The organism is Sungkyunkwania multivorans, from assembly GCF_042675645.1.
Classification (GTDB): Bacteria; Bacteroidota; Bacteroidia; order Flavobacteriales; family Flavobacteriaceae; genus Sungkyunkwania; species Sungkyunkwania multivorans.
The window spans coordinates 743,495-917,827 of the sequence record NZ_JBHTJH010000017.1 but is presented as its reverse complement, the minus strand read 5'-3'; the positions used below and the strand labels follow the sequence as shown (position 1 = coordinate 917,827).

At 41.8% G+C, this 174,333-nt stretch carries 146 protein-coding genes, 1 tRNA gene and 1 pseudogene (1 of these 148 running past the window's edge); 66 read left to right on the top strand and 82 right to left on the bottom strand.

Annotated elements, in window-relative coordinates; all coding sequences use genetic code 11:
- A pseudogene (locus ACFQ1M_RS15445) lies at nucleotides 1-659 on the bottom strand (hypothetical protein); the annotation flags it as partial.
- 871 nt (nucleotides 660-1,530) lie between these two features.
- On the opposite strand from ACFQ1M_RS15445, the gene ACFQ1M_RS15440 reads away from it, so the two are divergent.
- Genes ACFQ1M_RS15440 through ACFQ1M_RS15430 form a run of 3 tightly spaced genes read left to right on the top strand, consistent with a single transcriptional unit; the run spans nucleotide 1,531 to nucleotide 4,304 of the window.
- Nucleotides 1,531-1,701, top strand: coding sequence for a DUF5522 domain-containing protein (locus ACFQ1M_RS15440; protein WP_386409802.1), 171 nt, complete (start codon nucleotides 1,531-1,533; stop codon nucleotides 1,699-1,701).
- A 7-nt stretch (nucleotides 1,702-1,708) separates the two neighbouring features.
- Nucleotides 1,709-3,721 carry a urocanate hydratase gene (locus tag ACFQ1M_RS15435; RefSeq protein WP_386409800.1) on the top strand — a complete coding sequence of 671 codons (2,013 nt, stop codon included), beginning with the start codon at nucleotides 1,709-1,711 and terminating at the stop codon, nucleotides 3,719-3,721.
- A 19-nt stretch (nucleotides 3,722-3,740) separates the two neighbouring features.
- On the top strand, nucleotides 3,741-4,304 hold the full coding sequence (locus tag ACFQ1M_RS15430) for a DUF4136 domain-containing protein (RefSeq protein WP_386409798.1): 564 nt from the start codon (nucleotides 3,741-3,743) through the stop codon (nucleotides 4,302-4,304).
- A 40-nt stretch (nucleotides 4,305-4,344) separates the two neighbouring features.
- Here ACFQ1M_RS15430 and ACFQ1M_RS15425 read toward each other — a convergent pair whose 3' ends face one another.
- Nucleotides 4,345-4,671 (bottom strand): thermonuclease family protein, encoded by a 327-nt coding sequence (locus tag ACFQ1M_RS15425; protein WP_386409796.1) that lies wholly within the window; start codon nucleotides 4,669-4,671, stop codon nucleotides 4,345-4,347.
- A 178-nt stretch (nucleotides 4,672-4,849) separates the two neighbouring features.
- Here ACFQ1M_RS15425 and ACFQ1M_RS15420 point away from each other — a divergent pair, with 178 nt between their 5' ends.
- A complete protein-coding gene (locus tag ACFQ1M_RS15420; protein ID WP_386409794.1) occupies nucleotides 4,850-6,607 on the top strand; it encodes an aromatic amino acid hydroxylase in 1,758 nt (585 codons plus the stop codon).
- Nucleotides 6,608-6,668: 61 nt separating this feature from the next.
- Nucleotides 6,669-6,980 (top strand): rhodanese-like domain-containing protein, encoded by a 312-nt coding sequence (locus ACFQ1M_RS15415; RefSeq protein WP_386409792.1) that lies wholly within the window; start codon nucleotides 6,669-6,671, stop codon nucleotides 6,978-6,980.
- On the opposite strand, the gene ACFQ1M_RS15410 is transcribed toward ACFQ1M_RS15415, so the two are convergent.
- From ACFQ1M_RS15410 to alaS, 4 genes are all read right to left on the bottom strand, one after another.
- Nucleotides 6,970-7,671, bottom strand: a complete 702-nt coding sequence (locus ACFQ1M_RS15410) for a phosphodiester glycosidase family protein (protein WP_386409790.1) — start codon at nucleotides 7,669-7,671, stop codon at nucleotides 6,970-6,972. The genes ACFQ1M_RS15415 and ACFQ1M_RS15410 overlap by 11 nt on opposite strands.
- Nucleotides 7,672-7,710: 39 nt before the next feature.
- The gene (locus ACFQ1M_RS15405) at nucleotides 7,711-8,331 is read right to left on the bottom strand and encodes a DUF4230 domain-containing protein (RefSeq protein WP_386409788.1); all 621 of its coding nucleotides are present in this window, start codon (nucleotides 8,329-8,331) and stop codon (nucleotides 7,711-7,713) included.
- A 116-nt stretch (nucleotides 8,332-8,447) separates the two neighbouring features.
- Nucleotides 8,448-9,362 (bottom strand): GSCFA domain-containing protein, encoded by a 915-nt coding sequence (locus ACFQ1M_RS15400; RefSeq protein ID WP_386410903.1) that lies wholly within the window; start codon nucleotides 9,360-9,362, stop codon nucleotides 8,448-8,450.
- Nucleotides 9,363-9,403: 41 nt separating this feature from the next.
- Nucleotides 9,404-12,025, bottom strand: coding sequence for an alanine--tRNA ligase (gene alaS / locus ACFQ1M_RS15395; RefSeq protein WP_386409786.1), 2,622 nt, complete (start codon nucleotides 12,023-12,025; stop codon nucleotides 9,404-9,406).
- 134 nt (nucleotides 12,026-12,159) lie between these two features.
- Here alaS and ACFQ1M_RS15390 point away from each other — a divergent pair, with 134 nt between their 5' ends.
- From ACFQ1M_RS15390 to ACFQ1M_RS15365, 6 genes are all read left to right on the top strand, one after another.
- Complete coding sequence (locus ACFQ1M_RS15390) at nucleotides 12,160-13,137, top strand: M23 family metallopeptidase (RefSeq protein WP_386409784.1); 978 nt, start codon at nucleotides 12,160-12,162, stop codon at nucleotides 13,135-13,137.
- Nucleotides 13,137-14,291, top strand: coding sequence for a CapA family protein (locus tag ACFQ1M_RS15385; RefSeq protein WP_386409782.1), 1,155 nt, complete (start codon nucleotides 13,137-13,139; stop codon nucleotides 14,289-14,291). The genes ACFQ1M_RS15390 and ACFQ1M_RS15385 overlap by 1 nt, the downstream gene beginning before the upstream one ends.
- A gap of 146 nt (nucleotides 14,292-14,437) precedes the next feature.
- Nucleotides 14,438-14,767: a MerR family transcriptional regulator gene (locus ACFQ1M_RS15380; RefSeq protein WP_386409780.1), complete on the top strand. Its 330-nt coding sequence runs from the start codon at nucleotides 14,438-14,440 to the stop codon at nucleotides 14,765-14,767.
- Between the two features lie 10 nt (nucleotides 14,768-14,777).
- Complete coding sequence (locus ACFQ1M_RS15375) at nucleotides 14,778-15,386, top strand: LemA family protein (RefSeq protein ID WP_386409778.1); 609 nt, start codon at nucleotides 14,778-14,780, stop codon at nucleotides 15,384-15,386.
- 2 nt (nucleotides 15,387-15,388) lie between these two features.
- Nucleotides 15,389-15,832, top strand: a complete 444-nt coding sequence (locus ACFQ1M_RS15370) for a TPM domain-containing protein (protein WP_386409776.1) — start codon at nucleotides 15,389-15,391, stop codon at nucleotides 15,830-15,832.
- Nucleotides 15,829-16,617: a TPM domain-containing protein gene (locus tag ACFQ1M_RS15365; RefSeq protein ID WP_386409774.1), complete on the top strand. Its 789-nt coding sequence runs from the start codon at nucleotides 15,829-15,831 to the stop codon at nucleotides 16,615-16,617. Before ACFQ1M_RS15370 ends, ACFQ1M_RS15365 begins: the two co-directional genes overlap by 4 nt.
- A 114-nt stretch (nucleotides 16,618-16,731) precedes the next feature.
- Here ACFQ1M_RS15365 and der read toward each other — a convergent pair whose 3' ends face one another.
- Complete coding sequence (gene der / locus ACFQ1M_RS15360) at nucleotides 16,732-18,036, bottom strand: ribosome biogenesis GTPase Der (RefSeq protein ID WP_386409772.1); 1,305 nt, start codon at nucleotides 18,034-18,036, stop codon at nucleotides 16,732-16,734.
- A gap of 78 nt (nucleotides 18,037-18,114) precedes the next feature.
- Between der and ACFQ1M_RS15355 the strand changes: the two genes are divergently transcribed.
- The gene (locus ACFQ1M_RS15355; RefSeq protein ID WP_386409770.1) at nucleotides 18,115-18,624 is read left to right on the top strand and encodes a GTP-binding protein; all 510 of its coding nucleotides are present in this window, start codon (nucleotides 18,115-18,117) and stop codon (nucleotides 18,622-18,624) included.
- A gap of 151 nt (nucleotides 18,625-18,775) precedes the next feature.
- Here the strand turns inward: ACFQ1M_RS15355 and era are convergent, their stop codons facing one another.
- Both era and ACFQ1M_RS15345 read right to left on the bottom strand, forming a co-directional pair.
- The gene (era, locus tag ACFQ1M_RS15350) at nucleotides 18,776-19,663 is read right to left on the bottom strand and encodes a GTPase Era (RefSeq protein ID WP_386409768.1); all 888 of its coding nucleotides are present in this window, start codon (nucleotides 19,661-19,663) and stop codon (nucleotides 18,776-18,778) included.
- Entirely contained in the window at nucleotides 19,663-21,015 is a 1,353-nt protein-coding gene (locus ACFQ1M_RS15345) for an alanine/glycine:cation symporter family protein (RefSeq protein ID WP_386409766.1), read from the bottom strand. Before ACFQ1M_RS15345 ends, era begins: the two co-directional genes overlap by 1 nt.
- Nucleotides 21,016-21,081: 66 nt before the next feature.
- Between ACFQ1M_RS15345 and ACFQ1M_RS15340 the strand changes: the two genes are divergently transcribed.
- The gene (locus ACFQ1M_RS15340) at nucleotides 21,082-21,438 is read left to right on the top strand and encodes a hypothetical protein (RefSeq protein WP_386409764.1); all 357 of its coding nucleotides are present in this window, start codon (nucleotides 21,082-21,084) and stop codon (nucleotides 21,436-21,438) included.
- Between the two features lie 238 nt (nucleotides 21,439-21,676).
- Here the strand turns inward: ACFQ1M_RS15340 and ACFQ1M_RS15335 are convergent.
- Nucleotides 21,677-21,749 (bottom strand) — tRNA-Met (locus ACFQ1M_RS15335).
- A 114-nt stretch (nucleotides 21,750-21,863) separates the two neighbouring features.
- Nucleotides 21,864-22,070 carry a hypothetical protein gene (locus ACFQ1M_RS15330; protein WP_386409762.1) on the bottom strand — a complete coding sequence of 69 codons (207 nt, stop codon included), beginning with the start codon at nucleotides 22,068-22,070 and terminating at the stop codon, nucleotides 21,864-21,866.
- 251 nt (nucleotides 22,071-22,321) lie between these two features.
- Between ACFQ1M_RS15330 and ACFQ1M_RS15325 the strand changes: the two genes are divergently transcribed.
- The 7 genes from ACFQ1M_RS15325 (at nucleotide 22,322) to ACFQ1M_RS15295 (ending at nucleotide 34,828) form a co-directional block, all read left to right on the top strand.
- Complete coding sequence (locus ACFQ1M_RS15325) at nucleotides 22,322-23,152, top strand: T9SS type A sorting domain-containing protein (RefSeq protein ID WP_386409760.1); 831 nt, start codon at nucleotides 22,322-22,324, stop codon at nucleotides 23,150-23,152.
- Between the two features lie 671 nt (nucleotides 23,153-23,823).
- Nucleotides 23,824-24,189, top strand: a complete 366-nt coding sequence (locus ACFQ1M_RS15320; RefSeq protein ID WP_386409758.1) for a hypothetical protein — start codon at nucleotides 23,824-23,826, stop codon at nucleotides 24,187-24,189.
- 79 nt (nucleotides 24,190-24,268) lie between these two features.
- A complete protein-coding gene (locus ACFQ1M_RS15315; RefSeq protein WP_386409756.1) occupies nucleotides 24,269-28,612 on the top strand; it encodes a CusA/CzcA family heavy metal efflux RND transporter in 4,344 nt (1,447 codons plus the stop codon).
- A 10-nt stretch (nucleotides 28,613-28,622) separates the two neighbouring features.
- Complete coding sequence (locus tag ACFQ1M_RS15310; protein WP_386409754.1) at nucleotides 28,623-29,768, top strand: efflux RND transporter periplasmic adaptor subunit; 1,146 nt, start codon at nucleotides 28,623-28,625, stop codon at nucleotides 29,766-29,768.
- 132 nt (nucleotides 29,769-29,900) lie between these two features.
- Nucleotides 29,901-30,362, top strand: coding sequence for a (2Fe-2S)-binding protein (locus ACFQ1M_RS15305; protein ID WP_386409752.1), 462 nt, complete (start codon nucleotides 29,901-29,903; stop codon nucleotides 30,360-30,362).
- A 22-nt stretch (nucleotides 30,363-30,384) separates the two neighbouring features.
- Entirely contained in the window at nucleotides 30,385-32,544 is a 2,160-nt protein-coding gene (locus ACFQ1M_RS15300; protein WP_386409750.1) for a xanthine dehydrogenase family protein molybdopterin-binding subunit, read from the top strand.
- Nucleotides 32,545-32,566: 22 nt separating this feature from the next.
- Nucleotides 32,567-34,828, top strand: coding sequence for a S41 family peptidase (locus tag ACFQ1M_RS15295; protein WP_386409748.1), 2,262 nt, complete (start codon nucleotides 32,567-32,569; stop codon nucleotides 34,826-34,828).
- 14 nt (nucleotides 34,829-34,842) lie between these two features.
- On the opposite strand, the gene ACFQ1M_RS15290 is transcribed toward ACFQ1M_RS15295, so the two are convergent.
- The 3 genes from ACFQ1M_RS15290 to ACFQ1M_RS15280 form a co-directional block, all read right to left on the bottom strand.
- Nucleotides 34,843-35,451 carry a nucleotidyltransferase family protein gene (locus ACFQ1M_RS15290; RefSeq protein WP_386409746.1) on the bottom strand — a complete coding sequence of 203 codons (609 nt, stop codon included), beginning with the start codon at nucleotides 35,449-35,451 and terminating at the stop codon, nucleotides 34,843-34,845.
- Nucleotides 35,448-36,461, bottom strand: coding sequence for an XdhC family protein (locus ACFQ1M_RS15285; protein WP_386409744.1), 1,014 nt, complete (start codon nucleotides 36,459-36,461; stop codon nucleotides 35,448-35,450). The genes ACFQ1M_RS15290 and ACFQ1M_RS15285 overlap by 4 nt, the downstream gene beginning before the upstream one ends.
- Before the next feature lie 140 nt (nucleotides 36,462-36,601).
- Nucleotides 36,602-37,381 carry an HAD-IIA family hydrolase gene (locus ACFQ1M_RS15280; RefSeq protein ID WP_386409742.1) on the bottom strand — a complete coding sequence of 260 codons (780 nt, stop codon included), beginning with the start codon at nucleotides 37,379-37,381 and terminating at the stop codon, nucleotides 36,602-36,604.
- Between the two features lie 225 nt (nucleotides 37,382-37,606).
- On the opposite strand from ACFQ1M_RS15280, the gene ACFQ1M_RS15275 reads away from it, so the two are divergent.
- The 7 genes from ACFQ1M_RS15275 (at nucleotide 37,607) to arsM (ending at nucleotide 42,821) form a co-directional block, all read left to right on the top strand.
- Nucleotides 37,607-37,942, top strand: coding sequence for an arsenosugar biosynthesis-associated peroxidase-like protein (locus ACFQ1M_RS15275; protein WP_386409740.1), 336 nt, complete (start codon nucleotides 37,607-37,609; stop codon nucleotides 37,940-37,942).
- A gap of 73 nt (nucleotides 37,943-38,015) precedes the next feature.
- Entirely contained in the window at nucleotides 38,016-39,071 is a 1,056-nt protein-coding gene (gene arsS, locus ACFQ1M_RS15270; RefSeq protein WP_386409738.1) for an arsenosugar biosynthesis radical SAM (seleno)protein ArsS, read from the top strand.
- 42 nt (nucleotides 39,072-39,113) lie between these two features.
- The gene (locus ACFQ1M_RS15265) at nucleotides 39,114-39,605 is read left to right on the top strand and encodes a rhodanese-like domain-containing protein (protein ID WP_386409736.1); all 492 of its coding nucleotides are present in this window, start codon (nucleotides 39,114-39,116) and stop codon (nucleotides 39,603-39,605) included.
- A gap of 70 nt (nucleotides 39,606-39,675) precedes the next feature.
- Nucleotides 39,676-40,284 carry a TIGR04282 family arsenosugar biosynthesis glycosyltransferase gene (locus ACFQ1M_RS15260; protein WP_386409734.1) on the top strand — a complete coding sequence of 203 codons (609 nt, stop codon included), beginning with the start codon at nucleotides 39,676-39,678 and terminating at the stop codon, nucleotides 40,282-40,284.
- A gap of 25 nt (nucleotides 40,285-40,309) precedes the next feature.
- Nucleotides 40,310-41,023: a DM13 domain-containing protein gene (locus ACFQ1M_RS15255; protein WP_386409733.1), complete on the top strand. Its 714-nt coding sequence runs from the start codon at nucleotides 40,310-40,312 to the stop codon at nucleotides 41,021-41,023.
- A gap of 6 nt (nucleotides 41,024-41,029) precedes the next feature.
- Complete coding sequence (locus tag ACFQ1M_RS15250) at nucleotides 41,030-41,842, top strand: purine-nucleoside phosphorylase (protein ID WP_386409731.1); 813 nt, start codon at nucleotides 41,030-41,032, stop codon at nucleotides 41,840-41,842.
- A 10-nt stretch (nucleotides 41,843-41,852) separates the two neighbouring features.
- On the top strand, nucleotides 41,853-42,821 hold the full coding sequence (arsM, locus tag ACFQ1M_RS15245) for an arsenosugar biosynthesis arsenite methyltransferase ArsM (RefSeq protein ID WP_386409729.1): 969 nt from the start codon (nucleotides 41,853-41,855) through the stop codon (nucleotides 42,819-42,821).
- Nucleotides 42,822-42,929: 108 nt separating this feature from the next.
- Here arsM and ACFQ1M_RS15240 read toward each other — a convergent pair whose 3' ends face one another.
- The 5 genes from ACFQ1M_RS15240 to ACFQ1M_RS15220 form a co-directional block, all read right to left on the bottom strand.
- Nucleotides 42,930-44,165 (bottom strand): NADH:flavin oxidoreductase/NADH oxidase family protein, encoded by a 1,236-nt coding sequence (locus ACFQ1M_RS15240; RefSeq protein WP_386409727.1) that lies wholly within the window; start codon nucleotides 44,163-44,165, stop codon nucleotides 42,930-42,932.
- A 107-nt stretch (nucleotides 44,166-44,272) separates the two neighbouring features.
- Entirely contained in the window at nucleotides 44,273-45,898 is a 1,626-nt protein-coding gene (locus ACFQ1M_RS15235) for a GMC family oxidoreductase (RefSeq protein ID WP_386409725.1), read from the bottom strand.
- A complete protein-coding gene (locus ACFQ1M_RS15230) occupies nucleotides 45,895-46,776 on the bottom strand; it encodes an alpha/beta fold hydrolase (RefSeq protein ID WP_386409723.1) in 882 nt (293 codons plus the stop codon). Before ACFQ1M_RS15230 ends, ACFQ1M_RS15235 begins: the two co-directional genes overlap by 4 nt.
- Before the next feature lies 1 nt (nucleotide 46,777).
- On the bottom strand, nucleotides 46,778-47,263 hold the full coding sequence (locus tag ACFQ1M_RS15225; RefSeq protein ID WP_386409721.1) for an Mpo1 family 2-hydroxy fatty acid dioxygenase: 486 nt from the start codon (nucleotides 47,261-47,263) through the stop codon (nucleotides 46,778-46,780).
- A 7-nt stretch (nucleotides 47,264-47,270) separates the two neighbouring features.
- Nucleotides 47,271-47,897, bottom strand: coding sequence for a TetR/AcrR family transcriptional regulator (locus ACFQ1M_RS15220; RefSeq protein WP_386409719.1), 627 nt, complete (start codon nucleotides 47,895-47,897; stop codon nucleotides 47,271-47,273).
- A gap of 176 nt (nucleotides 47,898-48,073) precedes the next feature.
- Between ACFQ1M_RS15220 and ACFQ1M_RS15215 the strand changes: the two genes are divergently transcribed.
- The 4 genes from ACFQ1M_RS15215 to ACFQ1M_RS15200 all read left to right on the top strand — a co-directional run bounded on the left by ACFQ1M_RS15215 (nucleotide 48,074) and on the right by ACFQ1M_RS15200 (nucleotide 51,893).
- Complete coding sequence (locus tag ACFQ1M_RS15215; RefSeq protein WP_386409717.1) at nucleotides 48,074-49,099, top strand: DUF547 domain-containing protein; 1,026 nt, start codon at nucleotides 48,074-48,076, stop codon at nucleotides 49,097-49,099.
- Nucleotides 49,100-49,150: 51 nt separating this feature from the next.
- Nucleotides 49,151-49,987: a TIGR04283 family arsenosugar biosynthesis glycosyltransferase gene (locus ACFQ1M_RS15210; protein WP_386409715.1), complete on the top strand. Its 837-nt coding sequence runs from the start codon at nucleotides 49,151-49,153 to the stop codon at nucleotides 49,985-49,987.
- A 78-nt stretch (nucleotides 49,988-50,065) separates the two neighbouring features.
- Complete coding sequence (locus tag ACFQ1M_RS15205) at nucleotides 50,066-50,932, top strand: helix-turn-helix domain-containing protein (protein WP_386409713.1); 867 nt, start codon at nucleotides 50,066-50,068, stop codon at nucleotides 50,930-50,932.
- Nucleotides 50,841-51,893 (top strand): NAD(P)-dependent oxidoreductase, encoded by a 1,053-nt coding sequence (locus ACFQ1M_RS15200; RefSeq protein ID WP_386410899.1) that lies wholly within the window; start codon nucleotides 50,841-50,843, stop codon nucleotides 51,891-51,893. The genes ACFQ1M_RS15205 and ACFQ1M_RS15200 overlap by 92 nt, the downstream gene beginning before the upstream one ends.
- Here ACFQ1M_RS15200 and ACFQ1M_RS15195 read toward each other — a convergent pair.
- Genes ACFQ1M_RS15195 through ACFQ1M_RS15175 form a run of 5 tightly spaced genes read right to left on the bottom strand, consistent with a single transcriptional unit; the run spans nucleotide 51,890 to nucleotide 56,369 of the window.
- Nucleotides 51,890-52,408 (bottom strand): GNAT family N-acetyltransferase, encoded by a 519-nt coding sequence (locus ACFQ1M_RS15195; protein ID WP_386409711.1) that lies wholly within the window; start codon nucleotides 52,406-52,408, stop codon nucleotides 51,890-51,892. The genes ACFQ1M_RS15200 and ACFQ1M_RS15195 overlap by 4 nt on opposite strands.
- Nucleotides 52,409-52,462: 54 nt before the next feature.
- Nucleotides 52,463-53,659, bottom strand: coding sequence for a POTRA domain-containing protein (locus ACFQ1M_RS15190; protein WP_386410896.1), 1,197 nt, complete (start codon nucleotides 53,657-53,659; stop codon nucleotides 52,463-52,465).
- Between the two features lie 58 nt (nucleotides 53,660-53,717).
- On the bottom strand, nucleotides 53,718-54,719 hold the full coding sequence (locus ACFQ1M_RS15185; protein WP_386409709.1) for a glycoside hydrolase family 113: 1,002 nt from the start codon (nucleotides 54,717-54,719) through the stop codon (nucleotides 53,718-53,720).
- Nucleotides 54,720-54,753: 34 nt separating this feature from the next.
- Nucleotides 54,754-55,632: a hypothetical protein gene (locus tag ACFQ1M_RS15180; protein ID WP_386409707.1), complete on the bottom strand. Its 879-nt coding sequence runs from the start codon at nucleotides 55,630-55,632 to the stop codon at nucleotides 54,754-54,756.
- Nucleotides 55,633-55,652: 20 nt separating this feature from the next.
- On the bottom strand, nucleotides 55,653-56,369 hold the full coding sequence (locus ACFQ1M_RS15175; protein WP_386409705.1) for a DUF547 domain-containing protein: 717 nt from the start codon (nucleotides 56,367-56,369) through the stop codon (nucleotides 55,653-55,655).
- Between the two features lie 239 nt (nucleotides 56,370-56,608).
- Between ACFQ1M_RS15175 and ACFQ1M_RS15170 the strand changes: the two genes are divergently transcribed.
- From ACFQ1M_RS15170 to ACFQ1M_RS15145, 6 genes are all read left to right on the top strand, one after another.
- A complete protein-coding gene (locus tag ACFQ1M_RS15170) occupies nucleotides 56,609-57,901 on the top strand; it encodes an NAD(P)/FAD-dependent oxidoreductase (RefSeq protein ID WP_386409704.1) in 1,293 nt (430 codons plus the stop codon).
- A gap of 39 nt (nucleotides 57,902-57,940) precedes the next feature.
- Entirely contained in the window at nucleotides 57,941-59,536 is a 1,596-nt protein-coding gene (locus ACFQ1M_RS15165; protein ID WP_386409702.1) for a 4Fe-4S binding protein, read from the top strand.
- Between the two features lie 67 nt (nucleotides 59,537-59,603).
- Nucleotides 59,604-60,020 carry a toxin-antitoxin system YwqK family antitoxin gene (locus ACFQ1M_RS15160; protein WP_386409700.1) on the top strand — a complete coding sequence of 139 codons (417 nt, stop codon included), beginning with the start codon at nucleotides 59,604-59,606 and terminating at the stop codon, nucleotides 60,018-60,020.
- The gene (locus ACFQ1M_RS15155) at nucleotides 60,017-60,706 is read left to right on the top strand and encodes a glycosyltransferase family 2 protein (protein ID WP_386409698.1); all 690 of its coding nucleotides are present in this window, start codon (nucleotides 60,017-60,019) and stop codon (nucleotides 60,704-60,706) included. The genes ACFQ1M_RS15160 and ACFQ1M_RS15155 overlap by 4 nt, the downstream gene beginning before the upstream one ends.
- Nucleotides 60,706-62,232, top strand: a complete 1,527-nt coding sequence (locus tag ACFQ1M_RS15150) for a cellulose synthase family protein (protein WP_386409696.1) — start codon at nucleotides 60,706-60,708, stop codon at nucleotides 62,230-62,232. Before ACFQ1M_RS15155 ends, ACFQ1M_RS15150 begins: the two co-directional genes overlap by 1 nt.
- A 67-nt stretch (nucleotides 62,233-62,299) precedes the next feature.
- On the top strand, nucleotides 62,300-63,733 hold the full coding sequence (locus tag ACFQ1M_RS15145; protein WP_386409694.1) for a mannosyltransferase: 1,434 nt from the start codon (nucleotides 62,300-62,302) through the stop codon (nucleotides 63,731-63,733).
- Here the strand turns inward: ACFQ1M_RS15145 and rimK are convergent.
- The 6 genes from rimK to ACFQ1M_RS15115 all read right to left on the bottom strand — a co-directional run bounded on the left by rimK (nucleotide 63,690) and on the right by ACFQ1M_RS15115 (nucleotide 70,285).
- Nucleotides 63,690-65,066 carry a 30S ribosomal protein S6--L-glutamate ligase gene (gene rimK, locus ACFQ1M_RS15140; RefSeq protein ID WP_386409692.1) on the bottom strand — a complete coding sequence of 459 codons (1,377 nt, stop codon included), beginning with the start codon at nucleotides 65,064-65,066 and terminating at the stop codon, nucleotides 63,690-63,692. The two genes, ACFQ1M_RS15145 and rimK, sit on opposite strands and share 44 nt — an antisense overlap.
- A 170-nt stretch (nucleotides 65,067-65,236) precedes the next feature.
- Nucleotides 65,237-66,073, bottom strand: coding sequence for a pseudouridine synthase (locus ACFQ1M_RS15135; RefSeq protein WP_386409690.1), 837 nt, complete (start codon nucleotides 66,071-66,073; stop codon nucleotides 65,237-65,239).
- A 67-nt stretch (nucleotides 66,074-66,140) separates the two neighbouring features.
- Nucleotides 66,141-67,085: a carbon-nitrogen hydrolase family protein gene (locus tag ACFQ1M_RS15130; protein WP_386409689.1), complete on the bottom strand. Its 945-nt coding sequence runs from the start codon at nucleotides 67,083-67,085 to the stop codon at nucleotides 66,141-66,143.
- Nucleotides 67,086-67,253: 168 nt separating this feature from the next.
- Nucleotides 67,254-68,159 (bottom strand): geranylgeranylglycerol-phosphate geranylgeranyltransferase, encoded by a 906-nt coding sequence (locus ACFQ1M_RS15125; protein WP_386410894.1) that lies wholly within the window; start codon nucleotides 68,157-68,159, stop codon nucleotides 67,254-67,256.
- Between the two features lie 19 nt (nucleotides 68,160-68,178).
- Entirely contained in the window at nucleotides 68,179-69,117 is a 939-nt protein-coding gene (locus ACFQ1M_RS15120) for a mevalonate kinase family protein (protein ID WP_386409687.1), read from the bottom strand.
- 85 nt (nucleotides 69,118-69,202) lie between these two features.
- The gene (locus ACFQ1M_RS15115) at nucleotides 69,203-70,285 is read right to left on the bottom strand and encodes a diphosphomevalonate/mevalonate 3,5-bisphosphate decarboxylase family protein (protein ID WP_386409685.1); all 1,083 of its coding nucleotides are present in this window, start codon (nucleotides 70,283-70,285) and stop codon (nucleotides 69,203-69,205) included.
- A gap of 93 nt (nucleotides 70,286-70,378) precedes the next feature.
- Between ACFQ1M_RS15115 and ACFQ1M_RS15110 the strand changes: the two genes are divergently transcribed.
- Nucleotides 70,379-70,852, top strand: coding sequence for a TspO/MBR family protein (locus tag ACFQ1M_RS15110; RefSeq protein WP_386409683.1), 474 nt, complete (start codon nucleotides 70,379-70,381; stop codon nucleotides 70,850-70,852).
- A gap of 77 nt (nucleotides 70,853-70,929) precedes the next feature.
- On the opposite strand, the gene ACFQ1M_RS15105 is transcribed toward ACFQ1M_RS15110, so the two are convergent.
- The 11 genes from ACFQ1M_RS15105 to ACFQ1M_RS15055 form a co-directional block, all read right to left on the bottom strand.
- Nucleotides 70,930-71,712: a hypothetical protein gene (locus ACFQ1M_RS15105; RefSeq protein ID WP_386409681.1), complete on the bottom strand. Its 783-nt coding sequence runs from the start codon at nucleotides 71,710-71,712 to the stop codon at nucleotides 70,930-70,932.
- Nucleotides 71,713-71,841: 129 nt separating this feature from the next.
- The gene (locus ACFQ1M_RS15100) at nucleotides 71,842-72,375 is read right to left on the bottom strand and encodes a DUF1697 domain-containing protein (RefSeq protein ID WP_386409679.1); all 534 of its coding nucleotides are present in this window, start codon (nucleotides 72,373-72,375) and stop codon (nucleotides 71,842-71,844) included.
- A complete protein-coding gene (locus ACFQ1M_RS15095) occupies nucleotides 72,350-73,651 on the bottom strand; it encodes a BaiN/RdsA family NAD(P)/FAD-dependent oxidoreductase (RefSeq protein WP_386409677.1) in 1,302 nt (433 codons plus the stop codon). Before ACFQ1M_RS15095 ends, ACFQ1M_RS15100 begins: the two co-directional genes overlap by 26 nt.
- An 80-nt stretch (nucleotides 73,652-73,731) precedes the next feature.
- On the bottom strand, nucleotides 73,732-74,427 hold the full coding sequence (locus ACFQ1M_RS15090; RefSeq protein WP_386409675.1) for a glycerophosphodiester phosphodiesterase: 696 nt from the start codon (nucleotides 74,425-74,427) through the stop codon (nucleotides 73,732-73,734).
- 181 nt (nucleotides 74,428-74,608) lie between these two features.
- Nucleotides 74,609-76,492, bottom strand: coding sequence for an alpha-amylase family glycosyl hydrolase (locus ACFQ1M_RS15085; RefSeq protein WP_386409673.1), 1,884 nt, complete (start codon nucleotides 76,490-76,492; stop codon nucleotides 74,609-74,611).
- Complete coding sequence (locus tag ACFQ1M_RS15080) at nucleotides 76,492-78,858, bottom strand: TIM-barrel domain-containing protein (protein WP_386409671.1); 2,367 nt, start codon at nucleotides 78,856-78,858, stop codon at nucleotides 76,492-76,494. The genes ACFQ1M_RS15085 and ACFQ1M_RS15080 overlap by 1 nt, the downstream gene beginning before the upstream one ends.
- Entirely contained in the window at nucleotides 78,859-80,787 is a 1,929-nt protein-coding gene (locus ACFQ1M_RS15075; RefSeq protein WP_386409669.1) for a glycoside hydrolase family 13 protein, read from the bottom strand.
- A 97-nt stretch (nucleotides 80,788-80,884) separates the two neighbouring features.
- Entirely contained in the window at nucleotides 80,885-83,197 is a 2,313-nt protein-coding gene (locus ACFQ1M_RS15070) for a glycoside hydrolase family 65 protein (RefSeq protein WP_386409667.1), read from the bottom strand.
- A 46-nt stretch (nucleotides 83,198-83,243) separates the two neighbouring features.
- On the bottom strand, nucleotides 83,244-83,912 hold the full coding sequence (pgmB, locus tag ACFQ1M_RS15065) for a beta-phosphoglucomutase (protein ID WP_386409665.1): 669 nt from the start codon (nucleotides 83,910-83,912) through the stop codon (nucleotides 83,244-83,246).
- Between the two features lie 3 nt (nucleotides 83,913-83,915).
- On the bottom strand, nucleotides 83,916-85,286 hold the full coding sequence (locus ACFQ1M_RS15060) for an MFS transporter (RefSeq protein ID WP_386409663.1): 1,371 nt from the start codon (nucleotides 85,284-85,286) through the stop codon (nucleotides 83,916-83,918).
- A gap of 233 nt (nucleotides 85,287-85,519) precedes the next feature.
- Complete coding sequence (locus ACFQ1M_RS15055; protein ID WP_386409661.1) at nucleotides 85,520-86,560, bottom strand: LacI family DNA-binding transcriptional regulator; 1,041 nt, start codon at nucleotides 86,558-86,560, stop codon at nucleotides 85,520-85,522.
- Between the two features lie 227 nt (nucleotides 86,561-86,787).
- Here ACFQ1M_RS15055 and ACFQ1M_RS15050 point away from each other — a divergent pair, with 227 nt between their 5' ends.
- The 12 genes from ACFQ1M_RS15050 to ACFQ1M_RS14995 all read left to right on the top strand — a co-directional run bounded on the left by ACFQ1M_RS15050 (nucleotide 86,788) and on the right by ACFQ1M_RS14995 (nucleotide 112,372).
- A complete protein-coding gene (locus tag ACFQ1M_RS15050) occupies nucleotides 86,788-89,748 on the top strand; it encodes a SusC/RagA family TonB-linked outer membrane protein (RefSeq protein ID WP_386409660.1) in 2,961 nt (986 codons plus the stop codon).
- Nucleotides 89,749-89,760: 12 nt separating this feature from the next.
- On the top strand, nucleotides 89,761-91,332 hold the full coding sequence (locus ACFQ1M_RS15045; RefSeq protein WP_386409658.1) for a RagB/SusD family nutrient uptake outer membrane protein: 1,572 nt from the start codon (nucleotides 89,761-89,763) through the stop codon (nucleotides 91,330-91,332).
- 17 nt (nucleotides 91,333-91,349) lie between these two features.
- Nucleotides 91,350-92,456 (top strand): SusE domain-containing protein, encoded by a 1,107-nt coding sequence (locus tag ACFQ1M_RS15040; protein WP_386409656.1) that lies wholly within the window; start codon nucleotides 91,350-91,352, stop codon nucleotides 92,454-92,456.
- 29 nt (nucleotides 92,457-92,485) lie between these two features.
- Complete coding sequence (locus ACFQ1M_RS15035; RefSeq protein WP_386409654.1) at nucleotides 92,486-94,303, top strand: SusE domain-containing protein; 1,818 nt, start codon at nucleotides 92,486-92,488, stop codon at nucleotides 94,301-94,303.
- 77 nt (nucleotides 94,304-94,380) lie between these two features.
- Complete coding sequence (locus tag ACFQ1M_RS15030) at nucleotides 94,381-97,290, top strand: alpha-amylase family glycosyl hydrolase (RefSeq protein ID WP_386409652.1); 2,910 nt, start codon at nucleotides 94,381-94,383, stop codon at nucleotides 97,288-97,290.
- A 290-nt stretch (nucleotides 97,291-97,580) separates the two neighbouring features.
- Nucleotides 97,581-100,637, top strand: coding sequence for a SusC/RagA family TonB-linked outer membrane protein (locus tag ACFQ1M_RS15025; RefSeq protein WP_386409650.1), 3,057 nt, complete (start codon nucleotides 97,581-97,583; stop codon nucleotides 100,635-100,637).
- 19 nt (nucleotides 100,638-100,656) lie between these two features.
- Nucleotides 100,657-102,252, top strand: coding sequence for a RagB/SusD family nutrient uptake outer membrane protein (locus ACFQ1M_RS15020; protein ID WP_386409648.1), 1,596 nt, complete (start codon nucleotides 100,657-100,659; stop codon nucleotides 102,250-102,252).
- A gap of 419 nt (nucleotides 102,253-102,671) precedes the next feature.
- Nucleotides 102,672-106,031, top strand: coding sequence for a VCBS repeat-containing protein (locus ACFQ1M_RS15015; RefSeq protein ID WP_386409646.1), 3,360 nt, complete (start codon nucleotides 102,672-102,674; stop codon nucleotides 106,029-106,031).
- Nucleotides 106,024-109,260, top strand: coding sequence for a CRTAC1 family protein (locus tag ACFQ1M_RS15010; RefSeq protein WP_386409644.1), 3,237 nt, complete (start codon nucleotides 106,024-106,026; stop codon nucleotides 109,258-109,260). The genes ACFQ1M_RS15015 and ACFQ1M_RS15010 overlap by 8 nt, the downstream gene beginning before the upstream one ends.
- Before the next feature lie 13 nt (nucleotides 109,261-109,273).
- On the top strand, nucleotides 109,274-110,596 hold the full coding sequence (locus ACFQ1M_RS15005; RefSeq protein WP_386409642.1) for a vanadium-dependent haloperoxidase: 1,323 nt from the start codon (nucleotides 109,274-109,276) through the stop codon (nucleotides 110,594-110,596).
- A gap of 16 nt (nucleotides 110,597-110,612) precedes the next feature.
- Nucleotides 110,613-111,500 carry a GyrI-like domain-containing protein gene (locus tag ACFQ1M_RS15000; RefSeq protein ID WP_386409640.1) on the top strand — a complete coding sequence of 296 codons (888 nt, stop codon included), beginning with the start codon at nucleotides 110,613-110,615 and terminating at the stop codon, nucleotides 111,498-111,500.
- Between the two features lie 11 nt (nucleotides 111,501-111,511).
- Nucleotides 111,512-112,372, top strand: coding sequence for a hypothetical protein (locus tag ACFQ1M_RS14995; protein WP_386409638.1), 861 nt, complete (start codon nucleotides 111,512-111,514; stop codon nucleotides 112,370-112,372).
- On the opposite strand, the gene ACFQ1M_RS14990 is transcribed toward ACFQ1M_RS14995, so the two are convergent.
- Nucleotides 112,362-116,051, bottom strand: coding sequence for a metallophosphoesterase (locus ACFQ1M_RS14990; RefSeq protein WP_386409636.1), 3,690 nt, complete (start codon nucleotides 116,049-116,051; stop codon nucleotides 112,362-112,364). The two genes, ACFQ1M_RS14995 and ACFQ1M_RS14990, sit on opposite strands and share 11 nt — an antisense overlap.
- A gap of 51 nt (nucleotides 116,052-116,102) precedes the next feature.
- Here ACFQ1M_RS14990 and ACFQ1M_RS14985 point away from each other — a divergent pair, with 51 nt between their 5' ends.
- Complete coding sequence (locus ACFQ1M_RS14985) at nucleotides 116,103-117,299, top strand: Pycsar system effector family protein (RefSeq protein WP_386409634.1); 1,197 nt, start codon at nucleotides 116,103-116,105, stop codon at nucleotides 117,297-117,299.
- On the opposite strand, the gene ACFQ1M_RS14980 is transcribed toward ACFQ1M_RS14985, so the two are convergent.
- Nucleotides 117,296-119,677 carry a GAF domain-containing protein gene (locus ACFQ1M_RS14980; protein ID WP_386409632.1) on the bottom strand — a complete coding sequence of 794 codons (2,382 nt, stop codon included), beginning with the start codon at nucleotides 119,675-119,677 and terminating at the stop codon, nucleotides 117,296-117,298. The genes ACFQ1M_RS14985 and ACFQ1M_RS14980 overlap by 4 nt on opposite strands.
- Before the next feature lie 124 nt (nucleotides 119,678-119,801).
- Here ACFQ1M_RS14980 and ACFQ1M_RS14975 point away from each other — a divergent pair, with 124 nt between their 5' ends.
- Nucleotides 119,802-120,692 carry a serine/threonine protein phosphatase gene (locus tag ACFQ1M_RS14975; RefSeq protein ID WP_386409631.1) on the top strand — a complete coding sequence of 297 codons (891 nt, stop codon included), beginning with the start codon at nucleotides 119,802-119,804 and terminating at the stop codon, nucleotides 120,690-120,692.
- 54 nt (nucleotides 120,693-120,746) lie between these two features.
- Here the strand turns inward: ACFQ1M_RS14975 and greA are convergent, their stop codons facing one another.
- Entirely contained in the window at nucleotides 120,747-121,223 is a 477-nt protein-coding gene (greA, locus tag ACFQ1M_RS14970) for a transcription elongation factor GreA (protein ID WP_386409629.1), read from the bottom strand.
- A 112-nt stretch (nucleotides 121,224-121,335) separates the two neighbouring features.
- Here greA and ACFQ1M_RS14965 point away from each other — a divergent pair, with 112 nt between their 5' ends.
- Nucleotides 121,336-121,782: a hypothetical protein gene (locus ACFQ1M_RS14965; protein ID WP_386409627.1), complete on the top strand. Its 447-nt coding sequence runs from the start codon at nucleotides 121,336-121,338 to the stop codon at nucleotides 121,780-121,782.
- A gap of 52 nt (nucleotides 121,783-121,834) precedes the next feature.
- Here ACFQ1M_RS14965 and ACFQ1M_RS14960 read toward each other — a convergent pair whose 3' ends face one another.
- Nucleotides 121,835-124,258, bottom strand: a complete 2,424-nt coding sequence (locus ACFQ1M_RS14960; RefSeq protein ID WP_386409625.1) for a TonB-dependent receptor — start codon at nucleotides 124,256-124,258, stop codon at nucleotides 121,835-121,837.
- Between the two features lie 294 nt (nucleotides 124,259-124,552).
- On the opposite strand from ACFQ1M_RS14960, the gene ACFQ1M_RS14955 reads away from it, so the two are divergent.
- Nucleotides 124,553-127,015, top strand: coding sequence for an ATP-binding protein (locus ACFQ1M_RS14955; RefSeq protein WP_386409623.1), 2,463 nt, complete (start codon nucleotides 124,553-124,555; stop codon nucleotides 127,013-127,015).
- Here the strand turns inward: ACFQ1M_RS14955 and ACFQ1M_RS14950 are convergent.
- From ACFQ1M_RS14950 to ACFQ1M_RS14910, 9 genes are all read right to left on the bottom strand, one after another.
- Nucleotides 127,005-128,336, bottom strand: a complete 1,332-nt coding sequence (locus tag ACFQ1M_RS14950; RefSeq protein WP_386409621.1) for a sigma-54-dependent transcriptional regulator — start codon at nucleotides 128,334-128,336, stop codon at nucleotides 127,005-127,007. The genes ACFQ1M_RS14955 and ACFQ1M_RS14950 overlap by 11 nt on opposite strands.
- Before the next feature lie 136 nt (nucleotides 128,337-128,472).
- Nucleotides 128,473-128,790, bottom strand: coding sequence for a hypothetical protein (locus tag ACFQ1M_RS14945; protein WP_386409619.1), 318 nt, complete (start codon nucleotides 128,788-128,790; stop codon nucleotides 128,473-128,475).
- 201 nt (nucleotides 128,791-128,991) lie between these two features.
- On the bottom strand, nucleotides 128,992-130,548 hold the full coding sequence (locus tag ACFQ1M_RS14940; RefSeq protein WP_386409618.1) for a DUF4301 family protein: 1,557 nt from the start codon (nucleotides 130,546-130,548) through the stop codon (nucleotides 128,992-128,994).
- A complete protein-coding gene (locus ACFQ1M_RS14935; protein ID WP_386409616.1) occupies nucleotides 130,538-131,113 on the bottom strand; it encodes an AAA family ATPase in 576 nt (191 codons plus the stop codon). Before ACFQ1M_RS14935 ends, ACFQ1M_RS14940 begins: the two co-directional genes overlap by 11 nt.
- A complete protein-coding gene (gene pnuC, locus ACFQ1M_RS14930) occupies nucleotides 131,074-131,706 on the bottom strand; it encodes a nicotinamide riboside transporter PnuC (protein WP_386409614.1) in 633 nt (210 codons plus the stop codon). The genes ACFQ1M_RS14935 and pnuC overlap by 40 nt, the downstream gene beginning before the upstream one ends.
- Nucleotides 131,690-131,950: a hypothetical protein gene (locus tag ACFQ1M_RS14925; protein ID WP_386409612.1), complete on the bottom strand. Its 261-nt coding sequence runs from the start codon at nucleotides 131,948-131,950 to the stop codon at nucleotides 131,690-131,692. Before ACFQ1M_RS14925 ends, pnuC begins: the two co-directional genes overlap by 17 nt.
- Nucleotides 131,951-132,027: 77 nt before the next feature.
- Nucleotides 132,028-132,408, bottom strand: coding sequence for a GxxExxY protein (locus tag ACFQ1M_RS14920; protein WP_386409610.1), 381 nt, complete (start codon nucleotides 132,406-132,408; stop codon nucleotides 132,028-132,030).
- Nucleotides 132,409-132,415: 7 nt separating this feature from the next.
- Complete coding sequence (locus ACFQ1M_RS14915; protein ID WP_386409608.1) at nucleotides 132,416-133,162, bottom strand: geranylgeranylglyceryl/heptaprenylglyceryl phosphate synthase; 747 nt, start codon at nucleotides 133,160-133,162, stop codon at nucleotides 132,416-132,418.
- A gap of 291 nt (nucleotides 133,163-133,453) precedes the next feature.
- A complete protein-coding gene (locus tag ACFQ1M_RS14910) occupies nucleotides 133,454-134,113 on the bottom strand; it encodes a 4'-phosphopantetheinyl transferase superfamily protein (protein WP_386409606.1) in 660 nt (219 codons plus the stop codon).
- Nucleotides 134,114-134,211: 98 nt separating this feature from the next.
- Here ACFQ1M_RS14910 and ahcY point away from each other — a divergent pair, with 98 nt between their 5' ends.
- The gene (ahcY, locus tag ACFQ1M_RS14905; protein ID WP_386409604.1) at nucleotides 134,212-135,528 is read left to right on the top strand and encodes an adenosylhomocysteinase; all 1,317 of its coding nucleotides are present in this window, start codon (nucleotides 134,212-134,214) and stop codon (nucleotides 135,526-135,528) included.
- Nucleotides 135,529-135,633: 105 nt separating this feature from the next.
- Here the strand turns inward: ahcY and ACFQ1M_RS14900 are convergent, their stop codons facing one another.
- A complete protein-coding gene (locus tag ACFQ1M_RS14900; protein ID WP_386409602.1) occupies nucleotides 135,634-136,401 on the bottom strand; it encodes a hypothetical protein in 768 nt (255 codons plus the stop codon).
- Between the two features lie 80 nt (nucleotides 136,402-136,481).
- Between ACFQ1M_RS14900 and ACFQ1M_RS14895 the strand changes: the two genes are divergently transcribed.
- Entirely contained in the window at nucleotides 136,482-136,832 is a 351-nt protein-coding gene (locus ACFQ1M_RS14895) for a hypothetical protein (RefSeq protein WP_386409600.1), read from the top strand.
- Nucleotides 136,833-136,887: 55 nt separating this feature from the next.
- Here the strand turns inward: ACFQ1M_RS14895 and ACFQ1M_RS14890 are convergent, their stop codons facing one another.
- Entirely contained in the window at nucleotides 136,888-137,397 is a 510-nt protein-coding gene (locus ACFQ1M_RS14890; protein WP_386409599.1) for an alpha-ketoglutarate decarboxylase, read from the bottom strand.
- Nucleotides 137,398-137,522: 125 nt separating this feature from the next.
- On the opposite strand from ACFQ1M_RS14890, the gene ACFQ1M_RS14885 reads away from it, so the two are divergent.
- Both ACFQ1M_RS14885 and odhB read left to right on the top strand, forming a co-directional pair.
- Nucleotides 137,523-140,294 (top strand): 2-oxoglutarate dehydrogenase E1 component, encoded by a 2,772-nt coding sequence (locus ACFQ1M_RS14885; protein WP_386409597.1) that lies wholly within the window; start codon nucleotides 137,523-137,525, stop codon nucleotides 140,292-140,294.
- 117 nt (nucleotides 140,295-140,411) lie between these two features.
- A complete protein-coding gene (gene odhB / locus ACFQ1M_RS14880; RefSeq protein WP_386409595.1) occupies nucleotides 140,412-141,653 on the top strand; it encodes a 2-oxoglutarate dehydrogenase complex dihydrolipoyllysine-residue succinyltransferase in 1,242 nt (413 codons plus the stop codon).
- A 288-nt stretch (nucleotides 141,654-141,941) separates the two neighbouring features.
- Here odhB and ACFQ1M_RS14875 read toward each other — a convergent pair whose 3' ends face one another.
- From ACFQ1M_RS14875 to ACFQ1M_RS14860, 4 genes are all read right to left on the bottom strand, one after another.
- Complete coding sequence (locus ACFQ1M_RS14875) at nucleotides 141,942-143,294, bottom strand: Calx-beta domain-containing protein (RefSeq protein WP_386409593.1); 1,353 nt, start codon at nucleotides 143,292-143,294, stop codon at nucleotides 141,942-141,944.
- Nucleotides 143,295-143,480: 186 nt separating this feature from the next.
- Nucleotides 143,481-143,741 carry a 50S ribosomal protein L27 gene (rpmA, locus tag ACFQ1M_RS14870; RefSeq protein WP_386409591.1) on the bottom strand — a complete coding sequence of 87 codons (261 nt, stop codon included), beginning with the start codon at nucleotides 143,739-143,741 and terminating at the stop codon, nucleotides 143,481-143,483.
- A 35-nt stretch (nucleotides 143,742-143,776) separates the two neighbouring features.
- Nucleotides 143,777-144,508 carry a 50S ribosomal protein L21 gene (gene rplU / locus ACFQ1M_RS14865; protein ID WP_386409589.1) on the bottom strand — a complete coding sequence of 244 codons (732 nt, stop codon included), beginning with the start codon at nucleotides 144,506-144,508 and terminating at the stop codon, nucleotides 143,777-143,779.
- 100 nt (nucleotides 144,509-144,608) lie between these two features.
- Complete coding sequence (locus ACFQ1M_RS14860) at nucleotides 144,609-145,073, bottom strand: DUF4199 domain-containing protein (protein WP_386409588.1); 465 nt, start codon at nucleotides 145,071-145,073, stop codon at nucleotides 144,609-144,611.
- Nucleotides 145,074-145,356: 283 nt separating this feature from the next.
- Between ACFQ1M_RS14860 and ACFQ1M_RS14855 the strand changes: the two genes are divergently transcribed.
- Together ACFQ1M_RS14855 and ACFQ1M_RS14850 are read left to right on the top strand one after the other, a co-directional pair.
- Nucleotides 145,357-146,679, top strand: a complete 1,323-nt coding sequence (locus ACFQ1M_RS14855) for a M16 family metallopeptidase (RefSeq protein WP_386409586.1) — start codon at nucleotides 145,357-145,359, stop codon at nucleotides 146,677-146,679.
- Nucleotides 146,680-146,685: 6 nt separating this feature from the next.
- The gene (locus tag ACFQ1M_RS14850) at nucleotides 146,686-148,755 is read left to right on the top strand and encodes a M16 family metallopeptidase (protein ID WP_386409584.1); all 2,070 of its coding nucleotides are present in this window, start codon (nucleotides 146,686-146,688) and stop codon (nucleotides 148,753-148,755) included.
- Nucleotides 148,756-148,940: 185 nt separating this feature from the next.
- On the opposite strand, the gene ACFQ1M_RS14845 is transcribed toward ACFQ1M_RS14850, so the two are convergent.
- Nucleotides 148,941-149,819: a DMT family transporter gene (locus ACFQ1M_RS14845; protein ID WP_386409582.1), complete on the bottom strand. Its 879-nt coding sequence runs from the start codon at nucleotides 149,817-149,819 to the stop codon at nucleotides 148,941-148,943.
- Nucleotides 149,820-149,913: 94 nt separating this feature from the next.
- Here ACFQ1M_RS14845 and ACFQ1M_RS14840 point away from each other — a divergent pair, with 94 nt between their 5' ends.
- Nucleotides 149,914-150,420 (top strand): heavy-metal-associated domain-containing protein, encoded by a 507-nt coding sequence (locus tag ACFQ1M_RS14840; protein ID WP_386409580.1) that lies wholly within the window; start codon nucleotides 149,914-149,916, stop codon nucleotides 150,418-150,420.
- Between the two features lie 239 nt (nucleotides 150,421-150,659).
- Here ACFQ1M_RS14840 and gldD read toward each other — a convergent pair whose 3' ends face one another.
- Genes gldD through mutY form a run of 4 tightly spaced genes read right to left on the bottom strand, consistent with a single transcriptional unit; the run spans nucleotide 150,660 to nucleotide 154,046 of the window.
- Nucleotides 150,660-151,220, bottom strand: a complete 561-nt coding sequence (gldD, locus tag ACFQ1M_RS14835) for a gliding motility lipoprotein GldD (RefSeq protein ID WP_386409578.1) — start codon at nucleotides 151,218-151,220, stop codon at nucleotides 150,660-150,662.
- Nucleotides 151,217-152,527, bottom strand: a complete 1,311-nt coding sequence (locus tag ACFQ1M_RS14830) for a gliding motility-associated protein GldE (RefSeq protein ID WP_386409576.1) — start codon at nucleotides 152,525-152,527, stop codon at nucleotides 151,217-151,219. The genes gldD and ACFQ1M_RS14830 overlap by 4 nt, the downstream gene beginning before the upstream one ends.
- Before the next feature lie 24 nt (nucleotides 152,528-152,551).
- Nucleotides 152,552-153,010, bottom strand: a complete 459-nt coding sequence (locus ACFQ1M_RS14825; protein ID WP_386410892.1) for a single-stranded DNA-binding protein — start codon at nucleotides 153,008-153,010, stop codon at nucleotides 152,552-152,554.
- A 31-nt stretch (nucleotides 153,011-153,041) separates the two neighbouring features.
- Nucleotides 153,042-154,046 (bottom strand): A/G-specific adenine glycosylase, encoded by a 1,005-nt coding sequence (gene mutY, locus ACFQ1M_RS14820; protein ID WP_386409574.1) that lies wholly within the window; start codon nucleotides 154,044-154,046, stop codon nucleotides 153,042-153,044.
- Between the two features lie 176 nt (nucleotides 154,047-154,222).
- Between mutY and ACFQ1M_RS14815 the strand changes: the two genes are divergently transcribed.
- A complete protein-coding gene (locus tag ACFQ1M_RS14815) occupies nucleotides 154,223-154,513 on the top strand; it encodes an HU family DNA-binding protein (RefSeq protein WP_386409572.1) in 291 nt (96 codons plus the stop codon).
- Between the two features lie 254 nt (nucleotides 154,514-154,767).
- Complete coding sequence (locus ACFQ1M_RS14810) at nucleotides 154,768-156,321, top strand: Rne/Rng family ribonuclease (RefSeq protein WP_386409570.1); 1,554 nt, start codon at nucleotides 154,768-154,770, stop codon at nucleotides 156,319-156,321.
- A gap of 57 nt (nucleotides 156,322-156,378) precedes the next feature.
- Here the strand turns inward: ACFQ1M_RS14810 and ACFQ1M_RS14805 are convergent, their stop codons facing one another.
- Nucleotides 156,379-159,822, bottom strand: a complete 3,444-nt coding sequence (locus ACFQ1M_RS14805; protein WP_386409568.1) for a lamin tail domain-containing protein — start codon at nucleotides 159,820-159,822, stop codon at nucleotides 156,379-156,381.
- A gap of 100 nt (nucleotides 159,823-159,922) precedes the next feature.
- Between ACFQ1M_RS14805 and ACFQ1M_RS14800 the strand changes: the two genes are divergently transcribed.
- Nucleotides 159,923-160,399: a regulatory protein RecX gene (locus tag ACFQ1M_RS14800; RefSeq protein ID WP_386409567.1), complete on the top strand. Its 477-nt coding sequence runs from the start codon at nucleotides 159,923-159,925 to the stop codon at nucleotides 160,397-160,399.
- On the opposite strand, the gene ACFQ1M_RS14795 is transcribed toward ACFQ1M_RS14800, so the two are convergent.
- From ACFQ1M_RS14795 to ACFQ1M_RS14735, 13 genes are all read right to left on the bottom strand, one after another.
- Nucleotides 160,389-161,261: a cupin-like domain-containing protein gene (locus ACFQ1M_RS14795; RefSeq protein WP_386409565.1), complete on the bottom strand. Its 873-nt coding sequence runs from the start codon at nucleotides 161,259-161,261 to the stop codon at nucleotides 160,389-160,391. The genes ACFQ1M_RS14800 and ACFQ1M_RS14795 overlap by 11 nt on opposite strands.
- Nucleotides 161,262-161,327: 66 nt before the next feature.
- Nucleotides 161,328-162,419: a biotin synthase BioB gene (gene bioB / locus ACFQ1M_RS14790; protein WP_386409563.1), complete on the bottom strand. Its 1,092-nt coding sequence runs from the start codon at nucleotides 162,417-162,419 to the stop codon at nucleotides 161,328-161,330.
- A 313-nt stretch (nucleotides 162,420-162,732) separates the two neighbouring features.
- The gene (locus ACFQ1M_RS14785; RefSeq protein ID WP_386409561.1) at nucleotides 162,733-163,131 is read right to left on the bottom strand and encodes a thiol-disulfide oxidoreductase DCC family protein; all 399 of its coding nucleotides are present in this window, start codon (nucleotides 163,129-163,131) and stop codon (nucleotides 162,733-162,735) included.
- A gap of 5 nt (nucleotides 163,132-163,136) precedes the next feature.
- On the bottom strand, nucleotides 163,137-164,063 hold the full coding sequence (locus tag ACFQ1M_RS14780) for a hypothetical protein (protein WP_386409559.1): 927 nt from the start codon (nucleotides 164,061-164,063) through the stop codon (nucleotides 163,137-163,139).
- Nucleotides 164,038-164,679 (bottom strand): hypothetical protein, encoded by a 642-nt coding sequence (locus ACFQ1M_RS14775; protein WP_386409557.1) that lies wholly within the window; start codon nucleotides 164,677-164,679, stop codon nucleotides 164,038-164,040. Before ACFQ1M_RS14775 ends, ACFQ1M_RS14780 begins: the two co-directional genes overlap by 26 nt.
- A 60-nt stretch (nucleotides 164,680-164,739) precedes the next feature.
- Nucleotides 164,740-165,051 carry a hypothetical protein gene (locus tag ACFQ1M_RS14770; protein WP_386409555.1) on the bottom strand — a complete coding sequence of 104 codons (312 nt, stop codon included), beginning with the start codon at nucleotides 165,049-165,051 and terminating at the stop codon, nucleotides 164,740-164,742.
- A gap of 59 nt (nucleotides 165,052-165,110) precedes the next feature.
- Nucleotides 165,111-165,371 carry a hypothetical protein gene (locus tag ACFQ1M_RS14765; RefSeq protein WP_386409553.1) on the bottom strand — a complete coding sequence of 87 codons (261 nt, stop codon included), beginning with the start codon at nucleotides 165,369-165,371 and terminating at the stop codon, nucleotides 165,111-165,113.
- A 76-nt stretch (nucleotides 165,372-165,447) separates the two neighbouring features.
- The gene (locus ACFQ1M_RS14760) at nucleotides 165,448-165,723 is read right to left on the bottom strand and encodes a hypothetical protein (protein ID WP_386409551.1); all 276 of its coding nucleotides are present in this window, start codon (nucleotides 165,721-165,723) and stop codon (nucleotides 165,448-165,450) included.
- Between the two features lie 12 nt (nucleotides 165,724-165,735).
- Nucleotides 165,736-166,038, bottom strand: coding sequence for a hypothetical protein (locus tag ACFQ1M_RS14755; protein WP_386409549.1), 303 nt, complete (start codon nucleotides 166,036-166,038; stop codon nucleotides 165,736-165,738).
- 91 nt (nucleotides 166,039-166,129) lie between these two features.
- Nucleotides 166,130-166,411: a hypothetical protein gene (locus ACFQ1M_RS14750; protein ID WP_386409547.1), complete on the bottom strand. Its 282-nt coding sequence runs from the start codon at nucleotides 166,409-166,411 to the stop codon at nucleotides 166,130-166,132.
- A gap of 19 nt (nucleotides 166,412-166,430) precedes the next feature.
- Nucleotides 166,431-166,727 (bottom strand): hypothetical protein, encoded by a 297-nt coding sequence (locus ACFQ1M_RS14745; RefSeq protein WP_386409545.1) that lies wholly within the window; start codon nucleotides 166,725-166,727, stop codon nucleotides 166,431-166,433.
- A gap of 92 nt (nucleotides 166,728-166,819) precedes the next feature.
- Nucleotides 166,820-167,110 (bottom strand): hypothetical protein, encoded by a 291-nt coding sequence (locus tag ACFQ1M_RS14740; protein ID WP_386409543.1) that lies wholly within the window; start codon nucleotides 167,108-167,110, stop codon nucleotides 166,820-166,822.
- 10 nt (nucleotides 167,111-167,120) lie between these two features.
- Nucleotides 167,121-167,435 carry a hypothetical protein gene (locus ACFQ1M_RS14735; protein WP_386409541.1) on the bottom strand — a complete coding sequence of 105 codons (315 nt, stop codon included), beginning with the start codon at nucleotides 167,433-167,435 and terminating at the stop codon, nucleotides 167,121-167,123.
- Nucleotides 167,436-168,037: 602 nt separating this feature from the next.
- On the opposite strand from ACFQ1M_RS14735, the gene ACFQ1M_RS14730 reads away from it, so the two are divergent.
- Entirely contained in the window at nucleotides 168,038-169,729 is a 1,692-nt protein-coding gene (locus ACFQ1M_RS14730; RefSeq protein ID WP_386409539.1) for a helix-turn-helix domain-containing protein, read from the top strand.
- Between the two features lie 111 nt (nucleotides 169,730-169,840).
- Nucleotides 169,841-169,996, top strand: coding sequence for a hypothetical protein (locus tag ACFQ1M_RS14725; protein ID WP_386409537.1), 156 nt, complete (start codon nucleotides 169,841-169,843; stop codon nucleotides 169,994-169,996).
- Nucleotides 169,997-170,283: 287 nt separating this feature from the next.
- Here the strand turns inward: ACFQ1M_RS14725 and ACFQ1M_RS14720 are convergent, their stop codons facing one another.
- From ACFQ1M_RS14720 to uvrC, 3 genes are all read right to left on the bottom strand, one after another.
- Nucleotides 170,284-171,438: a beta-ketoacyl synthase N-terminal-like domain-containing protein gene (locus tag ACFQ1M_RS14720; RefSeq protein ID WP_386409535.1), complete on the bottom strand. Its 1,155-nt coding sequence runs from the start codon at nucleotides 171,436-171,438 to the stop codon at nucleotides 170,284-170,286.
- Nucleotides 171,439-171,514: 76 nt separating this feature from the next.
- Nucleotides 171,515-173,812 carry a patatin-like phospholipase family protein gene (locus ACFQ1M_RS14715; RefSeq protein ID WP_386409533.1) on the bottom strand — a complete coding sequence of 766 codons (2,298 nt, stop codon included), beginning with the start codon at nucleotides 173,810-173,812 and terminating at the stop codon, nucleotides 171,515-171,517.
- Nucleotides 173,793-174,333, bottom strand: the end of a protein-coding gene (gene uvrC / locus ACFQ1M_RS14710; RefSeq protein WP_386409531.1) for an excinuclease ABC subunit UvrC. It continues 1,250 nt past the right edge of the window; 541 of the gene's 1,791 nt are visible here — the last part of the coding sequence; its start codon lies beyond the right edge, outside the window; the stop codon is at nucleotides 173,793-173,795. Before uvrC ends, ACFQ1M_RS14715 begins: the two co-directional genes overlap by 20 nt.

Genomic DNA, 174,333 nt, shown 5'->3' with positions numbered 1-174,333 from the left:
GCGGAGTCACCGTCGATCCCGTCAGCACCGTCCACTCCATTCGTTCCATCGATACCATCAGCACCGTCAATTCCATTGGCTCCCGCTGGTCCCTGTGGACCTTGAGGGCCTTCCGGTCCTACCGGACCTTGTGCACCGGTTGGGCCTTGTGCTCCTGCCGGACCTTGAATACCCTGTGGTCCAGTTGCACCAGTTGGGCCTGCTGGTCCTTGAACTCCCTGAAGTCCCTGAGGGCCCTGGATACCTTGAGGTCCTTGTGGGCCTGCGGTACCTGATGCCGCATACATTGCAAATGGCACCGCTTGCAGCTTAGATGCCCCTAAAAGAGAATATGAGGTTCCACCAGTAATGTCCGCTGAAATTTCTAGCCAATAATTGGCAGTACTCCAATCTATGGAATTGAAGTTACCCGAAACTATTGTTCCGGCTCCAATTTCTATGGAAATAATTCCATAGTCATTCGAGGGGGTAAGATGCGTCTCTTGATAAACAGAAGTACCAGTAGCGCTCCCTTGATTAATTGAGATTTGCAGACCGATGGCCTGATTTGTAACTAAGTCATTTGAACCATCTCTTATTGCTGCTTGATAGTTGAAAGTTTGGGCACTTAACATCAAACTAAAGAGAAAGAATGATAGCAAAAGTAAAAGCTTTTTCATGCTAATAAATAGGTTAATTATAGATTTGGGTCTTAATTCTATTCAAAATAAAATCATATGCCACGGTGCCGAAAGGCAAAATCTTGGCATGTTATTGAGTCCTTAAAATCATTAAGGACTGGATCAAAAAATACTGGGCTATTTGGTATTTTTCAATCTCAACTATAAAAAGTTCTTGTAAAATTATCGGATTGTCAGACCTATAAATGTATTTGCATAGGTAATTCCGAAAAAGAATGAATAAGTAGCTTTTTTACATAGGTCTCTTTTAAGTTAGTAAAATTTGGGTACCGCAAATATGCTACTTTTTTTTTAGATATGCAACCTCAAAACAAGCTGCATCTCAAGAAGTTTGAGGAGTTATTGAGTCGTGAAAGAGTCTAGCTAAAAAGGATACTAAAATACAATGCGCTACTTATAAATATAAGAGGAAGTTCCAACGAGACCGATGCTTTAGATAATCAAAATCGGTCTCGTTCTTATATGCCTCTCTTTCAAAACTTATGTTTTTATATGCTTTATATGCATTTTGATATTTGATGAGCCCAAAGGTCCATTCAAAGAAATACCAGAGGTAGAAAGGGATTATAAGCAGCTCTAATTGCTGTTTAAGATGTATTCTTTCATGATTAAGCAGGACCAGATCATTTTTCAGAGAACCGTTCTTTAATATAATAAGGGGCCAAAGAGTCAAACCCACGAATCCTTTGGGAAACATATATTTTGAAATCAACACCATATGTTACATGTTACAAATTTGAGGCCAAATTAGCGTACCTTTGTTTAAAGGTCGAAAACACAATACATTATATACGTAAAATAGACGAAATGCGATGTTTTTCGACGAAAATCAGTAGTACGAAGCTAAAATATGATAAAAAAACAAATCCCAGTAGAAGAAGGAGACTACTATCTAACGCCTGAGGGCTACCGCTGTTTTACCGAGCAATATCATCTAAAAAGAGGGTATTGCTGTAAAAGTGGTTGCCGACATTGTCCCTATGGTTATGATAAAAAAAGTGACTCTTTCAAAACTAAATAAGATAACGATGACATTTAGAGAAGAGATATTACAAGGTATTCCTTCAGAACTACCCCAACCGAAACCTTATGATCTCGATATTAATCATGCTCCTAAACGAAAAGAAATCTTATCAGCGGAAGAAAAGAAACTCGCAATAAAAAATGCCTTGAGATATTTTGAACCGCACCATCACAGGGCATTGATCGCAGAATTTGCCCATGAACTCGAAACCTATGGCCGCATTTATATGTATCGCCTCCGTCCTATCCATAAAATATTTGCTAGACCAATCGAAATGTATCCGGCAGTGTCCAAGCATGCGGCGGCCATCATGTTGATGATACAGAACAATCTAGATGACGCGGTAGCGCAACATCCCCATGAGCTTATAACTTATGGTGGCAACGGTGCGGTATTTCAAAATTGGGCACAATATCGTCTAGTGATGCAATATCTTGCGACAATGAGTGACGAGCAGACATTGGTAATGTACTCTGGACATCCTTTAGGATTATTTCCTTCTCATAAGGAAGCGCCGAGAGTTGTAGTCACCAATGGTATGATGATTCCCAACTATTCCAAGCCTGATGATTGGGAAAGATTCAATGCCTTAGGGGTTACTCAATATGGGCAGATGACCGCTGGAAGCTATATGTACATTGGCCCTCAGGGCATTGTTCATGGCACTACCATAACGGTACTGAATGCTGGCAGGAAGATCGCCAAAAATGACGAGGGGCTTGAGGGCAAGTTATTTGTAACATCTGGTTTGGGCGGTATGAGCGGTGCACAACCAAAAGCAGGAAATATAGCAGGTTGCATAACGGTTTGTGCTGAGATTAATCCGAAAGCGACACATACCCGTCATTCACAGGGATGGGTAGATGAGGTAATAGACAACTTGGACGAACTTGCAGAACGAGTAAAAAGGGCAAAAAAAGAAAAAGAGGTGGTCTCCATCGCCTATCAAGGCAATATTGTGGAAGTGTGGGAGTCATTTTATGAGAAAGGGATCTATATTGACATTGGTTCCGACCAAACGTCTCTCCACAATCCATGGGCTGGCGGTTATTATCCTGTTGGTATTTCTTTTGATGAAGCAAATAAAATGATGGCTGATGACCCAGAGAACTTCATGAAAGAGGTACAAGCATCTTTGAGAAGACAGGCCAAGGCAATAAATAGACACACAGCGAAGGGAACCTATTTCTTCGATTATGGAAATGCGTTTCTTCTTGAGGCATCTAGAGCTGGAGCTGATGTGATGGCCGAGGACAAAAAAACCTTTAGATATCCCAGTTATGTTCAAGATATTATGGGACCCATGTGCTTTGATTATGGATTTGGTCCTTTTCGTTGGGTCTGCGCCTCTGGAAAACCCGAGGACCTTGCAAAAACCGATGAGATAGCCTGTGCAATATTAAAAGACATAAAGGAAAACGCTCCCCATGAGATAAAACAACAGATGGCCGATAATATCCGTTGGATACAAGGCGCAAAAGATAACAAATTGGTAGTCGGCTCCCAAGCGAGAATTTTATATGCCGATGCTGAAGGGAGGATCCAAATTGCGCAGGCATTCAACGAAGCGATACACCGAGGAGAAATAGGACCGGTTATACTTGGAAGAGATCATCACGACGTATCTGGAACTGACTCCCCCTACAGAGAAACTTCCAATATCTATGACGGCTCTCAATTTACCGCCGATATGGCCATCCACAATGTTATTGGCGATAGTTTTAGAGGTGCGACATGGGTAAGCATTCACAACGGTGGTGGTGTTGGTTGGGGCGAGGTAATCAACGGTGGTTTCGGCATGATTCTTGATGGTACTAAGGAAGCCTATAAACGCTTAAAATCCATGTTATTTTGGGATGTGAACAACGGAATAGCGAGGCGCAGTTGGGCTAGAAATGATGAGGCGACCTTCGCGATAAAACGTGCGATGAGCGTTGAACCCAACTTAAAAGTAACGTTGCCAAATAAAGTAGATGAAAATCTTCTTAAAGGTTTGGCCGTCAAAAGCGAACATTAACTCAAAAAAAAGCAATACGATGAAAACATTTCGATTATTGATCCCCGTTGCCTTACTCGTACTAGTTAGCTCTTGTGTTTCGGTGCGTGTAGCTACGGACTACGACAGGCAGGCCGACTTTAACGAATACAAATCCTTCGCTTTCTACAAGCCAGGTGTTGATAAGGCCGAAATTTCAGATTTAGACAAAAAGCGAATTCTTAGGGCTATCGAAGCAGAATTGGTAGCGAAAGGGTTTGTAAAATCTAGTGACCCAGATATTCTCGTAAGCATTTTCACCAAGGAAAAGGAGCGTGTCAATGTATACAACAACGCCGGCTGGGGCTGGGGTTGGGGCTGGGGCTGGGGCGGCCCATGGGGACCTTGGGGATGGGGAGGAGGATTTAACTCTGTATCCACTACCACTGAAGGCTCTCTATATATCGACCTTATCGATGCTGATAAAAAAGAATTGATATGGCAAGGCAAAGGTACAGGCAACCTTTCCAGATCTTCGGATATGAATAAAAAAGAAGCCAGGATCAAGGAATTTGTTACCGAAATAATGAAGACCTATCCTCCACAAGTTTTAGCTGCTAATTAAGCAGATTGAAGAAAGGCCTCGAAAACAAAGAGGCCTTTTTCTATACTAGGTAGATCTCTGCATGTCCCTGGGCTACAAGCCAATCATTAATGTTTAGACCCTCGATAACTACCGTAGCTAGATAGCGCCCATATTTGCCTTGCTTATCTTTGTATGTAAACAATTCTACTTCCTTATCCAAAATCATCTCGCGAAGGATATCTCTAACTTTGAGCCCTTCTTCCCTTTGTTCACCTCTTAATTCTGGGGTATCAATTCCATAAAGCCTAAGTTTCATTTCTTGATAATGTAAGAAGCCCAAATCGACAACTGCCGTTATGGTGTCGCCATCATATACATCGATGACCTTTGCCTTGTAGTGATACATCGTAAAAGTTTTTTTTCAATTTAAGTAATTACAGGGGCCTCAGTAGGGTAAATACCCCCTAATTTTGATATCTCCAGCGATAGTAGAATTCTTAATATTCAACATGCTTTTATAATTTTTTTACAAAATTCATTAGGTTCTATTTTGTAATTTTACGAATCACACAATTTATGATAGCATGAAACCCGCATACGAGAGCAATCCGATCATAGACAAGTTGCCGGCTCACCTGAGGCAATTCATCAAACCACAGAACTATGACGACTATTCTGCGATAGATCAGGCTGTATGGCGCTATGTAATGCGAAAGAATGTGGATTACCTAAGCAAGGTGGCGCACGAATCATATGTCAAAGGACTACAGCTCACAGGAATCTCTATCGACCATATTCCAAACATGTATGGCATGAACCGAATTCTTAAGGAAATCGGATGGGCAGCAGTTGCCGTTGACGGATTCATTCCTCCGAGCGCCTTTATGGAATTTCAAGCATTCAACGTACTTGTTATAGCTTCGGACATTCGTCAGCTAGAACACATAGAATATACTCCTGCACCAGACATCATTCATGAAGGAGCTGGACATGCACCCATCATCGCCAATCCCGAATATGCAGAATATCTAAGACGATTTGGCGAGATTGGCTGTAAAGCGATCTCATCTGCAAAAGATTATGAACTATACGAGGCCGTAAGGCATTTATCTATCATCAAAGAAGCCCCTGGCACTCCCGAAGAGGACATTGAAAAAGCAGAAAAGCACATTGAGACACTCCAACAGAACATGGGCGTCCCAAGCGAGATGGCACTCATAAGAAATTTGCACTGGTGGACCGTGGAATATGGTCTTATCGGCACAGTTGAAGATCCTAAGATATATGGTGCTGGCCTACTCTCCTCTATTGGCGAAAGTGCTTGGTGCATGACCGATAAGGTTGCTAAACAACCCTACAATATTGATGCGGCGCATCAGTCATTCGATATTACCAAACCTCAGCCGCAATTGTTTGTGACACCAGACTTTGCCCATCTCAGTTTGGTGCTCGAAGAGTTTGCCAATACGATGGCTTTACGAAGGGGAGGTCTTACCGGTATTCAGAAACTAATAGATTCCAAGGCACTGGGTACGATAGAGCTAAGTACCGGCCTGCAGATATCAGGTGTCTTCAACAAAGTAATATCTAAAGATGGAAACCCGATTTATTTTCAAACTACTGGAAAAACGGCATTGTCCAACAGAGAAAAAGAACTTGTTGGCCACGGCATAGAAAATCATCCCGAAGGCTTCGGTTCCCCGATCGGGAAATTAAAAGGAATCAATCTTGCGATCGAAGATATGAGCCCGAGGGATCTTAGCGCTTATGATATTCATGAAAACGAACACGTTACCTTAGAATTTGAAGGAGGCATTAAAGTTTCAGGTGAAATTATTACTGGGACTCGAAACCTCCAGGGTAAAATTTTATTGATCAGTTTTAAGGATTGTACCGTAACTCATGGTGATGACATCCTTTTCCGTCCAGAATGGGGCATCTTCGATATGGCTGTGGGCAAGGAAATCATTTCGGCATTTAGTGGCCCTGCAGATGTGACAAGTTTTGACCTTGTTACACATGTTCCATCCGAAACAACTATCAAAGTTGACAAATCGCCAGAGCGACTACGCCTAGAAACCTTATATCAGCAAATTAGAGACTATCGAGAGGGTGCCAATCGCACCATCTCCCGCCACAAGGTCTTAGAGGAGGTCATTGAAAACTATCCGAACGACTGGCTGCTTTCTGTCGAGCTTTATGAATTGGCAAAAAATAATGGAGATGATGATTTTGCTAAAGATATTTTTGCACATTTAGAAAGCGTTAAACTTCATCGTCCGGAAATAGGTCATTTGATCGACGGTGGTCTCAAATTGGTCAATAAGAATCAGATTGTATGACTTTTTGATTAAATTAGTCTTACATTCACCATACGATTCTAACCAACCAAACCAATCCATCATGGGATTATTCAGTAAAAAGAACACTTCGTCAGAACAGCGATCGGGTGCTAGCGACAAACTTATCATTGATGTTAGAACACCCTCAGAGTATATTGAAGGACATGTGACCGGCTCGATAAACATTCCGGTACATGAGCTTAGAACGAAAGTTAAGGAACTAGATATCGAAGGAAAATCGATCATCCTCTACAGTGGGAACGGGAAACGAAGTGAACATGCATCATTCATTCTAAAGAGTCTTGGGGTAGATTCTAAAAATGCCGGTGGCTTGAATGACCTTACCAGCAAATTGCGGTCTTCTAATTTCTAGTTTCAGCTATAATAACCCCAAAAGTACCGTCTAATTGCTCCCATCCTTTTGAGGGCAGATATGTTCTGGAAACAAACCCGTCCAAATAAAGGGCATTTAAACAACCATTCAGCTTAAAAAAAGTAGCAAGATCATAGAAGTTGATCTCTTCTTTAGACATTGCGAAAAGCACATGTCCGTTAGGAAGGACCCCAACACCATTTCGTATATGAATATTGCTTGACCCTTGATTGAACTTTGGATGTATCGTTCCATCGATCAATAACATTGGTCCCGATTGTGTAGCATACTCGACATTGTTGTCATTGATAAAAGCATCCGTTCTACATATGACCGGCCTCTGCGCCTTTGTTAGATAGAACACACCATTAGGTTGCATGTAAAAATTGCCACTTGCCTTATTCGTGGTGTCTATTTTAGCCAGTATTCTTCCATTTTCTATATACAATCCTTGCGGCGATCGATCGCTCTTGTACATGCCTCCATTCATAGCAAAAACCAGTTGCTTGTTTTTCTTAGCAACCTCCTGCCGCAAGCTCTGAAAATTTGAATAGTTGATACCATCATTATTCTTCCAGAAAAATCTCAACTCTTGTTTTGCCGGATCAACAGTGTATACCAGCAATCGATCGTCATCATGGATAAGTTGACCAAAACAAGAAAGACCATAGACCAAGAAATAAATGGTCATCGATAGTTGTCTGAAGTAATTTTGCATCACGTATAAAAATCAATCCTTTAATTCAAAATCTTCAAAAAACCTTACTTCCTTAACCGGCCTTTCTTTATATTCTAAGGTCCATCCCATAGAATTGGTAAGTATATAGAATTTTGCAAGTTCGCTCATCAATCGATTCTTCGCATTCTTTTTGAGCACGGAGCTCTCTATTTTTACTTTTAATTCCTCGCGAACCTTCTGTTGTATCTTATTGTAATCCTCCCCCGTAAAAGGATTGAACACGCTCTGATTGATATCGTAAAACTTTATCGTCGGATTGATGTCGACCTCCGCTTCGGGGATAGCAAGGATACGCAATACTTTGTTTTCAGCATCCAGTTCATATTTAAGCTCGCTTAGATCGTAGGCAATTGAAGCGTGAGCATTGATGACCACAAGGGCTTTCTTTTCAAAGGAGACATAATCGCTTAGATACGTCTTTTCGTCAGAGTAGTTATAAACCTCTGAAAAATGTCCCTCGGTAACCACCAATTTTCCCACATTCTCTATCTGCTGCTGTATAAGCTGTGTATTTTCAAAAGAGGTGTTTTCTTCCTCCTTTTGATGTTGCCAATACTGAAAGAATAGCAATAGCAACAAGGTGATGATGATACCAAAAAGGACTTTCCGCATGAATTAAACTTTTGAGAAAGTTACATATTTCTTTTTGGAATTGACAGCTGTACTGGCTCACATCGACATCCTTATTTCCAAAACGTGGAACTGAAAACGCAATTTTTGCCAACCGTTTAGAATACCATATGCGGGAACTGCTCGCGAAGTGCGGTCTTCTTCTTCTCTAGATCGTAAAGAAACTGTTGGTGCTGTTCACTATCAGCATCAAAAGGTCGATGTTGCATTCCCCGCTGAATTTCTTCTACCGCTTTCATCGTATCATTAGCGCCGTGTGCAATCCAAACTTCTTGAAATCGCTCCCAAATATAGTCAATAGCCGTTTGATTGGGATGCAACATATCCGCCTCATAGAAACGATAATCTCGAAGTTCATCCATCATGATCTCGTACGAAGGGAAATATCCTTCGACCATACTCAGGGAGACATCACTATGTATCACTTCATGGATTGCGGTCAGAAGATGCGCCTTACTCCGTTGATTTTCGACAAATCCATCCTTGAGGTGGCGCACTGGTGAAACCGTAAAAATGATCTGGGCGTCAGGACTCACACTTTTGATGAGCGCTGCAATTGCCTCTATACTTTCTTCAATATGCGTTACCGAAAGCAATTCTTTTAAGAATCGTTTTTGAGGTACTTTATGGCAATTGGCTACAAAGTGGTCACTCTCAATATGCCGGTATGCCCAAGAAGTTCCTAGCGTTAGAACAATATGACTGGCCTGATGAAGCATCTGATGCGTCGATGAAATCGCTGTATTCAACTTCTGAAGCAGTTGTTCTTTCGAAACATCGCTCAAAATAGAATGGGCATCAAAGCAATGCCATCTGCCGTTAAGAAAGAAGGTGTCTTTTTCTACAAATTGTTCCTGATTGATCGACCTTGAGATCAATTTTTCAATAGCCAGCGGATGAAAGAGAATTCCGAAGGGGTTTTGAAGCGTTCGAAATTTGAAATAGTTCAATTTCGCCCCAATATTCTCTACGAAACACGAACCCAATAAAAGAACCTTTGAATCATAATCGATTTGATTCTTGGCGGGTCGAAGCGGTATGGTGGTTTGTAGTTTCAGTTCGTCTCTTTCAAATAATCTATGGCCCTTTCCAAAGCTTCCTCGATACCCGCCGGATTCTTGCCGCCTGCGGTTGCAAAGAAAGGTTGTCCACCTCCACCACCGTGGATGTATTTCCCAAGCTCGCGAACGATAGTGCCGGCATGCAATTTTTCTGAAGTAATTTCTTTTGAGATGTAACAGGTTAGAATTGCCTTTTCGCCATCTTGAGTGGCAAAAAGCAAGAAGAGATTTTTCATCTCTCCGCCGAGCTCAAAAGCAAGGTTCTTGATCTGTGCAGCATCCAAATGTACTTTTTTGGCAAGGAAATGAACACCATTCACCTCTTGCAGCTCCTTCTTTAGATCGCCCTTGAGATTCTTGGCCTTCTCCTTCATCAATTCTTCGATCTGCTTTTTTAGCGCGGCGTTCTCATCTTGAAGGATTCCGATGGTGCGAACCGGGTTCTTGGCGTGTTTCAAAGCAGCTTTTACCTCATTAAAGGCCTCTACCTTCTCCACAAAATATTCCTTTGCCGCATCACCGGTGATCGCTTCGATACGACGAATCCCAGCCGCAACTGCGCCCTCAGACTTGATGATAAAATGCCATATATCAGCCGTATTCTCTACATGCGTTCCTCCACACAGTTCCATCGACTCACCAAATCGAATCGCGCGAACCGAGTCTCCATATTTTTCTCCAAAAAGGGCGATCGCCCCTTCGTTGATCGCTTGTTTATATGAGATGCCTCGACGCTCATCCAATGGTAATTGTTCTCGTATCCTGGCATTTACAAACGCTTCGACCTCTTTTAACTGCTCATCGGCAACTTTGCTGAAATGCGAAAAATCGAAACGTAAATAATTGCTGTGAACCATACTACCTTTCTGCTCTACATGCGTACCTAGGACGGTGCGCAAAGCTTGATGCAATAGATGTGTAGCGGTATGGTTCTTGGCCGTTCTGGCACGCTGCTTCTCATCAACAACTGCTTTAAAGGTCCCTTCAACATCTCTTGGTAGACCTTTTGCAAAATGAACGATCAAATTGTTCTCTTTCTTGGTATCGATGATATAAACAACTCCGCCATTCGAAGCTTCTAGATATCCCTTATCGCCAACCTGCCCACCACCTTCAGGATAGAAAGGCGTTTGATCGAATACCAATTGATAGAGTTCTCCTTCCTTCTTACTTTCAACCTTCCTGTAACGTGTGATCTTTACGTCGGCCTTCAAAGTATCATATCCCACAAAGACTTCTTCATCAGTATCATGACAGTGAATCCAATCGCCTGTCGCAACTTTGGTTGCCGCTCGGGAACGGTCTTTTTGCTTTTGTAGCTCAGTTTCAAAGCCTTCTTCATCCAATTCCAAGCCTCGCTCACTAAGGATCAAAGCTGTTAAGTCGATAGGAAAACCATACGTATCATACAATTCGAATGCTTTCTCACCAGACACGACCTTTCCTTTTACATTCTTGATAATATTTTCCAATAGCACCAATCCTTGCTCTAAGGTCCTTAAAAAGGAGACTTCCTCTTCCTTAATTACATTCTCTATGAGTTGTTTCTGTGACTTCAGCTCTGGGAACGCCTCTCCCATTTGCTTGCTCAATGTATGGACAAGCTTGTATATAAAAGGTTCTTTTGTATTCAAAAAAGTGAATCCGTAGCGCACCGCACGACGAAGTATTCTGCGAATCACATAGCCAGCACCTGTATTACTAGGTAGCTGTCCATCGGCGATCGCAAAGGCTACAGCTCTTACGTGATCGGCAACTACACGAATAGCGATATTTATGGTTTCGTCCGTATTATATTTTGAATGTGTGATAGTTTCGATCTCACGGATCAAGGGTGAAAATACATCGGTGTCATAATTAGATCGTACGCCTTGAAGTACCATACAAAGACGCTCAAATCCCATGCCCGTATCGATATGTTTTGCAGGCAACTCCTCTAGACCACCATTGGCCTTGCGATTATATTGCATAAAGACCAAGTTCCATATCTCTACGACTTGTGGGTGATCCATATTCACAAGGTCCTTACCAGGTGTCTTCGCCTTTTCTTCGGCAGTGCGGATATCTACATGGATCTCGGAGCATGGGCCACACGGTCCCTGATCTCCCATCTCCCAGAAATTATCTTTCTTGTTACCCATCAAGATCCTGTCTTCTGCGATGATGGCCTTCCAAAAATCATATGCTTCCTGGTCCATCGCAAGCTTATCGGCGTCATCACTTCCTTCAAACACCGTTACATACAGATCATTTTTATCGATACCATAAACTTCTGTCAACAATTCCCACGCCCAAGCAATGGCATCCTTCTTAAAATAGTCCCCAAAGCTCCAATTGCCAAGCATCTCAAACATGGTGTGATGATAGGTATCCTTCCCTACTTCCTCAAGGTCATTGTGCTTACCACTTACACGAAGGCATTTTTGAGTATCGGCGATCCTGCTATACTTCACCTTCTTATTACCTAAGAAAAACTCCTTAAAAGGAACCATTCCTGCATTGGTAAACATTAAGGTTGGGTCATCTTTTAAGACCATTGGGGCAGAAGCCACGATTTGGTGCTGCTTCCCTTCAAAAAAACTTAAAAATTTGCTTCGTACTTCTTTGGATTGCATAGCGGTGAAGTTGCCTAAGTTTACGTTAAAGTTGACATCGTTACAAAACAATTTCTATCTTTGTTCGTTACCCAAACTGTCAACTCTATTTTTTCAATTTATTTAGAAAGGCAAAAATAGCACATTTTTAACGTATGTCTAAGGTAAAATATTATTACGATTCCGACACTTTGTCTTATCGAAAGATAGAGACCAAGAAGCAGCAAAAAGCGCGTAATATCTTTTTGCTTTTGCTTGCTACTGGGCTCTTGATCTTTGGAGGTTGGTTCGCAATCTCCAACAGCGGTATTTTTCCTAGCCCGGTCGAACTAAGACAGGCACGTGAGATCGAAAATCTGAAGCTTCAGTATGAGTTTTTGAATAAGAAGATGGATCAGATAGATGCGGTTGCCGAAAATCTCCAAGAACGAGACAACAATCTATATCGTATTTATTTTGAGGCAAATCCGATCCCTGATGAACAGCGAAAAGCTGGATTTGGTGGTATCAATCGTTATAAAGATCTCGAAGGAGCAGACAATTCGCCATTGATCATCAACACGACAAAGCGGCTGGAAGAACTTCAAAAACAATTGGTGGTACAATCCAAATCCCTTGATGAGATCAAAAAGCTTGCGGACGATAAAGAGGCACTATTAGCTTCGATTCCTGCGATACAGCCGATAAGAAATTCTGACCTAACGCGCATGGCCTCTGGTTATGGTTGGCGTAGCGACCCGTTCACGAAGGCGAGAAAATTCCATTATGGCATGGATTTTACCGCACCAAGGGGAACACCGGTCTTTGCTTCGGGCGATGGGGTGATCAAAAGGGCTGACAATCGTTCTTCTGGCTACGGAAAGCACATCCGACTAGATCATGGTTATGGCTACATGAGCTTATATGCGCACCTTAGCAAATACAACGTGAAAGTTGGACAAAAGGTGGAACGTGGTGACATCATTGGTTATGTAGGTAGTACTGGTCGATCTCAAGCACCACACTTACATTATGAGGTGTTCAAGGATGGTAAAAAGATCAACCCGATCAACTTCTATTACGGTAATCTTACGGCCGAGGAGTTTGCTGCCATGTTGAAAATCGCAAATCAAGAAAATCAGTCTCTGGATTAATGTTGAAGTATTTCTTATTTATTGCTGCACTTTTCATGGCGTCAATGGTCGGTGCACAAAACGCCCCTACCCCAAAAGAAACAAAAGAACTGCGCACCATAACGGATACGCTGCGCATATTTACCAGTAAAAAGCTGAGGGTGACACCCATCACCTATCAAAAAGAAGTGACGCTAAAGATCGATACCCTAAGCTTTATGGCCGTCGGAGACATCATGATGGGCACTGATTTCCCCGATGCAAGCTATTTGCCCGAAAAGGGAGCATACCCTTTTCAGAAAGTAGATTCTGTATTTAGGAAAACGGATATACTCTTTGGAAATCTAGAAGGCACGCTCACCGACGAAGGGGAAAATGCGAAACACTGTAAAGACCCGAAGAAGTGTTATTCCTTTAGATCTCCAGAATATTTAGGGAGTCATTTGCAAAGAGCGGGCTTTGACGTAATGAGCATCGCAAACAATCATATTGGTGATTTTGGAGATGTTGGCATTAGCAATACCATCAGCACATTGGATTCTTTGGGCATCGCCAATGCTGGAGTCTATGATAAAACATTCACAACCTTCACCAAAGATAGTATCAAATATGGATTTTGTGCTTTTGCCCCTAATACCGATACACCGAAGATTCAAAACTATAAAAAGGCCATAGCACGCGTAAAAATGCTTAAAGACAGTTGCGACATCGTCATTGTTTCCTTTCATGGAGGCGCTGAAGGTACGGATCATCTAAATGTAACGCGGAAGACCGAAAAATTCTATGGTGAGGATCGTGGCAATGTCTACGAGTTTGCCCATAAGATGATCGATGCCGGAGCGGACATCATCTTTGGACACGGTCCGCATATAACCCGAGCCGTTGAAGTCTACAAAAATCGTTTTATCGCCTATAGTCTTGGAAATTTCTGCACTTACAAGAGATTTAACCTCAATGGCGTTAAAGGATATGCTCCTATCGTAGAAGTACGCACGACGAAAGACGGTATATTCTTGGAGGGTAAGGTGCATTCGGCCAAACAATTGGATGGTGTGTATCCTTTTATGGACAAAAAGGAAGGCGCCTTGTCGGAGATCAAACGTCTGACAGCGATGGATTTTCCCGAGACTGGACTCATCTTTACCGAGGATGGATACTTCAGGTTACCCAATTGATCTACCTAACCTATCCTTTCCTGCGGTCAAATAAATATTCTTTCAAATGCATTGCTCAATAACTGAATGCTCTTTAGTCTGAATTTCTGAGCACTTCACGCAGAAATAAGAGGCTGTTTTTAAATAATTCTCATTAATTTTAGATTATGATAATAGATCTTCCCGAGAAACATTACTACAGCATAGGTGAAGTGGCCGAAGCGTTCCAAGTGAATACTTCTCTCATACGTTTTTGGGAACAGGAGTTTGACGAGATCAAGCCAAAAAAAAATGCGAAGGGAAATCGCAAGTTCACAACGAAGGACATCGAAAATCTCAAGCTTATCTATCATTTGGTGAAAGAGCGCGGATTTACCCTAGAAGGTGCGAAAATACACCTGAAGGAAAACAAGAAAAAGACGCTTTCAAATTTTGAGATCATCCAAAAGTTAGAAAAGGTGAAGGCTGAATTATTGAAGATCAAAGAACAACTTTAAATATATAAACATGAAGAAATATGGATGTTTGGCGGCTGTTGTCGGCGGAATTGTACTCTTAGCGATCATTGGTTTTTTCATAGCCACTGGGTTTTATAATAAAGCGGTCAGCTATCAGGAAGATGCAAAAACGGCTTGGTCCAATGTGGAGAGTTCCTATCAGCGACGAAACGACCTCATCGGTAATTTGGTAAAGACCGTTCAAGGAGCCGCAGATTTTGAACGTACCACGTTGAAAGAAGTGATCGATGCGCGTTCGAAAGCTACCGCTGTGAGTATCGACCCTACAAACATCACCCCAGAGCAATTGCAACAATTTCAGCAGGCCCAAAGTGGGTTGACCTCAGCGCTATCGCGATTGTTGGTCACCGTTGAGCGATATCCCGACTTGAAGGCAAATGAAAACTTTTTACAGCTGCAAGCACAATTGGAGGGTACTGAGAATCGTATCAATGTAGAACGAAACCGATACAATGAGGCTGTTGGGCAGTACAACAAACACATCAAAACATTCTTTGGACGTTTCTTTGCAGGCTACTATGATTTTGATGAGATGACCCGTTATGAAGCAGATCCCGGGTCCGAAGAGGCTCCCGACGTAGAATTCGACTTCAATTGATCATGTCTGCTGTAGAAAACTTTCTTACGGCCGAAGAAGAGCAAGAGATCATCGCAGCTATCCGCCGTGCCGAAAATGAGACTTCTGGAGAGATCCGTGTGCATTTAGAACCGTCTACCAAGGGTATGGATGCCTTGGAGCATGCCAAAGAAATATTTCACTGGTTGAAGATGGACAATACCAAAGATGAGAACGGCGTCCTTATCTATGTGGCGGTGACAGACCATACCTTTGCCATCTATGGTGACAAAGGAATCGACAAGCGTGTTCCCAAAGGCTTTTGGGATACCACCAGAGATCATATTGCTGCTGAATTCAAAAGAGGGAATTTCAAGCAAGGACTCGTGAATGGTATCATTGAAGCAGGCGAGCAGCTACAAGCACATTTTCCGTGGCATCATGGCGATAAGAACGAACTGCCTAACGACATATCTAAGGGAGAATGAAAAATCTTAAAGTTATATGCTTGCTTCCCATTCTCTTTTTGAATGTGATCTGTGTTTTCGGGCAATTTGAGATTCCAGCAAAACCGAGAGAACAGACGGCAGTTTACGATTACATCAAACTGCTTTCAGCCTTTTCAAAAGAACGGCTCGAACAAAAATTGATACGTTATTCAGACACGACCTCCACACAGGTGGTAGTGGCGATCATCTCTTCGACCAAAGGTGAGGATATCAATTATCTGGCCGCCCAATGGGGTCAAAAATGGGGAATTGGACAAGGCGAGGAAGACAATGGAGTTTTGGTCCTTCTAGCCAAAGACGATCGACGCGTAAGCATACAGACAGGCTATGGTATTGAAGAATATATACCAGATGCTACGGCAAAACTGATCATTGAGCGGGAAATGATTCCCCAATTCAAGAGAAATGATTATGAGGAAGGTCTGGAGCGAGGTACTGACGCGATCATCGATGCTTTGGAAGGTAAATTTAAAGGGACTAGAGATGACGGTAGTGATTTCCCTTTTGGTAAATTCATAGTGCTCATCTTTATCTTCATTACGATACTCATCATATTAAGCAGCAATCGACGAAACCGACATGGAGGACGTGGTGGTGGCAAACGCTCTGGGATGGAAGACATTTTTGATGTCATTATTCTAAGTAATATGGGTAGAGGCGGCTTCGGAGGGTCCTCGGGTGGTGGAAGCTTCGGTGGTGGCGGCTTTGGTGGAGGATTCGGCGGCGGCGGCTTTGGAGGCGGCGGTGCCAGCGGAGGATGGTAGTTCAGTTGGCAGTTGGCGGTTAAAAAGATAACCCCCTAACACCTAACACCTAACACCTAACACCTAACACCTAACACCTAACACCTAACACCTAACACCTAACACCTAACAAACCTATTTCTTTCTGAAGTAAATGGTAATTGGCACCCCATTGAAGTTAAAGTGCTCTCGTAGTTTATTCTCCAAAAAACGTTTGTAAGGATCCCGTAAATACTGTGGAAGATTACAGAAAAATGCGAACTGTGGATATTTTGTGGGCAATTGCGTACAGAACTTGATCTTTACATATTTACCCTTGTATGCAGGCGGTGGTTGATTTTCAATGATCGGGAGCATCACATCGTTCAACTTGCTCGTGGAGATGCGATTGCTTCTATTCTTATAGACCTCAACGGCGGTCTCGATCGCCTTGAAAATTCGCTGTTTCGTCATGGCAGAGATAAAGACGATAGGCACATCGGTAAAAGGCTCAATTTCTTTGCGGATCATCTGCTCGAACTCTTTGACGGTGCGATTGTCTTTTTCAACAAGATCCCATTTGTTCACCAGGATCACGATTCCTTTGTGATTTCGTTCCGCCAACCAAAAGATATTTTGAACCTGACCGTCAAAGCCGCGTGTAGCATCGAATACCAACAAGCATACGTCGCAATGCTCAATGGCCCTTACGGAACGCATTACCGAATAGAATTCCAAGTCTTCTTTTACCTTGGACTTGCGTCGAATCCCGGCGGTGTCTACCAAGTTGAATTCAAATCCGAAACGATCGTATTTGGTGTCGATACTATCTCTAGTGGTTCCTGCAATATCTGTTACAATATATCGCTCCTCCCCAATCAGCGCATTGATAAAGGAAGATTTTCCAGCATTTGGGCGTCCGACCACCGCAAACCTTGGCAAGTCGTTTTCCTCTTCCTCAGGTTTATCGGGTAGCGCCTCGATCAAGGCATCCAGCAATTCGCCCGTTCCACTACCATTCATACCAGAGATCGTATAATACTCTCCCAATCCTAAGGAATAGAACTCTACAGCCTGGGCCTCACGCATCGAGTTGTCTACTTTGTTGACCACCAAAAGCACTGGTTTATTCACTTTTCGAAGCAATTTTGCCACATCTTCGTCCATGCCGGTAACACCAGCTTCTACATCCACCATAAAGAGAATGGCATCGGCCTCGTCGATAGCGAGCTCTACCTGTTTATCGATTTCTTGCTCAAAAATATCATCACTTCCAACAACATAACCGCCAGTGTCGATAAGGGAAAACTCTTTCCCATTCCAATCAGATTTACCATAGTGGCGGTCTCTGGTTACGCCACTTGTGGCATCGACAATAGCCTCCCTTCGCTGTATCATTCTATTGAACAACGTTGATTTTCCTACATTGGGTCTTCCTACTATGGCTACGATATTGCTCATCTTCTAAATTTCTGGGGGCAAAGGTATGCTAAAAATTAAGAAAAAACAGTAACTTATTGTTCTGTTAAACAACCGATCATGACCCTTTTAAGCAATGAAGTCGTCCTAAGGCCAAGGTTTACCATCGAATTGGAATTTTCCAATGAAGAGGCACTGAGATTGTTCGAGGAATCGAAGACAACTGATTTTGTAATATCGCGCATCGATGATCACGTCTTTATCAGAATACCCAGAGGCAAGCAACACTTCTGGTCTCCACAGTTGCATTTAGAGATCGAACCCATGGAAGATGGCAAAAGCCTTCTGCGCGGTCTTTTTGGTCCTAAACCAAGTATTTGGACCATGTTCATGTTCGCGCATTTGATCGTGGCGACCATCTTTATCATCTTTGGGATCTGGGCCTATAGTAACTGGTCTATCAATAATGATTTTATTCCTCAGTTGGTTGTGATGTTCTTTATGCTTATTATCTGGTTTGGACTCTATTTTGCTGGTAGAATGGGTAAAGATGCTGGGAAGGGAGAAATGAGGTCGTTGTACGATTATATGTTGTCCACCCTTAGCGCCAAGCAATCACCTATCGCATAATCACAGTATCACTGTTAGATACAAATTCTTAAGTTCTATTCTTGCGATAGTTATATCCCACCCATAGAGCGAAAAGAAAAAATATGCCTGTCAAATACAACAAAGTCGGTCAGTGTTAGAGGAATACTGCTAAAATAATAAAAAAGATAGATTATTTTTTGTTATACCCGAAGCGCTTCAACTGATTGGCATTGCTGCGCCAATTCTTGTTCACCTTCACATATAGTTCGAGGTGTATCTGTTTTCCAAAGAATTTTTCAAGGTCTTTCCGCGCTTGGATTCCTACTTTCTTCAAAGCGGCACCTTTATGTCCGATGATGATCCCTTTTTGAGTATCGCGCTCTACCATAATGATCGACCTAATGCGAATGATGTTCTCTTCCTCGAAAAATTCTTCGGTATCGACCTCAACGGCATAAGGAATCTCCTTCTTGTAATTCAGCAAGATCTTTTCTCGGATCGCCTCATTGACAAAGAAACGTTCAGGCTTATCGGTCAATTGATCCTTTGGATAGAAGGGTGGCGACTCTGGAAGCAATTCAAGGATCCTATTGAAAATGGTTCCTACATTGAAGTTCTCTAGTGCCGAAATAGGATAGACCTCGGCATTGGGCACTTTCTCCTTCCAAAACTGCATCTGCTGTTCCAACATCTCTTGGTTAGACCTATCGATCTTATTTAGCAGCAACAAAACAGGGATCTTTGTATTGGTGATCTTGTTGAAGAAAGCTTCATCCTTTAGGTCTTTCTCTCCGATCTCTACCATATAAAGAAGCACATCGGCATCTTCAAAGGCAGATTTTACAAAGTCCATCATCGACTCTTGTAGCTCATAGGCAGGTTTTATAATTCCCGGCGTATCTGAGAATACCACTTGAAAGTCATCGCCGTTGACGATACCAAAAATTCGATGCCGCGTGGTCTGCGCCTTGCTCGTAATAATGGATAGCTTCTCACCTATAAAGGCATTCATCAAGGTGGATTTCCCCACGTTTGGGTTTCCGATGATATTTACGAATCCTGCTTTATGCTTCTCCATCAAATCGTTTTAAAGTAATTATTCATTGCCTCCTTGATCCTTGGTGACAAGTAAATGATCGCGATCATGTTGGGGATGCTCATCAACGCAAAGGAAAGATCGATCAAGCCTATCACCACATCCACACTCGCCAACGCTGCAAAGGTAATGCTAAGAATGTAAATGACATTATACCATTTCCCTATTTTAAAGTCGGTCAAAAAAGACAAACATTTTGTTCCATAATATGAATAGGTAAATAAGGTTGAAAGCGCGAATGCCGCTACCAATACCATCAACAAAATATCACCGACGCCAAACAGCGAATGTTTAAAAGCGATCAAGGTCATGGTGATGCCATTGGTCTCGGCCAAGAGATAGGACTTGCTTACGATAATGATAAGTGCCGTAAGTGTGCAAACGATGATGGTATCGATAAAGGGTCCTAACATAGCTACCAAGCCCTCTCGAATCGGTTCTTTGGTCTTCGATTGCCCATGATACATCGGTGCCAACCCTACTCCAGACTCGTTAGAGAACACCGCTCGCCGTATCCCTATGATGATCAATCCCCAGAGACCGCCCTGAATGGCCGTTTTCAGATTAAAAGCTTCTGAGAAGATCAACCGAAAAGACGGGATGATCTCTGTATAATTTGCGGACATGATATACAATGCTGCAATAAAATATATTCCTACCATAAACGGCACTATGGCTGTTGCCACTTGAACGATCTTCTTCAATCCGCCAAAGATGACCAGAGAGGTAATTATGGATAGGGTAATTCCAATGATCAACCGCCAATTGAATTCACCTAGATTTAACAAGGTCTCATCAGGTCTCACAACTTCCATCAAGGTTTGCGTGAATTGATTGGTGGTAAAAGCGGGTAACACGCCCACCAAACCGGCCAAACAGAAAAAGGCAGCCAGACCCTTCCCCACTTTTGGAAGTCCTTCAGAAATGTAGTACATAGGTCCTCCTTGCAATATTCCGTTTCCAAGATCCTTTCTGAAGAGAATGGCCAAACTGGCCGAATAGAATTTGATGCACATCCCTATGATGGCCGTCAGCCACATCCAGAATACCACTCCAGGACCACCATAATAAATGGCGATGGCCACCCCAGAAATATTTCCCAAACCAACAGTTGCTGCAACGGCAGAAGATAAGGCTTCCAAATGACTTACTTCGCCAGGGTCGTCGGCTTTAGAATACTTCCCCGACACTAGATCGATCGCATGTTTGAAGTATTTATAAGGCTTGAAGCCCGAATAGATCATCAGAAATATTCCTCCGCCAATGATCAAAAGGAGCATCACCCACTCTGTGGAGGAAACGAGATATGATAAATACTCTTGAAATGATTTCACTGTTTGAAGATACTACTTTTCTCACTTTGGCATCGTCCTTGGTCATTACATAACAAATAGTTCTTTATGAAATATTTTTTACATCTGGCACTGCTTATTGGAATCCTCAATCTAGGTTCTAATATGTTTACGATGCCCAGCAACAATTCTGATAAAGATCTGAGGAAATTAGACTCCTGTTATTTTGAAGGAAGGCCCTTGTATGGAAAGATCAAATTAGTCGAAAATAAATCTCAGGCAGATGTTACTGTGAAGATTGTAAGTAGTTTTCCAGATTTGAAAGTAAAATTCGTGGAACATTTCGCCGATGATTGTGGCGAATGGCAGATCGTTGAGCATGGAGAGGATCTGCGCGTTTACATCACTGAGAACTTTGAAGATATTAAGGTAAAGCCAGTTTCGAGTTTTCCTGGGTTGAACTAGTTCGTTTAATATTTCACGGGCGCAATATGAGTACAAGAAAAGCCAAACACTTTCGTATTTGGCTTGTTGTAGCGAGAACAGGATTAATTCGCCGAGGCTCGTTGGTCCTAAATTGGAGACTTGCACAAAGAAGCTTTTATTGCTTTGTAATAATTGGTTTTTATTTTTCCATCATAATGATGCAAGCATCAAATGACTCCAAAATAAAAGCCCCTTGAATAATCAAGAGGCTTCTTTGTAGCGGGAACAGGACTCGAACCTGTGACCTTCGGGTTATGAGCCCGACGAGCTACCTACTGCTCTATCCCGCGATATGGACTGCAAATATACTACCCTTTTTCTTTTTGGCAAGCATAAAGATGCACTTTTTTACTATTTCTAAAAAAACATCGCCTAGGGAAAAAGAGCTACTCACTATACCTACTTTATCCTTTACTCACCTTTGTACCGAAATAACGTCTTATATCAATATCAGCCATCGGTTGTAAAGCGCCATAGACGATCTCTTTATATATCTTATTGGTGATGGAGTCGACCTTTAGAAAACTCGACCTCATCAAATGTCGGGCCTCATTGACGATCTCCTCAGCAAAGTGGGTCGAACAATATTTGGCCAGGACCAAATCATTCATTTTCATTCTGTGAAAACAGCCGTTGTCGCGCTTAGAGAATTCGAAAATATTCGATCATTTTATGAAATAGGAAATTATCGACTGTATCTATTAGAGCAAAAATGTTGGCATTGCTAGACCACTCAATAAGATGAGCATAATTTTGTCTACATTTATAGCATAGAAATCAATTACTTCATTATAAAAAATTGTGTGAGGTATTTCAAGATTCAATAGTACCTAAAGAAACAACTAACCTAAATATGACAACTATGAAAAAATCTTTACCTTTTTTATTTGCTACTACCCTTTTTCTTAGCGCCAATTCTCTTTTAGCTCAATCGACCGAGGATTTTGAAGACGAGACGTTGGGTTCTTCTACCTTTACCGATAATGGCCAAATGTTTTCAGTGTCGAGTACCGCTGGTGAGACCTATGACATCTTTAACTGCGCTAATTGTGGATGGAACGGTACTGCACCAGACTTGCAGTTTTATGATAACAGCGGTGGCAGTAATGGCACAAATAATGGGAGTAGCTTCACAGTGGTTACAAGTGATGGAACGGACATAATTGTTTCGAGTCTTTATCTGTTTTGTGCCACGACTTCGCTCGCTAATCATACCGGAACACTTACCTTAACCGGACGAAAGGAAGGCGCTGTAGTATTTAGCATAACTAAAAGCACAGGTTTTGCGAATCCTGTGACCTTGACTCCAAATAACGGCTTTACTTTTATTGATTTTGCCACAGAGGGCATGGCCGACTATTCCGCTTCACCAATAGACGAGCTTATATTTTCTAGCACGGGCAATCTCGACTATATGGCACTCGATGCATTCACTTGGAATTTTGCATCAGCTCTTTCTACTGAAAGTTTTACCCAAAATAGCATTGAGATCGTTCCAAATCCTGCTTCGGATTTTATCACATTCCAAAACGCTAAAAGTGAACTTGAATACAAAATATTTGATGCCCTAGGTCGCAAAATTGAAAATGGTATCATCAATAGCTCTGAAAGAATTGATGTTTCAAGTTTGGACTATGGGATGTATTTTGTGCAATTGGAAAATAGCAAGGCAATCAAGTTTATCAAAAATTAGAAAGCGATACCTTACAGCGACATAACTATCAGAATACCTTAGAGATCACTATTTACCTCGCAATAACTCCACGATAAAAGTGCTATTGCGAGGTAATTGGAGCTTCCTCGTCCTAGTTTTCCTCTTTCAGGCCCATACCGCAACAAGATGAAAGAATGAATCCTGTTTGAATATTAAATAGAAGTTATGAAATTCCTCAGCGTTCTCGATACAATCCCGAGGACTCGGGATCACTCGAACTGACAAATTGGTACTTTCGAAGATTTGAAAGATTATTTGCAAAGTTTTCCCCTTTCAGGCCCATTCCGCAACAAGGTGGAGGAATGAATCCTGTTCGAACAGTAAATTGAAGCTATGAAATTCCTCAGCGTTCTCGATACAATCCCGAGGACTCGGGATCACTCGAACTGACAAATTGGTACTTTCGAAGATTTGAAAGATTATTTGCAAAGTTTTCTTCTATTCAGGTTCATTTCAAAATAACTCAAAGGAGCCGATTTTCTTTACCCTTCACAGAATAAATCGTTCTGCATCGATGCCTGGTAAGCTGTTGATTACCATTTTAAAACACTTCTAAATAAGAAAGAATTCTAGCGAAATACATGCAATCGATTTCATTAATCATTATTTTTACGTGTATGCATCGCCTAGTTTCCATAATGCTTTCCCTTATGGCACTATTCCAGAGCTTTGGAATAGGAATCGACGATGCCATTCAAATGGATGAGCTGATCGAACATGCACGATTTCATCAAGAAAAGTATGGTGACAATATGCTTGTCTTTATTTCAAAGCACTATGGAGCGTTAAAGGACACTCATGAACAAGAGCACCAAGAAGAAAAAGGAGAACACGAGCAGCTCCCTTTTCAAAATAGCTCGCACACTACTCCTCCGGTTGTTTTGGTCCAGAATATTTCAAAAACCGAATGCGGCACGCCTGAGCTTTTAGAGTTGACCATTCCAAATTTTTACTACCAAGCGCCTTCATCCTCGCTTCATTCCGAAGGACTCTTGCATCCCCCACAGCTTTCATAATCGATCAACGGTCATTTTTACATCAAGTTCAACTTAGGGCATGGTTTTGTTCACATTGATTATTTATTGAAGAAATGTTATGTTATCTCATATCATCCGTTTTAGTATAAAGAACAAGTTCATTGTTCTTATGTTCACCACATTCATAGCAGGATTTGGAATGTATTCTTTGTCTCAAATCTCCATAGGGGCCGTTCCTGATGTAACCAACAATCAAGTACAGGTAATTACAACCTCCCGTAATCTGTCTACTCAGGATATGGAGCAATTCATTACCTATCCGGTAGAGTTAGAAATGGCCAATCTACCGGGTGTCATAGAGATTCGGTCAATTTCAAAGTTTGGCCTTTCGGTGGTGACGATCGTCTTTGAAGACGACATGGGGACCTATCTGCCTAGACAGCTCATCGCAGAAAAGATCAAGTCGGCTTCTGAAAAGATCCCTGTGGGCTATGGCACTCCCGAAATGGGGCCTATCACCACTGGACTGGGAGAGATCTATCAATACATTCTTGATGTGAAACCTGAGTTTAAAGATGATTACACAGCCGAAGACCTGAGAACCATCCAAGATTGGGTCGTAAAGCGACAACTTTCCGGTGTTCCTGGCGTAGTAGAGGTAAACACCTGGGGTGGTTTTTTAAAGCAATACGAAGTTGCTATCGATACTCAAAAACTAAACGCGATGAATATCACTGCGCGTGATGTTTTCGATGCTTTGAAGACGAACAACAATGTGTCGGGTGGCGGCTATATCGAAAAGGTAAACCAAGCTTATTTTATTCGAGGGGAAGGCCTTGTCTCTTCGTTGAAGGATATTGAGAATATCGTCGTAAAAAATGATACTGGCATTCCCGTCTATGTCAAAGATGTTGCGAAAGTGGGCTTTGGAAGAGCTACACGTTTCGGCGCCATTACGGGGAATGGTGAGGGGGAAAAAGTTTTGGGACAGGTGATGATGCTAAAGGATGCCAACTCTAAAAAGGTGATCGAAGCTGTTAAAGAAAGAGTGACATCCATCTCAAAATCGTTACCAGAAGGCGTTTATATCAATGCCTTTCTCGATCGAAGTGAACTGATAGCAAAGACAACCTTTACGGTCACAGAAAATCTAGTGCTTGGTTGTCTTATCGTAATCTTTGTAGTGGTGTTGCTCTTAGGCAACCTCAGATCAGGACTTGTCGTAGCCTCCATAATTCCGTTGTGCCTGCTCTTCGCCTTGTCCTTAATGTTCATCTTTGGTGTCGATGCCAATTTGATGAGTCTCGGCGCGATCGATTTTGGAATCATCATCGACGGAGCCGTGATCGTTGTAGAGTTTATCGCTTTTCAGATCACCAAAAGACAAAACGAGATCAACGCTCTTGAAAGATCAGAAAGACAAGCACTAAAAGACAAGATCACATTTAAGGGTGCCTCTAAAATGATGAACTCGGCCATTTTTGGACAGTTGATCATATTGATCGTCTTTATCCCTATTCTTTCACTTAGCGGCGTAGAAGGAAAAATGTTCAAGCCTATGGCATTGACCTTTAGCTTTGCTCTCATCGGGGCCATGATCCTCTGTTTCACCTATGTACCAGTGGCTGCATCGCTATTCATAAAACCAACAAAAACCTCCACCAAAAATGTCTCGATTCGTTTGATGCAGTTGCTCAACAAAATATATGAACCCACCATTCATTGGGCATTGCGTAGTAAGAAGTGGGTGCTTGGAATAGCGCTGAGTCTTTTGACCGCTTCATTGTTTTTATTCGCCTCAATGGGAGGAGAATTTGTGCCCACCTTAGATGAAGGTGACTTTGTTATTCAACCTATTTTAAAAACAGGCACCTCCTTGAGCAATACAGTCAAGATCACCACCGAAATTGAAAATATTCTCTTGGAGCAATTTCCTGAAGTAAAACAAGTAGTAACGCGCATTGGTGCTGCTGAAGTGCCAACAGACCCCATGTCGATGGAAGAAAGTGATGTCATCATTGTATTGAAACCCAAGCGCGAATGGACCTCGGCATCATCAAAAGATGAGCTGGCAGATAAATTCAAAGAAGCCTTAAAAGTAATTCCAGGGATGGAGGTCGAGTTTACCCAACCAATAGAGATGCGATTCAATGAACTGATTACAGGCGTGCGTGCCGATATCGCCATCAAGATCTTTGGAGAGGACTTGAACATTCTTGCCAAAAAAGGTAATGAGATCGGCAAATTGATCGAAAACGTTCCTGGAGCCGCAGATATTTCTGTAGAAAAAATAGCGGGATTACCAGAGATGAATGTACAATACGATAGGACTAAAATTGCACGATACGGACTCAATATTCAGGAACTGAATGACATGGTATCTATGGGATTTGGGGGAAAGGCCGCAGGTAGTATTTTTGAAGGAGAAAAACGTTTCGATCTTGTTGTTAGGCTAGACAAAGAAAAACGCCGAGATATTGACGATCTTAAAAATCTCTACGTAGATCTACCCGCCGGCGGTAAGATTCCATTGAGCGAATTAGCGGTCATCTGTTATAAAAAGGGGGCTGCAAAAATCGCTCGAGATGACACCCGAAGAAGAATTGTCGTGGGCATCAATGTGCGTAATCGTGATCTACAATCGGTGGTAGACGATGTGCAGCAATTAATCGATGATAATATAAAACTGCCCACTGGCTACTCCATTACTTACGGCGGCCAGTTTGAAAATCTGCGAAGTGCCAAATCGAGACTAAAGGTCGCTGTGCCAATTGCACTAGCCTTAATATTCATTCTTCTATATTTCGCATTCAACTCTATCAAGGATGCTTTGATGGTCTACTCTGCCATTCCGCTGGCAGCGGTCGGTGGCGTACTATTGTTGTGGATTCGTGACCTGCCCTTTAGCATTTCAGCAGGAGTTGGTTTTATTGCACTGTTTGGAATTGCAGTACTCAACGGAATTGTATTGATAGAACATTTTAAAGAATTAAAACACAAAGGATTTGAAACCATGGAAGCTTTGATCAAACAAGGAACAAGAGATCGCTTACGAGCGGTGTTGCTCACGGCTGCTGCTGCGGCTCTCGGTTTTCTGCCAATGGCAATTTCTACCAACGTTGGTGCAGAAGTCCAACGTCCGCTAGCGACGGTGGTCATTGGCGGTTTGATCACTTCCACCTTACTTACAATGGTGGTTTTACCGGTACTCTATGCATTGTTCAATCGTTCATCCAATTCCAAAAGAAAGCATAAGAATCCCCGTCTAGGGAAAGGATTCATCCTTGTTTTGGTTTTACTGCCGTTCGTTAGCTTTGGCCAACAAACAACTGGACTTCAATTGCCCGAGCTCATTGCCCTTGCACTAGAGAACAATGCCGGTCTAAAAGCCAGCAACTTGCAAGTAGAACAGTCGCATGCCTTGGTGAATGGTGCTTTTGATTTTGATAAGACACAAATATATTATCAATTCGATGAGAACAACCTGGCACTGAATGACAAGCCGATACGAGTTTTTGGCATTCAACAAGACTTTCGATTTCCAACTGTATATTTTTCTAAAAGGAGAGCAAACAAAGCCCGTAATCTTATAGCCGCTAGCTCCTATGAAATTCAGAAAAAAGGACTTAAAAGGAAAGTAACTGCGCGTTTTTATACCTATCAAATTGCACGCGAAAAGGAAAATGTCTACAAGAAATTAGATAGCCTCTATGCTGATTTTGCTAGAATCGCTTCACGGCGATTCGAATTGGGCGAAACCAACTATCTCGAAAAGATAACAGCCGCCTCAAAGCAAAGGCAAATACACCTTAACTTCAAAAAGGCACATAACATGGCTATTTTGGCCTATGCTCAATTGCTTAGCGTGGTTCAACCTAAGGATAGCATTGAGATTGCGACTACCCAGATCATTAAGTTGCCCCTGGATGCGTTGTCTTTTAATTTGACTGACAGTCCCGAAATAAGGTTGTATGAAAATCGAGTTTCCTTACTTCGATCAGAGCGGCGTTTAGAAATGCAGCAACTACTGCCCGATATCAGCCTGGAATACTTTCAAGGCACTAACTCAGAACTCAACCAAAACCTTTACGGATATCAACTGGGCTTGAAAATACCTATTCTTTTTGGTGGGCAATCATCTCGAATCAAGGCGGCTAGTATCGCAGAAGACATTGTTGAAGCCGAATCTTATGAGTATGAAATTCAGCTAAACGCTAAGTTGAAGATACTCAAACTACAGCTGGCTCAACTTCAAAATGCACTGAGCTATTATGAAACTGAAGGGACGGCACTTTCTGACGAAATCTTAAAGACTGCAAACGGCAGCTTTAAGAATGGGGAGATCGACTTCTTTCAATACATTCAGAGCATGGAGAGTGCTTATGAAATAAAATTGGATTACCTGGACAAACTTCATGAATACAATCAAACAATTATTGCCATCAATCACTTAACCCTCTAAACACAACCTTATGAAACGAACGCTATATATAATCGTCACATTAAGTATAGTCCTTGCTTTCTGGAGTTGTGGCGAGAAGAATAATCCATCAACCACCTCAGAATCCAAAAGCGAACAAAGAATGAATCATCGAATCCAAGTGACAAAAGCGCAATTTGAACAAAGCCAAATGACCTTGGATGAGCTGAAAGAAAAGCCCTTTCCTACAGTGATCAATGTAAACGGCGTTATAGATGTTCCACCAGAGAATAGAGCTGTGGTAAATGCTACTATGGGTGGATATATCAAAACGGCGCCTTTACTCATCGGCGATAAGGTGCGTGAGGGACAAGTGCTGGTCACCTTAGAAAATCCGGAGTTTGTAAAAATGCAGCAAGAGTATATGGAGGTCCACCAGCAACTTTCTTACTTAAAGGCTGAATACGAGAGACAGAAAACGATGCTAGCAGAAAACATCTCTTCTGAAAAGAGTTACTTAAAAGCCGAGAGCCATTATAAGATGGCCGTCGCAAAGCACTTAGGGCTTCAAAAGCAATTAAGAATGTTGAACATCTCCCCTTCGAGCGTGGAAAACGGTGAAATACGCTCTATCGCAACCATTTATGCTCCCATTTCTGGAAGTATCACCAAGGTGAATGTTACAAAAGGTTCGTACGTCTCTCCTGCAACCGAGATTTTAGAGATCATCGACAACGATCACATTCACTTAGAGTTATCTGTTTTTGAAAAAGACATCATGAAAGTGAAAAAAGGTCAGAAAATTGATTTTAAAATTCCTGAAGCTTCATCGGAAGCTTTTAAAGCCGAGGTATATTTGGTAGGGACAGCCATCAGGGATGACAGAACCATCAAAGTGCATGCACACCTAGAGAACGAGTCCGACAATAATTTTTTAACTGGAATGTTCGTAGAAGCTGCTATCGTTACGGATGCTACCTTTGCAAAAGCATTACCAAGCGAAGCCATTATAATCGTTGATGAGGTATCGTATGTTTTGGCCCTTGAGGAAAAGCAAGGAGACCTGTTTTTCTTTGGTCAGAAAGAAGTCATAACAAAAAAAGAATACGCTGGGTATATGGCTATTGAGAACGCCGATATCTTTGATCCAAATACCCAATTTTTGACCAAAGGAGTTTTCGGTTTACTGGGAGAGTAAGCGATATAGATGGCCGTATGGAAAGGAGCTATGTTAGAAAACTCTTAAAAAGGAGCACGAGAACTGTTAAAGCTTCCCAATACCATCTTTTTTTTCCATAACTTGAAGTATTAATTAACCAATCACTACGTTATGCCAAGCTACACTTTCTCCGTCAATAAAAACGAAGTTACGGTCAATGCCGATGCAGACACTCCACTTCTATGGGTATTAAGAGACGAACTCGGTCTTGTCGGCACTAAATTCGGTTGCGGCGTCGGGCAATGCGGTGCCTGCATCATCCATCTCGATGGCAATGCCAACCTCAGCTGCCTGCTTCCTGTTTCGCAATTGCAAGGCAAATCAATTACAACTATCGAAGGCCTTTCCGAAAATGGTGACCATCCACTGCAACAAGCCTGGAAAGAACTGGATGTTCCGCAATGCGGGTATTGCCAAGCCGGACAGATCATGGCCGCCGCATCATTTTTGAAGAATAATCCCAATCCATCTCGAGAACAGATAAGAGACGGTATGAACGGTAATATTTGCCGTTGTGCATCCTACAACCGTATAGAGAAAGCCGTAGCGCTCGCCGCCAAAAAAATGTCGTAGATCCACCTAAAAACCAGCTATCATGAAATCCAATAACACCCTTACTTTTAGTAGAAGGAACTTTATAAGAACATCAGCTCTGGCGAGTGGTGGCATGCTTATCGGCTTTAACTTCTTTACCGCCTGTAAAGACAAAGTAGCTCCTCCTGTTGATATCTCTCAATTGAACTTTAACAATTTCAATGCCTTTATAAAAATTGCCGACAATGGGATCGTCACTATTTTTTCACCCAATCCAGAGATTGGCCAAGGCGTAAAGACCTCTATGCCGATGATCATCGCCGAAGAACTGGATGTGGCATGGAAAGATGTGCATGTGGCCCAAGGCATTTTAGATACCAAAAATTACCAGCGCCAAGTGGCTGGAGGAAGTCAATCCATCCGCTTTGGTTGGGATGCCTTGAGGCAAACCGGAGCCACGGCAAAACAGATGCTTGTTAACGCAGCAGCAGCCAAGTGGGGAGTCGATGCGTCCAGTTGCAGTGCTTCCGAAGGTGTCATCACTAATGCAAACGGTGATAAGCTAGGCTATGGCGATGTGGTAAAGGAAGCGGCAGCGATGGAAGTTCCGGAAAATGTAAAACTCAAGGACCCAAAAGACTATAAAATTATCGGACAAGATATTCGCAATGTCGACATCGATAAGATCATCACCGGCAAACCATTGTTTGGACTGGACTATACCGCGGAAGGTATGCAATATGCATCCGTTTTGCGACCTCCTGCTTTCGGACAAAAGCTGGTGGACTTTGATGATACCGCGGCTAAGGCAGTTACAGGTGTTTCTGAGGTCGTCAGATTTGGTGATAAGATCGCGGTCATTGCCAGCAATACATGGGCGGCCATGAAAGGTAAGAAAGCATTGAAAGTCAATTGGCAAGTGGATTCTAAACTTGAAAATACGGCCGATCACGATAAGATCCTTATGGATCTTTTGGATGGCAACAGTTTTGACACGAGGCGGGAAGATGGAAATGTAAAAAAGGCCTTTGCAGAAGCCGATCAGGTGATTGAGCGCACCTATGAGTCGCCTTTTCTACCGCACAATTGTATGGAGCCGATGAATTTCTATGCCGATGTTACTGCAGATAAGGTCCATTTGGTAGGTCCTATACAAACCCCAGCGGGAACGGCCCGTAGAGTAGCAGAAATGTTAGAAAGGAATGTCGATGACATTCACCTAGAAATGACACGTATGGGCGGTGGCTTCGGAAGACGCCTTTATGGCGATTTTGTAATGGAGGCTGCCGAAGTTTCCAACCTGATCAAGAAGCCAGTGAAAGTGGTCTTCTCTCGTGAAGATGATATGGCCGCAGGTATCTATCGCCCTGCGATAAAATATAGGATCAAGGCCTCGATTAAAGACGGAAAAGTCACGGGATATCATTTAAAAGAAGCGGCTATCAACTCCAATATGTATGGATTGATTCCGAACTTTTTCCCCGCTGGTGCTATAGCGAATTATAAGGTGGACACAGCCAACTATAATAGCAATATTACCACAGGAGCTTGGCGTGCGCCTTATACCAATTTCTTGGCGTTTGCAGAGCAGAGTTTTTTTGACGAGTTGGCAGAAGCGCTCGAAATGGACCCAGTTCAGCTACGATTGGATCTACTACAAAATGTAAAAGGCACCACAGACGAACGTATTCAGTATTCTGGAGAGCGCATGGAAAATACCATCAAACTTGCCGCCAAAAAAGCAAACTGGGGTAAAAAACAAGATGGCGTTTATCAAGGATTTTCTGCATACTACAGTCATAATACCCATGTAGCGGAAGTAGCGGAAGTGGTCATTAAAGATGGCTTCCCCGTTGTTAAAAAAGTCGTCGTGGCGGTGGATTGTGGTATTGTAGTGAACCCACTTGGAGCGAAGAATCAGATCGAAGGTGGCGTCATCGATGGTATTGGCCATGCCATGTATAGCGACTTCGGATTTAACGAGGGAGCACCCGAGCATACCAACTTTAACAGTTATCAGCTCATACGAATGAACCAGACGCCAATCGTTGAAACATATTTTGTAGAAAATGAGTTGTCGCCAACAGGTCTTGGTGAACCTGCCCTACCACCAGCGGGCGGCGCTGTTGCCAATGCGATCAAAGCAGCCACTGGGCAGCGCTTATACAAACAACCGTTTATAAAATATATCGGTATGGAAGAGCAGGAGCTTATTGGTTAATAACGATTTTGCGTAATAAGTATTGAAAAAGTTCGCAGCAATAACATCTCTACTCTTTTTAGTATGTTGTCTTGATAGGGAAGAAAATAATCTCTTCAATCATAAAATAGATAGTCTAACAGCATTTGCCAAAGTATATGGATACGTAAAGTACTTTCACCCGTCTGATGAAGCTTCTAACCTTGATTGGGATAAGTTTTCGATTTATGGTGCTGAGAAAATTATCAAATTAGATTCGAACAAAGAATATGCTACTGTTCTAAAAGAGCTATTTGACCCAATCGCTCCTTCGATTGTTATTCTTAACTCTAAGAATTCTACAAAATTTAATTTAAAGAGCATAACGCCAGAAAATATAAAAGGTTACGAAACAACCTACTGGCAGCACAAAGGGTTGGGCTGTTTTAATGACCCCAAGTATCGTAATATTTATAAAAGCGTAAGAGTCAATGGGATTAAAAAAACAGCCATCTCAGACCCATTTGGAAAAATCATTGCGTCCATTGATGCCGCAAAGTACAGAGGTAGCAAAGTTAAATTTGTCGCTTGGGTTAAATTGGGTGAAGAGTCTACCGGGACTGGACATCTCAGACTTCGAGTCATAGACGAGGATAATACTACTGGTTTTTTTAATAACATGCGAAGGGATCCTATTCTAGAAAACGAATGGAAACAATATGAAATCATCGGAACAATTGACCCTCTCGCAAAGACCCTTATTTTTGGTGCCTCTTTAAAAGGCAAAGGAAAACTCTATATAGACAATGTTCAAATATCATATGAGCATGACAACAAGTGGTTTGATATTCCAATAAAAAATAGTGGGTTTGAGATAGATTCATTAGCTAATAATAACAATCAAAATCGATGGATTCATGAAGGTGCAGGCTATACTTTTGAAATCACTGAAGACGAGCAACAAGAAGGGAAAAGGTCTGTTGTAATTAAATCTGTTGAAGAAACTAAAATTGAAAAAGAAAAACAGATTTTTGATAAACAACCTAATTTTGGAACCATCATTGAGAAACAAATCAGTGAAAATTTATTATGTCAAATACCTCTTGTATTGTACACAAATGCAGATGGCACATTTCCAACCCTCGAACAAGATGACACTCCAATCCTTATTGAAAATACCTTGAGAAATATCAATACCGACCCCTCTTCTCTGCCTGTAAGACTAGGAAATATCATCAACACCTATAATGTTTTCAAACATTTTTACCCCTATATGGATGTTGTCGATGTTGATTGGGATAAGGAGTTAGAGAAAGCTCTCGGAAGGTGTTTCACAGACAAAACCGAGGAGGACCATCTTATTACACTTCAAAAATTTACAGCTCCATTGAAAGATGGGCATCTTGTAGTGTCAAAGAAAAATACGAAACGGTTTGCCCCTCCAATTTCTTGGGAATGGATAGAGGATAAACTTGTTATTACCCAAGTCCATGATGAACAAGTTCCTATTGTTGTTGGTGACGTCGTAACCCATATCAATGGTGAAACTGCAGAAGATCACTTTTCCGAAATTAAGTCGAGAATTTCGGCGGGAACTGAAGGCTGGTTGAACTACAGAGCGCAAACTCTAAGCCTACTAGGAGAAAAAGATTCTAAATTTATTATCAATGTCGATGGTAAAGAAATTGAACTCCTGCGAAGCGAGCAAAAAGTACCTGATGAATGGGAAGTCGATCATAAGGCAATAAACAATAATGTATATTATCTCAATTTGGACAGAGCAGACATGCCAACAATCAATAAACTCATGCCAAAACTAGAGCAAGCTACGTCCATAATATGTGACCTACGTGGCTATCCAAATCGTAATCACGATTTTATATCTCATCTACTTAAGTCAAATGATACGACGACCTCATGGATGAGAGTGCCGAAAATCATTTTCCCTAATCAACAAAATGTGAGATTTGATAATTTTTCTTGGTCTGTCAAAGCAAAAAAACCCTACTTAGGTGATAAACAGATCATTTTTATAATTGACGGGCAAGCGATAAGCTATGCCGAAAGTTATATGGGATATATTGATGGTTATAACCTGGCCATGATCGTTGGGCAACCGACTGCTGGGGCTAATGGTAATGTCAATGGGTTTGATCTTCCAGGAGGATATTATATACGATTCACAGGAATGAAGGTTCTAAAACATGATGGTTCGCAACTTCATGGAGTAGGCATACTACCAGATATCTATATCAACAAAACCATCGAAGGTGTAAAAAGTGGAAAAGATGAATTTCTTGAAAAAGCGATTGAATTAACAAAATAGAATCCTAATCCCCACTAAAAATGTCCTTCTTTTTCTTGGCGCAATAACTCATTATACGCCTCTTCCGTATCCACGTCCACAAACGGCTTTTTGGATAGTACAACCTCCACATCATCTCGGTGTCTCCGAATGATGGGTTTTGCCCCAGCATCGTTTTTCAACTCGATAAGTTTTGAGAAGTACTCCGAATCAAAGACCGCCGGCACTCCTATCATCTTCCCGTATTGTGTTGCTATGATTCTTCTATCGCTAGCCTCATGTTTTTTAAGCATCGTGCTGAAATGGTCGGTATCGACGAGAGGAAGGTCGCCTAGCGTTAGCAACAACCGATCGAAATCCCCTTTTTTAAGAAGTTCTTGAAGGCCATAACTCAAGGAGTCGCCCATGCCCTTTTCCCAATTTTGGTGATAGATCACGGCTGCATTCAGATCTTCGATTTCAGCATAGACCTGGTCGTAATAGGCTCCCAAGACCACAAAAACATCACAGTCGGGCGTCTTTAATGCTTCCATGACACAGTGTTTTAAGAGAACGGTCTCTTTATAGGGTAGCAATTGTTTTGGGCGTCCCAATCGTCTTGAGGCACCTGCAGCAAGCATCAATATGGCCGTTTTATCACTCATTGGTGAATGCCTCCAGCTTTATCCTTCAAGGAAATCGGTTCTTTCTCTCTCACTATCGACAAGATCTCAGCCAATATGGAAATTGCAATTTCTTGTGGAGTTTCGGCACCGATGTCAATTCCGCAGGGACCATGAATTCTTTCTAGAAAAGCATAAGATATATCTGGATGATATTCCAATAACTGTGAGATCATTTTCTCGCGACGATGTTTGGGACCCAAAAGGCCGAGATATGCGAACTTCTTATCGATCATTTCCGATAGATATTTCAAATCCTTCACAAAGCTGTGTGTCATAAGCAAAACGGCCGTTTGCTCATCTAGTCGCTCTTTGCCAAAAGCATGTTCGTCAATACCCAAATAAGCGCTAGCTCCAGGAAAGTTGTCAATGGTCTTAGGATCATCGGGCGGGGCGACGATGACCACTTCCCAACCTGTAAGCGACGCATATTGGCAAAGTTGAACCGCATCGTGTTCTGCTCCTACGATATAGAGTTTAAAACCTGGTTTGATCGTCTGCTGAAAATGTTCCAACGCTTTGTCGATCGCTGAATTTTTAGAGATCTCATAGGTAGTTTCATCTGAAAATGTAACATAAGACCCACCGCTAGGCACATTGGATGCCTCTTTAAAGAAATATGAACTTATCTCAAACGGCTTTCTAATTTTCCATTGTGCTTCAAAGGCATCAAAGAAATCGGGTTTGGGCTCAAAAGGTTCGATAAGGATATAGAGAATGCCTTCGCATCCCAATCGGTATCGACCATCGTAGACCATAAGTTTGGGAACACCATCTTTAAAGACACTTTGTGCCTGCCGCGCCACCTCCTTCTCAACGCAACCGCCACTAACAGCGCCAACCATGCGGCCATCTTCGTGAACCGCCATCCGCACTCCTGGCCGTCGATAGGAACTCCCTTCAACGGCAACCACGGTCACCAAGGTCGTTTTAATATTTCGTTCCCTAGCAATTTTAGCGCTGAGGATGATGTCTCTAAATTCGTGAAGCATTTTTTGACCTTATTCAAAAGAAAACCTGAAAAATTTTGATCAGGCATTTATTCTTCAATAAAGATATGCAAGCGAGATTTGAATCGTTAGTAAAGTGCCATTTTTTAGCATTCCTATAACATTCCCAAGGTAGAAACTGATCATTTCATTTTCAAGGCCTTTTCAATATCTAAGGTAGCAACAGAATCGACGACCATATCCGGTTTGAAGGCGTAATCGTCCAATACATTTTTTTTAGAGACCCCAGAAAGCGTAAGTATTGTGGTATATCCTAGTTGTACCCCGCCAAGAATATCGGTATCCATCGTATCACCGATGATGATCGTCTCTCTAGCCTCCAACCCTAAATATTTCCTTGCCGAACGCATCATTACGGGACTTGGTTTGCCAACAGAAAAGGCTTTCTTCCCCGTTGCCTCCTCGATCATGGCAACCACCGCTTTGATACCCAAATTAACCCATCCCTTCTTTTTTGGGGACGGATCGAGGTTCGTAGCGATCAATTTGGCGCCCCCGAGGATCATGTCCACCGCATTGTTCACCATTTCGAGGGTAAAGTTTCTCCCTTCGCCTACCACCACAAAATCCGGGTCATGATTCACCATCTCGTAGCCCTCCTTTAACAAACTATTGATGAGGCCGCCTTCTCCCAAAACATAGGCAGTGCCACGTGGTTTCATGAAAGAGAGAAAGGATGCCGTTGCCATGGCGCTGGTGTAGACATTCTCTTCTTTGATCCTAATACCCATGCCTCCGACCTTATTTACGGTATCTAATGGAGTACGCTGACTATTATTTGTCATAAATAAAAAGGGGATCTTTTCTTTTTGAAGCTTTTGAATAAAAGCGTCTGCACCTTCGATGAGATGATTGTTTGCATAGATGACACCATCCATATCGATGAGAAATCCTTTTTTCATAGTGGGTCGGTTTTCTTCAAAAATAGTCAAAACACAATGTTTTAATGAATTATGAGCAGATTAAATGATCGTTACTCAAACGTTTTCGTAATGTCTGAAACTTTTGGGGTGAATTTTGTAAAGTCCACGCGTTTTACACGTCAAAATTTAAATATCATTAATTAACTCCTACAATGTACTTGAGGAAGAAACTGTATCTTTAAGGCCATTTTGAAAATTTAAAATATGTCAAAAACTTATTACGACCCCGCAGACCTGAGAAAATTTGGGAAGATCACCGAATGGAGCGAAGAGCTAGGAACAAAGTTCTTCGATTATTACGGCGCCGTTTTTCAGGAAGGCGCACTAACTGCTCGTGAAAAATCGCTGATAGCGCTTGCCGTCTCACATGTGGTAAAATGTCCTTATTGCATCGACGCCTATACCAAAGATGGATTGCAACGCGGTATCACTAAAGAAGAAATGATGGAAGCCGTTCATGCAGGTGCTGCGATCGAGGCCGGCGCATCCTTGGTACATGGGGTACAAATGATGAACAAATACGATAAGTTAAGCATGTAATTACGAACGACGAAACTAGAGCTACCAACACTAAAATTTCGTACCTCAAACTTCGTACTTCCAACCTCAATTTATGGCTACAAAGTCACTACATAAAAGAAATGACGAATTGGCAAACGCTAGCAGGCAATTGGAGATATTATCCAATGGTATCTTTGCCGATGGCGAATTACCCACTTTTGCAAATAAAATAAGGGAAACAGATCAGTTTCCGTTACGTCCCAAAAAACTAGAGATTCTTCAAATAAACGTTGGATACATGTGCAACCAAGTATGCGAACACTGCCATGTGGATGCAGGGCCTGATCGAAAAGAGATCATGACTCGCGAAACCATGGAGCAATGTTTGGACGTCATCAAAAATACAGGTGCCCATACCTTGGATCTTACAGGCGGTGCACCCGAGATGAATCCCAACTTTCGCTGGTTTGTGGAAGAAGCTAGTAAAGCGGGTATCAAAGATTTTATCGTTCGCTCTAATCTAACGATCATCAGGGCCAACAAAAAATATCATGACCTGCCTGAATTCTTCAAAAAACACAATGTGCATGTCGTAAGTTCGATGCCTCATTGGACACGCGGCAAGACCGATAAACAACGAGGCGATGGTGTCTTTGACAAATCGATTCAGGCGCTAAAAGACCTGAATGCTGTTGGATATGGGATGCCGGATAGTGAACTACGATTGGATCTGGTATACAATCCGTCTGGAGCATTCTTACCTGGTGATCAGGCTGCTTTGGAAAACGATTTTAAGAAAGCGTTGCTAGAGGATTTTGGAATTCAATTCCATCATCTTTTTGCAATAACCAATCTACCTATCAGTCGTTTTTTAGATTATTTGATCGCATCAGAAAACTACGAGGATTATATGTATGCCCTTGTGGAAGCCTATAATCCAACTGCAGTACAAAACGTGATGTGTACCAACACCATTTCTGTAAGCTGGGATGGTTGGTTGTACGATTGTGATTTCAATCAGATGTTAGACCTTAAAGTAGCAAGTAAGGTGAAGCACATCTCCGAATATAATGAGGACCTCTTGAACGACCGAAAAATAATTATCTCGCAACATTGCTATGGGTGTACTGCCGGTGCAGGAAGCAGCTGTCAAGGAACGGTCACATAAACACCCCATACGTGTAAAGTCTATAAAAGGAGTTGTTCTGCCATGAGAATCATATTCTACATATCTGTTTTCTGTCTGTTTTCTGTAAGCTTTGCACAGGAAAGTATTGAGGCGGTGTTGCAAAAATTCAACACAGACAGTATTCCTTATATAAAGGTTGATGAACTAAAGGCGCTACCAGAAAAGCCAATACTTCTAGATGCCCGAGAAGCTGACGAGTATGAAGTAAGTCATTTAAAAGACGCATTATATGTGGGATACCAAAATTTTCAACTTGAAAATGTCTCCTGTTGCATCAAGGATAAAGAACGAACCATCGTGGTCTACTGCTCGGTGGGTGTTCGCTCTGAAGACATTGCCTTCAAACTAAAAAAAGCTGGGTACAAGAATGTTTTTAACTTATGGGGAGGCATTTTTGAGTGGAAAAATCACGGACAGGACGTTTTCAATTTGAACCTCCAAAAAACAGATTCAGTACATGTATTCTCAAAAGCGTGGGAACCCTATTTGAAAAACGGCATTAAAGTCTATTGAAAAAATGACCCATTCAGGCGCTGCAAAAGAATACTGGCACCTTCAAAACTCATCGATAAAGCAATAACTTTTGAAATCAAGCAAAAATCTTCTCATCATCTTTACGCGTAATCCCGAGTTGGGAAAAGTTAAAACCCGATTAGCCAAAGGTATTGGAGATAAGAATGCTTTGGCAGTCTATAAAATGCTGTTAGCGCACACAAAAAATGTGGCTTCGAAATTATTTTGTGATAGATCTGTATGGTATTCAATAAAAATACGACACAATGACCTATGGGATGAAAATGTGTTCAAAAAACACGTTCAATCGGGTGATGACCTAGGACAACGTATGCAGCACGCATTTAAAAGCGCCTTTGATCTGGGATATGAAAAAGCAGTCATCATTGGAAGTGACCTGTACGACTTAAAACCCGAACATATAACGAACGCATTTGAGGCCTTGGAAAGCAATGACGTAGTTTTTGGTCCTGCAAAAGATGGGGGATATTACTTGATGGGGATGAAAGCGATGCACAAGGCATTGTTTGAAAATAAGGCCTGGGGTGCGGAGACGGTTCTGAAGGACAGCCTTAGTGATTTAAAGGATAAAAGTGTTTCGCTTTTAGAAGTGCTCAATGATATCGATCATAAGGAAGATCTAGCGCCATATCCGATTTTTAAACCGTACATAACGTAACTAATAATCACCAATAACCACCAAAATGAAAAAGACATTACTTTTACTCGTTCTAGCAGTTTTTACCGTGCCTGTTACCAGCGCCCAACAATGTAGAGTAGGAACCTTCGTAGCAGGGGATTTTCCAGGAACTTATCCATGCTCCGGTGATGCCGACCTCATCTTTAATGACAACGGCAAAGAGGTCAACTTCACTAACTTTAGTACGATTCAGGGAATAACCCTAGAGGTATTCTTATCGACAGACGACCGTGTTGACAATGCTGGAGGTAGCCATATTAAAATAAGTACCCAACAATTGCAAGATGACAATGGTGGCACCGATATGGGAGATGCGATCACCAACGATCAAGCATTTATCGTACCTGCTGGTGTGGACATCAACGATTACCAATATGTGATCATTCAATGTACTTCTGCGAATGTGCTTTGGGGAAGAGTACAACTCGGAACCGTTTCATCTACATGCGACCCAGGAATACTCAGTGTGGTAGAAAATGATCTGCCAGAAGTGTCTATCTTCAATGACCTTGATACGGACAAAGCGATCATCAAGAACGATCTGAACCTTCCGCTTGCTATAAGCATGTACAATATCTCCGGACAAGAATTAGGCAATAAACAGCAATCAAACGAAAATTCTATTACCTTAGATCTTTCGTCGCTAAGCGCCGGTCTATACTTTATGAATGTTGAAAGTCAGGGACGAAGGCAGATCAAAAAATTATTAAAGAAATAGCATTTCATGATAAAACAAATTCAGAAAACCGTTTCCTTTTTGAAGGAACGTAATTTTGAAGCGCCCGAGATCGGTATCATTCTAGGTACTGGTCTCGGGCAACTAACAGAACATCTTTCTGTAGAAGAGGAAATCAGCTACAATCATATCCCAAACTTCCCAACGGCTACTGTAGAATTTCATAAGGGAAAACTCCTTTATGGTGAACTCGAGGGGAAGAAAGTTGTAGTGATGCAAGGACGCTTTCATTTATATGAAGGATACGATCTTCGCGATGTCACCTATCCTGTCCGTGTGATGGGCATGTTGGGAATAAAAAAATTACTCGTCAGCAATGCTGCGGGCGCCATCAATCTCGAATTCAAGAAAGGAGACCTGATGTTGATCGAGGATCATATCAATCTTCAGGGAGGTTCTCCGCTTGGATTTCATGGGGTAGAACAATTTGGAGAGCGTTTTGTTGATATGAGCGAGCCATACGACCTAGAAATGCGCACTAAACTCTTAGAAATCGCAGCAGCAAACGGAATACAGTTGAACCAAGGAGTCTATGCTTCTGTCTTTGGACCCCAATTGGAGACCAAAGCAGAGTACAGAATGTTAAAGATCATCGGTGCTGATGCTGTTGGAATGAGTACCGTTCCCGAAGTGATCGTCGCCAATCAACTGAAGATACCTGTGGTCGCTGTGTCAGTTTTGACCGATGAATGCGACCCAGACAATCTAGCCCCTATAGATGTTTCGGAGATCATTGCTGTTGCTGGGAAAGCCGAACCAAAAATGATCACTATATTTAAAGCATTGATTAAAGCACTTTGATAATTTACTTATGAGTTACTTAAACGCCACAGAAGCATTATATAAAGAAGCTGCATTGACCCCAGATGTGGGCCTTTGCTGCACCACCAACCCGATTTGGGAACTCCCGGGATTGAAGATCCCCAAGATCATGCAAGAGATGAACTATGGCTGCGGAAGCACCGTACACGCTCGGGACCTTACCAACAATCCCAAAATTCTTTATGTAGGTGTAGGAGGTGGTATGGAGCTATTGCAATTCTCTTATTTTTCACGTCAAAAAGGAGGGGTGATCGGTGTAGATGTTGTTGACGAAATGTTAGAGGCGTCTCGCAAGAACTTCAAGGAGGCTGAGGCGCAGAACGATTGGTTCAAAAGCGAATTTGTCGATCTGAAAAAAGGTGATGCACTTAATCTTCCAGTGGAAGATAACAGCATTGATGTGGCTGCTCAGAATTGTCTTTTCAACATATTTAAAGCAGAAGATTTAAAAAAGGCCATTGCAGAGATGTATCGTGTATTGAAACCTCACGGCCGTTTGGTGATGAGCGACCCTACCTGCGAACAACCGATGAACGACACCCTTCGTAATGACGACCGCCTTAGGGCTCTATGCCTTAGTGGAAGCATTCCTATCAAAGACTATATAAAGATGCTTACAGATGCTGGATTTGGAACTATAGAGATCCGCGCCCGCAAACCCTATCGGATTTTGGACACAAAGCATTATGACACCGATGAAAATATCTATATAGAGTCGATCGAAGTAGCCGCTATCAAAGACCCGATGCCCGCTGATGGCCCATGTGTCTTTACAGGAAAAGCTGCTATCTACTTTGGTGAGGATGAATATCTCGATGATAAGGCCGGTCATATTCTCTTAAAAAATCAGCCGATCGCTGTTTGTGATAAGACGGCAGCCAACTTAGCTGCTTTAGGCAGAGAAGATATATTTATCAGCGAGTCGACCTTCCATTATGATGGTGGTGGGTGTTGTTAGCCCTTCCCAACCTCTCCAATGAGAGGGGTTCATCAATGAATGATATATAAGTCAGACCTGTCAGATTTTGAAAACCTGACAGGTCTTATCGTCGAAATAGTTCTTCACTCAAACAAACTTCTTTCCCATCGCCTTTCTAAGCTCGTAAAGCACTAAAAACATCGAGCACCACAGCGGACTCATATTTAGCTTAAAGGGTTTTCCCTTTGAAAATCGTATGATCTGCCTTGCATAGAAGCCTCCTTCGGCGGCATCTTCAAACTGGGCAATACCGGTACGGAGCACTTTATTTTCAAGATGTTGTATTTCTCCCTCCAAAAATTGGGGAATATCTTCTCGATTGGTGATAAAAGGACGCGCCATTCCAATTAGATCTACCTCGCCGTTCAGTAATACGTCATTGCAAAATTCAAACGAACGAAACCCTCCGGTGATCATCAGAGGAACACTACTGACCTGTCTTACCTTTTTTGCAAAGTCGATAAAATAGGCCTCGCGTCGTCTGGTGCTCTCTTTCACTTCTTTTTCTGCTTGCTCATCGTCATTCAACAAAAAGAAAGCTACCTTTTCGTAGGTGCCACCTGAGATCTCCAGCAAATCAATTCCTTCGTTATCTAACATTTTTACAACCTCCAGCGATTCCTCTTCAGTAAATCCTCCTTTTTGAAAATCAGCAGAATTCAACTTTACCGAGATTGGAAATTTATTACCAACCACTTTACGTGTCTCCCTTATGATGGATAAGAGTAATCGACTGCGATTTTCGAGACTTCCTCCCCATTTATCTGTTCTAGTATTGGTCCTTGGTGATAAAAATTGACTCAACAAATACCCATGTGCCGAATGGATCTGTATTCCCGTAAATCCGGCTTCTTTGGCCAGACTAGCAGCTTTTACAAAACCGTCGATCACTTCTTTGATGTCTTTATAGGTCATTGCCTTTGGCTTTCCAAAAAGTCCAAGCTTTTTCAACTGTACCTCAGAAGGAGCCAAAGGTCTTCGAGTACCAAAAATATTGGTCTGGCGCCCTGCGTGCGATATCTGCACCCAAATATGGTTGTTATTGATCTTTGATGACTCGGCCCAGGATCTTAAGACTGGCAGCATTTGCTTATTATCGAAAACAACATTGCCTGCCGATTCGAGATGCTTTCTGTCGATGATCACATTTCCGGTGATCAGCAACCCAGCTCCAGTTTTCGACCAATTGCTATAAAGCAGCTCATGGCCTAATGTTGGCTCAAAATTAGTATTACTTATGCGTTCGGTCATTGCGGCCTTCACCAATCTGTTCTTCAGTATAGCTCCACATGGAAGGGTCAATGGGGTATTTAGGGTACTCATCGGTAAAATTTTTATGGTCTAATAACCCCTCCGCCCTTCGGACATCGCTGCCTTTGCTGGCAGGCAGATCCCCTTGAAAAGTGGATGGGTTTTTTTGTTGTTTTATTTTAAAAGCGAACACCTAAGATCATGTCAGCTGCTTTTTCAGCGATCATGATCACCGGCGCGTTGGTGTTACCAGAAACGATGGTTGGCGTGATAGAGGCATCAACTACTCGTAGCCCTTCTATTCCATGAAGTTTTAATCGATCATCCACGACGCTCATTTCATCATTGCCCATTTTGCAGGTTCCAACAGGATGATATATGGTTTCGACAAACTTTCTAATATGGGCAGCGATCTCATCATCAGAACTATTGAGGCCGATTCCCATCATTCCCGCATTAAAAGGTTCAAAATCATCCTGTTCCAATACCTCCATGGCTTTTCTACTTCCTTTGATCAAATGCTGAAGATCCTCTTCATCGCTCAAAAAATTGGGCTGAATGATGGGCGCCTTGAAGGGGTCGTTGCTATTGATGCCGATATATCCTCTGCTTTTTGGTCGCAAAAGACAAGGTAGTACCGTATAACCATCCCAACGGGGAAAAGTGTCCATATCATAGACATTGACTCCTTTTCCATCAGCGATATGGATGGGTGCAAATTGAAATTGAGTATCTACGCTACCATGAATATTCGCTGCATTGAAAAACGCATAGCTTTCCAACGGACCAATGGTCAAAGGCCCCGATCTACCGATGGCATATTGAGCCAATGCTTTTAATTTATGCAGGGGTTTCAACACATGATTGACCCCCATCTGTACTTTAGCCTTGCAACTTACAAAGCTCATCAGATGATCCTGAAGATTCTTTCCGACGCCAGGAAGTTCTTTTTTGAGTTGAATTTGGTGTTGTTTCAATTCATCTTTATCGCCTATGCCTGAGAGCATCAGCAATTGTGGCGAATTGATAGCGCCTGCGGACAAGATCACTTCCTTTGAAGCTTTCACTGACTGCATTTCCTTTCCTTTCCATATAAAAGAAACGCCTGTGGCCATATCATTTTCGATGATGATCTCTTTCACCATGGCGTGGGTGATCACTTGCAAGTTTGATCGTTTGAGCACCGGCTTCAAAAAAGCCGAGGCTGTGCTCCACCGACTTCCATTTTTAATGGTCATATGAAAATCGCCCACTCCTATTTGGCTTTCCCCATTATAGTCGGCATTATAGGGAATCCCTACTTTCTGCGATGCTGCGATAAACGCTTGGGCAAAGGGCGTTTTAAATCGCTCTGCAAAACTGACGTGTAGCTCTCCGCCTTGTCGATGATGCGATGCACTTACCTTTTCAATTTGTTCAAAATGCTCTGATCTTAAAAAATACGGCAGCACCTCGTCATACGACCAACCTTTGTTCCCCGCTTTTGCCCAATCGTTATAATCCTCCTTATTTCCACGTACGTAAACCATAGCGTTGGTTGAGCTACAGCCACCGAGCACCTTGCCTCGCGGCACATGCATTCTGCGATTATTGACATGAGGTTGGGGTTCGGTAAAAAAGCCATAGTTGATCTTTTTTTTGTGAAGGTCTCCGTAAGCTCCGGGGATTTTGATCATCGGGTCGGTGTCTTTTCCGCCTGCTTCCAGCAATAGAACGCTATTCGCTGGATCCACAGAAAGCCGATTGGCCAATACACAGCCTGCCGATCCTGCTCCAATGATAATATAGTCGAATGTTGTTTTCACGCTTGATCTGAAAAATGGTTAGTTTGAAATTCAAAGAAATGGCTAAGCACTTTTTCTGGAGCTTCGGTCTGAGGATAGTGGCCTATGGTTGGAAGATCGACCATTTTGATGACTGGCATCAACTTTCTAACCTCATCGGCCAGATGCTTTCCTGAGACTGGATCCTGGTTTCCATTGATCATGCTGATAGGAATAGGACAATTTTGCAAGGCACCTACCCAACGATCTCGAAACATTTTCCGTTCGGTCATGTAACGAATTAATTTATGAAAAACATATTTCCCACGATTAAAGGAGATCAAGGTGTAGAACTCATCGATCTCTTCGTCGCTCGGTGGCGTTTCTTTCCCGAAGATCTCGTGGAAATTCTTTTTTAACTTTTTCTTGCTTAAAAATGGGGTGATCAAAAGTCCGAAAGGGCCGATAAGTGCTTTTTGAATGGGCCGTGGTTGATGGCTTTCTGGAATGATGCCGCCATTCAACAAACAAATGGATCTATAATGTATCGCACTCGAACTTTCAATACTCCTAGCAAGCAGTTCTTGCATCACCGTATCACCAAAATCATGAGCCAAGACATGAAGGCTGTCGATATTCTTCAACCTTAATAAAGCCTCGACCATATCCGCTTGATCATGTACGGTATATGTATAGCTTTTGGGTTTGTCTGAAAATCCAAAACCCATGAAATCGGGAGCGATCAGATGAAATTTTTTAGCCAAATCCTCCCAGATCTTATTCCAATCCCAAGACGCGGTGGGAAATCCGTGTAGTAGCAGCAATTTGGGCTTATCACTTGCTTTTTCTTGATAAAAGATCCTGTGTTTATCCTTATAAAGAAAATACTTTCCAGAGCGATACCAAGTCGTAATGTCCATCTTAGTACTTTATTTTTAGCGCATCGAACAGATGACTCAATGTCCAAGCCGGCCCAATCATCAAAAACTGTAGATCCTTGATAAACGAAGGTTTTTTACCTTCATGTTTGTGCCCGATAAATTGTCCGATCCAAGCTAACACAAAAATGCTGAGCATGATGATCCATAGCGGTGCAAAATTTGCGACTTCAATACGGTGAATAAGGAATAAAATAAGTGCGCTGTAAATGATCATGCTCACAAATAATACAAAAGATAAACGGAGGTAATAAAGTAATCCAAAGATGATGAGGAGTGATCCCCAATGCGTGTAGGGTGCCATTACCGAGGGAACGGCCGTTGTGATCGCCTCTGGCACCGGAATGCTCGCCAAGAGACCGATCAAACTAAAAAATATGATTGGAACGCATATATAATGAATGATGATATTCATTCTTTTTTGATGGCTCTCACCATATTCATTGAAGAGCGATTCTATTTTTCTCATAAGGGTGTTATTTGGTTGGGAGTTTTACAAATTTTCTGATCTGCTGATATTCTTCCCATCCTTTTTCGGACAGATAAGGAATAAGCAGGTTCCAGAGCATTTCTATGGAAGGGCATTTATTTATTTGGTAGGCCGATGTTTGAATCACCTGACGCTGTGACTGCCAAAACGTACTGATCATCCATACCGAGAATACAACCTTGTCATAATCGACCCCATCGGTCTCTGGCGCCATACGCCCTGATTCCACATAATAATCGATCAACTTCCTCCCTTCCCTAAAACGAATAAGATTCGACGTCTCATGAAGCTTCCCAATGGAAGGATATTTCTTGATGATATGCACGATATCATTGAAGAAAAATTGGTAGCGTTGCTGAAGGTCATCAAACTTCAACATCATCTCCTCAAAGTGGTGCAAGGTAATGTATTTGTTCTCTGGAAGGATATAGTGCAATGCTTCCTGATGCATCTCCTCGTAGATCTTAAAAAGCAACGCTTCCTTGTTCTTAAAATGATACTGCAAATTGCCTGCACTGATCTTCAATGTATCTGCTATTTGCTTCATCGAAACACTGGAAATACTGTGTTCGTTAAAGAGTGCAATAGCATTTTTTATGATCTTTTCTTTCAAAATGGATAATTGTCATTCAATATTAGTAAACGTTTACTAATATTTCAAATTTATTTGACATTAAAAACTAATGCCTGCTTTTGAGAAAAACAAATCATTGTAAGGTGCAGCATTAATTTTGGACTTACCTTTAGCAGCTGAAAATGCTGCCTAGCTGTAATCCTTATTTGAAAAAAATGAAGAAGACCCTATATATACTTACCTTAATATTCATGGCTTCGTGCGGAAGCAGTAAGAAAGTGGTGCAGCAGGATAAAAAACCAGAATCACCAACGAATGTGGCAATCGAAGTTGATAAGGATCTATTGGAATTAGAAAAGGCCCTTCAGAAGATCGATAAGACCAGGAAGGATTCGATCATGACGATGATCGATGATCGAATACGCATGCATCTTACTCAGGGAGATACCCTAACCGCAGAAAAATTAAGAGCCTTCAAGATTTTTGCTGAAAATGAATTTGACAAAAAAGCATTCGAAATGGCTTTCCAAAAAGATCCTATTTCTGAAAGCGACGATGTTTTAAAAGAAAAACTAGAACATAAGAATGAAACCAACGCCGTTTTCAACCATGTTACGTTCGACGATCTCCTGAAAAGACACGTCTCCGAAACGGGAAATGTGGACTATAAGGCCTTTAAAGAAAATCGTTCTGCTTTAAATGCCTACCTAAAACAATTGGAGGATAATCCACCTAGCGACGCCTGGTCTCGAGAAGCGACCTTGGCCTTTTGGATCAATGCCTACAACGCCTATACGATAAAATTGATCATCGACAACTACCCCACCAAAAGCATCAAAGACATTAAGGCCCCATGGGATTATCGATTTGCCAAGATCGGAACAAAATGGTACACCCTAAACGATATAGAGCACAAGATCTTGAGGAAAATGGATGAACCTCGAATACATTTTGCCATCAACTGCGCATCCGTTTCCTGTCCTAAACTATTGAATGAGGCGTTCACAGCTGTCCGCTTAGAAGATCAGCTCACCGAAGTGGCCAGAGGGTTCTTAGCAGACGACCTTCGAAATGAGATCTCGGAGAACAGCGTTGAGATCTCCAAAATATTTCGTTGGTTTGGAAAGGATTTTAAGCAAGAGGGTAGTCTGATCGATTTTCTGAATACGTATTCCGACATTCAAATATCTCCAAAGGCGAAGATTTCCTATAAAGATTATGATTGGAGTTTGAATGAATAAGTAATTAGACCTCACAGATTTTAAAACCCTGTGAGGTCTGCGTTTACCATTATGAAAATAAGTATCGTCATTCCTATTCTTAACGAAGTTTCGACCATTGAAACACTGCTTATCTATCTCCTGAAGAATTCTTCAGACAACTATGTCAATGAGATCATAGTGGTCGATGGAGGTAGCGTAGATGGTTCACAGGAAATTGTGAGTTCCTTTGTCAATTCTCTGCTCGTCGGGCAGACGGGGAGTGCTTTTTCGAACAAAGTTGGCGAAAAAAAGTATCGAGAAGTGCGAGGTCTCGATACAATTTCCGTCAATACAGAAATCACTCCCCGCCGTAATGGCATTGTCGGGCTGGGACCTGACATTCAAATAATAAGTGCTGAGAAGGGCAGAGCCAAACAAATGAACGTCGGGGCCAGAGCTGCTAAAGGTGATGTCTTATATTTCTTACATGCCGATTCTGTGCCTCCAAAATATTTTGACAAAGCCATCATCGATGAGATCAGCAATGGTGCGAGTGCCGGTTGCTTTAGGATGAAGTTTGACAGCGACCATCCCTTCTTAAGATTCTGCCAGTGGTTTACCCGATTCAATGTTCGTGGGTGCCGTGGTGGGGATCAATCGTTGTTCATCAAAAAGAGCCTTTTTGAGACCATGGATGGTTTCGATGAAACCTATAGAATCTACGAGGATTGCGAATTCATCGGTCGGTTATATGATATTGGTTCCTTTACTGTGATTCCCGATTACGTGACCACCTCTGCCCGTAAATACGAAAAGAATGGAACTTGGAGGTTACAATATCATTTCACCGTCATTCATTTAAAGAAGTTCTTTGGGGCTTCACCTGAAAGGCTTTATAAATATTATGTTGACAATATCACTTCCTAAAACAAAAATGACCGAAAAACACCACTTTCTTTAAAATATCGTAATTTATCACTGTTTTTGATGCGATATTTGACCTTAATGAAAGTAGTACCTCAAGCATTTTACAAACATCCAAAAATAGAAAAAGTTCTAATGGATGGGCTATCATGTGTAATTCTAAAAAGTATTACAGAAGCCGACCTACAAAATGAGCGCTACCTAGCCGCCCATGCTTTGACCTTAGTATTAAGTGGGGCTCTTCGAGTCGAAGACGCTAGCGGAAATCTAACTATCGTATATAAAAATCAAATGGTACTGCTACCAAAAGGTATCTATGCCATTACAGATATCATACCTCACGAGGGCATTTTCGAAGCTGTGGTCTTTTTCTTTGATGAAGAGATCACTGATGAATTTCTTTCGAGCTTTGACCACACGGGCTCTGATAGCTATGAGAAAAGACTCGTTATAAACTATAATCACCAATTGCGCCTATTCGTCGATACGCTTTTGACATTGTACCGAGGAAAACAGCAAAATCAATTTACAAGATCAAAGCTCTTAGAATTATTACACCTTGTAGCGCTGTCTATAAAAGACAGCGAATTCGCAAAGCGGCTGGTCGCAATTAGATCGAGAGAAAAAGTGCCAATAATGACCTTTATGCAAGACAACTTTGCCAAACCCTTGGATGTTATAGACTACGCCTATCTCTCGGGACGAAGTGTTTCGACCTTTCAACGAGATTTTAAATCACGCTTTGGTATTTCTCCAAAAAAATGGTTGATAGAGAAGCGTTTGGAAAAGGCAGCCACTTTGTTTAAAACGACCTCTGACTCTGTAACTTCAGTGATGCTAGCTGTAGGATTCGAAAATAGTTCGCATTTTATCAAAACTTTTCACAAACGTTTCGGTTTGTCTCCAAAACAATTTCAACTTAGGCACCGAAAAGACTTATACATATAGTTTTCTGACGGAAAAACAACACTTTTTATATTTTATAGGAATTTCTCTTAATACGAAAGACCATCTTTGTCGCAAGAACTTAAAAATACAGATTATGAAAATAGGATTTATTGGACTTGGAATTATGGGAAGCCGTATGGCTACGAATCTTCAAAAAGCGAGCTATGAACTGATTTTATATAATCGTACCCAAGAAAAGGCGAAAGAAATGATAGAAAATGGGGCGACATGGGCGAAAACACCTCTAGAACTTGCACAAAAAAGTGATTTGGTCATTACCATGCTGTCAACACCGGAGGTAGTAAAAGAAATGGCCATTGGCCCCAAAGGATTTTTCAACGGTATGAAAGCTAATGCGCTTTGGATAAATTGTAGCACTGTGAATCCATCTTTTTCCGTAGAAATCGGTAGAATTGCTCATGAGAATGGTTTTCGATATTTGGATGCGCCTGTTGCAGGCACAAAAGGGCCAGCAGAAAATGGGGAACTTCTCTTCTTTGTCGGCGGAACTGAAGGAGACCTCAAGGAAGCCCAACCATTATTTGACGTCATGGGAAAAAAGACACTTCATCTAGGGAAGGTTGGTAAAGGTGCTTCTGTGAAAATGTTGGTCAACCAATTGTTAGGGCAACAAATGGCTGCCTTCGCTGAAGCGTTGATCATGGGTGAAGCCATGGGCATACAACAGAAAACAGTTCTCGACGTATTGCTATCGACCCCTGTCGTAGCTCCGGTAATGGCAGCAGTGAGACCAAAGCTTGAAAACGATAATTATGAAGCGAATTTCCCGCTGAAGTGGCTTCATAAAGACTTACATCTTTCCTCTATTTCGGCCTACGAAGAAGGTATTGCTGCTCCAAACCTCCATGCCACAAAAGAACTATTTGGCTTAGCGAAACAACATGGCTATGGGGAAAATGATTTTACGGCCCTGTATTCTTTTTTAAGGCGCTATCCCTAAACCTTCCATTGATAAAGCAGCAATTCCTCAGGGTCATTGGGAATTTGAATGGTCTTCACAAAGGTTAATCCCAACTTTTCCAACAAGCGTTGTGAGGGAAGATTGTCCTTAACGGTGATGGCATTGATAAGATCGAGGTGAAACTCGTGGATTGCTGCTTCTTTGATCCTATTCGCACTTTCAAAAGCATACCCTTGGCCCTCAAATTGTGGGAGAAATGCGAATCCGATGTCGATACCCTCCAATCCTTCTCTATCGTACAGTCCGCAGGTACCTAACTTTTCACCATCGGACTTTCTGATGACGGTGTAATTGGAGTACCCAAGCCTTTCTAGCTGTGGCGTCATTTTTTCTTCAATATACTTCTCGGCATCTTCGACGGTCTTAATACTTCGATCACCGATAAAGCGATGCCATTTGGGCGTATTCATCAATTCGAGAAGAAATAACGCATCATCTTTACAGGTAGGCTTCAAATACAGGCGCTCGGTTTCGAAGGTAAAATATGCTTTCATGCAATAAAGATAATCCAATCGCTCTTTTTTCGATACAAAGAGATCGACATTGATCTAAAAGTACTGTCCAATCCCAAAAACGATTCCTCGAGAGGCATCTTGCGTTATCCCATACCCATAATCGATCCTAAAGATGGCGTTGAAGATATTCTTATGAATAAATCGGAGGCCTATGCCTGGATATACCCTAAAATTCTCATCATCCCAAAAATCGTTAAAATCTCCGCCGGGATTTCGCCAAGTCCCAGCATCGACAAAGGCATTTCCTTGCATTACAAACCATCCTTTCTCGATAAGCGTATAACGATACTCGGTATTAAGTACCAGAGCTGCGGTGCCGCGATCGATAATATTTCCAACTCCACGAATATTAAGGTTATTATCCACAGAGAATGGTGCAAATGGACTATCATCATTGCTAGATACGCCAAATCTTAGCCGATTGGCCCAATTTCCTTTCGCACCTACTCGATCGAAGTATAAGAAATCATTCCATCCGATCAAGAAATTCTTTTGAAAGTCGTTCTCCGAAGTTACATACTGTGCAAATAAGGTACTTTTAAAACCATCTACATATTGATAGAAATAATCCAGGTCATCATATTGATACACAAACTTCACCATCCATTTATTCAGTTTTAGAAATTGTGGGACTTCAGGGGCGGTCAATCCTTCGAGATAATCGTAAGTTTCTTTAAAGTAATTAACGCCTAATTGAAAGTTATTTTTGAAATTCCACTCGTATAAGGCCAAGGTTTCAAAAGAAGTATTGGAATATTTATATTGAGCCGTACCCCCGTTGAAGAATAAAGGTTCTTGACTGGTCCAATTCTGATGATTCACCGATAATCCCCATTTGTTCGAAAACAAATACGGCGCTCTAAAGTTGACCCCGTAAGAATCGAAACCATTGTTCTGATAAAATCCACCAAAAGCAATATTTCGGCCTAAAAAATTGAAGTCATAAATGCCGAGTTTATAGGCTAAATCTTGATCGTTGACCGTCCAAAAGTTAATACTGGGAATGATGGTGAAATTTTCTTCAATATTGTAGAAGACATTATAGAGGTCATCATGAGAATAGAACACCTGATAGTAAGCATGGGAAACTCCTGGAAGACGCTTTAATTTGGCAATGTCTTCCTCTAGCTTCATGGAATCCAATACATGGCCCGGTTTTACCTTGGCCAATTTCTTTACGAAAGAGGCCTTCATCTTCTTATTGCCCTGTACTTTTACATCATAAACTATTTTATCTTGTGAAAAAGTCTTGCAGGCACCGAGAAAAAAAAGAAAAACGCAAAGTAACTCAATGGGCCTTATAATGCTCGCGAATGAGAATCTCGGCGGGTTTGTTTTGGGGCGTGAATCGCGAGTTGTTACTGCCGCCCGCGCGGTCATGATAATCGAACCACTTCCAGACAAAGCCTCCTGCGAACCAATCTTCGTTCCAAAATTCACTATAAAGTGCTTGTAATCCATTCGTCTGTGCCTCTAAATTTACCTTGCTATTGGCGCGGCTGCTATCCCACGGCTTGCTTCCCGCATAATCCACACTTCGGTATCCGTATTCGGTAAACAACACGGGCCTATCCACTTTCTGGCTAACCTCTTTAATAATTGCTTTATGCTTTTGCCATCCTGTTTTAAGACTCTCAATGGTCGGTGTTTTTTCCTCAGAAAGCGGAAAGTACGCATCAACGCCTATATAATCTAATTCATTCCAAAAAGGAACGTTATCAAAAGTGTCCCAATTCTCTGCATAGGTCAATTTTCCTTTATAGACCTTACGGACTTTTTTTATAAGCGCTCTCCAAAACGCTGGTCTGGCCTTTACCGTTTCATGTAATTCGGTACCAATACAAAACATTTCCGCATTTAGGGTTTCAGCCAGCTTTGCATAGCTTAGAATGAAATCGGTATAGTGCTTTTCGAAAGCCCTCCAGTCCTCCTCGTTATTCATTTGTATGGTACCTGTAAACTCTCCGCGCCAAACCCAGATCTGCGGCTTCACCATTACTTTAACGCCTTTATCTTGAAATAACTTGGCGGTAGTTTCCACCCCTACCTTCCGTTCTCCCCACCATTGGCGTTCCACATCAAACGTTATTTGAGGAGCATCGATGGTACGCATAAATCCAAAGGGCATCAAGCAAGCCCAATTGGCGTTGATATCCAGTACAGGTCGAATATGGGAAGCATCAACAATATCTCTACCCCCAACAAAACTAATTCCATTGATCTTCTCCGTTTGACTATTGCAAGAGACCTGAAGAACAATGACCATAATTAGAAGCCAAAACCTTCTCATACGAAAAATTTTAGCTTCTAAATTAGCATATCTATTAAAAAACTGCTCTCAAACCAATGTTAAATGTTTCCCCTAAGCCCGTATCATTACCTCGAATAAAATTGGTATATAAGGCTTCTATATTCAGTGCATCGGTCAACTGATATTTTGCTCCTCCTCCAAGTGCTGTAAAGTTTTGATCAAATTCATTTCCAAGGTCTAACAGTATTGAATGTTGCAATAAACCAAGTACTGTAAACTTTGAGCTTGGAAAGTAGCTCAGGAATACGCCGGGCGTCAATCGCAGGCTATTATTTGCAAAACTGTCGTTTTTATCACCGAAGTTCAGCTCAGAATTTATTTCTGAGAACAGCTGCCAATCGCCGCCAGCAAAGGTATGGTCATAGAAAAAACGATTTTGCCAGGTAAAGCCTTTTTGATCCAAGAATACCCCATTCTCTGTTTCGTTATCTACCAATGGGATAAAGAATGACGACTGAATGGAGAAATTACCGACCTCCTTGAAAGGCACAAATTTTATAGATGGCGCGAAAGAAGTGAAGCCTGAGCGCGCGGTGCCTTCTTCACCATCAAACTGAAAGACCTCCAACGCCCCTCGGTCCGCGATAACATTGGAGCGAAATTCCAAGATCACCCCAAGGTTGACTCGTTTGTTTTCAGAAACTCCAGTATACGCCTCTACGGTAGAGGTAAAAAAGGTTGCTCTAGGTATATCGGATTCGACACCATCAAAGGTGGCTTTCGTTTCTGTATAGAGATTATTGAACCACTTGATGTCGTATTGCCCCTTGGCGATCAGTTTTGACGGCGTCAATGTCTGAATGACCGATCCCTTTTGGTCATCATCATCATCCTGCGCCAATCCTACAAAACCGATACATATTAAAGCTAGTGTGATAATATTCTTTCTCATCTTTTTCTATTGTTTGTTGATCACTTTGAATTAAGTCTCCAATCGTATTCGTAAAAGGAAGTTTTATAGTCTGATGGTATTTTCTGGACTCTGTACTGATTTGCATATTCAATAAGGCTTTGACCATTTTTGGTAAAGTCTTCGTTGTACCATTCCATGATCTGCGAAAATGCCACTCGCTTCCTTTTATCGTTTACCTGTATGAAGTTGGGATCATTGATCGCCTTTCGGGTTTGCTCGGTCAATTGCGCATCTAGTGTCGAAGGCAGATAGGCATCTTTGATGATGGGAGGACAACCCAAACCTGCACAGACGAGGACAAAATGAAATCTTGCATCATCGAAATTACCCCGCAAGTTCTTGTTTTCTATATCATTGAGGGTGATGGATGTTCCGGCTAGATCATAGGTGGTCTTGTCGAAAAATCCTGTGATGTCCAAGGGTGATTTAATAGGATATTTTGATGCGATTCCTTTGATGACCGAGAGGTTATACGCATTGATCCAAAATGCCTGATACGTCGTTGGATCATCTTTCGAGACACGTACCTTTGAGGCCAACACCAATATTTCTTTGATCCCCTCCATATTTTGGCTTATGGCAGCATAGTCTACTTTTCCATTGGATACATGGGTTTTCAAAAAAGTGTTGGTCTGATCAAAGAATGTCTCTACATCTTGTGACAATCCAACCTTGCCTAATAACAGTAGTAGGAGTAGCGAGCGGTACGATTTCATAGTATTTTGATGTTATTGAACAAATTTAATGACGGGTAAGTCCGCAAAATGTTAGCTAACTTACATTCGTGCTAAAAAAATCGAAAAGTGGTATTTTCATTTACCCGAGAATGGCAGCTTTCTAAAAAAGAATAAATTCCTTACACAATTTGTTTTATTTATAACAATTCTAAATTCAGTAAGCCTTTTTAAGTTCTTATCTTTAATGTCGACACACTTTGCAACTAACCCATTACCATATGAAGCACATAGTCATTATAGGAAATGGCATTTCCGGTATTACCGCCGCACGCCACATCCGAAAACTTTCAGACCATCAGATCACCGTAATTTCCGCAGAAACGGATTATTTCTTTTCTCGTACCGCCTTGATGTACGTATATATGGGTCACATGAAGTTTGAGCATATTCAGCCTTACGAGAACTGGTTCTGGGAGGAGAACAATATCGATCTTCGGCGAGGATATGTGAACGAGGTCGATACTGATAATAAAAAGGTAATTTTAGATAACTACGCTACCGTTCATTATGACAAATTGATCATAGCCACTGGATCCAAGCCAAACAAGTTTGGGTGGCCCGGGCAAGATCTCGAAGGGGTCCAAGGCTTATATTCTGCCCATGACCTCAATCTTCTAGAACAGAACACCAAAGATATCGATAGAGCCGTCATTGTCGGCGGTGGTCTTATTGGGATAGAGCTGGCCGAAATGCTCCGTTCTCGCAATATCCCCGTTACTTTCCTAGTTCGAGAAAATAGTTTTTGGAGTGGCGTTCTTCCAGCAGGAGAATCCGAAATGATCAATAGACATATCAGAGAACATCATATCGACTTACGCTTGGGGGTGAACCTCAAAGAAATTATAGCTGACGAAAACGGCCGAGCAAAAGCAGTGGTCATACAGGAAACTGGAGAGGAAATTCCTTGTGAATTGGTGGGATTGACCGCGGGTGTTTCTCCAAATATCGATTTTCTTAAGAGTTCAAATATCGAACTGGGCCGTGGGGTAAAAGTTAATCGCTTTTTGGAGACCAATATCAAAGACGTATTTGCTATAGGTGATTGTGCCGAACAGCACGAGGCCATTGGTAATCGTAGACCAATCGAGGCGGTTTGGTACACAGGCCGAATGATGGGCGAGGTCGTCGCTCAAACCATTTGCGGTAATAAGATGGAGTACAATCCAGGGCATTGGTTCAATTCGGCGAAATTCTTAGATATCGAATATCAAACCTATGGTTGGGTATTTGCTAAGCCAAAAGAATATGAAGAACAGTTCTATTGGGAGCATGAGAGTGGTAAAAAATGTATCACGCTCTCTTATCATAAAGAAACACGAGAATTTTTAGGCATTAATACTTTTGGAATACGCATGCGCCATGAAGTATTTGATAGGTGGTTGACTGAGAACCAATCTATCGATCATGTGATCGCCCATCTCAAAAAGGCCAATTTCGACCCAGAATTCTTCAGCAAACATGAGGATGAGATATATAATGCTTTTAAGAATAGAGAAACAATAACCACATAGATTCCTGCCTTCGCAGGAATGACAATTCAAATCAAAAAAATGAGTAATAAAATTGACTATAGTATGTCGCTGGCAGATCCAGCTCCGGCGATAAGTACCATGCAAAGAATCGCATTGGGAACAGGATTTACAGGCCTTTTCATTCTGCTGTCGGGAATATTCAATATTGAGCTTCCCAACGCTACAACTTTTTTGATCTTGGGAATCGTTCTTCTGATGACAGGAATTGTCATCTATGCCCGAGAACTGTATGCAGATCATCCTGAAGGGATTAAAAATAACCATATTTGGACGAAGTCCATCTCTAGTAGAGGCACTTGGGGTTGGGTCGCCGGTGTGGTCTTGACGGTGTTCTATATCATTCTCTATTTTTTCCCAGAATATCTTGGCTTAGGGCAGAACGGAAAATCCAATACTGGTGTGGTAGCACTATTCGACCCATTGAGTTTTTTGTTAAAAGGACAACCGGCAAGCCAATGGTTTGTTTACGGAACCTTATACACCGTAGCGATCTTGACCTTTGGATATAAGTTCATCCTAAAATATCGCCATAACAAATATCAGGTGGTCCGAACGATCTCTGTAATGTTCTTCCAATTGGGATTTGCCTTTTTGATCCCAGAGATCATGAGTGGGTTGAACAATGGCCCCGATGGGTCAATTCCTTTTTATGACCTTAAGAGTATGTGGCCTTTAAATTATTATCTATTCTACGATTGGAATATCAACGCCTTGATAGATGCTGGAACTATAGGCAAAGCGATGCTCATCTTTGGGATTGCCACCATCTTTATCATTTCACCGATACTCACCTATTTTTATGGAAAGCGCTGGTACTGCAGCTGGGTCTGTGGTTGCGGAGGTCTCGCAGAAACAGCCGGGGATTCTTTTAGACACCTCTCCAGTAAAAAGTTAAGCGCTTGGAAATTTGAACGTTGGTCGATACATACAGTATTGGTATTTGCCGTATTGATGACCGTTGCTACCGTTTACTCCTATTTGGGCAAAAATACCGATAGTGTGATCACTCGTGCACAGTTTACTTGGTTTATTGTTATTTTCTTGGCGGCGGTGCTCTCATTCTTGATCTTTTTCAAAAGAAAGGCCTTTGACAAAGATGCCAAATACACAGCCGTGTCTTTATTTGTAATCATCGTAGGAATGCTTTTGATCAATCATTTTGCCGGTAACAAGAACGTATTCTTTTTTCCCGATTATAAACTTCAGAAATGGTATGGTTTTGCGATAGGCGCGATATTTTCTGGGGTCGTCGGTACGGGTTTTTACCCTATCTTAGGAAGTAGAGTATGGTGCAGATTTGGGTGTCCCATGGCAGCAATCCTAGGAATTCAGCAACGTCTTTTCTCGAGATTCAGGATCACCACCAATGGTGGACAGTGTATTTCTTGCGGTAATTGCTCTACGTATTGCGAAATGGGCATCGACGTTCGGAGTTATGCTCAAAAAGGTGAGAATATTATAAGGGCCTCTTGCGTGGGCTGCGGAATATGTTCGGCAGTTTGTCCAAGAGGCGTACTTAAATTAGAGAATGGTTCGGAGAAAGGACGGATCAATGCCAACGACATACTTCTTGGAAACGATGTTGACCTTATGCAACTCGTGAACGAAAAATAAGATGCTTCAAAAAACATTTTTCATATTGGCTTTCTCAATAGCAGTATTTTCTATTGACGAAGAAAGAATGTATATAACACAATATCACAACAACGGCGCCCTAAAGGCCGAAGGATGGCTTCAAGATGGTCTAATGGTCCATTATTGGAAACATTACTTCGTAAACAGCAAGTTGCAGCAAGAGGGCCACTATAAAGAGGATAAAAAGGAAAAGTATTGGTACTTTTACAGACCAGATGGTAGCAAGTCGATGGAAGGCCATTACCAAGAAGACCAAAAGAATGGTTGGTGGCTCTTTTATGACAAACAAGGAAGAATTGACCATAAATGTCAGTTGAGAAATGGTATTAAGAATGGCTATTGTCTAAAATATTTTAATAAAAAATTGACGTCTGCCGAGAAATATAAAAACGGAAAAAAGGTGAACGAATGGTTCGATTTTAGAAGTTTTAAGCGAGACAATAACTTATCTGACCTAAAGTGACGCACATCAAAGTCATTATTCCGGCTTATAATGAAGCCGATTCGATTGCAAATGTGATCCATGAAATTCCTGATGATGTCGATGAGATCATCGTTGTGAATAACAACTCTACAGATAATACGGTAAAAAATGCCAAAGCAGCTGGCGCCACTGTACTGACCGAAAAAAACAAAGGATACGGATATGCCTGCTTAAAAGGCCTGGAATACATCGCCTTGCAGGCCGATAAACCAAATATTATCGTATTTATAGATGGAGATTACTCGGATTATCCTGAAGAATTGACGAAGATCGTCGACCCGATCATAGCAGATGATGTCGATCTGGTCATAGGTGCACGCGTCGCCGAATTACGAGAAAAAGGATCAATGACGCCACAGCAGGTCTTTGGTAATTGGCTTGCCACTTTTTTAATGAAACTGCTCTTTAGGGCCCGTTTTACAGACCTTGGGCCATTTAGGGCCATCAAGTACGATAAGCTTTTGCTGCTCGATATGCAGGACAAAACCTATGGCTGGACGGTAGAGATGCAACTCAAAGCACTTAAGAAAAAGTTAAAGTATTTGGAGGTTCCCGTAAAATATAAGAAGAGAATTGGGGTCTCAAAGGTCTCTGGTACGGTAAAAGGTACTATATTTGCGGGCGTAAAAATACTTAGTTGGATTTTTAAATACAGTCTCAAATAATGTTATCTAACGACACCATATACGGTATCAGCCTCACCCTACTCATCATATACTCGGCAGCTTTGCTGATGATCTTCTCGTACGCGCTTTCTCAATTAAATCTTCTTTATAATTATGTGAGCGCAAAGAAACGAGAGGAAAACACTCCAAAATTTGATCTTTCAAATCCTAATGAGATTCCTTTTGTAACGATACAACTGCCTGTTTTCAATGAATTGTACGTCATGGAGCGGTTGTTGGAATGTATGGGAAAAATCGATTATCCACGCGAAAAATTGGAGATTCAGGTTTTGGATGATTCTACTGATGTAGAAGCGATAAAGATCACCGCCGATGCAATCGCCAAATTACAAGCGACAGGGCTGGATATTCAACATATACAAAGAGAAAATCGCGAAGGCTTCAAAGCGGGTGCTCTCAAAGAAGGTTTAAAGACTGCCAAAGGAGAGTTTGTTGCTGTTTTCGATGCCGATTTCTTACCGGAGCCCGACTGGATATACAAAACAGTCCCTTATTTTAAAGACCCTGAGATCGGGGTGGTTCAAACACGATGGGGACATATCAACAGGGATTATTCCTTATTAACGAAAGTACAGGCATTCGCGCTGGATGCTCATTTTACTTTAGAACAAGTTGGAAGAAATAGCAAGGGGCACTTTATCAATTTTAATGGAACTGCAGGGATTTGGAGAAAAGAATGCATTATCGACGCCGGTAACTGGCAAGGGGATACCCTAACAGAGGACCTGGACCTTAGCTATCGTTCTCAACTGAAAGGCTGGAAATTTAAATATTTGGAGGATGTTGAAACACCTGCCGAGCTTCCTGTAGTTATCAGTGCGGCACGATCGCAGCAGTTTCGTTGGAACAAGGGTGGTGCCGAGAACTTTCAGAAGATGTATCGGAAGGTACTCGCCAATAAAAATGTACCATTTAAAACACGAGTTCACGGAATTCTTCACCTGCTCAATAGCACCATGTTCTTAAATGTACTTATCGTAGCTATCTTGAGTATTCCTATGTTATATATAAAGAATTATTACGAAGATCTTCAGGCATATTTCATCGCTATGAGCTTCTTTGTGATCAGTACCATCATTTTCTTTATCTGCTATTGGTACATGTATAAAAAGCTACAAAAAGGGGGGGTGAGCGGTTTTATCGATTATATAAAGATGTTCTTTACCTTCTTCTCTGTGGCCATGGGATTCTCACTTCATAATTCGATCGCCGTTTTAGAAGGACACATCGGCAAACGAAGCGAATTTGTTCGAACTCCAAAGTTTAACATAAAAAATTTGAAGGATTCTTGGAAGAACAACAAATATCTGCGCAAGAGGCCTTCGGCCAATGTGGTCATCGAAGGATTTCTAATGCTTTACTTCGCCTTTGGAATGGTAAGTGCCTATTTGGTAAAAGATTGGATTGGGGCGTCGCAATATGACTTCGGGCTATTCCCTTTCCACCTGATGTTGTTTATCGGGTTCGGATTTGTATTCTTTACCTCGCTAAGAGCGAAGGCATGACTTTAAAAGCGGTAACGTCTATTTTGTAATTAGTTATTGGCTAGACTAAGCTATCTTAGCGCACAAGATGTCTATTATTCATTATCTAAAGCTTAGAAAATATGCGATACTCTCTACCATAGGGATCATCGTCCTCTACCTGTCTTTTGCTTATGACCTAGAACGCACGGACTTCATAAAATTGTTGTCGCTATGGACAGGATCGTTTGTCTTGACCTATACGCTCTACAGAAAGTCAAAAGGCGATTTCAATTTTCTGTTCGGTACAGGAATTCTTTTTAGAATTCTTTTTTTGTTTGCCATTCCAAACTTATCACAAGACTTCTATCGCTTCGTCTGGGATGGAAGATTGCTGCTCGAAGGTTACAATCCGTATCTATATGTCCCAGACAATCTAATCGCTGAAAACGGAGAAATCATCGCACAGGCCGAAGGGATCCATCGAGGTATGGGAGCACTCAGTGCTGGCCATTTTACCAACTATCCACCCCTGAATCAGTTGTGCTTTGCATTGGCAGCCATTTTTGCTGGAAAGAATATTTTGGGGTCTGTAATAGTATTCAGAATAATCATTATTTTGGCTGATATCGGGATCCTATTTTTTGGTAAGAAATTATTAGAGCACCTCAAATTACCTGTCTCGAATATCTTCTGGTATTTTTTAAATCCCTTTATCATTGTCGAACTTACCGGGAACCTACATTTTGAAGGCGTAATGCTATGTTTTATGGTATGGAGCTTTTACTTACTTGTCAAAGGAAAATGGCAGTGGAGTGCGGTGACCTTAGCATGCTCTATCTCGGTAAAGTTGATGCCATTATTGTTTTTACCCCTGTTCTATCAGTATTTTGTGAAGAAACAATACCTCATCCCTGCCTGTCCAGCAGGCAAGCCCAACCCTTCTCCTCAAGGAGAAAGGAGCCATGATGGCCTAAAAAAATTGATCGGTTTCTATGTCGTTGTCGGTGTCACTACATTGTTGTTGTTTCTACCGTTCTTTGATCTACAATTCATTAATAATTATTCGGAAACCGTAGGTTTATGGTTCACCAATTTCGAGTTCAATGGGAGTCTTTATTATGTTGCAAGGGAGATCGGTTACGGTTTTCGTGGATATAACGAGATCCAGACCATAGGCCAGTATACTCCTTTTATTGTGATCTTCTTTGTTCTTGCCGTGGCCTTTTTCAGAAAAAACAAAACAGCTATTCAATTGATCACAGCGATGCTATTGTGTCTTAGTTTTTACTACTTTGTATCGACAACCGTACATCCATGGTATCTAGCGACCTTGTTGATTCTTTCGATCTTTACAAAGTTTCGTTTCCCATTGGTGTGGAGCCTTGTGATCATCCTTAGCTATCTCGCCTATGGAAATGAAGGAAACAAGGAGAATCTTTGGATCATCGCCTCAGAATATAGTATTGTCTATGGAGTATTCTTTTGGGAGCTTTTCTTTAAGAAACGAACTTCAACTTCTTCTCTATCGCTTGAATCATAATATTGGCGATATCCTTTCCTGTGGCATTTTCTATCCCTTCCAAGCCTGGTGAAGAATTCACTTCGAGCAAAAGTGGTCCTTTCTTGGACCGTATAATATCAACTCCAGCTACGGGTAGATTTAAGATCCTCGCTGCTTTGATCGCAAGTTTCCGTTCTTCTTGAGTGATCCTAATGATGGATGCCGTACCTCCTTGATGGATATTGGCTCGAAATTCTCCCTTTGTAGCTTGTCTCGCCATAGAGGCGACCACCTTTCCATTGACCACAAAACAACGAATATCCTGCCCATTAGCCTCTTTGATAAACTCCTGCACAAGAATATTGGTCTGTACACTTTTGAACGCGTTGATCACACTTTCTGCAGCCTTATTGGTTTCGGCGAGCACCACCCCTTTGCCTTGTGTGCTTTCCAACAATTTGATGATCAATGGTGCCCCATTTACCATCTTAATAAGGTCTTTGGTGTCCAAAGGAGATTTGGCAAAACCAGTGATTGGGATATGAATATCATGTTTTGCAAATAATTGCGATGCGAACAACTTATCCCTAGACTGCGTAATGGCCTCAGCTCCATTGAGACAGTAGATGCCCATAGAATCGAATTGCCGGATCAGCGCGCAGCCATAGAAGGTGACCGAAGGTTTTATACGTGGGATGACTGCATCGAACTCATCGATGATATTGCCCCCTCGGTATCGGATCTCGGGCTGACTTGCATCTAGTTTCATATAAGCATGTTCTACATTGAGAAACACCATATCGTGTCCACGTGCCTCGCCAGCTTCAATGATTCGTTTGTTGCTATACAAATTAGGGTTACTCGCCAAAAGTCCGATCTTCAACCCTGTACGTTCATTGATGAACGGCTTATAAAGATCCATGATTTCCCCGTTGGTATAGGAAGCGCAAAGGTCGATCTCGTTGGGATTTACCAGATATCTGCCGTTGAGTGCCTCACGCCCGAGTAGCATTTTAAACTCCATAGTGTCCCTATTGGCCAGGGTAAGCTCGATCTCAAAACTGTCTTTTCCGATGGTCACCATTGTTTTGATCACAAATCGTTGCTCTGCAATGCCTGTGCTGCTTTTCACCAATCTTTTGCCTATGACCCTGGCTTCACAAGGAATGGCGATACTTCTATTTTCTTGAAGAGGGTTCACTTCGAAGCGTACCCATTCTTCAGTTCCCTTTTGAATAATTTTCACATTACTCGCCTGAATAGAGGAGGTTTTGGCGCCAGAGTCAACTCTGGCCTTGATCGCAGGAATGTTCAATTCTTCACAAACACACCATTCTTCACTCCCAATAATGGTCAATCCGTTTATGCCCATTCTGTTTCCTTTCTTTGGTATTAAAGACGTTTTAATTTTAAATTGTAGCCGGCATCATTTTCATAATAAATATATCTCATGACAAGAATCTGCAACTGCTAGCTACATTTCATTTTTAAATTTTCAAAATACCAAATGTAGTTCAATAATTTACAACGGAAAGAATAAAATTACATTCCTAAATTGATCACTTCTTGTTTGGTGAGATGTCTCCAGTGTCCTCGAGGAAGGTCTTTTTTGGTAAGCCCAGCAAAGACAACACGATCTAAGGATACGATTTCGTAGTTGAGTGATTCAAAGATGCGGCGAACCAAGCGGTGACGAATACTATGTATTTTTATTCCCACTTCGCGTTTGGTCGCTCCATGGACCCAAGAGATCTCGTCCACCTCTGCAAGACCATCGTCCAAAGTGATTCCTTCTTTGATCTTGTTAAAGTCTGCCTGACTCAATTTTCTATCTAGAGAGACATGATAGATCTGCCTTATATCGTTTGCCGCATTGGTAAGTTTCTTTGCCATTTGGCCATCATTGGTAAAGAGGATGAGCCCAGTAGTTGGCCTATCTAGACGTCCTACCGGTACCACGCGTGCATCGGTCGCATTGGCAATGAGGTCCATGACTGTTTTACGTCCTTTCTCATCTTTGGTCGTAGCTAAAAAGCCTTTAGGTTTGTTCAGAAGGATATACTCAGGTTTTTCGGGATAGATACGTTGCCCGTCAAAACGAACCTCATCGGTTATCTTCACCTTATATCCCATCTCGGTAACGACTTTGCCATTCACAGTGACACTACCCACTGCGATATGCATATCCGCATCGCGCCGAGAGCAGATGCCTGCATTGGCAATAAACTTATTCAATCGGATCTCGTCCTTATTGCCAGTACTTTTTGCAGACGGACGTTGACGAGATGGTTTTTCGCCTTTTGAAAAATCTCTCTTCTTTGGTCCTGCTCCTTGTTTTCCAAAGGGTTTGCCCTTACCTGAACGGTCGTTACGTGTCATGTACTTAAAATTTTTGCAAAAGTACAACCCTAGGACAAATAATCAATCAATAAATCATAAATTCCAATCATCTGATTTTAACGATACTTTGTCTTTCTCTGTTAACCGTTAGCTGAGTTACATCGGGACGTGAATAATGTCCTGAAGGATCGAAATTTTGTCGTTCCTCATACACGCGATCAAAATCTAGGGTCTCTATGATCAGCCCCTCTTTATCAATTACGGGAGACACGATCCACTCGCCATCTGGACCAGCGATGCACGATCCCCCATTTGCCAATGTTGTTGGTGCCTTATCGAGTATCTTTTTAAGGTGAGGGGTATCATCTGGGAAATCTTTCGTTTGCATCATACTCGATACCGAGATGACAAAACTCCGATTTTCACGAGCGATAAAACGCGTGATATCTTTGGTGTTATAATCGCTTCCCGGCCAGACGGCGATATGCAGATTCTCACCAAGACCGTAGAGTGCGGTCCTCGCCAACGGCATCCAATTTTCCCAGCAATTCAATCCACCAACGGTAAAATCCTTTAATCGGTGTACTTGCAATCCGTTACCATCTCCCGGTGCCCACGTAAGGCGTTCCTCGTAAGTGGGTTGCAATTTGCGATGTATTGATCTTACATCGCCCTTAGCATTGATATAAACAAGAGAACAGTAGATGCTGTGGCCCCCGCGATCCATGGCGCGCTCTATAACTCCCAAATAAATGGCCATCGTATATTTTTTAGCCAATTTGCAAACTTCGCCAAGGTCTTCTTCGACCACGATAGCATTACGAACGTAATGTGCATGCAATTCCTTTTGAATCTTTGCGTCAAATTGAGCACCCTCGGTAAGGCTGATCCAAAAGGGATATCCTGGAAGGAGTGCTTCACCAAAAACAATGAGTTCTGCCTTTTCGGCGGCGGCGTTTTTGATCGTTTCCTTAATTTTCTTTAGGGTCGCTTCTTTATTCAGCCATACAGGTGATATCTGTGCAAGAGCTACTTTAAGATGGTTGGTCATTTTTTTGTTTATAAGTTGATATGTTGAGTAGTTTATCCTTTGATCGCATTGAAGATTGAGCTGTTGTTGGAAATCCTTTTTGCTGTGCTTCGACTTCTTTAGCATCATAGCAAAAGGGCCTACTGGCCAAAGTCCTGCCGCAGACATAGAGATACTAGTGGGAATAGCCTAAAAGATCCTACTTAGCACCAGATCGATGTCTATCAACAATATACCAAATACCCCCAATACGATAATGAATTTAAGAATATTATGGAGCAACACATAATGTCTACGACCATTGGATTGCCAGAGCAATACCAGAAATACCGTTAAAACAAGAACACTGCTATAAAAATACAGATACATGTATCCTATATGAAAACGATTTATCAACAAGTAAATGGGGATTAGCGTAAGCAGGGTCAGTCCTGAAAGAAAAATTTTCGATATCCGTTCGCCATACACAATTGGAATCGTACGATAATCCTGTGCCATATCACCTGGTAAGTTTTCAAGATCCTTTACTAGCTCTCGCATGGAAATTAGCAGAAATAAGAAGGTGGCATGGACGAATATCACTGTATCGAAATTCTTATAGTAGATAAATACAGCGAAGAAAGGTGTAATCGATAGTATCGCAGAGGTAAGATTACCGACAAAGGGTAGGCGTTTAAGTTTGTGAGAATAAAACCATATCCCAAAGATATAAACCGAAAAGAATACCACCGCCCGAAAAGAAACATAACTAGCAAAAAATACAGAAGCAAAATTAAGAACAAAGTAGGTGGTCAACTTAAAACGTTGGCTTACGATACGGTCCAGCATGGACTTTTTAGGTCTGTTTATCAGATCTTTCTCCGCATCGTAAAAATTATTGATAATATATCCTCCAGCGATCGCAAGGGCCGTTGCGGTGACCAGCATAAAAAGCTGTAGATCAAAAATGACCTCCAGCGCAGGTCTATCGGGCGCTAGAATATATATGGAAGCTAAGTATTGAGCCAGGGTGATCACTAATATATTGTAGCCACGCACCACCGAGAACAAGCTCAAAAGTTTGAGCATCAACATCTTTTGTTTACGGGAGGGCACCATTGCTGGAATGGTTTTTTTAAAAGGTATAGACGACTTCTAGCTTATGACCGTGTAATGCAGCTCTTGCCTTTTCAATGTCTTCGGTAAATCCAAGGATGTAACCACCACCGCCAGAACCGCAAAGTTTGAGATAGTAATCATTGCTTTCGATACCTTGTTGCCACAGCTTGTGGAATTGCTGCGGTATCATTGGTTTGAAGTTGTCGAAAACAACATGAGATAATTTTTTGATGTTCCCAAAAAGTGAGTTAATGTTACCTTTCAGAAAATCCTCTACACAGGCATCGGTATAGGTCACAAATTGCTCTTTGAGCATCTTTCGAAAACCTTCCTGCTTCATGTTTTCCATGAAAATATTGACCATCGGTGCGGTCTCACCTGTGATCCCGCTATCCAATAAAAATACCGCTCCCTTTCCTGCTTCATTTTGCGAAGGTATTCCTGTTGGTTCTATATTGTCTTTGCTATTGATAAGGATTGGAATGCTCAAATAACTATTCAACGGATCTAGGCCCGACGACTTTCCGTGAAAGAAAGATTCCATCGCTGAAAATATTCCCTTCAATTTCAACAATTTCTCACGAGTAAGATTTTCTAAGACCGTTATCTTATCATTCGCATACTTGTCATAGATGGCCGCTACCAGTGCTCCGCTGCTTCCAACGCCATATCCTTGGGGGATACTGCTGTCGAAATACATTCCTGCTTCCACGTCGTTTTTCAACGCCTCAATGTCGAAAGTCACCAAATCTGGCTGTTCTTGTTGAAGGTTTTCAAGATATTTTGAAAAAGCGATCAAACTCTGATTGGATCTCTTGGCCTCTACCGAAGGGTCATTGTCGACCTTTAACGCGCCATTGTAAAAATTATATGGGATAGAGAGTCCTTTAGAATCTTTGATGATCCCGTATTCTCCGAAGAGTAATATTTTAGAGTAGAATAGTGGGCCTTTCATAATTTTTCGTCATTCCACAGATACTGTGAAATCTAATTGATTATATCTGGATTCCTACTTTCGCAGGAATGACAACAGAGCAAATTTACAACTTTTTTGCTCCCGTTCCGGTTTCATCACAAATATACTGTTGGTTTTGACAATATTGTGCTAATTCTTTCTTAATAAATCCAAGCACCTCATGCTTCTCGCTTTTTGGGTAAAGCACATGTACATTGGCCCCTGCATCTAATGTAAAACAGATGTTGCTCTCGGTCTCTTTACGATATTTCCATATGCTGTTGATGATATTTAAGGTATTGGGTTTCATCAAAATGTAATAAGGCAAAGAGGTCATCATCATGGCATGTAGCGTAAGCGCTTCACTTTCGACAATTTCAATGAATCTTTTGAGATCACCTTGCTTAAATACCTCTTGAAGCGCCGTCAAATGCTGATGAGCCTGCTTAAAACGATTTTTGGCATAGGGATGGTCGTGCATCAAGTTGTGCCCAACGCTACTGCTCACCTGTTTTTCGCCCTTATCGACTAGCAGAATAGTGTCTTGAAAGTCTTTGAAGACCTCATGGACCTCGTACGGATAAGCAACTCCGTATAGGTCAGAACTTCCAGCTGTTTCTTCGTGTTCTCCCCATTGTATCAAAGGCCCTTCAATGCTACGACAAGCACTTCCAGATCCTAAGCGAGCCAAAAAAGAGGCCTTCTGATTGAAGAACGTATCGCTCATCTCGGGTTTTAGTGATTTTTCGAGCGACATAAGACACAATGCCAACGCGCTCATCCCGCTAGCCGAAGAGGCAATACCCGAGCTATGGGGGAAAGAATTTGAGGTTTCGATGGTAAAATGATACTCTTTTAAGAAAGGCAAATAAGATTCGATCCGCTCGAAAAAGGTCTCAATCTTTGGTTTGAACGATGCTTTTGGCTGCCCTTCAAAAATAAGATCGAACTGAAACGCATCACCGATGACTGCCAACTTCTCATATCTAAGAGTTGTCGTAGTTGCGCAATCCACCAGGGTAAAGCTGATCGATGGATTGGCTGGGATTTGATGTTCTTTTTTTCCCCAATATTTGACCAAGGCGATATTGCTTGGCGATTTCCACGTGACACTTCCCGTGGTTGGTTTTTGTAGATATGCAGAAGGAATAAAATCGCTTTCGGTCATTTTTTCAAAATTTTGACAAAGATACATTTTGTAACAAGAGCAAAATTGCACAATAGAAATAAATCGCTATTTTAGTGACATAGCCAAATTAACATGCTAGACAAAACCTCCAAAATACTCATTGCTGTGGTCGTATGCCTTCTCATTGGCTTTCTTTCTGGTTTTGCAACACAATCCTCGGTAACGACCTGGTACACAACCTTGAACAAGCCCAGCTTTAACCCGCCCAATTGGGTCTTTGCTCCTGTATGGACAGTACTCTATGTACTCATGGGAATTGCTGCCGGATTGGTCTGGAATCGCGGTTTTTACCATAAGTGGGTAAAGACAGCGATCTACCATTTCTGCTTTCAACTGGTATTCAACGGTGCTTGGAGCATGGTCTTTTTTGGATTGAAAAAACCCTTTTGGGGATTGGTCATCATCTGCATCCTGCTAGTGCTTATCATTCGTACCATCAAATGGTTTAAGGTGGTCGACAAAAAGGCAGCTTTTTTATTATATCCCTATTTGGCTTGGGTCGCTTTTGCAACTGTTCTCAACTTCAGTATTTGGCAATTGAATTAAAAAAGCAACTTCATTTATTTATATAAAAAAACGCCGAGCAATGCTCGGCGTTCCTATTGATTATTTTTCTCAACCCATTAGTTGAAAACTATCTTTACACACGATTCTTTATAGAGATGACGCACTGCCATTTCTACAGCTTCTCTACCTTCCTCGGCCGCACCTACAACTTCTCCGTTGTATGAAAGGTTGCCATCACCATCCCAGCTAAATTCATTGCTATCAGACTTGATCACTCTTCTTCCGTCCCTTACAGTAACTCTAAAAGCTTCGAAGTTCTGACCATATTCTACACCAGCAGGGAAGTATGTTTCCGTTACAAACTTGGTAGTTCCTTTACCATAGATATAGGTCACACAATTACCAACGTCACTAGCCTCAGATACACGCACTGTGTTGTTGTGGATGATCTTCCATTGGCCATTGACCAATGTCGCCACCAAATTCATCATAATGGTTCCTTTCTCCGCGAGCTTGTCATCGATTCTAGACTCGAAGTTGACCAACGCAGAAACGGTGCCTGCACGATCTTTTTGCGCCACATGTAACACTTGATCTAAAGTCATACGAAAGGTATATTTTTCGTCAGCTAAAATTTCGTCGATCAGCGTTGCTATCTCATTTTTACCCGCAGTTGTACGTCGCACAGTTCCTGAGAGTCTTACCGTTGCAATGTTGCTCACATAGCGATCGTTGAATAAAGCCAATACGTCTTCCTTGGAGGTTCCATTACCAACATTATTGATGGCGTTGATATACTCGACCAATAGGTCTTTGACGGGCTGGTCCTCTGCATAAGAGTTAGAGAAACCAAATAGCGTAACCGTTAGCACTACGGCTAAGTTCTTAATAGTCTTCATGATTTGGGTTTAATGTTAAAAGTTGTTAATCTGCGACTAATATAGCAAACTTTATAAAACATTGGCTTTCAAATTAGAAAACTTGCAAAAAAATCGACAAACAGCCTATTTATCATCACTTCATAGTGTTCAAGGTATCTGAGACATCTCCAAAAGCTTACGCATCGTCTTAAGATTCCTCGTGGTTGCCGCCATTTCAAGTTTTTTCTCGAAGTAATTGTTGTTCAATTTTGCATTTCGGTAGCCATGAGCGCAGAACGAGTAGATACAGCTATCTACAAGATGAAACTCTTCATCTGGAAAAGAAACCCCCATTAATTCGGACCGCTTAGCTCTGGTTGGGGAATTCTGTAGTAGGGTAAAATAACTGTTCGCCCGCTTTTCCCCTTCAAAAGGACAATTCTTTATGATATTTTCTAATTGTTCCGTAGTGTATATCATCACAGGTACTTCAAAACCAAAACTGTTCTTTATGAGGGACATAATGCGATCCGCCAGATCATTCGTCTCGCTTTTCGCCTGAAATATAATATTACCGCTCTGTATATAGGTTTGTACGCATTCTAGTCCATCCCCGGTCAACAGTGCTCGCAAGTCGGCCATTTTTATCTTTTTATGGCCTCCGACATTGATGCCCCTAAGTAATGCTATGAATGTTTTCATGATGATCTTCGGATATTGCTTTTGCCGCTATGTACGCTCCGGTCCATGCATTTTGAAAGTTGAACCCACCAGTGACGGCATCTATATTCAAGACTTCACCAGCAAAGTATAGATTTTTATGCAATTTGCTTTCGTATGTCTTAAAGTCAACCTCTTTTAATTCCACGCCACCCGCAGTGACGAATTCCTCTTTGAAGGTACTCTTTCCGTTTACATAGAATCGTGCCGCTGTGAGTTGGACGACAAGATCGTTCAGTTGTTTTTTAGAGATATCCGCCCATCGTAGTTCTTGATCGATGTTGGAGGCCTCCATAATCTTTTGCCAAAGTCGTTTTGGTAAATCAAAAGGGTGCAACTTGAAGATCCTTTTTTTCGCATGCTCCTTCTTTATTCTTTCCAAAAGTGTAGTTACTTCGATAGTCGAAATATCCTTTAACCAATTGACCTCTATCATAAACTGATAATTACATTGATTCAATGCTCTTGCGCCCCAAGCCGAAAGCTTTAGAATTGCGGGACCACTCATCCCCCAGTGGGTAATTAATAGTGGCCCTTCTGAACCCCCTCTATCTGCTCTCGCAGACATCCCTGCCTTGCCGGCAGGCAGGCCTTCCATTAGGGGAGCACCTGACCTGTCTAATAATTGGACTTCAGCTGGTGCTGAAAGCCCCATTAAACCAGTGATTCGTTGATCCTTTATATTGAATGTGAACAATGATGGCACTGGAGACACAATCGAATGTCCAAGTGATGCCATCATTTGCCAAACCTTTGGATTGCTTCCAGAAGCTACCAATAATTTTTTAGATCTAAAATCACCGCGATTGGTATTGAGGACCCATTTCGTATCATTCTTCACGATATCCTTTACAGCATGATTCTTCAACACCTCAACACCCAAACGCTTGGTTTCAGAAAGAAAACAATCTATGATGGTCTGAGAGGAATCCGTCGTAGGAAACATGCGGCCATCTTCTTCGATCTTTAGTTCGATACCCCTTTCCTCAAAAAAAGCGATGGTGTCTCCACTACAAAAGTTGTGAAATGGCCCGCGAAGTTCTTTTTCTCCTCTTGGATAGTTCTTTACAAGTTCTTTTGGATCAAATTCGGCATGCGTCACATTACATCTGCCACCTCCAGAGATCTTCACCTTGGTCAGCACCTCTTTTCCACGCTCTAGAATGGCTATGTTCTTAGACGGATCTAATTCAGCAATATGAATCGCTGCGAAAAAACCTGCGGCTCCACCACCGATAATGATAAGGTCATATTCCATCGCTGCAAAAGTAATCGAACCGTTTCGATTGTTCTAAATAAAAATATTTTGCTATTCAAAAATGGCCAGTAAGAAATAAACTACTCTCGTAGCCGTTCGGGATAATCGGTAATGATCGCCTCCACCCCGAGCGCCCTCATCCGTTGAATATCTGCAGGATCGTTTACCGTCCATGTATAGATCTTATAACCTTCAGACTGAATGGCTTTGACATTCCCCTTGGTCAAGAATCTGTGATTTGGATGAATTGAAAATGCGTTTAGCTCCTTGGCCACATCAATGGCGTCAAGAGGATCGTCCTCGGTGAGGATCCCGATCGGAATTTCTTTGTTAAGTTGATAAAAACTTCTTAGCTCATCCCAATCAAAACTTGAGACGATAAAATCCTTTGGGTTCCAACCCTGTTTCTCTATGTAGTAGTTGAGAATGAATGCAACCCTGTCCGCGGTTCCAGGGCCCTTTAGCTCTACATTCAGCTTCACTTTTTTATCAAGTGCTTTCAGCACATCTTGAAGTAAGGGTATGGTATATTCGCCCTCGACTTTGAGTTGCTTTAGCTGAAAGTAGGTATGGTCCATCACGTAGCCTGTACCATTCGTTGTACGGTCCAATGTTGTATCATGAATGACAACAATTTCCCCGCTAGCACATTTGAACACATCGATCTCTACCCCATCAACTCCTAGCTCCATGGCCTTCTTCACTGATGCAACCGTATTTTCGGCCACATGTCCACGTGCACCTCGGTGTCCAATATTTAGCGGTGTTGTTTTCATTTCCTGACAGGATTGGAGGGTTATTGTTACTAAAACGCAGCTCAACACTTTTGAAAAACATGTCATGTTCGAATCAGTTTTATTTCACCAAAAATAACAAACCTCACAGGAATCATAATCCTGTGAGGTTAACATGCCGAATTTACGTTTACTTGGATAGGTTGTTTTATTCAGCACTGCATTATTTTATTTTAAATATAAAAGATTCTAACGGATGTATCTCTAAAGCCAAACTTCCTTTTCCATTTTCAACTTTTAAGTTGGATGTGAAAGCCGATTCGCCAAGTTGGTCCTCAACTTTATAGGTCCCATCTTCAAGATTCCATTTGGCGATGAGATCGGATGGCAACTTGAGATTCAAAGTGTATTTCTTCTGTTCATCAAAGTTATTGACGATGATCAACTTTTCGTTTGCCGACCATCGCACAAATGAGAACAGTCGATGGTCATAGCCTTCCGTCTCCTCACGATTGATGAAGTGAATTTCTTGATAGTTCCCCATCAAGGCATCGCTACCCAGCGTGAAATTGAGCAGTCTCCTATAAAAGTTACGAAGGTCGACTTCCTCGGTGGAAAGTTGTCCCCCATCGAATTTTTTGTCATTCACCCATCGTTGGTGATGCGGCACTCCGATATAATCGAAGATAGAAGTACGGGTGGGCTTGCCAAAACCAGCATCCTCAGCTCCAGGCTCCCCTACTTCTTGTCCAAAATAGATCATGGTAGGTGAGGTAGAAATAGTTGCCGACAATACCATGGCTGGCTTACCTTTTACTGCATTTCCAGCGAAGTCTGGGCTTGCGATACGCTGTTCGTCATGATTCTCTAAAAAGTGAAGCATATGATGTTCTATATCGGCCAAACCGTCTTGGATCTTTGGCAAATGGTCTGTTTTTCCATGTCCTTGCATAATATGCTTCAGGGTATCGTAAAGCTCCACTTTGTCGTAGAGATAATCCATTTTTCCTTTTTTGATGTAGTCTCGATATAAGGAGGGGTTATACACCTCCGCTAGTAAAAAGGCGTCTTCATTGGCATTTTTGATAGCGGTATTGAGGTAGCTCCAGAACTCTACCGGGACCATCTCTGCCATGTCAAATCTAAAACCGTCCACACCCATGGCGGTCCAGTATAAAGCAATTTCCTTGAATTTCTTCCAAGAGTTGGGCACGTCCTTATCCTTCCAAAACTCAAAATGGGCAGAAACATCTTTCGAATCGTATCCTTCTGGCAATTGATCAAAATCCTTGGTTCCATCCGGACGAACGCCATAATTTACCTTCACCGTTTCGTACCAATCGTGAAATCCAGGTTGTGCGCGTCTCGAACCGTTTCCTGTCCATTTTGCTGGACTTTCTTCAAATTTACCATCCGCTAATGGGTTTTTCTCCCCACCTAAGGGCAGATATCCATCTTGCCAAATAGGTACTTGAAAGTCTTCGCCTGGCATATAATAGAAATTATTTTCGCGCTTATATTCAACAGTGGTATCATCTTCTGCTCCGAAATCGCTCACTCCCTTTGGATTGGTCAATCCAGAGTAATTCCGTGCTACATGATTGGGAACTATATCAATGATGACCTTGAGGCCTGCATCATGTGTTCTTTTGATCAATGCTTGGAATTCCTCTAACCGTTTTGATGGATCTACGGCCAAATCTGGGTTTACATTGTAATAATCCTTTACCGCGTAAGGAGATCCGGCACGTCCTTTCACTACATCAGGATCGTCATTTGAGATGCCGTATGCGGTGTAATCTGTGATCACATCATGGTGCGGCACTCCTGTATACCAGATATGAGTGACTCCTAAGTCCTTGATCTCTTTGAGGGCCTTTTCGGTAAAATCTTCGAATTTCCCTACCCCATTTTCTTCAATGGTTCCCCAAGGCTTATTGGTCGTATTTGTATTTCCAAAGAGTCTTGTGAAAACTTGATATACGACCTTCTTTTGTTCTTTCACAGCAGTGGTGTTATGTTCCATCGTTTCTTTTTCAACTTTTTTTTCTTGTTTGCATGCTACCTGCAGTGTCATGGCCAAGAAAATGAATATTATTCTTTTCATCACAATTTTATTTTCAGTTTGAAAACATCGGTGGTTTTTATGACCGCGATCTTCTTTTTGTCCTTCCAAATGAAGTCTACTTTCTTACCATTAGACCTGATCATTCTAGGCTTTCTGCTCAATCCATGGATCTTTAAGGTAATATTTCGATCTTTAACAGAAAAACCATCAGCTATAAAACGATCTGAGCTAAGACGAAGGGTTTTGCCATTCGAACAACTTTCAAAACGAAGCATTTCATATTTTTCCTTCTCAAAGGCCTTCGGTGTTTTCCCATCGTCGTTGTAGAGCGTTCGTTTACTTTTTTCAATAGAATCGTCATAAAAGAAATGCAGATCCAGTTGCTGTATTGAATACTCTTCCGTTGTCTGCACTGGCTGCACCATTGGAATAAAGCTTCCGCCACGCACGAAAGTTGGGATGTATTCCTCTTTAACTTCAACTTTGGCGGTGTTTCCACCTTCAAATTTCTTGGATGAATAGAAATCGAACCATATGCTCCCTTTCGGAAAGTAGACCTCATGTGTAGTTTCTCCTCTCTTCATCACCGGTGATATAAGAAAATCGTCTCCCCAAAAATAGGTATTGGCGATCGTTGTTGCCTTCTCACTGTCATCTTCAAAAAACAACGGTCGCATCAAGGGAATCCCATGACGATGATTTTGAAAGATCGCATTGTAGTTATAGGGAAGAAGACGATAGCGTAATTCGATGGCCTGCTTTGCCAATTCTTTGGTGTGCTCATTCTTGTAAACAGGTTCTGAGGGCACCGACTCTTGTGCATGCGGACGATAGATGGGCTGAAAGACGCCATACTGCAACCAACGAATGTATAATTCATCGTCATCATAATCGCCAGCAAAACCTCCAAGGTCCGAATGCATGAAACCCATGCCTTGCATGCCCATTTGCAATGCGATCTCTGGTTGAGGTTGAAGTCCTCCCCAACTGCGATTCACGTCTCCACTCCATGGGATCATCCCAAATCGTTGCGAACCTGAATATCCAGCCCGCATTAGTATGAAAGGTCGTTGATCTGGGAAGTCTCTTTGATAACCTTCGTATACCAAGCGCGCCCAGTCATGACCATATGTATTATGAACCTCATCAGCAGAACCGACCGCATGCTGTAGATCTGAAGGATGCACTTCGGGCTCCCCAAGATCGCCCCACCATCCGCCGACTCCGTATTCTGACGTAAATTTCCTGTAAATGTTCCAGAACCAGTCTTTTCCATCCTTTTTATAAATATCTATAAGACCTGTATTTCCAAAATAAAAGTCATACCGATATGGCATACCAATCGAATCTGTGCCAAGTATTTTCTTTTCAACCGCTTCATCCCAGTTTTTACTAGTTGAAAGAATAAAAGGTTCTGTGATCAATAGGGTCTTCACTCCTTTTTGGGCAAGATCTTTGATCATTTTTTTGGGGGTTGGGAACGAATCGCGTTCGAACTCGAAATTTCCCATGTGCCCTTTGATATCTTTCCCAAACCAGTACAGGTCGAGAATGATCGCATCCACAGGAATTTCCGCTTCGAAGAATCTATCGATCGTCTCTGTGGCTTCCATTTGGGAATGGTATCCAAATCGGCTGGCAAAATTTCCTAGCGCCCAACGCGGGATCATGGGTTGTCTCCCAGTCAAATTTGTATAGTTGCCCATCACTTCTTTCCAATCATCGCCCGAGACTATTTGATACGTCATTCGGCCAGAAATGGTCTCGTATTGAAGGGTGTTGTCCTTTTTGCTATCGAGATCCAAATAGCCTATAGGAGCGTTATCGAAATGGATCATATATCTCTTGCTGGAAATCACTATGGGCATGGTAAAGTTCATCAACTCGGAATGGGTCTCATATCCATAATGAGCTTTGTTATAAAGTTCTAAACGATATCCTCGGCGATTCATACCCAAGGCTCGGGCACCGCCTCCGTAGAGCACCTCATTTTTATCGAGATTGAATTGAATCTTCTGTAAGCTGTCCGCATGAAAGCCCCTTTTCTCGGAGATGAGTTCTTTACCTTTATACTTGTAACTGATCTTAAAAGGCGAAGTGGTGATCGTCACGGTCATGCCTTTGGTCCCATAGGTAATATCTTCACCTACGTACGAATAGGCGGTCTTTAAATCGTTGGGCTGCATCACAACTGCATGAGAATTTGAATTAAAATTCTCTCCCGTTGGAACAAAGGAGGTCTCTAAAATTCCTTCGGAATAGGGTTTAAAAATATAGTTTCCATCGCTGGTCTTCACGGTAAGCGCGTTATTCTCCTCCGAGTGTGATAGGTATTTGCGCGAAGGATTTTGCGCATTGATCAAGCTTAATGAAAAGAGAAAAAACAGAAATATGATCTTCTTCATCTATTGAAATTTTGTCGTTAACACGAGCGGCCCTTTCTCGGCAAGTTGTATATCATCGCCCCAATAAATGGTTTCGTTCGTTACTATGTTTTTCAACTTCTTGCCAGCGAGCCCGATCTCAGCGTATCGCTTTAGATCGATGGTGATAGGTGTTTCATTCTTATTAAGAATTAGCACGACCGTTTCGTCATCCATGATTCGAAAAAGGAAATAGGTCCCCATAAAAGGCCCGAAATGAACGGTCTTACCATCATGAATGGCTCTACTATCTTTTCGATAGTTGAGGAATTTCTTTAGAAAGCGCTGCATATCTTTTTGAGCGACTGACAATCCTTGCCCTGTGAATGCATTGACTTCATCTTCCTCCCAACCTCCTGGAAAGTCGGTACGAATCAAACCATGGTCTCCTGGTTTATCCGTGTTTTCCATTAAGACCTCCGTTCCATAGTAGATCTGAGGAATGCGTGGCAACGTTAAGAAAGTGGCCAAGGCCATTTTGGTATTGGGTACATCTTCATTTAATCTCGTGAATACGCGATCCATATCGTGGTTATCTGGAAAAACCATGATATCTTTTGGTGAGGCATAGTAAAAATCATTCGCAAGCCCTTCGTATATCTTAACCAAGCCTGTATTCCAATTTTCTGGTTCCTTCAGCGCATCGGCAACAGCCTGCTGCATCGCAAAATCCATCGTAGAGGTCAAATTAGAGTCGTAACCATCCCTATTGTTGGCCCCCTCCTGCCAATAACCGATAAGCAATGGATTGTAGCTCCATTCTTCACCAACGATACTAAAGTTTGGGTATTCTTCCATAATGGCGCCTGCCCATTCAGACATAAATTGCTTGTCTGGATATGGATAGGTATCTTGGCGAATCCCTCCGAGACCTAATGTTTCTATCCACCAAATGCTATTTTGAACCAGGTAATTACCCATAAATGGGTTACGCTGATTCAGATCGGGCATTGAACTTACAAACCAACCATTGGCCATGCCCTCTTTATCAGCTACCGAGGCATAGCTATCTTGATTTGCCGTGCGGCGGTGATTGGAGAATGTTGTAGGCTCCTTGTTCTCGAAGTCTTTTTGATAATTTACCCAATTTTTAAAAGGAAGGTCCTTCATCCACCAATGTTCTAAGCCACAGTGATTGGCCACTTGATCCATGATCAGCTTTATTCCTTTTTTTCGAGTCTCGTCTGCCAATCTTTTATAATCCTCCAAAGAGCCAAAACGTGGATCTACCTCGTAAAAGTCAGTCATCGCATATCCATGGTAGGACCATTGCGGCATATCGTTGGTAAGTAAAGGCGACGGCCAGATTGCCGTAAAGCCCATGTCCGAAATATAATCTAGATGGGCGATGATTCCGGCAATATCTCCCCCATGGCGCGCGTAATCTTTAGACCGGTCGATCGTCGCTTCTTTAAGTCCAGCAACAACGTCATTGGAAGTTTCTGCATTGGCAAAACGATCCGGAGTGATCAGATAGACTGCGTCACTACTATCAAAGCCAACATAGTCCTCAGGCTTTTTTAAACGGGCCTTTAGCTCATACGTGTGCTTCTTTTCAGTACCACTAGGATAGGTAAATACTATATCGAATACTCCTGCTTCTGTTTCGGGTGCTATATGAAGATCCAAAAAGAGATAATTTGGACTGTGCGCACTATGTACTTTTTTGATAGTGACCCCAGGATATATGATCTTTACAGTAGCTTCCCCTATATTTGGCTCTTTGACCAGGAGTTGTAAATGAGTATTATGAAACCCTATCCACCAATTAGGTGGCTCTACCCGCTCCACTTTTTGATTAGAAACAGGATTGGTGTCGACTGTTGAGGTCGAGGTCGAATCCTTTTGTTTACAACCTAGGCTACCAAACAAAAGAAGGATATAAAATCCTATTTGATAAATGGGCTTCATAAGTTTATTGGTTTTGGCATGGTGATATTCCCAAAAACCAAATTCCAAAGGCCTGGGCTTTGGAATTAGGAATTTGAGATATCTTATTTATTTTCAATTATCTGTCTAAGCTTACCATGTTGTTTGGCGATACCGTTACTTCTTTCCCATCGACCAAGATCATCAGTTCCTTGTCGCCTTCCAGTTCAAATGTGACGCCAGACTGCGCAACATTGACCTTGAGTATTTGGTGTCTAAAGTTGACCTTAAACGAATAGGCATCCCATTCTAATGGTATCTTTGGCTCAAAAGAGAGGGTGTCATTCTTCACGCGCATACCACCAAAACCTTCTACGATACTCATCCAAGTCCCAGCCATGGACGTAATGTGCAGTCCTTCTTCGACTTCCTTGTTGTAATCATCCAAATCTAGACGAGAGGTCCGCAAATAAAATCTATAGGCCTGTTCCATCTGGTCTAATTTTGCCGCTTGAATACTGTGCACACATGGTGAAAGTGAACTCTCATGAACTGTAAATGGTTCATAGAAGTCAAAGTGACGCTTCAATTCTTCAAGGGAAAAATGATCCTCGAAAAAGTAAAAGCCTTGAAGCGTATCTGCTTGCTTGATGTAAGGCGACCTTAGAATTCTATCCCAAGACCACTTTTGGTTGATAGGGCGCTGAGAAGGATCTAAGTCAGCAACAGTGACCAACTCCTTGTCCAAGAAACCATCTTGCTGCAAATAAATTTGGTGTTCTTCTGAATATGGAAAGTACATATTGTCTGCAACTTCTTGCCATTTCTCAACCTCGGCCCAATCGAGATTTACCTTATCCATCACACGGTCATAATCTTCCGTATATTCGGATTCTATCTTTTTAATGTTTTCTATGGTATAATCGATGCACCATTTGGCGATATAGTTGGTATACCAGTTATTGTTGATATTATTCTCATATTCGTTGGGACCAGTAACCCCTAAGATCACAAACTTCTGCTTTGCTGCGGAATAAGTTGCCCTTTGATGCCAAAAACGAGCGATCCCGATTAGGACCTCCAAGCCCATTTCAGGAATATAGCTATAGTCGCCGGTGTATCGGTGATAGTTATAAATGGCGAACGCTATAGCTCCATTTCGATGAATCTCCTCGAAGGTGATCTCCCACTCGTTGTGACACTCTTCTCCATTCATCGTAACCATAGGATATAATGCCGCCCCGTTGCTAAAACCTAATTTTTCAGCATTTTCGATAGCCCTCTCCAAATGGTTGTAGCGGTATTTCAATAAGTTTCTTGCCACGCCTTGATCCTTGGTCGCCATATAGAAAGGTATACAGTATGCTTCGGTATCCCAATAGGTGCTTCCACCATATTTTTCGCCAGTGAACCCTTTGGGTCCAATATTCAAGCGAGGATCCTTACCTAGGTAGGTATGGTTCAACTGCATGATGTTGAAACGAATTCCCTGTTGTGCCTGTATATCACCTTCAATCGTGATATCGGCCATTTCCCAGATCTTTGCCCACGCATCCTTCTGTGCCGAGAGCAGTCCATCGAAGCCTAAAGCCGAAGCCTTGTCGAACGCTCTTTTTGAAGCGGTGACCAGATCATATTTATCATGATTCATGGAGTTGGTGTAGCCAGCTAGCTTTTGAATAGCGACTGTTTCACCTTTGGAAACCTTCATTTCATATTCAAAGGAAATTTTCACTGATGACTTTTCCACTCCTTGTTTTAGGTGAATCTCAACGGCATTTTTGAATAGCGCCACTTCCATCCCTGTACATACATAAAAGTGGGTCTTCTCGGTGCGTGAGGTAATGAAGGCTCGATTATCTTCATGACGAACGTCCAAGGTATCCCAAAACTTATCGTCCCAATTGCTATCCTCATTATGGATACCGGCATCCAAATAGGGCTCCAATACGATCGTCGCGTCCGAATTGACCGGTGTTACTTGGTAGTTGATCGCTCCTACCTCATCGATATCAATACTGAGAAAACGCTTAGAGACCACCTTAATGATGATGTCATTCTGTAGGGTTGCTGTAAAGCGACGCTCGTACCATCCTTCTTTCATGTTGAGTTCTCGACGAAAATCTTCGACCTTCTTACATTTATAAAGATCTAATTGTTCTCCATTGACATAGACATTGATTCCTATCCAATTGGGAGCATTCAACACTTTTGCAAAATATTCAGGATATCCATTTTTCCACCATCCTACGCGGGTCTTATCAGGATAATAGACTCCTGCTACATAGCTTCCTTGAAATGTTGGTCCTGAATAATGCTCTTCAAAGTTTGCTCGTTGTCCCATGGCACCGTTTCCGATGCTGAAAAGGCTCTCTGAAGATTTTACGCGTTCTACATCAAAACCTTCTTCGATGATCGACCAATTATCTGGCTTGATATAATCTTGGTTCATTTTTATTAGGTTTTAGTCCCGAGGACTCGGGACGGGCATGGCCCTATTAGTTGTTTACTGGTTCTGTTAGTTGTTCTAAAAGATCGTCAGGAAAATATGTAAAGTCCTGATATACAAAGGTAGCATGTCCTAAGTTATCTTCACTACCAATTCCTATAGAAATCATATTTGCGGCATTTGCGGCCGAAACTCCAGCCACCGAATCCTCAAATACGATGCAGTCTTTGGGGTCACAGTTTAGCTGAGATGCACCTATAAGAAACACCTCTGGATCTGGTTTGGCCTTGGTTACGTTGGTTCCATCTACAATGGTGTCAAAAAGGTGCAGCAATTCGACCTTAGCGAGAATGGCCCTTGCATTTTTACTGGCTGAACCAAGTGCTATGGGAAAACCCGCCTCTTTTACTTTCGATACAAAATCGTAAACGCCGGGTAAAATATCATCTTTGGTCATCTTTTGCACGTACTGCAAATATTCGATGTTCTTATCTGCTGTAATGGCGTCAAATCGTTCTTGCGAGATACTGGCTCCGGCCCAATCCAATATCTTATGTAAAGAATCGATTCGACTTACGCCCTTAAGTTGTTCGTTGAGTTCTTCGGTAAGTTCAAAGCCAAAGATGGCCGCAGCATTCTTCCATGCCAAGTAATGGAAATGCGCCGTGTCGACAATCACTCCATCTAAATCGAAAATAAATCCTTTCTTCTTCGTCATTTTTTATTCTTGATACATTATTGCTTTTTTCTCTGTGATCAGGAAGTTACATAGCCCAGCGATCACCAAGCTAATCCCTGCTACTATCATGGCGTTTATCGTCTCATTTCCTATTAGTTTATAGGCGAGATTAATTCCTCCAAGTGCGGCTATGATCTGTGGGAGAACAATAAACATATTGAACAGCCCCATAAATACACCCATTCGTTTCGGGTCTACAGAACTCGATAGCATCGCGTATGGCATTGAGAGAATGCTACCCCATGCAATTCCTATCAAAGAAAAGGATAGGATCAACCATTCCGGCGAAGGAATGAAATACATGCTAATAAAGCCTACACCACCAAGAATTAAGGAAGTCATATGTACATACTTTCTATTGATTCTTCTCTTTGAAGTATATAAGGTCAACAAAAGAGCAAAGGCCATGCTTGATAGACCATAGACTCCCATATAAGACCCCACCTTATTCGAGGCTTCTTGTGACGAGGCGCCTGCCGCTTCAAATGCGACTTTTTGTGCTTCAATATTCATGTTGTAAGCACTTTCTAGGGGAACGGGTGCTTTAAATGTAAACTCGGTCAGTGCCGGATTTGCTAAGCTCCACATCGTGAAAAAGGCAAACCAACTGAAAAATTGGATGAGCCCAAGTTTTTTCATCGTAATTGGCATCTTACCAACGTTCTCTATCATGTCACTGACAAAAGTGTTCTTTTTTTCTTTCTTTTCTTTCAAGAAGGCCTCCATATCTTCAGGAGGATACTCGCTTGTGGTAAAGATGGTATACAGAATACTGATCAAGAAAACGAATGCTCCTATGGCAAATGCTACTTTTACAGAATTCGAGACTTCACCAGGCACTGGATTATCGACAACCCCTAGTTTGGAAACCATCCAAGGAAGATTACTTGCTACCCAAGTACCAATACCGATGATCAGTGTTTGCACCACAAAACCATACGATCTTTGAGAGTCATCCAGTTTGTCCGCAACGAGTGCTCTAAAAGGTTCCATTGAAATATTGATAGAAGCATCCATTATCCAAAGAAAGCCAGCAGCCATCCACAAGGCCGAAGAATGTGGTACAAAAAAGAGAGCCAAAGAACTTAGAATAGCTCCAATCAAGAAATAAGGCCTTCTTCTACCTAGTTTTGGATGCCAAGTTCTATCACTTAGATACCCGATGATGGGTTGGACTATAAGACCTGTCAGTGGTGCTGCAATCCACAGCAGAGGGATATCATCTTTGCTTGCTCCGAGATCTTGGAAAATTCTGGACATAAATCCGCCTTGCAGGGCAAATCCGAATTGTATCCCTAGGAAACCAAAACTCATGTTCCATATTTCCCAGAAACTTAATAAACGCTTTTTCATTGTGTCGTTCCGATTAATTCATTCGGTCCGATGGAATTTGCGCGCAAGAATTACCATTTAACTGGGGAAGCTAAAGAGCTATCCTTGTTTCGCCCATTTCATCTTCGAAATCGTTATAGTTCTATGATAAGCGAAAAACTTATCAAGACTTACTTAAGTTGAGAAGTAAAAATATAAGCCTTGACGTGGGTGTAAAGATAAAATAAATGTCTAAACAAACAACACCAACCCCCTTATTTTGTGGAGTCTCTCTCAATGAGCGACGTCTTTATGATCTTGGTGGTAAATGATTCTTCATCCTCGATCTCATCCAACTTATCGATCAACAAATTGGCTGCGGTCTCTCCGATCTCTGTTCCATGTTGATCTACCGTTGTGAGGCTGGGAAATGAGTGTTTTGATAAAACGCCATCAGAGAAACTGACCACTTGAAGATCTTCTGGAATTTTGATCCCTTTCTTCCGCGCTACTTTCATCGCTGTCACAGCGTATAGTTCGTTTACTGCAAAAACACCGTCGATATCATTGTTCTTTTCAAAGGTCTTTTCGATCTCACGTTCTAGACTGTCGATCTCCTTATCCGAACTATGCGTATCCTTCGCTTTGATGATAAGCTGAGGGTCTGCCTCGATCTTATGTTCATGCAACGCCTCGATGTATCCCAATGTCCTCAATTTCCCTACATTCACATAGTCTTTTGTGGTAAGCAGCAGTATCCGCTTACAGCCGCTTTCTATCAAACGATTTACAGCCGCCTTGGCACCTTCGGTGTCATCCACGATGATCTTATCACACAAGATATCATTAACAACGCGATCGAACATTACGATAGGGATCCCTTGATTGATCGTTTCAATTAAGTGGTGGTAATCTTGTTGTTGAAGGGTTTCTTTGGCCACGGACATTATAAATCCATCAATACTTCCATTGACCAAGGTTTCGATGTTAATCACTTCCTTGTCGAAAGATTCATTGGACAGACCAATGATCACATTATAGCCTCTAGCATTTGCCACTTGCTCAATCCCGCTGATCACCTTGGCAAAAAAATGATGAACGATCTCTGGAATGATAACCCCGATGGTCTTGGTCTTTCTATTCTTAAGACTCAACGCGATATTATTTGGCCGATAATTATACAATTTGGCAAAAGCCTGTATCTTCTGACGCGTATCCTTACTTATTTCCTTGCTGTCTTTGAGCGCTTTAGAGACCGTTGATATGGATACATCCAATTCTCTTGCTATTTGTTTTAGGGTTATTTTTCTTTTCATGGAAGTATGAAGTTGTTAATTTTTCACGCCTTTTATTATGGTATCGATATTATTCGCTTTTAGGTCTTAACAGATTCTCGATTTGGAAAAGTTTTCAACACGAAAACGTTGTAATTGCCCAGTATGACTGATGTCATGAAAATTTCACCTTCATTTTACATAATTTTAACATCGAGAAGTAAAGATATAGCCAAAAGTAATTAAACTAATCTAATCTAGAACATTGTATGAGAACATTGCAACAGTATTTCTTATTGTTGTTTTTGTCATTGTCTACTTTGACAATGGCACAGATCAACGTAAGTGGTACGGTGACAGAACAGGCTTCAGGGCAACCCTTACCTGCGGCCAATGTGGTTATTAAAGGGACATCCACAGGTACCTCTACCGATTTTGACGGAAACTATCAGATACAAGCAAATGAGGGTGACGTCTTGGTATTTTCCTACGTGGGCCTATTACCACAAGAAGTAATCGTAACATCTTCAACCTCGGTGCTTAACATCGCCTTGGAAGAAGACGCCGCCAAACTAGACGAGGTTGTTGTGATCGGTTATGGTACAACCACGGTAAGAGATGCTACCGGATCTGTGACTGCGGTGACCTCGGAAGAATTCAACCAAGGTAATATCGTCACTGCCGAAAACCTATTGAACGGTAGAACGGCCGGGGTTACGGTAAATACATCGGGTGCACCAGGATCAGGTTCAACGATTAGAATTCGTGGTGGAGCTTCATTGACCGCATCTAACGACCCGCTTATCGTTATAGATGGTTTACCGGTCTCTAACAGTACTGCGGGTGGTTCCAGGTCCGTCTTAGCTGCGATCAACCCAAATGACATCGACTCTTTCTCGATCTTAAAAGATGCCTCGGCATCCGCTATTTATGGTAGCCGCGCTTCTAACGGGGTTATCATCATTACCACGAAAAAAGGTAGAAAGAGCTTAAGCGTTAATTATGACGCTACCCTCGGTTTTAATACCATTGCAGACAACATCAGTGTATTCTCTGCAGATGAATTTAGAACCTTGATCAACGACCGTCAACCAGGACTTGCAGGAGAACTTGGAAATGCAAACACCAACTGGCAAGATGAGATCTTTAGAAACACAACCACTTTTACACAAAACTTATCGGTAAGAGGCGGATTGTACAAAGGAGCACTGCCAGCAAGACTTTCGGCAGGACAAAGTAGCCAACCTGGGGTTTTAGAGACCTCGAAATTCAATAGATATAGTTTTGGATTGGCGCTGAATCCTAGTATGCTCGATGATCATTTCAAGATCAATTTAAATGCGAATTTTACGAGAGAGGAAAACAGGTTTGCCGACCAAGGGCAGATCAATGCAGCGCTTAGGTTCGACCCTACGCAATCTGTATATGACCCAGCAAGCCCTTTTGGAGGTTTCTTTCAGTATTTCGATGCCAATGGTGATAAAAGACCAAATGCGCCCTCAAACCCAGTTGCCACCCTCTTACAAACTAGAAATATCGGTGGTGTAAGCAGGTTCTTTGGAAAAATAGAATTTGATTATAAATTACATTTCTTTCCAGAGCTTAGAGCGGTTGTTCAGCTTGGTCTAGATTCCTCCAATGGAAATGGCTCCAATATTGTGGACCCAAGATCATTCAATGGATTTGAAACCGGTACTGGTATCGGCGATCGCCAGGCAAACAATCGATCGTTTTTTGAAAGTTTGAGAGAAAACAAGCAGTTCAACTCGTATCTTGTCTATACCAAGGAGTTTGAAAATGTAAATCTCGAATTGACAGGTGGGTACGATTATCAGAAGTTTCAACGATATGATACAACCACCAACAACCTAAATGCATTTCCTGAGGACTTCGTTGAACCGCGAAGAACTGAGCCCATCGATGTTGTCCTCGCCTCCTTTTTTGGCCGTGCCAATATTGGCCTTAAGGACAAGTATTTGCTGACCTTGACCTATCGCCGAGACGGTTCATCACGATTTGTTGATGACTTTAGATGGGGTAACTTCCCTGCAGCGGCCTTTGCCTGGAAAATAGACCAGGAAGATTTTCTCAAAGATTCTAATCTCATATCCAACCTTAAATTACGATTGGGATGGGGTATCACGGGGCAACAAGAATTTAACGATGGTGCTTTGTTCAATGCCTATCAAAGTACCATAGGAATTTCTCAAGACAGCAACCAATACATCTTTGGGGTCACCCCAATACTTACCGCTTTACCAGGATATCAGAACCCCTTGATCAAGTGGGAGGAAACTTCGCAGTATAACGCCGGAGTCGATTTTGGTATTCTAGATCAAAAGGTAACGGGAACCGTGGACGTCTTTTTCAAGAGATCAAAGGATCTGTTGTTCTTCGCGCCTGTAGCCGACGGAGCCAACTTTAGTAATAGTGGGATTCAGAATATTGGTGAATTCACCTCAAAAGGTGTCGAATTTACTATTGCCTCTGACATTGTTAATACCGAAGATTTTAAATGGAATGTAAGCTATAACGCGACGCTTCTCGATAGAAAAGTGGACCAGTTAGCATTAGGTGCCGACATCGAGACCGGCGGGAGATCTGGAGGTACAGGTGGTACCATTCAAGTTTTGAGGGAAGGCGAGGCCCCTAATTCATTCTTTGTTTACAGACAGCTTTTTGACAATGCTGGGAACCCTATCGAGGGAGCTTTTCAAGATCTAGATGGGAATGGCATCATTAACGCAGCCGATAGATATATCAAAGGAAATCCAGACCCTGACGTTACTATGGGCTTGCGCTCTGACCTAAATTACAAAAACTTCGATCTTTCATTTACCTTCAGGGCTAGTTTAGGCAATGAGGTGTACAACAATGTCTCTTCTGCCAACGGCTACTATAGCCTATTGAATGCGAACGGAATTCCAGCAAATATACCAACAGCTGTTTCAACCACTAATTTTGAAACGTCTACTGCACAAATTATCAATTCCGATATCTTTGTAGAAGACGGTTCATTCTTGAGAATGGACAATGTGATCGTAGGATATACGTTTAGGGACATTGCCGATAAGATCTCCTCTGTGAGATTATGGACAGGTGTGCAGAATGTTTTCCTACTGACGGACTACAGCGGTTTAGACCCTGAGATACCCAGCGGAAATGGCATAGACCAAACCATCTATCCAAGACCGAGAACCTTCCTATTTGGTGCTAACGTTAGTTTCTAAAAAATGATAAAAATGATAAGTTTTTCAAACATAAAACACAGGGCGTTGATAATTGCTTCATCAATCCTTACGCTTGCAGCCTGTACTGGCGACCTAGATACGCAACCTACGGATAACACGGTGACGTTGGCAGACGAGTTTTTGAACAATCCAGATGCCTATCGCCAGGCCCTTGCTGGTTTGTACTCTAATTTTACCTTACCAGGACAAAATGATGCCGGAAGTTCCAATATTTCTGGGATTGATGCTGGATCCAGTGTATTTACGCGTACGTTATGGTACATGCAAGAATTGACCTCGGATTCGGCCATCTGGTCCTATGAGAATGACCCTGGAGTTGGAGACCTTCAACGCAGCATTTGGGTCGACTCGAATGAGTTTGTACTGGGAATGTGGTCTAGAATGGCCCAAACCCTTGCTTTTACTAACAATTTTCTAAGGCAAACCCAAGGACTAACAGACGCTGATGTTCCTGAAATTACCAGCTATAGAGCCGAAACTCGTTTTTTAAGAGCATTGACCTATTACTATTTTATGGACCTCTATGGAAAAGCTCCTTTCGTTACTGAAGCAGATGCTGTAGACCCTAACTTTAAACCTCCACAGGCCGAAAGGTTAGCACTTTTCAATTATATAGAAAGTGAAGTACAGGATTTTATTGATGATCTACCAGACGCTGGCCAAGGAGAATATGGCCGTGCCGACAAAGGCGCTGCCTGGATGCTATTGGCAAAGATCTATTTGAATGCCGAAGTCTATATCGGACAAGATAGATACACCGAGTGTATTTCCGCTTGCAATGCGATCATAGGAAGTTCGGCCTATTCTTTAAATCCAGTTTATGCCAATAATTTCACAGCTGACAACGACCTAAGCTCGGAAATCATTTTTCCTTTCATCTCGGATGGAAGGGTATCGAGAAGTTTTGGTGGAATGACCATTATCTTAAATGGAGAGGTCGGTAGCATTGAAAACAATGGTGACCAGATCGGTGTCAATGGATTTGGAGGTGCCTTACGCCTTAAGTCACAAACATCCAATCTCTTATTAGATGCTGCAGCTGGTGATCGAAATACAGTGATATCTGCAGGACGCCCTATCAATATAATAGATATTGCGGACCAAGGAACAGGATACACCCATGCAAAGTTTACCAACGTAACTTCCGATGGAACTCCTGGAATTGATAGAACATTTCCAGATACAGATTATCCTTTATTTAGATATGCGGACGTTTTACTTATGTATGCCGAAGCGGTAGAAAGAGGTGGTACTGGCGGATCTGAAACCATTGCGCTTGGTTACATCAATGACCTAAGAGATAGAGCGAATGCGCCAAATATCTCTTCCGCAGACCTCACATTAGACCTTATACTAGACGAGCGTGCTGTTGAATTGTTATGGGAAGGTCATAGAAGACAAGATTTGATTCGCTTTGGCAGATTTAGCGGCGGATCTTATAACTGGGAATGGAAAGGAAACTCACCAACAGGAACAGCTATCGGTGCCTTCCGCGATATTTTTCCGATTCCCGCAAGAAGTTTGGGAACCAATCCAAACCTTATACAAAATACAGGTTATTAAACTAAAAAAAATTGAAGATGAAAATTTTTAGAAACATCACTCTTCTTATCTCATCAATAGCCATGCTATCGCTGGCTGTAGGTTGCGATGATGATCTCGAAGAGCTTCAAGTAGATGCGACCCCCGTATCTCCTGCGTTGTCGGCCTTGGACATAGACATGATCGAATTGGATGGGGCTAACACTCAGAATCCAGCCGCAACCTTTCAATGGGCGGAAGCGGATTATGGACAGCAAACAGCAGTGAACTATGAGATACAATTTTCTGCTGATGACTCATTTGCCACGCCTGTTACTGGCGGAATCACTACCAGCAACAGTTCGATCACCCTTTCTATGGGAGAACTTAATTCTAGTGCGGGCAATGCTGGTTTACCTCCTTTTGAGTGGAATACCCTGTATGCAAGAGTTGTTTCCTCTTTGGGAACCCAAAGTAGCATTCAAGCCGCATCGAACACCATTCAATTTCAGGTATATCCCTACTTCAATTATCCTTTTGATGATTTCTATCTGGTAGGAAATGCAACGATGGCGGATTGGAATAACAATAACAACAATCCACTTTTATTCAGAGACCCTTCGAATAGCAAAAAGTACTATTACACCGGATTTTTTGCTGATGGTGCTTTCAAGGTGCTCGAAGTAAAAGGACAATGGCAACCGCAATGGGGTACCAACGATGGTGCCTCAATCGAAGTAAATGATGGAACCGGAAGTGATCCTGGAGTATTCCCTGTACCATCAGGGGCTGGCTTCTATCAGTTCGAGATAGATTTTGCCGCTAACGCTTTTTCGGTCACCGAATTTGATGCTTCTGGTGCAGCCTCATTAACCAGTGTTGGCATCAGTGGTTCTGCTACACCTGGCGGAAGCACAGAAACAGCCTTGACACAATCAAGCTTTGATTCACATATCTGGTATGCAAATAGTGTTCGACTAACGCCAGGTGACCTTCAGTTCATTGCCGACGGAAGTACTGCATGGGGTAGCAATACAGAATTTTCAGGACAGGCTACGGCCGGTGGTGAAAATATTCCTGTGGTTGTAGAAGATGATTATGATGTATGGTTCAATGACCTTACAGGTCGTTACATTATGGTGCCTATTAACTTGTCACAGTCTTAGAAGTGATTTCAACTCAATATAAAACGATTATGAAATATTTATTCAAAAATATAAGTCTCTTCTTGGTCGCACTGACGATGTTGTATTCGTGTGGAGAAGATGATAGCATCGAGGTGTTAGCGCCCGAGGCCGCCTTTGAGCTTCAGCAACCAGGCATCACAAATATCAATTTGAACTTTGCCTTGCCAGACAACCCTGCTTTTACGATTTCTTGGGATGACGACCTTAGCGGTGCAAGTACGTACACCGCAGAAATGTCAATGGATATTGAATTCACAGCTCCTATAAGTCTTGGAACCTCAGATTCAAAAACATTCACTATGACGGTTAGCGAGCTCAATGCCGCTCTCAATAATGCCGGAATTGAAGCCTTTGTCGAAATGCCAATTTATGTACGAGTAACCGGAGGTAATCTTACGACCAATGTCGTTAGATTCGATGTTACAGCGTATCCTGAAATGCCACCTGTATTTACAAGTGTCGATGCTACTACAAGCTATGTACTTTCCGATGTGGCTCCTGACAATGAGGTAGCCCTTATCGAATGGGATGATCTCGACTTTACCAATCTCACGGCAGATGTTAACGTGGATTACACGGTAGAAGTAGCCGAAGTTGGTACCGACTTTGCAGCAGCATTCATACTAGGAACTGTTAATAATACAACTTCGTTGAGTGTTACCCATGCCACAATGAATGAAGCTGCGCTTGCCTCTGGGGGTGTTGCAGAAGAAGCTGGTCAAGTTGAAATAAGAGTTAGCGCTATTGTAAATACAGCGGCCTCGTCTTTTGAAAGAGTCTCAGACATTGTAACGATCAGCGTTACCCCATACAACACCGTATTGGCACCTATACTTTATGGTGTAGGCGCGGGACTTCCTGACGCCGGTTGGGGCTGGGGATCACCTGTAGAATTGACGCTACAAGGAAATGTATATTCTGGCAATGTAAATCTATCTCCAGACAATGGTGGAAACTTTAGATTCTTTACCATCCGTGATGATTGGAACTCGGGACAGAATTTCCCTTGGTACACTGATAGAGGATTTACGATAGATGCTAACTTTGCCAATGCCAACGATGGCGACCAGAATTTCCTATTTACCGGAACAGCTGGCGAATATTTCCTAGAGATCGATATGGCCAATAAAACCATCACCTTGGGCCCAGCCGTTGTAGGTCCTAATTGTGCATTGGATCAATTATGGTTGGTAGGCGCTGGTGTCCCAGATGCAGGATGGGGATGGGGATCGCCGGTTCAGCTACCATGTGTTGGAACTGGTGTCTATGCAGGTAATGTTACCTTTGCCAATGATGCATTCCGTTTCTTTACTACCGAGGGCGACTGGAACTCTGGACAAAACTATCCATTCTATAGCAACGATGGCTATACCATCGATGCTAATTTCGAAAACGCGGCCGATGGCGATAGTAATTTCCGATTCATCGGAACTCCAGGAGAGTTCTATCTAGAGGTTGACACGGTGAATAAGACCATTACTTTAGGAGCCGCACAATCGCAGTGCGCACTTGATCAGTTGTGGTTGGTAGGCGCAGGTGTTCCAGATGCTGGATGGGGATGGGGATCTCCTGTGCAACTACCATGCACTGGTGTTGGTACCTATTCGGGAAGTGTCACCTTTGCAAATGATGCATTCCGCTTCTTCACCGTTGAGGGCGACTGGAATTCGGGACAGAATTATCCGTTCTATATAGGCGAAGGATATACCATCGATGCAAATTTTGAGAATGCGGCCGACGGGGACAGTAATTTCCGTTTTATCGGCACGCCTGGAACGTACAACCTAACAGTTGATACGGTTAATAAGACCATCACATTGAATTAGAGACAATGACCAAATAATCAAATTAAGGCAAAAGGCTATGTGCATGAGCACATAGCCTTTGCCATAAAAATACCGTTATGAAAAAAATAGTACAACTTTCGCTTTTGTTGCTCGTAACGAGCATATTCGCTCAGGTACAAAACGTGACCTTTGACATCAGTCCACCAGCATTTAACGAAGATGAACTAATTACGATCACCGTATCGGGATTGAACCGTGCAACATGGGGACTCACCGCAGACGATGTGAACGATCCGCTTTCTGGGGTTTATTTATGGATGTGGCGAGTAGATGGCAGTGGACAACAAGACTCACCTACAAATGGTTTGTGGACCGACTCGGACGAGTCGCAGCGAATGACTTACAACAGTGTCAATGACGAGTACACCTTTCAGCTAACGCCAGATGCTTTCTTTGGGACGACAGGCATCACTCAAATAGGGATGCTGGTAAAGGCAAATGATGGCACTGGAGACAAAAAATCACAAGATAACCTGGTCGATGTTGGAAGAGCCGTGGTCCAACTGGTTCAGCCAACCGGTGCGGCAGCGGTCGCCGACCCCAATGTAGATTTTGATATTCGAGTTAGGCTCAATACTGGCGGAAGCCCGGTCTTTGCAGCCAACTATGAGGTTTTCTTGAATAATATATCGGTTGCCACGGCTTTTGGATGTGGCACCCCAACTTGTTTGGTAAAGATACCTGTGGCAAACCTTACCGATGGCGAAATTAGAGTTGTCGGAACCAATCCAAGTACTGGAGACTCCAATGAAGCTAGTTTCGAGTTGATCCTTGCACCTAGCTCTATCGACCAAGCGCTACCAGCAGGCCTTGTAGATGGTATCAATTATGATGCAGACCCTACCAAGGCAACCTTGGTCTTGACAGCTCCTTTAAAGGATTACGTACTAGTTGCAGGCAGCTTTAATAATTACAGTCCGTCTACTGCTGATATTATGAAAAGGGATGCAACCACTGGCAAGTTTTGGCTAGAGCTAACAGGATTGACACCAGGGCAAGTGGAGACCTATCAATATTGGGTATATGATGCGAGCCCTATTGCTAATTCGCCAGGGCTGGTAAAGGCAGCAGACCCTTACTCTACTCTGGTCCTTTCTCCTTTTGACGACCCTTTTATTCCTGCTGTATCTTATCCAAATTTACCTACCTATCCTGCCGGTCAGGAAAGAGAGGTCACTGTGCTACAAACAGGTCAAACACCATATAACTGGCAGGTGACCAACTTTAGCAAACCCAAGGAAGAGGATCTGATCATTTATGAGGTATTGGTACGAGATTTTGATGCCAACAGAAACTATCAGGACCTTATCGACCGCATCGAATATTTCAAGGATTTGAACATCAATGCCATCCAATTAATGCCAGTGATGGAATTTGAAGGCAATGAGAGTTGGGGCTACAACACCTCTTTCCATATGGCGTTGGATAAATTCTATGGCACTCCAGACAAGTTCAAAGAATTAATAGATGTATGCCATCAAAATGGCATAGCAGTTATTCTAGACATCGCATTCAATCACGCGTTTGGAAGAAATCCACTGATACGCATGTGGATGAACGACCCTGATGGCGATGGCTGGGGAGGCCCTTCCTCGGAAAATCCTTATTTCAATGAGACAGCACTTCACGCCTATAGCGTCGGAGACGATTTTGATCATAGCAGTCAACTTACTCAAGACTATGTAAAACAAGTTACCGCCTATTGGATAAATGAATATAAGATCGACGGTTTCCGCTGGGACTTAACCAAAGGGTTTACGCAGAATTGTCCTGGTGCGGGAGAAAGCTGCACCAATCAATATCAGCCAGATAGAGTTGCTGTACTTAAAGAATATGCAGATCATACCTGGGCGCAAGATCCAGACCATTATGTGATCTTTGAACATTTAGGCGATGCTGTCGAAGAAAAGGAATGGGCAGACTATCGATTGGGAGAAGGAAAGGGAATCATGATGTGGCGCGAGATGTTTGAAAGCTACAAAGAACTTACTTTGGGATTCACTGCCGACATTTCGGGCATAGGCCATAATAGTAGTAGCTTCAATGGGAAACGAATGCTTGGCTATGCCGAAAGTCATGACAAGGACCGTCTAATGTATGAGGCCATAGAGTTTGGCAATCAAAGTAATCCTTCACACGACGTTCGAGACCTGAATACAGCCCTTTCGCGAATTCCAGCGATTGGAGCATTTTCTTTGATGGTCCCAGGACCGAAGATGATCTGGCACTTTCAAGAGTTGGGCATGAATAATTCGATCTATACCTGTAACAATGGAGTCGTAAATACTGAAGGCGACGCTATCCCTGGAGATTGTAAACTCGATACCAAACCACAACCACAGTGGGCACAGAATTGGTTGGCCGACCCTAATAGAAGAGCGATCTATGATAGCTATGCAACGTTGATCACTTTAAAGATCAACGAACCTGTGTTCGAAGGAGACTATTCGTTCTCTTCCTACAATAACAACAATTTGTTGCAACGACTGTATATTTTTGACACCAGCTTACCTTCAAATACTTTGAAGAGCGTGGTGGTTGTGGCAAATTTTGATGTGGTAGCTCGATCCATAGATCCCAACTTTCCAACCGACTTGGGCAATACCTGGTACAATTTAAGTGATAATTCGTCCATCGATATCACAAGCAGAGCACCTATCATGGTGCCTCCAGGGCAATTTGTTATATACGGTAACGAACCGAACGCTGTACTTAGCAGCGATGAATTTTCCTTGAATTCCCAAGATATCCTTATCTATCCAAATCCTGCATCAGACCTAATATCGGTGGATGCTGAAATAGAAAGAATGACCGTTTACAACATTGCAGGTAAGGCCGTGAAATCGTTTAAAGGGAACAACGATTCCAAATCGTATGATATTCGATCGCTTTCATCCGGACTCTATTTTGTGAAGGTAACTTCGGTCGATGGAAATTCTGAGACCTTAAAATTTATCAAACAATAGTCATTATTGTTTTTTGAAATCGATAAAGAGCGGTGTATTTACATCGCTCTTTTTTGTATATCACATAACGATATGATAATTTAATATCAATCATATTATGAATCCCATTTAATTCCCACCATTTTTTTTGTATATTACTAGATATTGTGAATTTCTTAACACGAAAACGTTTTCGATTTTGTTTATGACCCGTTGTTTTTTATTTAACAAAGATTTTACATAAATTTAGTCGGGTAAACTAGACATAAACTATTTACTAATCAACCAGTTTATAACTTAAACTTAATTTTATGAAGAATTGCTTACTTAAAGGTTGTTTGCTTCTTGGGATGATGTTATCATTTGCGTGGTCCCAAGCCCAAAGCGTATCGGGTACAGTATCCGATGCCACTGGCCCGTTGCCTGGGGCCAACGTCATTGTAAAAGGGACAAGCAATGGGACACAAACCGATTTTGATGGAAACTATACGCTAGACGATATCGGTGCCGATGCCGTGTTGGTATTTAGTTATATTGGATTTGAAACCCAAGAGATCGCGGTCAATGGACAAAGCACGGTCAATGTAACATTGGCTGAAAGCGCGAACGAATTAGATGAGGTTGTGATCATTGGATACGGACAGACTACTATCAAAGATGCAACTGGAGCAGTCGCCTCTGTTAGTGCAGATGAATTCAACCAAGGGATCATCTCATCTCCAGAGCAACTCATCCAAGGTAAAACTGCGGGGGTCCAAGTAACACAAGCAAGTGGTGAACCAGGTGCTGGTATCACCTTGAGAATTAGAGGTACAGGATCCGTTAGAGCTAATAACAGTCCGCTTTTTGTAATTGATGGTGTGCCAGTATCTAACGAGAATGTTTCTGCGACTGGTGCCGATGTAGGTGTTGGTACTAGTGGCTCTCGAAACCCATTAAACTTCTTGAACCCGAACGACATAGAAAGTATGAGTATCTTAAAGGATGCTTCTGCTACTGCAATATATGGTTCTCGTGGTGCGAATGGTGTTGTTGTTATTACAACAAAATCTGGAAAAGGTGGTGGAGTGAAAGGAACATGGGGCTTTACTAGTAACCTTAACTTTGCCGAACTACGTGAAAGATATGATCTTCTATCTGCCGACGAATTTGTTGCTAGAGGAGGTGCCGATCTCGGAGCGGAAACAGATTGGCAAACATTTGTGTTCAGACCTTCCACATCAACGGATAATAATTTGTCCTATGCCGTGAATTATGGCAAAGGTAATGTCAGAGCTACTTTTGGATATGCCAAGCAATTCGGAATCGTTGAAAACACCGACCTTGAGCGTATCACAGGTAGATTAAATGCTAATCATAGATTCTTTGATGATAAATTAAAAGTAGGGCTTCAAGCCACTTTATCAAAGATTAACGACAGAGTTCCTTTTATTAGTAGAACGGCTGGAAGTAATGGAGACTTACTCGCGGCTGCTTACTATTCTAATCCAACCTTGGTAGCCAGTCCAGATGCAGATGCATCGCCAGACAGAAACCCGGCCAACCTCTTGGCATATTACGACGATAATACAAGTACCAACAGATTTTTAGGTAACTTATCTTTAGAATATGACATCACCGAAGAATTTTCGGCCAAAATAAATCTTGGATATGACACTTCAGATTCTTCTAGAGGTCAGGTTGCAGGACCACAAATCCTTTCCTTAGGTAATGGGGCAGAAAACAATGGACGTGCCGCAATCAGTAATTTGGAAACAGAAAATAAATTGATGGAGATCACGGTCAATTACAAGAAAGAATTTGAAAATTCTAGCTTAGACGCCCTTGTAGGTTATTCTTTCCAAGACTTCAATAGAAAAGGTGAAAATATTTTAGGACAAGGGTATGGTACTTCCAGCTTAGGTTCGATCATCGACATTACTGAAAATACCTTTAATGAAACAAGAGGGTTGGCTAGCAATTATCAAGGATATGGTATCGGAGTATTTCAAGATGGAAGCACGGAAGAGTTCAGAGTATTGCGCCTGTTCCCAGAACCAAGTGTAGCAACCTTGCCACTTCCGTCGATTCCTATTCAAGCTTTTTCGGTAGATACCTTTGATAATACCGATGAATTGCAATCTTTCTTTGGAAGAGTCAACTATACATTGATGGACAAATATTTGTTCACTGCAACAATCAGAGCAGACGGATCCTCGCGATTCGGTGGAAACAATCAATATGGTTATTTCCCTTCTGCCGCATTTGCCTGGAAGCTTAATGAGGAGGACTTTGTTGGAGACGCCTTCTCAACGCTTAAATTAAGATTGAATTGGGGTATTACTGGTAACCAAGATGGTCTTGGATATGGAAACTTTGTCAACAGAATTAGATGGAATGCCTTAGGAATTAATGCTGGCTCTCAATTGTCTGTGCCAGCCAATTCGCAAGTAGCTTTCTCAAATGCCGACTTAAAATGGGAATCGACCACCCAATACGGACTTGGTCTCGATTTTGGTATAGGTAATGATAGATTTACAGGTAATCTTGATTTTTATAGAAAGGAAACAAGTGACCTCTTGTTGAATCTACCTGCCGTTCAACCAGCAAATTTCGCCTTCAGCTTTCAAAACGTGGATGCGGTAATTGTAAACCAAGGTATAGAACTTGGATTGGATTATGATATCGTGCGCAATGAGAACTTTACTTGGAATGCGAACTTTAACATCTCTTATAACCAAAATGAATTGACAGACTATTCAGGTCCTCCGCTACAAGCGGGTAATCTATACGGTCAAGGATTGACAGGTGCCACAACTCAGATCTTGGCAAATGGTCAATCGCTATATACCTATAACTTGCGTTTGGTAGATGAGAATTTCAATGTAGACACCAACCCTACGGTACTCGACAAGTCTGGTCTTCCAGATATTATTACTGGACTTTCTACGAGCGCTTCCTACAAAAACTGGGATGCTTCATTATTCTTTAGTGGACAATTTGGCTTTTATGTATATAACAACACAGACAATGCGCTGTTCGCATCACCTCAGCTAGGAAGTAGAAACAACAGACTTAGTGTCGTGGAGAACGGAGTGATCCTATCAGCAACTAACCCAAGTACCTTCTTCTTAGAGAAAGGAGATTTTATAAGATTACAGACTGCTGCCATCTCCTACAATGTACCATTGAGTGGCGAAGGAGCTTTCAAATCGATGCGGGTTAGCTTAACTGGGCAAAACTTGTTCTTAATTACGGATTATACCGGATTGGATCCTGAGGTAAGCACAACTGATATTCCAGCCAATGGTCTTCCTTCGGCTTCTATCGATTATTTGTCATATCCAAGACCAAGAACATATACTTTAGGACTTAATGTTACTTTTTAGAAATAAAAAAAATATGATTATGAAAAAAATAATTAATTATCTGAGTGCAGCGCTGCTGATTCCTGTGGCATTCTCCTGTACAGATCTGGAGATCGAACCCACAGATTCACTCATCCTTGGTGAGGGTTTTGCTGGTGTTGCGGACATCAACGGTGAAATCGCAAACATCTCTAACATCATTGCTGGTGGGGATCTTGGAAATCAAGATGGTCTGTATGCTTTGAACGAAGTCTCCACGGATGAATATGTAGTGGCAACCAGAGGAACCGACTGGGGAGACAACGGAAGATGGCTTGCCATTCATAGACATTCATGGAATGCAGAACTACAAGATGTAGTGCGTGCATGGCAACGATTGAATAGTATTACCTTAAATGCATCTTTCGTTTTAAGTGACAAGAGCGTGAACACATCTGAAGGAGATGTGACCGAGTTAAAGGCACAGGCTAGTTTCTATAGAGCGTGGGCCATGCATTGGATTCTAGACATGTGGAGACAAGTTCCATTTAGAGATATAGAGCTGCCTAACAGCGCTATTCCAGCAGTACTTACTGGACAAGAAGCTATAGATTTCATCATAGCCGACCTTAATGATGCCATCGCTGGCCTCCCAACTGTTGCAGCCAGTAGTAGCATAGATTTAAAAGATTCGCCTACCAAGGCAGCTGCCAGACATTTATTAGCCAAAGTGTATTTAAACAAACATGTTTATCTAGGAGAAAGCCCACAATCTGCAGATATGCAAAGAGTCATAGATGCCGTTGATGCTATCGCTGCGGATGGTTATACGCTAGCAGCTTCTGGTGATTTCTTTGACATCTTTAGACCAAGTAACGATGTAGAAACTATTTGGTGGTCTCCTGCAGATGCAGGTCCAAGAATCTGGCCTACACTGCATTATAACCTCAATTCTCCAGGTAATGCAGGAGGCGGTTGGAATGGTTTTGCTACCCTTTCAGAATTCTACCAGCTGTTCGAGGGTGACCCAGATACCAATTACGTTGGCGACGGACAGGAAGAAAGAAGAGGATGGGTGCCAGATGCCACTACGGCCAACACGGACAATCTAGGTATTGGTTATGGCTTCTTAATTGGTCAACAATACGAGCAAGATGGCACACCGTTGGATGCCAGAGACAATGTTGGTGGTGTTCCTCTAGTGTTTACGAAAGAAGTTACCAAAGCAGAATACGTAGCTCCCGCAGATAATGCCATACTAGAGACAGATGGAACGAGGATGTTAAAATACCATCCTAACGAGGCTGGTGGAGACAGAAGAGCACACATCGTCAAGTACCGATTCGGTGATGCTTATTTAATGAAGGCAGAAGCCATGTTTAGAATGGGCACAGACCCAACAACCATGATCAATGCTCTTAGAACTCAGAGAGGTGCCTCTATGTTGACAGCTCCTGTGACAGAAGCAGATCTATTGGCCGAAAGAGGTAGAGAGATGTATGCCGAGTTGACAAGAAGACAAGATCTGATCAGATTTGGTCAATATACAAGAGCTTGGAACCTTAAGGATGCAGGGAATCCTAATTTAGAAATATTCCCAATACCAATTGCTGATGTACTTGCAAATCCAAACTTGGTACAAAACCCAGGGTACTAGAAAAAGTCTAGATATTTTAAAAAAAGAGGGTGCTAATACCCTCTTTTTTTTGTCCAAATTCTAGTACTCTATATCTACATTTTCAAGCGTTCTTATCATTTCTTTACTTTTCATACTCTAATACTATGAGAAGAGACGCTTATCTCTTTGAAATACAATCGCTTAATTATCTAAGCAGATTCCCAAAATTGACCTAAAAGCTTTTAACAGGAAATTATTATGAAATAAGCGGCTAATTAGGTAGCTTAGAGGTTCCACTCGGCTTGTTACTTTTAAATAAAAGATAAGATCTCTACGTAGTCAAAATGCGAGACTGAACACAAAAAGCCGTGCAGAAATATTGAAAATTTGTTATTAGTTTGGAGTAAACTACCACACTTGCGGTGTTATAGGACTAACTCGAAAATCGATCGATAAATATGCATAAAACAAAAGGTTATGGCTTCGCCGGCTTTATAGCTTTCATGATTTTGGCCGTTGCTTGCACCTCCCCTAAAAACGAACAAAAGGAAGATAAAACCAACACATCACTCCCCCTCTTCTCCCTGCTTACACCCGAGGAGACCGGGCTTAAATTCATTAACAGTATCTCCAACCAAAAAGACTTTAACATCTTTAAATATCGTAACTTTTACAATGGTGGCGGCGTTGCCATCGGGGACATCAACAACGATGGTCTTTCCGATATTTACATGACAGCCAATATGGGTGATAACAAATTGTTTTTGAACAAGGGCAATTTTAAATTTGAGGATATTACCGAAAAGGCGAAGGTAAAGGGAAACAAACCTTGGTCCACAGGTGTCCTAATGGTTGATGTGAATAGTGATGGGCTTTTGGACATTTATGTAAGTAATGCCGGCAATATGGAAGGTAATAACCATGATAATGACCTATATATCAACAATGGCGACCTTACCTTCACCGAAAGAGCCCAAGAGTTCAATCTTGCAAAAACAGGTTTCTCCACCCACGCTACCTTCTTCGATTACGACAAGGATGGTGATTTGGATGCCTACATACTGAACAATAGCAACATTCCTGTAAGTAGCTTGGGCTATGCCGAACAAAGAGAAGTGAGAGCTCAGGACTGGGTGAATGTTCCAGACATTTTTCGTGGCGTCGGAGACCTTTTATTACGTAACGATGGCAACACTTTTACCGATGTTAGCGAAGAAGCCGGCATTTACGGAAGCCTTATCGGCTTCGGTCTTGGTGTAATGGTCACAGATATTAACCACGATCTGTACCCCGACCTCTATGTTTCTAATGATTTCTATGAAAGAGACTATCTGTATATAAACAATCAAGACGGAACGTTTACAGAGGATATAAAAAATTGGACTTCACGTCTCTGTCTTTCCGCTATGGGTATCGACATGGCCGACATCAACAATGACGGATTACAAGATATTTTTATCACTGACATGCTTCCAGAAAAAGAAGAACGCGTAAAGTCTGTAATGGAATTTGACAACTACAACGTATTTAAACTGAAGCAAAGCAAGGATTTTTATCAACAATACATTCAAAATACGCTTCAGGTCAACAATGGTAATGGTTCCTTTTCAGAAATTGCCTACTACAGCGGGGTTGAGGCCACAGATTGGAGTTGGGCCGGACTGCTGTTCGACATGGATAATGATGGATATAGGGACATCTATGTCACCAATGGCATCAATCACGACCTGACCGATCTTGACTTTGTAGACTTTTTTGCGAATGAGATCGTCCAAAAACTGGCTCTGACCGGACAAAAGACGGCCATCGATTCGATCATCAAGAAAATGCCTGAAAAACCGCTGTCCAACTACGCCTTTAAAAATAAACATGATCTCTCCTTCAAAAATGCCTCGAAGGAATGGGGGCTGGAGTTTCCTAGTAAATCAAATGGGGTCGCCTATGGTGACCTAGACAATGATGGTGACCTAGATATGGTGGTCAACAATGTAAACATGGAAGCTTTTGTATATAGGAACAATGCCGAGGCCGTGACTGAAAACAACTACATTAAACTACAATTTGAAGGTGATCAAAAGAATAAGTTTGCTGTGGGGACAACCATAAAACTCTATTACAAGAATCATGTTGTCTTTCAAGAGTTGATCCCTTCGAGAGGATTCCAGTCTTCGATGGAATATGACATGACCATAGGCCTCGGTTCTGCAACGAAAATCGATTCTATCCGTGTTATTTGGCCAAACGATATGACTCAAAAATTAGAGGATGTTAAAGTCAATCAAACACTATCGCTTAAGCAATCCGACGCAGATAGGAAATATGTCATTCCCTCGGCTAAAGGACAAAAGCCATTACTTTCAGAGGTCAATAACAAACTGCTGGCCCATAAAGAAAACAACTATAACGATTTTGATTATGAGGGACTCATAGCAAAAAAATTATCGCAAGAAGGACCCTCACTTGCCATTGGTGATGTCGATGGTGACGGTCATGAAGACATTTTCATCGGTGGAGCTAAAGGTCAACCAGCTATTATGTATCTCCACTCCGGTAAAGGAAAGGTCAAACAAATTCCTCAAAAAAGTTTCATCCAAGATGCAGACCTTGAAGATACAGCCGCAGCATTTTTTGATGCCGACGGAGATAAGGATCTAGACCTAATGGTAGGTGCTGCAGGAAATCAAGTTGGTAACGAACAAGAATATAAGGTGCGGCTATATGTAAACGATGGGAAAGGAAATTTCCAAAAGTCCAAGAACGACCTACCTTCGCGCTATCAGAATATTGCAGTGATCGCGCCACATGATTTTGATGACGATGGTGACATAGATGTCTTCGTTGGCTCCCGTAGCGTGGTAGGCGTCTATGGAATCGATCCAACACACTTATTTCTTGAGAACGATGGCGCTGGAAACTTCAAAGATGTCACCGAACGTATTGCCTACAATACAAAGGATGCAGGAATGATCACAGATGCCATCTGGACCGATGTCGATAACGACGGAAAAAAGGACCTCGTGGTCTCATCCGATTGGGGAGCTCCGAAGATATATCGCAATTCTGGGCGAAGATTGACAAAGATCACCTCTTCGCTAGACACCCTCTACGGATGGTGGGGTACAGTACAAAGCGCCGACCTAGACAATGACGGAGATCAAGATCTCATCTTAGGAAATGAAGGTTCCAACATTCATTATCAACCGCATCGCAACGCTCCGATGAAACTGTACATCAATGACTATGATAACAATGGAACCATCGAACAAATCATGACGCAGCAGGTCGAGGGAAAAGACTACCCACTTCATCAAAAAAAGGAACTTACCACGCAATTGGTCTCTTTGAAGAAACAGAATCTCAAAGCCTCGGACTACGCAAAACGATCCATTGATGAATTGTTCTCAAAAGAAGTGGTGGATAACTCCATCGTAAAAAAGGTCAACATCTCGGCGTCGGTCATCGCTATAAATGAAGGCGGCGGAAAATTTACCATAAAACCATTACCAATGCGGGCGCAGCTTTCTTGTGTCTGTGGCATCGCATGCCATGATTTGAATAACGACGGGAATCTTGATCTGATCATGGGCGGGAATAACTTTGAGTTCAAACCACAATACTCACAACTCGATGCAAGTTACGGGAACGTGCTTCTCGGTAATGGGAATTTGGATTTTGAATGGCAAGATTATGATCGAGGTGGTCTCTTTGTCCGGGATGAAATAAAACATATCGAGACCTTTAAAGACAAGCATGGCGACACATTTCTGGTTGTGGCCATCAATGATAACGAACCAAAGATCTTTGCACTAAATGATTAGACAACTTTTTGCTGTTTTGGCAGCATTGATCGCTTTAGGATGCAATAAAGAAAGACCCTTGTTTTCGGACCTTTCTAACGAAGATACTGGTATCTCTTTCGTTAATCAGCTTACAGAGACAAAGGATCTTAGCATCTTGGATTATCTATATTTCTATAATGGAGGAGGGATTGCCATAGGCGATATCAATAATGACGATCTCCCGGATATTTTCTTCTCCGGAAATCAGGTCAAGAACAAACTTTATATAAACAAAGGAAATCTTCAATTTGAAGATGCCACAGCGCAAGCAGGTGTAGCTGGTAACAGCTCGTGGAATACCGGTGCCGTGATGGGCGATGTCAATGGAGATGGCCACCTGGACATTTATGTATGTGCCGTGGTCGGCCTCAAAGGCTTTGGAGGACATAATGAATTATACATCAACAACGGAGATGGAACCTTTACAGAAAGTGCTTCCAAATACGGTTTAGACTTCGATTCTTACAGCTCTAATGCCGCATTCCTCGATTATGACCTCGACGGCGATCTGGACATTTATCTGCTCAATCATGCTGTACACACACAAGAATCGTTTGGCAAGGCCGAACTTCGATACAAAAGAAGCTATGAGACAGGCGACAAATTGCTACGTAACGATGGTAATACATTCGTCGATGTAAGTGAAGAGGCTAACATCTTGGGGGGGATCAATGGTTACGGCCTGGGTGTGGCAATTGCCGATTTCAATCTAGACGGTTATCCCGATATTTACGTTGGAAATGATTTTCATGAGGATGATTACTTCTACCTGAACAATGGCGATGGTACCTTTTCAGAAACACTTAAAGACCATTTTGGGCACACTTCCAGATTCTCCATGGGTAACGATATCGCAGATATCAATGGAGATGGCAGAACCGATCTTATTTCCTTGGACATGCTCGCTGAAGACGAGAAGGTATTAAAAGCTTCAGAAGGTGATGACAATATTCAAACTCAAAAGATGCGGATTCAGCAATTCGGTTACCACTATCAATTTACCCGTAATATGCTTTATATAAATAACGCCAGTGGTGATTTTGAGGAGGTTGCACTTATGAGTGGGGTCGCAGCGACAGACTGGAGCTGGAGTGCGCTGTTCTCAGATTACGACCAAGATGGCAAACAAGACCTATTTATTGCCAATGGCATTCCAAAAAGACCCAACGACCTGGACTATATCAAGTTTGCATCTAACGAACAGATCCGACAAAAAATTAACAACACCAAACTGGTCGATAAGAAGGCGTTACAGCTCATGCCTTCTGGCAATGTGCATAACTACATCTTTAAAGGAAAAGAAGATCTGAAATTTCAAGACCTTTCAGGGTTATGGATCAAAAAGGATACCGTGGTCTCGACCAGCGCCGCGCTCGCCGACCTGGACAATGACGGTGATATCGATATCGTTACCAATAACTTAAATTCCTCCCCTATCATTTATGCCAACAATACCAATGACGCCTCCAATTATTTAAAACTGAAATTGCGTTATAAAGAAGGAAATAGCTTGGGAATTGGGGCAAAGGTGTATTCTTATCATGAAAACCAATTACAATACAAAGAATTATACACCGTAAGGGGCTTTCAAGCGTCCTCCGAACCAATAATACATTTTGGCTATGGAACAGCAAAAAAGGTGGATTCGCTAATGATCGTGTGGCCAGATATGACCTTTCAAACGCTAAAGAACATCCCAACAAATCAGACACTTACCATAACGCCAGAAAATACACTGCCATTTAATTACGAAAGCCTTCAACAAGGTTCACCTCAGCGTTTATTTGAACTGACAAAAAATGGTCTAGGTATCGATTTTACACATCTCGAAGACAACTATACCGACTTCAACAGGCAAAAACTAATCCCTTATCAAGCCTCAGATCGCGGGCCGGGAATCGCCATAGGAGACCTTAACGATGATGGCAAAGAGGATATCTTCTTTGGTGGTTCTAAGAGAATTCCTGCAAGTGTTTATTTAAAGACCGATTCTGTATTTATAAAGACAAAGGTCGATGCCTTTGCAAGGGATTCTATCAAAGAGGAAGTTGCCGTTCTTATTTCAGATTTTAGCGGTGATGGAAAAAACGATCTCATCATTGGATCGGGAGGCGGTGACTTTTATGGCACATCAAAACCTTTGCTGGATAGCTACTTCACTTATGCCGATTCTACCTATGTAATCTCAGAATTTCCCGAAATGTATCAAAATGCCTCTGTACTGGTTAAAAGCGACTACGACGATGACGGTGACCTCGATGTTTTTGTTGGAAATCACATGGTCACAGGCGATTTTGGAAAAACCCCAACCTCCTATTTACTGATCAATGACAAAGGTAAATTCGCCGCTCAAAACATTTCTCCTGGGATGGTGACAGATGCCATCTGGGATGACTATGATCAGGATGGTGACCAAGATCTGATCGTCGTGGGCGAATGGATGTCGCCGACCTTTTATGAGAATAAGAAGGGAGTCCTCTCGAAGGTATCGGTAGGTAACAAATCAAAAGAGGGGTTATGGCAGGCTATACACCCCTTTGATATTGATAAAGATGGTGACACCGATTATCTTCTGGGCAATTGGGGTGAGAATAGCAAGTTTAAGGCTTCCAGAAAATCCCCCTTACGCATGTATTACTCGGATTTTGATGACAATGGGCAAACAGAGACCGTCGTTTGTGCAGAAAAAGGAGGAAACTACTATGCCATTCAAGGCTTGGACGAGCTAGCATCCCAAATGGTCTTTTTGAGAAAGAAATTTAATAGTTATCAGAGTTTTGCAGGGAAGACGATCGAAGAGATACTAGGAAAAGAAAAACTAAAAGATGCAACCGTTTTGGAAGTAAATGAACTTCGATCGGGGTATTTGAGGAACGATGATGGCAAGTTTACCTTTGTCCCATTTTCGCAAGAATTACAAGTGGCTCCAATGATGGCATTTGCGACCTATGATTTTGATAAGGATGGAGAGATCGAGGCACTGGTAGGGGGAAATTATTTTGGGGTAAAACCATATCATGGCCGGTTCGATTCGTTCTCGGGCGCAATGATCAATAATGAAAAAGATGTAATTTTGGGACATGAACTTGGGTTGCAGTTGATGCATCGTTCGGTAAGACATTTGAATGTTATCTCGATGAACGAAAAGGACTATCTGCTCGTCACTTTAAATAATGAAAAAGCCCAAGTATATCAACTGAAGAAGTAAAATGATGAAGACCATGAAGTATTATTTATTAACCGCACTAACCTTAAGCCTGATGCTCTCCTCTTGTTCCAAGAAAGAGCCTATAATAATATCTCCAGATGATTTTCATGCATCTGTGGACAAGGTGACCGAGGTGATGATCCATGATATCTTCTCGCCTCCAGTGGCGAGTCGTGTTTTTGCATATCCCAATATTGCGGCTTATGAGATATTAGCTAGGGATAATAAGAGTTTTCAGCCGCTTTCGGGACAACTTCCAGGGCTTACACCCATTCCTTCTCCAACGGACAGTATCAATAGTGAATTAGCTGCCCTGATAGCACATATAGAGTTGAGCAAACAGTTGATCTTCTCCGAACAAAAGATCGAGGCCTTTAGAGACAGTCTTTATACTCAATGGAAAGCTAAGAACCCAGTGGAATTTGAAGCTTCAGAAGCCTATGCCATGAAAGTAACATCGCATATTTCTGCTTGGATGGACAAGGACAATTACAAGCAGACGCGCACCATGCCGAAATATACCGTAAATACAGACGAAAAATGGCGTTGGCAACCCACACCTCCAGCCTATATGGACGGTATAGAACCTCATTGGAACAAGATACGGCCCTTTACTTTGGATTCTGCGGCACAATTCAAACCAGTTCCACCTCCCGCATTTTCTATGGAGGAAAACACCGATTTTTACAAAGAGTTAAGAGAGGTATATGACATTAGTCTTGAAATAACCAACAAAGGCGATACTTCAGAAGAGATCCAAATTGCCCAGTTTTGGGATTGCAACCCATACGTCTCCGTGACTCGTGGCCATCTGATGTTTGCAACAAAAAAGATCACTCCTGGAGCACACTGGATCGGTATTACAAAAATAGCCTGTAGAAAATCCGATTATGACATGATGAACACAGTATATGCGTATACCAAGACCTCCATCGCGATCGCCGATGCCTTTATCAGCTGCTGGGACGAAAAATATCGAAGTAATTTGGTTCGACCTGAAACATTGATCAATGAACATTTCGATGACAATTGGAAGCCGATCTTACAAACACCACCATTCCCAGAATACGTGAGCGGCCACTCCGTTGTCTCGGGTGCGGCCTCGGTTGCACTCACCGATATCTTTGGTGATAATTTTTCATTTGAAGATGATACCGAGGTACCATATGGCCTTCCTATTCGGTCTTTTGAATCCTTTTCGCAAGCCGCCGATGAGGCCGCTATAAGTAGAATGTATGGGGGCATCCATTATCGCGCAGCCGTCGAGGTAGGTGTAAAGCAAGGCCGTGACCTCGGCCACTTTTTGGTGAATAAATTAAATATGAAACAACAATAAAATTATTCTTCTAAACATGAAAAAACTTGGTTTTTTGGTCGTTGGGGGGATCCTTTTGATAGCTGTTTGGTATTTCTTTATATATCCTGCAGACTATGTAGTAGCTTTCAACGCCAATGCACTTCCCGGTACTATCAATCAGACACTAAAAACCTGGAATGGGGAAATTGACGGGGACATTTCTAAAAATGATGACCTTGGATCCGTGACCCAATCCTTGAAATTCAACGATTCGACGCATATCTACCAATGGAAATTTGAGGCGATCTCGGATACCTCTTCTCGCGTTTCGGTGTCCATCAAAGATTCTGAGCATAGCTTTATGAATCGCATCAAAAAGCCCTTTGGCGATATCAGTATTGAGAAGCGATCGGCCTCGACCGCAAAGGATTTTTATGACTATTTGAATGAACATTTAGAAGAATTCAAAATCACCTATGATGGCGAAAGCGAAATCCCTACTACCTATTGTGCCTATATCTCTCTTAGCGGGAAACAGGTTACCAAAGCCAGTGGGATGATGCGTAATTATAATTTATTGAATGGACTGCTCTATCATAATGGAATAAGCCTCAACGGTCCACCATTTATTGAAGTCACTTATTGGGATATGAAAACAGATAGTATCAACTATAATTTTTGTTTTCCCATCATCAGATCCGAAAAATTACCCGAACATCCCTTGGTGAAATACAAACGACTTTTTTCCAAGAAGGCCCTTAAGGCAACTTATAACGGCAACTATATCACCTCGGATAGAGCTTGGTACACCTTGTTGCACAAAGCAGAAGAGTTAGGGCTGAAGGCAGCGCCAAAACCCATAGAGTTCTTCTACAATAATCCAAAGTTCGATGCTGACGAATTAAATTGGAAAGCAGAGATCTATTTACCCTTGAAAGAATAACATTGATACTCTTGAAAAATCTATTCGTACTATTCATAGCCCTTCTTGCTGGTTGTCAGGACCTTGGGCAACTATCCTTTGTGTGTGACCTACCAAAATCACTAAAAGAGAACTCGGGAATAGAGATGGTCAAAGAAGATGGTCTTATTTGGTTCGTTGAAGATTCTGGTAATAAAGATCATATCTATGGAGTCAACTTTGAAGGAACGATCGAAAGGGACATCAACATAAAAAATGCGAAAAATGAGGACTGGGAGGACCTTACCAAAGATACTTTGGGAAATTTGTACATCGGTGACTTTGGTAATAATGAAAACGATCGTAAGGATCTTGTGATCTATAAAATACCTAATCCTGAGAACACCGATAAGGATGATCTTGAAGCAGAGAAGATCAAGTTTAGCTTTCCCGAGCAGAAAGAGTTTCCACCAGAAAAGGATGAACTTCTGTATGATGTAGAGGCCTTCTTCTATTTTGAAGGATGGTTGTATCTCTTTACCCGCAATAGGATGTCTAAAAAGCATTTCGATGGCAGGTCGTTGATATATAAAATTCCTGCCATCAAAGGAGATCATAAGGCGATGCTTGTCAAAGAATTTTTCAGCTGTGAAGAGGCTGCCAGTTGCCAGATAACCTCAGCGACCATAAGTCCGGATCTTTCAAAAGTAGTACTTCTGGGCTATGACAGATTGTGGGTTTTGACCAATTATCTCGGCGATAAGTTTACCGAAAGCAGCATTGAGACCATTAAGCTAGGGCATTATTCGCAAAAGGAGGCCGTTTGCTTCAAAAATGATTCTACGCTCTTGATCTCTGACGAAGCAGACCCTCACGGTGGTCGAAACCTCTATTCCTTTCAGCTTAAAAATTGAATCCAAACCCAAAAGAGATCCGCAAGCCATCATCCGACGAAAAGAGTCCGATATTAGCGCCTAGCGCATTTACGCTGTCAATCCATAGACCCCCTCCAAAAGAATCTTGCCATTCACTATCAGGGTCGTTATCTACCCAGACCCTTCCAAGATCATACCCTCCATAAAGACCTATCTGTAATGGAATAAATGATGTTTTAAAGGACTTTAGACTATAGCGCAGATCGCCGTTGAAGACCAAGCTCTTTTCACCAGAAAATCGCTCGTTCCTATAACCACGCAAACCGTTATTTCCACCAAGATTTGCCGCTTGGTAAAACTCTAAGTCCTCGATACTGGTAAAGTTTAGATGACTGCTTGCGGCGGTTTTCAAAACGAGATTTCCATCTCGCGTGATACGGTTGTAAAAAGTGATACTCGGTCTCAGATAAAAGAAACTTCGATTGGTCTCCCTGAGATTTAAGGTGTATCCTCCACCAAGACCAAATTCCATGCCCCTCGTAGGGCTGATTCTTTGGTCATGACTTTCATAGGTATATACGATGTCTGCTGTGCTAAAATACTTAGTATCGTAGAATTCTTCTATTCCCGCGCCAATGGCATCGATAAATCTTGTTCCAGTTTCTTCGATAGTTATGGCATCGAATCTTATTTTAGCCAAAAGATCACTTCCATATTTTCCTCTTGCTGCGACTCCAACATAAGCTCCGAGTTCACTGAGGCGCACCCGATTGAAGTCCAAATCGAGATCATCATCAAAATTAGGGGTATCACTTCCGAAGCCAAAAAAGTTTTGAGTAAAATTATCCGAGGTTGCACGCGCACCAACGATCAAATTTGTATTTCCAAAAATATTACCGAACTCACCATCGTAGTTGACCACAAAACCACTAGTGGCAAAGTACACGTTGGCCGCGACGGTATGCTTTGAGGTGAAGGGACTACGTTCAAAGCCATAATGTGTATGAGAAAATCCTAGGCCAACGCTTATTCCCGTATCAGGATTGAATCCTAACGCCGGGATCCAGGTGTTGGCGTTATAGATATTACTGGCTTCTTCGAATAGATTGATCTCGTAATCATCGGTAAATTTGATCTTTGCACCCTTATTCCGTTCAACGGTGTTAGGTTTGCTTTTATGATCATAGACCCTTAGTTTTTTTCCGTTTTCAATGCGATAGATATCATTGTTCTGACCTCCGATAAGTCGTATAAGTACTGGTTTGTTTCCTTTTCCCGACACTTCGAATATATCATCGTCATCCAGACCATAGATCCAAACTTCTTTGGTAATATCACTGTTGAACGCTCTTTCAAAGAAAAGATCCGCTTTGACACCATCTTTAATACGGTACGCCTTCACGTTGGTAATCCCATCTGGCCGTCTTTCAATTACAAAATGATCGTCCTTGTCGGTTCCAGTGACGATCATCAATTCGTTTAAAAGCTTGAAATAGGAGGTGGCGGCCTCAGAGATCTTAGCTCTTCGGGATTTCAACTTCTTTTTGACCTCTTCAACGTCCATAGATCGTACCTCGATTGGAATATTGGCAAAGGCCCGGTCTATAATATCATCGCTCAAATTTTGCTCGATGAACTTGGCTTGTTCTATCCAAGCCTTTTCGTCCGTTCCCGACAAAAGTGTTCTATCAAGTCGGATCGGCTCAAAATTGAACCATTCTAGATCTTCATACTCACGGCTGTATTCGCTCAATATTCGGGTAGACGGACTTAAGAATCTAATGATATCTAGCAACTTTCCATCAAATTTTGAAAAAGCCTGATCCCGATCACGAGGAATAGGTTTATAGATCACTTTACCTCCTTCTTCAAAAGCCGCCCAACGCCATTGATCCTCATGGCGATCCCAATCACCGATAAGCATATCAAAGAGACGCGCCCTGATGTATGCATCGGTATCCAACACATACTTTTCGTCTTTTCTAAGGTTTTCAAAGAATTTGCTCGTACTGTCTATCTCATCTGGGCTGCCAAAGTTATCATGGTCATTGTTGCTATCGGAAGCCTTTGCTTCGATCATATACAGTTCGTCGCCATAGTTTGTATTGTATTTGCCCAAGGCCTGTTGCTTAGGCACATAGAACAATTTGGGCTCGGTGTGATATACGCCAACCGCGTCCGAAAGCGTTCCAACGGCGAACGGTCCATACGGATAGGCCGCGGTATAGAAGTCCTGTAACATCCGCTCTGGAAATGAATTTTCGAACTGATCCTTTATATATTCTTGTTGAAAGACCGAAGCTTGCAAAAAGGAGACCGCACTCTTTTTCAATGCCCGCATGTTATACTCTCTGCCCTCTTTATCTACAAGTCGAAGGGTTTTGCTTTGGTTGCCGCCGCCCATCCTTATGGGTGTGAGTCCTCCATAGAGCGTGTCGAGCAACGCAACAGGCGCAGCGACCTCTATCCCGTAGGACGCTCTAAAATGTTCTCCAAAGAACTTCTGATAGCCCTTAGACTTTTCAGTATCGGCCTTTGGATATATCGACGCTTTCTTCTCTTTTGGAAAGTCTTGATCAAAGGTTCCTTCGAAGACGGCTAACTTTTCATGGACTTCGGTCGTATATAGTCGCTCGTTATTGGTATCATAGAAACTTACTTCCGAAGACCCGTCGCTAAACATCCTCAAGATGGCATATCCCTGCCGGCCATATGTAAATTGAGCGTCACCAACCAATCTGGCTGCTGTTTCCTTTGCTCCAGCCCCAGAGACGATGATCGGTACTCCATCATCGCTATTGAATTGTAGGTTGTGCTCGTGTCCCGAAACAAAAATGACCCGATCTCGTTCTTGAGCTAAGGTCATGAGGCGATTGGCCAACCGCGCATATCGCACATTGTTTCTATCCTGCGGAGATACGCCTCCCGAACTTCTCAATTCTGTAATTAAAGACCCAAGAATAGGTAAAGGTACCTTCGCTTGAAAGGGAAATAAATGCTTCTTTAGAGGAAATTCACCTCCATGCGAACCATGGGTGCTAATCGGATGATGCATGGCAACAACCACGGTTTTATTCTGGTTATCTTTTAAGATATCCTTGAATTCGGCGAAAAAATGCCCTCTGGTTTTAATATCACAGTCATCGTTGATGGTCGGATGTCTATCCCAATCGGTAAGATACCATTGCGAATCGATCAAAACCAAGTGTACATCCTCTGAGATGTCTACTTCGGTAATGGCACAACCGTCCTCAGGTAAAAAAGTATCTTTCCCGAGGGTATCTTCGACCATCTTTTCTTGTCTTTTTACACTTTTCAGTCCTTCGTTGTACCAATCGTGATTTCCAGGAATAAAAACAGTATTTCCCTTGAAATTCTTTACAGTCTCCAACTGGACTTGAAGTCTATGCGCTGCTAATGCATATTTAGGATCACTCTCTCTTGGCAATCCTTCTTCATAGATATTGTCTCCTAAGAAAATTGCTGTGCTTTCTTTTGGAGCCTCTGATACTATCTCTTTAAAAGCTAAAAGTGCTGCTGTAGATTTGCCTTTCTTTGCTCCTCCGGCGTCTCCAATCAAATAGAAGGTGTGTATAACTTTCTTGTTTTGGGCAGGAACTGTGTTGGTTTCTGGAAGCATTTGCGACTTATAGGTGGCGCAAGACGACATCAATACAAATAATATAAGCAGTAAGAGCTGTGGCTGATCGGTTTTCATAAATTGTGCTAAAAAGAGTACCTTTAAACTGAAGCTAAATTTACCGAAAATATGGCAAGCATCTTGGATAAAACCCAACAATATGTCTTTAAGACGCTGAATGAAAGGCTTTCCCATAAATACCTCTATCATAATTACAGTCATACCCAGCGCGTGGTAAAACATGTGAAAGAATTGATCGCGGCGGAAAACCTTTCGGAGGAAGATGCCGAACTATTGGAGCTTGCCGCATGGTTCCACGACATCGGATTTGTGGAGGGTGGAGAGGGCCATGAAGAGAAGGGAGCTTTATTGGCCAAGGAATTCTTAGCGGCGGAGGCCTATCCAGATGATAAGATCAAAACGATACAAGACTGCATCCGCGCTACCAAAATGGGCGTTACCCCAAAGACCCTACTACAAAAAATGCTGTGCGATGCAGATTTCTCGCATTTCTCATCGAAGAATTATGGAGAAGTTTCTTCGTTACTTCGCGGAGAATTGGAACAGTTAGGAATAAGTTCTTATACTGACAGCCAGTGGGTGGAAGAGAATATCAAAATGTTTCTTGAGCATCATAAATTTTATACCAAGACCGCTGCAGAGCTTTGGCAACCTCAGAAAAATAAAAATCTTGTTCAGCTAAACAGAGCACTTAGAAAGATTAAGGAAAAAAAGAAGGTAAAGAAGCGAAAATCAGCAGAGTTAGAACGGAAGGTAGCTAAGGAGAAAAGACCCGATCGCGGTGTTGAGACCATGTATCGTGTCACTCTAAGAAATCATATTAAACTAAGCGATATTGCCGACACCAAAGCGAACATCCTACTTTCGGTAAATGCCATCATCATCTCGCTGGCCTTGGCCAATTTGATCCCTAAATTGGATAACCCTTCCAACACCTATTTGATATGGCCAACGCTGATCTTTTTGGTCTTCAGTTTGATCTCCATGGGACTCTCCGTCTTGGCTACGCGTCCCAATGTTACCACAGGTAGATTCAACAGAGAAGATGTAAAGCAGAAAAAGGTAAACCTCCTTTTCTTTGGGAATTTTCATCAAATGAAACTTGAAGATTTCGAATGGGCCATGAATGAACTTATTCAAGATAAGGAGTATTTATATTCATCCATGAGCAAAGACCTTTATTTTCTAGGAAAGGTACTTCATCGAAAATATAAAATATTACGGTTTACCTATGCCATTTTCATGATCGGCATCGCCGTGTCGGTCATTGCATTTGCCGTCTCTTTTAAAATGTATGGCAATTAGGCCTTGAGCTCCTCCATCAGATCCTCATACGTATAATGTCTCTTCGAGTCTTTTCCTTTTTTGTAAAGGACTTCTGCCCTAATGGCTTTAAGACCGCTCACTCCCTGTAAACCTTCGAGCTCTACAATTTCGATATTATCGGTAAAATAGTTTTTAGACTGCAAAAATTTGATATACCTCAAATACTCTAACTCATCCTTCTCTTGAGAGTATACAATAGCGATCTTTCCCTTTTGTGTCAATCGCTCATCTGTTCCTTTCACAAATGATTTATCTATCCGCTTCTTTATGATCTCGTAGCGGGCATTGTAAGTGCCGTCAACGTCAAACTTCTTCTCATCCATCCTAAATCTGATCGCCAAAGGTGCACTATACACCAAAATAAGCGACGCCACATCCAGTTTTACTGGCAATTCTGGTTTTAGGTTATAATGTTTGTTCTCCATTTCGCACATCACCTGTAACTGCCATAACCGCAGATTGTTCAGATATATCTCGTGGAAGTCCCTTCCTTTGACCATCGATTGCCCTATGTACATATTATGTTCCACACCATCGGTCTTGTATCGTTCAAAATAGTGAGGAAACATATTCTGGGCCTCTTCTTGATGGCGATCGATCACATGGGCTAATTTTTTATTGATCATTGTGACACTTTCATCATAGTTCCTGCGATGGTCATAGACCCCTTTTTTGTCGATGTCAATGAAGGCCTCGTATTGGGTCACCAAATGTTGAAGGTCGTTGTTCCTTGCGCGCAAATGTTCCAAAATGGGCTGAATGTCCTCTTCGATAAAGTCTGTGATGGACTGTTCGCTATGAGAATATAATACTTCTTTAATGCTGTCTAGATGATTCTTGATACGGTATTGTATCTCATCATAGATCGGTAGCGGCTCTAAAGTTTTGACCTGCTCGAACAATACATCTAAATGAGAGAGTTGAATCATCAGATCTTTTTGTATGGCCTCGTTTCTTGCATCGGACGAACCTTTGATGTCCACTTGCCCATATAAAGGATAGACATCGATAAAAGAAATATCCTTGAAACTGGGTTGGTTGCCTAATAGATCTTCTTTAAGAAAACGCTTTGCCTCGTCTTCGAACTTCCAATTCACAGAAGGGTGTATAGAGGTACATTCATTTTGTATGATGGCCTGGATAAGATTTTCTTCCTCCGATCTCGATCTTAAGACAGCTTCTACGATAAAAGGCATTACGTCGACCAACTTATTCGCATTGACACTATTTAGCTCTTTCGGACGCTTAGAAACCAATTCTAAGACCCCTAGTAATTCGCCCTCACTCTGAATTGGAGCGAAAATAGCACTTTTAATCCCTTGTTCTTTCAATGCCTTATAGGGATTGATGCCCCCTGAAATTTGATAGTACTTATCTACATCAGAAATCGAAAAATAGTCCTTTTCATCCACCAAGCTTTTGTAAGAGCCCGAACATAGCGCTGTTTCGCAAGATTCCATTTCCTTGCCACTCAATAAAAAACTATGGATTCCCTTACTACCAACATTTTCAAAAGATTGTTCTGCCTTATTGAATACCGTGAACCCTGCTTGCATGTCCTTGATATTGAAGAGTCCCTGAAAAATTTTTCGGAAGTCTTCCATAAAATTCTCACTCTGTCGTTTGTCCGACGCTAATAAGGCGGTCTTTAGTTCTGAGATGGCCTGATCGGCCGTGACATCAAAGATATTAGAGATCACAAAGCCCTTGGCGATATAGCTCTGAGGTGGGAATTTCTGCTTCCATAGCTCTAGATTGTCGAAATTATCCATCAACTCGTCCACATCCTCTTGAGTGATGGGTATCGCCTTGTCTGTCGGAAGAATCTCCATAAAATCGGCGTTATATAAGATCTTGTAATTGCGAACGATTCCGTTGGCGTCTGGAATATCGTAAAAGAAGGGTCTTTTGAAATCTAGATTATAGCCATAGTGAAACGCCAAGATCACCGTACATCCAATAATGTATCGTTGATCCTCGGGCATGTTTCTTATTTTCAGTTCAAAATCATCTCCTGCTTCGGTGATTATTTTCTTGAAACGTTCGGAAGAATTGAAAATAAGGTCGTGAAAAGGAACCGAGGCCGTTTTGATCTCATTGAGTGTTAATACACTAGAAAACGAATCTTCGAGTATGATACCGATCTCGTCCTGATATTTATCTAAAAGTGCAAGTTCGTCAAATCCCTCACGAAGCAACGGATGAGTGTCGGCTACCTGCAACACTCGCTTCGCTTTCTTGGCGAGATACTCATCTTTATCGTTGTTTTTAGCGATCTGCTCATATTGCTCTAAAAGCTTATTGAAGCTTATTTTTAGCAATAAGGGAGAATCTTTTGTTTCGTTGATATTGGTCATATGGTTATTAGACGATTAACGATGAACAAAGTTACAAAAAGATCAATCGCCTAATGTTAAGGAAATTAACATCCATTTTGGAGCTTTTCGGTTTTTTTAATGATCTTTAATAAAAAAATAACCGATGTCCTCACAAACCAGACTGACAAGGTCTTATAAAAATGCGAAGCGGATTGCTTTTGATGATGACTCTAAGTTCATCCTTTTCAGTGATTGTCATCGAGGAGATAATAGCTGGGCCGATGATTTTGCCAACAACAGAAATATTTACTTTCATGCCTTGAAACACTATTATCTAAACGGTTATTCGTATTGTGAACTTGGTGATGGTGATGAACTTTGGGAAAACCTCACTTTCGAGCCCATCTTTGAGGCACATAAAAATGTCTTCCTGCTTATGCAACGATTCTATGACGAGGGCAAGCTGCACTTGATCTATGGCAATCACGACATGGTCTATAAGAACGAAAGCTATGTGAAAAAGCATTTAGCAACGTTCTTTGATCCTAGAGAAGGGACCGAAGTTCCTCTGATGCCCGAATTAGAATATCACGAAGCCATCATTCTTGAACATCGGGAAACACAGCAGGAGATCTTTCTGACACATGGGCATCAGGCCGATTTTATGAACTACCACGGTTGGAAATTCAATCGATTCTTGGTAAGGATCTTATGGAAGCCGTTGCAAGTACTCGGCATTTCGGATCCTACGAGTCCCGCTAAGAATTTCAAGGAATTGATCAAAGTGGAACGAAGGGTAAAACGATGGATCATCAATAATGGTAATCGAATGACGGTCATCGGACATACGCATCGCCCTCGTTTTCCCGAACCTGGGGACATCGCCTTCTTTAACGATGGGAGTTGTGTACATCCGAGAAGTATCACTGGCTTAGAGATTGAAAAAGGAACCATTTCCCTTATCAAATGGCAGATCGCCACTAAGGATGATGGGACGCTTCAGATTGTAAGGGTACTATTGGAAGGGCCACAGAAATTGGTGGATTATCAATAAAAAAACTCCTTTGAATGTTCAAAGGAGTTTGCTTTTATGTCTTGTTTGATCAACTTACTCTCGTGTGATCTCTAAAATATCAAACTTCATGGTGCCATTGGGTACTTCGATCTCAGCCACATCGCCAACCGACTTGCCCAACAATCCTTTTCCAATAGGAGAGTTCACGGATATTTTACCACTTTTAAGGTCAGCCTCGCTTTCGGCCACCAACGTGTATTTCATTTCCATTCCATTCGTCTGGTTCTTGATCTTTACTGTAGAAAGCACCAATGCTTTCGATGTATCTAATTGCGATTCATCGATGAGCCGTGCATTAGACAAAACTTCTTCTAACTTAGATATCTTTAACTCCAATAGGCCTTGGGCTTCCTTGGCAGCATCATATTCTGCATTCTCACTAAGATCACCTTTGTCCCTTGCCTCTGCAATGGCTTGTGATGCCTTTGGACGTTCGATGTCTTTAAGTTGATTAAGTTCGTCTCTTAACTTTTTTAATCCTTCTTCGGTATAATATGATACGTTACTCATAACTCATTCGTTTATAAAGACAAAAATCCCCTCGTGCGAGCGGATTCAATACAAATATACAAAAATATTCTCGTTAAACCCTTTTTAATGTAACTTGCACAAAATAGCAATGATGAAACGTTTTCTTATCTTTTTTCTACTTATTACCGTTCTTCTCTCGTGTAGTAGCGACGACAATAGAGCGCAACGCAACCCTTTTTTACAAGAAGTGTCTTTCCGATATACCATCAATTTGAATCTACCATCATTTGATAACCTGCGATTTACCGGAGGCTCTCTTTTGATTCAAGATCCTGGCGCTGGTATACGAGGAATCATTGTGTACAACCTTAATGGCACCACTTTTTTGGCTTGGGAAGCTAGTTGTCCCAATCACGCACCAAATAGCTGCTCTACCATGAGCCCCAGCAGCGCACTGGCCACCTGCTCTTGTGAGAACTATCAATACAGCTTAGGTACCGGCGGCCCGCTTTCTGAAAGCGATGATGGAACACCTTTATTTCCGTTGCTCAACTATAGTACCGTAGTAAGTGGAAGCAATGTAATCGTCTCTAACTAAAAACTCCCTCTCTGGGAAAGGGAGTCATTATTCAACTTCTTTTTTTGACCATCTAAAACTTCAATGTAGCTCCGAGCAAGAAGTTAGTTCCCGCCTGTGGGTAATATCCCGTACCATCGACCGTGGTGACCACTCCGGGCTGACTAAAATCGTCATCAAAATTGAAGTAATAACCATTGGAAACATATTGCTCATTGAGAATATTGTTGAACAATCCTGTAAAAACGATCGACTTAAAAATGGTATTTGTCTCGATCTCGTATTGAATATTGATATCATTTACGAAGTAACTTTCCAGTTTGGCCACTTCCAATTCGTTATTGGATAGGAATTGCTCTCCAACGAATTTTGAAAGTAAGCTTATTTGAAATCCGCTTATAGGTTTGAAGGCGATCATATTTCCAGCGATGACTCTGGGAGAAAATGAAATATCGGTATTCCCAAAGTCTCTCAAGACACCATCTCTAGATTCGACATAGTCCAAATTCTTGTTAACGCTGAAGGTTGCGTTGGGGCTCCACACCCATTTGTCCGTGATAGCCCACATGGCATCTAACTCCAACCCCAAACGATAGCTGTCTCCCACGTTGGAACGAATTGGTGCGCCAACATCATCCAACTCGCCGGTTAGTACCAATTGATCCTTATATCGCATATAATAGAGGTTGGTGTTCAATCGAACGTTCTCCTTATTAAAACGCCATCCCAATTCGAAATCGTTCAAGAACTCGGGCTTTGGATTTCCATTCTCGTAATCGGAGCGGTTGGGTTCGCGGCTTGCGCGGGCATAGGAAAAATAGAGGTTGTTGTTGTCATTTACATTAAAAGTGACTCCTGCTTTAGGATTAAAGAAGAAATGCTCATCGTCTACTGTAAAAGTCTCGCTGCCTTTTACGGTTCCATCTACCTTGTAATCGACCCCTCTAATTTGTAGGTCTCCAAAAAGCCTCCATCGATCATCTAGATCAAAATTCGCCTTGGCAAATAAGCTATATTCCTTCTTAATTGCCTTGTTGTAATACAAACGGTCAAAAGGCTCACTATTGCTGGCATATCTGGCCCAGATCAATTCGCCGAAGTGGTCTCCGTCGTATTCACTGTAAAGACCTCCGAAGATGGCTTCAGTATTATCCTTGCGGTAGTTTACAGAGAATGTCCCTACATAATAGTCGTTATCTAACCAAAGTCTGCGCACATTGTCTGTCTCGGTAATGGTCTGCCCATTGACAACAACAGGGTCTAGTCCCAAGAAATCAAAAGTGGCGTCTGGCGCAAAGTTAAATTCCCGGGAAGCATATTCATCGATATATTCTTCAAAGAATCCACGTCCCCAAGTATAGTTGAGCCCAAGTCTCGCCGACCAGTGTTCATCAAATATTCTATTGATGTGAAATTGATAATGATCTTGGTTATAATTATCTACTTGATCCTCATAAAAACCGAGAAGGTTGCCATTCTCGTCATATTGTTCTCCAGCAGGGTTGTAGGTTCTATCTGTTTCGAGTAGGGATCGTGGGATGCCGAACCATGATTGGTAGGTGCGTTCCTTCCCTCCAAAGACCAATGCTTTTACCAATGTTTTTTCATCCACATAGGAAGCTTGTAAAAAGTATGATTTGAGATCGGCACTCGCCCTATCGATATAGCCATCCGATTGGATACTGGAGAGGCGACCTGCGATCTCAAAATGGTCATTGATCCTTCCAGTACTGAATTTAACCGTATGCTTTCTTGTCTGAAAGGATCCTATAGCGTTGGAGATCTCTCCATTGGCCTCTTCAGAAACAGCATCGGTGAGAAGATTCAAACTAGCGCCAAACGCGCCAGCACCATTGGTCGAAGTTCCTACACCTCGTTGAAGCTGTAACGATTCTACCGAGGAGGCGAAATCTGGGAGATTCACCCAGAAAGTTCCTTGCGATTCGGCATCATTATAAGGTATTCCGTTGATAGTGACATTGACCCTTGTGGCATCGCTACCACGAACACGGATACCAGTATATCCTATCCCTGCGCCAGCATCGGAAGTAGTGACGACCGATGGAAGATAATTCATAAGGATCGGGATATCCTGTCCTAGATTTCGTTCCGCGATCTCTTCCTCTGAGAGGTTGGAATGGCTGACTGGCGAATCGGCATCGACGCGAACAGCGGACACAAGTACCTCATCCAAAATGGTCATATTACTTCCAAGCTGGACGTTTAAGGTTGTATCACTGTTGACCTCCACCTCTTCCAAATGTGCTTTGGGAGCCAGGTAATGAAACGACAAAATGTAATTTCCCTTTGAAAGTCGCAATGTATAAACACCTTCAAAATCTGTGGTCGTACCCGTGGTCGTTCCTTCAACAACAACACTGACACCCGGAAAGGGTCTTCCATCCTGATCCGTGACAACTCCCGATAAAGTATAAGTTTGCGCTATGGTGGTAAAGCTCAGCGCAACGAAGCTTAAAAAAGTGAATAAGGTTTTCATCCGTAAAAAAACTACGAATAAAAGGGGTCATTATTCTTCGGTTAATAAATTATTGAAATTGCTTCACTATTCACAGTTTGTGCACCAACTGTTCTAGTAAAAATTCCTTGGCAGCATTACCTGCCCAGGTTCAATGGGTATGATCTCAGCCAGTACCGAACAACTCGGTATTTAGGCACCCCTTTTGAGATATGGCAGCAAAGGTACGATAGAAAACTATTTTAAAAACTAAAAAGACAGAAATTTTAAACGTTCCTTAACAGGCCTTTCTTCGTATATACGAAAAGTCTTTTGATGAACAACCCTAGAAGCATCACTCCAAAATTAGTTTTTAGCTATGTGCTCTTTGTAATTCTTACCGGCATCGCTGTTGGAATCGTTTACAAGGGCATCATGAAGATCACTCTGACCAGTGATGATCTGGAAGTAGACCACAAGAAGACCCTAGCCATTGGAAACATCCTCAGTGACCTCTATGCGTCGGAAGGATTGGCCCGGAGCGCTACACAAACGGCATCTTGGTCCCGCTACGACCAATTCGTAGCCTCATCAGACACTGTAAAGATGGAAATAAATGCGTTGCAGGCACTCCTTGATAATCCATCTCAAATCGCGCAATTGGACAGTACTCTTCAACTCATTGACAAAAAGATCAAGAATATCGAAACGCTTGTGCAACTAAAGCGAGAACACGCTTCCAAAGAAATTGTAGAAAAAGCAAAGCAAGAACTCTATAAACTCGAGAATTCATTGGGAGGCGTCAATAGAGAAGATTTTGTGAGTAATCCAGACGAGCTGAATTCCGAAGAACTACGAAAGATCGATCTGCTTATCGAGTATATCAATAATAGTGTTACAGACAAAGATATCGATCAGATCGATAAGGCAAAATTTGATTCCTTGATCAATGCCACAAAAGACATTGTGGAGGATTTACAGAGAGAGTCTGAAGCCCTACAAAAGACGATGAAGAGGAAAGAATTACAATTGCTACAGAATGATATAACCATCTCACAGCAACTCAGACAGCTACTATCAGTGATCGAAACCGAGATCTTCTTAAACACGATCAAGGAAGATACCCATAGGCAAAATGCTGTCAACGCCACCTCAAAAAATCTCAGCATCATCGGTCTTGGCAGCTTAGCGCTCATTTTGATCTTCTCATTTATGATACTAAAAGATTTTTCTAAGAGTGAGAAATACCGAAAACAGTTAGAGGCAGAAAAGAACTTCTCAGAGTCTTTGTTGGATAGTCGCGAACGTTTGATCAATACCGTTAGTCATGACCTGAGAGCGCCTCTGAATGCCATGGTGGGGTATATTGAATTGTTGCATCGCCCCAATCAAATAGAACAGCGCAAGACCTATTATACCCGTTTAAAGGAATCCATCTCCTATGCCTCCAAATTATTAAACAACCTCCTCGACTATTCGAAGCTCGAAGCGGGAAAAATGACCATCGAGAAAGAAACCTTCAATTTAAAAGAATTGATCGATGAGACCGCCCATTCGGTTAAGATCCTATATTCCCAGAAACCTGTCGATCTGATCTTGGAAGTAGAAAAAGTCTTGGATGCTACTTACATTTCGGACCCTTTTCGATTAAAGCAAGTCCTTACCAATCTCATTGCAAATGCCTTTAAGTTTACTTCGGAAGGAGCCATCACTATCACTGCATCGGTGACAAGAACATTGAAAAATTGCGTGCTGGTCAGTATCAAGGTGAAGGATACGGGAATAGGCATTGAGAAAGAACAGCAAGAGATGATCTTCAAAGAATTTGCCCAAGCAGGCATTGGTATTGAACGCAGCTATGGAGGCTCTGGCCTAGGGCTGACCATATCGAGAAAGATCATCGCACTTCTGGATGGAGATATTTCCTTAGAAAGTGAGAAAAATATAGGAAGTACATTTACCGTAACCCTTCCGCTGCAAAAGGTGGGTGAAAAAAACGAGCGACCACTTGCACAAAGCGATAGCACAAAGAAAATACCCTCTAAAGACCCCGTTGCTGTTATTGTTGATGATGACGAATCGCAACTAGCGCTTTTGGGAGAACTACTGCAGTCTCAAAATATTCGTCATATTGCCTTCAGCGACCCGCGAGAGGCACTAAAGGAATTAGAAAACGAGAGGTTCGACATTGTCTTTACAGACATTATGATGCCACAGATGAATGGGGTGGATTTTATGAGGAAATTAAAGGGTGCGGGTTTCTATAGACGTCAACCTGTAGTAGCCATTACCGGAAATCACAATGCAAAATCGTTTATTGGAAAAGGCTTTTCGTACTACATTCAAAAACCCTTTTATGCTTACCAACTCATAAAGGCCATCAACCACTTTAGCGAGCTAGCGGATAAGGTCATCCCTAACAGCATTGAGCCTATGACAACCCATCTTTACAATATTGATCGATCATACGACCTCTCCAATCTCCGGGAGCTTTTGCAAGATGATGAAACAGCCATGAGAAAGATCATAAACACATTTATTGAAAACACCAAACAGAACATCATAGGGCTGCGGAAGGCTATCAAGGAAAAGGATATCGTCTACATCAAAGATATAGCACATAGAATGTCTCCCATGTTCAAGCAACTAAATGCGTTGCACGTCTACAAACTACTCGATGAGCTAGAGCACTTCTCTATTGCTCAAAGTAGCTACGAAGGTCTTCGATTGAAGCTTGAAAAAGTAATAGAAAGGATGAATGCACTGATTGAAGAGCTTCAAGCTGAATTTAAAACTTAAGGTCGTATTGCTTTATCTTATTGTAAAGGGTCTTTCTGTCAACTCCTAGTATTTTGGCCGCTTTGGTCTTATTGAATCGCGTTTTCTCCATTGCCTTGAGAATCATCTGTTTTTCATTATCGTGTTTAGATAGCAGCTGTTCCTGTGCGTTGAGTTCACCATATCTCAGAAGTTCCCTTGGAAGTGCCTCGGTCGTTATAATGTTCCCTTTTTCTAACAAGGTAGCCCGCTTTATCAAATTGCCCATTTCCCGGATGTTCCCTGGCCAGTTATAATTGTTAAAGATCTCGATCACCTCTTCAGAAAAACCCGCGATGTTCTTGTCTAATTGATCGTTTGCCGATTGAAGAAAGTGATTCGCAAAAAGCAAAACGTCCTGTTGTCGATCATAGAGCTTGGGAACTTCTATGATAAACTCATTTAACCGATGATACAGATCTTCTCTGAATTTTCCTTCTTTGACCGCCTGGCCAAGGTCTTCATTGGTCGCTGCAATCACTCGTATGTCAACGCTTATTTCCATTGTGCTGCCCACAGGTTTCACCTTTCGTTCTTGCAGCGCCCGCAATAAATTGATCTGATTTTCATAGGAGAGATTTCCAACCTCATCCAAAAATAGCGTACCCTTATTCGCTGCTTCAAAATGTCCGATTTTGTCCATGGTCGCTCCCGTAAATGACCCTTTGACATGTCCAAAAAATTCGCTAGCGGCAATCGCTCTAGGAATCGCTCCGCAATCTACTGCCACAAAGGGATGTTGGGCCCTTAAACTCTTGTCGTGTATCGCTTTTGCCACATATTCCTTGCCGGTACCACTTTCTCCCCAAATAAGTACCGACATATCTGTAGGGGCCACCAATCGTATGAATTCTGACAACCTCTTGGACGCTTCACTCTTTCCTTCTATCAGCGTAGCCCTTTTGCCACTTGAAGTAGCGATCTTGGCCGATACCTCGGGCTTGGATGGTTTCAGGGCTGAATCGATGACAGCGATGATCTCATCTGGACGAAACGGTTTGGACACATAATCGTAAGCTCCCTTCTTCATAGCTTCGACCGCGGTCTTCACATCAGAATAGTTGGTCATCATAATTATCGGGATAGCTGTTTTAAGTAGCTTTACTTCGGACAGCAAAACAGTGCCTTCTCCATCGGGAAGGCGCAGATCTGTGAGCACCAAATCGTGGGTGGCACTCTTCAACTCTTTACGCGCCGCCTCGATTGAAAATGTAGCGGTCACATGAAAGCCTTTCTTTGTTAGAAAAGTTTCTAACATCTTATTGAAAGCGATGTCATCTTCAACAAGTAGGACATTGAACATTTGATGGTCATTGGTTTTATTATGTCCTCAAAATTAGGCTTCTATACTTTCTTTTCATCAAAAAAAATCATAAAAAAAGAGGCTACGTGGTTGTAACCTCTTTAAAACTTGATCAAAAAAATTATGAAAATGGTTATTATTCATCCTTCTGGATCCATTCTCCCTTTTCATTGGCATAAAGCGTTGTCTGTTGACCATCGACAGTTAAAACTAGCTTATATTCGTCTTTACTATTCTTGTAGACTTCAGTCAGCTCTGGAGTTGCTTTGAAATCTCTTTGTAAGGCTTCACTGATCGCTTGTGGCAATTCTTCTGGTGAGATTTGCTTAAACTCATCTTGGACTGCTTCTACCTTTTCCATCGTTGTTTCGGCTGTATCTTGAGCCATAGTGTTGGTGGTTGAGAGTAATACGAAACTAAATGCCGCAGCAATTACAAAAAATACTTTTTTCATGATAAAATCTTTTATAGTTATTGATATGCCAACTATAAGGGAAATATCATGCCAGCGGTAAAGTGAAAAGAAAAAATAAGTATAAATAATTGAAAATCAAATATTTATATTCAAAAAACTTGTAATGTCATATTTCGAAAGAAGTGTGGAAGTGTGGAATTTTGAGTGGAAAACCGTGGAAAAATTCCACAATGATGATCGTTAATCATTTTTCTGATGTGCTGGTTTTAGAAGATCATTGACCGTTTTCACAGGATTGAAGGTGATGAGCGGGACTTCTACGAAAGCGGTATTCCAAAAGGCCATTCCTCCATTCCAAAGTCCCGGTCGCTCCAAAGCTTTCAGTTTCTTGCCACTTTTCGACTTCGAGGCGATAAAGTATGCTTTTTGATCTACAAATTTCTTTAGATTGAACTTATCGCCTTTATAATCGACAACACCACATACAATATCCACAGGGTTAAAGTGCGTGGCATTCGCAAACAATTTTTTCTGGTATTCGTTCTGTTTGTCGATCTGGGCATTTTCGACGATTTGAAGCGACACATAGCCATTCTCATGTTTTACCCAAAAAGGTCCACCGCCAGGCTCGCCCTCATTCTTTACCATTCCACATACACGAATGGGCCTATTTAACTTCTCTATCAAATATTCGATCTGATATTTAAAGGAGTATTTTTCAAACTCTTCATTGACGCGCACATTCAACTTGTCAAAAAGAAACACCAGCACCTCTTCTAGGTTTACCTCTTGAGGCGTGTTTTCTAACATCATTAGATATGCAAAACAACTCGATTGCAATTCGAACAGATAGCCGCCCAGCAACTTCTTGTACTTTACGATTTCATCTTCATACTTATTGACGACAACATTATCGACATTTTTTATAAAAATGATATCGGCATCAATATCGTTCAAATTTTCGATCAATGCCCCATGTCCACCTGGCCTAAAGATCAATGCTCCATTGGCATCGCGCATCGGCTTGTTCTTCATATCAACGGCGATCGTATCGGTATAGGGCTCTTGAAAAGAATAGGATATGTCGTAGACACAATCGGTCTGGTCCTCGATCTTTGCTATTACCTGCTGCTGTTTTTTTTCAAATATCTTCTTATGCTGAGGTGATATGGTAAAATGAAGCTTGGCCTTGTTGTCTACACAAATATATTTGTTAGCCTCAAATAGGTGCTCTTCAAAGGCTGTGGCGGTATGCTCCTTATAGCTATGGAAAGGAAGCATTCCCTTGGGCATCTCTCCAAAGTTCAATCCGTTTTCACTTAGCAATGTCTTTACGAACAATACTCGAAATTCATCGGTCGGCAATGATTTGATATCCACTCCTACTTGGTGTTGAATATAATTCAGTACTTGATCGTAAAAAGGGAATTTTTCGAGCCCGATGAAGAAAATTTTCAAGCGCGATGCCTTGTGCTTGTTCACATAAGAATTGATCGATTCCTGCCCGATGTCATACTCTTTGAGAAAGTCGAACAAGAACTTGAACATCCTCGATGCCGCTCCCGAAGCAGGGGTGAACTTGACAATGCTCTTGCCTTTTTTCAATCGATTGTAATTTTCAACAAATCGATGGACCTCTTCTTCAGCAAAGGTCGTGACCCCATTCTTCAATGTTGCAGCGTCTTTCAGGTCTATGTATCGTATTCCTTTCTTAAAGATGTTTATTTGTTCTATCACATCTTCCTTGGTAAGACCTTTGGCCTCAATTTGACGAATATCTTCGGGGCTAAAGTTCATTCTTTGTTGCGATTAGTTTTTCGATTTGGGCAATGGCTGTTCGCAGTCGCTCCTCTCTCGTCCCTTTCAACAAGACATAAGGTCGATCGTATTTTATCAAAGTATTATGAAAGTAATCGAACATTCGCTTTCGCTCATGAGGTTTGTCTCTTAGGTCGTCTTTTTCCCAAGGCACGTCAATATACGTTAAAAAATAAAGGTCATAAGAATTCTCCAACGCATATTTTTCCAAGGTGGGGTCACAGCTTCCCGTGTAATAGGCTTCAGAATACACTTTGGTCTCCAAAAGATCGGTATCACAGATGAGCACCTCATTTGCTTTTTGGGCAAGGTCGTTCTCCATTTTCATCTGCCCCATGGCAATTGGCAATAGGTCCTTTGGCTCGCAGGTCTTACGCTCGTTGTTCCATTTATCTTGAAGATATTCTCGCGCGTACTCTCTTACCCACACCGTATTGTAATGATGTGCAAGTTGCTTAGAAAGCGTCGTCTTTCCAGTAGATTCAGGTCCGAACAGGACCACCTTTATACAGCTGCTACTCTGTTGTCTAAGTGCTTCTTCCATGCTAGATAACCTTGAATTGCAAGGATGGTAAAAATAAGATATTGTAGCGATAGCATTCCCAGTCCCCTATAGGCGTATAATGGTACTGTGATGATGTCGCCGAGGATCCATAGTGTCCAATTCTCCAACTTCTTGTTTGCCATGTACCACATCGCTGTAAAAAATATGCCTGATGTGAAAATATCGATATAATTCTCTGTCTGTATCTCAGCGCCGTATGCTTTGTAAACGCACCAAGTAACGATCATGGTGAGCACAAAGAAACCAAACCCGATCATCTTTTCCCTCAGATTGGTCCTCGAGATAGGCACTATGGGTTCTCCATGTTTTTTTCTGGCCCAATTCCACCATCCATACATACTCATTATCGAATAGTAGAAATTCATCATCATATCTCCAAAATAACCAGCCCTATAAAGAAGGTATACGGTGATCACAGTAGCGACCAAACCTGTAGGATAAACCAAGATATTTGCTTTCTTGGCATAGAGAACACTAGCAATTCCAAAAACAAATGCGATGAATTCTAAAATGATGAACGTCCATGAAGTTTCGCGATAAGCATCGATAAAAAAATCAAAAATCTGGCTCATAGTCACTTCTATCGGATTTAACGACCTTGATATTGATCAACACATGGTCCAAAGTTTCAAAAGTCTTCCCTATCTCATCTTGAAGGAAGGGCATTACCTCGCGATAGCTACCGTAGACCTGCGTGCTTAGAAGGTTCTCTAAAACTGTAAACTTCGATCTTCTAAGTCTTTTGATAAAATCGATGATCGGGCCTTCAAAATCATTTTGAAGTGGTGTTAAGGTTAGTTCTACTGAAACTTTCATATACTATTTTTAGCCACGGATTCACGGATATTTTTCATTATTGATGCTTTTGTTATTGACCATCAAACTTAAACTGGTTAAAAGATAAGCCTCCGATAATCCAATTTGTCTGTTCCAAAGTTAGCTAGAATTCCAACTCTATTGGAAGATACTTTTAAGTAATTGATTGTTTGGGCAACATGGGAATCGTGAATGTCAAATACAGCCTTTACTTCCAACACAATTTTATCAAAAACAACAAAATCAGCAAAGAATACATGTGGAAGAATAATATCCTTATAGGTAATAGTATATTGCCTCTCCCTTTCGAAAGGGATTTTTTGTCTTTTAAATTCGTATTCCAAAGCATCTTTATAGACAACTTCCAAGAAGCCTCCACCTAAATTATTGTGAACTTCAAACAAGGTTCCAATAACCTTATATGATTCTTCTCTGTAAAGCAATCCTTCTTTAACCATAATAAAATTATTCGTGCATCCGTGGCATTCTGTTTTTTTTCAACTTTTCAAAAAAAGCTTCGTCATCTTCTAATATGGTCCCGATGACGACCAATGTTGCCCCTGCCGCATAAGCCTTTTCGAGGGCGTTTACATCTCTTATGCCGCCACCAACAATTACAGGAACCGATAATTCGTCTACAACCTCAGCGATCATCCTAGAAGGGACTGGATGTTTGGCACCGCTGCCGGCCTCGAGGTAAATGAGCTGCTTCCCCGAAAACTGTCCAGCTAAGGCCGTCTCGACAGCCATCTCATTATCGTTTCTAGGAATTGGTGTTGTCTTGCTTACACGCTGAACAGCTGTTTCATTTCCTCCATCGATCAAAATGTAACCAGTTGGGATGATCTCTAAAGAAGTGTTCTTTAATTTTGCAATTGACTTTACATGTTGTCCGATCAAATACTCGGGATTTCTTCCAGAGATCAGCGAAAGAAACAAAATCCCATGGGCCTCGTCGGTTATTTGTATTGCATCGCCTGGAAATAGTATGACCGGAAGATCTGTAAATGTCTTGATGGCCAAAACGATCTTTTCTGTCAATCCATTAGCGACAGTACTGCCTCCAACAAAAACATGGGTAGCGATAGATGCATTCACCTTATCCATAAAATCGGGAACAGCGTGGACCGATATCTTATCGGGGTCGATCAACACTGCAAGAAGTTTTTTTCTGTCTCCCTTTGCTTTGATTATGTCTTCTAAGATGCTCAACGATTCCTTTTTATAAATCTCTTTGGATTCAATATCTCTTTTTTGCGAATCTATGACTTTTAAGATGAAGGTTTATCATAACGGCTTCCAATCTTCTATCTTTTATCATCCCAATGATTTATGATTCTTATTAACCTCATTAAAACTTTGAACAACAAACCTTGAACTCGTGAATTGTTCTTGATACCCGTCCGAACGGAACGGACGGACAATTCCTCGCTATAGTCGAAATCACTAGAAGGGACACATATGACCTTCAGCTAACAGCTGTCACCCGTCACCCGTCATCCATCATCCCTCATCCCTGCCGGCAGGCAGGCAGGCGTCATCCAAGCTAAGCGTATAAGCACAGGTAAAGCCATCGAACTCTAAAAAAAAGGCCTCATGCTTTTGCACGTGTTCCTCATAATGGATCCACGAGACCGTCTGTCCCTTCTCTAGAGAAAACGGAATGATCTTGGTATGTTGTTTAAAGCTCATCCCGGGCGTTGCAAAAACTTTGTATAATGATTCCTTGATGCACCAGACCACGGTCAGCTCTCGAGTGAGATGCTGTTCTGTTAGAAAACTCCATTCATAATCGACGAACTTCTTCGCGATACGCTGAATTTTGTCTCGTTGCTTCTCAATATCTATCCCAACCTCGATATCGCTGATCACCACCGCCGAAAAAATAAAGGAATGGGTGATCGATATTTTTTTTCCGTCTCTCAAATGGGGTTTCCCATTCTCGTCATAGAATAGATCTGCAGCTTCATAACCAGCTACTTTTAGTAGCTGTCGTACGCTCAGAAATCCTCTTCGATGAATTTCGGACTTCATCGAGGCCAATCGCTCCTTACAACTTTTGGTCAATAGAATTCGATTGCCAAGCTCGGTCTCGGGCTCTTCGATCTTCCAAATCAGCACCTTAGTATTTCCCGAAGCCGTTATCGTTTTATAAAGAGGCATATTTTGTAAAAGTTATTACGTACCTTTGCAGCCTTAAAAACCTACTGCTCGCTTGGTCGCTGCCAAACGATGCAACGAAAGTAAAAATAAAAAGTAAGATGAGTACAAAAACAGTTCCTTACGTCCCTTATAAAGTAAAGGACATCTCTTTGGCCGATTGGGGAAGAAAAGAGATCGAATTGGCAGAGGCCGAAATGCCTGGATTAATGTCGCTACGAGAAGAATATAAAGATGAGCAACCGCTAAAAGGAGCGCGTATCGCTGGATGTTTGCATATGACGATTCAAACCGCAGTATTGATCGAGACCTTACAAGCGCTAGGTGCAGAAGTTACCTGGAGTTCTTGTAATATTTTTTCGACTCAAGATCAGGCGGCCGCAGCGATCGCTGCTGCAGGTATTCCTGTATATGCTTGGAAAGGAATGAACGAAGAGGAGTTTGATTGGTGTATCGAACAAACACTTTTCTTCGGCGAGGACCGCAAACCGTTGAACATGATCCTCGACGATGGTGGAGACCTTACGAATATGGTTCTGGACCGATATCCAGAATTGGTTTCTGGCATCAAAGGTTTGTCTGAAGAAACTACCACAGGTGTGCATAGATTGTACGAAAGAATGAAAAATGGCACCCTGCCAATGCCCGCCATCAACATCAATGATTCTGTGACCAAATCGAAATTCGACAACAAATATGGTTGTAGAGAAAGTGCTGTCGATGCCATTCGCAGAGCTACAGATGTCATGCTTGCAGGAAAGCGTGTTGTCGTTTGTGGTTACGGTGATGTTGGTAAAGGTACCGCAGCTTCTTTTAAAGGTGCAGGTTCTATCGTTACTGTCACGGAGATCGATCCGATTTGTGCTTTACAAGCGGCAATGGATGGTTTTGAAGTGAAGAAATTGGAAACGGTTGTTGGTAATGCTGATGTGGTGATCACTACCACAGGAAACAAAGACATCGTGGTTGGGAAACACTTCGAGGCGATGAAAGATAAGACCATCGTTTGTAATATCGGTCACTTCGATAACGAGATCGACGTTGCTTGGTTGAACAACAATCATGGAAGTACTAAAGTAGAGATCAAGCCACAGGTAGACAAGTACACGGTGAATGGAAAGGATATTATCCTACTAGCCGAAGGGCGCTTGGTAAACCTAGGATGTGCAACTGGTCACCCAAGTTTTGTGATGAGTAATTCCTTCACCAATCAAACATTGGCGCAGATCGAGCTTTGGAACCATAGTGACAAGTATAAGAACGAAGTATATATGTTACCAAAGCACCTGGATGAAAAAGTTGCCAAACTTCACTTAGCGAAGATAGGGGTAGAACTTACAGAGCTTCGCAAAGACCAAGCCGATTATATCGGTGTCGAGGTCGAAGGGCCCTTTAAGCCAGAATATTACAGATATTAATTTATATGTCATTCCTGTGCCCGCCTGCCGGACGGGTAAAAAGGCAGGAATACAATGATAAAAAATAGAATGATCAAGACCCTCATCAAAGCGATGAGGGTTTTTTTAGTACCCAGTGACCAACAACCTTCTAGCGCCTCTCATCCCACATTTCTGATATTGATGATAGGCCGCAGCAGCGCGCTCCCTGATCTGGGCATCTGTTTCCCCCGATATCCAACCATCGATCGCCTGCTTTAAAGTATATGCCTCCGGAGACATGAGGCCTGTTGACCAAACCAACGGATTGGCCCCAGTATTTTTGATATATGGCTTAAAATAGTCTTTGCTGAAACAGGCCAGCACAATGGCGTCACGTTTTGCATCATCGTCAGGTTCTAGTTCGATGTCAAGTTCAAACTCCATCAATCCATCATGACCCACATACGCCACCAAGTCAGCGCCTCCTCCAAAATAAAGACCCTGCTTATCCAAAATTAGCTTCTCTTGATCTTTTCCTGAAGCTGCCTTCAAAAAATCGATGGTGGCTTGTTTTATTTCTGATCCATCATATGCGTCGGCCAAAAGATAGGTTCCTGTTTCTCGATGCTTAAAAAGGACCCGTTCTAAAATTTTTGGATTACCATTTAACAAACTACCTAGATATTCCCAATCGCCGCTTCTCTTAAAATGTGTCTTTACCCCATACAGGGCTCCCCAATAAAGGTTTGTTTTAGGATTTTGACCATTCCCCAAAGATCTCGAGACAGGAACAATTCCTTGATTTACATTGTCACAAAGTGCTACATAAACATGAATGATCTTCGTATCCTGAGCATGACCATCAATCGAGGCGATAAGGAATACAAGCGAAATAACCATATATTTTTTCATGACATTGAGCTATCAAAAAACATTCCGATTCATAATAAATTCTTTACAGAGACCTGCTTATTTATATTTAACTTTAGGATGTGCTACCCAAAGGAGAAAATACCACCGAGCTTTTAACGATCGCCAATGACGAACAATTGTATGATAAGTTGGTGCAACAACTCAATAAGGACCTTTTGTATGCGAATATCGATGAAAATTTTGCTGTCAACATCTCTCCTGAAAAGCTGAAAAGAGGCCTACACGAGATCATCTATCGACTTATCAATGAAAAGTTTGCTGAATATTTGAATCTTCTCTATATCATCGATGTTCCTGAAAAACAGGTGAAGGCGTTAGACGGTAGTGATGTGCTGGAAATGTCTGAACAGGTCGCCTTTCTTATTCTGAGGCGCGAATGGCAGAAGGTCTGGTTTAAAAATCGATTGTAAGCTAAAGTCCAATGCTTCAAATTTCAAACTTGACGTAAATGCTGTTTAAAATCCATCAGAAAAGTATTCTGATAAAAGGTAAATACGGCTCGGCATAAATACTCTTCTCTTCATCATAAAGCACATCGTAGCGAATACCCAAAGTGACATGTCCAACGCTGTAGCCAACACCTAAAAAGAGCGCCGGATACCAGTAATTCTGATCTTCTAATCCCGTGAATTCTTCAAAGTTTCTGGCGACATTCAATTCTTCGAATTCTGCCGAAAGTTGAATTTCTCTGATCGGTGAATACAATCCAATGAGACTTCCACCAGTAACCCATGCAGAATACACATCCCTTTCTTTTACGTAAGATGCATGAAGACCAAGTCCGAGCCCAAATTGGTCATTGAACTGATAAATAGCATTAGGTGAGATGGAAATGGTGGTAAAGCGATTGCCAAAACTCAACCCCAGACCTCCACCGAAACGAACATTCTCCCAAAAATCATGATCATTTTGTTGCGCCAAGGAAAGAGCGGGAAAAGCAAGTCCAAAAACGCAGGTGATTATTAGTAGCCTCATAAATTTGTTACGATTGTTCATGAATATCACTTTTGTCTTATAAATATAGCCATAACATCTACAAATTTTGGCAAATGTTGTATTTTTGAACAAATTTTGTCTTTACAAGACTTACGTCAAGAATAATGGATAGATTTTCCTTTTTAAACGCCGCCCATACCGCGTATTTTGCCGAGCTTTATGACCAGTATTTGATCAATCCAGATAGTGTCGAGCCCAGTTGGAGGGCTTTTTTTCAAGGATTCGACTTTGGATTGGAGCGTGGTGAGGTCGTCACTGAAATAACGACCGATCAGGGTCTTTCCAAGCTTCCTGAAAGTGTTCAAAAAGAGTTTCAAGTTGTCAAACTGATCGATGGCTATCGCAGTCGTGGCCATCTGTTTACCAAGACCAATCCTGTAAGGGAGCGTCGTAAATATTCTCCTACTTTAGACCTAGAAAATTTCGGTCTTTCCAATGATGATCTCAGTACGGTTTTTTCTGCTGGTGAAATTCTTGGCATAGGGGCCTCCACGCTTAGCGACATCATTATTCATTTAGAACGTATCTATTGTGATTCTATCGGTGTTGAGTATATGTATATCAGGAATCCTGACCGAGTTAAATGGATTCAAAATTGGTTAAATGTTAACGATAACCGTCCCACATTTTCTGCCGAGGAGAAAAAGCACATTTTAAGAAAATTAAATGAGGCCGTTTCCTTTGAGAGCTTCCTACATACAAAATACGTCGGTCAAAAACGGTTTTCTCTGGAAGGCAACGAGTCCCTGATCCCAGCCTTGGATGCCTTGGTTGAAAAAGCGGCAGATAAAGGTGTCAAGCAATTTGTGATGGGCATGGCGCATCGAGGCCGACTAAGTGTATTGACCAATATTTTTGGAAAGTCAGCAAAGGATATATTCAGTGAATTTGATGGCAAAGATTATGAAGAGGCCATCTTTGATGGAGATGTAAAATACCACTTGGGCTGGACGTCGGATCGAGAAACCGACACTGGGAAAAAGATCAACATGAACATTGCTCCCAATCCCTCGCATTTAGAGACTGTCGGGGCCGTTGTGGAAGGAATTACTCGAGCAAAACAGGATAGGAACTACAAGGAAAACCCTTCGGAAGTGTTACCCATCGTTGTCCATGGAGACGCCGCCATCGCAGGACAAGGTATCGCTTACGAAATAGTACAGATGGCCCTGTTGGATGGGTATAAGACTGGAGGAACCATTCACATTGTAGTGAATAACCAGATAGGCTTTACCACGAACTACTTAGACGCTCGTTCGTCAACGTATTGCACCGATGTTGGCAAGGTAACGCTTTCTCCGGTATTGCACGTAAATGCAGATGATGCCGAGGCAGTAGTGCATGCCATGATGTTCGCACTAGAATATAGAATGAACTTTGGCCGCGATGTTTTCATCGATCTGCTAGGGTATAGAAAGTATGGCCACAATGAAGGCGACGAACCCAAATTTACACAACCACTCCTTTACAAAGCAATATCAAAACATAAGAATCCACGAGATATCTATGCAGAAAGACTAAAGCAGGAAGGCATTATCAATGATGATTATGTTCAGCAATTAGAAAGAGAATATAAAGAATCCCTCGAAGAAAAGTTAGAGGATTCTCGCAAGGTGGAAAAGACGGTGATCACTCCCTTCATGCAAGACGAATGGAAAGGATACAAGCGCGTCGACGAAAAGGTGATGATGCAAGCGGTAGACACTAGCTATTCTTTAGATAAGCTCACGGATATTGCGACGACCATCACTAAGTTACCAGAGGATAAAAAATTTCTGCGCAAGCTGGCCCGATTGGTCGAAGCTCGTAAAAAAATGTACTTCGAAGATAATCAACTAGATTGGGCCATGGGCGAGTTGCTGGCCTATGGTTCTTTAATAGAAGAAGGCTATGATGTACGGATTTCAGGACAGGATGTAGAAAGAGGGACCTTCTCTCACCGACATGCCATCATCAAGACCGAGATGCATGAAGAGGAGGTGAGCCTATTAAATGAACTAGGAGAACATCAAAACGGGGATTTTTACATCTATAACTCCCTCCTTTCGGAATACGGAGTGGTAGGCTTCGACTATGGCTACGCAATGGCAAGTCCGAAGACCTTGACCATTTGGGAAGCACAATTTGGAGACTTTAGCAACGGAGCACAGATCATGATCGACCAATATATCTCTGCTGCAGAAGATAAATGGAAATTACAAAACGGATTGGTGATGTTATTGCCACATGGCTACGAAGGCCAAGGGGCAGAACACTCTTCGGCCCGAATGGAGCGTTACTTGCAATTATGTGCCAAGGATAATATGTTTGTTGCCGATGTGACCACACCTGCGAATCTATTTCATTTATTCAGAAGACAGATGAAGGCCGGTTACCGCAAACCGCTGGTCGTTTTTACGCCCAAAAGTTTGCTGCGACACCCAAAAGTGCTCTCTACTAAAGAGGAGCTTGCAAACGGAAGCTTTCAAACATTGATAGATGATGCTGATGCTGATGCAAACGAAATAAGGACATTGGTCTTTTGCACAGGTAAATTTTACTATGACCTTCTGGCTGCCAAAGAGGACAAAGGCAGGGAAGACGTCGCTCTCGTTCGTTTAGAGCAGCTATTCCCTTTACCAGCTGAACAGATGAATGCAATGCTTAAAAAGTACAATAAAGCTAAGGATGTAGTTTGGGCTCAAGAAGAACCCAGAAATATGGGGGCTTGGGGTCACCTATTGATGCATTTTGAGCATGCAAAGGATTTCAGAGTAGCTTCGAGACGATTCTATGGTGCTCCAGCTGCTGGTAGCGCTGTAAGAAGTCAAAGAAGGCATCAAGAAGTGATCGAATATGTTTTTGATAAGACTAAAGATAATTTTGCTCAACAATAGATAGGTTTCGAAAGATATCAACGAGCATTTAAGAATAAAAATTAAAGGATTTCGCAAAATATCGATCACCAGTTGAAAGATCATTGCGGAATGATATAGAAACACAATTATTACGTTATGATTCTAGAAATGAAAGTCCCTTCGCCGGGAGAATCAATTACCGAAGTCGAAATCGCCGAATGGTTAGTGTCTGATGGAGATTATGTAGAGAAGGACCAAGCTATCGCAGAAGTAGATTCAGACAAAGCTACTTTAGAATTACCCGCCGAGGCCAGTGGTATCATCACTCTAAAAGCCGAAGAAGGAGATGCTGTAGCTGTAGGCGAAGTGGTTTGTTTGATCGATACTGCTGCGGCAAAGCCCGAGGGTGGTGCTGATGCTTCTAAAGAAGAAGAAAAGGAAACAAAGAAAGAAGCAGATTCAAAAGCAGCAACACCAAAAGCAGAGGCCCCAAAAACAGAAGCTCCTGCTACCCAAACCTATGCAAGCGGGACTGCCTCGCCAGCTGCTAAAAAGATCTTAGCAGAAAAAGGTATTGATGCGAGTGACGTTAAGGGCACAGGTAAAGATGGTCGTGTAACCAAAGATGATGCCGTTAAAGCCGTTCCATCTATGGGAACGCCAAGCGGCGGAACGCGAAGCAGCAGCCGAAAAAAGATGTCCATGCTTCGCAGAAAAGTAGCAGAGCGATTGGTTGAGGCGAAGAATACTACCGCGATGCTCACCACCTTTAATGAGGTGGACATGTCTCCTATTTTTGCACTACGGAAAGAATATAAAGAGACGTTCAAAGCCAAACATGGCGTAAGTCTAGGCTTTATGAGCTTCTTTACCAAGGCAGTGGTACGAGCATTACAGATGTATCCAGATGTTAACTCCATGATAGACGGAAAAGAGATGATCACTTATGATTTCTGTGACATCTCGGTCGCAGTCTCCGGCCCAAAAGGCTTGATGGTTCCCGTAATGCGAAACGCAGAGAACTTATCTTTCAGAGGGGTCGAGTCTGAAATAAAAAGATTGGCGATTCGAGCCCGCGATGGGCAGATCACTGTCGATGAGATGACAGGTGGTACATTTACCATCTCCAACGGTGGAGTCTTCGGAAGCATGCTGTCTACCCCAATCATCAATCCACCACAGTCTGGTATTCTTGGAATGCACAATATTGTTGAGCGCCCAATTGTTAGAAACGGAGAAATCGTGATTGCTCCAGTGATGTTCGTAGCGCTCTCCTATGACCATAGGATCATCGATGGGCGTGAGTCCGTAGGTTTCTTAGTTGCCATAAAGGAAGCCTTAGAAAATCCAGTAGAGATTCTTATGGATGGTGATATTGAAAAGGCTTTAGAATTATAGATCAATAAGTTTATATCAAAAAAAAAAGCGCATCGGTCATCGATGCGCTTTTTTTTTGTTCTTTTCTCTGACTCTTTAGAATAATACAAATGAATTTGCGATAAGTCCAATGGTCATAAGTATAAATACGGTCACCAAGATAATTTTCATATTCCTGGCCTCTACTAAATTGGTTTCGTTGGTGATCATGATTTTGGTGGTTTTTATCGATACCACAAATATTCAAAAAAAGAATACATCTGCATAGGGGGAAAACACCTGATTTTAATCACCAAAAGTGTGAGTGTCCTAATTTTTAATAATTCGCTTGCTCATTGTTGCCTTCGCCGTGGAGATGGTTAAAAAATAAATACCAGGAGACATGTTTGATAGATCTACCATCGCGTCTTGCCGTCCTAACGGATAGAGTTCAGAGGTTATTATGCTTCCTGTGATATTAGAAATCTGTATTAAGGCATCTTCTTCCAGACCTTTCACATAGAATAGGCCAGACGAAGGATTCGGGTATATCGCTATCTCGGTCAATTCCTCACCATCTTCAACTGAAAGGGTCGTATTCACGTCAACGATAACCGTTTCTGGAATACTTGTGTTGGTACCATCTGTGACCGTGATGCCCAGGATAAATTGAGCACCTCCTGTGATATCATCAGTATCGTTGACGGTCAACTCTCCAGAATTGGGGTCGATGGCAAATGGTAAATTAGTATCCGAGTCGGTATCGGTATTACCACTTACGATCATCCAATCGCTGAATGTCGTCCCCAGATCGAAATCCGTAGCCAGAACAGTTCCTATAAGGGTATTATTTAGAGCATCCTCATCCACTCCGAAGATCTGATCTACATTTACGAATGGGCGATCGTCATCATCGATGATCATCACGGTCGCCTCGGAAGCACTTCCAACGACCACCTGCGGATTACTGGTTCCTGTCAAGGTCATTATGACCAACTCATCCGTTTCTACCAGATCATCACTGATGATAGTGACTGGAATCTCCAGGTTAAAGGTATTCGCAGGAAAGATCACTGACGTTCCGATGGTCGTATAATCTGTTCCTTCAATGGCATCACCGCCCATCGTAAAGTTTACAGTAATTGGTGAAGCCAGAACACTGCTTACAGACAATCTAAAATTCCCTTCCAAACCGTCTACCTCTTGAGAGTTCCCTATACTTGTAACGGTAAGTTCGGCTCCGTCATCATTCGTCAATGTTCCTATGCCTTGAGCATCTGCAAAGGTGATGTCCTCACCATTTGTAGTTTGAATATTACTTAATTGAACAAAGAATTGCTCGTCAGGTTCCAAGTTAAAATCTCCACTAGCAAAGATCAAAATATTCAAAGACTGTCCATCTGTACCGGAAAAGTTGAGGGTGGCGGCCGCGGCTGCATAATCCGAAGGTGCAGTCGCGCTATCGTCGATGGTGCTGTAGTCTACAGAGAATGGGCTGGCATTACTGCCATTTCCATCAAATGTAACCGTAAAAATATACAAGTTCAGGCCTGGGGCACCTTCTAATTTACTCACATCGTTAATCGAGACGGTTCCGTCCATGCCAAGCTGAGGAAGTGACGAATCGTTAGATAAACATAAAACATGGATGAGTAAAAGTAATGGTAAAGTAAACTTTTTCATTGTAAATAGGGCTATTGGTAATCGTAAGTTAAGAAAAAACTCTACAACTTTCAATCGTAATTAGTTAAAAATCAATCCACTGAGATATTATGCATGCATAATTAATTCATTTTTAAACAATTACCAAAAAAAGCCTCCCAAAAAAATTTTGGGAGGCTTTTGCTATTTTGAAAAAGTAGGAGCTTCTTAGGCCTCAAAAGGCACCACTGAAACGTATGATCTTCCTCCTTTTTTCTTTTCGAACTTTACAATACCATCAATTTTGGCATGCAGTGTGTGGTCTTTTCCAGCGTACACATTCTCACCAGGATTGTGAGCGGTACCACGTTGTCTTACGATAATATTACCTGCGACGGCAGCTTGTCCACCAAAGATCTTAACACCTAGGCGTTTCGATTCTGATTCTCTACCGTTCTTAGAACTACCAACTCCTTTTTTGTGAGCCATTTTCTTTCGGTTTTATAAGTTATACTTGGCCGGAATTATTTTTTTCCGCCGTCTAATTTGTCTTGTAATGCTTTTAGCTCGTCCCACTTACCATCGGCAGCTAGTTTAGCTTGCTCTGGCCAAGTATCTGGAACGTGGTTCCCACGAACCTCTGCAATGATCTCTGATATCTTTGCTGGCTTCGCTTTGGCTAGGTCTGCAAAAGTTGCTATTCCTGCAGCGGTCAACGTTTCAGCGATCTTAGGTCCAATTCCCTCGATCTTTTTCAAATCGTCTTTTGCTGCCTTTTTAGGAGCGGCTTTCTTGGCAACTGGCTTTGTCGTTTCACTCTTTGCAGTTTCTTTTTTTGGAGCTGCCTTTTTTGGAGCGGCCTTTGCCTTGGGTGCCTCTTTTACAGCGGTCTTTTCTTCAGCAGCCTTTGGAGCAGCTTTTGCTTTGGTCGCTTTCTTAGCACCAGAAGCTTTGATCGCTTCAATAACGATCTCTGTCAAATGCTGACGATGACCATTTTTCTTTCTGTAACCTTTTCTTCTTTTCTTTTTGAAGACGATTACTTTATCACCTTTTAGGTGCTTTAAGACTTTTGCCTCTACTGCGGCTCCGTCTATAGCCGGGGCGCCAATGGTAACGTCGCTACCGCTATCTAACAAAAGAACATTGTCGAAAGTTACTTTCTCACCTTCTTCTGTTTGCAAACGATGAACGAACACCTTTTGGTCTTTCGCAACTTTGAATTGCTGCCCTGCTATCTCTACAATTGCATACATAGCGTATCCGTTTAATTAAATATGATTGTCAATAAAAAACCCGCCTATTCACTTAGGCGGGTGCAAATATAAAGCTAATTCCTTAAAGAGCAAACGAATTTTATGCTTTTTGAGGGTGTTTTTTTGAGAGATTCCAGCTAGGTTTGAATCGCTGCATAAAGCTCAAACTCAGTACGATGGTTGAAGCAAATCCTTCGACCATCAAAATGAAGATCAAGATACCTGGCCCTTGAAAATATCCTTTCATCCAACCACTCATTATCGTTTCTGGAAAAGTGGGGTCTAAATGGAACATGTAGACACCCATGAACAACACAAAGATCAGGGTCGCGATAAAGCCAGTATATATCCCTGTCTTAAAACCGTCAAAGTATTCGAAATCTTTTCCTTTCTCCAGTTTTCTAAGTCGAATAGCCTCATAGATCCCGAAACCAACGATAAGGCCATTCAATAATCTCAGCCAAGGGTTTTCGTGCCATCCAAAAAGTCGAACCAATAAGAAATATCCAATTAACAATAGCGCGATGACCATGCCAAAGCGCACATAAACCTTAAGTCCTTTCATAAAATTTTTTTTGCATTAATATTTAGATACTGCAAGTGAGTTTTATAGATACATCCTGTGCCAGGAAATAAAATTCACTGATCCAATCCCCATTGAGAAAATTGAGGCAACTCTTTCACTTTCAATCTAAAGTACAAAAAAACAATGATGGATGAAACTTAAAAGCCTGTTAATTTTTTAACTGTTTCATATTGCAATCTTTACATTTGTCAGAGAAAATTGTAACAAAAAGAGACGATCTATGTCTTATTGGGCAATTGCATTAACACTAAACAATAACAGAATGAGAAAAGCTATGTTCTCTGTAACTTTAATGGCCACGGTCGCTTTGTCGGCACATGCACAAAAAGTTACTTTTGAAGAGTATGACCTAGATAATGGCATGCACGTTATCTTACATCAAGACAATTCTGCTCCAGTGGTGACCACCTCGGTGATGTACCATGTTGGAGCAAAGGATGAGGATCCAGACAAAACCGGTTTTGCACATTTTTTCGAGCATCTTCTATTTGAAGGGACAGAAAACATCGAACGTGGAAAATGGTTCAAAATCGTTTCCTCAAACGGCGGCCGTAATAATGCCAACACCACACAAGACCGCACTTATTATTATGAGGTATTCCCGTCTAACAACTTAGAATTGGGACTCTGGTTGGAGTCAGAGCGTTTGCTCCACCCAATTATCAACCAAATTGGTGTTGATACACAAAAGGAAGTTGTACAGGAAGAAAAACGCCTCCGAGTAGACAATCAACCTTATGGTAGATGGCGAGAGCAAATGTTTGTCAATCTTTTCAAGAAACACCCATATCGTTGGCAAACGATTGGTTCTTTGGAACATCTAGCCAGCGCTACGCTAGAAGATTTTCAAAAATTCAATGAGATCTATTATGTACCCAATAATGCGGTTTTGGTCGTAGCTGGAGACATCGATATCCCTACCACCAAAAAAATGATCCAAAATTACTTCGGTCCTATCCCTAAAGGAAAAGAGATCAAGAGAAATACTTTTGTAGAAGATCCAATCACTGAAACCATAAAAGCAGAGTTCCGTGACCCAAACATTCAGATCCCAGCGATATTGATGGGTTATAGAACACCAGCACAGACAGAAAGGGATGCATACGTTTTGGACATGATCTCTACCTACCTGAGCGATGGTCGCAGTTCTAAGCTATACAAGAAATTGGTAGATGAAAAGAAAAAGGCTTTACAGGTGTTTGCTTTTAATGGCTCACAAGAAGATTACGGCTCCTACATTATTGGAGGACTGCCTTTAGGTGGTACTTCATTAGAGGATCTTATCGCTGAGATCGACGAGGAGATCGTGAAAATTCAACAAGAATTGATCTCAGAGAGAGACTTTCAAAAACTACAGAACAAATTTGAGAATCGTTTTGTAAATGCCAATAGTAGCGTTGAGGGTATCGCCAATTCGTTGGCAAGATATCATATGTTATATGACAATACCAATCTCATCAATACAGAGATAGACATCTATCGTTCTATCACACGCGATGAGATCAAAGAGGTTGCCAACAAATACCTCAAGCCAAATCAGCGCGTGATCCTCGAATATTTACCAGAAGAAACAAAAGCGAACTAAAAAAGCATGAAAAAGTCAATTATATTAGGGGTATTGTCATTATTTATGGCGGTGTCCTACGCACAGATCGATAGAAGCAAGCAGCCAAAAGCAGGTCCGGCTCCAGAGATCAACTTGAAAGATCCACAAACCTTTGACCTTAAAAATGGCCTGAAGGTAATGGTCGTGGAGAACCATAAATTGCCGAGGGTCTCAATTCAACTGACCATCGACAACCCATTGATCGTTGAAGGTGACAAAGCAGGAGTTTCCAGTTTAACGGGAAGTTTGCTGGGAAAAGGTTCAAAAAATATTAGCAAGGATGATTATTTTGAAGAAGTTGATTACCTCGGGGCCAACGTGAATTTTGGTTCACAAAGTGCCTTTGCAAGCGGTCTCTCCAAATATTTCCCAAGATTGATGGAATTGCTGGCGGACGCCGCTATCAATCCTAATTTTACCCAAGAGGAGTTTGAGAAAGAGCAAGATATCCTTATTGAAGGGATCAAGACGGGAGAGAAGAGTGTGACCACGGCGGCTCGAAGAGTTGAGGACCTACTGGCCTTTGGTGCAGATCATCCTTATGGCGAGTATACTTCGGAGGAAACGGTGAACAATGTCACCTTGAATGATGTGACCAAATTTTACAACGACTATTTCCGTCCCAACAATGCCTATTTGGTGGTGATCGGTGATGTCGATTTCAAAGAAGTAAAAAAACTGGTGAAGAAAAACTTCAGCAAGTGGAAAAAAGGGGAAGTTCCGACGACGGCCTTCTCAGAGCCACAGAACGTTTCTACTACCGAAATCAACTTTGTACAGATGCCAAACGCGGTCCAATCGGAAGTAGCCGTACAAAATACGGTGAATCTTGCGATGAAAGACAGTGATTATTTCCCAACGCTTATCGCTAATAATATTCTTGGTGGCGGAGGTGAAGCCCGTCTATTTAACAATCTAAGGGAGGACAAAGGATATACCTATGGATCTTATTCTAGAATTGGAAACGACAGCAAAACGGTCACAAGATTTAGAGCTTCAGCAAGCGTTAGAAATGCGGTGACCGATAGTTCGGTGGTAGAGATCTTGAAAGAGATCGATAAGATTGCCAGTGAGCCAGTCTCTGATGAAGAACTTGAAGATGTAAAGGCAAAGTACGTCGGTAACTTTGTGATGGCATTAGAGCGTCCACAGACCATTGCGCGCTATGCTTTGAATATTGAAACGGAGGGTCTACCAAAAGATTTCTACAAAAACTACCTTTCAAGAATTGAGGCCGTTAGCAAAGAAGACGTGCAAAAGGCCGCGAACAAATATTTCAAGAGCGACAATGCTCGTGTCGTTGTTACCGGAAAAGGCTCTGACGTGCTAGAGAACTTGGAGAAAGTAACATTCAAGGGCAAAAAACTCAATGTGAAATATTACGACAAGTATGGCAAGTCGATTCCAAAACCAAAATTTTCTAAGCCTATTCCAGCCGATGTCAATGCGAAGACCGTTCTTAAGAGCTACATCGACGCCATCGGAGGAAAAGAAAAACTCGACAAGATAGAGTCCGTACTCATGAAGGCCGAAGCAGCTGTACAAGGAATGACCCTAAATCTAGAGTTGAAGAAGACCAACAAGAATCAATTGATGCAAGACGTAAAGGTCATGGGTAACTCTATGAACAAACAAGTTTTAGATGGTGACAAGGGTTATGTAGTTGCTCAAGGTCAACGTAAAGATTTGGAAGGTGATGACCTAGATAAAGTGAAGGCTGAATCTTCTCCATTTCCAGAGGTCAACTGGCTCGATAGCAACATAACACTAGAGAGCATCGAGGCCGTTGATGGTGAAGATGCCTATGTACTTAAGGTCTCTGATGAAAAGTCCATTTACTACAGCACAGAGACAGGCCTAAAGCTTCAAGAGGTAAACACGGTTGAAGCTGGCGGACAGACCTTTAACCAAACATTGTCCTATGGTGATTATAAAGAGGTAGCTGGTGTGAAATTCCCTTTCACATTGAGCCAAACCATGGGACCTCAAAAGATAGACTTTAAGGTAACTGAACTGAAGGTGAACGAAGGTGTAAGTGACGAAGACTTCAACTAAGTCGCTGTTACCCTTATAAAATATGAGGCTGTCTAAAAAGAATTAAATAACGTCATTGCGATTCGCCGCAGGCGGAGAAGCAATCTGTCCATCATTTCGTTAATGTTTAACAGATTCCTTCCTCTGATATCTCTAGGTAGGAATGACATCTTTTTTAGACCGCCTCATTTTTTTGTTCTGATCATCTATTTCCTTTTATTCACCATATACACCCCAACCAAAATAACGCCCATGGCACTAATCTGCAGTAAGCTGATACGCTCGTTGTCCAATAGGCCCCAAATAAGCCCCATGATCGGAATCGTATAGGTCACTGATGATGCAAATACCGGGCTCGACATCTTTACCAAACGATTGAACATCACCTTGGCAATGGCCGTTGATGTTATAGCCAACAACATCACATAAAGTATGGAAGTCTTTACTTTTTGGTCTGTTGCTAAATGAAGCTCGAAAAAGCCTGAAAAATACATGGCGACCAACGCTGGTGGTCCGATGAAGATAAAGTTGGCAACGGCAATCCCCATTGGAGACACCTCTTGTAAATACTTTTTCATGATATTGATGTTGATCGCATAACAAGCGGTTGCGATCACCACATAGCCCGCAAAAAAATAATTCTGCCCACCATTATCTATTTTCTCTACCAACAACAAGAAGAGCCCTAAAAAACCGATCGAAATCCCTATAATATGATTTCTTTTGACCATAACTCCTAGCATGAAGACCCCAAAGATCAAAGTAAATAAGGGTACGATGGAATTTAAGATCGAGGTGATCGCACTATCTAATTCGGTCTGTGCATAAGGGAATAGGAATGCGGGAAAAAAAGTTCCCAAAAAGCCCGACATGGCCAACCAGAACCAAGTCTTCTTTCCTTTAATGGACTTCAGTGCCTTAAAACCGATCACAAGCAACACCAACATCGTAAAAACAATACGGAAAGCGCCCAATTGAAATGGGGACAATCCAACCAATCCTCTCTTGATTAGAATATAGGCACTTCCCCATATCAAAGACAAAATGGCCAACATCAGCCATTTGTTATTGTTGATCTGTTTCAAAATATTAGCACTTTTTAACACAAATGTGCGTTTTTTATCGCTAATGCTTATGTTTGTTATTAGTAAATTTGCAATGAATTCATAAAAGAAATTGATGATGTTTAAAAAAGTCGCTGTTCTGGTGTTTGGTACGATCCTATTCACTGCTTGTAAAAATGACAGCAATACCCCCGAAGTTAAAACGGTAGCAACACCCACTGAAATTGCCAAAGTGGAGATCAGCCCAGAGAATTTGGCAAAAGCTGAATTTAAGATAGATGGTATGACATGCGCCATCGGTTGTGCGGCGACCATCCAAAAGAATTTGGCAAAGATGGAGGGCGTTGAATCTGCCAAAGTAGATTTTGATAAGAAATTGGCCATGGTCTCTTATGACAAGACCACCGTTGGTTTTGATGACCTGGCAATGACAGTTACCAAAACTGCTGAGATCTACAAGGTTTCAGACATGAAGAGCGTAGATGAATTTGGAAAGGACAACGGAGAAAAGAAAGAATGTCCTGCCGATTGTAAAAAGGAATGTTGTAAGGACAAAACAAAGAGTGACAAGAAGGAATGTGCGGCAGATTGCAAGAAAGCATGCTGCGCCAAGAAAGCGTAAGCTCATTCAATATAGTACAATAGAGCCCCACCGCAGATGCGGTGGGGCTCTATTGTAAATGTTATCGGTAAATAACTATAATTTCAAATATGTTAAGGCAATAAGATGCTTATCGATTTGCCGCTGCGATCATCTCATTGGTTGCTACTAGTATTTTGTGCAACTATAGCGAAGTCGAGGCTGAATAAAGATGGAGCCTCACAAAACAAGAATATCTCTGTAGATCTGGCTTTTTGTCCTTATTCTTTCCATCGGAAGCTTTCCATGATCTTGCGAATATCCTTTTGCAGATAAACCGCTGCGGGATAGATCGAATCGTAATTGGGTTTGCTATAAAAATATAGCGAGCCGGTGAAGAAATGATCGGTACTGTCTGTTAGATAAAAGTGCGACTGCGAGGCCGCATCTCCCTGTATACTGTAAAAATTTCCATACACCTTGTCATCGGGATTCACAAAAGGTTGATCGATGATGCCCTGTGCTTTGATCGTATGGTCCAACGCCAATTTTTGGGCGTCCCTTAACAAAGAGTCGATGTTATTGGTCACAGGATAATATGACAAATATATCGTTGCCTTCATCTTTGGATACACCAAATTCACCCAACATTTACCTTTATCTTCAAGCTTTGCATACACACTCTTTTCAAAAATATAGGGGCATTTGGATCGAAGTGTCTCATATTGGTGGGCTGGGTATTCCAATTGCAGGTAGGCTTTGGGTTTTGGTAGCACTTCGTCTCCGCAACTCCCTAATATCGCAGTGAAAAGAATAACTGAGAAAAGCTGTTTCAATCTCATTTTTTTGGAAGTGTTACCTTTAATTGTTTGATGCGCTTTCGGTCCAACGCTTCAACAGTAAACGTGTAATCCTTGAAGCTTATTTTATTTCCTCGACGAGGAAATCCACCCGATATCTCCAGAACAAATCCTGCGATGGTCTCGGACTCCCCTTTCGCTTCTTCAAAGATCGTCTCATCTTCTATTTTGATCACTCTGTAAAAATCTTTTAAAGATGTTTTACCCTCAAAAACGTAGTTATGTTCATCCAGTTTTGAATAGATCAGATCCTCATCATCAAATTCATCGCTAATATCCCCTACTATTTCCTCTATAATGTCCTCCAAGGTCACCAAGCCAGACGTACCTCCGTATTCGTCAACGACAATGGCCAAGTGAATCTTTTTCTCTTGAAACTCTTTCAGGAGGTCATCCAATTTCTTGTTCTCTGGAACAAAATAGGTCTCTCTTAATAGGTCCAACCAGTCAAACTCTTTTTGATCGATATGTGGCAACAGGTCCTTCACATATAGAACACCTGTGACCGTATCCATATTATCTTGATATACCGGAATGCGGGAGTATCCATGCTTTATTATCTCAGGGATGATTTGGGAGAAGGACATCTCATCCGAAAGAGCAAACATATCAATTCTAGGGCGCATCACTTGTTTCGTATCGGTATTTCCAAAAGAGACAATTCCCTGTAATATCTTCTGCTCCTCTTTGGTGGTGTCCTCTTCAGAAGCTAGCTCGAGGGCCTGCGAAAGATGGTCTACAGAGATATTTGTCTTTTGTCTACCAAACTTCTCCTCGACATAGCTGGTAAATGCGCTCATAGGAGAAGTGACCAGTCTAAGGGTCTTGTCCAGAACGTTGAGCGGATAGGCCATGAATGAAGAAAAGCTAATGCGGTTTCGGCTTGCGTAGATCTTTGGAAGGATCTCTCCAAAGATCAAGATCAGCGAAGTGACAATTCCGACTTCGATAAAAATTCTAGCTGCGGTATCTAGTCCATCAAAGAAAACTTCTCCAATGGCATCGAACAATAGAACAATGGCAATGTTGATAAAGTTATTGGCTACCAAAATGGTGGCGAGTAGACGCTTTGGAGTCTCCAAAAGTCGGGCGACGATCTTTCGCCTCCTTGAACCAGATTCGCTTGCTTCTGAGAGTTCTGCGGAGGCAAGTGAAAAAAACGCCACTTCCGCTCCCGACACCATTGCAGAACACAGCAAAAGAAGGAATAGCACCAATATCTCAATAATGACGGTGCTACTTAGCATGGTATTCTGTAAAAGGAATAAACTCGAGGGTTCCGGGTCCAAAGGTTAAAGATTGGTTCTACTTTCTTAGAATGGTAGGTCATCATCTTCGGGGGTCGAAACAACGGGGTCCGAAGTCTGTGGCTGTTGTGGCTGAGCGCTTCCTTGAGCTGGTTTTGCAGGAATACCATCTGCCGGTTGCCCTTCTTTCTTGGTAGTTAGAAAGGTGAAGTCTGTTGCTTGAATCTCCGTGGAATAACGCGTGTTACCGCTGTCATCTTGCCATTGTCGTGTCTTGATGCGTCCTTCTACATAGATACGGTCGCCTTTGCTAAGGTATTTTTCGCAAATCTCCGCAGCCTTATTTCTAACTACAATATTATGCCATTCGGTGTTTGTAACACGCTCGCCGGTAGTTCGATTGGTATAGGTCTCATTGGTGGCAAGTGGAAAACGACCGATACTGCCCCCACCTTCAAAATAATGCATCTTTACCTCATCGCCTAAATGCCCTATCAGCATTACTTTGTTCAATGTACCACTCATCATTTATAAAATTAGGTTTCAATCAAATGTACTAAAAATTGAATTCTTCGACAAAATTATCAATTAGTATCGGAACAGGGTACTTTTTTATGTTAGAAATAGGGATCGCCCCCTTTTTTATCTCATTCACAAGCACTATCCAAAATTGTGTATGCAAGTGCTGATGGGACAACTTATGAATCACTTCCTCATCATTATACAGGGAAACCTTAAAGTTGTTATCCTTTACAAGGTCCTTGAATCCTTGAAGTTCTAAAAGTTCTTTCTTCGATAGTTTTTTCTCTGCTTCGATCAAAGGAAATTCGTAGAGGTGTTGCCATATTCCTTTTTTGGTGCGTTGCTGAAGCTGAGTCTCATCATCGTCAGAGATCATCACCAAATAGTTAAAGAAACGCCTTTTTATTTTGCCTTTTTTCAGTTTTATGGGAAGCTCTTTTACCTTGCTGGTCGCCAAGGCCATGCAACTATCATTTAGTGGGCAATGCAGACAGTAGGGATTTTGTGGCTTACACTGAATTGCACCGAATTCCATGATCGCCTGATTAAAGGTCGCTGGCCGCTCTTTATCGATCAATTCTTCGGCTAGTGCCTTGAATTCCTTTATTCCACTGGTAGAATTGATAGGGGTTCTGATACCGTAATATCTTGAAAGCACTCTATATACATTGCCATCTACCACCGGAGTGGCTTCATTAAAGCAAATAGAAGCAATGGCACTGGCCGTATAATCCCCAACACCCTTCAGCTTTATAAGCTCTTTATAGGTTCTTGGAAATTGTCCGTTCAAACTCTTGGACACATGTTTGGCCGTCTCATGGAGGTTTCGCGCACGTGAGTAGTATCCCAAGCCTTGCCATAGCTTTAGCACTTCCCCTTCGGTAGCATTGGCCAAATCGTGAACCGAAGGAAAGGCTTCAAGGAATTTAAAATAGTACGGCATTCCCTGTTCGACACGTGTTTGTTGCAACATAATTTCGGAGAGCCATATTTTATAGGGGTCTTGGGTCTCCCTCCAAGGCAAGGGTCTCTTGTGCATTAAATACCATGCTATCAGTTTTTTACGAATTTTCACGCGCAGATAATAATTTCTTGAAAAGTAAGTTTATTTAGTTAAATATTAAATGCTTGCAGATTGAAAGATTAATTAAATTAATTTATATATTTGCAACCCCTAAAACCCTAAATCTAAAAACAATTTTAAATTTATTCAAAATGACAAAAGCGGACATCGTAGCAAAGATTTCAGAGAAGAATGGAATGGAAAAAGCAGAGGTTCAAACTGTAGTTGAATCTTTTATGGAAGAAGTTAAGTCTTCATTAGAGAATGGTGATAACGTGTATTTGAGAGGTTTTGGTAGCTTTATCATCAAGACAAGGGCTGAAAAGACCGGAAGAAACATCTCGAAGAACACAACGATCAAGATTCCTGCACACAACATTCCGGCATTTAAACCTGCGAAAGTATTTGTAGAAGGAGTTAAGACCAACATAGAAGTAAAATAACTAAAATAACAGACAATTAATTATGCCGAGTGGTAAAAAAAGAAAAAGGCACAAGGTAGCCACGCACAAGCGTAAAAAAAGAAGAAGAGCAAACCGCCACAAGAAAAAGTAGTTGTAGACTACTTTTTCTTTTTACAAAAGAACCGTTCTTTGAAAACGAGGCCCTATCAGATAGTCGCCTCAATAGGTTAAAAACCTGTGAAAAAATTATTGTTTAATCCATCTCGAATTTTCGGGATAAAAATTGAATCAGGGTGAATAATGAATTGATCATTAGATCTGGTTCCTCTGAAGTAGATTTTGCCTTACTAAAGGATGGAAAACTCATTGAATTACACAATGAAGGAGACGATAACAAGTTTTCTGTTGGCGATATTTTTCTAGCCAAAATACGAAAACCTGTTCCTGGGCTCAACGCGGCATTTGTAAATGTCGGTTATGAGAAAGATGCATTTTTGCACTATCACGACCTTGGCCCAAAATTACCCTCATTGTTGAAATTCGTAAAACGTGTAAGCACAGGTAAATTAAAGGATTTCACTTTAAAAGATTTCCCATTTGAGCCAGATATCGATAAAGATGGTCGTATCGTTGATGCGTTACATTCCAATCAAAGTCTGCTCGTACAGATCGTAAAGGAACCTATTTCTACCAAAGGACCCCGAATTAGTTCGGAATTGTCCATCGCCGGTAGATACATCGTTTTAGTCCCTTTTTCTGACCGTATCTCTATCTCGCAAAAGATAGATAGCAAAGAAGAAAAAGATCGACTAAAGAGGTTGGTCCAGAGCATCAGACCCAAAGGGTTTGGTGTGATCGTACGAACAGTGGCTCAAGGCAAAAAAACAGCTGAACTAGACAGAGACCTGCACAATTTATTAAATCGTTGGACTGCGATGTGCAGAAAACTTCCAAGGGCAGGACATCCTTCCAAGGTACTAAGCGAATTGAATCGTGCCTCTTCAATATTAAGAGACATTTTTGACGATTCGTTCACTGGTATCCATGTGGATGATGAAACACTGGCTTTGGAAATTAAGGACTATCTAAGCGAGATAGCACCTAAAAAAGAGTCCATAGTGAAATTGTACAAGTCATCTGTTCCTATTTTTGAGAAATATGGAATAGAGCGACAGATCAAAACTTCTTTTGGACGTACTGTTTCCATGAGCAAGGGAGCATATTTGGTGATAGAGCACACCGAAGCCCTTCACGTCATTGACGTCAATAGTGGAAACCGATCAAACAAAGCGAAAAATCAAGAAGACACTGCATTGGAGGTCAACCTCATTGCTGCTTCAGAAGTTGCAAGACAACTTAGATTGAGAGATATGGGCGGAATCATCGTCATCGACTTTATCGATATGAACAATTCCGACAATCGCAAAAAACTATTTGATCATCTGAAAGAAGAAATGAAAGGAGACAGAGCAAAACACAAGATCTTGCCTCCGAGTAAGTTTGGATTGATACAGATCACCAGACAACGAGTACGGCCTGAAATGGCCATTAAGACTCATGAGAAAAATCCGAATGCTAATAAAGAAGGAGAAGTTGAAGCTCCGATAGTACTAGTGGATAAAATCGGGTCTGATCTAGAAAGAATTCTAGGCCATAACGGGAAGGCAAAAAACGGCATCGTCCTGAATGCGCATCCCTTTATAGCAGCATACCTAACCAAAGGATTTCCATCCGTACGCTCTAAGTGGTTCTTAGAGCACAAAAAATGGGTAAAAATACAACCTAGAGATGCTTACACGTATTTAGAGTATCGTTTCCTTGATAATGAAGGAAACACCTTAAAGTAATAGAAAAGCGCCCGTCAATCATGACGGGCGCTTTTTTTTGTCATTTTTTCTTGCTCTTTACTTATAAACATATTTGTTGGCCGTGCTATTCCCATCCGCTGAGATAACCTTGACAATGTAGATACGACCTTCGTTTAGACGTACGGAGACCTTCTCTTTTCCAATGTCAAAATATTCATCGACAACATTTCTACCTAACAAGTCATAAATTTCAATACGAGAGATCAGACTTTGATCAGTAAAGAATATGCTGGTCTTCTTTTCCGTCGAAGTGATCACTAGGCTCCGTTGCTTCTCCTCAACATTATTGAGACCCAAAGATGTAGCTTTACGAAAAATAAGTTCAAAACGATCGTTAAAGGTACCGGTCACATCTTCAAACTGGTAACTGCCTTGTCGAAGGTCGTGAAGCACATTCGTCAGACCATCCTTTAAGAGCACCTCATAACCCTCGAGCTTAGTCCCTTGAATTTGGTCTATTTGAATACTAAAATTGCTTTGACCATCCATAAGACTGCTAAATCCAATAGGTACGATGTCCTCTTCTGCTAGCGAAGGCCTACTTTGAATGGCGAAGATCTCGTTTTCGATGATTGAATATAAAGAAACAAAGCCACCAGCGAAACGCTTACCATCATATCCGCGATCCTGTCCAAAAGTAGCCTCGTCGGTAAATCCTATTAAAATTTGACTGAAGGCGCCTTCCTCATTAGTTAAGTTCAGCCATATTAGATCTTTGTTATTGACTTCGTTCGAAGTGGTCCTAAAGAAATCATCATTTCCGGTAGTCATCCGCATAGCGTTATCGAAGGTGGCCAGCCCGTTGTCCAAACTCTCAACAAAGAACGACTGGCCCGATGCTATATTTCCTGTTGGGATACTTCCGCCGGAAACAGCAGCAGTACCAGTGCCAAGTCCGAATGCATAGGAAGCATAATCGTCTGTAGAAAAATTTTGTCCATAAGGCCCTGGATTACCTGCATCTGGTGGAAGATTATGCACCCAGAAATAAATGGTCCCGTCCAATATCGGTATGTTGGCGACATCGCCGAGAAAAAGGTCGGCATCAATGGCAGATGGATAAGGATTTCCCAATAGGTTCCAATCATCATTTCCGCCCAGGCCGCCATTGCGAATTACCGTGGGTTGAACAAGTCCGTTGTTGACGGCTCCGTTGAACACAATATTATTCGTACCGGGATAGGTTACACTTAAAGAGGCCATGGAGATATATCCTACACCTGGCGTCATTGTGGTTGCCCCATTGACATTTATCCAATCATCCCCCTCATCATCACTTCCATCGCCATTACTATCATTAAAAGTAGCTGTGTTAAATCTGTATATTCTGTCGGCTGGCATTCCAGAAAAAACATTTCCTAAGGTTTCATTTGTCGAAGGAGATGACCAGTACGTATAGTCATACCATGCGGTAAGCGTTTCGGTTGTTTTATGTACCTCTAGATTTCCATTCACTGTGACAACGCCACTATCGTCTACCATGACCAATGATCCCTCATGTAATATTTGCAGATCTCCTTCTACCGTTAGGTCATTCTGAATACGAATATAATCTCCAGCATTTACATTCATGGTCGCTCCCGAAAGTACGAACAAAGAACAAGCTTCGATATCGCCATCGGTAACAGTGTTGAAGTCGCCATCGATCAATGTAATTCTAGTGTTATCAGGAATGGTATCCCAAGCTGCGCCATTCCAAGTAGAAAATACCATACTAAGGTCGATGCTTGAAGATTCTGTTGCTGTATAGCATGTGGCGTCATCTTCGCGCAACTGACAGTAATACTGATGTCCATCCAGCCCTATCACAGAACTTATGTTAAGAGTCATCGCTGTACTGCCTGTGTATACGCCCGTATCTGTAAGCGCTGTCCAACCCGCATCTCCTGGAGCACTCACATACCACTGATACGCAAGTCCAGCCGACCCAGCAACAGCCTCGGTTCCAGCCACTGTTAACGAAGTGGCAATTCCACAAGATGCTAAGGACAGTGATGGCTGCGATGTAATCGTTGGAGCGGATCTGGTACCATCATAGGTCTCAATATCGGTATAGTTATCATTACAAGAGGCATAGTCCAATATGGTCCAGTCATTAGAGTCGAACGTAGTGCTCGGTGCAGTTGCAGTTGCTCTTCTTTGAAAGTCATATCCTTCGCTTCCCAATCCAAGCGCATTGATCCAACTGCTTCCGTCACATACTCCCCAAAGATCGATCAAGGTTGTTGTTGTCGCGTCTCTTAAAGAGATACAATCATTGTTATTGACACCTGTACTCACGTCGTTCTGATCAGCAAGGCTTCCGTCTCCGCCTGTTACAGCACATCCCGTTCCTACAGCCGTTGCCAGAGTAAAGGAGTCGTTATCAGCCAATGTCCCGGTCAAAGGGATATCTGTAAAAGCTGGCCCACCATTGTTTTGAATTCGAATGATATAATCCGTCATATCAACAGTGGCACCCGTTGCATTATAGATCTCTATATAGGAAAGTGACCCAGTCGATGCATCTGTCACTTCAGAAATAAACAGATCGGTAAAGGTTCCTGTTCCAGTAAGATCACAGGTCGATGTTTCGTTGTCGATTACAGTGAAGGTAGAAAAGGTGGCATCACAAGGTTGCCCATCGGTGATAACGATATCGCCAGTACTGGCTCCAGTGGGTATTTCGATCAGCATTTGCATGGCAGTGGCAGAGATCACTGTCGCACCAACACCGTCGATGGTCGCGGTAGCGCCTGATAGGTCGCCAGCAGAAGCAGTAATAGCAACTACGGTGCCTGCCGGACCTTCGGTGGGCGATACGGAAGATATGGTAGCAGGCGTACACGTTGGGGCGCAGCTATATACACATCCGCCAAGACCAGGGATTCGCACATTATTCAAGGTCCAATTGGCTGCATTTGAAACATCGGCCAGGATGGTTGCTGCACCGCTATTGCTATTTGTACAAGCTTGGTCATACTCTCCATTGTCTATTTCGCCGACATTGACGGCATTTACGGCGTCTGTAAGTCCAGCCGGCAGTCCTGTGATATTACCTCCTGAAGAGGTCGTAGACCAACCGGAGCTATCAAAGGTGATGGCATAAATAAAGACTGGGGAGCCTGCGGTACCCTGATAGGCCAATATTTGATCTCCCGAAGTAGAGAGCGCATAGCTCCCGCTTCCACTTGCTGTTCCACTGCTTGCGGTAGAGGTTCCTGTAATCGTAATTTCCGTTCCACAACTTAGATCGGAGGTAGCAGTCCATAGGATGGTTCCCTCGCCAGATCGCAAGCTACTGGTAGATGTGATCCAACCATTATCGGTAAAGTTGATCTCGGTTCCGTTGGTAACATCGGTGAGTAGGACAAATGTTAACTCATCGGGATTGTCGGCATTAAAACCGGTGATGGCAATTTCTCCCGCGGATAAGGTAGTTTGACTATTCGCATATATAGAGAATAGCAAAAGCACCAAAAAGGGCAATTTTTTTTTCATGGCAATGGGGCAAATGGAACATTTTTCCAAACATCGAAAAAATGACCCTTTTATCCAATAATTTTCGTTTGTAATTATTAACATAAGGTCCTTAATTTGCATGGTGAATACACGAAAATCATATACGGTTTCTGAGGCGCAAAAAAAGCTAGAGCACTATTGCGCTTATCAAGAACGGTGTCATCAAGAAGTTATCGACAAACTGCAAAGACTGAACATGATCCCAGAGGCGATCGATGTCATTGTTAGCAACTTGATCCACAACAATTACCTCAACGAAGAGCGTTTTGCAAAATCTTTTGCACGTGGGAAGTTTAGTCAGAAGGGCTGGGGGAGAAACCGGATAGTTCGGGAGTTAAAACTGCGAAATGTTTCCAAATTTAATATAAATTCGGCTCTTAGCGAAATATCGGAAGAAGATTATTTATTGAAAATCAATGAGTTGTGCGATAAGAGATTAAAATCGTTGAAGGAGACCAATATCTATAAACGCAGAAAAAAGCTCACAGATTATTTACTCTACAGAGGATGGGAATCCTATTTGGTCTATGAGAAAGTACGAGAATTTATACCTTGATGCCGTTTCTCTTATGCGTTCTTATAACTGCCTGCTCATTCTTATGATCGATCCACGATTGGCCTTTCATTTTTCTCATTAGCACATCAAAATGGCGCATAATAAGGAGATTGTAAAGCGCCTTACCAAAGAACTTTGGGTTGCGCGTTATGCTGCGCAAGCTCATGGAGAACCCTGGTGTGATATAACGCATATAATGCCAATATCCTTCGGGCATGAACAAGACATCGCCATGATTCAATTCGGTGACATAACCTTTGGCTTTTTTGAGCGCTGGCCATTTTTCTAAATCGGGATCGTAAAAATCAATATCCTCTCGGGCGATGGTAGAATGAGGAACTTTGTACATATATCGATTCTGCGATTGCGAAAAGAGAATACACTGCTTCCTACCTTCGAAGTGAAAGTGCAAAATATTAGCTAAATCGGTATCGTAATGCATAAAGGTATAGGAATCACGCCCTCCGAAGAACAGCATGGGAAGTCCTTTCATAAAACGCATCCCGATATCTGGATAACCAAAATCCTCACGAAGTTCAGGGATTTCTTTTAGGATATTCCAAAGAAAAATACGATATCTGGTAGGCTCGCGTTTCAAGAGATCCACATACGCTGCCAACTTCATTTTGGCGTGCGGTTCATTGAAACCTTCTTTATGATTTACTGGCCGATCATCATATAATGGTACCGTTTTATGACCAGCCTTCTCTTTCATATAGTCTAGACTCCACTTGCGATAGGCCGGCCAATCCTCGATAAAGCCTTCGAGAACCACCGGTCTTTGTGGTTTCAAGTAATCGCGAACAAAGGTTTCTTTGGCGATATCACGTACTCTTGGTATCTCTTGTAGATTCAATTTCAAGCCCCAAATATTTACTTAAAGTTGGTGAAGTTAAGAAATTGTTGGTTATCTAGGTTATATTCTTCTTTAGGAAAGCTTGGCTTTTTTCTTCGCGGTTTCGTTTCGCTCTATTGTGTGTCCAGGACGTGTCCATTTGGGCTTTTCCCCCAGTTCTTGATATTCTGAATCCTTTGCCTCGACCGTTTGAGGTTGTACCTTTTTGGTGAATGGCTTTTGAGGATTCAATCCCAAGGCCTCGAACATTTTCATGTCTTCATTGACATCGGGGTTGGGGGTTGTAAGCAATTTATCTCCAGCAAATATAGAGTTCGCTCCCGCGAAGAAACACATCGCTTGCCCTTCTCTAGACATCTGCGTCCTTCCTGCCGAGAGTCGCACTTGGGTTTCTGGCATTACAATACGGGTAGTCGCTACCATTCGGATCATTTCCCATATCTCTACAGACTGCTGGTCTTCCAAAGGCGTTCCTTCGACCGCGACCAAGGCATTGATCGGCACGGATTCTGGTTGTGGATTTAAGGTGGCCAGCGCAACCAACATCCCCGCTCTATCCGCTACCTTCTCACCCATGCCTATAATTCCACCACTACAAACCGTGACGTTGGTCTTACGAACATTTTCTATGGTTTGTAGGCGATCTTCATAACCGCGTGTAGAGATGACCTCCTTATAGTATTCTTCGGAAGTATCCAAATTGTGATTGTAGGCATATAGACCAGCTTCTGCAAGGCGTTTGGCCTGATTTTCTGTGACCATCCCCAGCGTACAACATACTTCCATATCTAGCTTATTGATGGTCCGTACCATTTCGAGTACCTGATCGAATTCGGCACCATCCTTTACATTACGCCATGCGGCTCCCATGCATACTCTTGAACTTCCAGATTCTTTGGCGCGGAGTGCCTGCGCCTTCACCTGCTGCACGGTCATTAGGTCATTACCTTCGATATCGGTATGGTAGCGCGCCGCCTGCGGACAGTAGCCACAATCTTCGGGGCAGCCTCCCGTTTTTATCGACAATAATGTAGAGACTTGAACGGTGTTTGGGTCATGATGTTTACGATGTACACTTGCCGCCTCGTAGAGCAATTCCATGAATGGTTTGTTGTATATCGCTAGTATCTCCTCTTTGGTCCAGTTGTGTCGTATCTCACTCATAGGTTCGTTCTTATTCTTAATCAAAAATAGGAAATTAGATAAGTAAAATAGAGAACTAGATTATATTTATTTGAACCATAGAGAATGAATCAATGACTTTTCCGAAAAACAAATGTATTGACGATTTCTTATTCTTAAAATTGCTTTCATCTATAGAAAGAACCACCGGGGGGGCACCCCAGTGGTCCCTATTGAAATTCAATTACCCCTCTATTATGGTATTGAGCAACCATGCCAAAAAGCAAGATGCGCAAAAAATAAAATGCCGAATATGAGTATTCTAAAAGAAACCTTTAACGTCTTTTTCATAATTCTAATGAATGAATTTTTTGGAGAAATTAGTATCAGTAATAAACTCGCAAGTATTTTTGACTGGTAGTTTCCTTCTTATCTTAGCAATGAGTCTGTAGCACAAATTCTTCATTGGAACAAGTCTTAGCAGCCGATAATAGATTCTTAATTTGGCAATCTCTTTAAAGAAGAACATAAAGGCTTCAGATCTAAAATATGCGTCATCATCTTTAGTGATCACAATTATCGAATCATCTATTATTTCCTTGAACAATTGATGGGATGCCAATATTTTCTTCCCTTTCTCAGATTCGTTTGAAACAAAAACGAATTTATTCTCAACATCCTTTTTAGCCAAAAACATGACAGTCCTATTGCAAAACCCACATTTTCCGTCAAATATCACTTGATCTTTAAACATACGTTCTATTCCAAAATTAATGCTTGTGGATACGGAATCCTGAGCTTATCAAGAGCCGGTTTTACCTTTGACAGTATTCGTCGTAGAAATGACTTCCATTCATCGTTCGAGAAAAAGAACCCATACGTACTCAAAAACAAGATCTCGAAATCATAAATAGCCATAAAAATGTAAATTCCAACATGAATGCCTCCCATCAAAACAAGCATAATGTTTCTTAGTTTTCTAAACCAAACCAAGACCGGAAAGTATAACTCGATCAAAATGGTTGCATAGGTAGAGATAGTGACGAAGTATCCATTTAGAGCCAAACTCTTGTTGAAGCTTGTCCCTTGATAACTCTCTAGTGAAAAGGTATAGTAGGTGGCGACTCCGTTAAACCAAACATCTGCATGCGCCTTATTGATACCGGATACGAAGTAAGCAATACACAGATGAATGATTATACTATATCCAGCCAAGTTAGAAAATACATTTTTGATCTTTTCTAATGATGGATTCTTCACCTTGGACACCTTGTTAATAGTAAGGTACTTAAAGCTATCAGCAAATATCATATATAGCATAATGAATTCGAGCAGATTATCTCCCCCGTTGGCTGCATATCCGTTCAGATCCGTATTTATCTTGTAAAGCAAGTAGAGTGCCAGTGCGACAACATTCTTTCCTATGCCAAAGGCATATATTATTACAATGAAGACATAGAGCCCTAAGAAAATCGTGTAATTATCTCTCAACCAATCATTCTCAAAAACAAACGAGAAGAAATTGGTAGTATCGGAGTGCGCGATGAAACTCTTGTTACTGTACAGAATAGGCAAATAATCCCATTGCAAGAAGATCTTCTTTAACAAGTGAAAGGCTATGAACACCCTGAATATCGACAAATAGATCGCAAACTTATTCTCAGATTCCAAATTCAATAATTTCATCTTTTCCGAATTTTTTAGATGTATAATAATTCTTTAACTCTTTTGTGTTTATAGTGTCTGGCTTATGTCGATCCGCGAATTTTTGTATTTTGGATTCAGATATCATCATCTGTACACTATCAAAAGCTATGTTGTTTTTCTGAGCTACTATTCCCGCATAATTGATCAATGTCTTTACCGAAGAAGAGTTGTGAACGCTCGACCAAATTTTTTTGACCGTGGTGGTATCAAGTGTCTCACTCTTCGCTAAGACCATATCGGGGTGTTTAGCTAAGAATTGTGAAACACTATGCACATTTCCCGCTATGATATATTCCATCATATCTTCATTGCTATTAAAGGGCGCTTTGCTTGTCTTATTCTTATAAATGTCCTCTAGCACCTCTACGACAACGACGGTGCCTTCATTTGTCTCATATTCATAAATGAGCCTGTCATTTGAAGTTGGCGGCGGGGCGAAAAAAGACCACCGCTGCCTAAAAAAGGAATCGAACAGCAAATGAGACCTGTAGTGGGATAACTTAATGAAATTATTGGGCATCACGCTAAACAAGGTCGCCAACCAATAAGAGCAGAATGTTAGACCGATAAATCCGTAAAACAATTTTCTTTTCATTATTAAATCTTTTGTTTTCTATTCTTAAAATGTAGTATCATTAGGCAATCGATATAGCTTCTAATCCAAAGAAGCGAGCTCTTTTTCGACCAGTCCATCGATGTTCATAGCTGAGTCAAACTTATATTCCTTTGTCAACAGCAACTCATCGAGACAAATGGCCTCGAGTGCAGCCTTAACATACCCTCTTGCGAAGTATGTGGTGCCAACTGTGTTTGGAGCGAGTTGGCTCTTTTGAGACATCTGGGTCGTGTATTGCGCGTTTGCGTTGATGGATATATCATTGATGTTAAGGTTCTGGTTGTTCATACCGAGTGTAAGTACGAAACTTGATACCAAAGCTGTATTGAATATTATTGTTTTATTTATCATTTTATTGGTTTTTATGTCCCTTCACATTGCAAATACTTGAATGTGAAGGGAACTGTTGTTTAATCCAAGCTTGTCATTTGCGCAGTTACCGTTTCGTTCAATCCGTGAGAATTATTGAAATAATCCTTTCTCATCGCGACAAGCTGTATCGATTTTGGCTCGATCATTTTTCGAATGATACTGTTCGATACAATAGCATTATCACTGGTTGACAAATACTTTACGTTAGAAGCATATTCCTCCTTTTTAGAAAGTCCGTTTGACAGCATTGCAACGATTCCCACAAAAAGGGCGCAAAAAATTACATTAGTTTTACTCATGACGATCATTTAAAATTGGTTACTATTAAATTTATATTATACTCCTAGCAACACGAGAGGTCGCTAAGAACTATGATTAATCTAGGATTGAAAATTGCGTCTGTACATGTTTGGCAAGACTTCCGTTGTCAATCATCTCTTCTTTTCGCTGCATACACGCTCTTGGATCGCCTGGATAGAGATTGGTCGGCTTTAGCAGTGACGTTGGACTCTTTTTTGAAACATCAAAGTCTTGAAGATCTGCAAGATCTAACGCGACTGTTTCTAGACCAACATCCTCTTTTGGTTTATCGATCATAGCAATTCCTAATCCCATGGCGGCAGCCATGCATATGCCTGTTATTTTTTTCATGATCTAATACTGTTAAAAATTGTCTAATGTTCTCATATATAGTTCAGCTTCGTCGATTTCCTGGTTGTCAAAATACGCTTTGTGCATATCGATCATCCGTGTTTGGCGCGCCATCAGCTCATCGACAATGAATGCGGTATTGATCGTAGGGGTGACCACGTTCGAATTTGGCGTACTCACTGCGTAGTTATCGTACAACGAGACAGAAGAGAACAGTGATCGGCTCTCGTCCGTTTCATTCAAGTTCTCACTCGACAATGCGACACCTAGTGCCGTAATTGCTGAAAGTCCTATTATTTTTACTCTTAATTTCATCTTCAAACTATTTAAGTTATTTAATAGGCAGCCCGTGACAAACATGCCTGATGCACACGCTAGGCCGGACTGCCCTTTTTCAAATTAACAATTACCCAAGCTTCTGCATATTCGCTTCAATCTCCTTTTCGATGTCTTTTTCAACATCAACGGCTCTCGCCTCGTGATTGCCTAACACCTCGATCACGACCCAAATGACCACCCAAGTATTAGCGGCACTTTTAAACGTACTACTGTTAGAATTTTGCTCTTGAAGTTGATTGACCTTAGCTATTTCAAGGTTCTGTCCATCTTTAGTCTCAAATTTCTGGAATGACATGGTCGTTATCCCTAAAGAAAGAGCCATGACCATGGTTAAAATCTTTGCTTTCATTTTTTTTGTTTTTGGATTATTAATCAAGTGAATTCATGTTTGATGCCACCAATTGATCGAGACTTACTTGGGAGTCTATGGCAGCCGCTTCATGTGTTGCGATAGAAACCAACTCGTAAACAGCGATTGCTAGAAATCTTACAAGTTTAAACTTTCCTGCCTGTTCCAATGGATCTGCTTGACTGCTAGAGAAATCATTGTACTCTTTGGCATAGCCGATATCTAAATGATCCTTCTTCATGCTGCTGTTTTGCAAACTTCCGACTAGAAAGGCAGCAAAAAGGCATGATACTATGATGATTGTCTTATTTTTCATTGAAATATGATTATTGTTAGTTAATAGGGCAGCTCAAGGCAAACTTTCTAAATTGAAATTTTTCTTGGGCCGCCCGTTTTTTAATTTGGCTATTATCCCAGCTTTTGCATATTTGCTTTGATCTCCCTTTCCAGGTCTCTCGCCACATCAGCTGCTCTCGCCTCGTGATTGGCAATCACCTCATATAACACAAAGGTGACACGAAGAAACGCCTTCAATTTTCCGGCTTGTTCAACCGATCCATCGACATGAGAATAACCTTCAATTTTATTTGCTTGACCAATTTGTAAACTTTCGATACTACTTGATTCAAGCGCCTTGAAGGACATTGTCGAAACTCCCATAGAAAGCGCTATCGCCATGGTTAAAATTTTTGTCTTCATTTTCTCTTTTCTAAAGGTTATCTAAATTCCTCATGCTAGCTTTGGCTTCAAGCTCTGCAAGTTGGTATGGATTATTTTCCATTTCTTGGCCAAGAGTAACCGCCACTACTGCGGCTGCCACATATTTAACCATTTTGGCCATAGCTTTCCATTTTGCAGCTTGCGGTGCAACTCCGGTTGAACTGTCAACTTCCAAATGGTCTAGCACATTGATGTTTCCAACGGCATCATTGTCTCGAATTTCAAAATCTTTGGAGTTTTGAAAAGACATGAGAGACAATGAGCAGCATATTGCCAAACTCATTACAATTACTTTTTTTTTCATTTGTAACTAATTTTAAGATTAATAATGTAGAGCTGTTTGGATACGTCTATCTTGGTTATTGCTCCGTTTATACATCGACTCGCAAGCGTGTAAGATCTTAGTTTCTTTTAGCCTTGCTTAAATGAAACCTTGTACTTATGCCTAAGGGCATTCGCAACTTTAAAATGTCCTTTCTGGTTATTGGTTTGTTGTTCTTTTTTTCTTGTTGGTCAATAGCAAAACTTTATTGGTTCAATTGATCGCCAATTCAAAATTGTGCTTTCAAAACCACGTGGTAAGTGGCTTATAAACAATGATAAAGGAAGTGGGGAAAAGAGAAGAATGCAAACGAAGCAAATGCAAATTCCAGAATTTTAAGCTTAAATTCTGGAATTTTGACCGCACTATGTTTTAAGTTATTGAATCAAATAAAGTAAGAATCAACATCTATTCAATCATTATTAAATTAATACATAACAGTTTGGCAATAAGGTAGTTATGTCAGTCGAAACCCATGCTACAGAATAGCACGTACATCTTTGGATCGATTCTTAAATAAAATGAGATATCTTTGAAAGATGAGTCTGTATTTCAATAAATGCTTTCTATCCTGTTTTTTGCTTTTGAGTTTGATTGGTAGAGCCAATTACAAGACGGACCATTTTCTACAGGATTCCCTTCAGAAATATACATATCAAGAATTACGAAATAAGTACGACGCATCCTTTATAAAGGACACTTCACTATCCAATATTTATTTTCAAGAATATAGACGAAGGGGAAAAATCACAAATGATAGCATTAGAATATCAAAGTCCTATTTGCTGAAGTCCAGACAATATAGTTATAACCATAAGAATAGACTGATTTACTTAGACAGTGCACTTCTCTATGGTAACAACATCGACAAAAAGAACTTTATTGAAAACATATACAATAGAAGGGGAATCTACTACGAAGAAAATGGAAGTTATAAGGCCGCATTGCAGAATTACATCACCGCTTTAGAATATGCAAAGGAAAATGACAATGAAGCCTATATATATGCAACAAAACACAACATTGCTTTAATTAAAAGACACTTATCCAAATATGAAGAATCGATTCATCTTTTTAGAGAATGCCTAAAATACCAAGAGTCCATACAGAATAAAACTGTTTGGGATTCCATCATGTATCTGCAAACATTCTCTGAATTAATTTCCACGTATCGATCAAACAATCAATTGGATTCGGCTAGGATCTTGAATCGTATTGGAATGCCATTGGCAGAAGGCAAAAGAGTCTCAGAGATGTTCGAGTTGAATGATGCGTTTTTAGATTATTATGAAGGAAATCATGCCCTTGCCGACAAAAAATTCGATTTGTTGGAAAAAAAGTTTGACAATAAGGATGAGGAAAGCTATTTGGAGACCTATGACCTGATTGACTTTTATGTCTACAGGGGAATGGTCAAGAGCAAATTGGGAGAGAAGCAAAAAGGGATTGACTATTTTTTGAAAGTTGACTCTATATTTAAGAGGCTCAACTACACCTCCCCAAAAAGTAGACTGGCGTACATGGGCTTGATCAAGCATTATAAATCCTTGGGTGATTATAAGAAGCAATTGTTCTACATCAATGAACTCCTTAGCATAGACAGTGTCCTCGTAAAGGAATACAAGTCTACAAACGAAGTTATGCTCAAAGACTTTGATACGAGGGAGCTCTTAGAAGAAAAAGAGATCTTGATCGAGACTATAAGGTCCGATAATAAAAAAACAGAGAATGTGAGCAAGTTGCTCGTTTTGCTGAGTTTTTTGACCTTATTGGGGTTTCTATACCAATATAGAAAAAAGAAAGCCTATGCAGCGAGGTTCAAGTCGTTGATCGGAGAAAAAAACGATCAAGGCAAGAACGACGATGTGGGCATAACGTCTGTATCCGCAAAAACCGTCAAAGAACTAGGAGTCCCTGAAGCTCTAGTGGAAGAGTTGGAGAAGAAACTGGCACAATTTGAAGAAAATTTAGGCTTCCTAAATCTTAATATCACTACCAATAGTCTTGCAAAAGATTTTAATACAAACTCTAAATACCTGTCCAAAACAATTCATCATTTAAAAGGTAAAAAATTCATCACCTACATCAACGACCTGAGAATTGAATATGCTCTAAAGAAACTAAAGGAAGACCCTCTTTTTAGGAGGTATACTATAAAGGCCATTTCAGAAGAAATGGGATTCAACAACTCCCAATCATTTTCTTCTGCATTCTTTAAAAAAACCGGAATTTATCCGTCTTTTTACATTGATCAGCTAAATAAAATGAATAATTGATGCTGCCTTTCTCTTTATTATTATGAACTAAATTCTGGAATTTGACCCACTCTTGATCGGAAGTTCTTGTCAATTCATTTATTTTTAAGGCAAACTTAACACGATTGAACAATGAAAAATTTAAGCCTAGAAAAATTCCGGATTTCTAAAATTACACCTGATCAACTTTCAAGAATTGTTGGAAAAAATGGTTGTTGCCCAAAATTGACTGAAAACCCTAAAAACCCGGTATGTGATGATACAGATCCGATGGGAGCTGCTTTATAATTAATGGGACGGTATCTGCTGGATCGTCTAGCTGTTACCATAAACAGCTTGTAAAACCCTCAAGTCTATATTCAAGCCTAAGGAAGACTTCTTATGCCTGTCATGACTCAAGGATAATTTTAGCGTACATAGATCTAACATTCGTGAAACCCTTCGAAATCCGCCTTTCTTTTTAAGCAAAACGCGGCTTAGAATGGTCATGTACCTGTAGGATGTATTAAATTACTGCTCGCAATTCTCTTGCGAGCAGATTTTATGACCAGCAAGGCCATGTATCGTGATCTTGCTTATTTTCTCAATAGAACACTCACTGCGTTTCCACCAAAACCCACAGCATTGATCAAGACCGTTTTTATTTGATCTGGATACGATCTGTGCTCAACAAAGGGCACAGTCACAAACGTTTGATGCTCCATCATTAAAACAGCCAATTCTATACTTAACATTCCCGAAGCACCAAAAGTATGGCCTATCTTCCATTTGTTGGTCGTAAGTGCCGGATGCTTGTCGCCAAACACTTTTTTTATGGCGTTGTACTCCGAAAGATCACCTTTGATCGTTCCTGGCGCATGCATGACGATGACATCTACCTCTTCAGGCGAGTTGGAACCCAATGCCATCTTCATACTCTCTTGAAAACAATCGGCATTTGTAGAAATTGAAATGTTATGCGACAATGGTTCTGTAGCGTATCCTACTCCTTCGATAGTTGCCAAACTATCGTTCTTTACCCCCAACTCTAAACAGGCCACGGCAGCACCTTCACCAATGACCATGGTATTTTTCTTCTTTTCGAGGTCAAGGGCTTTACAGGGATATGTATCTTTCTGTTGCGCGTAGATCTTTAGTGATTCCATTTGGGCGATGGTAAAGGGTGTCAATGCGGCTTCACTACCTCCCACCAAAAACTTATCTGTCATTTCGGATCGCAACCACGCTACTCCATTTAGAAGCGCATGCAAAGCAGTGGAACAAGTGATCGAATGAGAAATTGATGGACCCTTTGATTGGAGATCATGTCCTACCCAAGAAGAAATATTTCCTAAGGTTGTCGTTGGCGAAGTCAATGTCCTTGTTTTCCCCTCCTTTAAGAAGGCCTCATGGTATTTCTCAAAAAGACTCGTCGCTCCTCTAGATGAACCAATATTGATCCCAAAGTCATCACCCTTTTTCCAGTTTGCGTCTTGCAAAGCCCTCCGGGATGCATGTATTGCAAAGAGCACCGAGTCATCCAATTGTTTGTATTTGGAATCGGAACCCCTTAACAGTTCAATCTCGTCTTTTTCATTCGCCCGTAAGGGCACTGCCAATACTTTCGGGCTTCCAAGGTCCAATTCCTTTATCAAATGATCTTTTCTCAGGTAATTCTTCCACACCTCATCGCTCGTTGATCCCAATGAAGAGATGGATGAAATAGAGGTGATAGCTATAGGGTGCTTCAAGTCGGTTCAATTTTTGCAAATATCGGGAAGTTGTTGCTAAAAACATCGACGAAGTGGCTTAGACTTTTGCTTCCATTTAGAACCAGAAACCAAGACTTACGAACCATTGGTCGCTGGACGTTTCGGGAGACCAAGAATATTTCACCTGCAGGGGACCAAGCAAGGTCTCTATACCGTATCCAACGGCGTATCCAGAGAAATCGGGAGCCGTAAACCATTCGCCCTGCCCAAATATATCCACCCCAACATTGGCGTAATTGGCGGTGAAATTCAAATGATGTTTAGGAAACAACTCATAATCCAGGCCTATTCCTCCCTTTACAAAACTATCTCCCGCAAGACTTAAAAAATCATATCCCAAAAATGGTGTAAAATTATTGACAAGATGATTTCCATATCCGCCAAGTATAAAGTTGAAAGATCTTAGGTCTGTTTTACCCAGTGTAAATCCGCCTGAGGATGTAAGCTGAAGGCTTAACCTTTCACCAAAAGAGGTTGCGAAGCCAATATCTGCTTTCCCAACGGAAAACTCGCTGAACTCATTTCTAAAATCCGAAGACAGTAGATAGAGATGAAAATCCCCATCAAAAAAAAACCCTTGCTTTGGAAAGTAGCGATTGTCGTAAGTATCCAACTTTAAAAATCCGAAAGTACTGTAGTAATCACTGTTGTCAAAGACAAAGGTCCCAGATCCGGCGGCAGGAATAGTTTCCGTTTCGTAATCTATATGTTTGTGTTCTATACCAAGACCGAAAGCAAATTCCTCTCTAATAACCGTCTGAAGATAAAGTTGATTGGTGAAGTCCGAAACACGGAGGTCCAAAGCGTTCAATCCTTGATCCGGCACGTTGAATAAGGACTGCATGAGGTCGAATTTCACCTGCTTATTAAATTCATTGTAGCTGGATTTTACTCCGAAGCTCCAGTAAAAACCACTGTCGAGATAATATTCGAAATTGTATCGAATATTATCGCCTAGGATAAAATCCATCGACACCACGTCATTATCAAAAATAAAACGCTTCGAGGTCAGGTTGATGAGGGCGGCACTCTTATACAAATTATCATAGTGTAACCCTAGCTTCAGATATGTATTCACTTCCTGTTCGTAAAGGTCCAAGAACAAGGTATTCTTGCCATTCACTTTCTTTAGTCGATGTCTTATCCCTTGAAAATTTCCTGTGGCCGCCAGATTGCTTATTCCTTGATTGAACTTTTTGTAGGATGTAATTGCGGGAGGTTGTAGCCGTATTTTCCCTTTCACATAGGCCTTCGAATAGGTCGAGTTTCCCGAAATGATATAATCATCGACCTGCAATTCTTGCCTCACTTTAACTTTGGGTCTTTCGTATTTATTGCGCTGCAACCCTGCAATATGCTCAAGATCCCCTAATTTTTCTAGCGCGCCTTCTTCGCCACTATCTACGATGAGTTCGGCCTCATTGAAGGACACCACCGTAAAATCTCTGATATCTGGCTTGATATAGACATCGGTCAACTTTACCCTTTCTTTCATTGCTTCGACCGTTCGATAGTTGTTGATCTGCAAAAGAATTCCTGGAGCTGTTTTGAGGTTTTTCCTATCCATCAAAGCATCCTGTACATCCACTCCTATGATGTAATCCATCCCCTTGGCCTTTACCTCATTTATTGGGTAGTTATTGGTGACTCCACCATCGATCAAATACAGCTCTTCGATAGAAACAGGTTCAAAGAGCGAAGGGAAAGCGCCGCTTGCACTGATCGCTTGAGGCAAGTATCCCTTTTCTAAAATCACTGGCTGACCGGTTTCTACGTTGGTCGCCACACAGAGGAATGGTATCGGCAACTTGCTAAAATCATCCACTTCGCCGATATGGGCCGTTAATTGCGCCAATAAATTATATACATTTTGTCCTTTGGAGATCGCTGAGGGGAATGAGAGCTTAAATCGATCAAATGGAAGCGTCAACGCGTATCTTTCATCATCATCTTTCTCATAGAAGGTCTTAGCAGAACGCGGCAATTCGTCTTGAATGAGCTTTTCAAAATCGACCGCTCTAAAGATAGAATCTAACTGCCCAGCGGTGTATCCCGAAGCGTAGAGGGCTCCGACGATGGCGCCCATGCTGGTTCCTCCAATGTAATCAATTCGCACACCTGACTTTTCGATCACCTTCAACGCTCCAATATGTGCAAGGCCTTTGGCCCCACCCCCACTTAGGACCAATCCCACCTTAACATCTTTCTGCGGCGTCTCTTGTTGAGAAAAACATAAAAGGGGGATGATACAAAAAGTAAGAATTAACAGCCATCTGTTCATAAAGTGAAGATAGCTAATTCTATATTTCGTTGCGTACTTTTCTATCAAAATTCTAAGAATGGAAATAGTCATGAACGGTCTTGGCCCTCGCAGCACCAATAATTTCGCTGAGGCTCTTCAACGAAGCTTCTTTGACACGTTTTGTGGACCTGAACTCTTTTAGCAATGCGATCACCGTCTTTTCGCCGATGCCCGGAATGCTCTCTAATTCTGAATTCAACGCTGCACTACTGCGCTTGTTTCTATGAAAGGTAATCCCAAAGCGATGCGCTTCGTTGCGCAGGTGTTGGATGATCTTTAAAGTTTCGGATTTCTTATCTAAATACAAGGGGATGCTATCTCCTGGATAGTAGATCTCTTCAAGTCGTTTCGCTATTCCGATGATCGCTATTTTTCCGCGAAGCCCTAAGGTGTCTAGACTTTTTAAGGCGGAGGACAATTGTCCCTTACCTCCATCGATGATAATAAGCTGTGGCAATGATTGCGCTTCTTCGATCAGTCGTCTGTATCGGCGATATACGACTTCTTCCATAGACGCAAAGTCATCCGGACCTTCCACCGTTTTTATATTAAAATGACGATATTCCTTTTTA

Excerpts from the sequence above, each read along its gene's own strand:
- ACFQ1M_RS15240 (WP_386409727.1), bottom strand. The coding sequence starts at position 44,165 with ATGAGTACCCTAAATACCCCATTGACCCTTCCATGTGGAGCTATACTG.
- ACFQ1M_RS15030 (WP_386409652.1), top strand. The coding sequence starts at position 94,381 with ATGAAAAAAATAGTACAACTTTCGCTTTTGTTGCTCGTAACGAGCATA.
- ACFQ1M_RS15085 (WP_386409673.1), bottom strand. The coding sequence starts at position 76,492 with ATGAAAAGAATAATATTCATTTTCTTGGCCATGACACTGCAGGTAGCA.
- ACFQ1M_RS15110 (WP_386409683.1), top strand. The coding sequence starts at position 70,379 with ATGCTAGACAAAACCTCCAAAATACTCATTGCTGTGGTCGTATGCCTT.
- ACFQ1M_RS14855 (WP_386409586.1), top strand. The coding sequence starts at position 145,357 with ATGAGAAAAGCTATGTTCTCTGTAACTTTAATGGCCACGGTCGCTTTG.
- ACFQ1M_RS15280 (WP_386409742.1), bottom strand. The coding sequence starts at position 37,381 with ATGAAAAAAGGATTTCTCATCGATATGGATGGTGTCATCTATGCAAAC.
- ACFQ1M_RS14965 (WP_386409627.1), top strand. The coding sequence starts at position 121,336 with ATGAAACGTTTTCTTATCTTTTTTCTACTTATTACCGTTCTTCTCTCG.
- ACFQ1M_RS15020 (WP_386409648.1), top strand. The coding sequence starts at position 100,657 with ATGAAAAAAATAATTAATTATCTGAGTGCAGCGCTGCTGATTCCTGTG.
- ACFQ1M_RS15265 (WP_386409736.1), top strand. The coding sequence starts at position 39,114 with ATGAGAATCATATTCTACATATCTGTTTTCTGTCTGTTTTCTGTAAGC.
- ACFQ1M_RS15000 (WP_386409640.1), top strand. The coding sequence starts at position 110,613 with ATGAAAAAACTTGGTTTTTTGGTCGTTGGGGGGATCCTTTTGATAGCT.
- ACFQ1M_RS15330 (WP_386409762.1), bottom strand. The coding sequence starts at position 22,070 with ATGAATGATTTGGTCCTGGCCAAATATTGTTCGACCCACTTTGCTGAG.
- ACFQ1M_RS15100 (WP_386409679.1), bottom strand. The coding sequence starts at position 72,375 with ATGAAAACATTCATAGCATTACTTAGGGGCATCAATGTCGGAGGCCAT.
- ACFQ1M_RS15005 (WP_386409642.1), top strand. The coding sequence starts at position 109,274 with ATGAAGTATTATTTATTAACCGCACTAACCTTAAGCCTGATGCTCTCC.
- ACFQ1M_RS14725 (WP_386409537.1), top strand. The coding sequence starts at position 169,841 with ATGAAAAATTTAAGCCTAGAAAAATTCCGGATTTCTAAAATTACACCT.
- ACFQ1M_RS15230 (WP_386409723.1), bottom strand. The coding sequence starts at position 46,776 with ATGGACATTACGACTTGGTATCGCTCTGGAAAGTATTTTCTTTATAAG.
- ACFQ1M_RS15435 (WP_386409800.1), top strand. The coding sequence starts at position 1,709 with ATGACATTTAGAGAAGAGATATTACAAGGTATTCCTTCAGAACTACCC.
- ACFQ1M_RS15310 (WP_386409754.1), top strand. The coding sequence starts at position 28,623 with ATGAAACGAACGCTATATATAATCGTCACATTAAGTATAGTCCTTGCT.
- ACFQ1M_RS14825 (WP_386410892.1), bottom strand. The coding sequence starts at position 153,010 with ATGAGTGGTACATTGAACAAAGTAATGCTGATAGGGCATTTAGGCGAT.
- ACFQ1M_RS15075 (WP_386409669.1), bottom strand. The coding sequence starts at position 80,787 with ATGAAGCCCATTTATCAAATAGGATTTTATATCCTTCTTTTGTTTGGT.
- ACFQ1M_RS14925 (WP_386409612.1), bottom strand. The coding sequence starts at position 131,950 with ATGAAAGTTTCAGTAGAACTAACCTTAACACCACTTCAAAATGATTTT.
- ACFQ1M_RS15410 (WP_386409790.1), bottom strand. The coding sequence starts at position 7,671 with ATGACCATTTATTTCTTGGTCTATGGTCTTTCTTGTTTTGGTCAACTT.
- ACFQ1M_RS14980 (WP_386409632.1), bottom strand. The coding sequence starts at position 119,677 with ATGACCAATATCAACGAAACAAAAGATTCTCCCTTATTGCTAAAAATA.
- ACFQ1M_RS15340 (WP_386409764.1), top strand. The coding sequence starts at position 21,082 with ATGAAATATTTTTTACATCTGGCACTGCTTATTGGAATCCTCAATCTA.
- pgmB (WP_386409665.1), bottom strand. The coding sequence starts at position 83,912 with ATGACGAAGAAGAAAGGATTTATTTTCGATTTAGATGGAGTGATTGTC.
- ACFQ1M_RS14910 (WP_386409606.1), bottom strand. The coding sequence starts at position 134,113 with ATGCCTCTTTATAAAACGATAACGGCTTCGGGAAATACTAAGGTGCTG.
- gldD (WP_386409578.1), bottom strand. The coding sequence starts at position 151,220 with ATGAGATTGAAACAGCTTTTCTCAGTTATTCTTTTCACTGCGATATTA.
- ACFQ1M_RS14765 (WP_386409553.1), bottom strand. The coding sequence starts at position 165,371 with ATGAGTAAAACTAATGTAATTTTTTGCGCCCTTTTTGTGGGAATCGTT.
- ACFQ1M_RS14885 (WP_386409597.1), top strand. The coding sequence starts at position 137,523 with ATGGATAGATTTTCCTTTTTAAACGCCGCCCATACCGCGTATTTTGCC.
- ACFQ1M_RS15195 (WP_386409711.1), bottom strand. The coding sequence starts at position 52,408 with ATGAAAGCATATTTTACCTTCGAAACCGAGCGCCTGTATTTGAAGCCT.
- ACFQ1M_RS14840 (WP_386409580.1), top strand. The coding sequence starts at position 149,914 with ATGATGTTTAAAAAAGTCGCTGTTCTGGTGTTTGGTACGATCCTATTC.
- ACFQ1M_RS15290 (WP_386409746.1), bottom strand. The coding sequence starts at position 35,451 with ATGAGTGATAAAACGGCCATATTGATGCTTGCTGCAGGTGCCTCAAGA.
- ACFQ1M_RS15420 (WP_386409794.1), top strand. The coding sequence starts at position 4,850 with ATGAAACCCGCATACGAGAGCAATCCGATCATAGACAAGTTGCCGGCT.
- ACFQ1M_RS15070 (WP_386409667.1), bottom strand. The coding sequence starts at position 83,197 with ATGAACCAAGATTATATCAAGCCAGATAATTGGTCGATCATCGAAGAA.
- ACFQ1M_RS14715 (WP_386409533.1), bottom strand. The coding sequence starts at position 173,812 with ATGACTATTTCCATTCTTAGAATTTTGATAGAAAAGTACGCAACGAAA.
- ACFQ1M_RS15255 (WP_386409733.1), top strand. The coding sequence starts at position 40,310 with ATGAAAAAGACATTACTTTTACTCGTTCTAGCAGTTTTTACCGTGCCT.
- ACFQ1M_RS15250 (WP_386409731.1), top strand. The coding sequence starts at position 41,030 with ATGATAAAACAAATTCAGAAAACCGTTTCCTTTTTGAAGGAACGTAAT.
- ACFQ1M_RS14950 (WP_386409621.1), bottom strand. The coding sequence starts at position 128,336 with ATGTTCAATGTCCTACTTGTTGAAGATGACATCGCTTTCAATAAGATG.
- ACFQ1M_RS15055 (WP_386409661.1), bottom strand. The coding sequence starts at position 86,560 with ATGAAAAGAAAAATAACCCTAAAACAAATAGCAAGAGAATTGGATGTA.
- ACFQ1M_RS15275 (WP_386409740.1), top strand. The coding sequence starts at position 37,607 with ATGTCAAAAACTTATTACGACCCCGCAGACCTGAGAAAATTTGGGAAG.
- ACFQ1M_RS15425 (WP_386409796.1), bottom strand. The coding sequence starts at position 4,671 with ATGTATCACTACAAGGCAAAGGTCATCGATGTATATGATGGCGACACC.
- ACFQ1M_RS15010 (WP_386409644.1), top strand. The coding sequence starts at position 106,024 with ATGATTAGACAACTTTTTGCTGTTTTGGCAGCATTGATCGCTTTAGGA.
- ACFQ1M_RS14745 (WP_386409545.1), bottom strand. The coding sequence starts at position 166,727 with ATGAAAAATAAGACAATCATCATAGTATCATGCCTTTTTGCTGCCTTT.
- ACFQ1M_RS15385 (WP_386409782.1), top strand. The coding sequence starts at position 13,137 with ATGTTGAAGTATTTCTTATTTATTGCTGCACTTTTCATGGCGTCAATG.
- ACFQ1M_RS15300 (WP_386409750.1), top strand. The coding sequence starts at position 30,385 with ATGAAATCCAATAACACCCTTACTTTTAGTAGAAGGAACTTTATAAGA.
- ACFQ1M_RS14760 (WP_386409551.1), bottom strand. The coding sequence starts at position 165,723 with ATGAAAAAAATAACAGGCATATGCATGGCTGCCGCCATGGGATTAGGA.
- ACFQ1M_RS14955 (WP_386409623.1), top strand. The coding sequence starts at position 124,553 with ATGAACAACCCTAGAAGCATCACTCCAAAATTAGTTTTTAGCTATGTG.
- ACFQ1M_RS15170 (WP_386409704.1), top strand. The coding sequence starts at position 56,609 with ATGAAGCACATAGTCATTATAGGAAATGGCATTTCCGGTATTACCGCC.
- ACFQ1M_RS14920 (WP_386409610.1), bottom strand. The coding sequence starts at position 132,408 with ATGGTTAAAGAAGGATTGCTTTACAGAGAAGAATCATATAAGGTTATT.
- ACFQ1M_RS14805 (WP_386409568.1), bottom strand. The coding sequence starts at position 159,822 with ATGAAAAAAAAATTGCCCTTTTTGGTGCTTTTGCTATTCTCTATATAT.
- ACFQ1M_RS14750 (WP_386409547.1), bottom strand. The coding sequence starts at position 166,411 with ATGAAAGCAAAGATTTTAACCATGGTCATGGCTCTTTCTTTAGGGATA.
- pnuC (WP_386409614.1), bottom strand. The coding sequence starts at position 131,706 with ATGAGCCAGATTTTTGATTTTTTTATCGATGCTTATCGCGAAACTTCA.
- ACFQ1M_RS15150 (WP_386409696.1), top strand. The coding sequence starts at position 60,706 with ATGTTATCTAACGACACCATATACGGTATCAGCCTCACCCTACTCATC.
- ACFQ1M_RS15090 (WP_386409675.1), bottom strand. The coding sequence starts at position 74,427 with ATGAAAACAACACCGCTAAATATTGGACACCGAGGTGCACGTGGACAT.
- ACFQ1M_RS15390 (WP_386409784.1), top strand. The coding sequence starts at position 12,160 with ATGTCTAAGGTAAAATATTATTACGATTCCGACACTTTGTCTTATCGA.
- ACFQ1M_RS14985 (WP_386409634.1), top strand. The coding sequence starts at position 116,103 with ATGGCAAGCATCTTGGATAAAACCCAACAATATGTCTTTAAGACGCTG.
- alaS (WP_386409786.1), bottom strand. The coding sequence starts at position 12,025 with ATGCAATCCAAAGAAGTACGAAGCAAATTTTTAAGTTTTTTTGAAGGG.
- ACFQ1M_RS14850 (WP_386409584.1), top strand. The coding sequence starts at position 146,686 with ATGAAAAAGTCAATTATATTAGGGGTATTGTCATTATTTATGGCGGTG.
- ACFQ1M_RS15225 (WP_386409721.1), bottom strand. The coding sequence starts at position 47,263 with ATGAGAAAAATAGAATCGCTCTTCAATGAATATGGTGAGAGCCATCAA.
- ACFQ1M_RS15365 (WP_386409774.1), top strand. The coding sequence starts at position 15,829 with ATGAAAAATCTTAAAGTTATATGCTTGCTTCCCATTCTCTTTTTGAAT.
- ACFQ1M_RS15305 (WP_386409752.1), top strand. The coding sequence starts at position 29,901 with ATGCCAAGCTACACTTTCTCCGTCAATAAAAACGAAGTTACGGTCAAT.
- ACFQ1M_RS14945 (WP_386409619.1), bottom strand. The coding sequence starts at position 128,790 with ATGAAAAAAGTATTTTTTGTAATTGCTGCGGCATTTAGTTTCGTATTA.
- ACFQ1M_RS14860 (WP_386409588.1), bottom strand. The coding sequence starts at position 145,073 with ATGAAAGGACTTAAGGTTTATGTGCGCTTTGGCATGGTCATCGCGCTA.
- ACFQ1M_RS15120 (WP_386409687.1), bottom strand. The coding sequence starts at position 69,117 with ATGAAAGGCCCACTATTCTACTCTAAAATATTACTCTTCGGAGAATAC.
- ACFQ1M_RS14775 (WP_386409557.1), bottom strand. The coding sequence starts at position 164,679 with ATGAAAAGAAAATTGTTTTACGGATTTATCGGTCTAACATTCTGCTCT.
- ACFQ1M_RS14935 (WP_386409616.1), bottom strand. The coding sequence starts at position 131,113 with ATGGAAGAAGCACTTAGACAACAGAGTAGCAGCTGTATAAAGGTGGTC.
- ACFQ1M_RS15045 (WP_386409658.1), top strand. The coding sequence starts at position 89,761 with ATGATAAGTTTTTCAAACATAAAACACAGGGCGTTGATAATTGCTTCA.
- ACFQ1M_RS14785 (WP_386409561.1), bottom strand. The coding sequence starts at position 163,131 with ATGTTTAAAGATCAAGTGATATTTGACGGAAAATGTGGGTTTTGCAAT.
- ACFQ1M_RS14740 (WP_386409543.1), bottom strand. The coding sequence starts at position 167,110 with ATGAAGACAAAAATTTTAACCATGGCGATAGCGCTTTCTATGGGAGTT.
- ACFQ1M_RS15025 (WP_386409650.1), top strand. The coding sequence starts at position 97,581 with ATGAAGAATTGCTTACTTAAAGGTTGTTTGCTTCTTGGGATGATGTTA.
- der (WP_386409772.1), bottom strand. The coding sequence starts at position 18,036 with ATGAGCAATATCGTAGCCATAGTAGGAAGACCCAATGTAGGAAAATCA.
- ACFQ1M_RS15105 (WP_386409681.1), bottom strand. The coding sequence starts at position 71,712 with ATGAAGACTATTAAGAACTTAGCCGTAGTGCTAACGGTTACGCTATTT.
- ACFQ1M_RS15165 (WP_386409702.1), top strand. The coding sequence starts at position 57,941 with ATGAGTAATAAAATTGACTATAGTATGTCGCTGGCAGATCCAGCTCCG.
- ACFQ1M_RS14735 (WP_386409541.1), bottom strand. The coding sequence starts at position 167,435 with ATGAAAAAAAAAGTAATTGTAATGAGTTTGGCAATATGCTGCTCATTG.
- ACFQ1M_RS15370 (WP_386409776.1), top strand. The coding sequence starts at position 15,389 with ATGTCTGCTGTAGAAAACTTTCTTACGGCCGAAGAAGAGCAAGAGATC.
- rpmA (WP_386409591.1), bottom strand. The coding sequence starts at position 143,741 with ATGGCTCACAAAAAAGGAGTTGGTAGTTCTAAGAACGGTAGAGAATCA.
- era (WP_386409768.1), bottom strand. The coding sequence starts at position 19,663 with ATGGAGAAGCATAAAGCAGGATTCGTAAATATCATCGGAAACCCAAAC.
- ACFQ1M_RS15160 (WP_386409700.1), top strand. The coding sequence starts at position 59,604 with ATGTATATAACACAATATCACAACAACGGCGCCCTAAAGGCCGAAGGA.
- ACFQ1M_RS14815 (WP_386409572.1), top strand. The coding sequence starts at position 154,223 with ATGACAAAAGCGGACATCGTAGCAAAGATTTCAGAGAAGAATGGAATG.
- ACFQ1M_RS15130 (WP_386409689.1), bottom strand. The coding sequence starts at position 67,085 with ATGACCAACCATCTTAAAGTAGCTCTTGCACAGATATCACCTGTATGG.
- ACFQ1M_RS15035 (WP_386409654.1), top strand. The coding sequence starts at position 92,486 with ATGAAATATTTATTCAAAAATATAAGTCTCTTCTTGGTCGCACTGACG.
- ACFQ1M_RS15015 (WP_386409646.1), top strand. The coding sequence starts at position 102,672 with ATGCATAAAACAAAAGGTTATGGCTTCGCCGGCTTTATAGCTTTCATG.
- greA (WP_386409629.1), bottom strand. The coding sequence starts at position 121,223 with ATGAGTAACGTATCATATTATACCGAAGAAGGATTAAAAAAGTTAAGA.
- rimK (WP_386409692.1), bottom strand. The coding sequence starts at position 65,066 with ATGGGCATAAACGGATTGACCATTATTGGGAGTGAAGAATGGTGTGTT.
- ACFQ1M_RS15210 (WP_386409715.1), top strand. The coding sequence starts at position 49,151 with ATGAAAATAAGTATCGTCATTCCTATTCTTAACGAAGTTTCGACCATT.
- ACFQ1M_RS15325 (WP_386409760.1), top strand. The coding sequence starts at position 22,322 with ATGAAAAAATCTTTACCTTTTTTATTTGCTACTACCCTTTTTCTTAGC.
- ACFQ1M_RS14940 (WP_386409618.1), bottom strand. The coding sequence starts at position 130,548 with ATGAACTTTAGCCCCGAAGATATTCGTCAAATTGAGGCCAAAGGTCTT.
- rplU (WP_386409589.1), bottom strand. The coding sequence starts at position 144,508 with ATGTATGCAATTGTAGAGATAGCAGGGCAGCAATTCAAAGTTGCGAAA.
- ACFQ1M_RS14875 (WP_386409593.1), bottom strand. The coding sequence starts at position 143,294 with ATGAAAAAGTTTACTTTACCATTACTTTTACTCATCCATGTTTTATGT.
- ACFQ1M_RS15320 (WP_386409758.1), top strand. The coding sequence starts at position 23,824 with ATGGCACTATTCCAGAGCTTTGGAATAGGAATCGACGATGCCATTCAA.
- arsM (WP_386409729.1), top strand. The coding sequence starts at position 41,853 with ATGAGTTACTTAAACGCCACAGAAGCATTATATAAAGAAGCTGCATTG.
- ACFQ1M_RS15380 (WP_386409780.1), top strand. The coding sequence starts at position 14,438 with ATGATAATAGATCTTCCCGAGAAACATTACTACAGCATAGGTGAAGTG.
- ACFQ1M_RS14800 (WP_386409567.1), top strand. The coding sequence starts at position 159,923 with ATGGTGAATACACGAAAATCATATACGGTTTCTGAGGCGCAAAAAAAG.
- ACFQ1M_RS15185 (WP_386409709.1), bottom strand. The coding sequence starts at position 54,719 with ATGAGAAGGTTTTGGCTTCTAATTATGGTCATTGTTCTTCAGGTCTCT.
- ACFQ1M_RS14900 (WP_386409602.1), bottom strand. The coding sequence starts at position 136,401 with ATGAAAAAATATATGGTTATTTCGCTTGTATTCCTTATCGCCTCGATT.
- ahcY (WP_386409604.1), top strand. The coding sequence starts at position 134,212 with ATGAGTACAAAAACAGTTCCTTACGTCCCTTATAAAGTAAAGGACATC.
- ACFQ1M_RS15040 (WP_386409656.1), top strand. The coding sequence starts at position 91,350 with ATGAAAATTTTTAGAAACATCACTCTTCTTATCTCATCAATAGCCATG.
- ACFQ1M_RS14890 (WP_386409599.1), bottom strand. The coding sequence starts at position 137,397 with ATGAGGCTACTAATAATCACCTGCGTTTTTGGACTTGCTTTTCCCGCT.
- ACFQ1M_RS15355 (WP_386409770.1), top strand. The coding sequence starts at position 18,115 with ATGACCCTTTTAAGCAATGAAGTCGTCCTAAGGCCAAGGTTTACCATC.
- ACFQ1M_RS15080 (WP_386409671.1), bottom strand. The coding sequence starts at position 78,858 with ATGAAGAAGATCATATTTCTGTTTTTTCTCTTTTCATTAAGCTTGATC.
- ACFQ1M_RS14990 (WP_386409636.1), bottom strand. The coding sequence starts at position 116,051 with ATGAAAACCGATCAGCCACAGCTCTTACTGCTTATATTATTTGTATTG.
- ACFQ1M_RS15095 (WP_386409677.1), bottom strand. The coding sequence starts at position 73,651 with ATGGAATATGACCTTATCATTATCGGTGGTGGAGCCGCAGGTTTTTTC.
- ACFQ1M_RS14960 (WP_386409625.1), bottom strand. The coding sequence starts at position 124,258 with ATGAAAACCTTATTCACTTTTTTAAGCTTCGTTGCGCTGAGCTTTACC.
- ACFQ1M_RS15215 (WP_386409717.1), top strand. The coding sequence starts at position 48,074 with ATGAAGAAGACCCTATATATACTTACCTTAATATTCATGGCTTCGTGC.
- ACFQ1M_RS15135 (WP_386409690.1), bottom strand. The coding sequence starts at position 66,073 with ATGACACGTAACGACCGTTCAGGTAAGGGCAAACCCTTTGGAAAACAA.
- ACFQ1M_RS14755 (WP_386409549.1), bottom strand. The coding sequence starts at position 166,038 with ATGAAATTAAGAGTAAAAATAATAGGACTTTCAGCAATTACGGCACTA.
- ACFQ1M_RS15145 (WP_386409694.1), top strand. The coding sequence starts at position 62,300 with ATGTCTATTATTCATTATCTAAAGCTTAGAAAATATGCGATACTCTCT.
- arsS (WP_386409738.1), top strand. The coding sequence starts at position 38,016 with ATGGCTACAAAGTCACTACATAAAAGAAATGACGAATTGGCAAACGCT.
- odhB (WP_386409595.1), top strand. The coding sequence starts at position 140,412 with ATGATTCTAGAAATGAAAGTCCCTTCGCCGGGAGAATCAATTACCGAA.
- ACFQ1M_RS15050 (WP_386409660.1), top strand. The coding sequence starts at position 86,788 with ATGAGAACATTGCAACAGTATTTCTTATTGTTGTTTTTGTCATTGTCT.
- ACFQ1M_RS15375 (WP_386409778.1), top strand. The coding sequence starts at position 14,778 with ATGAAGAAATATGGATGTTTGGCGGCTGTTGTCGGCGGAATTGTACTC.
- ACFQ1M_RS15285 (WP_386409744.1), bottom strand. The coding sequence starts at position 36,461 with ATGCTTCACGAATTTAGAGACATCATCCTCAGCGCTAAAATTGCTAGG.
- bioB (WP_386409563.1), bottom strand. The coding sequence starts at position 162,419 with ATGAGTGAGATACGACACAACTGGACCAAAGAGGAGATACTAGCGATA.
- ACFQ1M_RS14780 (WP_386409559.1), bottom strand. The coding sequence starts at position 164,063 with ATGAAATTATTGAATTTGGAATCTGAGAATAAGTTTGCGATCTATTTG.
- ACFQ1M_RS15180 (WP_386409707.1), bottom strand. The coding sequence starts at position 55,632 with ATGAGAAAGAATATTATCACACTAGCTTTAATATGTATCGGTTTTGTA.
- ACFQ1M_RS15315 (WP_386409756.1), top strand. The coding sequence starts at position 24,269 with ATGTTATCTCATATCATCCGTTTTAGTATAAAGAACAAGTTCATTGTT.
- ACFQ1M_RS14770 (WP_386409555.1), bottom strand. The coding sequence starts at position 165,051 with ATGATAAATAAAACAATAATATTCAATACAGCTTTGGTATCAAGTTTC.
- mutY (WP_386409574.1), bottom strand. The coding sequence starts at position 154,046 with ATGCACAAGAGACCCTTGCCTTGGAGGGAGACCCAAGACCCCTATAAA.
- ACFQ1M_RS15115 (WP_386409685.1), bottom strand. The coding sequence starts at position 70,285 with ATGACCGAAAGCGATTTTATTCCTTCTGCATATCTACAAAAACCAACC.
- ACFQ1M_RS15405 (WP_386409788.1), bottom strand. The coding sequence starts at position 8,331 with ATGCGGAAAGTCCTTTTTGGTATCATCATCACCTTGTTGCTATTGCTA.
- ACFQ1M_RS15440 (WP_386409802.1), top strand. The coding sequence starts at position 1,531 with ATGATAAAAAAACAAATCCCAGTAGAAGAAGGAGACTACTATCTAACG.
- ACFQ1M_RS15430 (WP_386409798.1), top strand. The coding sequence starts at position 3,741 with ATGAAAACATTTCGATTATTGATCCCCGTTGCCTTACTCGTACTAGTT.
- ACFQ1M_RS15415 (WP_386409792.1), top strand. The coding sequence starts at position 6,669 with ATGGGATTATTCAGTAAAAAGAACACTTCGTCAGAACAGCGATCGGGT.
- ACFQ1M_RS15205 (WP_386409713.1), top strand. The coding sequence starts at position 50,066 with ATGAAAGTAGTACCTCAAGCATTTTACAAACATCCAAAAATAGAAAAA.
- ACFQ1M_RS15175 (WP_386409705.1), bottom strand. The coding sequence starts at position 56,369 with ATGAAATCGTACCGCTCGCTACTCCTACTACTGTTATTAGGCAAGGTT.
- ACFQ1M_RS15060 (WP_386409663.1), bottom strand. The coding sequence starts at position 85,286 with ATGAAAAAGCGTTTATTAAGTTTCTGGGAAATATGGAACATGAGTTTT.
- ACFQ1M_RS14975 (WP_386409631.1), top strand. The coding sequence starts at position 119,802 with ATGTCCTCACAAACCAGACTGACAAGGTCTTATAAAAATGCGAAGCGG.